The following is a 175,834-nucleotide window of genomic DNA, read 5'->3' as shown; positions in this document are numbered from 1 at the left end:
CCTTCGACGACGCCTTCATCCAGTACGTCGAAGACAAACTCAACAACCGGCCGCGCAAGCGGTTAGGCTATCGCACGCCGCAAGAAGTGTTCGAGCGGTCGTTCAAACGCGCTGCACTTCGGAGTTGAATCCGCCACCTCGCGCGGGCTAATCCGAACGAAGCTGGTGGTTATGGCTGCGGTCGTGCGACCTGTCCCACGACTGGCATGATGCAGTCGCTTTCAGCCGATGGCTACAAGGTGTTCGCGCTGGGCCTGGCCCACAAGAATGGCGATGGCTATTTCTGGTCAGAGCAGATCGCGGATGCTGTTGCCATAATCAGGAGTCGCACTGGCGCGACACAGGTTGACGTGGTTGCCTGGTCCAAGGCGGCTTCCAATGCACGGATGTACATTTCAAACGTGAAGAAGACCTGGGGCACAGCCTATCGAGGAGATGTTCGTCGTCTGCTGTTGCTGGGCTCGGCCAACAACGGGATTGACTTGTCTTTCCGTCATGGCTGGAGCTTCAGCCTTGTCGTTTATCCTGCGTGCGGCGGCGTCATCAATGGCCCAACCCCGCACAATCGACTGATGTGCTACGGTTTTTTCCGTGACGGAGCGGAGTGGACCTATGACTCTCCTTATTTTCCTGGCTCGGCACAATTGCTGAAGCGATGGGACTCGGTTTATCCATTGCCAATCAACGAACAGGACTGGTACACGACTTATTTTGGTGGCCAGGGGTATTACAGCAAAGGCCCGGGTATCGACGCCTATATGGGTAAATCACTGGTCGACGTTATTCGCAACTCACCATCGGCACCAGGTGTTCGCGTGCACAATCTGTGCGGAAATCAGAACGACATAGCGCTCTTGCATAACGAACACACAGGGCCATCGGATGGTGTTGTTTTTATCCAGAGCTGCCGGGATGTAGTAGGTATTGCTAATGATGGTGGTGGTGCCACCATTGCGGTCAACCACCTGGAGCTGGGATGGGAGCCGCTTGCAATCGCCCAGGTCAAGGCTTGGCTGGATGCACCCTGACTGGACGGGATTTGAATCTGTCGCGAACGCAGCGGCGGCACTGTACCAAGGTACAAGTGCCCAGCTTCGCGCGCATGCCTAAGCTCCCTTTATCGGCATTCGCGTGAGCGATGCATTCACTGCAAAAGGGGACGTCATGAAACGCACGCATCTGAGTTCGGCGATCGGTCTGGTTCTGGGTCTGGCCCTGGTGGCGCCACTGCAAGCACAGCAGGCGAACGAGGATGCCAGCGCCAAGCCGACGACGGCGAAGCAGGCCGAGGCGAAGCAGCTGCAGGAAGTGACGGTCAGCGCGCGTCGCCGCGACGAGTCGCTGGAAAAGGTGCCGGTGGCGGTCACCGCGTTCAGCGGCGAGGACATGAAGGACCTGCAGGCGAACAGCGTCGACGGCCTGCAGGGCGCGGTGCCGAACATGAACATCGTGCAGGGCCGGGGTTCGTCCTCGGCGGTGAACATCTTCATCCGCGGCATCGGCCAGCCCGACGCGCTGCAGACCTTCGACCCGGGCGTGGGCATGTACGTCGATGACGTCTACTACTCGCGCATCCAGGGCGGATTGATCAGCCTGTTCGACGTCGAGCGCGTGGAAGTGCTGCGCGGCCCGCAGGGCACGCTGTACGGCAAGAACTCCACCGGCGGCGCGGTCAAGGTGGTGACGAAGAACCCGAGCGACAGTACCGAAGGCTCGGTCGAGGCCGGTTTCGGCAACTACGGCCGGCGCGAAGGCAAGTTCTACCTTGGCGGTCCGCTGGGTGGTGCATGGTCGGCCTCGATCGCCGGCGGCCTGACCAGGACCGACGGCTATGTCACCGATCCGTCCACCGGCCACAAGTACAACGACGAGGACAACAAGTCCGTACGTGGCAAGCTGCGCTACCACCCGTCGGAGAATTTCGATGCAGTGCTCAGTCTCGACTACACCAAGCAGGACACCGGCCTCACCCTGGGCCAGCCGGTCTCCGTGCTGAAGCGCACCGACTTGGTGTTCGGTTCGGTGGCGCTGTACACCCCCGATCCGGACAAGAAATACGACTTCAAGACGCGCACCTCGTTCAACCCGGACAAGGGCCAGAAACTCGAGCACAAGGGTGCCGCGCTGAACCTCAACTGGAAGCTGTCCGACCGCTGGAACCTCAAGAGCATCAGCGCGTTCCGCAAGCTCGACAGCGATTCCTACATCGACATCGACGCCTCGCAGTTCCAGTTGGGCGACGTGCTGGTCGACTTCCACCAGAAGCAGGCCAGCCAGGAACTGCAGCTGCAGTACGACAACGGCAGCAACCTGCAGGCGGTGTATGGCCTGTACTGGTTGCGCGAGACCGTGCCGTCGCACCAGGAAGCGTACGCCAGCGACCTGTTCGCGCTGGCCGGCAAACGGATCAATTTCCTGCGCACCATCGACGACGATCTCACCACCACTACGTACGCCGGCTTTGCCCACATGAACTGGGAGTTCGTGCCGAGCTGGACGCTGGCCGCGGGCGTGCGCTACAGCAGCGACCACAAGGACTACGACCGCAGCACCAGCACGTTCTGGGGCGTGCCGTTCGGCAGGTTGAACGAGACCGTGGCCTTCAACGCGAGCAAGCGCTGGAACGCATGGACGCCCACACTCAGCCTGCAGAAGCAGCTCGATCCGCAGACCATGGTCTACGCCTCGGCCAGCCGCGGCTTCAAGTCCGGCGGCTTCAACGGCCGCGCCAACACCAAAGCCGAAACGAAGAGTGCCGAGTACAACCCCGAGTACGTGTGGACCTACGAATTGGGCCTGAAATGGCGCTCGGCCGACAACAAGCTGCAAGCGAACCTGGCCGCGTTCCACAGCAACTACACGGACTTCCAGGCCCGCGTGTCGGAAGTGCAGAACCCAGGCTCGATCACCCCGACCTTCGCCTTCCCGGTGATCAACGCGGCCAAGCTGAAGATGGACGGCATCGAGTTCGAAGGTGCCGCCGTGTTCGGCCAGGGCACCCGATTGTCGGCCCAGGTCGGCTACATGGACGCGCGCTACTCCAAGTTCGTCGACCATCGCCTCAATCCCAGCGATCCGTTGTACAACCCGCGCCTGCACGACCACGTACCGTTCTCGCCGACCTGGACCTCACGGGTTGCAGCCACGCAGGCATTCAGCCTGAGCGACGGCAGCGCAATCACCATCGGCGCCGACTGGTCGTACCGCAGCGAGACCTGGCTGAGCGTGGACAACTACGACGCGCTGAGCCAGAAGGCCTACTCGGTCACCGGCCTGTTCGGCATCTACGACTCCGCCGACGGTCACTGGCAGCTCCGCGCCGGCGTGCGCAACCTCGGCGACAAGGTCTACAAGACCGATGGCCAGGAGTTCTCCAGCGTTGGCAATATCCGCACCGCGTACTACGGCATGCCGCGCAACTGGTACGCCAACGTGCGCTACAACTTCTGATCCACGCCAACCCGCAGGAGCTCGCTGGCGGGCTTCTGCGGATACCTTGTGAACCTGCAAGACGGAGCGAGCCGATGAATACCCGATGGATAGCCCGCCTGCTGTGGCTGGCCCTGCTGGCCAGCGGCGGCGTTTGTGCGAAAGACACCGGTTCGGGCCTTCCCGGATTGAAGCTGGACCCGGCGCGCACCGCCGTGGTCGGCCTCTCTTCGGGGGCGTACATGGCCGGCCAGGTGCAGATGGCCTACCCGGAGCTGTTCCCGAACGCGGCCCTGGTCGCGGGCGGCCCGTACGGCTGCGCCGATGGCAAGCTGGACGTGGCGCTGGGCAACTGCATGAAAGGCACGCCGGCACCGGACGTGGCCGCGCTGGTGGCCCATGCCGCGAAGCGCTCGGCGGCGGGCGAGATCGGTGCGCTGAAGGATCTCGCCCATGCGCACGTCTATCTGCTGCACGGCAAGGACGATGCGCTGGTGGCCCCTGCGGTGGCCGAGGCGGGGGCGCAGTTCTACCGGCAACTGCGCGACGCCACGCCGGCGCTGAAGGGCATGCAGGTGCACGACGATGGCGCGCGCGCGTTCGCGCACAACCTGCCGGTAGCCGCCCGCGGCGACGATTGCGACAAGTCGGTGGCGCCATATCTGGGTCACTGCGGTTTCGACGCGGCCGGCGAGATCTTCGCGCAGATGTTCGGCAAGCCGGCACGCTCGGCAGACAAGGCGCAGGGCGAGCTGCGCACGTTCGACCAGGATGCGCTGCGCCCCGGCGGCGCCGACGCGTTCCTGGCCGACACCGGCTACGTCTACCTGCCGCCGGCCTGCCTCGCCGGCAAGCCCTGTGGCCTGGTGGTGGCCTTCCACGGCTGCAAGCAGAACGCCGCCGCGGTGGGCAAGACCTTCGTCGCGGACGCTGGCTTCAACCGCTGGGCCGACGTCTACGACGTGGCGGTGCTATATCCTCAGACCCGCGCAAGTTTCGCGCCCTTGAATCCGCAAGCATGCTGGGACTGGTGGGGATATTCCGGAGCCGATTACGACAGCCGCCACGGCGTGCAGCTGCGCTGGGTGGTGAACGCGGTGCGCGCACTGGGGTTGCCGGCGGGGCATTGATGGCGGCGCGCCGTCGGCGCTTTTGCTTTTCTGTAGGAGCGCACCCTGTGCGCGATGCTCTTGCTCTTGCCGCCTTCAGAGCGAAAAGCTCCAGAAGCAAGAGCTTTCGTCTGCCTACGGCAGCCGAGTTACGTTCTCTTTGCGTGGCCAAAGAGAAAGTAACCAAAGAGAAAGGCCACCCCGCTTCCGCGCTTTCCGGGCATCGGGCAACCGCTCCTGCGTTGCCTCAACTCGGGCATCCATGCTCTCGCCGTGCCCGGAAAGTTCGCGGTCGGGCTACGGGGTTTGTCGACAGGGCATCCTGCCCTGATGACAAACTGGTTCGCATCCATGCGAACCACCCTGCGGGCTTTCCTCCGCCCGGCCGCCGCTGCAGAGGGGCCCCCGGTAGAGCAGCGCGCATCCTGCGCGCACTCTTCAGAGGAGCCAGATCGGGAGCAGGAGCAAAGCCACGGCAAAGCGACGCTTTGCCGTGGCTTTGGCTTTTCGGCTTCATCATCGAGTGCGGGCCACGATGGCCCGCTGCTCTACCCGGGGTCCCTTGCGCGGCGGTGAGTCGGGGTCGACAGGCCGCGAAGCGGGAGCCGACAGGGATGTCGGCTCCTTTTCGCGCGGGCAGGATGCCCGCTCAAAAAGCCCGGCCCCGACTCACGGACTTGCCGGGCACGGCGAGGGCATGGATGTCCGAGTTGAGGCAACGCGGGAGCGGTTGCCCGATGCCCGGCAAGCGCCAAGCGGGGTGGCCTTCTCTTTTGGTTACTTTTCTCTTGGCCACGCAAGAGAAAAGTGACTCGGTCGCCGCAGGCGATCGACCGCTCTTCGCTCTGAATGCAGAAAGAGCATCGCGCACAGGGCGCGCTCCTACAGGCGCGGGAGGGCGAAGGCGTTTCGCTTTGATGGAGCGGCGCGGCGCGAGCGCGGCTTTGCGGCTGGAGCCGTGCCCGCCATCAAGGCGGCGTCCATGCTGAGCGCCAGCGTCATCGCCATCGCGGCGCTGTGCTGGCTCGGCCTGCTGTTCGGCGTGGCCCTGCTCGGCGAGCGGCGGCCGCAACTGTTCGAGAAGCGCTGGGCGATCGTGTACGCGCTGTCGCTGGCGATCCACTGCACCTCGTGGACGTTCTACGGCACGGTGACCCAGGCCAGCCGTTCGGGCTGGTGGCTGCCGCCGACGTTTGTCGGGGCGATCCTGATGTATCTGTTCGCGCTGAAGTTCCTCGGCCGGCTGGTGCAACTGGTACGCGAATACAACGCCGGCTCGCTGGCCGACCTGATCGCGGTACGGCTGGGGCGGCATTCCGGGCTGGCGGCGCTGGTCACCGCGGTGGTGGTGATCGGCATCGTGCCGTACATCGCGCTGCAGCTGAAAGCGGTGGCGATGAGCTACGGCATCCTCAGCCACGGCCAACTGGCCGAATCCAGTCCGTGGCAGGACAGTGCGCTGTACGTGGCGTTGCTGATGGCGTTGTTCGCGATGCTGTTCGGCACGCGGCGGGCGTCGACTATGGCGCACAACCGCGGCCTGGTGCTGGCGATGGCGTTCGAGTCGCTGTTCAAGCTCGGCGCCATGCTGGCGCTGGGCACGTTGCTGTTCACCGCCTTGCCGACAGGCTTGCCGAACTACGTGCCGCCGCCGCCGGACAGCGGCGGTTTCCCGGCGCTGATCCTGCTCGGCGCGCTGGCGATGTTCACCATGCCGCACCAGTTCTACGCGGGCATCGTGGAGTGTCGCGACGACGGGCAGCTGCGCACCGCGCGCTGGCTGTTCCCGCTGTATCTGCTGCTGATCTCGCTGCCGATCCTGCCGTTGGCGCGGCTGGGCGATGCGTGGCTGGGGTCGAGCGGGGTGTCGTCGGACATGTACGTGCTGGCGTTGCCGCTGGCGCGCGGCGAGCATGGCCTGGCGTTGGTCGCGTTTCTGGGTGGCCTGAGCGCGGCCACCAGCATGGTGGTGATCGCCACGCTGGCGTTGAGCCTGATGGTGGTCAACCATTTCATCGCGCCGCTGCGCGTGCGCGCCGGCTGGGGGCGCGACGAACACGGCGACCTGCGCGGCGAGCTGCTGAACCACCGGCGCGTGGCGATCCTGGTGCTGATCCTGCTGGCGTGGGCGTACAGCCGCGTGCTGGCGCGCAACGAGGCGCTGGCCGACATCGGCGCGATCTCATTCTCCGCGCTGGCCGGGCTCACCCCGGCGCTGTTGGCAGCGGTGTACCGGCCGCAGCTGGGCTCGCGTGCGGTGATGGCCGGGCTCACCGCCGGTACCCTGGTGTGGGTTTATGCGGTGCTGCCGACCCTGTTGCCGGTCGCGCCGGCATGGCTGCGTGGTGGACCGTTCGGTCTGCACTGGCTGGCGCCGGACGATCTGCTCGGGCTCGGCAACTGGAACCGGCTGGGCCGTGCCGTGGTGGTGAGCCTGCTGGCCAACATCGTGGTGATGCTGGCGGTGGCCGGCTCGCGCTTCGGCAGGGCGGCGCGTGTGGTCAGCGTAGGCGATGTCGGCCTGGTCGAGTTGCGCGCGCTGGCGATGCGCTTCCTGCCGTCGGAGCGGGTCGATCACCTGTTTGCCAACGCGCCCGCTGCGGGGCCTGCCGGCAGTGCGCGGGTCGCCGAGGTCGAGCACGAGCTGGCTGCGGTGATCGGCGCTGCCTCGGCGCGATTGCTGCTGGAGGTGGTGCACCGGCAGGGCCGCGACGACCTGGACACGGTAGTGGCGATCGTCGGCGAGGCGGCGCAGGACCTGCGCTTCAACCAGCGCGTGCTGGAGGCGGCGCTGGAGAACATGAGCCAGGGCATTTGCGTGGTCGACGCCGAACTGCGCCTGGTCGCCTGGAACACCCCGTATGCACAACTGTTCGACTACCCGCCCGAACTGCTGCAGGTAGGCCGCCCGGTGGCCGAACTGACCCGCCACAACATCGACGCCGGCATGCTCGGTCCCGGCGAAACGGATGCGCGCGTGCAGCGGCGGCTGGCGCACATGCGGGCCGGCACGCGGCATCTGTCCGAGCGGCGTTTCCCCGGCGACACCATCGTCGAGATCCGCGGTAACCCGATGCCCGACGGCGGCTTCGTGGCCACCTTCACCGACGTCACCGCGTTCCGTCAAGCTGAGGCCGCGCTGAAGCGCGTCAATGAGACGCTGGAGCTGCGGGTGGAGGAACGCACCCGCGAACTGGCCGCGGCCTCGGCCGAGGCGCAGGCGGCGAATGCGTCGAAGAGCCGCTTCCTCACCGCGGTCAGCCACGACCTGATGCAGCCGCTGCATGCGGCGCAGCTGTTCGCCCACTCGCTCACCGAGCGCGACGGGGATGCGGCCACCGCGCAGCACCTCAACGGCGCGCTGGCCGCCACCGAAGGCCTGCTCACCGGCCTGCTCGACGTGGCCCGGCTCGAGGGCGGCCGCCTGCATCCGCAACCGCGCGCATTCGCGCTGGCCGAGATACTCGATCCGCTGGCTGCGGAATTCCGCGCGATCGCGCTCGACCGCGGCGTGCGGTTGGACGTGGTCGGCACGCGTGCCTGGGTGCGTTCCGATCCGCAGCTGCTGCGCCGGGTGCTGCAGAACTTCCTGTCCAACGCGTTGCGCTATACCGAGCATGGCCGCGTGCTGCTGGGCGTGCGCCGGCATGGCGCGCTGCTGCGCGTCGAGGTGTGGGACACCGGTCCCGGCATTGCGTCCGAAGAGCAGCAGTTGATCTTCCAGGAGTTCCGTCGCGGCAGCACGGCGGGCGGACAAGGGCTCGGGCTGGGCCTGTCGATCGCGCAGCGCATGGCCGACCTGCTCGGCCATCCGCTCGGGCTGCGTTCCTGGCCTGGCCGAGGCAGCGTGTTCCATCTCGACGTGCCGTTGGCGCGCGCGGCCATCCGGCTGCCGCCGATCGTCGACACGCCGCGCTCGCTGCCGGCTGGCCGCGCGTTGGTGCTGGACAACGAGCCGGCCGCGCTCGCCGCGCTCGGCAGTCTGCTGACCAGTTGGGGCTGGCACGTGCATGCAGCACGTAACTCCGCGCAGGCGCTGGCGGCACCGTGGCGGCCGGATCTGCACATCCTCGATTTCCACCTCGACGGCGGCCAGACCGGGCTGGAGGCGTGGGAACTGCTGCGTGCGCGGCACGCCGACGTGCCGACCGTGATGCTCACCGCCGACCGCGACGGTGAGCTGCGCCAGCGGTTGCTGGAAGCCGGCATCAGCGTGCTCTACAAGCCGCTCAAGCCGCTGGCGTTGCGGCAGGTTCTGCAGCGGGTTGCGGCCGGCCTGCCGCGGTCGTGACGGCAGGCGCCGCGGCCCAGGCGGGATTGCTCCGTGGCTGCGCTGGGCGATGCCCCCGCATGCATCCCGAGCTCTACCTACGGCTTGGGTCGCGGGGTCGTTGCCACACTCGGCGGCAGGATCGGCAGTGTGACAACAGGCTGCTCGCCGGTCAGTGCGCCAAGGAAAGTCTGGATTTTCCCAACCTCGTCGTCGGTCAGCGTGGCGCCAAGCTGGCTGCTCCCCATGATCGCAATCGCCTGCCGCAGATCCCAGACCTTGCCAGTGTGGAAATAGGGAGCGGTAAGGGTGATGTTGCGCAGCGAGGGCACCCGGAATACGTATTCGTCGCTGACGGTCTTGGTCACCGTGAAACGCCCCTTGTCGCCCGGCGGCAGAATCTCGGCGCCGGGGCGCTCGACGACGCCGAACGGGGCGTACATGCCGCCACCGATGTTGACGCCGTTATGGCAGGCGGCGCAGCCCTTGCTGATGAACAGCGCCAATCCCTCTTTCTGAACGGCATCGAGCGCTTTGTCGTCGCCGCCGAGGTAGCGGTCGAACGGCGCATGGGGCGTGATCAATGTCGCCTCGAACACAGCGATGGCTTTGCGAACGTTGTCGAGCGTGATCGGGTCGGACGCGCCGGGATAGGCCTTGGCAAACGCGGTGGCATAGCCTGGAATGCCTTTGAGTTGCTCGACGACGTGCGTTTCCGTGGTGCCCATTTCGACCGGATTGACCAGCGGTCCGCCGGCCTGTTGTTCGAGATCCTTCGCCCTTCCATCCCAGAATTGCGCGACATCGAACACGGCGTTGTAGACGGTGGGTGCGTTGCGCCCGCCATGCTGCCAGCGATGGCCCAGCGAGGTTTCCTGCAGGTCGACGCCACCCATGCCGACCATGTGGCAGGAATTGCAGCTGATGATGTGGCTTTCGGAGAGACGGGGCTCGAAGTAGAGCATTTTGCCAAGGGCCAGCTTGGCGGGTGTCGAATCATTGCCCGGTAGCGACGGCGCACTGGCGGGTATCGGCTTGAACAGTCCCTGTGCCTGTTTCATCAAGGCCGACTGCGACCAGGCCGCGCCTGGTGCACAGCAAGCAAGGACAATCAGGGATGCGACCGCTTTCGAGTACATGGAGAAACCTCCTTGCTCGCTTGCGCGATGACCCGCGTGGAATGTGTGTGGCATCCATGGATGCCGTGCCGGGACAGAGCGCCATCCAGGGCCGGCCCGCAGCATGGTCGACAACCGCTCGCGGGGGACGGTTTCCGCCACATGCCGCAGGATGATCGCGCTGCCCGGACCGCGCCTAGTTGATCCGCATCAACAACTCGGCTGGATATCGCACGGGCATGCAGGCTGCCAGGTCTGGCGGAGCGGCCCAGGCACGGAGTTGGACGTCAGGCGGTCGGAGGCTCATGCCGTTCTTGCCGGCTCCCCCAGCTCCAGCGCCCGCAGCACCATTCCCGCCTGGGTTCGATTGCGCACCTTGAGCTTTTCGAAGATCGCCGTGACGTGCGCTTTCACCGTGCGTTCCTGGATGCCGAGCTGATCGGCGATCTGCTTGTTGAGCAGTCCCTCGGCCAGCAAGGCGAGCACTCGGGACTGCTGCTCGGTGAGGCGGGCGAGGCGACTGGCGAGGTCGGCGTCGGCCGGGTTGACGGGCAGGGCGGCGACGGCTTCGGCCAGTCCGGGTGGCAGCCAGCTGCCGCAGTCGAGCACGCTGCGGATCGCCACGCCGATCTCGGCGGGGCTGGCGCTCTTGGGGATGAAGCCGGCGGCGCCGTGGTCGAGCACGCGGCGCACGATGCGCGGGTCGTCGTGGGCGGACACCACCAGCACGGCGACGCCGGGGTGCTGGCCGCGCAGTGCGGCCAAGCCGGACAAGCCCTGGCTGCCAGGCATGTGCAGGTCGAGCAGGACCAGGTCCGTATCCGGCTCGGCGGCCAGCCCGGCGAGTACCCCGGGCAGGTCGGCCGCCTCGCGCACGCTGCAATCATCGAGGTTCTCGCCGGCCGCCAGACGCAGCGCGGCGCGAAACAGCGGGTGGTCGTCGGCGATCAGCAGCTTCGTCATGGGGTTGACGTTAGCGGGCCGCGGCGACCGCGTCGAGTTCGGCGCGTGGACTTTCGTACGATGGCGGCCGCCGGTGCACTTGTTATGGTGGCTGGATGAAGAAATCCGTGCGCATTTCGCTGCCGCTGTTCTTGTCCGCGCTGGTATCGGTCATGCTGTCGGCCTGTGCCAGCCAGGGGACGAGGAAGGAGTCTGTCATGCATGAGGTCGATTACGGCGACGTGCGGGTGACCGGGCATCGCGGCCATGACGACCTGCTGAGTGCAGGCCTGGGCCTGGCGGGTCTGGCCAGTGCGCCATCGCCGTTCGCCAACCCGCTGGACCCAGACGCGGTGGAACTGCGCCGGCGCGCCATCCAGACCAGTTGGAAAGGCATCGCCGATCTCGGCCCGCTCGGCGGCTACGGCACTGTCTACGGCGGCGTGCCGGACGTGCCGGGGCGCGAGTACCAGACGTTCGCGCGCATCCCCGGCGCCCGTTCGCCGCATCGCGTGCTGCTGCAGTTGCCGGACAATTTCGACCGGCAGAAGCGTTGCCTGGTGGTGACCGCCTCGTCCGGTTCGCGCGGTATCTACGGCGCGATCGCGCTGGCCGGCGCGTGGGGTCTACCGCACGGCTGCGCGGTGGCGTACACCGACAAGGGCACTGGCGCGGGTTACTTCGATTACGCCGACGACAGCGGCGTGGCGCTGGACGGCCGTCGCGTGAAGCGCGGCGAGGCGGAACTGGAGTTCCAGCCGCCGCCGGCATCGTCCAGCGCGGGCATCGCGATCAAGCACGCGCATTCGGGCGACAACCCGGAAGGTGACTGGGGCCGCCACGTGATCCAGGCGGCGCAGTTCGGGCTGGCCATGCTCGACCGCGCGTTCCCTGGCGAAGCGCCGTTCACGCCACAGAACACGAAGATCATCGCCGTCGGCATTTCCAATGGCGGCGGGGCCGTGCTGCAGGCGGCGGGACTGGACCAGGAACACTTCTTCGCCGGCGTGGTGGCGCTGGAACCGAACGTGCACGTGAAGGACCGCGGTCGCGCGCTGTACGACTACGCCACCGAGGCGGCGATCTGGCTGTCATGCGCGCTGAGCGCGGAGCTTTTTGCCCCGGTGCCGCTGGCGCGCGGGCCGCGTGGCGTGCCGTTGCCGGCATGGCCGATCCGCTGCGCCAGCCTGCGCGCGCAGGGCAAGCTCGACGGCAGCACCATCGCGGCGCAGGCGGAACAGGCGCGGCAATACCTGCACGCGCGCGGCTGGACCGACGAGGCGATGCAGACGGCGGCCAGCACGACTGCCTTCGACCTGTGGCGGGCGGTCGCCGCGGGCTACGCCTCGGCCTACCTGCGCCGCGGCGCCGCCGACATGCCGTGCGGTTTTCACTACGCGGCGATCGGCGCGGGCGGGCTGCCGGGCGTGGCCGATCCGATGACGCGGGCCAGCTGGTGGGCAGACGGCTCGGGCATCCCGCCGGGCAATGGCATCGGCCTGTTCGGCGGCATGAACGTCTCGACCGATCCCACCCTCATCGGCAGCGAATGCCTGCGCGCGCTGTGGACCGGCGACGACCACGAATCACAGATGCTGCACGCCGCGGTCGCGGCCACCGCGGCGCGGCTGCCGCGCAAGGACCTGCCGCTGTGGGTGCTGCATGGCGCCGGCGACGGCCTGCTGCCGACCGCGTTCAGCTCCGAACCCTACGTGGCCTGGCTGCGCGACGAAGGGCGCCGGCCGATCTACTGGAAGGTGCCGCACGCGCAGCACTTCGACGCGTTCCTGGCGCTGCCCGGTTTCGGCGAACACTACGTGCCGCTGCTGCCGTATGGTTACGCCGCGCTGGATCGGCTGTGGGCCTATCTGTACGAAGGCGCGACGTGGCCGCTCGACGCGCCGGTGCCGGCCGCACGGCCGCGTGGGGTCGGCCCGCTGGAGCGGGCCGCGCTGGGTCTATAGATATTGCTGGGTTATCCTTGACCGTCCACGCGCCGGCGCTCCGGCGCGCAGCCGCCTTCAGACCCAAGGATTTGCGATGACCATCAACGTCACCTTCACCACCAACCGCGGCCCGATCCACCTGCGCCTGCACGAAGACAAGGCGCCGGTCACCGTCGCCAGTTTCGTCAACCTGGCCCGCCGCGGCTACTACGACGGCCTGTCGTTCCATCGCGTGATCGCCGACTTCATGATCCAGGGCGGTTGCCCCGAGGGCAGCGGCCGTGGCGGTCCGGGCTACAAGTTCGAGGACGAGTTCAATCCGTCGCTGCGCCACGACAAGCCGGGCGTGCTGTCGATGGCGAATGCCGGCCCGCGCACCAACGGCAGCCAGTTCTTCATCACCCACGGCCCGACGCCGTGGCTGGATGGCAAGCACAGCGTGTTCGGCGAAGTGGTCGACGCGGCCGACATGGACGTGGTCAACGCGATCCGTCAGGGCGACACGATCGAGAAGGTCAGCGTGGAAGGCGACGTCGACGCGCTGCTGGCGGCGCAGGCCGACCGCGTGGCGGAATGGAACGCGGTGCTCGACCGGCGCGGCTGAGCGGGTGCCTTCGTGCCCAAGGGAAACCGCCGGCCGCCCGCCGGCGGTTTTTTTGTGGTCGTCTCTGCCGGGTTTTCACGCGACCTTGTCATGGCGGATTCCCGGGGCGCTTATGATCGCCGCGCCGCATATTCGATCCATCACCATGCAGGGAGAACGACGATGTCATTCCTCGATGATTTGCTCGGTGGCCAGGGACAACAGGGGGCGCCAGCCGGCGCCGGTTCGCTGATTGCCGTCGCGGGCCAGCTGATCGAGAAGGCGGGCGGCGTGCAGGGCCTGGTCGGCATGCTGCAACAGCATGGGCTCGGCACTGCGGTGCAGTCGTGGGTCGGCACCGGCGCCAACCAGCCGGTGTCAGCCGAGCAACTGGGCCAGGCGCTGCAGAACGGCGGCCTCGGGTCGCTGGTGCAGGAAGCGGCGGGCAAGCTGGGCATGGATCCGAATGCGTTGCTGGGCGGCCTGTCGAAGATGCTTCCGCAGGCGGTCGACCACATGACGCCGAACGGCCAGCTACCGGGAGAGCAGCAGGAAGCTGGCGGCGGCTTCAACCTCGGCATGCTCGAAGGGCTGGCAGGCAAACTGCTGGGCTGAGGTCGCGGGGCTGAGGGGGCGAGCGGGCCGCTCAGGCCGCGCTGCGCCTTCCCGGCGTGCGCGGGCGACCGCCCCACTGCGGGCGGCGTGATAAAATGCGCGCCTTTGCTTCCTCCCCCTGCGTGAGAACTCCATGCCCCAGCTCGCCCAGCGTGTCGGCCGCGCCAAACCCAGCGCGATCATGGTGATTGCCGAAAAGGCGAAGCAGCTCAAGGCTGCCGGCCGCGACATCATCAGCTTCTCCATTGGTGTACCGAACTTCCTGCCGGGCGAGCACGTGTACGCTGCGGCGCGCGAGTCGCTGTCGCACGATTCCGGCCAGTACGGCAGCAACCGCGGCGCCGACGCATTGCTGGATGCGTTCCTGAAGCACATCGAGGCGCTGGGTTTCACTGGCTATACGCGGATGAACCTGTCGATCGGCATCGGCGCCAAGCAGGTGCTGTACAACCTGGCCGAGGCGCTGCTGGACGAGGGCGACGAGATCGCCTTCGCCGCGCCGTACTGGACCACCTACCGCGACATCGCTGACATCGTGGGCGCGAAGACCAACGTGATGCATTGCGGGCCGGAGCAGAACTACAAGCTCACCCCGGCCCAGCTCGACGCGGCGCTGGCACGCAAGCCTAAGGTGTTCCTGTTCAACAACCCGTCCAACCCGACCGGCATGGTCTACACGCGCGAGGAGATCGCCGCGCTGGCCGAGATGCTGGTGAAGTACCCGGACACCTGGGTGATCACCGACGACATCTACAATGCGATGGTGTTCGACGGGCTGGGCTACCACAACTTCGTGCACGCGAAGCCGGAGCTGCGCGAGCGGGTGATCTTCGTCGACTCGGTGTCCAAGACCTACGGCATGCCGGGCTGGCGCGTCGGCCTGCTGGCCGGGCCGGAGTCGGTGGCCAAGGCGGTGACCACGCTCAACTCCAACCACATCACCAGCCTGCCGGAAGTGGTCAGCGCCGCCGCCGTCGCGGCCCTATCGGGTCCGCAGGACATCCCGCAGGTCAAGTGCAAGGATTTCGCCGACCGGCGCGACATCGTGTTCACCGCACTCACCGCCATCCCCGGCGTAGTCTGCCCGCGGCCGCAGGGCGCGTTCTACGCGTTCCCGGACATCTCGGTGGCGTTCGGCAAGAGCCACGGCGGCACGAAGATCGGCAACGATGTGGAGTTCTGCGCTGCGCTGCTGGAAGCCACGGGCGTCGCCTGCGTGCCGGGGTCCGCCTTCGGCGAGCCGCGCGCGATGCGCATTTCCTATACCTGCCCGGCCGCACAATTGCAGCCGGGCCTACAACGTATCCAGCAGTTCTTCGCCGAGCTGACTTGAAGTCCGGGTTCTTCAACCGAATCCCGAATCCCGTATCCCAATCCCGGAGAATCACGATGAAAGCCCCCGTTCGAGTTGCCGTTACCGGCGCCGCTGGCCAGATCGGCTATGCCTTGCTGTTCCGCATCGCCGCCGGCGACATGCTGGGTCCGGACCAGCCGGTGATCCTGCACCTGCTGGAAATCACCCCGGCGCTGCCCGCGCTGCAGGGCGTGGTGATGGAGCTGAATGACTGCGCGTTCCCAACCCTGGCTGGCGTGGTTGCCACCGACGACGCCAACGTCGCATTCAAGGACGTTGACTACGCGCTGCTGGTCGGCGCCCGTCCGCGCGGCCCGGGCATGGAGCGCAAGGACCTGCTGGAGGCGAACGGTGCCATCTTCGGCCCGCAGGGCAAGGCGCTCAACGCCCACGCCAAGCGTGACGTGAAGGTGCTGGTGGTCGGCAACCCGGCCAACACCAATGCGCTGATCGCCCAGCAGAACGCGCCGGACCTGGACCCGAAGTGCTTCACCGCGATGGTCCGCCTCGACCACAACCGCGCCAAGAGCCAGCTGGCCGAGAAGACCGGCAAGCACAACACCGACGTGAAAAAGATGATCATCTGGGGCAACCACAGCTCCACCCAGTATCCGGACCTGCACCACGCCACCGTCGACGGCAAGCCGGCGCTGTCGCTGGTCGACCAGGCCTGGTACGAGAGCGACTTCATCCCCACCGTGCAGCAGCGCGGCGCGGCGATCATCAAGGCGCGCGGCGCTTCCTCCGCGGCCTCGGCCGCCTCGGCCGCAATCGACCACATGCGCACCTGGGCGCTGGGCACGGCAGAGGGCGACTGGGTTTCGATGGGCATTCCGTCGGACGGTTCTTACGGCATCGCCCCGGGCGTGATCTACGGCTACCCGGTGACGGTGAAGGATGGCAAGTACGCCATCGTGCAGGGTCTGGAAATCGGCGCGTTCTCGCGCGCCCGCATGGACGCCACCGACAAGGAACTGCGCGAGGAGCGCGCCGGCGTCGAGCACCTGTTTGCCAGGAAGTAAGCGCTGCGGTTCATCGCGTGCGAACGAGGGCGGCCATGGGCCGCCCTCTTGGTTTCTGTCCGGGGCTGCTCTGGCCGTCGGCGACTACGACCATCGTCGCGATGATGCCGCCGGCGGCGTGTTCTAGGCTTGCGGCAACGAAGCCCGGAGCCTGCCCCATGCGTTACGAGGATTTCTACCGGCAGTCGGTCGACGAGCCGGAGCAGTTCTGGGCCGAGCAGGCGCGAATGATCCACTGGGATTCGCCGCCGCGGCAGATCCTTGACCAGTCGAACCCGCCGTTCCGGCGCTGGTTTGTCGGCGGTACCACCAACCTCTGTTACAACGCGATCGACCGGCACCTGGCCGAGCGACCGGAACAGTTGGCGCTGGTGGCGATCTCCAGCGAAACCGGGATCACCCGCGAGTTCACCTACCGCCAGCTGTATCGCGAGGTGAACACGTTTGCCGCGGTGCTGCAGTCGCTGGGCGTGGGCAAGGGTGATCGCGTGGTGATCTACCTGCCGAACATGGCCGAGGCGGTGTTCGCGATGCTGGCGTGCGCGCGCATCGGCGCAATCCATTCGGTGGTATTCGGCGGCTTCGCCGCGCACAACCTGGCGCTGCGCATCGACGACGCGCAGCCGAAGCTGCTGGTCTGCGCCGATGCCGGCATGCGTGCGGGCAACGTGATTCCGTACAAGCCGCTGGTCGACGCGGCGCTGAACGAGTCCTCCGCACCGCCGCCGCACGTGCTGATCGTCGATCGCAAGCTGGATCCGCAGATGACCCGGGTGCCCGGGCGCGACCTCGACTACGCCGAGCTGCGCGCGCGCCACGAGGGTGCCGAGGTGCCGGTGGCGTGGCTGGAATCGAACGAACCAAGCTACCTCCTGTACACCTCCGGCACCACCGGCAAACCGAAGGGCGTGCAGCGCGACGTGGGCGGCTACGCGGTGGCGATGGCACTGTCGATCCGCACCGTGTTCGACATCGCGCCGGGGCAGGTGATGTTCGCCACCTCGGACGTGGGCTGGGCGGTGGGGCATTCGTACAATGTCTATGGGCCGCTGATCGGCGGCGCCACCTCGCTGCTGTACGAGGGCCTGCCCACGCGGCCGGATGCAGGCATCTGGTGGCAGCTGTGCGAGCGCTACAACGTGCGTACGATGTTCTCTTCGCCCACCGCGATCCGCGTGCTGAAGAAGCAGGATGAGAGCTGGCTGAAGAAGTACGACCTGTCGAAACTGAAGTGGCTGTTCCTCGCCGGAGAGCCGCTGGACGAGCCGACCGCGCAGTGGATCACCGACGCGCTCGGCGTGCCGGTGATCGACAACTACTGGCAGACCGAGACCGGTTGGCCGGCGATCACCCTGATGCCGGGGCTGGAGCTGAAGACGGTGAAATTCGGCTCGCCCGGCCTGCCGGCGCCGGGCTACCGGATGAAGGTGATCGACGAGAATACCGGCAAGGAAGTTGCCGCCGGCAGCAAGGGCGTGCTGGTGTTCCAGCTGCCGCTGCCGCCGGGCTGCCTGACCACCGTGTGGCGCGACGACGACCGCTACGTGCACAGCTACTTCAGCCACTTCCGCGAGTTGTTGTACAGCTCGCTGGACTGGGCGGTTCGCGATGAGGACGGCTACACGTTCGTGCTCGGCCGCACCGACGATGTGATCAACGTGGCCGGGCACCGCCTCGGTACGCGCGAGATCGAGGAGTCGGTGGCCAGCCACCCCGCGGTGGCCGAAGCGGCGGTGATCGGCGTGAAGGACGAGCTGAAAGGGCAGGTGCCGATCGTGTTCGCCACGCTGAAGCAGGATACCGGCGACGGCGCCCATGCGGTGGCGCAGGCGATGCAGCAGCGCGTGGTCGACCAGCTCGGCGGCGTGGCGAAACCGTCGCGTGTCTACGTGGTGAACGCGCTGCCGAAGACCCGCTCCGGCAAGCTGCTGCGCCGCTCGCTGCAGGCGCTGGCGGAGCAACGCGACCCGGGCGATTTGTCCACGCTGGACGACCCGGGCGCGCTCGACGATATCCGTCGTGCGCTGGAACGCGGACCCGACCAGGGTTGATGACGTAGGGCGGGCACGGCCCGCCGGTTCGCTTTGTGCCGTGATTGGCAGTGGATCAAGAGCGGCGGGCAGTGCCCGCCCTACAAAGCGGCGATCAGGCCGCTACCGCTTTCTTTTCCACTGCCGCCAGCGGGCTGCGGATCAGGTGGTCGAACGCACTCAGCGCGGCAGTGGAACCGGCGCCCATCGCGATCACGATCTGCTTGTACGGCACGGTGGTGGCATCGCCGGCGGCGAACACGCCGGGCAGCGAGGTCTGGCCCCGCGCATCGATCACGATCTCGCCGCGTGGGCTGAGTTCTAGCGTGCCCTTCAACCATTCGGTGTTCGGCAGCAGGCCGATCTGCACGAAGATGCCTTCCAGTGCGAGGCTGTGCATCATGCCGTCGGCGCGGTCCTTGTAGACCAGGCCGGTGACCCTCTGGCCGTCGCCCAGCACTTCGGTGCTCTGCGCACTGACGATCACGTCGACGTTGGGCAGGCTGCGCAGCTTGCGCTGCAGCACTTCGTCCGCACGCAACTTGCCGTCGAACTCGATCAGAGTGACGTGGGCCACGATGCCGGCCAGGTCGATCGCCGCCTCCACGCCGGAGTTGCCGCCACCGATCACCGCCACGCGCTTGCCCTTGAACAGCGGACCGTCACAGTGCGGGCAGTAGGCCACGCCCTTGTTGCGGTACTCCTCTTCGCCGGGTACGCCCATCTGCCGCCAGCGCGCGCCGGTGGAAAGGATCACGGTCTTCGACTTCAGCGTGGCGCCGCTGGCCAATTCGATTTCGATCAACCCGCCCGGTTCGCTGGCCGGCACCAGCTTCTCGGCGCGTTGCAGGTTCATCACGTCCACGTCGTATTCGTGCACGTGCTGCTCCAGCGCCGCGCCCAGTTTTGGGCCTTCGGTGTACGGCACGGAGATGAAGTTCTCGATCGCCATGGTGTCCAGTACCTGGCCGCCGAAACGCTCGGCCGCCACGCCAGTGCGGATGCCCTTGCGCGCGGCATAGATTGCCGCCGCGGCGCCGGCGGGCCCGCCGCCGACGACGAGCACGTCGAACGCGCCCTTGGTCTTGATCTTCTCGGCCTCGCGGACGCTGGCGCCGGTGTCGAGCTTGGCCAGGATCTGCTCCAGGCTCATGCGGCCCTGGTCGAACACTTCGCCGTTGAGATAGACGGTGGGCACCGACATCACCTGGCGCGCCTCGACCTCGTCCTGGTACAAGGCGCCGTCGATGGCCACGTGCTGGATGCGCGGGTTGAGCACGCTCATCAGGTTCAGCGCCTGCACCACGTCGGGGCAGTTCTGGCAGGACAGCGAGAAATAGGTCTCGAACTTGTAATCGCCATCGAGATTGCGTACCTGCTCGATCACCTCGGCCGCGGCCTTGGACGGATGGCCGCCGACCTGCAGCAGGGCGAGCACGAGCGAGGTGAATTCATGGCCCAGCGGAATGCCGGCGAAGCGCACGCCGATGTCGCTGCCGACACGGTTGATTGCGAACGAGGGCTTGCGTGCGTTGTCGTCGCGGCGCACCAGGCTGATGCGGTCGGACAGCGAGGCGATCTGTTCGAGCAGTTCGTTCAGTTCGGCGGACTTGGCGCTGTCGTCAAGGGACGCAACGATCTCGATCGGCTGCGTGACCTTTTCCAGATAGGCCTTCAACTGGGTAGAGAGATTGGCATCCAACATGGCAACTCCGTGGGTTTCTTCAGGGTGAGTGCGGCCGGCACCCGGGCGGGCCGGGCGTTGCTTCGCAGTCGTGTTCCGGTGGGGCGGGCCCGGAAGAACTCCGGGCCCGCGGCGCATGGCGCGGTGACGCTTAGATCTTGCCGACCAGGTCCAGCGACGGAGCCAGGGTCTTCTCGCCTTCCTTCCACTTGGCCGGGCAGACTTCGCCCGGGTGGCTGGCGACGTACTGCGCGGCCTTGACCTTGCGCAGCAGTTCCTTGGCGTCGCGGCCGATGCCGCCGGCGGTGATCTCGACGATCTGGATCTTGCCCGCCGGGTCGATCACGAAGGTGCCGCGATCGGCGATGCCGTCGGCTTCGATCAGCACGTCGAAATTGCGCGAGAGCTGGTGGGTCGGGTCGCCGACCATGGTGTACTGGATCTTCTTCACCGCGTCCGAGGTGTCGTGCCAGGCCTTGTGCGCGAAGTGGGTGTCGGTGGACACCGAGTAGATCTCCACGCCCAGCTTCTGGAACTCGGCATAGTTGTCGGCCAGGTCCTCAAGCTCCGTCGGGCAGACGAAGGTGAAGTCGGCGGGGTAGAAGAACACGACCGACCACTTGCCCTTCAGGTTGGCGTCGGTGACTTCGATGAACTTGCCAGCCTTGAGGGCCTGGGCCTTGAACGGTTTCACTTCGGTGTTGATCAGGGACATCGTTGCTTGCTTCCCATGGTGGTTGGAGGATGCAGAGATGTTACGGCCCGTGGTTGGATAAATCTAATTGATTGTTGACATGGGTTCGATTGGCTAAAACTATCGATTGAACCATACACATATGAGGCCGGACGGGGCGACCTCAAGCCCCGCCCGTCCAGTCATGCCGTGCGCGAATGGGGTTACGGTGCCGCAGCGAGGCGGTCGCGCAGCTGGTAATCGACCACGGTGGCGGTGACGATGTCGCTGCCCACGTTCACCGTGGTGCGCATCATGTCGAGGATGCGGTCGACGCCGATGATGATGCCGATGCCCTCGGGCGGAATGCCGAAGGTGGCCAGCAGACCGGCGATCATCGGCAGCGAGCCGCCTGGTATGCCGGCCACGGCTACCGCGCTGAGCACCGACAGCAGCATCAGGATGGCCTGGTGGCTCAGGCTCAGTTCCACGCCGAATGCCTGCGCCACGAACAGCACCACGCAGCCCTCGAACAGTGCGGTGCCGCTCATGTTCATGGTTGCGCCAAGCGGCAGCACGAAGCCGGCCGTGCTGGGGTTGAGCTCCAACTCGTCGTGCGCCACCGCCAGCGAGGCGGGCAGGCACGCGCTGCTGGAACTGGTCGAGAACGCGGTGATCAGCAGCGGCCGGATCTGCCGGAAATAAGCCAGCGGTGAGCGTCCGGCGAGGAAGCGCAACCACAACGACATCGTGCCGAACAGGTGCAACGCCAGCGCCACGGTGCAGCCGACCACGAACACCGACAGCGCCAGCAACACGTCCACGCCGACCTTGACGATCACGCTGTAGATCATCGCCGGCACCGCATAGGGGGCCAGTTCCAGCGCGAAGCCGACGATCTTGGTCATCAGGTCGGTGATCGTGTCCAGCGCCATCTGCACCCGCTTGCGCTCCTTCTCGCGCAACTGGGTGGCCGCGGCGCCGACCAGGATCGCGAACAGAATCAGCGGCAGCACGTCGCCCAGCGCGTCGCGGCTGGGGCCCGCCACTGCGCCGAGCAGGTTGCGCGGCATGAACATCTCCACCAGCGTGCCAAAACTCACGCCGGGTTGGGCCGCCTTTTTGTTGATCGTCTGCTGCGCGCTGCTGCCGTATTCCTGCATCAGCTGGCTGCGCGCCTCCTCGCTCAGGTGATGGCCCGGCTGCACCGTGTTCATCATCACCAGGCCGATCGCCACGGCGATGCCCATGTTGAGGAAGAACAGCAGGAAGGTCCGGCCGGCCAGCGGACCGAGCCGGTCCAGCCGGCCGAGCTGGGCCACGCCGGAGGCCAGCGAGGTGAACACCAGCGGGATCACCACGAAGAACAGCATGCGCAGGAAGATCTGCCCGAACGGGTCGAACACCGCGCCGGAGATCTTCTGCATCAGCGCCAGCGTGGGCGGATGCCACTGGCCGATGCCCAGCGTGGCCACGGCGGCGACCACGCCAATCACGAGGCCCCAGAGGATGCGTTTTGCGAGAGGAGTCGATGTGCTCATCCGGTTGAATGTACGGGGCCATGGCGGATTCGTCACGCAGGAATTTTCGCTGCCCGCGGCCCCGGCCCCGGCCACGCCGACGCCCTGGCGGCACGCAGGTGTGGCGGAAAGTCCAATCCCGGTTGCGGACGGGCATGGGCTAAAATGGCCGCTTTGACGGAGGCCATATGACGCAGCCAGCATCCCCGGGCGCACGTTTTCGCGCCGCACTCGCCGCCGAGCAGCCCCTGCAGGTCATGGGTGCGATCACCGCTTACGCCGGCCTGATGGCAAAACGCGTCGGCTACAAGGCGCTGTACCTGTCTGGCGGCGGCGTGGCCGCCAATTCGCTGGGCATACCGGATCTGGGCATCAGCACGATGGAAGACGTGCTCACCGACGCGCGCCGTATCGTCGACGCCACCGGTCTGCCGCTGCTGGTCGACATCGACACCGGCTGGGGTGGGGCGTTCAACATTGCGCGCACGATCCGCTCGTTCGAGCGCATCGGCGTGGCGGCCGTGCACATGGAAGACCAGGTGGGGCAGAAGCGTTGCGGCCACCGTCCCGGCAAGGAAGTGGTGTCGAAGGACGAGATGGTCGACCGGGTGAAGGCGGCGGTCGACGCGCGCACCGACCCCGGCTTCGTGCTCATGGCGCGCACCGATGCGGCGGCCGTCGAAGGCATCGACGCGGCGATCGAGCGCGCGGTGGCCTACGTCGAGGCTGGCGCCGACATGATCTTCCCCGAGGCAATGAAGACGCTGGCCGATTACCGCAAGTTCAAGGCCGCGGTGAAAGTGCCGATCCTGGCCAACCTCACCGAGTTCGGTTCCACCCCGTTCTTCACCACCGACGAATTGCGCGACGCCGGCGTGGACATCGCGCTGTACTGCTGCGGCGCCTACCGCGCGATGAACAAGGCGGCGCTGAATTTCTACGAGACCGTGCGCCGCGAAGGCACGCAGAAGAACATCATCGACACTTTGCAGACGCGCGAGGAGCTGTACGACTTCCTCGGTTACCACGCTTACGAGGACAAACTCGACGCGCTGTTCTCGAAGCAAAGCTGACCCTTGCCGTAGGGGGGCCGTGGCGGGCCTCCGCCGAAAAGCACCAACCTGCACCCTGGAGATTACCGATGAGCGAGCAAGTCCTACCCAAGGCCAAGAAATCCGTCGCCCTGTCCGGCGTGGCCGCGGGCAACACCGCGCTGTGCACGGTCGGCCGCAGCGGCAACGATCTGCATTACCGCGGCTACGACATCCACGATCTGGCCGCCAAGGGCTGCTTCGAGGAGGTGGCCTACCTGCTGGTGCATGGCGTGCTGCCGAACTGGACCGAACTGAACAACTACCGTGCGCGGCTGAAGCGCCTGCGCGGCCTGCCGGCGCCGGTGAAAGCGGCGATGGAACTGCTGCCGGCCGCCACCCATCCGATGGACGTGCTGCGCACCGGCTGCTCGGTGCTCGGCACCGTGCTGCCGGAGAAGGACGACCACAACGTCACCGGCGCGCGTGACATCGCCGACCGCCTGATGGCCAGCTTCGGCTCGATGCTGCTGTACTGGTACCACTTCAGCCACAACGGCAAGCGCATCGAGACCGAGACCGACGACGACTCGATCGCCGCCCACTTCCTGCATCTGCTGCATGGCAGGAAGCCCAGCGAGCTGCATGCGCAGGCGCTGGACAAGTCGCTGGTGCTGTACGCCGAGCACGAGTTCAACGCCTCGACCTTCGCTGCGCGAGTCATCGCCGGCACCGGTTCGGACATGTATTCAGCGATCACCGGCGCGATCGGTGCGCTGCGCGGTCCGAAGCACGGCGGTGCGAACGAGGTGGCGATGGAGATCATCGCGCGCTACCGCAACGCGAACGATGCCGAAGCCGACATCCGTGCCCGCGTCGAGCGCAAGGAGATCATCATCGGCTTCGGCCACCCGGTCTACACGGTGTCCGATCCGCGCAACGAGATCATCAAGGAAGTCTCGCGCAAGCTGTGCACCGACGGCGGCAATCCGACCCTGTTCGACGTGTCCGAACGGATCGAGAAGGTGATGGGCGAGGTCAAGAAGATGTTCCCGAACCTCGACTGGTTCTCCGCCAGCGCCTACCACATGATGGGCGTGCCCACCGCCATGTTCACGCCGCTGTTCGTGATCTCGCGCACCTCCGGCTGGAGCGCGCACGTGATCGAGCAGCGCCAGGACGGCAAGATCATCCGCCCCAGCGCGAACTACACCGGCCCGGAAGACCAGGCCTACGTGCCGATCGACAAGCGCTAGGCAGACATTTTTCCGATACGGAAAGGGGAGCCGCGAGGCTCCCCTTTCCGTATCGGCGAGGTGAAAACCGGTTGAGCCGAAACGTGCCCGGGATTTTCGACGAGCTTGGCCAGGCTCGCCGTGTGGTGGTCTGGATGGCCTCAGTCAGCGGACAACTTCAGGCGCCGCCGTCGCCGCTGCACCAGCCAGCCGCCGCCGCAGATGGCGAGCACCGCCAGCGCATCCAGCGCGTACTTCACCCAAACGTGCGCGTCGAACCAGCCGCTGAGCAACTGGTCGTGGGCGATCATGCGCCCGGCGGTGATCGCGATCGCCGCGGCGCCGATGTACATGATGACGGGGAAGCGGTCGATCAGTTTCAGGATCAGGGTCGAGCCCCAGACCACCAGCGGCACGCTGATCAGCAGGCCCAGGATGACCAGCAACAGGTGTCCCTTCGAGGCGCCGGCGATCGCCAGTACGTTGTCCAGGCCCATCAACGCGTCGGCAGCGATGATCGTGCGCAGTGCGCTCCAGAACGTGTTGCCGGCCTTGATGTCGGGTCCGTGCTCGTCGCCGTGGTTCAGCAGATTCCAGGCGATCGGTAGCAGCAGCACGCCACCGGCCAGCATCAGCCCGGGCAGCTTCAGCAGGTAGACCACGATGGCGGTGAGCGCAAAACGGACCGCGACGGCACCGAAGGTGCCCCAGAACACCGCTTTCTTCTGCAGTTCGCGGGGCAGGCGGCTGGCAGCCATGGCGATGACGATGGCGTTGTCACCGGCCAGTACGAGGTCGAGCAGGACGATGGCCAGCAGGCCGGAGAAGAAATCGGGAGCAGTGAAATGCATGGATGGTTCCGTGCGCGTCGGACGATGCAGCGGGCACGGACACGCGCGGCCCGTGGCCACCGCAAAAGTCTCGTTCGCAGGACGACTGCCGGGTGACCGGAGCGAGGACTCGCTCGTGTTGACGATCACTTCACCGCTACAGGTGGGCCTGTCGCGGGAACTACTCCCTTTTGGGCGAGCGGGAATTGTCGGGGCGCGGCATGGTCGCGGTCAAGCGACGCACGGGGCGTCCTTCCTCCCGCAGTCGGCTAAAATAGCGGTTTCCCCTGCCGCGAGATTCCAGCATGAGTGCGCACGACATCCGTTCCGCCGTCCGCCCCGATCCCGACCAGCCGATGGTCGACATCGCCAACTACGTGGCCGATTACCGGATCGACTCGAAGGAGGCCTACGACACCGCGCGCTACATGCTGCTCGACTCGCTGGCCACCGCGATGATGGCGATGAAGTTTCCCGAGTGCGTGAAGCACCTTGGCCCGCTGGTGCCGGGTGCCACGCTGCCGGGCGGCGCCCGCGTGCCGGGCACCAGCCACGAGCTGGATCCGGTGCAGGCTGCATTCGCGATCGGCACGCAGATCCGCTGGCTCGACTTCAACGACACCTGGCTGGCGGCCGAGTGGGGGCATCCGTCGGACAACCTGGGCAGCATCCTGGCGGTGGGCGATTATCTCAGCCGCAAGGCGGAGCGCGAGGGCGGCCAGCCGCTGACCGTGCGCGACGCGCTGGGCTACGCGATCAAGGCGCACGAGATCCAGGGCTGCTACGCGCTGCTGAACAGCTTCAACCGGGTCGGCCAGGACCATGTGATCCTGGTGCGGTTGGCCTCCACCGCGGTGGCCACCGCGATGCTCGGCGGCGACAAGGAGCAGATCACCACTGCCGTGTCGCACAGCTGGATCGACAACGGCGCATTGCGCACCTATCGCCATGCGCCGAACACCGGCCCGCGCAAGAGCTGGGCTGCCGGTGACGCTTGCCGCCGCGCGGTGACCCATGCCATCAACGCGGTCTACCGCAGCGTGGTCGGCTATCCGTCGGCGTTGTCGGCGAAGACCTGGGGCTTCTACGACGTGGCGTTCAAGGGCAAGCCGTTCGAGTTCGAGCGCCCGTTCGGCAGCTACGTGATGGAGAACGTGCTGTTCAAGATCAGCTACCCGGCCGAATTCCATGCGCAGACCGCGGTGGAGTGCGCGATGAAGCTGCACGGCGAAGTGGCGGGCCGGCTCGACCAGGTCGAGAAGATCGTCATCGAGACGCAGGAAGCCGGCTGCCGCATCATCGACAAGACCGGCCCGCTGGCGAACTACGCCGACCGCGATCACTGCATCCAGTACATGGTGGCGGTGCCGCTGATCTTCGGCCGGCTGGTGGCCAGCGACTACAACGACGACGTGGCCGCCGATCCCCGCATCGATACGCTGCGCGACAGGATGACGGTGGTCGAGAATCCGCAATTCACGCGCGACTACTTCGACCCGGCCAAGCGCTACATCGGCAATTCGGTGCAGGTGTTCTTCAAGGACGGCAGCAGCACGGAAAAGGTTTCGATCGATTATCCGATCGGCCACCGCAAGCGCCGCGCCGAAGGTATTCCGGTGCTGCTGCAGAAGTTCGAGGCGGCCATGCGCGGCCATTTGCCCGCGCATCAGGTCAAGGCGATCATGGCTGCCGTAGAAGACCCCACACGGCTGGATGCAATGTCATTGCATCACTTCCTGGGGCTCTTCACATTGTAAAGACGGTGTGAGTGGAAGATTAAGACCGGGACGATGCAAACTTTCCTGAACGAAGTTTCACCGGCCAATAGGACGTCGGCGGTCGAAGTATTTCCTGCTTAACGATTTTGCTACAATCCCCGCCGCTTGCCGCCTAACCGCCAAGCAGGGGCTGTCGAAAAGCTCTGAGTGACGTAGTTCAGTTCTGACATGCGACTTCCGGTTAGGGTTGAACGGACGCGAAATCTAATAAATGAGGAGACACCTGATGAAACGTAAGGGCTTGTATTTTCTGATCGCGCTGGCCCTGGGCGGCGTAGGTGCCGTTCATGCGCAGGACACGACTGCTCCCGCCGCCACCGAATCGACCACCTCGTCGTATGACGGGCGCTGGTATATCGCGCCCACCGTGGGCGGTTATTACAATGACACTGATCGCAATACCAACAGCCGCCAGTTCTATTACGGGCTGGGCGTGGGTCGGTTCATTTCGCCGAATGCGTCGATTGATCTTTTCGCGGACCGCACCAAGCGCGATCGCGATTCCCAGGTCGGTGGTGGCAGTTGGTCCAATAATACGGTTGGCGCCGCGGTGCGTTTCTATGCGGGCGACTGGAACGCCTGGCGCCCGTACGTGCTGGCCGGCGTGATGGGCAGCAACCACCATTCGCACGGTGACAGCGGCTGGTCGCCGGCTGCCGAAGTGGGCGGCGGCGTGTCCAAGACGATCACCGACAGTTCCGACGTGCGCATTGAAGCCGGCTACCGCTATGACTGGGACGACAAGACTCAGCCGGCGCAGGACGGTTATGGCGATTGGTTCCTGGGCTTCAGCATCGTGTCGCGCTTCGGCGCTCCGGCGGCCGCCCCGGCTCCGGTTGCGGCAACCCCGCCGCCGGCCGACTGCTCGACGATGGACAGCGATGGCGACGGCGTCAACGACTGTGACGACAAGTGCCCCGGTACGGCTGCCGGCACGATCGTCGGCCCGGATGGCTGCCCGCAGAAGGTCGTGATCGACCTGCGCGGCGTGAACTTCAAGTACGATCGCCCGAAGAAGGGCGAGACCGACATCTCGAAGTCGCTGGCCGAGCCGAGCGCCGACTCGATCGCCGTACTGAACCAGGCTATCGACACTCTGCAGCGCTACCCGCAGGTGAAGGTGACGGTTGCCGGTTACACCGACTCGAAGGGCACCGACGAGTACAACCAGGCCCTGTCCGAGCGTCGCGCCTCGATCGTCTACAACTACCTGACCAGCCACGGCATCGCTGCCAGCCGTCTGGAAGGACCGATCGGTCATGGCGAGAGCAACCCGATCGGCGACAACGCTACCGACTCCGGTCGCGCGCAGAACCGTCGTACGGAGCTGCAGGTTCAGCAGTAACCGAACCGCGACAACGCAGTAATGAAAAAACCCGGCTTCGGCCGGGTTTTTTTCTGTCGAGCGCCAATGCAGGGTGCGTCTTCTTGTCGCACTGCGGTCCCGACCTATACGCTGGTGCAATGCCTCGCCCACCTTCTCCTCGCTCCGTCCGTCCTGCGGCATCCGCGCAACAGCCACGCCATGGGTTGGCCCGCGTGTTGTCCAAACTGGGTGCCTGCTCGCGCAGCCAGGCCGAGCAGTGGGTCCGCGCCGGTCGGGTCAGCCTGGACGGCCGTGTGGTGCGCGACCCGTATCACCCGACCTTGATCGATCGGCAGCAGGTTGCCGTCGATGGCCAGCCGGTGAAGCCGGCCGAGCGCATCTATGTCGCCTTCAACAAGCCGCGCGGGCTTGTGGTCAGTACGGCCGACGAGCATGACCGCGCGACGGTCTACACCACGCTGGCGGCCGCCGGCTTGCCGTGGCTGGGTCCGGTCGGACGACTGGACAAGGCCAGCGAAGGCCTGCTGCTGCTCAGCAACGACACCGTCTGGGCCGCCGGCATCACCAACCCGGCCACGCATCTGGACAAGACCTACCATGTACAGGTATCCGGCCTGCCGGATGCCGCAGTGCTGGCCGCGATGCTGGAGGGTATCGACGATGCCGGCGATTTGCTGAAAGCGCGACGGGTCGCGTTGTTGCGCACGGGCGAGAAGAATGCCTGGCTTGAAGTGGTGCTGGACGAGGGCCGCAACCGGCATGTCCGCCGGCTGCTGGCCGCCCTGGGTTTCGACGTGCTGCGCCTGATCCGGGTATCCATCGGACCGCTTGCGCTGGGCGAACTCGCGAAAGGGCAGTGGCGACAGCTGAGTGCGGATGAAGTGGGAGCGCTCGACACCCGCAAAGGCTGAGTGCCGTCAGCCGCCGATCACGCCCAGCTTCCGGCCCACCTTGGTGAATGCGGCGATGGCCCGGTCGAGATGCTCGCGGGTGTGTGCCGCGCTCATCTGGGTGCGGATACGCGCCTGGCCCTGCGGCACTACGGGGTAGAAGAAACCGGTGACGTAGATGCCTTCGTCCAGCAGGGCAGCGGCCATCGCCTGCGCCTTCGGCGCGTCGTAGATCATCACTGGCACGATCGGGTGCACGCCCGGCTTGATGTCGAAGCCGGCGGCGGTCATCCGATCGCGGAAGTAGCGGGTGTTTTCCCTGAGCTTCTCGCGCAGCTCGCCCGCGCTGGAGAGCATGTCGAACACCTTGATCGCCGCAGCGACCACGTGCGGCGGCAGCGAGTTGGAGAACAGGTACGGGCGCGAGCGCTGGCGCAGCAGCTCGATCACTTCCCTGCGGCCGGTGGTGAAGCCGCCCAGCGCGCCACCGAGCGCCTTGCCCAGCGTGCCGGTGAAGATGTCGATCTTGTCCATCACGCCGTTGACCTCGGCCGAGCCGCGGCCGCTGTCGCCGAGGAAACCGGTGCAGTGGCATTCGTCGATGTGCACCATGGCGTCGTACTTCGCCGCCAGCGCAGTGATCTGGTCGAGCTTGGCGATGAAGCCGTCCATCGAGAACGCGCCATCGGTCGAGATCAGCTTGGTGCGTGCGCCGGCCGCATCGGCGGCCTGCAGCTGCTGCTCCAGGTCGGCCATGTCGCTGTTGGCGTAGCGAAAGCGCTTGGCCTTGCACAGGCGGATGCCGTCGATGATCGAGGCGTGGTTCAGCGCGTCGGAGATCACCGCGTCCTGCTCGCCCAGCAGCGGTTCGAACAGACCGCCGTTGGCGTCGAAGCAGGCGGCGTAGAGGATGCTGTCCTCGGTGCCGAAGAACTCGGCGATCTTCGCTTCCAGCTGCTTGTGCAGGTCCTGCGTGCCGCAGATGAAGCGCACGCTGGCCATGCCGAAACCGTGCGTGTCCAGCGCGTCCTTGGCGGCCTGGATCACTGCAGGATGGTCGGCCAGGCCAAGGTAGTTGTTGGCGCAGAAATTCAGCACCCTGCGGCCGCCTTGCAGCTCGATCTCGGCGGATTGCGGCGAGGTGATGATGCGCTCGGCCTTGAACAGGCCCTGTTCGCGAATGGCGTCGAGTTCGCTGGCGTAGCGCGCCTTGGCTGAGTAGCTCATGGGGAATTCCCGCCGGTGGGCAAAACGCTATTTTGACCGCTTGGCGCCGTGCTGGGAAGGAAGCCACGGCGCCGAGCCTATGAGCGCTACTGCTTCAGGCCGAAATCCACGCGCGTGGTCTTGCCCTTGTCGTCGATGCCCTGGGCGTCGAGCTTGGGTTCCTGCAGCGACATGCGCGTGTCGTCCAGCTTGCCTTTCAGCCAGGCCTGCACCGCCGCGGCGCGGCGCTCGGCCAGCGCGTGCATGGCCTTGGCGTCCACCGGCACGCCGGTTTCCATCAGGCTGCGCATCTCGTCGGGTTCGAGCGATTTTTTCAGGCCGAGGAAGTTGCGCGGCTTGTCCTGGAGGTCGTCGTGGCGATAGGCGCGCTTGAGGTATTTCTCGTATTCGTCGGGGGTGACGTCGACCGTGGCCAGCGCCGCATCCGAGGTGTCGGCGTTCTTGCCCGCGGTGTCTAGCGCCTTCTCGCGGCGCACCAGGTTGTCCACCGTGACCTTGCGCAGGCCGTCCTGGTCCTTGCTCGGGTCGACCCGGCCGACGATGCCGAGCTTCAGCGACGGCTTCTGCTGCAGCAGCGCCACGATCTTGCCCAGACGTTCCTGCGCCTTCGCGTCGAGCACCGCGGAACCCGGCGCGAACTCGACGTAGCCAAGGTCCTCATGGCCGCCGAAGGCGCCGGCCAGCAGGCGGAACGGCGCGGTGACAGCCTTGGCGATCAGGTTGCCGAAGGCGCGCCAGATCATTCCGCCCAGGCTGAACTGTGGATCGTCCAGCGAGCCGGACACCGGCACGTTCACGTCGATGTTGCCCTGAGTGTCCTTGAGCAGTGCCACCGCCAGCTTCACCGGCAGATGCCTGATGCCGGGGCTCTCGCTGCGCTCGCCGAAGGTGAGCTGGGTGATGAAGATGTGGTTGTCGGCGTTGAGCTTGCGCTGGTCCAGCATGTAGTGGACGTCTGCGCTGAGTTTGCCGGCGGTGATTGGATAGCCGGTGTACTTGGTGGAGTAGGCGGCCAGGCGGGTGAGCTCCACCTCGTTGGCCTTGCCCTTGATGTCCAGGAACGCCACCGGCTGCAGCGGGTTGATGCTGCCGTCGATGTCCACCGGCGAGCTGTCGTCCAGCGCCGCCTGCACCGACAGCGCGGCCGGCGGATCGCCCGGAGTGGTGCCGAACGCGCCGATCCGGCCGGTGAGCTTGGTGAGGTTGGCGGTGTAGTTGGGCTTGATGAAGTTGTCGGTGTAGTTGAGCTGGCCGTTGACCAGGGTAATGCCGCCGATACGGATGTCGGCCGGGGGCGCTGCCGGTGTCGCGGCTGCCGCGACCGACGTACTGGTGACCGCCGCCGGTGCGGACGGCGCCGGCTTCGGCGGCGGCGCGGTCGGCGTGGTAGTGGCGCGGGTCACCGACACCGGCGCGGCCTCTGGCGAGGCGACCACGTCGGACAGGTTCAGCTTGCCGTCCGCGTTGATGATCATGCGTGCATAGAACGAGGTGAGCACCAGGGAGCCGAGGTGCATGCGCGGCGCACCCCGGCCGATCTCGGCGTCGAGGTTCGAGACGTTGAGCGTGCGCCAGCGCAGGAAGTCGTCGCCGGTGAGCTTGTCCTGCACGCGCACGCGCTCCAGCGCGGCGTTGCCGCGGTAGCGCAGCTTCGGCGTGTCGCCGCGGCCGTCGTAGTGCAGCTTGCCGTTGCTGGTGACCTGGGCGCCGGCCACGACGACGTTCAGCGACACGCTGATGTACGGCTCGAAGCGGGCGATGTCCAGTTGTCTGGTGGACAGTTGCAGGTCGGCGCCCAGTGGCGAGGGCCGCAGCTTGCCGGAGGCGGTGAAGCTGCCGCGGTCGATGGCGCCTTCCAGCTTGAACGGGCGCGCCTCGCCCAGCTTGTCGTCCAGCTCGTCGAGGTTGCCCTTGAGCGATTTCAGCTGCACGACGACGGGCTTGCCACCAACCGCCTGGTCGGTGAAGTCGACCGCGCCGCCGTCGAGGCCCAGGTGGGCGATGCTCCAGCGCCAGGGCGCGCCCGGGTCCGCTGCGGCCTTCCGCGGGGCCCCCGGCGGCGCGAGCAGTTCCAGCAGGCTGATCGCGCCGTTGCGCCGGCGCTGCACGTCCAGGCTGAGGCCGCTGGCGGTGACCGCGCCCAGCTGCGCCTGGCGACTGGCCAGGTCGAGCAGGCGGATCTCCGCTTCCAGCCTGTTCCACGCCAGCGGGGTGCCGTGCTCCTTCGACGCCGTTTCGAGCGCGAAGTCGCTGACCGCGGCGCGCGCATCGGCCAGATGCACGTTGACGGCCTTGCCCCAGTCGAGCTGCAGCTGGCCATCGGCGTCGAGCTTGCCCTTGGTCACCCGTGCGGCCATCGGCGGCGCCATCGCCTGTAGCGGGGCCACGTCCACTTGGTTGAGGCCGAGATGGGCCGCCAGCCGGCTGGCGGCCAGATCCAGCGTGCCCTTGGCCGACAGCTCGCCGCCGCCCAGCCGGGCGGCCAGGTCGATCCGGCCGGCGGGCGCCGGTTGCAGGCTCAGGCCCTGCAGGCTGCCGTGCAGACCGTCGAGGGCCAGCTCGTGCTGCGTGGCGTCGGTGTAGCGAATGGCGCTGTTCGTCAGCGCCAGCGAGGCGATGCGCAGGTCGGTCGGCGTTGCCGTGGCGGTGGAGGCGGGCGGTGCCGGGCTGGCGGTGAAGTTGTCGAAGTTGCTGTGGCCACCGGCACCCTGGGTGTAGTGCAGGCGGGCCTGGTCCAGCCGCAGCGCGCCCAACCGGTAGCGCGCGAGCAGCGGCTGCACGTCGACCAGCTCGGCGTTGCCGTGGCCGAGTTCGAGGATCGGCTCGCCACGGTTGCTGGCCAGCGCAAAGTCATCCAGTTGCAGGTGGCCGGTCAGTTGCAGTTGCGGCGTGGGCTTGGTCTGCACGAAGTGCAGGTCGAGATTCCCGCCGAGTTGCCCCTTGGGGATGGCCAGCGGCAGCGGCGTGGGGGTGTAGGCCAGGTAGCGGGGCAGGTCCAACTGCTCGAACTGGAAATGCATCACCGTTTCGCGGGTATCGGCGAACGGCCTGGTCTGGCCGTCGACGCGCAGCGGGCTGCCGTCCACACGCAGCGACAGTAGTGGCTGCACGAACACGTCGGTGTCGCTGGGCAGGTTGGCGATGAAGGGGATGCCCAGTTCCAGCTGCTCGACGTGGTGGCTGGCCTTGCCCAGCTGGTCGTCGAACTGGATGTCGCCGGCGTGCACGGTGATGTTGGACAGCGCGAAGCGTGCCGGCGGCGCCTTCGGATCGGCGGGCTTCGCGGCGTAGCGCTCCACCAGGTCGGTGAAGTTGAAGCGCCCGTCCGCGGTGCGCACGATGCGGATCCGCGGGTGCTGCAGGCGCAACTCGTCCAGTACCGGCGCGCGGCGGAACAGCGAGGTCCAGGAGGCGTTGATCACCGCCTGGTCGATGTCCACGAACGGCGAGCGGCCGTCGCGGTCGGCGATATGCAGGCGGTCCAGCTGCAGACGCAGGGTGTAGGGATTGAAGTGCACCGCGCCCAGCGTCACCGGTCGCGACAGCGCCGCGCTGGCGCGCTTCTCGATCTGGCCGCGGATGATCGGCGGCGCGGCGAAGAAGCCGAGCAGGCCAAACACCACCAGCACGACGGTGGCGATCAGTGTGGCCTTGCGCGCGCGGTGCGAGCGGTACAGCTGCCGGGCCTTGTCGCGGGCCGCCGCCAGGCGGGCACCTGCCATGGAGCGAAGGGCGTTCATGCGGACTTTCCGGTGGCGTCATGGACCGGCGGCACCCGCCGGGCACTTCCTGCAGCCGGCAGCGACCGGCCGCAGGAAGTTTACGCAGGTGCCGTGAAACCGGCGATGACAGACGGCGACCGTCGTCCGCGCTCGTTCAGCTCCAGGAGCAGACCACCTTGCCGCAGCTGCCGGCGTCCATCAGGTCGAAGCCTTTCTGGAAGTCGTCGATGCGGATCTGGTGGGTGAGCACCTTCTGCAGCGGGAAGCCGGTCAGCACCATCTGGGTCATCTTGTACCAGGTCTCGTACATGCGCCGGCCGTAGATGCCCTGCAGGGTGAGGCCCTTGAAGATCACCTTGTCCCAGTCGATGCCGGCGCCCTTGGGCTGGATGCCGAGCAGGGCGATCTTGCCGCCGTGGTACATGCAGTCGAGCATGTCATTGAACGCGCGCGGGTTGCCGCTCATCTCCAGGCCCACGTCGAAGCCTTCCATGTGCAGGTCCTTCATCACGTCCTTCAGCGACTGGCTCGCCACGTTCACCACGCGGGTGGCACCCATGTCGGCCGCCAGCTTCAGGCGGTAGTCGTTGACGTCGGTGACCACCACGTTGCGCGCGCCCACGTGCTTGGCGATGCCGGCAGCGATGATGCCGATCGGGCCGGCGCCGGTGATCAGTACGTCCTCGCCGATCAGGTCGAACTCCAGCGCGCAGTGCGCAGCGTTGCCGTACGGGTCGAAGAACGCGGCCAGCTCGGACGGGATCTGGTCAGGGATCGGCCACAGGTTCGAGGCCGGCATGGTCATATACTCGGCGAACGCGCCGTTGCGGTTCACGCCGATGCCGACGGTGTTCGGGCACAGGTGCTGGCGGCCGGCGCGGCAATTGCGGCAATGCCCGCAGACGATGTGGCCCTCGGCCGAGACGCGGTCGCCGACCTTGTAGCCGGTTACGCCCGGGCCGACCTCCACGATGCGGCCGACGAACTCGTGGCCGATGGTGAGGCCCGGCTTGATCGTGCGCTGGCTCCACTCGTCCCACTTGTAGATGTGCAGGTCGGTGCCGCAGATGGCGGTCTTCTCGATCTTGATCAGCACCTCGTTCGGGCCAGCCTCGGGCAGCGGCACTTCTTCCATCCAGATGCCCTGTTCGGGCTTGCGCTTGACCAGGGCTTTCATCATCTGAGGCATGGGAATTTCCGTGGGGAGAGGCAGGTAAACAGGCATTATAGGAGGCGCGCGGGAGGCCGGCGTCGTGCAGTGCAGCGTTGTGATCCCGAACCCGTGCTTTTACTGTCGCAAGACTATGCGTCACGGAACGGAGCGGGCGAATGCATTTGAGCACGATGGCGAGTGTGGTCGGGGCGGCGACGCCGAAGCAGCGGTGGCATTCTGTCGTTTCATCGCTGGCACTGATGGTGTGCCTGGCAGCGATGCCGGCGGCGCGGGCGGCGCCGGACCAGGGGGCCGGGAGCCCGCTGCAGTTCCGCATCACGGAAGGGAACATCGAGAACGCGTTTTTCCAGGACGGCCCCGTCGCGGCCCATCTGCTGCTCAGCTCCGGCGAGAAGCCGCGCGTGCTGGTGGCGTTTCCGGCCGGCAACAGCGGTGCAGGCGTCTGGTTCGAGCCGACCGACAAACCGGTGCACTGGTCCCTGGGGCCGGTGACGGGCCAGCAGCGCAGCGTGGAGGGTCACGCCTGGAACGGCATCGTCGCCGATGCCAGTGTCACGGCTGATCGCTTGGTGCTGACGGATGCCGTGCTCGGCAGCATCCGCGTGTTGCGCGACTACCAGCTCGGCCAGGGTTACGCCGCACAGGTGACGGCCACGCCGAAGATCGTCGCCACGCCGCAGCTCGCCGAACGCTCGGTCCGCTGGCAGCGCCAGCGGCTGGACGGCGCACCGGGTTACGCCATCGCGCTGAGCACGGACAACGGCCGCTTCGTCCGCGAGGGCGGGCACATCGTGCTGCGCCCGGATCGCGCGGGCGAGGCGCTGCGCCTGCGCATCGAGGCCAGCACCGGCGAGACGCCGCTGACCCCGTTCGCCAACCTGCTCAACGACCATGCGCAACCCGATCTGCGCAGCCGCGAGGCATTGCAGTTCCTCAGCTACCGCGAGAAATTCCTCGCCGGCTCCTGGCGTTTCGATACCTATTTCGGGCGCGATACGCTGATGTCGCTGCGCCTGCTGATGCCGGTGCTGCAGCCGGCCGCGGTCGACGCGGGGATCGCCTCGGTGCTGGCGCGTCTCTCGCCGGATGGCCAGGTCGCGCACGAGGAGGGCGTCGGCGAGTTCGCGGTGCTGCAGCACCTCAAGGACGAGGGCAAGCCGTCGGCTGCGCCGATCTACGATTACACGATGATCGACGGCAACTACATGCTGCCGCCGGTCGCGGCCGCATGGTTGCTGGAGGATCCGCGCGGCCGCGAAGGCGCCCGCGCCTTCCTGGCCGGCAAGCTCGGGACAGGGCGGCAGGGTGATGCGCTGGTGCGCAACCTGCTGTTCGTTGCCGCCAGCAGCGAAGCATTCGCGCACAAACCGGTGTACACGAACCTGATCGCGCTCAAACCCGGCGCGAAGGTCGGGCAATGGCGCGACAGCAACGAGGGTATCGGCCGTGGCCGCTATCCGTACGACGTCAACGCGGTCTGGATGCCGGCCGCGCTGCGCGCGATCGGCCAGTTCCTCGACGCCGGCCTGCTGGATGGCTACACCACGCCGGCACAACGCGAGCGCCTGCACGCAGCCGCGGCCGGCGCTGGCGACTGGGAACAGCACGCCAGTGCCCTGTTCACCGTGCACCTGTCCAGCAAGCTCGCTAGCGGCCAGGTGCGCGATTACGCCAGGCAGATCGGCGTGTCCGATGCCTCCGCCCTGAAGGCCATGGGCGGCGCCGGCGTGGAATTCCCCGCCATCGCGCTGGATGCGCAGGGCAAGCCGATTCCGGTGCTGCATTCGGACGAGGGTTTCCGCTTGTTGTTCGGCAAGCCTGACCCGGCCGTGCTGGATCGCGATGTGGTCGGCCTGATGCGGCCGTTCCCGGCGGGCCTGATGACGGACGTGGGCATGCTGGTCGCCAACCCCGCCTACGCCGATCGCGAGGTGTGGTCGCGCTTTGGCAACAACGCGTACCACGGCACCGTGGTCTGGGCCTGGCAGCAGGCCATCATGGCTGCCGGCCTGAAGCGCCAGCTGGCCCGCGCCGACCTGTCCGTCCCCACCCGTCAGCACCTGGAGGCGGCACAGTCCGAGCTGTGGCGGGCAATCTGCGCGGCTGGCGCGGTGCGTACCTCGGAGCTGTGGTCCTGGTCATACGCCGACGGCCATTACCGCATCGAACCGTTCGGTGCCGAAGGCGCGCACGAGGACGAATCCAACGCTGCGCAGCTGTGGAGCACGGTGTTCCTGGCGCTGCCGCCGCCGGCCGGGCAGTCCTGCCGCTGAGCGTCTCCGATGCCGGCCGCCATCGTGCGGCTTGGCATCGGTTTCCTCGGGGATGTCGACCAAGCGGCAGTGTGCGATGCAGCGTTACCCTCGCGGGCGTTCCGTTCTATGTTCGCAAGTTATTGCGAACCACCCGGGGAAATACGAATGCGTTTGCGGAAGATGGGTTTGGTCATGGCCATGATGCTGGCACCGGCGGCACAGGCCGACGAGGGCATGTGGATGCCATCGCAGCTGCCGGGCATCGGCGGACAGCTGCACGCGGCGGGCTTCCAGGGCAATCCCGCCGACCTCGCCGATCTCACCAGGGCGCCGCTCAATGCGGTGGTCAAGGTCGGCGGCGCCACCGGCGCCTTCGTCAGCGACCAAGGCCTGGTGTTGACCAATCACCACGTTGCGTTCGGGGTGATCCAGTACAACAGCAACGCGCAGCGCAACCTGATCGAGCAGGGCTACGTGGCGGCCAGTCGCGGCGAGGAGCTGCCGGCCAACCCGGACTTCCGCCTGCGCGTCACGGTCGGCTTCGACCAGGTCACCGACCAGGTGCTGGCCAACGCCCGCGGCAAGACCGGCCGCGCCTACTACGACGCGGTGGACGCGGCGAGCAAGGCGCTGGTCGCCGCATGCGAGCGCGAGGACGGCATGCGCTGCAGCGTCGCGAACATGTTCTACGGCCGCGACTTCTATCTGGTGAAGCAACTGGAGCTGCGCGACGTGCGGCTGGTCTACGCGCCGCCGCGCGCGATCGGCAACTACGGCGACGAGGTGGACAACTTCGTGTGGCCGCGCCACAGCGGCGACTTCACCGTACTGCGCGCCTACGTTGGCCCGGACGGCAAACCGGCCGATTACTCGAAGGACAACAAGCCCTACATGCCACCGGCGCACCTCAGGATCGCCCGCGAAGGCGTCAGTGCTGGCGACTACGTGATGCTGGCCGGCTATCCCGGCATCACCTACCGCCACCGCACTGCCGCTGAGTTCGTCGACCAGGTGCAGTGGCGCCTGCCCACAGCGGTGGCGACGATGAAGGCGCTGCAGGACGTGATCGAGGACGCTGGCAAGGCCGACAGGCAGGCGGCAATCCACTACGCCTCGCAGCTGCAGTCCTTGAAGAACAACATCAAGCGTTTCAGCGGGGAGCTGGACGGCTTGAAGCGCAGCAACGCGGTGGCGGTGCGCCAGCAGGACGAGGCGGCGATGTTGGGCTGGCTGGACCGGCAGGTCGATGCACAGGCGCTGCGCCCGCAGATCGACGCCGCGATGGCGCAGATCGCTGACGGCAACGCCACCCGCGAGCGCGACCTGCTGCTCGGCCTGATCCAGTCGCAGACCCAGCTGATGCGCTCGGCGCTGCGCCTGCAGCGGCTGGCGCACGAGCGCGGCAAGCCCGACGCCGAACGCGAGATCGGCTACCAGCAGCGCGACGAGGAGCTGATCGCAGGTCAGCTGCGCCAGGTCCAGCGCCGCTACAATGCGGCGATGGAGAAGCGTCTGCTGGGTGCGCTGCTGGCCCGCTACCAGCAGTTGCCCGCCGCGCAGCATGTGGCCGAGTTCGATGCCGCGTTCGGTCGTACTCCGGCCGAACTGGCGGCCACGCTGGATCGCGTCTACGCCGCCACGAAGCTGGGCGACGAGGCGCAGCGCCTGCACTGGATGGACACCGACGCGGCCACGCTGGCCGCGAGCGACGACAGCCTGCTGCAACTGGCCGCGAAGCTGCAGCCTGCGTTGCTGCGTATCGACGACGAGCGCAAGGCACACGAAGGCGAGCTGCTGCGCCTGCGCCCGGCCTACATGCAGACGCTGATCGCCTACCGCAAGCAGCAGGGGCGGGCGGTGTACCCGGACGCGAACTCCACCCTGCGCGTGAGCTACGGCAAGGTCACCCCGCTCGCGGCGCGCGACGCAGTCGCCTACGCGCCGCTGACCAGCACCGCGGGCATCGTCGAGAAGAACACCGGCGAGGTGCCGTTCGATGCGCCGAAACCGTTGCTCGACGCGATCGCCAAGGGCGACTACGCCGGCTACCTCGATCCGAAATCGGGTGCCATGCCGGTGAACTTCCTCAGCAACCTCGACACCACCGGCGGCAATTCCGGCTCACCGGTGTTGAACGCGAAGGGTGAGCTGGTCGGCCTCAACTTCGACAGCAACTGGGAGGCGGTCAGCGCCAGCTGGATGTTCGACCCGCGCTACAAGCGCGCCATCCACGTCGACCTGCGCTACATGCGCTGGCTGATGGACAAGGTCTACCCGGCGCCGTGGCTGCTGCAGGAGCTGGGCGTGCCGGTGCGCTGAAGGTCGCAGGCATGACTTGCGGCATATGCCGCCGCGGCCCGCCTCGGGCATAAGTCGAAAGTTATTGCGATTCTTTTCCGCTGCGGTCTACCCGCGGCGGGTTTTCCCACAGGAGATCTCCGTGCGTCGTCTATTGCTTGCCGCAGCCGTATCCGTCGGCCTCATCTCGTCCGCCCATGCCGTGGAAGGCATGTGGCAGCCTGCCCAGTTGCCGGGCATCGCCGCCACGCTGAAGCAGCACGGGCTGAAGCTGGATCCGAAGACGCTGACCGACCTCACCGCCTACCCGATGGGCGCGATCGTCAGCCTGGGCGGCTGCACCGCTTCGTTCGTCTCGCCCGAGGGCCTGGTGGTGAGCAACCACCATTGCGTCTACGGCGCGCTGCAGCTGAACTCCACGCCGGAGAACAACCTGATCGAGAAGGGCTTCCTGGCCAAGACGAAGGCGGACGAACTCTCCGCCGGTCCGTCCGCGCGCATCTTCGTCACCGAGGAAATCCGCGACGTCACCAAGGAGATCATCGCGAAGCTCACCGACGCGATGAGCGGCGCCGAGCGCTACAAGGCGATCGAGCAGGCGATCAAGCAGCAGGTCAAGGCCTGCGAGAGCGACGGCTACCGCTGCGACGTCTACACCTTCCACGGCGGCTACAGCTACCAACTGATCAAGCAGCTGGAGATCAAGGACGTGCGCCTGGTCTACGCGCCGCCGGAGTCGATCGGCAAGTTCGGCGGCGACGTCGACAACTGGATGTGGCCGCGTCACACCGGCGACTTCGGCTACCTGCGCGCCTACGTCTCGAAGGACGGCAGATCCGCGGCCTTCTCGAAGGACAACGTGCCCTACCAGCCGAAGCACGTGCTGAAGGTGAACCCGCACGGCGTGGAGCAGGGCGACTACGTGATGGTGGTCGGCTACCCGGGCCGCACCAACCGCTATCGCCTCGCCGATGAAGTGAAGAGCTCGATCGGCTGGACCTACCCGACCCAGATCAAGGTGTACGAGGACACGCTCAACATCATCAACACTGCCGGCAAGGCCGACCCGAAGGTGGCGGTGAAGTACGCCAGCATGGTCGCCGGCCTCAACAACTACCTGAAGAACTTCGGCGGCCAGCTCGAAGGCCTGCATCGTGCCGACGCGGTCACGGTGAAGCGGGAGCAGGAAGCGCAACTTGAGGGCTGGCTGAAGCAGCAAGGTGGCGCCGAAAATGCCGCGCTGGCGGCCGACATCGGCAAGCTACGCCAGCAGATTGCCGCCGATCAGGCCAATCGCGAGCGTAACCTGGCCATTAGCCTGGTGAACCGCGCCCAGCTGTTCAGCACCGCGGTGCGCCTGACCCACCTGGCCAAGGAACGGCCCAAGGCCGACCTCGACCGCGATGCCGGCTACCAGCAGCGCGACTGGGTCCGCATCGAAGGCGGCCTGAAGCAGATGGATCGCCGTTACGATCCGGGCGTCGACCAGCAGTTCATGGTCTACGGCCTCAAGCGCTACGTGGCGTTGCCGCAGGCGCAGCGCCTGCCTACGCTGGACGCGTGGCTGGGCGAGGCGAATAGCGAGGCCGCGATCAAGGCAAAGGTCGCCGCGCTGTACGCCGGCAGCAAACTCGGCAACGTCGACGAGCGCATGAAGTGGTTCAGCGCCGACAGCAAGGCGATCGACGCCAGTGGCGACAGCATGCTCAAGCTGGCCCGTGCAGTGCAGCCGCAGCTGAAGAAGCTGGAAGACGAAGGCGACGCCCGCGACGGCGAGCTTTCCAAGCTGCGCCCGCGCTACATGCAGGCGATGATCGCGTGGAAGGACTCGCAGAAGCTGCCGGTCTACCCGGATGCGAACAGCTCGCTGCGCGTCACCTTCGGCAACGTGCAGGGCGTGGCGCCGCGCGACGGCGTCAGCTACGCGCCATTCACCACCGCGCAGGGCATCGTCGAAAAGGACACCGGCGTGGAGCCATTCAACTCGCCGAAGGCGGAGCTGGCCGCGATCAAGGCGAAGGCGTTCGACGGCTACGCCTCGCCGAAGCTGGGCACGCTGCCGGTCAACTTCCTCGCCGACCTCGACATCACCGGTGGCAACTCCGGCTCACCGGCGATGGACGCGAATGGCCAGCTGGTCGGCCTGGCGTTCGACGGCAACTGGGAGTCGGTCAGCGGCGACTGGCTGTTCGACCCGCAGCTCAACCGCTCGATCCAGGTCGACGTGCGCTACATGCTGTGGGTGATGCATCACCTCGACCACGCCGACAACCTGCTGAAGGAAATGGGCGTGCCGGCGAAGTAAGCCGGCAGTCGATGTCACAACGAAGGCCCGCGTCGCCGATGCGGGCCTTCGCATTTTGGAGTCCGCATCTTGATGCGGTTCTCGCATTCTCGTGTAGGAGCGCCCCCTGTGCGCGATGCTTTTGTTATGTGGTGGAAAGCATCGCGCACAGGGTGCGCTCCTACAGTACAGCGCGCCGTTACACTGCCTGGATGCTGCTCGACACCCGCCCCCTCGCTATCTTCCTGATGGGCCCCACCGCCTCCGGCAAGACCGCGCTGGCGTGCGGGCTGGGCGAGCGGTTTCCGCTGGACCTGGTCAGCGTCGACTCGGCGCTGGTCTACCGCGGCATGGACATCGGCACGGCGAAGCCCGACCCGGCGACGCTGGCGCGCCATCCGCATGCGCTGGTCGATATCCGCGATCCGGCGCAACCGTATTCGGCGGCGGATTTTTGCGCCGACGCGCTGCCGGTGATGCAGCGGATCAGTGCGCAGGGCAGGGTGCCGCTGCTGGTCGGCGGCACCGGGCTGTACTTCCGTGCGTTGCAGCAGGGGCTGTCCGACTTGCCGGAAGCCGATCCGGCGACCCGCATGCGACTGACCGCCGAAGCGCGGCAACTCGGCTGGCCGGCCATGCATATGCGGCTGGCAACCCTCGATCTGGTCTCCGCCAGCCGGATCGGCCGCAACGACGTGCAGCGCCTGCAGCGCGCACTGGAAGTGATCGAACTGACCGGCCGGCCATTGTCCGAATTGCAGCGCGGCGGCGCGGCGGCGCGCTTTCCGTGGCGAGTGCTGAAGCTGGCTCTGCTGCCGGCCGACCGGCGCGTGTTGCACGAACGCATCGCCCGGCGTTTCGACGCGATGCTGGCGGAGGGTTTCCTGGACGAAGTGCGCGCGCTGCGGGCGCGGGGCGACCTTCACGCCGACCTGCCGGCGATCCGCGCGGTCGGTTACCGGCAGGCGTGGGAACACCTGGACGGCCAGACCGACGCGGTCGGGTTCCGCGATCGCGCCATCTTCGCCACCCGCCAGCTGGCCAAGCGGCAGATCACCTGGCTGCGCAGTGACTATGGCACCCGTCTGTTCGACCCCGATCAGCCCGGCTTGGCCACCTGCGCCGCGGCGGCCGTACAGCTGTTTCTGGGCGGGGCGGGCGGGTCAGCGCCGCCAGCGTGACCCAGTGCACTTGCGCTGCGCAAAAATCTTCTTTCATCAAGTATTTGAAAGCAGCTAACATCCGGTCATGTTGGACCGGGGCGCCACCGGCGTTTTTTCTCCGGTCTGTCCGTGGCAAGGGGAGAACAAGAAATGTCCAAGGGGCAGTCGTTGCAGGATCCGTTTTTGAATGCATTGCGGCGCGAGCGCGTGCCAGTGGCCATCTATCTGGTCAATGGCATCAAGCTGCAGGGTACGGTCGAGTCGTTCGACCAGTTCGTGGTGTTGCTGCGCAACCAGGTGAGCCAGATGGTCTACAAGCACGCCATCTCCACCGTGGTGCCGAGCCGCAACGTACGCATCGGCAATGGCCACGAGGGCCACGAGGGCCATGAAGGTCACGACCATCATTCCGACGCGACGTCGGCTTCCGCCGACGCGGACGCTTGATAGGAGGGGCATCAGCCCGCATGAAGTGGGTCTGTTCCCGAAGGATCACGCCCCCCCGTGTTTGACCGACAAAAGAAAGGCGACCGCGCCGTGCTGGTGCTGCCGCACACCCGCGGCGAAGGTGATACGGCGCGGCGCGCGGCAGAGTTCACCGAGCTGGTGAAATCCGCCGGTGCCGAGGTGCTGGGCGTAATTGCTGCCCGCATCGAGGATCCCAACCCCCGCTACTACATCGGTACCGGCAAGGCGGATGAGGTGGCCGAGGCGGCGCGCGCGCTGGAGGCGGACCTGGTGCTGGTCGACCACGTGCTGACTCCGGTGCAGGAACGCAACCTGGAGAAACACCTGGGTATCCGCGTGGTCGACCGCGCCGGCCTGATCCTGGACATCTTCGCCCAGCGCGCCCGCTCGCACGAAGGCAAGCTGGAAGTGGAGCTGGCCCAGCTGAAGCACCTGGCCACCCGGCTGGTCCGTGGCTGGACCCATCTGGACACCCAGCGCGGCGGCGCCATTGGCAACCGCGGTCCCGGCGAAACCCAGCTGGAAACCGACCGTCGCCTGCTCGGCGAGCGGGTCAAGATGCTCACCAAGCGACTGGAAAAGGTGCAGACCCAGCGCGGCCAGCAGCGCCGCGCGCGGCTGCGCAACACGGTGCCGCGCGTGGCCCTGGTCGGCTACACCAACGCCGGCAAGTCGACCCTGTTCAACGCGCTGACCACCGGCGATGTCTACGCTGCCGACCAACTGTTCGCCACGCTCGATCCCACCGTGCGCAAGCTGGAGGATCTCAGCTGCGGCCCGGCCGTGCTGGCCGACACCGTCGGCTTCATCCGCGAACTGCCGCACGACCTGGTCGCCGCGTTCCGCGCCACCCTGGCCGAAGCGCGCGATGCCGATTTGCTGCTGCACGTCAGCGACGCCGCCGACGAGGAGCGCGAGCGCCTGCACCGCGTGGTCGACAACGTGCTGGAGGAGATCGATGCCGGCGACGTGCCGCAGTTGCACGTGATGAACAAGATCGACCTGGCGGGCGCCGAGCCGCGGATCGAACGCGACGGCTCCGGCAAACCGGTGCGGGTCTGGCTGTCCGCTGCCACCGGCGCCGGGCTGGACCTGTTGCGCCAGGCGCTGGGCGAACTGCTCGGCGGCGAGCGGGTGCAGTCGGCGTTGCAGTTGCCGTTGTCGGCCGGACGCCTGCATGCGCGGCTGAAGGCGGCCGGTGCGATCACCGGCGAGACGGTGGACGAGCACGGCTGGCAGCTGCGCATCGACGCGCCGCGCAGCGTGATCGCCCCAATTAGCGGCGGCGACCCCACCGAGACCCAGCTGCTCCGCCAACTGCTGGCCGTGGCGGAATGACGCCAGCGCACCACGCGCGGCGCGAGCCGTGCTCTGCTAGAATCCCCGGTGTTTGCGCGGCCCCGAAAGGTGGCCGGCGCGGTACTCCGACAGCTTTGGCTGAATCTCATGTGTAACCCGGTGCAGCGCGTGTTCCGGCCGTGGTTGCCGGCCTCCCGACGGCCCCTAGGAGACTGACTCGTGGCATGGAATGAACCCGGCAACAACGGGCAACGTGATCCGTGGAACAGGAATCGCCAGGGTGGCAAGTCGCCGCTGGACGACCTGCTAAACAACGCCAGGAAACGCCTGGGCAAGCTGGGGCAGGGCCCCGGCAGTATCCTCACCGGCGTGGTGGTGGTGCTCGTTGTCGGCCTGCTGTTCAGCAGCTACACCATCATCGGCGCACGCCAGGCCGGCGTGGTGCTGCGTTTCGGCGAGTATTCGCGCACCCTGCCGCCGGGTTTCCACCTGAAGCTGCCGCAGCCGATCGAGTCGGTCACCAAGGTCGAGGCCACGCGCATCCGCTCGGTCACCGACAAGGTGGCGATGCTGACCAAGGACGAGAACATCATCACGATCGACTTCACCGTGCAGTACCAGGTGGACGATTCGCGCAAGTACCTGTTCTCGCTGAACGACCCGGACGGCACCATCGGCGCCGCCGCGGAAGCCGCGGTGCGTTCGGTGATCGGCAGCAGCGACATGGACCAGATCCTGTCCGCCGCCGGCGCCAGCCTGGTCGCCCAGGCGCAGGAAACCCTGCAGAAGACGCTGGACACCTACGACTCCGGCCTGCGCGTCACCGAGGTCAGCTTCCAGAACGTGGCGCCGCCGAACGAGGTGAAGGACGCATTCGACGACGTCAACAACGCCCGCGAGGACAAGCAGAGCATCGAGAACGCCGCCCTGGCCTATTCCAGCAAGGTGGTGCCGGTGGCGCGCGGCGATGCCGCGCGCATCGCCGCCGAGGCCGCCGGCTACAAGGCCGAGCGCGTGGCCCGGGCCACCGGTGACGCCGCCCGTTTCGAACTGTTGCTGAAGCAATACAAGGCGGCGCCGGAAGTGACCCGCAAGCGGCTGTGGCTGGAGACGATGGAAAAGGTGATGGCGAAGAACCCTCGGGTGATCGACGGCTCCAACGGCCGCAACATCATCAACCTGCCGGCGCTGCAGGGCTCGCCGGCGGCAACGCAGCTCGACGCGGGCACGACCGGCGCCGTGGTATCGCCGCCGACCGGCAGCGCGGCCGGCAAGGGGACGCAGCCATGATGAAGGTCAGTTCAGCCATCATCGCCTTCCTGGTGATCCTGCTCGGCCTGAACAGCATGTTCGTGGTCGGTGAGGGCCACAGCGCACTGCTGCTGCAGTTCGGCCGCATCGTGCGCACCGACTACCAGCCGGGGCTGCACTTCAAGCTGCCGGTGATGCAGCAGGTGATGCATTTCGACAAGCGCATCCTGTCGCTGGACGCGCCGCCGGAGCGTTACTTCACCTCCGAGAAGAAGAGCGTCAATGTCGATTTCTACGTGAAGTGGCGGGTGGCCGACAACGCCGCCTACTACCGTGCCACCGGCGGCGACCAGCTGCAGGCGGCGCAGCGGCTGACCCCGATCGTGAAGGACGCGCTGCGCTTCGAGTTCAACGCGCGCACCTTGCCCGACCTGATCTCCGGCGGGCGCAAGGACATCACCGAGCGCGTGCGCGCGCAGACCGACGCCTCGGCGCGCAAGAACCTCGGCATCGCCGTGGTCGACGTGCGCATCAAGCGCATCGACCTGCCAAACGAGGTCAGCGAGTCGGTGTACAAGCGCATGCGTGCCGAACGTCTGCAGCTGGCCAACGAACTGCGCTTCACCGGCCAGGAAGCGGCCGAAAAGATCCAGGCCGATGCCGATCGCCAGGGCCAGGTGCTGCGCGCCGACGCGCAGCGCGACGCGGCCAAGGTGAAGGGCGAGGGTGACGCGGAAGCGGCCGCCATCTACGCGCAGGCGTATACCCAGGATCCGGAGTTCTTCACGTTCTACCGCAGCCTCGCCGCATACCGTACCTCGTTCGAGGACGGCAAGGGCGTGTTGATCCTGAAGCCCGACGACGAGTTCCTGCGCTACTTCGAACAGCCCGTGCAGAAACGCTGAGTCGACCCCGATGCACCAGCTGGCTGCCGCGTTGTGCCTGATGCTGGTGATCGAGGGCTTGTTGCTGTTCGCGGCGCCGCAAGGCTGGCAGGCGATGGTGCGCGAGGCGCTGAAGCTGCCGCCGCGCACCTTGCGGCTGTTCGGTGCCGGCGCGATGGCGGCCGGCCTGGTGCTGTTGCAGTTTTTCCATTGATTACGTGTGCTCCCGTCGACGGGAGGTCACCAACCTGAGCGAGAAGATCATGGGCAAGTCAGTAGTCATTCTGGGTGCGCAGTGGGGCGACGAGGGCAAGGGCAAGATCGTCGACCTGCTGACCGAGCGGGTCAGCGCGGTGGCGCGCTTCCAGGGCGGCCACAACGCCGGCCACACGCTGGTGATCAAGGGCAAGAAGACCGTGCTGCACCTGATCCCCTCGGGCATCCTGCGCGAGGACGCGCTGTGCCTGATCGGCAACGGCGTGGTGCTGTCGCCGGCCGCGCTGATGACCGAAATCGCGGAACTCGAAGCGAACGGCGTCGAGGTGCGTTCGCGCGTGAAGATCAGCCCGGCCACGCCGCTGATCATGCCGTACCACATCGCGGTGGATAAGGCCCGCGAGATCGCCGCCGGCGGCAAGGCCATCGGCACCACCGGCCGCGGCATCGGCCCGGCCTACGAGGACAAGGTCGCCCGCCGCAGCGTGCGCGTGGCTGACCTGATGTACCCGCACGAGCTGCCGGCGCTGCTGAAGACCGCCGTCGAATACCACAACTTCATCCTCACCCAGTGGCTGAAGGCCGAGCCGGTCGATTACGACGCGGTGCTGAAGGATGCGCTGGCCTGGGGCGAGTACATCCGTCCGCTGGTCGACGACGTCGCCACCATCCTGCACGACGTGCGCCGCGACGGCGGCAGCATCCTGTACGAAGGCGCGCAGGGCGCGCTGCTCGACATCGACCATGGCACCTATCCCTACGTCACCTCGTCCAACACCACCATCGGCGGTGCGCTGGCCGGCACCGGCGTGGGCGTGGGCGACATCGACTACGTGCTGGGCATCTGCAAGGCCTACGCCACCCGCGTCGGCAGCGGTCCGTTCCCGACCGAGCTGCACGACGAGATGGGCGAGCTGCTGCGCAAGAAGGGCAACGAGTTCGGCGCCAGTACCGGTCGCCCGCGCCGCTGCGGCTGGATCGACCTGGTCGCGCTCAAGCGCGCCACCCAGATCAACGGCATCAACGGCCTGGCCATCACCAAGCTCGACGTGCTCGACGGCCTGGCCACGGTCAAGGTCTGCATCGCCTACGAATACCGCGGCAAGCGCCGCGAGCTGGCGCCGCTCGACGCGGACGGCTGGGACGAGTGCAAGCCGGTCTACCTGGAATTTCCCGGCTGGCAGGAATCCACCGCCGGCATCCGCGACTGGAACCAGTTGCCGCCTGCCGCGCGCGCCTACCTGCGCGCAGTCGAGGAGCTCTCCGGTTGCAAGCTGGCGCTGGTCGCCACCGGCGCCGACCGCGACGACACCATCGTGCTGGACGACCCGTTCGCATAGGTGATTATGGAGCCGGATGTTGGGGTTCGCTGGCGTTCACCCCAACCTACAAAATCGCCGTAATCCGTGGGTTGGGGTGAGCGCCAGCGAACTCCAACATCACCCCCGACGCTCACCGTCACCCGCTATCCGCTCCGGGTCGCACGCCCAATCCGCCGTAACCATCCCCTCCCGGATATATCGGTGAATGGATGAATACGGCCAATCCGCTGCCCGACTGGCATGCCCGTGCTTCACCGGATTGATGTGCACGTAATCGATGTGCCGTGCGAGATCGTCTTCGTCGCGTATCCGGTGCTCCCAGAAGCGGCGTTGCCAGATGCCGCGTTCGCCCTTGCGTAGTCGGGAATCGCGAATGGCTTCGCGCCGTTCAATGGTGCGGGAAAAATTGGCCTTGATCAGCAGCCAGCGGGTGGAAAAATCCGCGTCGTCCGGCGGCAGCGTCCATACGGCGTGCATGTGCTCGGGTAGTACGACCCACGCGACGATCTCGAACGGATGACTCTGTTTTACCGCCCGTACCGCTTGACGAAGCGTGTCGATCCGCTCGATCAGCAGGTGGCTGGAACGGCCAGCCAGATTGACGGTGAAAAAGTAGGTTCCGCTGGTGGCATAGGCTCTTCGATAACGCATCGAGTCATCCTTGGCGATGTGGGTGTTGGGGTTCGCTGGCGCTCACCCCAACCTACGCGGGTAGTCCTGGCTTCTATCTCGCTGGCTCCGCGCGCTCGCCCAGCGGCAGGCTCAGCGTTTCCTTGATCTCTTCCATCACGATGTAGCTTTTCGAGTCGCGCACGTTTGGCAGGGTGAGCAGGGTGTTGCCGAGCAGCTTGCGGTACGAGGCCATGCCCGAGATGCGGGCCTTGATCAGGTAGTCGAACGCGCCCGAGACGAGGTGGCATTCCAGCACGTTGGGCAGGCGCAGCGCGGCGTTGCGGAATTCCTCGAAGATATCGCCGGACTTGTAGGCCAGACTGATCTCCACGAACACCAGCAGGCCGGCGCCGACCAGGTGCGGGTCGAGCCGCGCGTGGTAACCGGTGATCACGCCATCGCGTTCCAGCCGACGCACGCGCTCGGTGCACGGCGTGGTGGACAGGCCGACCCGCTCGCCCAGCTCGGTGAACGAGATGCGTCCTTCGTCCTGCAGCACGCGGAGGATCTTCCGGTCGATTTTGTCGAATTCCTGCCGTTTCGTTGCCATATGCCCACCATGGATTGCCAATTTGGCAGCGATATTACCTGCGATAAAGGTAAAAGACAGAGGACAAGCCTGATGGATCGTTTCTATACTCGCTGGCTGTCACTCCTGCGGGCGGACCGCAGGCCATCGTCGGAAGGGGAGCGTAATGCGGGTACTGATTCTGGGCAGCGGCGTGATCGGAACGTGCAGCGCGTGGTACCTGGCGCGCGCCGGCTTCGAGGTCACCGTAGTGGATCGCGAAAGCGCGCCGGCGCGCGAAACCAGTTTCGCCAATGCAGGTCAGATCTCGCCTGGCTACGCCTCGCCATGGGCCGCCCCCGGCGTGCCGCTGAAGGCCCTGAAGTGGCTGTTCATGCGCCACGCGCCGCTGGCGATCCGGCCTGGCCTCGATCCGCAGCAGTACCTGTGGCTGCTGCAGATGCTGCGCAACTGCACCGCGGGTCGCTACGCCATCAACAAGGCGCGCATGGTGCGCCTGTCCGAATACAGCCGCAACTGCATGGACGAATTGCGCGCCGAGACCGGGCTGGATTACGAAGGCCGCCAGCTCGGCACCGTGCAGTTGTTCCGCACCCAGGCGCAACTGGACGACGCGGCCAAGGACATCGCCGTGCTCAAGCAGTACGGCGTGCCGTACGAGCTGCTCGACCGCGCCGGCATCGTGCGGGTGGAGCCGGCGCTGGCCGGGGTGGTTGACCAGCTCAGCGGCGCACTGCGCCTGCCGAACGACCAGACCGGCGACTGCGAGCTGTTCACCCGCCTGCTCGCCGCGCGGGCGCAGGAGATGGGCGTCGAGTTCCGCTTCGGCGCCACCGTGGAAAAGCTCGAGCACGACGGCGGCCGCCTCAGCGGCGTACGCATCGACGGCAAGCTCGAACGCGCCGACCGCTACGTGCTGGCGCTGGGCAGCTACTCCACGCAACTGCTGGCACCGCTGGGCATCCGCCTGCCGGTGTACCCGCTGAAGGGTTACTCGTTGACCCTGCCGATCACCGACCCGGCGATGGCGCCCACCTCGACCATCCTCGACGAAACCTACAAGGTGGCGGTGACCCGCTTCGACCAGCGTATCCGCGTCGGCGGCATGGCCGAGGTCTCCGGCTTCGACCTGTCGCTGTCGCCGCGCCGCCGCGCCACCCTGGAAAAAGTGGTCGGCGACCTGTACCCGCACGGCGGCGATCTGAGTCGCTCCACGTTCTGGACCGGCCTGCGCCCGGCCACCCCGGATGGCACGCCGGTGGTCGGCGCCACCCGGCTGGACAACCTCTACCTCAACACCGGCCACGGCACGCTGGGCTGGACCATGGCCTGCGGTTCCGGCCGTTATCTGGCCGACCTGATCGCCGGGCGCAAGCCGCAGATCAGCACCGAGGGCCTGGACATCTCGCGCTACGGCAGCCACCCGGCTGCGGGAGCTTCCGCCTGATGCGCCCGGCCCGTGCCCTGATCGACCTGGCCGCCTTGCGCCACAACTACCGCCTGGCACGCGAGCTGGGCGGGCGCAAGGCGCTGGCCGTGGTCAAGGCCGACGCCTACGGTCATGGCGCCGTGCGCTGCGCGCAGGCGCTGGAGGCGGAGGCCGACGGCTTTGGCGTGGCCTGCATTGAGGAGGCGCTGGAACTGCGCGAAGCCGGCATCCGCGCGCCGATCCTGCTGCTGGAAGGTTTCTTCGAGGCCGACGAGCTGGCGCTGATCGACGCCCACCACCTGTGGTTCGTGGTGCAGGCCGAGTGGCAGATCGACGCGATCGAGCGCGCGCGCCCGACCAAGCCGTTCACGATCTGGCTGAAGCTCGATTCGGGCATGCACCGGCTCGGCCTGGTCGCAGCGGACTACCGCGCCAGCCTGCAGCGCCTGCAGGCCATGCCGCAGGTGCGCGAGGTGGTGGCGATGACCCACTTCGCCCGCGCCGACGAACTGGACTGCGAACGCACCACCGAGCAGCAGGCGCTGTTCCACCAGGTGTGCGACGAGCTGCAGCTGCCCACCAGCCTCGGCAATTCCCCGGCCCTGCTCGGCTGGCCTGCCACGCAGGGTGAGTGGGCGCGGCCCGGCCTGATGCTGTACGGCGCCACGCCGTTCGCCGGCCCGCACCCGGTTGCCGATCGCCTGCGCCCGGTGATGACGGTGGAGTCAAAGGTGATCGGCGTGCGCGAACTACCGCCCGGCGAACCGATCGGCTACGGCGCCCGTTTCGTCACCGCTCGCCCCAGCCGCATCGGTGTGGTCGCCATGGGTTATGCCGACGGCTACCCGCAATTCGCCCCCAACGGCACGCCGGTGGCCATCGACGGCCAACGCGGCGAACTGGTCGGCCGCGTGTCGATGGACATGCTCACCATCGACCTCACCGACCACCCCACCGCCGGCCTCGGCAGCAAGGTCGAACTGTGGGGCAGGCGGGTACCGGTCAGCGAACTGGCGCTGCACAGCGAAGGAAGCGCCTACCAACTGCTGTGCGGACTGAAGCGCGTGCCGCGCAGCTACGTCGACGCGTGACCTGCTTCCGCTCCTCCCCCTGCGTGCCCTAAAGGGACTTCCTTCGGTCGCAGGGGGAGGCTGGCGACCGCAGGGAGTCCTTCAGGTGAGGGGGTAAAGCTCTTGACCTTTGGTACGCTCAAACCCCGATCTCGCCCCCTGCGACCCCACGCCGCCATCATCACGATGGAACCAGCCAGGGGAACGCCATGACCGCACTCACCGACCGCTTCAGCCGCGCCGTCGACTACGCCCGCATCGCCCACGCCACGCAGGTGCGCAAGGGCTCGGACATCCCGTACCTCTACCACCTGCTCGGTGTGGCCAGCCTCGTGATCGAGTTCGGCGGTAGCGAAGACCAGGCCATCGCCGGCCTGCTGCACGACACCATCGAAGATGGCGGTGCTGCGCACGAAACAACGATCCGCGCGCAGTTCGGCGACGCCGTCGCCAACATCGTCATGGACTGCACCGACGGCACCGCCGAAGGCAAGGCCAGCCACACGGACCATGAGGCCAAACGCCGCAACTGGATCGAACGCAAGCTCGCCTACCTCGCACATCTGCGCCAGGCACCGGACGCGACCTTGCTGGTTTCCGCCTGCGACAAACTGCACAACGCCCGCGCCATCGTGCAGGACCTCGAAGACCCCGAAACCGGCACCCACGTGTTCGACCGCTTCACCGGCGGCCGCGACGGCACGCTCGGCTACTACCAGGCGCTGGCGGAAATCTTCTCGGCACGCGGCGTCAAGGCGGCCAGGGTGCTCGACAGCACGGTGGACTGGATGCACGAGCTGTCCGGGGCAGGGGAACGCAAGGTGCTGGCTGGTTGATGGCCGCCATCGGCTGACGCACCATCGCTTGCGGCTGCTGGTTGGAGTGGCTAGTATTTTACTGAAGTAAAACTTTTTACCGAGGTATGTGCCCATGTCCTGCGCTGCGACCCTCCGCCAGTCCGGCGGCTCGATCATCCTTTCCATTCCCAAGTCGATCGCCCAGACCCTCGCTGTCGAAGCCGGTTCGGTGGTGGAACTGGCGGTGGAAGGTCGGACATTGTCGGTGACGCCGGCCCGGCGCAGCCTGGCCGATCGTCTGGCGGTCAGCCCCAAATCGCCGGCGGCGTGGCAGCGCGACGCGGCGTCGTTGCATGATGGTGCGGTCGGGCGCGAATTGCTGTGAGCCGACTGCCTGCGCGCGGCGATATCCTTGAACTGAGCCTCGATCCCGTCCAGGGCCGCGAAATTCGCGGCTCGCGTCCGGTGCTGGTGCTCTCGGCGGATGCCTTCAACAAGGCGTCCGGCCTGCTGCTGGTGGCGCCGATCACGCAGGGGGGCACCGCCTCGCGCGAAACCGGATTCAGCGTGACACTGATGGGTTCCGGCACTGCGATGCAGGGCATCGTCCTGTGCGACCAGACCCGCACCGTGGATGCCCGCGCACGCACCTACCGGAAGATCGAGAAGGCTCCGGCAGCGCTGGTCGAGGAAGCCCTGGACGCGGTGCGGTCGATCCTGGAATGAGGGGGCGGCCCGGCAGTGGTATCGAGCGACCCGGGCACATTCGCATGGCTAACGGCCATGTATCCCCTCCATTCTGGTGCGACATGGCGGTTCCCCTTGCTGCTCACCCTTCCGCCATTTCGCCGTGTTGCTGATCGGCACTGACACGATTCCGGTATTCGCATGAACCAATCCTCGCTCTCCGCCCTCATCTGGTCCGTCGCCGACCTGCTGCGTGGTGACTACAAGCAATCCGAATACGGCCGCGTGATCCTGCCGTTCACCGTGCTGCGGCGGCTGGATTGCGTGCTGGAGCCGACCAAGAAAGCCGTGCTGGCCGAGTGCGAAGCCAAGACCAAAGCTGGCCTCAACCCCGACCCGTTCCTGTTGCGCAAGGCGAAACAGTCGTTCTACAACACCTCGCCGCTGGATCTGCCCACGTTGCTGGGCGACCAGGACCACATCCGCCAGAACCTCTACAGCTACATCCAGGGCTTCTCGCCGGCGGCGCGCGACATCTTCGAGCGTTTCGATTTCCATGCGCAGGTCGAGCGGCTGGCCAAGGCCGACCTGCTGTACCTGGTCACCGAGAAGTTCGCCAACTTCAACCTGCACCCGGATGAAGTCGACAACGCGCAGATGGGCCTGGTGTTCGAGGAGCTGATCCGCAAGTTCGCCGAGCTGTCCAACGAAACCGCCGGCGAGCACTTCACCCCGCGCGAAGTGATCCGACTGATGGTCAACCTGATCTTCATCGAGGACGACGAGGCGCTCGGCGCCGGCCATGCCGTGCGCACCATCTACGATCCGACAGCCGGCACTGGCGGCATGCTTTCGGTGGCCGCCGAGCACCTGCTGCAACACAACCCCGACGCGCGGCTCACCCTGTTCGGGCAGGAGTTGAACGACGAGTCCTACGCTATCTGCAAGGCCGACATGCTGATCCGCGGCCAGGACGTGAGCAACATCATCGCCGGCAACACGCTCAGCGAGGATGGCCACGCCGGGCGCAAGTTCGACTACATGCTGTCCAACCCGCCGTTCGGCGTGGAGTGGAAGAAGGTCGAGAAAGTCGTGCGCAGCGAGCACGAACAGAAAGGCTTCGATGGCCGCTTCGGCCCCGGCCTGCCGCGCGTGTCCGATGGCTCCATGCTGTTCCTGCTGCACCTGGTCTCCAAGATGCGCCCGGCCGTCGACGGCGGCAGCCGCTTCGGCATCGTGCTCAACGGCTCGCCACTGTTCACCGGCGGGGCAGGGAGTGGCGAAAGCGAGATCCGCCGCTACGTGCTGGAGAATGACCTGATGGAAGCCATCATCGGCCTGCCCACCGACATGTTCTACAACACCGGCATCGCCACCTACGTGTGGATCATCTCCAACAAGAAGCCCGACGACCGCAAGGGCTACGTGCAGCTGATCGACGCCGGCAGCTTCTGGCAGAAAATGCGCAAGAGCCTGGGCAGCAAGCGCAAGGAAATGAGCGACGAGCACATCGCCACCATCACCCGCCTGTTCGGCGAATTCGCCGAAGCCGAACTGGCCACCGTGTTCGCCGCCGACGGCAGGGAAACCGGCCGCCAGGTCATCGCCGCCGCCGAGTTCGCTCCCGCGCCGCCACCCGGCGGCAAGGTGAAAGTCGCGCCGCTGGCGCGCGTCTTCAAGAACCAGGATTTCGGCTACACCACCATCACCGTCGAGCGTCCGCTGCGCGACGAACAGGGCAGGGTTGTGCTGGGCCAGAAAGGCAAGCAGAAAGGCCTGCCGCAAGCCGACAGCAGCCTGCGCGACACCGAGAACGTACCGCTGGGCGAAGACATCCAGGCCTACTTCGAACGCGAGGTGCTGCCACACGTGCCGGGTGCGTGGATCGACGAAGCCAAAAGCAAGGTCGGCTACGAGATTCCGTTCAACCGGCACTTCTATGTGTTCGAGCCGCCGCGTGAGCTGCAGGAAATCGACGAGGAGTTGAAGGCGGTGTCGGAGCGGATCATGGCGATGCTGGGGGAGTTGGCGGAATGAGTTTTGTCTCCAACCCCATCCTCCTTCTGCCGGTCGTCAGCGCCACCACTCACACCGTCATTCCCGCGAAGGCGGGAATCCAGAAAGCCCCCCATGAAGCGTGAACTCCAGCCCGCCGTCTACATCCTGGCCAGCCAGCGCAACGGCACGCTGTACATCGGCGTCACCTCCAATCTGGTCCAGCGCGTCTGGCAGCACCGCGAAGGTGTTGTCGAAGGATTCACCGAAAAACACAACGTCAAGATGTTGGTCTGGTACGAGCAGCACGCCACCATGGAAAGCGCCATCACTCGGGAGAAATCCCTGAAGAAATGGAACCGAGTCTGGAAACTGAGATTGATCGAAGCAGCCAATCCCGAGTGGCGCGATCTGTGGGCGGAAATCGTGGACGCTCCAAGCGCAGATGTTGTCCGCGCCGAAGCGCTGGATTCCCGCCTTCGCGGGAATGACGAGCGGGGGACACCATGAATCTCCCCGCATCAGCTCCCGTCACCCCAGCGCTGGCCGCCGTCATTCCCGCTCCCACCGCCGTCGTTCCCGCCCCCGCCGCCGTCATTCCCGCGAAAGCGGGAATCCATGGGCTTGGCTCTTCGCGGTGCGTGCCATGAGCTTGCCTAAGTATGCGGAGTACAAAGAGACTGAATCGCCGTGGCAGCTTGAAGCACCTTCGCATTGGAGCGGTAGCCGAGTCCGCTTTGTTGCTGGGCTGAATCCTTCAAAGCGCGAAGTTGCCGTCCTCGATCGGGATACTGAGGTGTCATTCCTGCCTATGGATGCTATTGGCGATGACGGCAGTATTCGATTGGATGAGACCCGCCTCCTGTCGCAGGTCGAGAATGGCTACACCTACTTTCGCGACGACGACGTTGTGATCGCAAAGATCACGCCTTGCTTCGAGAACGGGAAAGGTGCCGTTATCCGAGGGCTTCTTGGAGGTGTGGGGTTCGGAACGACAGAATTGATTGTGGTCCGACCGAGACCTGCAAAAACGACCAGTGAGTATCTGGGATGGTTATTCGCGTCACCGACGTTCCGGAACGTAGCGGAGGGCGCTATGTATGGTGCTGGCGGCCAGAAGCGCGTTCCTGATGATTTCGTGCGCGACTTCTCGATGGCTTTTCCACCGATTGAAGAGCAATCCGTCATCGCCGCCTTCCTCAACCGCGAAACCGGCAAGATCGACGCACTGATTGACGAGCAGGGAAAGCTGCTGACCCTGCTGGCCGAAAAGCGCCAGGCCACCATCTCCCACGCCGTCACCCGCGGCCTCAACCCCAACGCCCCGATGAAAGAGTCTGGCGTGCCATGGCTGGGGCAGGTACCGGCACATTGGGACGTAGTGCCTTTGATGTATTTGACGGAGCCCAATCGCCCCATCATGTACGGAATTGTTCTTCCTGGACCCGATGTTGAGGAAGGAATTCCGATCGTGAAGGGCGGCGACGTCAGGCTGCACAAACTCAAGGTCGATCTGTTGAACCGAACAACTGTAGAAATTGAGGCTCCATTTGCAAGAGCTCGGCTTCGGCCGATGGATATCGTGTATTCAATTCGCGGCACGATCGGTGATGCTGAAGTGGTACCGGACGAGCTTCTTGATGCGAATATCACTCAGGATGTTGCCCGAATCTCACCGAGATCTGGTATCCAAACTGGTTGGTTGCTTTATGCAATGAAGTCAAAGCCAGTATTTGTCCAGCTTGAACAGCGCTCCCTCGGCGCCGCAGTTCGTGGCATCAATATTTTCGAGTTAAAGCGCGCAAAGATCCCCGTTCCACCAAGCGTCGAGCGTGACGCAATTGCTACTTTTCTGAAAGAAGAAGCAGAAAAACTTGATGGCTTACGTTATGGCGTAGAACACGCCATTGCCCTCCTCAAAGAACGCCGCAGCGCCCTGATCGCCGCTGCCGTCACCGGCAAGATCGATGTGAGGCGTGCCGCATGAACGGAAAAAGCGAGGCGGTAGTCGGCTTCCTCGCCAATCTGCTGCCGCTCTACGACGGTGAACGCCACGAAGGCCTGTGGTGCGCTCGCTCGCTGATCGACGGCACGCGGATACTGCCAATCGATGAATCCGATAGTGACGACGAGCAGGGCTGGGTGCGCGTGCAGTGGCAAGGCGATCCAAGCCGGGAGCAGGAAACACGCGGCGACATGCTCGCTACCGTTGCCCTTGACCGCTACGTACGCCTGCAGGGCGCCGGCTACGACGAGGAAGCGATTGCCGGCGAGTTGTGGTTCATGGCACGCCACTTCCACTTCAAGACGGGTTGCGACGTATATCTGCCGCAATTGAAGGAGCCACCGAGTCAGCTCCGCAGAGTCGGTCGGGTCGTCTTGAAGTTTGGGGGCGGCGTGCTGGTCAACGCTGTGAGCAAGTTGAGCGGTGTTGGTTAGCTACATTAGGAAAGGCTGCGACGACAATGGCAGTGTGTGAAATTTCAGGGGACGAGAAATGAGCGACATTCAGCTGTTCCGCCTGAGCGGTGTCAATGCGATGGAGCTTTCCGGCCGCGCAGCGGCCGTGGAAAAACATCTCCAATCCATGATCGAAGCGCAGATGCCGACCTTCCTCGGCGTGCGCTTCCTCGCCACCGAATACGCCACCGGCAAGACGCACAAGGGCCGCATCGACTCGTTGGGGCTGGACGAGAACGGTTGCCCGGTGATCATCGAGTACAAGCGGCACACCAACGAGAACGTGATCAACCAGGGGCTGTTCTACCTGGACTGGCTGATGGACCACCGCGCCGAATTCCAGTGGCTGGTGATGGAGAAGCTGGGCAAGGGCGTGGCCGAGCAGGTCGACTGGTCCGGCACGCGCCTGTTGTGCATCGCCGCCGACTTCACCCGCTACGACCAGCACGCGGTGCAGCAGATCCCGCGCAACATCGAGCTGATCCGCTACAAGCTGTTCGGCGACGACCTGTTGCTGCTCGACCTGGTCAACAGCGTCAGCGTGGATGATGCCACCGCGGCCAAGGCTGATGCCGGCATTCCGGCGACGACGGTGAAGGCCAAACCCGTCGGCAAGGACAAGACGGCCGAAGAACAGCTCAGCCAGGCGCAACCCGTCATCAAGGAGCTTTACGCGACCCTGGCCGGCTACCTGCTGGCGCTGGGTGACGACGTGCATGAAAAGCATTTGAAGCTGTATGTCGCTTTTCGCCGGCTGAAGAACTTCGCCTGCGTGATCCCGTACAAGGACAAGCTGCTGGTGATGCTGAAGCTCGACCCGGATACCGTTGCGCTGGAAGACGGATTCAGCCGCGATGTGCGCAACATCGGCACCTGGGGAACGGGTGATCTGGAGCTGTGTCTGCGTGGGCCCGCAGACCTTCAGCGCGCGCTGCCGTTGCTGGATCGTAGTTACAGTGAGAACTGATGACATGACTATTGAACGAAAGCTGCTGAAAGATGTGGCGTCAACGCAGTTTCGGCCTTAGTTGCAAAAATGTTGCCTAAAAGGCTACATTCGTTGCCCTATGAGCAACACTTCGACCTTGATGGATCAATTGTTCCCGGCCACCCGCCAGCGGGTGCTGGCGCAGTTGCTGCTCAACCCTGACTCGAGTTTCCACCTGCGCGAGTTGGCTCGTCTGACCGGCAGCCATGCCGGCACGCTGGGGCGCGAGCTGGACAAGCTGACTGAAGGCGGCCTGGTGCTGCGCAGCGAGCAGGGCAATCAGGTGCGTTATCAGGCGGATGCGGGTTGCCCCCTGTTTGCCGAGCTTGCGGCGATGTTTCGCAAGACCCACGGCATGGTGCCGGAGTTGCGCGCGGCGCTGGAGCCGCTGGCGAAGAAGATCCAGCTGGCCATGGTGTTCGGTTCGATGGCCCGCGGCACGCAGTCGGCGGGCAGCGACATCGACCTGCTGGTGGTGGGGAAGGTGGGCTTTGCCGAACTGGTGCAGGCGTTGTACCCGGCGCAGCAGTCGTTGCAGCGCGAGATCAATCCAGTGTTGTACGACGCGGCGGAGTTCGCGCGACGGGCAGCGGGTAACGATGGCTTTGTACGACAGTTGTCGGACCAGCCCGGTGTTTTCTTGATGGGGGATAAGGATGACCTTGCAAAACTTGCTGGCGATCAAGCGCCTGCTGGCCCACACGCCTGATGCGGCGGCCTTGCAGAAATTGCTGCTGGCGGCGCGGCGCAATCTGGACGATGCAAGCGTTACGGCGATCAGCACCGACAACCGTTTCGATGCGGCGTACAAGTGCCTGATGCAGTGCGCGATGCTCGGCCTGTGGGCCAGCGGTTATCGTACGGCGACTAGCCAGCCCGGCCATCATCAAACCGCGATCCAGTGCCTGACCCTGAGCATGGGGGTGCCGGTGCAGACGGTCATCGTGCTGGATGCCTTGCGCAAGCAGCGCAACCTCAGTGATTACGAAGGCGATCCGATCTCCGGGGCCACGCTGGCTTCGTGCCTGGACGAAGCGGGCAAACTGTTGTCGCATACCAAGCGATGGCTGCGCGATCACCATCCCGACTTGCTGGGTGACGCATGAATCTTCACCAGGAACATCACTTCGAACGTGAGATCTGCGAACACCTCGCCACCCACGGCTGGCTGTACGCCGAAGGCGATGCGGCGAACTACGACCGCAGGCACGCGTTGTATCTGCCCGACCTGCTGGCGTGGATCGAGGCGACCCAGCCGGACAGCTGGCAGCGGCTGGGCAAGACCCACGGCCCTGCGGCGGCCGAGCGCATCGCCGAGCGCGTGCGCAAGAACCTCGACGAGCGCGGCACGCTGGAGGTGTTGCGCCGGGGCGTGGAGATGCTGGGCTTGAAGGAGCCACTGTCGCTGGTGCAGTTCAAGCCGGCTCTGGCGATCAATCCGGTGATCCAGCAGCGCTATGCGGCGAACCGCTTGCGCGTGGTTCGGCAGGTGCGCCATTCGCCGAACCAGCCGCACGATGCGCTGGACCTGGTGCTGTTCGTCAACGGCATCGCGGTGGCCACGGCGGAGCTGAAATCCGACTTCACCCAGAGCGTGGGCGATGCGGTGGACCAGTACCGCTTCGACCGGCACCCGCAGCCGAAGGGCGGCCTGGCCGAACCGATACTCGGTTTTCCCGGTGGCGCCCTGGTGCATTTCGCGGTGAGCCAGGCCGAGGTGATGATGACCACGCGTCTGGCCGGGCCGACGACGCGCTTCCTGCCGTTCAACCGGGGCAACCACGGCGCGGCGGGCAATGCGCCGAATCCCGATGGCTTCGCCGCCGCGTATCTGTGGGAAGAAGTGTGGGCGCGCGACAGCTGGCTGGAGATCCTGGGTCGCTACCTGATCGGCAAGCGCGACGACAAGAAGAAACTGGCGGGCGTGATTTTCCCGCGTTACCACCAGCTCGACGCCACTCGCAAGCTGGTCGCCGACGTGCTGGCGCAGGGCGCCGGCCAGCGTTATCTGATCCAGCACTCGGCCGGCTCGGGCAAGACGAATTCGATTGCCTGGAGCGCACATTTCCTGGCCGACCTGCACGACGCGGAAAACCGGAAGCTGTTCGACAGCGTGCTGGTGGTGTCCGACCGCAACGTGCTGGATGCACAGTTGCAGGAGGCGATCTTCGACTTCGAGCGCACCACCGGCGTGGTGGAAACCATCACCAGCGAGCACGGCAGCAAGAGCGCGCAGCTGGGACAGGCGCTGAAGGACGGCAAGAAGATCATCGTCTGCACCATCCAGACTTTTCCGTTCGCGTTGCAGGCGGTGCAGGAACTGGCCGCGACCGAGGGCAAGCGCTTTGCAGTGATCGCCGACGAGGCGCACAGCTCGCAGACCGGTGAGGCAGCGGCCAAGCTCAAGCAGTTGCTCAGCGCCGAGGAACGAGCGGAGCTGGAAGACGGCGGCGAGATCGATACCGAGACGCTGCTGGCCGCCGGCATGGCCGCGCGTGCGGGCGGCAGCAAGGGCCCGACCTACGTGGCGTTCACCGCCACGCCGAAGCAGAAGACGCTGGAGCTGTTCGGCCGCCCCGGCGCGGACGGCTTGCCGCAACCGTTTCATGTGTATTCGATGCGCCAGGCGATCGAGGAGGATTTCATCCTCGACGTGCTGAAGAACTACACGCCATACCAGCTCGCGTTCAAGCTGGCCCACGAGGGCAGGGAGTACGACCAGTCGCAGGTGGAACGCAGCGCGGCGATGAAGGGGATCATGCAGTGGGTACGCCTGCACCCGTACAACATCGCGCAGAAGGTGCAGATCGTGGTGGAGCATTACCGCGAGAACGTGCAGCCGCTGCTGGGCGGCAAGGCCAAGGCGATGGTGGTGGTCGGCAGCCGCAAGGAGGCCGTGCGCTGGCAGAAGGCGATCCGTGGCTACATCCAGCGGCAGAACTACGCCCTTGGCGTACTGGTGGCGTTCTCGGGCGAGGTGAACGACCCGGAGAGTTTCCCGGCGCCGGTCATGGAGACCAGTGCGGATCTGAACCCGGGCCTCAAGGGTCGCGACATTCGCGACGCCTTCGCCGATCCCGGTTATCACCTGCTGCTGGTCGCCAACAAGTTCCAGACTGGCTTCGATCAACCACTGTTGTGCGGCATGTACGTGGACAAGATCCTGGGCGGCATCCAGGCGGTGCAGACGTTGTCGCGGTTGAATCGCGCGTACCCGGGCAAGGACACCACCTATATCCTCGACTTCGTCAACGAAGCGGCGGAGATTCTCAAGGCGTTCAAGGCCTATTACGCCACGGCCGAACTGGAGGCCACCACCGATCCGCACCTGGTGTTCGACCTGCGGGCCAAACTCGATGCGAGTGGCCACTACGACGATTTCGAGGTGGATCGGGTGGCCAAGGTCGAGACCGATCCACGCGGCACGCAGGCGCAGTTGAGCAGCGCCATTGCCCCTGTTGCCGATCGTTTGCTCAAGCGCTACAAGGCGGCACAACAGGCGCGAGCTACTGCACTGGCAGACGGCGACGACAAGGTGGCTAAAGCCGGCAAGGACGTGCTGGATACCTTGCTGCTGTTCAAGAACGACATGGGTGCTTACGTGCGCCTTTACGCGTTCCTGTCGCAAGTGTTCGACTACGGCAACACCGATATCGAAAAGCGCTTCATCTTCTACAAACGGCTGATCCCGCTCCTTGAGTTTGGCCGCGAACGCGACACGGTAGATCTGTCCAGGGTGCTGCTGACGCATCACACCTTGCGCAGCGCTGGCCGTCAGCCGCTCAGCCTCAACGGCGACGGTGGCTACAAGCTACCGCCAATGGACGCCGTGGGCAGCGGCTCGGTACAGGAAAAGCAGCAGGCGTATCTGGCCGAGATCATCGAGAAGGTCAATGGCCTGTTCGAGGGGCAACTGACCGACGACGACCAACTGGTCTACGTCAACGGCGTGCTCAAGGGCAAGCTGCTGGAAAACGAAACGCTGGTACAGCAGGCCGGCAACAACAGCAAGGAACAGTTCGCCAACTCGCCCGACCTGAAGGATGCGCTGATGCACGCGATCATGGATGCGCTGGAAGCACATTCGAGCATGAGTACGCAGGCGCTGGGTTCCGAGCGCGTGCGCGCCGGGCTGAAGGATATTTTGCTGGGACCGGCGCAACTGTACGAAGCGTTGCGGGCCAAGTCGCAGAGTGGGACGACCGCGCCATAGCTGATCGTCTGGTCTGGTAGATGAAAGGAGCCCCGCAAGCGGGGCTCCTTCGTTTTTACGCCGTTGCCAGCTCAGTGCTGCGCGTTCGCGCTGGCACTGGCGTTGCCGTCGGCCTGTGCCGAGGTGGAAACGCCGCTGCGCGCCGAACCGTGGGCACTGGCCTGACCGCTGGCCTGGCCGCTGGCGTTGGCGGAGCCGTTGCCATGGGTCGAATCGGCCTTGGCGTTGGTGTTGCCCTGGGTTGCGCCCGAGCCGGACACGTCGACCGACTTGTCCCCGGCGCTGCGCGCGGCGCCGGAAGCGTCCGACAGCAGCCCCGGCTTCGAAGCGGTTTCGCTGCCCGATGAAGTGCCCGAATCAGCCGAGGTGGCCTGCGACGCGTTGCCGGCGGCAGCCGTGCCGAGCGAACCGGCGCCCTTGGCGGACTGCGCGCCGGAGGCTGACGCCTGCTGCGCCGTACTCATGGCGGTGTTGGCCGAACCCGCGGCTTCGCCTTCGGCGTTCGCCGTCGCCTGGCCTGCGGCATTCTGCGCGCGGTTCGCCGCGTTGCGGCTGCTGCGTTCAGCCGTCGAGACGGCCGAACGTGCCCGATTCGCGGCCTGGTCCGCGGCGCCGCTCACGGCGTCGCGCGTGGCGGCGGTGTCGAGGGCGCCGCTTGCGGACGAATCCAGTTGCGCTGCGCCGTTCAGCGTGCCATCCAGCGCGCCGTTGCCGGCGTTGGCGCCAGCCGCGCCGGCCAGATTGCCAGCGGCGTCAGCGGCGGCGCGGCCATTCACCTGGCGGGTGGCCTGGGTGGCGGTGTCCGTCGCGGTGGCGGCGGCGCGGGCGGCACGCTGGCGCAGACGCTCCGCGCGCCGTTCGGCGGCCCGCGTGTTGATGTCGGGAGAGAGACGGCCCATGCCGCGGGCCGAACCGTCGAGCTGGCCGCCGATCTGGCCACCGACCTGGCCCATGGTCGCGTTGACAGGGCCTTGCAGGCCGCCGGTAATGCCGCCGCCGAGTCCGCCGCCACCCAGGATCTGGGCGTGCAGCGGAGTCATCGAGGCCAGGGCAAGGGCGCTGGCGAGCAGGGCGCCATTGAGGGTCTTGTTGCGGAGAGTTGTATTGCGCATGGGGTGGACCTCCTGCCAGCGGCCGATCCGCGGCTTCCAGGGTCCTTTACGTTTGCGCGCGGAAGATCCTTCCGTGTCGGCCGACTGCAGTTGGTCGGTGTTCAGCTTCAGGGCGACAGCAAGCCATAGCCGCAGCGCGGGTCGCGGTTCGATGCGCCCAGATGGCGGGCTTCGCCGGCCAGTTGCTGCTGCGTCTGCGCTGCGGCATCCGCCTCGGGCGCGCCCAGCAGGTGCGCGGCCTTTCGCGCCACGATCGGCGCTGCGAACGAGGTGCCGCGCAGCGCGTTGCGGCCGTTGCCGGCCACGCCGGATGCGCAGAAATCCACCTGGTCGCCGCTGCCGGCTTCGGGTAAGACGCGGTCGTGCGCGTCGACGCCGCTGACGCCGATCACGCCCGGGTATGCAGCGGGAAACAGTGGCGGTGCCGCCGGTCCATCGTTGCCGACCGCGCTGACCAGTACGTGGCCGCGCGCGATCATTGCCTGCACCGCGCGCGCGAGCACCGGGTTGTCGGGGCCGACCAGGCTGATGTTGACCACCGCCACGTGCTCGCGCGCCATCCAGGCGAGCGCGTCAACGAGATTCGAGGTGGCGCCGCCGACCGCGTCGCCGCACCACAGGTCGGCGGCATACAGCGTGTCCGGGTCGCCGGCAACGAGGCGAGCGGCGACCGCGGTGCCGTGCCGCGACGGGTTCGCCGTCTTGCAGCCGTGCCGCTCGATGCGCGCGCGTGCCAGCGCAGGGTCGGCCGGGTCGACCCCACCATCGATCAGCCCTACGCGCTGCACCGGTGCGCCGGACGCCGGTGCCGCTGCGCTCGTCGCGCCGGCCACGTCTTCTTGGCCGGCGGGCAGGTAGAGATGCTGGTAAGTGAATGCCGCGTCCGGCACGGCCTGCTGCAGCGCGTGCAGCGCCCTGGCCGTGCTGCGTCCGCGGGTGTCGTGCAGGACCACGAAGTCCAGCCCCAGCGTCGCGTCCGCCGATGCTTCGCGAACCACTGCGAAACCCAGTGCCTGCACCGCATCGCGTTGCGCCGCCGACAAGCCCATGGCGAGGAATTCGCCACGCAGGACCGGTGCGCCGTGGGGGTCGACGTCGACGCGCCGAGGTTCCCTGCGCAGCAGTGTCTCGATCTGCAACTTGCGCGTGATGGCCAGTGGCCCGCGCAGCAGGTCGTCGACGCTGCGCAAGGGCGACGCGGGAACGACAGGGGGAAGGTTCGTGCCGGGCACCTGCAGGTTGGGCAGGCCCTGCACCGGTCCGAGTATCTGTGCCCGTGCCGGCGTCGCGCCGGCCACGGCCAGCGCGATAGCCAGCAACGGGACGAGCATGGCGGGCGGGCGGTGCAATGGCATGGCCGGGGGCCTCGGGAGCAACGGGGCCGGATGCTAGCATGGGCCCGCTTTACGCCCTCGAACTGCGCCGATGCGGGCGAGGGAAGGAATCCCCCTGTTCGGTCGTAGTGGAAGGTGATGCGTGAATTCGAGCGACGCCGTGCGCGAAGGACTGATCCCGCTGCTGCCGCGCCTGCGCCGTCTGGCGCGGGCGCTGGCGGGCCAGGTCGCCGACGCCGACGACCTGGTGCAGATCGTGCTGGAACGCGCGCTGGCTCGTGCCGCGCAGTGGCGGCCGGACGCCGCGCTGGACAAATGGGTGTTTGCGATCGCGCGCAACGCCTGGCGGGACGAACTGCGTGCGCGCGGCAGGACACAACATTTGTTCGCGCCCGAGGAAGCCGGGGAGATGGCTGCCGACCGCGCCAGCGCACAACCCGCGCAGCAGCTGGAACTGGCGATGGCGTTGGCGGCGTTGCCGCCGGACCATCTCGAAGTGGTGGCCCTGGTGCTGGTTGAGGGCATGTCGTACGGCGAGGCCGCCGAGTTGCTGGAGGTGCCGGTGGGCACCGTCACCAGTCGCCTGGCTCGCGCCCGCGCCACCTTGCAGGCCCATCTTGGGAAAGACGCATGAATCCGATCGACGACGACACCTTGCAGGCTTACGTGGATGGCGAACTCGACGCGTCCGACGCCGCGCGCGTCGATGCCGCACTGACGCACGATGACGTGCTCGCCCGCCGCGTGCGGCAGGCGCGTGCCGTGCGCGCGCAACTGCGCGCCGCGTTCGATCCGGTACTCGACGAACCAGTGCCGGAGCGGCTGTCCGCCTTGCTGCAGCCGCCGGTTGCAATGCCGGTCACGCCGCTGGTGGTGCCCGTGGGCACACGCACGGACACCACGCGCCGCCGTGCACCGCGCCGCTGGTTCGTGCCGGGCGCGGCGCTGGCCGCATCGGTGGCGCTGCTCGCGGTGACCCTGTGGTGGTGGCGACCCGGCGGTGAGCTGGTGCGCATGCAGGGCGACCAGTCGTTTGCCGCGGGCGCGCTGGAGCGCGCGCTCGATCATGCACTGGTGAGCGAACCGGACGCGAAAGCCATGGTGTCGATTGGCCTGAGCTTCCGCAGCAACGACGGGCATATCTGCCGAACCTTCGTGCTGCACCCTGCGCCGGCCCGAGCCGGCCTTGCCTGCCATGGCGATGCGGGCTGGGAGCTGCCGGTGCTCGGTACGGCGGCCGCGCCGGAAGGCGGCGAATTGCGCCAGGCGGCGAGCAGCATGCCGCCCGCGGTGCAGGCCGCGGTCGATGCCCGCCTGCGTGGCAACGTGTTCGACGCACGGCAAGAGCGCGCCGCGCGCGATGCCGGCTGGCGCTAGATGTGCGGCAGCGGGCATTGCCGCCGCCGCGGGGGCAACGGGCCCTGAGCGGGAAGTTGACCTGCGCTTCGCAGGCGCGTCGCTACCGTCGGGGCAACGGTCTGTGCCGGGCGCTGTGCTGCGACAGCCGGTGGCGTCGGACATCGCGTGGCCGTTTCCACCTGCCAGGAGGAACTACCCGTGTCCGATGAAAATGCGAAGAAGCCGATCGATCAGCTTGCCGACACGGTGGCGCAGCTCAAGGAGATGCGGCACTACTCGAAGAACAACGTGGAAACGCTGACCGCCGCGTGGCTGCTGTTCGACGGTGAACTGTCCAGGCTGAAGCAGGCGGACAAGCTGGCCGACCTGATGGACCGCCAGGCGCAACTGCACGAGGCACTGGAGACGGTGATCAACGATCTGGACGAGCAGCTGGCGAGGATGCAGCCCGAACCCGAGCCCGGGGCATAGGCGACCGCGGAGCGTCGCTGGCACCGGCACGGACTGCCTGGCGCGGGCCGGTCGGGCCGCGGCGCGATGGGCGGTGGTGCGGTGTGCTGGCGCGTCGCTGGCCTGATATATATGTGCCTCAGGCCAGGGGTGGGCACGAACTTCCGGGGGCGGCGAGATGGTGGATGTTGAAAGCAGGGTGGAGGCCAATGGTGCCGTCTACCGGACGCTGCTGGAATCGACCCGGGCGATCCCGTGGAAGATCGACTGGGACAGCAAGCAGTTCGCCTACATCGGGCCGCAGATCGAGGCGCTGCTGGGCTGGGCGCCGTCGAGCTGGGAAAGCGTGGGCGACTGGGCCAGCCGCATGCATCCGGAAGACCGCGACTGGGTGGTGGATTTCTGCGTGGCGCAGTCGCAGGCGGGGGTGGATCACGAGGCCGACTACCGCGCGCTGACCCACGACGGCCACTACGTCTGGATCCGCGACGTGGTGCACGTGGTGCGTCGGCCCGACGGCACGGTCGATTCACTGATCGGCTTCATGTTCGACATCAGCGAACGCAAGCGCACTGAGCAGCAGCTGGTCAGCCTGCAGAAGGAGATGGAGGAACTTTCCTTCCGCGATGGCCTGACCGGTGTGGCCAACCGGCGGCGCTTCGACGCGATCATCGAGCTCGAGTGGAGTAACGCGCGGCGCAACCGGCAGCCGCTGTCGTTGCTGATGATCGATATCGACTACTTCAAGCAGTACAACGACCGCTACGGCCACCTGGAGGGCGACGCCTGCCTCAGGCGGGTGGCACGGTTACTCAGTTCGGCAGCCACGCGTGCACGCGACCTGCTGGCGCGTTTCGGCGGCGAGGAGTTTGTGCTGGTGCTTCCGGAGACCGACGCGGCGGCTGCCGCCAAGCTCGCCGAACGCTGCCGCGAACTGATCCTGGCCGAGCAGATCCCGCATGCGTCGTCCCCGCTTCCCGTGCTGACGATCAGCCTCGGCGTGGGCAGCATGATCCCGGGCCACGGCGATGAAGCGCGGGCATTCATCGACGCGGTGGACAAGCGGCTGTATCAAGCCAAGCAACTCGGCCGCAACCGCATCATGGCTGGTTAGCCCTGGCGCCCGCAGCCGGCGAACGCATCCCGATGGAGAACAGCATGGGCAGGATCATTCTTTTCGCAGCGCTGGCCGTTTCGGCGCTACCGGTTTTTGCCGCAACCCAGTCCTACGCCGATGCCAAGGCGCTGGCCGATCGCGACGAGGCCTCCGTGTCGAAAGCGCAGTCGGCGGCGCTGCTCGCCTCGCAGAAGGCGGTGATCGAGCGGATCGTCCCGGCCTGCGCAGGGGGCGTGGGGCCGGCGGGCATGCCGCCGTTTGTCGTCGTGGTGGAACTGGATGCGGCCGGCAAGGTGGCCGCGACGTGGCGCGAGGGCAGCTCCGACTTTGCCGTCTGCTTCGAGCAGCAGCTGGGCACGCTCTCGCTGTTCGCCCCGCCGCGCGCGCCGTTCTACACGTCGTTCGAGATGAGCATGTCGCCTGGAGATTGACGCCCTGCGCCGGCATCGCCCCCGACACAGGAAGGCCCCGCGTGCGGGGCCTTCCTGTGTCCTGCCTGGGCGAAGCGGCGCGGCCGATCAAGCCTCGGCTTCTTCCTTGTACGCATCCACCGGAATGCAGGCGCACTGGATGTGCTTGTCGCCGTAGACGTTGTCGACGCGGGCCACCGGCGGCCAGTACTTCTGCAGCTTGAGGCTGGCCAGCGGGAACACCGCCAGTTCGCGCGGGTAGGCATGGGTCCACTCGCTGCCGCTGACCATGGTGGCGGTGTGCGGGGCGTTCTTCAGCGGGTTGTCCTCGCGCTCCAGCTTGCCTTCCTCGATCGCGCGGATCTCGTCGCGGATCTGGATCATCGCGTCGATGAAGCGGTCCAACTCGACCTGCGATTCGCTCTCGGTCGGTTCCACCATCAGCGTGCCGGAGACCGGGAAGCTCAGCGTGGGCGCGTGGAAGCCGAAGTCGATCAGCCGCTTCGCCACGTCCTCGGCGCCGATACCGGTGGCGTCCTTGAGCGGGCGCAGGTCGAGGATGCACTCGTGCGCCACCAGCCCGTTGCGGCCGGTGTACAGGGTGGGGTAGTGCGGTGCCAGCCGCTTGGCGATGTAGTTCGCGTTGAGCAGGGCAACCTGGGTGGCCTTGCGCAGGCCTTCCGCGCCCATCATCGCGATGTACATCCACGAGATCGGCAGGATCGACGCGCTGCCGAAGCTGGCCGCACTCACCATCGCGTTGCTGCCGCTGCCGTGCGTGCGCACGCCGTCCGCACCGAAGGCCTTGGGCAGGAACGGCGCCAGGTGCGACTTCACCGCGCACGGCCCCACGCCCGGGCCGCCGCCGCCGTGCGGGATGCAGAACGTCTTGTGCAGGTTCAGGTGCGACACGTCCGAGCCCCACTTGCCCGGCTTGGCCACGCCGACCAGCGCATTCATGTTGGCGCCGTCGGTATACACCTGGCCGCCGTGCTGGTGGACGATGTCGCAGATCGCCACGATGTCTTCCTCGAACACGCCGTGCGTGGACGGGTAGGTGATCATCAGCGCGGCGAGGCGGTCGGAGTATTTCTCCGCAGCGTGGCGGATGTCCTCGACGTCGACGTTGCCGTTGGCGTCGCACCTGGTCACCACCACGGTCATGCCGCACAGGTGGGCAGAGGCCGGGTTGGTGCCGTGGGCGGATTCGGGGATCAGGCAGATGTCGCGATGCGCGTCGCCGCGCGAGCGGTGATACGAGCGGATCGCCAGCAGCCCGGTGTACTCGCCCTGCGCGCCGGAGTTCGGCTGCAGGCTGACCGCGTCGTAGCCGGTGCACTCGACCAGCATCGCCTCCAGGCCGTCGATCAGTTCCTTGTAGCCCTGCGCCTGTGCAGCCGGGGCCAGAGGGTGGATGTTGGCGAATTCCGGCCAGGTGATCGGGATCATCTCGGCGGTGGCGTTGAGCTTCATGGTGCACGAGCCCAGCGGGATCATCGTGCGATCCATCGCCAGATCCTTGTCGGCCAGCGCGCGCATGTAGCGCAGCAGCTCGTGCTCGCTGTGGTGCGTGTTGAACACCGGGTGGGTGAGGAACGCGCTCTTGCGCGCCAGGGCGGCAGGCAGGGCATCGGCGGTGGCGGCGTCCAGCGCATCGATGTCTGCGATGTTGCCGCCGAACAAGGCGGCCAGCGCGATCACGTCGGCGCGCGTGGTGCTCTCGTCGAGGCTGACGCCGACGCTCCCGCCATCGATGCGGCGCAGGTTGATGCGTGCTGCGGCGGCTTTGGCGTGCAGCGCGGCGGCATCCACGCCGGTGACGTGCAGGGTGTCGAAGAACTCCTTGCCCACGGCGACGCCGGCCTGGCGCAACGCGGCGGCGAGGATCGCGGCGAGGCGGTGCGTGCGACGGGCGATGCGGGTCAGCCCCTTCGGGCCGTGGTAGACCGCGTACATCGAGGCCATCACCGCCAGCAGCACCTGCGCGGTGCAGATGTTGGAGGTGGCCTTCTCGCGGCGGATGTGCTGCTCGCGTGTCTGCAGGGTCAGGCGGTAGGCGGGCTTGCCTTCGGTGTCGATCGACACGCCGATCAGGCGGCCCGGCATCGAGCGCTTGTACGCATCGCGGCAGGCCATGAATGCGGCGTGCGGGCCGCCGAAGCCGAACGGCACGCCGAAGCGCTGCGAGTTGCCCACCACGATGTCGGCGCCCCACTCGCCGGGCGCGGCGATCAGGGTCAGCGCGAGCAGGTCGGTGGCCACCGCGACCAGACCGCCACGCGCATGCACGGCGTCAGCGATGGCCTGGTAGTCGTTGATGCCGCCGAAGGTATCCGGGTACTGCAGCAGCACGCCGAACGCCTCGGTGCCGGCCGCGTCGGCGTCGGCGCCAACCACCAGCTCGATGCCCAGCGGCTCGGCACGCGTGCGCACCACTTCCAGCGTCTGCGGGTGCACGCCGCTGGACACGAAGAACACGTTCGACTTCGACTTGCACGAGCGCTTGGCCAGGGTCATCGCCTCGGCCGCCGCGGTCGCTTCGTCCAGCAGCGAGGCGTTGGCGATCTCCATGCCGGTGAGGTCGGCGCACATGGTCTGGAAGTTGATCAGCGCCTCCATGCGGCCCTGCGAGATTTCCGCCTGGTACGGCGTGTAGGCGGTATACCAGGCCGGATTCTCCAGGATGTTGCGCAGGATGACGTTCGGCGTGAGGGTGCCGTAGTAGCCCTGACCGATGAAGCTCCTGAACACCTGGTTCTTGTCCGCGATGGTGCGGATCCGGGCCAGCGCGTCCACCTCGGTCATGGCCGGCGCCAACGCCAGCGGCGCAGCGGACTTGATCGCGCCGGGAACGATCGCGTCGGTCATCGACTCCAGCGAATCGTGGCCGATCACATACAGCATCTGCGCAATTTCGGCGTCGTCCGGGCCGATGTGGCGCTCGATGAACGCGCCGTGGTGTTCGAGGTCGCGCAGGGAAGTGGGGTTGTGGCTCATGGGTGGGCATCCGAAGGCTCGCGTGCCGTGCCGCACGCGGGGCGCCCCTCTGTCCTTTTGCCTGAGAGTTTGGAAACGCGATGGCTGCGCTTCGTGCCCCTTCGGCGCCGGATTCAACCGGTCTCTCCAGAGTGTTTGCCGCAGGATGGTATGGGGCCTGAGCGATTACGGGCGTTGCGCCTTCGGCAGCGGACATCCCCGGTCTGGGGCCGCCTGCTTCTCCCACCATGCGTTTACCGCGGCGATTATACAGGGCGAGCAGCGCGTGTAGTGGCTTGCCGGGGTGTGGTTCAGGAACGCTCCCGCGTTATGCTCGGACGCCCCTTTCCCCGGCTCACCGGAGCTTCCATGATCCGTATCGGCGAGATCGACCACGTGGTGCTGCGCGCCATCGACATCGCGGCCATGCAACGCTTCTACTGCGACGTGCTCGGCTGCCGCGAGGAGCGCCGGCAGGACGAGATCGGCCTGGTGCAGCTGCGCGCCGGCGCCTCGCTGATCGACCTGGTAGCTGTCGACGGCAAGCTTGGCCGCCATGGCGGCACCGCGCCGGGCAGGGAAGGCCACAACATGGATCACCTGTGCCTGCGCGTGGAGGACTACGACGAGGCGGCGATCCTGGCGCACCTGAAGGCGCACGGCGTGCGTATCGGCGAGCTGGGTTCGCGCTACGGCGCGAGAGGCGAGGGTCCGTCGATCTACCTGTACGATCCGAAGGGCAACATGATCGAGCTGAAGGGGCCGCCAGCGTCGGCCGCGCAGTGACACCGTGCGCCTGATTCCCGCCACTTCCCGCCTCAGCCATCAGCCCAGACCGCGCTGATGATCTGCCAGCGTCCGTCGATCTTCAGCAAGTTGATGAAATCGACGTAGCGCGCCTCGCCCAGCGTGGCATCGAGTTTCGCCATAGCCGCGGTGCCAGCCTGGTCCACCGACGCGATGCGCCAGTTCGGCCCCTTGGGGTGGGTTGGGCGTCGCGCCTCGTAGCGGCCGATGGCTTCGGCGATGGAGTTGGCGCTCATCTGCCCGTCGACCAGGGTGTAATAGACCGCACGCGGATGATGGGTGATGGTCAACAGTCCGCCGTCGCTGTCGACGCTGGCGTCGATCTTGCGTTGCAGTACGGTGCAGATCTCGGAGAGGTCGTTCGCTGGAGTGGCCGGCGGATGGTCGCCCTTCATGGCGATCGAAAAAGTCTTGTTGACGACGCGCCAGCGACCTTCCGCGTGCAAGAGCAGCAGGTAATCGGTAAAGACACGGTCGGGGAGGTCGCTGCGCAGCTTGACCATGGCCACGTCGTGATCCACCTGCAGGTCCTCGATGGCGCGCGAGAAGGCGTGCTGTGCTCCCTGCTGCTCGATGGCGTGGCGCCATTCCGGCTGGGTCCGTGATTGCAGTCGCCCGTTGGCGTCCACCCAGAACAGGTTCGCCGAGCCGTGGAAGACCTGCTTCAGCGGTTCCGGCCGGGCGCTTTCTAGCGCTTGCACATACGTGGCGGCCATCGCCCGGATATGAGAGATGTCGGCGGCCGTGGCATCGAGGGGCCGGATCAAGGTAATAGCCAGGAGGGCGAGCAGCTTGAACATGGACGTTCTCCAGTGGGTGGCAAAAGCATGCGGTCTCCACGACATCGGGTCCAATTCAATATTTGTTACATTCATTTCGAAAAATTCGATAAGAGGCAACGATGGACGACCGCTATTTGCGCGTATTCCACGCCATCTGCCAGGCGCAGACCATGTCCGCCGCCGCGATGGCGTTGCATCTCAGTCAATCCACGCTGAGTTATCAGCTGGGGCAACTGGAGCAGTCGCTCGGGGTCGCCCTGTTCGAGCGCCAGGGCCGACGCCTGGTGCTGACGCCGGCCGGGCGGCGCATGCGCGATTTCTGCGACCGGCATTTCTCCGAGTACCGTCAGCTGCGGGCCGAACTCCAGCAGGCGCAGCCGGACGCACTGCGGTTGCGTATCGCGGCGGTCAGCGTGTTCGGGCGCAACATCCTGGTGCCACATCTGCTGGCGCTCGCCGCCGAGGGTGTGCAGGTCGAGCTCAGTTTTCCTGTGGCCATCGATGTTTTTCATCGCCTGCTGGGAGGCGCGGTGAACCTGGGCTTCGTCCATTTCAAGCCGGTCATGGCCGGGCTTGCCTATCGGGCAGTCCATCGCGAGGAATACGTGATGATCCGCGCGCGGGGCCATGTCCGCTCGCGCGCGCCGGCGCCGTGGGACGAAAGCGCGTTCGTGACCTATGAGGAATGCGACTACCTCATCGCCCGCTGGTATCAGCGCTGCTTCGATCGGCCGCCGCCGCCTTATCGCAGCGTGGCGCACATGGAAGAGATGGAGGAGGTGGTGCGCTGGGTCGCGGCCGGCCATGGGGTGGCGATCGTGCCTAGCTCCTGTCTCGGCCCTACGCACGTCAAGGATATCGAGACTCGGCAGACCGTCAGAAAATGTCCCAACGACGTGTACACGGTGTGGAGTGCTTCGGGTAAGCCCGATCCGCATGTGACCGGGTTGATACGCGGCGTTCGCGATGCGACCCGTGCGGACTAAACGTGCTTGTGCGCGAGAGTAGCGCGTCGATCATCGGCTGGCGACGAGAAGATCGGCGCGTTGCTTTCGTCTTTTCCTGAACCCTGAAAAGACGAAAGCCGCCTTGAGAGGCGGCCTTCGTTTACAATTGGTGCCCAGGAGAGGACTCGAACCTCCACGGAGTTGCCCCCGCTAGCACCTGAAGCTAGTGCGTCTACCAATTCCGCCACCTGGGCAGGTGTCACGCCGCTCGGTGAGCTGCGTGAGCCGCGTAATTTAGGCATCTGCCGGCGGCTTGTCAACACTTTTCACATCCATTCGCTGCGACGTGGCATTCTCCGCGGCGCAAACATCACAAGGACCTTGAGTGACCAGAAAAACTCCCCCCCGTTCCGGCCATCCCCAGGACTCGCGTGCCGCAAAGAAACCCGCCAAACAGGCGCCGCGGGCCGCCACTGCACCCGACAAGCGCAACAAGGCTGCCGCAGGCGCCGTGCGCGATCCCCATGCCGAGCGTGAGGCACAGCGTTATGCGCGCCCGATTCCCAGCCGCGAGGCGATCCTCGCCCTGCTCGAACAGCGCGGCGAGTTGCTGACCGAGGCGCGCATCGCCGAGGCGCTGGATATCCACGATGAAACCGACCTCGAGGCGCTGCGCAAGCGGCTTGCCGCGATGGTGCGCGACGGCCAGCTGCTGCTCGGCCGGCGCGGCGGCTACGCGCCCACGCAGAAGCTCGACCTGATCGCCGGCGTGGTGCTGGCCAATGCCGAGGGCTACGGTTTCCTGCGCCCGGACGAGGGCGGCGACGACCTGTACCTGTCGCCACAGCAGATGCGCGCGGTGATGCACGGCGACCGCGTGCTGGCCAGCGTGGTCGGCATCGACCGCCGTGGCCGCCGGCAGGGCGCGATCGCCGAGGTGCTGCAGCGTCGTTCGCCGCGCTTGGTTGGCCGGGTGGTGATCGACAACGGCGTGACCCTGGTGACGCCGGACGATCGCCGCCTGAACCAGGACGTGATGATCAAGCCCGGCCGCGAGCTGGGCGCGCGTTCCGGCCAGATCGTGGTGGCCGAGATCACCGATCCGCCGACCCTGCAGCGCGGCCCGATTGGCGAGATCCGCACGGTGCTGGGCGAGCGCCTGCAGCCGTCGCTGGTGGTGGAGATGGCGATTGCCAGCCACGACCTGCCGCACGAATGGCCGGCCGAGGTGCTGCGCGACGCGGCGCAGGTGGAACCGGCGGTGACCGCCGCCGAGCGCGAGGGCCGCATCGACCTGCGCAAGCTGCCGCTGCTGACCATCGACGGCGCCGACGCGCGCGACTTCGACGACGCGGTATACGCCGAACCCAGGCGTGGCGGCGGCTGGCGCCTGATCGTGGCGATCGCCGACGTTTCGCACTACGTGCAGGTCAGCAACGCGCTGGACAAGGAAGCGTTCGAGCGCAGCACCTCCACCTACTTCCCCGGCTTCGTGGTGCCGATGCTGCCGGAGACGCTGTCCAACGGCATCTGTTCGCTGAACCCGGGCGTCGAGCGGCTGTGCATGGTCTGCGAGATGCTGGTCGATGCCGAGGGCAACGTCACCAAGTCGAAGTTCTACGACGCGGTGATGCTGTCGCATGCGCGGCTGACCTACGACAAGGTGTGGCAGGCGGTGGGTCTGCGCGAACCGGACGCGCGCCACGAAGTGGCCGACGTGCTGCCGCAGCTGGAGCACCTGCACGCGTTGTACAAGGCGATGGCGGGCCAGCGCAAGCGCCGCGGCGCGATCGACTTCGAGACACCCGAGGTGAAGTTCCGCCTCGACCAGACCGGCGGGGTCGAGTCGATGGGCGCCACCGAGCGCAACGACGCGCACAAGCTGATCGAGGAATGCATGATCGCCGCCAACGTGCAGGCGGCGCTGTTCCTGGACAAGAAGAAAATTCCCGCGCTGTTCCGCGCGCACGAGCCGCCGCCGGCGGAGAAGTACGAGGACCTGCAGCAGTTCCTGCGCGAGTTCAAGCTGCGCATGCCGCCGGTGGACGAGGTGACGCCGGCGGACTTCGCCGAAATCCTGCGCATGGTGCAGGATCGTCCCGAGCGCGAGCTGATCCAGAGCGTGCTGCTGCGCGCGCAGAGCATGGCGGCCTACCAGCCGGACAACCGCGGCCACTTCGGCCTGGCGCTGCAGGCGTACGCGCATTTCACCTCGCCGATCCGCCGCTACCCCGACCTGCTGGTGCATCGCGCGATCCGCTACGCGCTGAGCGGGGGCAAGCCGTCCGACTACACCTATACGCCCGCCGAGATGGCGGCGATGGCGATCCACTGTTCCCAGCGCGAGCGCCGCGCCGAGGAAGCCGAGCGCGACGTGGACGAGCGCTTCAAGTGCGCGTGGATGGAGAAGCACATCGGCAGCGAATTCGACGGCGTGGTCACCGGCGTCACCTCGTTCGGCCTGTTCGTGGAACTGGACGAGTCGAAGGTGTCCGGCCTGGTGCACATCAGCCAGCTGATGAACGACTACTACCACTTCGACGCTACCCGCAAGCTGCTGAAGGGCGAGCGTACGGGCGCGCAGTTCCGCCTCGGTGACCACGTGCGGATCAAGGTGCTGCGCGCCAGCCTGGAAGACCGCAAGATCGACTTCCGGCTGGTGTCGCCGCGCACGCCTGCCGTGCCCCCGGCCGGCAGCGGCAAGGCCTACGACTATGCTGCCGCGGGCGAGCGTTACTCGCTGCCGAAGAAGGCCGCCACGGCCAAGGCACCGGGCATGTTCGGTAGGGCGGCCAAGGCGATCGGTCGCGCGTTTGGTCGCAAGGAGGTCGAGGTCGCTGCGCCGCCGGCGCCGGCCCCGCGCAAGGCTGCGGTGAGTGATAATCCGCCGTCGCGTGCAGCGGCGGCAACGCGCCAGCAAGCCGGTGGCGGGCAGCAGCAGGGCCGCAAGGTCGAGCCGCCATCCGACCGTCGTCCGCGCAAAGGCGATTCCGCCAAACGCGGGCCGGTCCCCGCTGCCGCCCCGCAGACACCGAAGAAACACGCTGGCCGCAAATCGAAACCGAAAGGCAAGTCATGAGCGAGAGCTGGATCGTCGGGATCAACCCGGTGGAAGGCGCGTTGAGCAACGACGCCGAGCGCGTGCGCGAGGTGCTGGTCGAGAACGGCCAGCGCAATGCCCGCGTGCTGGAGCTGGCCGAGCGCGCGAAGAAGCTGAAGATCCCGGTGCAGCATCGTCCGCGCGACGAGCTGGACAAGCTTGCCGGCGAAGCGCGTCACCAGGGCGTGGTGGCGCGTTATGAAGCGGCCCCGGCTGCACACGAAAATGACCTGGCCGGCCTGCTGGAGCGCGACGGCAGTGACGCGCTGGTGCTGGTGCTCGACGGCGTCACCGACCCGCACAACCTCGGTGCCTGCCTGCGCAGCGCGGCGGCGGCGAAGGTCACCGCGGTGATCGTGCCGAAGGATCGCGCGGTGGGATTGACGCCGGTGGTGCGCCGAGCCTCGGCCGGCGGTGCCGACCGCGTGCCGCTGATCGCGGTGACCAACCTGGCGCGCACGTTGCGCGAACTGAAGGACGCCGGCGTGTGGATCACCGGCCTGGCCGGCGACACCGACACCACCGTCTACGGCGTCGACTTCAAGGGACCGGTGGCGCTGGTGCTGGGCAGCGAAGGCGAGGGCATCCGCCGGCTCACCCGCGAGTTGTGCGATTTCGTGGCGAAGATCCCGATGCCGGGCACGATGGAGAGCCTCAACGTCTCCGTCGCCACTGGCGTCGCATTGTTCGAGGCCCTGCGCCAGCGCGGAGCGAAACGATGAATTTTTTCTGGTACGACTGGGCCGGCTATCTCGGCGTGGCGCTGGTGCTGCTGGCGTTCTTCCTGTTGCAGGAGCGCAAGTTGCAGGGTAGTGGGCTGGCCTACCAGTTGATGAATGTGCTGGGCGCGATCGGCGTGATGCTGTCGCTGGGCTTCGGCAACTTCAATCTGGCGGCGTTCATCATGCAGGTGGCGTGGTTGCTGATCGGCAGCTACGGCATCGTGCGTGGCATCCAGCGCCGCCGCGAGGCTCGCGAGTTGCCATAGCAGCGGCGTGCGCAGGGACGACCCTGCGCGCTTTCCCATTGCGGGGACGGCCCTGCCACCCACAGAGGAACACCACATGGCGTGGATCTATCTGCTGCTGGCCGGCCTGTTCGAAGTGGTCTGGGCCATCGGCCTCAAGTACACCGAAGGTTTTACCCGGTTGTGGCCCACGGTCGGCACGCTGGCGGCGATGGCGGTCAGCATCGTGCTGCTGGCGATGGCGGTGAAGACGCTGCCGATCGGCACCGCCTATGCGATCTGGACCGGCATCGGCGCGGTCGGCGCAGTGGTGCTGGGCATCATGCTGTTCGGCGACCCGGCCACGCTGCCGCGGCTGCTGTGCGTGGCGCTGATCGTGGTCGGCATCGTCGGCCTCAAGCTCACCGCCAGCTAGCTGAAGAACAGTAGGGCGGGCACTGCCCGCCGCTCTCGCGGAAATCATTCAACTGCAAAAGCCGGCGGGCGGTGCCCGCCCTACCGAGCGGCGTACGTTCCAGTCACTCGCCGAGCTTGGTGGTTTCCGGGCTCGAGGTGAGATCGCGTTTGCTGCGCTGCTTGTCCAGCGGCTCGCCGGTGACCTGGAACCACACATTCTCGGCGATGTTGGTGGCGTGGTCGCCGATGCGTTCGATGTTCTTGGCCATGAACAGCAGGTGGGTGCACGGCGTGATGTTGCGGGGGTCTTCCATCATGTAGGTGAGCAGCTGGCGGAAGTAGCCGGTATAGGCCTCGTCCAGCACCACGTCGTCCTTCCACACCTGGTAGGCGCGCTCGGCGTCGCGGTCACGGTAGGCCACCAGTACCTGCCGCACTTCGGCTGCGGCCAGCGTGGCCAACTGGTGCAGGCCGCCGACCGGCGCCACCGGCGCCACCATCGACAGCGGGATCGAGCGCTTGGCGACGTTGGCGGCGTAGTCGCCGATGCGTTCGATGTCCGAGGCAATCCGCAACGCCGCGTATACGTTGCGCAGGTCGCTGGCCATCGGCGCGCGCAGCGCCAGCAGGCGCACCACGTCGTGGCCGATTTCCTGTTCCAGCTGGTCGATCGCGTCGTCGTTGCCGACCACGCGCCGGGCGGCGCGCTCGTCGCGCCGCTCGAGCACGTCGATGGCCGCTTCAAGCTGCGTCACTGCCAGTTCGCCCATGCGCACGATCTCGCCGGTGAGCCGGGTCAGTTCGCTGTCGTAACTCTTGATGATGTGGTCGGTACCGGTGTTCATGTATGCCTCGTGTCTTGTTCCCTTCTCCCTGGGAAGAAGGTGCCCGAAGGGCGGATGAGGGTGCGGGCAGGGCGGGGTGCTGATGCTCCGCCCGAACCCTCACCCCAACCCCTCTCACCCGTAAAGGGACTCCCCATGGTCGCCGCGGGAGAGGAGTGTTGTTTATCAGCCGAAGCGCCCGGTGATGTAGTCCTCGGTCTGCTTCTTGCCCGGTTTGGTGAAGATCTTCTCGGTCTGGTCGAACTCGATCAGCTCGCCAAGGTACATGAATGCAGTGAGGTCGGAGACGCGCGCCGCCTGCTGCATGTTGTGGGTGACGATGACGATGGTGAACTGACTTTTCAACTCCTCCACCAATTGCTCGATGCGGCTGGTGGCGATCGGGTCGAGTGCCGAGGTAGGTTCGTCCAGCAGCAGCACTTCCGGCCGCAGCGCAATCGCGCGGGCGATGCACAGGCGCTGCTGCTGGCCGCCGGACAGGCCGAGCGCGTTCTGCTTGAGCTTGTCCTTCACCTCGTCCCACAGCGCGGCGCTGCGCATGGCCTGTTCCACGCGGCCTTCCATGTCCGCCTTCGACAGCTTCTCGTGGTGGCGGATGCCGTAGGCGACGTTCTCGAAGATCGTCATCGGGAACGGTACCGGCTTCTGAAACACCATGCCAACCTTGCTGCGCAGGCGGTTCAGCGAGTAGCCGGGGTCCAGGACGTTCTCGCCGTCCAGTTCGATCGAACCTTTCGCCTCCTGCTTCGGGTAGATCGCGTAGATGCGATTGAAGATGCGCAGCAGGGTCGACTTGCCGCAGCCGGACGGGCCGATGATCGCGGTGACCTGCTTCTCCGGAATGTCCATGCTGATGCTTTTCAGCGCCTGGAACCCGCCGTAGTAGAAGTTCAGGTCGCGCACGATGAGCTTGGGCGCGACGGCTGCTGCCGCCGCCACCGGCGCGGGATTCGTGGCGAGGGCGGAATCAGTCATGGGACACCTTGTTGCGGGAAAGGATCAGGCGCGAGGCCAGGCTCAGCAGCAGCACGAACATGGTGACCACGAACGCGCCGGCCCAGGCCAAGGCGTGCATGGCGTCGCCCGGGTCGTTGGCGTACTGGTAGATGATCTGCGGGAGGCTGGACATCTTGTCCATCGGATTGAACGCCATGTAATTGTTGCCGAACGCGGTGAACAAGAGCGGCGCGGTCTCGCCGCTGATGCGCGCCAGGGCCAGCAGCACGCCGGTGATGATGCCCGAGCGCGCGGCGCGGATCAGGATCTGCAAGGTCAACTTCCACTGCGGCACGCCCAGCGACAGCGCCGCCTCGCGCAGCGTGGACGGCACCAGTCGCAGCATCTCGTCGGTGGTGCGCACGATCACTGGCAGCGCGATCAACGCCAGCGCCACGCCGCCGGCGAAGCCGGAGAACGTGGTCGAGCCGTGGGTGAGCGTGGTGCTCGGCAGCACGATGATGGTGTAGACGAACAGGCCCATCACGATCGACGGCGCCGACAGCAGGATGTCGTTGAGGAAGCGGATCGATTCGCCCAGCCGGGTGCGGTTGGCGTACTCGGCCAGCCAGGTGCCGGCCAGCACGCCGATCGGCGTGGCGAGGCCGATGCCGATGAAGTTGATGATCAGGCTGCCGACCATCGAGTTCAGCAGGCCGCCGTCCTCGCCGTAGGCGGTGACCTTGGTGAACAGCTTCAGGTCCAGTGCGCCGATGCCCTGACGCAGGGTTTCCCACAGGATCCACGCCAGGAAGGCCAGGCCGACCAGGGTGGCCAGCATGCTCAGCGACATTGCGACCGCGTTGGTGATGCGGCGGCGCAGGTACAGCGCGCTCATCAGCGTCCCTCCTTGCTGGCCAGCCGGCGCAGCATCAGCCGCGCAATCAGCAACACGATGAAGGTGACCACGAACAGCAGGAAGGCCAGCGCCATCAGCGCGGACTTCTGCAAGCCGACCGCCTCGCTGAACTGGTTGGCGATGGTCGAGGCGATCGAGGCGCCAGGATCGAGCAGCGACGCCGACAGGTGCATCGCATTGCCGAGCACGAAGGTCACCGCCATGGTCTCGCCCAGCGCGCGGCCGAGGCCGAGGAAGATGCCGCCGATCACCGCCGAGCGGGTATATGGCAGCACGATGTCCCACGATACTTCCCAGGTGCTGGAGCCAAGCGCATAGGCCGACTCCTTCAATCGTGTCGGCACGGTCTGGAACACCTCACGCATCACCGAGGAGATGAACGGGATGACCATGATCGCCAGCACGATGCCGGCCACCAGAATGCTGGCGCCGAACGGGTAGTCGCTGCCGAACAGCTTGCCGACGAACGGCACGTGCTCGGCTACCCATGACAGCTTGCCGTCGTCGGGCTTGTTGCCGAGGTTGCTGGTCAGCCACGGCTTGATGTGGTCGGCGAAGAACGGGGCGAAGACGAACAGGCCCCACATGCCGTAGATGATCGAGGGAATGCCGGCCAGCAGTTCGATCGCCGAGGCGATCGGCGTGCGCAGCCAGGTCGGCGCGACCTCGGAAAGATAGACCGCTATGCCGAAGCTGATCGGCACCGCGATCAGCAGCGCGATGAACGAGGTGACGACCGTGCCGTAGACCGGCACCAGCGCGCCGTAGACTTCATTGCCCGGATCCCACTCCGAGCTGACCAGGAAGTGCCAGCCGAACGCGCTGAACGCGTCGCGGCCACCCCACAGCGTGGCGCCGGCGGCGCCGAGCAGGGACGCCAGCACCAGCAGCGCACAGCCCTTCAACAGCCAGCGGAACAGCCGCTCGTGGCGGGCATCGCGACGGCTGCGCTGTTCCAGGATGTCGGTAGCCGAGATGGCCGTTTCGGTTGCTGGCATGAGAATCCAGTAGTGCGGATGAAAAATCGAAATCCCCCGCCGACAGGATCGGCGGGGGATTCCTTTTTACTGCATCAATGCTTGAACTCGGACGCCCAGTACGCCTCGATCTGGCTGACCAGCGACGCCGGCAGCGGCACGTAATCCAGTTCGCTGGCAGCCTGCTGGCCGTGCTCCAGGGCGGACTTGAAGAAGTCGAACGCCACCTTGGTGTTGGTCGCATTCTTCGGGTGCTTGTACATGATCATCCAGACCGTGGCCGCGATCGGCCACGCCTGCTCGCCCGGGGCGTTGGTCATGATCAGGTTGAAGTCCTTGGCGCTGGCCCAGTCGGCTGTCGCTGCGGCCGCCGCGAAGCTGGCGGCGTTCGGCGAGACGACGTTGCCAGTGGAGTTCTTCAGGTCGACCCAGCTGATCTTGTTCTTCACCGCGTAGGCGTATTCGACGTAGCCGATCGAGCCCTTGATCTGACGCACGTACTGCGACACACCTTCATTGCCCTTGCCGCCCACGCCGGTCGGCCATTCCACGGCGGTGCCGAACTTCACCTTGCTGGCCCATTCCGGGCTGACCTTGGACAGGTAGTTGGTGAAGTTGAACGAGGTGCCCGAGCCGTCCGAGCGATGCACCACGGTGATCTTGCCGGCCGGCAGGCTGAGGCCGGCGTTCAACGCGGCGATCTTCGGGTCGTTCCAGTTGGTGATCTTGCCCAGGAAGATGTCGGCGAGGGTGGTACCGTCCAGCTTGATCTGGCCCGGCTTCACGCCGGAGATGTTGACGACCGGAACGATGCCGCCGACCACCAGCGGAAACTGGCCGAGGCCGTACTTCTGCAGGTCTTCGGTCTTCATCGGCGCGTCGGAGGCGCCGAAGTCGATGGTGCCTTCCTTGATCTGCGCGATGCCGGCACCGGAACCGACCGACTGGTAGTTCAGGTGGTTGCCGGTCTTCTCGGCGTACGCCGCCGACCACTTGGACATGACCGGGTAGACGAAGCTGGAGCCGGCGCCGGTGATGTCGGTGGCGTGCGCGGCTGCGCCGAAGGTCGAGGCCACGGCAAGCGCGGCCACGGCAGCGAAGCGAAGCGGGGTTTTGTTGATGGTCAACACGGTAGCTCCTTTGAGGGAAGTCGGATGCGACCCCACCATTTCAGGCTTTTCGTGTTGCCATTGGATGAAATGAATGTTGCAGGCATATGACAGACTGTCACATGGCCGTTTCATGCGAGCCGGGTCTGGCATCCGGCGGCGCACGACGGCCGCCGCCAGCGGTAGCGCGCCGGCGCGACGGATCAGGCGGCGTCGAGGCCGCTGCGGGCCTGCTCGAACAGTTCCAGCTGGCGCCAGCGGTTGACCACGCTGCAGAACAGTTCGGCGGTGCGCTCGGCGTCATACACCGCCGAGTGTGCCTCGCGGCTGTCGAACGCGTGGCCGGCGGCCAGCACCGCCTTGCTCAGCACGGTCTGGCCGTAGGCGAGGCCGCCGAGGCTGACCGTATCGAAGCAGCTGAACGGGTGGAACGGGTTGCGCTTGTGGCCGCAACGACGCACCGCCTGGTTCAGGAAGCCGAGGTCGAACGCAGCGTTGTGGCCGACCAGGATCGCCCGCTGGCAGCCGGCCGCGCGCACCGCCTCGCGCACCACATGGAAGATATGGTCCAGCGCCTGCCTCTCGGCCAGCGCCCCGCGCAGCGGGTTGGTCGGGTCGATGCCGGTGATCTCCAGCGAACGCGGGTCCAGATTGGCGCCTGGAAACGGCTCCACGTGCGTGGATACGGTGGGTTGCGACCGCAGGTAGCCACCTTCGTCCATGGTCAATGGCACCGCGGCGATCTCCAGCAGGGCGTCATGCTCGGCATCGAAGCCGCCGGTTTCCACGTCAATCACCACCGGCAGGAAACCGCGAAACCGTTCAGCCATGCGCGGTGCGGTAATGTTGTTGCTGGGAATATCCATCTACAAAGCATATCAGCCGCATCATGCGGCACGAGATGCGCACTTTCCTCCGGTGTCGTGGCGCTGTCTTTGATTTGTCATCAAAGCTGCACCCAACCGTAAAATTCCCCGGTCAGACTTGTTAACCAATCGCTAGCCAGCCATCGGATCGAGGGGGCGATCGAGATGCTTTCCACCCACTTGCGGAGAATCACATGCGTTCCAAACTGATTGCGGTGGCGATTGCCGCCGGCCTGGGTCTCACCAGCGTTGCAGCTTCCGCGGCGCCGGCGCAGAGCAGGACGGCCGCCGCCAACAATGGCGAGATCGAACAGCTGAAGGCACAACTGGCCGCGCTGCAGGCCAAGGTGGACGAACTGGAACAGCGCACCGACGCCCAGTCCGAGATCAACGTCAGCACCGGCCAGGCGGTGGAGAAGGCCACCAATGTGACGGCGGCCAGCGACAAGAAGCTCGCCGCGCTGTCGAAGGCGATCAACAACACCACGCTGTCGGGCAAGATGTTCTTCGACTTCACCAGCATCGACGACAAGAACAGCGACAAGGGCAAGAGCGACAAGTCCGGCTTCGGCCTGGACGTGAAGCGCTTCTACCTCGGCGTCGACCACAAGTTCAACGACATCTGGTCGGCCAACCTGACCACCGACTTCAACTATGTCAGCAACGATGGCCAGACCAGCGTGTTCGTCAAGAAGGCCTACGTGCAGGGCAAGTTCGACGACGCTGCGGTGTTCCGCGTCGGTTCGGCGGACATGCCGTGGATCCCGTTCGCCGAGAAGTACTACGGCTTCCGCTACGTCGAAAACACCATTACCGACCGCCTGAAGTACGGCAACTCGGCTGACTGGGGCCTGCACCTGGGCGGCGACATCGGCGCCAGCAAGTCGCTCAACTACGCGGTGTCGGTGGTCAACGGCAACGGCTACAAGAACCCCGGCCGCAGCAAGGGCGTGGACTTCGAAGGCCGCGTAGGCTTCGTGCCGTTCGAGAACATGGTGGTGGCGGTGGGCGGCTACAGCGGCAATCGCGGCCAGGAGACCGAGAACATCGACGCGCTGCATACCGCCTCGCGCGGCGACTTCATGGTGGCCTATGCCAGCAAGGCGTTCCGCGTGGGTGCCGAATACTTCACCGCGAAGAACTGGAACAACGTTCGCACCCTGTCTTCCGACAAGGCCGACGGCTACTCACTCTGGGGCAGCGTGGCGGTGGCGGACAACGTGAACATCTTCGCCCGCTACGACAATGCCAAGCTCAGCAAGACGCTGGACAGCGCCAACAAGGACGTCTACTACAACGCCGGCGTCGAGTACCAGGTGACCAAGGGCTTCAAGCTGGCTGGCGTGTGGAAGCACGGCAAGGTCGAGAAGTCGGTCACCACCCCGGTGCCGCCGCACGTGCAGAACACCAAGACCAACGAGGTCGGCGTGTTCGGCGAAGTGTCATTCTGATGCCATGCCACTGACACGTGCGGGCGACATGCTGCCTGCACGGGTTGAGTGACAGACGGACTATCGCAAGGGAGTTCCACCCAGGGAAGGAAAACGGCGGGCATCAGCCCGCCGTTTGCTTTTCCGTCGTCGGGCGGGCCGTCGTCAGCGATGGTCCAGCGTGGCCCCGGTCAGCAGGCCGCGGGCCAGCATGCTGCATTGCCGCCGGTACAGCAGCAGCTGCCACTGGCGCCCGCCGAGTTGCCGCCACAGCACCGCCGAGCGCACGGCGGCGAGCAGGTTCGTGCGCACCTTTTCCACCACGGCAGTCTGCTGCAATTGTTGCGGATTGCCACTGACCATCACGCGCGGCTTGAGGATCGACAGGGTCGACGCGTAGACCTCGGCCAGCCGGCTGTTGACCTGGCTGGAATCCTGGCCGAAATGCTCGACCTGCCGCTGGGCGGCGATGATCCCCTGCTGCAGTTTCTCCAGCAGGTCCGCACGCGATGACAGGCTGCGCTCCAGCCGCATCACGGTCACCGTCATGCGCGTCACCGACATGTCCGGGGAGCTTTCGTCCAGTTGCGCGATCAGCGTGCGCAGGCCAAGCCGCACGTTCGAGATGTTGCCGTACACGCCGACCACCGAAGGCGCGTCGATGCGGAACACGCTGGCCACGCTGGCCTCCATCGCGGCCTCGTCGCAGCGCCCCTCGTTGGCCAGCTGCTGCGCCAGTGCACAGGCCTGGAACAGGCCGGCGAGGGCGAGCACGCGCTCTTCGGTCATGGAAAAAGTTTCAAACACGAGCTTGCGGTTCTCCTGCGGGATGCGTGGGGGAGGACTGGAATGGAGGCAGCAGGCCGCCGTAGGGCGCGTCGGTGGCGGCGATCACCGCGCCGCCGAGGCAGACCTCGCCATCGTAGAGGACCACCGATTGCCCGGGGGTGACGGCACGCTGGGGTTGGTCGAAGCGTACCTCAAGTCCATCGTCGGTCACCTCGACCTCGCAGGCCTGGTCGGCCTGGCGGTAGCGGGTGCACGCGGTGCAGCGGAAACGGGTGGCCGGCGCGATGCCGTCGATCCAGCTGGGCAGCTCCGAGCGCAGCCGGCGCGAATACAACCAGCGGTTCTCGCCGCCCTGGGCCACGTACAGCACGTTCGCCGCCACGTCCTTGCCGACCACGTACCACGCCTCGCCGCCGGCACCGTGGCGGCCGCCGATGCCCAGCCCGTTGCGCTGGCCCAGCGTGTAGTACATGACACCCTGGTGTTCGCCGACCAGTTCGCCGGCAGGCGTGCGCATCTCGCCCGGGCGGGCGGGAATGTAATGGGCCAGGAAGCCGCGGAAATCGCGTTCGCCGATGAAGCAGATGCCGGTCGAGTCCTTCTTCGCGTGGGTGGGCAGCCCCGCCGCGCGGGCCATCTCGCGCACGCGGGGCTTCTCCATCCCGCCCAGCGGGAACAGCGTGGCGGCCAGCTGCTGCTGGCCCAGCGCGTGCAGGAAATAGCTCTGGTCCTTGGCCGTGTCCACTGCGCGCAGCAACCGGTAGCGGCCGTCCTTGCAGTCGACGCGGGCGTAGTGGCCGGTGGCGATCTTCTCGGCGCCGAGCGCGCGGGCCTCGTCCAGGAAGGTCTTGAACTTGATCTCACGGTTGCACAGCACATCGGGGTTCGGCGTGCGTCCGGTGCGGTATTCGGCAAGGAAGTGCTCGAACACGCCGTCCCAGTATTCCGCGGCGAAATTGCGTGCGTGGAACGGGATGCCGAGTCGGCCGCACACCGCCACGGCGTCCTTGCGGTCGGCGTCGGTGGTGCAGGGGCCGCTGCGCTCGTCCTCCTCCCAGTTCTGCATGAACAGGCCTTCGACCTGGTAGCCGGCCTCTTGCAGCAGCAGCGCCGCCACCGAGGAGTCGACGCCGCCGGAGATGCCCAGCATCACCCTCACGGCTTGCCGCCTCCGGGCAGGTGGCTCAGCACTTCCAGCGGCAGCCGCTGGCCGCCCAGCCACAGGTCGATGCTCTGCAGGATCGTCGGGCTGCGCAGGCGCTCGCCCAAGGCGGCGATCTCGGTCCGGGTCAGCCATACGGCGCGGCGGATGTCGGTATCCAGCGCGCGCTGCGGGTCGTGGCTGAGCGCACGCGCGGCAAAGCTGAAGCGGACCACTGCGTCGCCGTGCTCGGTGCTGCGCCACTGGTGCACGCCAATCAGGTGCTGCAGTTGTACCGTCCAGCCGGTTTCCTCCAGCGTCTCGCGCAGAGCCGCCGCGGCGAGGCTTTCGCCGTCTTCCAGATGGCCGGCCGGCTGGTTCCAGGCAGGTCGGCCGTTGACCTCTTCCTCGACCATCAGGAACCGCCCGCCGTCGGCCACTACGCAGGCGACGGTGACGTGCGGGCGCCAGACTTCGGCAGGGGTGGAGGCTGTGGACATGCAGGAACACGGGGCTGGAAAAAGCGTCATTGTGCCATCACCTCTGCCATCGCACCGCGACAGGTGGATGCACCGTCGCAGCGTATACTCCCAGCCAGAAACACGATGCCGGAAAACATGGCCCATCAACCCGACAACGAGCAAGACAGCGGCCGCGGCCTGGCGCTGGAAACCGCCAAGCCCGAGGTAGCGCGACCTCCGCTGTTCCAGGTGCTGCTGCTGAACGACGACTTCACCCCGATGGACTTCGTGGTCGAGGTGCTGCGAACCTTCTTCAACCTGGATCAGGAACAGGCGGTGCAGGTGATGCTGCACGTCCACACCCGCGGACGCGGCGTCTGCGGTGTATTTACCCGCGAAGTGGCCGAAACCAAGGTAACCCACGTCAACGAATATTCACGTTCCCATCAGCACCCGTTGCTGTGCACTATGGAAAAGCTTTGAGCGACCCCATTTTGTGCTCATCGCGGCGCTGAAGGCCGCTCAACATTGCAAGCGGAGATGATCCGAATGTTCAGCAAGGATCTTGAAGTCACCATCGGCCATTGCTACAAGCGGGCCCGCGAACAGCGCCATGAGTTCATGACGGTGGAGCACCTGCTGCTGGCGCTGACCGAGAACCAGTCGGCGCTCGGCGCCCTGCGCGCCTGCGGCGCGGACCTGCCGCGGCTGTCGGCCGACCTGGAACGCATCATCAACGAGACCGTGCCGGTGCTGCCGCCCGGCGATGAGCGCGACACGCAACCGACGCTGGGCTTCCAGCGCGTGCTGCAGCGCGCCGTCTACCACGTGCAATCCTCGGGCCGCAAGGAGGTCACCGGCGCCAACGTGCTGGTGGCGATCTTCGGCGAGAAGGATTCGCACGCGGTGTATTTCATGCACCAGCAGGAGATCACCCGGCTCGACGTGGTCAACTACATCTCGCACGGCATCGCCAAGATCGGCGACGAGCCGGCGGCCGGCGTGTCCGGCGGTGAGCGCGAGGGCGAGGAGGGCGGCGAGCCGAAGGGCAACCCGCTGCACGAGTTCGCCAGCAACCTCAACGAGCTGGCGCTGGAAGGCAAGATCGATCCGCTGATCGGCCGCGCCGACGAGATCGAGCGCACCATCCAGGTGCTGTGCCGCCGGCGCAAGAACAACCCGCTGTACGTGGGTGAGGCTGGCGTGGGCAAGACCGCGCTGGCCGAGGGCCTGGCCAAGCGCATCGTCGACGGTGAGGTGCCTGAGGTGCTGGAAGACGCCACGATCTGGGCGCTCGACCTGGGTGCACTGGTGGCTGGCACCAAGTACCGCGGCGATTTCGAGAAGCGCCTGAAGGGCGTGATCGCGCAGCTGAAGAAGCAGCCGGGCGCGATCCTGTTCATAGACGAGATCCACACCATCATCGGCGCCGGTTCGGCGTCGGGCGGCACCATGGACGCGTCGAATCTAATCAAGCCGATGCTCGCTTCCGGCGAGCTGCGCTGCATCGGTTCGACCACGTTCCAGGAATACCGCGGCGTGTTCGAAAAGGATCGCGCGCTGGCCCGCCGCTTCCAGAAGATCGACGTGGTCGAGCCGACCGTGGCCGACAGCATCGAGATCCTCAAGGGTCTGCGCTCGCGTTTCGAGGAACACCACCACGTGGCGTACACCAACGAGGCGCTGAAGGCGGCGGTGGACTTGTCGGTGAAGCACATCCCCGACCGACTGCTGCCGGACAAGGCGATCGACGTGATCGACGAGGCCGGTGCCCGCCAGCGGCTGCTGCCGGAAGACCAGCGCACCGGCAAGGTCGACGTCACCGAGGTGGAGTACATCGTCGCCAAGATGGCGCGGATCCCGGCCAAGCAAGTCTCCGCATCGGATCGCGACGTGCTGCGCAACCTCGAGCGCAACCTGAAGATGGTGGTGTTCGGGCAGGACCCGGCGATCGAGGCGCTGGCCGCGTCGATCAAGATGGCCCGCTCGGGCCTGGCCGACCCGTCCAAGCCGATCGGCTGCTTCCTGCTGGCCGGCCCGACCGGCGTGGGCAAGACCGAGGTGACCAAGCAGCTGGCGATGCAGCTGGGCATCGAGATGATCCGCTTCGACATGTCCGAATACATGGAAGGGCATTCGGTATCGCGGCTGGTCGGCGCACCCCCGGGCTACGTCGGCTTCGACCAGGGCGGCCTGCTGACCGAGGCGGTGACCAAGCATCCGCACGCGGTGCTGCTGCTGGACGAGATCGAGAAGGCGCACCCGGACGTGTTCAACATCCTGCTGCAGGTGATGGACCGCGGCGTGCTGACCGACACCAACGGGCGCGAGGCGAACTTCAAGAACGTGGTGGTGGTGATGACCACCAACGCGGGCGCGGCGATCGCCGCGCGGCGCAGCATGGGCTTCGTCGAGCAGAAGCACGAGTCGGACGCGATGGAAGTGATCCGCCGCATCTTCACGCCGGAGTTCCGCAACCGGCTGGACGCGATCATCCAGTTCGCCGCGCTCGACTTCGAGCACATCCTGCGCGTGGTCGACAAGTTCCTGATCGAACTGGAAAGCCAGTTGACCGAGAAGCGGGTGAGCCTGGACGTGGACGCGGACGCCCGCCGCTGGCTGGCCGAGCACGGCTTCGATCCGCAGATGGGCGCACGCCCGATGGCGCGGGTGATCCAGGAGAAGGTGAAGCGCCCGCTGGCCGACGAGCTCTTGTTCGGCAAGCTGGCCGAGGGTGGCGTGGTTCGCCTGAGCGTGGCGGACGGCGAGCTGAAGGTCGACTGCAAGGCGGCCGAAAAGCTGCCGGCCGTGGTCGAGTAAGCTGGACGAGGGGCAAAGCAAAGGCGGCGCATGGCGCCGCCTTTGTCGTGCCCGACACCCCACACCGCGAGCGCGGCGCCGCGTACGGGCGTGGCCGCCCGGCGCAGCCGCGCTTACTTCATGCGGTAGGTGATGCGTCCCTTGCTCAGGTCGTACGGGGTCATTTCAATCTTGACCTTGTCGCCGGTAAGGATGCGGATGTAGTGCTTGCGCATGCGGCCGGAGATGTGGGCGACGATGACGTGCCCGTTCTCCAACTGCACACGAAACATGGTGTTCGGCAGGGTCTCCTGGACCGTGCCTTCCATTTCGATGACGTCGTCTTTGGCCATGTGTTCCGGGGGTCGCGCACAGCCGTCATGGCTGCGTAAGCCGTCGATTATGCCACGGATGAGTGCGTGGTTAAAGAATCATCAACGCCGATCCGTGCCGGCCCGAATCAGGCGAAATGCTCGTCCAGCTTGCGCCGGATCTCCTGCTCGACCACGCCCTTCAGCGGCGCCAGCAGCAGGCCCAGCTCGGCCCTGACCTGGATCGTGTCGCTGCCCACGGCGATCGAGCCGCTGACGCCGGGCCGGGAAAACAGCAGGGTGTCGTCCTGCCAGCGGCCCTCCATGCCGAATTTCTCGCGCATGCGCGCGGCGACCTGGTCGACCACGGCACGGGCCTCGGCGAGCGGCAACTGGTGCGGGCGGCGGATGTCGATCTTGGGCATGGCGGATTCCGGGTCGAAAGCTCCATCTTAATGCCACACGACTGCATGCTAGAGTCTCGCGGTCCATCGACCGGTTGATCCATGCGTATCGAATTTCCCAATGCGGCCCGTGAGGATTTCCATTGGGCGCCGGCACAGCTGCGCATCGGCAGCGCCCCCGACAACGACCTGGTGCTGGCCATCGACCAGGCGGCGCCGCATCACCTGCGCATCCAGCAGGATCGCCGCGGCTGGGTGCTGCAGGTGCTGCCGTCGGCCGACCGCATTTACGTCAATGCGCGACCGGTGCGCGAGCGGGCCTTGCTGCGTGCCGGCGACGTGGTCAGCGTGGGCGACTGCCGCCTGCTGTTGCGAGCCGATGAAGATCCTGCCCGCCGCCCGCCGCTGAACGTGCCCGAACAGGGCCGTTGCACGGTGGCGCTGCGCGCCGTGGCCGGTCCGCTGTCGGGGCGGGTGTTGCCGCTGCGGGACAGCCTCACGTTCGGGCCGCACGGCGATTGCCCGCTGGAACTGCCGCAGGGTGACGTCGTGGCGCTGCGGATCTTCTGGGAGGAAGGCCAGCTGTGGCTGCAGGCCACCCGCCCGAGCGAACGCCACCCGCTCAGGGTCAACGGCGTGACGGTGCAGCAGCTGGCGCTGCAGCCCGGTGACCAGATCGGCGTGGCGATGCACCGTTTCGTGGTCGACGGACCAGGCATGGAGCCGGAACCGGAGATCGTGGCGGCCGAACCGTTGCCGCCACGCCTGCCCGAGGAATCGGCTGGCCCGAGCGGTGAAGTGTGGTGGCTGATCGTCACCGCCGCCGTGCTGGCACTGGGCATTGCGCTGGTGCTGCTGATCCGCTTTTGACGGTTGCCGCAGGCAGTTGACGGCTTCATGCTGCGCTGCGCCATAATGCACCGGATACCCTTCGACAGGACGCAGGCGTACGTGAGCAGAATCTGGAATTTCAGCGCGGGTCCGGCGGCGCTGCCGTCAGCGGTACTCGAGCGCGCCCAGCGCGAGATGCTGGATTGGAATGGCAGCGGCGCCTCGGTGATGGAGCAGTCCCACCGCGGCAAGCGCTTCATCGCCATGGCCGCCCAGGCCGAGGCCGACCTGCGCGAGCTGATGGGCATACCGGCCGATTACGCGGTGTTGTTCCTGCAGGGCGGCGCCACCCAGCACTTCGCGCAGATCCCGATGAACCTGGCCGGCGAAGGCGACAGCGCCGACTACGTCGTCAGCGGCCACTGGAGCGCGAAGGCGGCCAGCGAGGCGAGGCCCTACCTGCGGGTGAACGTGGCGGCCAGCAGCGAGGCCGACGATTTCCTGAAGCTGCCGCCGCGCGACGGCTGGCGGCTCGACCCGCACGCCGCCTACGTGCACTACACGCCGAACGAGACCATCCACGGCGTCGAGTTCCACCACATCCCCGACGTCGGCGGCACGGTGCCGCTGGTGGCCGACTTCTCCTCGAACATCCTGTCCGAACCGCTGGAGGTGAGCCGCTTCGGGCTGATCTACGCCGGTGCGCAGAAGAACATCGGCCCGCCCGGTCTGGTGCTGATGATCATCCGCCGCGACCTGCTGCAGCGCGCGGGGCGGCCGATGGCGCGGATCTTCCGCTACGTCGAACACGCCGCCGCCGACTCGATGCTCAACACGCCGAACACCTGGGGCTGGTACGTGGCGGGGCTGACCTTCCAGTGGCTCAAGGCACAGGGCGGGCTGGACGCGATGGCTGCGCGCAACCGCGCCAAGGCCGAGCTGCTGTACGGTGCCATCGACGGCTCCGGCGGCTATTACCGCAACCCGATCGAATCGTCCGCGCGCTCGCGCATGAACGTGCGCTTCACCCTGCACGACGCAGCGCTGGACGCCGCCTTCCTGCAGGAATCCGAGGCCGCCGGCCTGCTCGCGCTGAAAGGCCACAAGGCGCTCGGCGGCATGCGCGCCTCGCTGTACAACGCGGTGCCGCTGGAGGCGGTCGAGGCGCTGGCCGGGTTCATGCGTGATTTCGCGCAGCGCCATGGCTGAGCGGACGCGGGCGATGTTTTCCGGCAAGATGCCGCTTCATCATTTGGACTTCCATACATCCAGGCGGCTGAACGCATGAGTGACCCCAAGACCCCACTGAGCGAGATGCGCGAGCGCATCGACAGCATCGACCGGCAGATCCAGCAGCTGATTTCCGAGCGCGCCAATCACGCACGTACGGTGGCGAAGGTGAAGGGCGAGGGGCTTTCCGCGATCGACTATTACCGCCCCGAGCGCGAGGCCCACGTGCTGCGCATGGTGGTGGACCGCAACCAGGGGCCGCTAACCGACGTCGAGATGGTGCGGCTGTTCCGCGAGATCATGTCCTCCTGCCTGGCCCAGGAAGACCCGCTGAAGATCGGCTTCCTCGGCCCGGAAGGCACCTTCAGCGAGCAGGCCGTGCGCAAGCACTTCGGCCACGCCGCCTACGGCCTGCCGCTGGGCAGCATCGAGGAGGTGTTCCAGGAGGTCGCCGCCGGGCATGCCGACTTCGGCGTGGTGCCGGTGGAGAACTCGGGGCAGGGCATGATCCAGGTCACCCTGGACATGTTCCTCACTTCCGCGGCCACCATCTGCGGCGAGATCGAGCTGCGCGTGCACCAGTGCCTGCATTCGCGCAGCGGCAGGCTGGAGGACGTGCGCCGCATCTATGCCCACGCGCAGTCGCTGCAGCAGTGCAAGACCTGGTTGCGCATCAACCTGCCCGAGGTCGAGTGCGTCGCGGTGTCGAGCAACGCCGAGGCGGCGCGACTGGCGCTGCATGCCGACGATGTCGCGGCGATCGCCGGCGAAAGCGCGGGCAAGGTCTATCGGCTGAAGACGGTGGCGCAGGGCATCGAGGACCGCGCCGACAACACCACCCGCTTCCTGGTGATCGGCCGCACGCTGTTCCCGCCGTCCGGCAACGACCGCACCTCGCTGCTGGTCACGGTCAACGACAAGCCTGGCGCGCTGTACGACGTGCTCAGCCCGTTCGCGAAGCACGGCATCAGCCTGAACCGGATCGAGTCGCGGCCGGCGCACACCGGCAAGTGGCAGTACGCGTTCTTCATCGACGTCTCCGGCCACATCGACGACCCCGCGCTGCAGGCGGCGGTGCAGGAGATCGGCACCTCGGCAGCGACCGTCCGCGTGCTTGGCTCCTACCCGGTGGCGCTGCCTTGAGCGGCCGCCAGGACTGGAGCAGCCGGGCCAGCGGTCCGCTGCACGGCAGCGTGCGCGTGCCGGGCGACAAGTCGGTGTCGCACCGCGCGCTGATGCTGGCGGCGATCGCCGAGGGAGAGTCGCGCATCCGCGGCTTCCTCGAAGGCGAGGACACCCGCGCCACTGCGGCGGTGCTGGCGCAGCTCAGCGTGCGCATCGAGACGCCGTCGCCGGGCGAACGCGTGGTGCACGGCGTGGGCCTGCATGGCCTGCGCGGCACGGCGCAGGTGCTGGACTGCGGCAACGCCGGTACCGGCATGCGCCTGCTGGCCGGCCTGCTGGCGGGGCAGGCGTTCGACTGCACGCTGATCGGCGACGCCTCGCTGTCGAAGCGACCGATGCGCCGTGTCACCGATCCATTGGCCCTGATGGGTGCGCGCATCGATACGCATGAGGGCCTCCCGCCGCTGCACGTACATGGCGGCCAGCCGCTGCACGGCATCCGCTACGAGCTGCCGGTGGCCAGCGCGCAGGTGAAGTCGGCGCTGCTGCTGGCCGGGCTGTATGCGGCAGGCGAGACCGAGATCATCGAGCCGCACCCGACCCGCGACTACACCGAGCGCATGCTGGCCGCCTTCGGCTGGCCGATCGCGTTCGCGCCGGGCTGGGCGAAACTGGAAGGCGGCCATGCGCTGCATGCCGCCGACGTCGAGGTGCCGGCCGATTTTTCCTCGGCGGCGTTCTTCCTGGTCGCTGCCAGCATCGTGCCCGGTTCGGCGTTGCGCCTGCCGGCGGTGGGGCTCAACCCGCGCCGCACCGGCCTGTTGCAGGCGCTGCGGCTGATGGGGGCGGACATCGCCGTCGAGAACGAACGCGAGGCCGGCGGCGAACCGGTAGGCGACCTGGTGGTGCGCCATGCGCCGCTGCATGGCGTCGAGCTGCCCGAGGCGCTGGTGCCGGACATGATCGACGAGTTCCCCGCGCTGTTCATCGCCGCCGCGGTGGCCGGCGGCCGCACCACGATCCGTGGCGCCGCCGAGCTGCGGGTGAAGGAGTCCGACCGCATCGCCACGATGGCCAGCGGCCTGCGCGCGCTGGGCGCGGTGGTCGAGGAAACGCCGGACGGTGCGCTCATCCACGGCGGCAGGCTCGGCGGCGGCACGGTGGAGAGCCATCTCGACCACCGTATCGCGATGAGTTTCGCGGTGGCCGGACTGGTCGCTGCCGCTCCGGTGCGGATCCATGACTGCGCTCATGTCGCCACCTCCTTCCCCGGCTTCCTGGAGCTGGCCAACGGCTGCGGTTTCGCACTGCGCGGCGCGGGCTGAGCCGTCCGCGTCGTGCATGTATCGTTACGGCAAGGTCTGCCCCCTGGTTGAAGATCGCCCCCCATGTCCAATGCCGTACCGCCATTCATCGTCGCCATTCCCGCCCGTTACGGTTCGACCCGTCTGCCGGCCAAACCGTTGCGCGAGATCGACGGTGTGCCGATGGTGGTGCGGGTAGCGCAGCGCGCCGTGCAGGCCGGCGCCAGCCAGGTGGTGGTGGCGGTGGACGACCGGCGCATCGCCGACGTGCTGGCCGGGCAAAAGGGCGTGGACATCTGCATGACCCGCAGCGACCACGCCTCCGGCAGCGACCGCCTGGCCGAGTGCGCGCAGCACTACGGCTGGGCCGACGACAGCATCGTGGTGAACCTGCAGGGCGACGAACCGTTCGCGCCGGCCGCCGGCATCCGCGCGGTGGCGCAGGCGCTGGCCGGCGACGACGCGCCGATGGCCACCCTGGCCACGCCGATCATCGACGCCGAGGAGCTGTTCGACCCGAATGTGGTGAAGCTGGTGCGCACCGCCAACGGCCGCGCGTTGTACTTCAGCCGCGCGCCGCTGCCGTGGGCGCGCGATGCGTTCGCCATCGACCGCCATGCGCTGCCGTCCGGCTCGCCGTTCCTGCGCCACATCGGCATCTACGCCTACCGCGCCGGCTTCCTCGACCGCTACAGCCGCCTGTCGCGCACGCCGCTGGAGCAGACCGAATCGCTGGAGCAGTTGCGCGTGCTGGAGCACGGCCACGCGATCGCGGTGCGGCTGACCCCGGAGCCGTTCCCGCCCGGCATCGACACCGAGGCCGACCTGGAGCGCGCGGAGCAGTGGCTGCGCACGCAGCACTGAGCCTCCCCGGGGGTCATCACCGCTAGAATGATCCCATGCAGTCTCCGCAACCGCCCCCCTTCGACGGCAAGGCCTTCGTCCGCACGCTCACCACTTCGCCCGGTGTCTACCGCCACTTCGACGCGGCCGGCGAGCTGCTCTACGTGGGCAAGGCGGGCAATCTCAGGAAACGCGTCGGCAGCTACTTCCTGAAGCCGCGGATGGAGCCGCGCATTGCGGCGATGGTGGCGCAGATCGCCCGCGTCGAGATCACCGTGACGCGCACCGAGGGCGAAGCGCTGCTGCTGGAATCGCAGCTGATCAAGTCGCTGAAGCCGCGCTACAACATCCTGCTGCGCGACGACAAGAGCTACCCGTACATCTACCTGTCCAGCGGCGAGGACTACCCGCGACTGGCCTTCCACCGCGGTGCGAAGAACCTGCCGGGGCGCTACTTCGGGCCGTACCCCAGCGCCTACGCCGTGCGCGAAAGCCTCAACCTGATGCAGAAGCTGTTCAAGGTGCGCCAGTGCGAGGACAGCTACTTCCGCAACCGCACGCGGCCGTGCCTGCTGTACCAGATCGGCCGCTGCAGCGCGCCCTGCGTGGGCCTGATCAGCGTGGAGGACTACCGCAACGACGTGCGCCACGCCGAGATGTTCCTGGAAGGGCGCAGCAACGCGGTGATCGACGAGCTGGCCGAGGCGATGGAGCAGGCCAGCAAGGCGCTGCAGTTCGAGCGCGCGGCGAAGCTGCGCGACCAGGTGGCCGCGCTGCGCCAGCTGCAGGCGCAGAACCACGTGCAGGGCGCCAGCGCCGACATGGACGTGCTCGCCTGCCGCATCGAGGCGGGCCTGGCCTGCGTCAGCGTGCTGTTCTTCCGCAACGGCATCAGCCTGGGCACGCGCGACTTCTTCCCGCGCCTGCCGCTGGACGCCGAACCGGCCGACGTGCTGGCGCAGTTCATCGCGCAGTACTACCTGGAGCGCCCGGTGCCGCGCGAGCTGATCCTGGGCGAGGCGCTGGCCGATCGGGACATCCTGGCCGAGCTGCTGAGCCAGCACGCTGGCCGCGCGGTGGAGCTGAAATCCAGCGTGCGCGGCGAGCGCGCGCAATTCCTGCAGATGGCCGAGCGCAACGCGCAGGCCTCGTTGACCGCGCGTCTGGCCAGCCGGCAGACCCTGGGCACGCGCTTCGACGACCTGCAGAAGGTGCTGGGCCTGGACGAGTCGCCGCGGCGCATCGAGTGCTTCGACATCAGCCACACCATGGGCGAACTCACCGTGGCCTCGTGCGTGGTATTCGGCCCGGAAGGTCCCGAGAAATCACACTACCGCCGCTTCAACATCGCCGGCATCACGCCCGGCGACGATTATGCAGCGATGCACCAGGCACTCACCCGGCGCTTCCGCAAGCTGGCCGAAGGCGAGGGCGCGCGCCCGGACGTGCTGCTGATCGACGGCGGCGGCGGGCAGGTGGCGCAGGCGCTGGAGGTGCTGCGCGAACTCGGCGTCGACGGCATCGAGGTGGTCGGCGTGGCGAAGGGGCCGGGCCGACGCGCCGGCGAAGAGACGCTGGTGCTCGCGCGGCTTGAATCGGGAAGTCCCGGGCGCGAGTTGCACCCGGGCTCGTCGTCGCCCGCGCTGCACCTGGTTGCGGCAGTGCGCGACGAGGCGCACCGCTTCGCCATCAGCGGCCACCGCAAGCGGCGCGAGAAGGCGCGCGAGCGCAGCGTGCTGGAAGACGTGCCGGGTATCGGCGCGCGCCGGCGAACCGCCTTGCTGAAGGCGTTCGGCGGCATGCAGGGGCTGGAGCGCGCCGGCGTCGAGGAACTGATGCAGGTGAAGGGCATCGACCGCGGCCTGGCCGAGCGCATCTACGCCAGCCTGCATGGCTGAATGCCATGGCTGCCTTCACTCGGCAGTGGCGCGCCGGCATGCGAAACTGCAACAAACCATCGGGACGAACCATGCACATCAACCTGCCGACCTGGCTGACCCTTTTTCGCGTTGCCCTGTTGCCGGTGATGGTGGTGGTGTTCTACCTGCCGTTCCCGGGGCACAACATCACCGCGGCGATCGTGTTCGTGCTGGCGGCGGTCACCGACTGGCTCGACGGTTATCTCGCACGGCGGATGAACCTCACCTCGGCGTTCGGCGCGTTTCTCGACCCGGTGGCCGACAAGCTGATGGTGGCGGTGACCCTGTTCCTGCTGGTCGAGTCGCACCGCGGCGGCTGGCCGGGCGTGCTGATGGCGGTGACCGCGGCGGTGATCGTCGGCCGCGAGATCAGCGTCTCGGCGCTGCGCGAATGGATGGCCGAGATCGGCATGCGCGCCACCGTCAAGGTCGCCCTCATCGGCAAGCTGAAGACGGTGATGCAGATGGTTGCGCTGGTGGTGCTGATCGTGCAGCACGAGAAGGCGGCCGAGGCGCTGCGGCTGTACCACATCGGCGAGGGCCTGCTGGTGGTCGCCGGCGTGCTCACGATCTGGTCGGGCCTGTATTACCTGCGGGCCGCCTGGCCGGTCCTCAGCGCCGACCGGGCGCCGGGCAAGGGCAATCCCTGATTGCCGCAATCGCGGCAGGGCGGAACGGGCTTGACGATCCGCATACACGTATTAGAATGCGCGCCTCCGATGCGGGAATAGCTCAGTTGGTAGAGCACGACCTTGCCAAGGTCGGGGTCGCGAGTTCGAGTCTCGTTTCCCGCTCCAGTTTTTCGCCAGGCCCCGACCCGTTCGGGGCCTGGTCGTTTTTGGGGCCGTGACGAGCAGCGCGACAGCTATTCACAAGCGACTTCGTTCTGCTATGATTCGCGGCTCTGATGCGGGAATAGCTCAGTTGGTAGAGCACGACCTTGCCAAGGTCGGGGTCGCGAGTTCGAGTCTCGTTTCCCGCTCCAGTTTGCAGACAGAACCTCGGGCCGCCGGGGTTTTGTTTTTTACAGGCAACCTGCGATCATCATGGTTGCGATGCACCAAGCAATGGCCAGGTGGCAGAGTGGTCATGCAGCGGACTGCAAATCCGCGTACGCCGGTTCGATTCCGACCTTGGCCTCCATTGCGCAACCGGCTGCCAGGCAGCCGCAGAAAACCCGCCGCCCGTGGCGGGTTTTTTTGTGCTGCGGGAAAGGCACGCCGAGCGTCGGGTTCCCGTCTTCGCGTTCCGTAGTCGCCCTCTGCCTGAGCTGGCTTGCCGTGTTTGCAGCGGTCATTTCGCGCCTGCGGCAGGCGTCCGGGTCGGCGAATGCGCTGCAACAGCGGTTTTTTTGCGGTTTTTGCCGCTTGACCCGTTGGCGGCACCGCTGAATTCCCCTACATTCAGCGTGCCGCAAGGCATACGAACCAACCACTACATATCCACGAGGGGAAACCCATGGCAAAGACGCAGAAAGCAGCTGCAAAGAGCAAGCCGGCATCCAAGGCCGCACCCGCCGCACCCAAGCCGATCAAGGAAGTCCTGAACAAGTCCAGCCTGGTGGCGCACATCGCCGAAGCCAGTGGCGTGGTGGCCAAGGACGTGCGCGCGGTGCTGGCAGCGCTGGAAGGCGCGGTGGCCGGTTCGGTGCACAAGAAGGGCGCCGGCTCGTTCCAGCTGCCGGGCCTGCTGAAGATCACCGCGGTGAGCGTGCCGGCCAAGCCGAAGCGCAAGGGCATCAACCCGTTCACCAAGGAAGAGCAGTGGTTCGCGGCCAAGCCGGCGTCGACCAAGATCAAGATCCGCCCGCTGAAGAAGCTGAAGGACGCGGCGGCCTGATATCGCCGGTTCCTCGGCACCCGCAATCGAAAGTGCGACGGCTCGCCCGTCGCACTTTTTTTGTGGGCGGCGCAAGGCATGCAGGAAGTGGTATCCGGGATCGAGCCGAATCACCCCGCGCCCGCACGATGCGGAACCCGCAGGCCATGGCACTGGACAGAGCCGACCGCTGAAGGCTGCTTTCGCCACGTCGCCAAGGCTGCAGGGACAGGTTCACCATCGTGCACGTCACCCGGTTGGTGAAACCCAGAAGGGCCGGCATGACCCGCGAGTCGAGCGACTGGCCGAAGGCGCCGGGTGGCCGCCTGTCGTGTTCACAACCGGCATCCGGTCACCGGCCGGCTTTTGCCGCATCCGGCGTGGCAGATCATCGAGACGAAGCAGTAATCGAAAATCGGCCTTGGCGCCGCGGACGTCTAAGCCGGCCGCGCGTGCGATGGTGGATGTCGGGAAGAGGGCGCGACGGTGCTGGCACCGCCGAAGATGTGCCTGAACCTGGAGTGGCCCCGTTTCATGTGGGGAAGCTTGGCGCCGTCCGGATTCGACAGGTTCGCCGCCGGTCGGAGTTTTCCCGGCCATCGACCGGCATGGCTCCGTCCGCAGCGAAGTCCTGCGTCTCGATCGAGGTGGCCGCGAGGAGCGGTCATGCCATGTCCGCGAAGTCGCGCGCACCATCGCCGAGCTGTGCGGCAGTCACCAAGTTCATGGACGCCGGAGTCCTCCGGTCGTGATCGGCAAACGGGAGCGCTTGGCGCCCTGGGTGGCCTTGGAGTCCAGTGATTCCACGGGCCGTGGCGCCGGAACCGCATTCCGCCCTTGTTTCCTCGTGTGTTGAAACGCCTCGCGTTTGAGCGCGCCTGCGCGTCTGGCGAAGCCGGTTCTGGACCTGATTTGCGTCTTTTCGCAGGCACGCCCGTGTGCCGCAGAGGGCGGCTGATATCGATCCGATAGCTTCAGGCGGGTGCTTCAGAATGAAAAGCACTGCTTTCAAAAAGAAATGAATCGGCTTGGTGCTGTGTAGCAAGTATTGGCTAAGGCTATGACCTTGCTGGATAAAAAAACTTGGCACGCAAGCTGCTTAATGGGGGCATGGGTTCTGTCGCGGCAAGCGGAGTGAACCGACAGCGCATATTGCACTGCACAAATCGAGAGGTCAAGCATGTCTTCCCGAATCAAGGTCATCATTCCGATTCCGATGGGCGCCGAAGGGGTCGCGGCGCGCGCCGCCCAGTTGCCCGCCGCCCTCGTGCTGCCGGGCTTCGAGCCGGAATTCGTTTCCGTCGCGAAGGGCGCCGCGCTTGGCGACAGCGCCTACGACATGCTGCTGATGGACTTCGCCGTCGCCGAGGCCGGTTTGCGCGCACAGCACGAAGGCTATGCGGCGGTCTGCATCGACACCGTCAGCGATTCGGGGCTTGCGGCGCTGCGTTCGCGCCTGGATATCCCGGTGATCGCGCCGGGGCAGGCGGCCTTCCATACCGCCTGCATGCTCGGCAAGAAGTTCAGCATCCTCACGATGTGGGACGAATGGTTCCCGCTCTACGAGAAGACGCTGACCGAATACCAGCTCTGGCCTCGCGTCGCCTCGCTGCGCTCGATCAAGACGCGGCCCGACCTCGAAGAGTTGCTGGCCGGCAAGGAAGAGGTCGTCTTCAAGAAGCTTGAGGCGGAATCGCTGCGAGCGATCGAGGAAGACGGCGCCGACGTGGTCGTGCTCGGCTCGACCACGATGCACCAGTCGCACGCCTACCTCGCCAAGCGCCTGCCGGTGCCCGTAATCAACCCGGGCCAGGTGGCCTACAAGCTCTGCGAGATGTTCCTGACCCTCGGTCTTCGCCACAGCAAGAAGGCCTACCCCGCGCCGCAGGCGCCAAACGACGCTGTCTACCACGGCTTCGCGAACTGACCCAAGGAGAGTACCCGCATGTCCAAGCTTACCCGCCAGCAGCTGATCGCCCTCGGTGTTGAAAACTACTTCGGCAACGTCGACCGCAAGAACATGGATGCCGTGCTCGCGTGCTGCCACGACGATTGCACCGTGACGATCCAGACCGACCACCTCACGCATTCGGGCATGGATGGCATCCGCCGCATGTTCGAGAACCTGTTTGCCGGCTACGAGGAGATCTGGCACGGCGATTTCGAAGTCACCGCCGACGAGCAGAACCAGACTGTGTCGATGCGCTTCAACGTGCGCCTGGTCGATGCGAAGGGCCAGGAAACGCGGCTCAGCAACTGCAATTTCTTCTACGTCGAGGGCGGAAAGTTCCGCCGCTATTACGTCTTCATGAGCGGCGACAACGTCCTGCGCTGAGGGGTGCGGTGCTTGAACACGAACGCACGGACGAGAGCGGGAACACGATGAGCAAAGCCCTGGAAGGAACACGCGTACTCGACCTGACCCACATGCTGTCGGGTCCCTATGCCGGGATGATCCTGGCCGACCTCGGCGCGGAAACGATCAAGGTCGAGCCGCTCACCGGCGAAGGCACGCGTGCGCTGCTGGCACGCGACCCGAAGCATTCGCTGCATGGCATGGGTGCGTACTTCCTGACGCTGAATCGCAGCAAGCGCAGCGTCTGCGTGGATCTGAAGCATCCGCAGGGCCTTGCCGTGTTTCACGATCTCGTGCGCGTGTCCGACGTCGTCATCGACAACTTCAGCGCCGGCGTGACCGCGAAGCTCGGCATCGATCACGCACAGCTGAGCGGGATCAACGAGCGCATCATCACCTGCTCGATCTCCGGCTTCGGCCAGGACGGGCCCAACTATCTGCGTCCGGCATTCGACCAGGTGGTGCAGGGCATCGGCGGCGGGATGTCGATCACCGGAGAGAATGCGGAGCGGCCGATGCGCTCGGGCATCCCGATCGGCGATCTCGGCGGCGGCATGTTTGCCGTGATGGGCGTGCTGGCCGCGTTGCAGGCGCGTTCGCGACACGGCCGCGGTCAGCACGTGGACATCAGCATGCTCGACTGCCAGATCAGCATGCTGAACTACATGGCGACGATGCACCTGATGAGCGGCGAGAACCCGGAGCCGCTCGGCAACGGCCACTTCGTCCACGTGCCATACAACACGTACCGCACCGCCGACGGATTCATCATCGTCGCGGTGATCTTCGACAGTTTCTGGGAACGCCTGGTCGAGCTGCTCGACGTCCAGGCATTGCGTGATCCGGCTTACCTGCAGCAACCTGGCCGACTCGCCAGCAAGGCGGCGATCGACGCGAAGCTTAACGAGATCTTCGCGACGAACTCCACCGCCCACTGGGTGGAGCGACTCGGTTCGGCACGCGTGCCGTGCGCCCCCGTGAACCGCTTCAGCGAAGCGCTGGCCGATCCGCAGGTACTGCACCGGCGCATGGTGGTCGAGATTCCGCATCCCGAGGGCGGCGCCGTGCGCGCGCCAGGCAATCCGATCAAGCTGTCGGTCGACGACGGCGACGACTACGGCGCGCCACCGCTGCTTGGCCAGCACACTCGCTCCGTCCTGTTCGACCTGCTCGGGTACGACACGGCGCGAATCGATTCGCTGCACAGCGACAAGGTGGTGGGCTGACATGGTCGCCGAGCACGTTACTGTCAACGAAGTCGGGCCGCGCGATGGGCTGCAGAGCCAGACGCGCACGCTCGACGGCGACGGGCGCCTGGCGATGATCCGGGCTCTGGTCGAGGCCGGCCTGCACAGCATCGAAGCCGGCAGCTTCGTTTCACCGAAAGCGGTTCCGCAGATGGCCGGAACCGGCGAGCTGTTTGCGCGCCTGCCTGGGCGCGACGAGGTGCGCTATTCCGCGCTGGTGCCGAACGCGCGCGGCTACGAGCTCGCGCGCGGGGCGGGCGTCGGGACCGTTTCGGTCGTGTTGTCGGCCACCGAGACGATGAACCGGCGCAACATCAACATGGGCCTCGACGAGACAACCGCTGCCTGCGCTGAACTGATGGCGCGCGCTGCTGCCGATGGGATCGAAGGTTGGGCGTATCTCGCCGTCGCCTACGAATGCCCGTTCGAAGGACCGACGCCACCGGCGCAGGTCGAGCGCCTGGCGGCACGCATGCTCGGCGCCGGCGCACGCAAGCTGATCATCGCCGATACGATCGGCGCGGCTAATCCAGCGCAAGTGCGCCACTTGATCGGAAATCTGGTGCGGGCCGACGGCGCACGGCACGTCGCCTGCCATTTCCATGACACGCGCGGCATGGCGCTGGCCAACGTGCTGGCCGCGCTGGAGGAGGGCGTGCGCGATTTCGACAGCTCGATCGGCGGCCTCGGCGGTTGCCCGTTTTCGCCAGGGGCGAGCGGCAATGTCGCGACCGAGGACGTGGTGCTGATGCTCGAATCGATGGGATTGCGTACCGGCATCGATCTCGACGCGCTCGTCGCCGCGGTCGAGCGCGTCAGCGAATTGCTCGAAAGCCCGCTCGGCGGACACGCGTTCCGTTGGCTGCGCCGGCGTGCAGGTCAGGCGAAGGGTGGGGCGCATGTTTGATCGCATTTCCAGCGTGGCTGCGCGGCTTTCGCCCTGGCTCATCATCGGTGGGCTTGCGTACGCAGCGCTCTTCGTCCAGGTCGATGGCGCGACGGGAACGATGCGGCAGCCATTGGCCGAGAGTCGCGATCTCTTCTTTGGCGGAGCCGCCGCCGACGGCCGCCTCTGGTTCGTGGGGCAGGCGGGCGCCGTGCTGTCGATGGATGGGCAATCCCGCCAGTGGGAACGCTCGCAGCTTCAGCCGGTCGCGAACCTGCAGGGCATCGCGGCGTCCGGCGCGGGTGTGCTCGTCGCCGTCGGCAACGGCGGACGCCTGTGGGTGCGCGACAAGGGAGGCCAGTGGACGTCGCAATCGTTGCCGGTCGGCGATGTCGGCAACAAGCTGATCGACGTCGCTTTTCTGGACGGCCATTTCTGGGTCGTCGGCGAGATGGGCGCGCTGTTTCGCGCGGACGCAGACGGTACGAACTGGACGCGCCTGCGCGACGCGGTCGATGTCGCCTTCAACCGCGTGCGGCCCGGCCCGGACGGTTCGATCTGGGTTGCCGCGGAATTCGGCCATTTGCTGCACAGCCGCGACGGCGGCGTCTCGTGGAGCAGTGTGCAACTGGGCAACGAGAGTCTGCAGTCGATCGCGTTCGCGGGCGAGGAGGGCGTCGTCGTCGGCAATCGCGGCCAGGCCTTCCGCAGCGCCGACGGCGGCAAGAGCTGGCAGCCGGTACCGGCGTTCACGACGGAGCATCTCTACGACGTGGTTGCGCGGCAGGGCGGCTGGCTGGTGGCGGGCGATCGCGGCGCCTTGTTCTCGGCGTCGCGCGCCGCCGCCCATTGGCGGCCGCTGGCGCCGGAAGGATCGGGCAAGCGCTATCGCACGGGCCTGCTGGCGGTGCAGGAGGGCGATGTCCTGATCGGCAGCGGCATCGGCCTGCTCGACAACGAAGGCAACTACCGGGCATGGCCGGCGGAGGCGGCACGATGAAAAAGCTTATCGACCTTGCGAGTGCGGTCTCATCGTTCGCGATCCGTAACCGTGTCGGCGTCTGTGTGGCCATCGCGCTGGTGACGCTGTTCTTCGGTGCCTGCCTCACGCACCTCGACGTGCGTACGCGCTTCGGCGACATGGTTCCGCATGACCACCCTTACGTGAAGGTGCACCAGAAGTACCAGGAGAACTTCGCCGCGAGCAATCGCGTGACGATCCTGGTGCGTTCGCTCGATGGCGACATCTTCAAGCTGCCTGTGCTGCGGGAGATTCAGCGCATCACCTACGAGCTGCAGAAGGTGCACGGCGTCAATCCGCTGCAGATCACCTCGCTCGCCTCGAAGAAGCTCAAGCGCGTCGACGCGTCCAGCGAAGGCATCGAGACACGCCCGATGATGTGGCCGGACCTGCCGAAGACGCAGGTCGAGATCGACGCGCTGCGCCAGGCCGTGCTGAACAACCCGATGGTCTACGGCCTCTATGTCGACGCCGAATTGAAGTCGGCATTGATCCAGGTCGACTTCTACGACCAGTTGGTCGACTACGGGAAGATCTTCCCGCAGGTCCAGGCGATCCTCGACGCGTCGCCCGCGAAAGCGCAGGTCAGCCTGCACTTGGTCGGCGAGCCGATCCTGTACGGCTGGGTCGCACACTACCTGGGGGAGACGGTCGCGATCTCGCTGTTGTCGCTGGTCTCGATGCTCGTGCTGCTGTTCGCCATCAGCCGCACCTGGAGAGGCATGCTGCTGCCGCTGCTCGCGGGCATCGTTTCCGCGACCTGGGCGCTTGGCATCGGCAGCCTGCTCGGCTACAACTTCGATCCGCTCGTCATCGTCGTAGCGTTCATCATCACCGCGCGCGCGTTCTCCCATTCCGTGCAGCTGGTCACGCGCTTCGACGACCTCGCCGTCGGCGAATCGATCGAACCGAGACGCGCGGCCGAGCAGAGCATGCGCGAACTGTTCCGCCCCGGCATGCTCGGCCTGTATGCCGATGCCGGCGCGGTCCTCTGCGTGATACTCACGCCGATTCCGATGATGCACAAAGTGGCGATCATCGGCGCGGTCTGGGTCATGACGATCTCGGTCTCCGCGGTGATCCTGACGCCGGTGCTGTTGTCGTGGGTGAAGCGTCCCGACCGCTACATCCACCCGCTGCGCCTCGATGCCGTACTGAGCGCGTTCACGAAGCCGGCGACGTGGGTCGCGACGAGCCGTGCGCGCTACGCCGTTGCACCGGTCATGCTGGTGCTTCTCGCGGGCCTCCTGTTCGAGGCGACGCACATCACCGTGGGCGACGCCAGCGACGGCTCGCCGATCCTGTGGCGGGATTCGCCGTTTAATCGCGACAGTGCGCTGATCAACGGCATGTATCCAGGATCGGAGCAGATGTTCATCGCGGTCGAAGGCAAGGCGCCCGATGCGCTGAAGCAGCCGGAGGTGCTTGACTGGATGCAGCGCTTCTCTCGCTATATGGAGCGTCAGGCCGGGATCGGCGGCAGCGTCTCGCTGGCCGACATCGTCGTCGAGATCCGCCGCAACCTGCACGAGGGAAACCCGCGTTACCGCGAACTGGGCGCCGACGCCGGCGAGAACGGCGAACTCGTCAGCTTCTACATGCAGGGTGCCGACCCCGACGATCTCAACCAGTTCAGCGACGTGCCGTTCCAGAACGGCGCGGTCACGCTGTTCTTCCGCGACCACAAGGGCGAGACGCTACGCCACGCGATCCACAACGGCAAGCAGTTCATCGCCGACAACCCGATGCCGCAAGCCGAGGCGAAGCTGGCAGGCGGCGTGCTGGGCATCACCGCTGCAGTCAACGAGATCCTTTTGCGTGACCAGATCGAGGCGATCGCGCTCGCATTCCTTGTCGTCGTCCTCTGTTGCCTCGTCGTCTATCGATCGTCGGTCAGCGGCGTCTTCTTCATCGTGCCGGTGCTGATCTCGAACGTGGCGACGTTCGCCTACATGGCCTGGCACGGCATCGGCATGAGCATCAGTACGCTTCCGGTCGTCGCGCTCGGCATCGGGCTCGGCGTCGACTACGCGTTCTACATCGTCGACGCGATCAAGGAACACCTCGAGAAGCATCCGGAAGCATCGCCGACGGACGCGGTGCGGCAGTCGTTGGGATCGGCCGGACGCGGCGTGATCCTGACCGCACTGACGCTCGCCGCCGGCGTGCTGCTCTGGTCCGGGTCGTCGCTGCGCTTCCAGGCGGAAATGGGGATCCTCATCGGCCTCTGGTTGATGGCCTCCGCCTTCACTTCACTGTTCGTCATGCCTTCGCTCGCGCTGGTATTCAAGCCGGATTTCATTTTCGGGAACCCAGTCCGCAACGCCGCGTCGAGCGCGGAAAACGGTCGTCTGGAACCACACATCCAAAGGGGGATCGCATGAACAACGCACGTCGCGCCTTGATTTCAAGTTCGCGAAAGCTGTACCTGGCCTGCACGTCGACGCTGCTCGGTCTCGGCATGTCCATGAGCGCGCAGGCCGGTGATGGGTTCCTCGACGACTGGGAGGTCAGCGGTTACCTGCGTGGCCATCTGTCGATGAACCTGCAGAGTCCGTATCTGGCCGATCCGGTCAACAACGGCGCTCCGAAAGGCGACTACAAGCACGACCTGTCGATGATGCGCGGCACGCTCAAGCTGAACCTGTTCAAGGATTTCGGCAACTCGAAGCTCAATATTTCGCTACGTGGCTCACGGGAATACGAGACGGGTTACCTGAAGGACCTGCAGGAGGTCGCCGACCAATACGCCGCGACCGACTTGTTCAGCAATCGCCGCCGCTCCAGCGTCAATCTGATGGATGACGTCTACAACCAGGCCGAAGTGCGCGAGCTATGGTGGCAGACCGACCTGCGCGAGGGCACCACGATCAAGCTCGGCAAGCAGCAGGTCGTGTGGGGCGAAACGGATTTCTTCCAGTCGATGGACGTCATCCACGGTTATGACTTCCGCTGGCGCTCCTTCCTTGAGGCCGAGAACGAGGAACTGCGCAAGCCGTTGTGGATGGCCAACGTCGTGCAGCGCTTCGATGCGGTCGAGGGCAGCCTGCAGTTCGTCTACATCCCGGGGCGCATGAACCCGGCCGACCAGCGCGGCAACAACTACGACGTCGAAGGCGGCCGCTGGGCGAACACGCCGAACCGCGGCATCACTTTCGCCGCGGCGCCGTTCGGTGCCGACGTACCGTACAACTACGACCACCGCGACGCTCGCATGGACGATGCCGCGCTCGGTTTGCGCTGGAAAGCGGTCGCCGGCAAGTGGGAATACTCGCTGGGCTGGTTCCAGGGGCCGTCTCAGGTGCCGGTGATCAATCCCAACCCGGACAACCCGCTCGGTGTCGGCAACGCGAGTAGCGGCCGCAGCTTCCTCGGTGCCTGGCACGGCGAATACCGCTCCGACCGCAGCTCGACGGTCGGCGAGCTGATCTTCCCGCAGCTCAACGTATTCGGCGCCACCGCCAACCGCTACCTCGAAGGCCTCGATGCGGTGCTCTCGGTCGAAGCTTCCTACATTCCGGACAATACCTACAACGTCGGCGTGCAGGCGGGGGAGGCGGGTGGCTGCGCATTCTTCCCGGGTTTCTGCGGCGTCGTCGAGCGCGATGCCGTCAAGTTGATGCTGCGCATGGACAAGCAGGTCAACCTGACCTCACTCCTCGGGACGAGCCGCCCGTCGTTCCTTTCGGTGCAGCTGTTCGACACCTGGATCACCGACTACGACCGCAAGGACGAGATCGTCAACCTCGCCGGCTTCAGCGGTCGCGCCAAGAAGCACTCGACGCTCCTGACTGCGATCCTCGCCATGAACTACCGCGGCGACCGCATCAACCCGACGCTTGCCCTCGGTACCGACCTCAGCTACGGCGGCGGTTTCGTCATTCCGGGCGTCGAATTCGCCTACGGCAACCATTGGCGCATCAAGGCCGAGGCCGACCTGTTCTTCAATCGCACCCACCAGAAGCGTGCGCTGACCGGTTTCAACGACACGAACCTGTTCGGCTACTTTGCCGGCAACAACCAATTGTCCGTTCGCGTGACGTACCAGTTCTGAGGAGCATCGCGATGAGAAATCTCGTTTCCACCTTGCTATTGACGACCCTGTCCTGCGCCGTGGCGGCGGTCCACGCAGCCGAACTGAAGCCGGGCACGGTACTGGAGGCATCGAACCTCGCCTCCCACCTTTCCGACAGCTTCGAGAATCACACCATTTCCGATCTGCTGACCGAACGCATGCAGAAGCTGATTCGCGACGAGGGGCTGAAGATCACGCTGAAGGCCTCTCAGCCCGTGGAACTGGGCCGCGATTACCTCAAGGCGACGCAGGACAACGCCGGCAAGGCCAGGTATGACCACGACACCCGCATCGTCGAAGGCTGGGTCGGCGGCATTCCGTTCCCGAAGGTTGAAGCCAGCGACCCCGATGCCGCAGCCAAGCTGATCTGGAACCACCACTACGCGCAGCCGATCAAGAACCTGCAGGACTACCCGAAGTTCGCCTATCTGTTCATCGGCGAAAAGAGCGGCCTCGAGCGCCGCCAGGAATGGGCGTTCCGACGCTACTACATGAAAGGGCGCCTCGGCGTCGAGCCGGTGGTCGAGGGCGACGGTTCGATCCTGACCAAGACACTGCTGTACGCAACGTACCCCAGCGACATCCGCGGCCTGGGCTTGTTCACGGTGCGCTACGACTCGCCCAAGCTCGAGGACTCGTGGGCATACCTGAAGTCCGTGCGGCGCACGCGGCGCCTGTCCGGCGGCACCTGGATGGACCCCATCGGCGGCACCGACCAGCTCAATGACGACATCGAGATATTCAACGCCCACCCGAGCTGGTATGCCGATTACAAGTTGATCGGCAAGCGCTGGATCCTCGCCGTCGCCAACTCGACGACGAAGACTTGGGACCCGAAGGCCAGCGGCAGCGCAGAGTTCCCCGTCATCGATCTCGACGGCGCGCCGCACTGGAATCCGAAGGACGGCTGGGAACCGCGCGAGGTGTGGGTCATCGAGGCCGTCACGCCGCCCGAGCATCCGTACAGCAAGAAAGTGCTGTACATGGACACGCAGTTCCCGCGCTTCTACCAGGCCGAGGCGTACGACCGCAAAGGCGATTTCTGGAAGTGGATGAACTACCACCTGAAGACGGTCAGGACCGAAGACGGCGACAAGGGCATCATTTCGGCGGCGGGCTTCACGATCGACTACCAGCGTCGCCACGCCACCGTGTTCATCCTCGCCGATTCGGCCAAGCTCAATACGCCTGGTATCAAGGCCGAGAACGTGAATCTTGGCGAACTCGAGAAGGCGGCGCGCTGAGGCGCGCCCGCAACGGAACGATCAAGACGAAGGCGCCGGCCCGGCCGGCCGCCGAACGGAGAAGCCATGAGTTATCGATTGGGTGTGGATGTCGGCGGCACGTTCACCGACCTGCTGCTGATGGACGAGTCGAACGGCGAGAGTTTCATCGCGAAGGTGCCATCGACGCCGTCCGATCCGTCGGTCGCGGTGTTGGACGGCATCGACAGGATCTGCCGCAGTTCGGGGGTGGATCCGTCCGGAATCCATTCGGTGATGCACGGCACCACGGTGGCGACGAACGCGATCCTTACGCGCCGCGGCGCGCGCGTGGGCCTGGTGACGACGCGTGGCTACAAGCAGGTGCTGCACATTGCACGTTCGTTCGTGCCGGGCGGCCTCGGCGGCTGGGTCGTTTTCAACAAGGGCGAACTGCTGGCGCCGCTGGAGTTGACGATCGAGGCCGACGAGCGCATCGGCGCGCGCGGCGAGGTCGTGCGCGAACTCGACGAGGACGGCGTGCGCAGCGGCCTTCGCATGCTGCGTGAGGCCGGCGTCGAGGCGCTGACGATCTGCCTGGTCAATGCCTATCGCAACGCCGCTCACGAACAACGCATTGCGCGAGTCGCCGCCGAGATCATGCCTGGCGTGCCGGTGTCGCTCTCGTCGGAAGTCGTGCCCGAGATGCAGGAGTACGAGCGCGCCGAGACGACTGTCGTCAACAGCTACGTGCGGCCGCAGGTCGCGCACTACGTGCAGCACCTGCAGGAGGAACTGCAACGGCGGCTGCGCCCTGATGTCCGCCTTGCGATCCTGCGTTCTGACGGCGGCCTCGCGACCAGTCAGTCGGCCGCGCAGGCGCCGGTCAACATGCTGCTGTCCGGACCGGCCGGCGGAGTTGCCGGCGCGATATGGTTCTGCTCGCGCGGCGGCTTCCCGAAAGTGCTGACCTGTGACGTCGGCGGCACGTCGACCGACGTCGCGCTGATCGACGACGGCCACGCGCGCGTGCGCCGTGAGACGCGCGTCGGCGACATTGCCGTACGCGCGCCGTCGGTCGACGTGCGCACGGTAGGCGCCGGCGGCGGCTCGATCGCGTTCGTGCCGGAACTGACGCGCGCGCTGCGTGTCGGCCCGGAAAGCGCCGGCGCGGTGCCCGGGCCGGCGGCCTACGGCCATGGCGGCGCCCAGGCGACCGTGACCGACGCGAACGTGGTGCTCGGTTACCTGCCGGCGACGCAGAAACTCGGCGGCGACTTCCAGATGCGCCACGATCTCGCCGCAGCGGCGGTGCAGAAGATCGCCGATGCGATGGGCGTATCGCTGCTCGAAGCGGCTGAGGGTATCGTGCGCATCGCCAACGAGCACATGTACGGCGCGCTACGCCTGATCAGCGTCGAACAGGGCTACGATCCGCGCGACTTCGCGCTGTGCGCGTTCGGCGGCGCCGGGCCCTTGCACGGCAATGCGCTCGGCATTCTGATGAATGCGTGGCCGGTGATCGTGCCGCCGGGGCCCGGCGTGCTGTGCGCTTACGGCGACGCAACCACGCGCATCAAGGACGAGGCTTCGCGCTCGCTGGTGCGACGCCTCAGCGAGATCACGGCGGAAGAAGTGGCGGATGCCCTGGAGCAGCTCGGCGACGCCGTGCGCGCCTCGCTGGCCGGGCAGGACATCGCGCTCGATCAACAACAGGTCAACTGGCAGGCCGACGTGCGCTACCAGGGCCAGGCGCTACTGTTGACGCTTGAGATCGATCCGGCGCATGTTCGCGCGCACGGCCTCGGCGGGTTGGCGATGGCGTTCGACGCCGAGCACGAACGCCAGTTCACGTTCTCGCTCAGCGAGGCACACGAGCTGGTCGGTCTGCGCGCGATCGCGCGTGCGCCACGGCCGTCGATCGCCGACAAGGCGGCCGAAGGTTCCGGCCTCGATCCGCAGGCAGCCGTCATCGGCGCACAAGCAATCCACTACGCCGGCCGCAATCACGAAGCGACCATCTACGACCGTGCGGGGCTCGCGCCGAAGCGCCGCCTCGACGGGCCGGCGATCGTGTTTGAACTGGATTCGACCACCCTGATCCTGCCCGGCCACCATGCCATCGTCGACGAGGTCGGCAACCTGCTGATCCGTCCCGGAACCCAGGAGATCGCGGCATGAGCGCACGCATCATCCAAGCCAACCAGGCGCCGTTCCGCCGCGTCGATGTCGATGGCATCACCATCGACATCGTCGAGAACGCGCTGGCCAACGCGCGCACCGAAATGGACGCCGTGTTGTTCCGCACGGCGATGAGCCCGGGCATTCGCGAGCAGGGCGATGCATTCCCGATCATCGCCGACTGCAACGGCAAGATGCTGGTCGGACAGTTCGGATCGTTCATCGCAGGCCTGCTGCAGGCCTACGACGGCACGGTCGAGGAGGGTGACGTCTTCCTGACCAACGACCCGTACCTGTGCAATGGCGCGGTCAGCCATCTGCCCGACTGGCTGGTACTGATGCCGATCTTCAAGGACGGCCGCCTGATCAACTACTCGGCGATGTTCGGGCACATGTCCGACGTCGGCGGCAAGGTGCCGGGCAGCCTGCCTACCGACGCGCGCACGATCTGGGAGGAGGGCATCCGCATCCCGCCGGTCAAGCTGTACCGCCGCGGCGAGCTCAACGCCGACATGCTCGACGTGATCCTGCACAACGTGCGCATGCCGCGCTGGAACCGCTCCGATCTCAACGCGATCGTGGCCGGCTGCCGCAGCGCGGGGCGCCACTGCATCGAACTCGCCGGGCGCTTCGGCGACGATGTGTTCTACAGCGCGCAGCAGTCGATGCTCGAACGCACGCATCGCGCGATGAAGGAAGTGATCCAGCGCGTGGTGCCGGAAACGCGTCAGGTGTTCGAGGACTATATCTGCGACGACGGCGCGGGGTTCGGTCCGTACACGGTGCGCTGTGCGCTCTGGCGCGAAGGCGAGAAGGCGATCTTCGATTTCGAAGGCACCGATCCGCAGGCGGATTCGTCGGTAAACTTCTACCTCAACGAGGAGATGTTCAAGATATTCTTCGGCGCGCTGACGATCAGCCTGTTCGATCCGGCGATCCTGCTCAACGACGGCTTCTACGACCTCGTCGAGGTGCGCATTCCGCAAGGCTCGATCCTGAAACCGAACTTCCCGGCGCCGCTGTCTTGCCGCACGCATCTGCTCGGACGCATTTTCGACGTCATGGGCGGCCTGCTCGGCCAGGGCGTTCCGCAGGCGATGAACGCGGCCGGCTTCTCCGATTCGCCGCATTTCATGTATTCCGGCTACGACGCCGCAGGCGAATGGTTCCAGCTGTTCCAGATCGGCTTCGGCGGCATCCCCGGCCGCCCGGCCGGCGACGGGCCGGACGGCCATTCGCTGTGGCCGGGTTTCACCAATGTGCCGAACGAATTCATCGAGGCGTATTTTCCGCTGCGCATCGAGACCTACGAGACGATCCGCGATTCCGGCGGTGCCGGCCTGCACCGCGGCGGCAACGGCCTGCGCGTCGCATACCGCCTTCTCGCCGACGGCGAAGTCTCGATCCATGACGACCGCTGGCTGACTTGTCCATGGGGCGTCAACGGCGGCGAGCCTGGCCAGCGCAGCCGCAAGGAGCTCGTGCGCGTCGACGGCAGTTGCCAGATCCTGCCGTCGAAGTGCGACCGCGTGAAGGTGAAGGCCGGCGACCTTCTGCTGTTCGACACCTGGGGTGCGGGCGGCTGGGGCGATCCGCTGCAACGCGATCCGGCCAAGGTGCTGGCCGACGTGCGCAAGGGGCTGGTCAGCGTCGAAGGCGCGCGCCGCTATGGCGTCGTCATCGACGGCGACGCCGTCGATGCAGGTGCGACGCACGCGTTGCGTGCGACGCTGGCGCAATCGCGCGGACCGGTCGCATTGTTCAATCGCGGCGGCTCGCTCGACGAGATCAAACAGCGCTGCCTTGCGGAAACCGGCTTGCCGGCACCCGTGACGCCGGTGTGGAACTGAGCGGCGGTACGGCCATGGCGCTCGAATCCCATCGGCTTAACCCGGCGCGCCGTTACGCACTGATCCTGGTCGATCTCTCGGTCGGCTTCACTGACCCGTTGCGCAGCCGCCTCGCGTTTGCATGCGACGACGTGATCGCGGCAAACCAGCGCCTGCTCGCGGCATTCCGCGAGCGTGGCGATCCGGTGTTCTACACCACGGTTGCCTACGACTCGCCTGCCCAGGCGTACGTATTCCGCGAAAAGATCCCGGCACTGAATGACCTCGTCGCGGGATCGGAGCTGGTCGGGATCGACGCGCGCGTGGCCCCTCGCGCTGATGAGTACGTCATCGTCAAGCACGCTGCGAGTGGTTTCTTCGGGACAGACCTCGCACAGCGCCTGCGCGCGACCGGCGCCGACGGCGTCGTCGTCAGCGGGCTCACGACGAGCGGCTGCGTGCGCGCGACTGCGCTGGACGCCCTGCAACACGACCTGCGCGTGCTGATCCCGTACGAGGCCGTCGGCGACCGCGACCAGGACGCGCACGCAGCGAACCTGCGCGATCTCCAGATCAAGTACGCCGACGTGGCGGATCTCGATGCGTGCCTGGCGCTGCTCGGTGCTTAGTACGGCGATGCTGCTCGGCGCTTGCGCGGCCGGCGGCGGAGAGCGTGCGCGCCCCGCCGCGTTGACTGCGGCCGAGGCGGCCGCGGAGCCGTGTCGCGGGTATGTCGCCGCCTGGGTCGGGCATTTTCGCGGCAACGTCGCGCGCCTGGACCGTGGCGGGAACCCCGGGGCGGAGTCCCTGCGCGTCGCGCGTGAGCAGCTGGCGCGCGACGGTGTCGACGAGGCCTCATGCGAGCAGCCGTACTGCATCATCCGCCCGCTCGGCGATGGCCGCCTGGACAGCTGGTGTGGCTATCGCAGGCCGGATCCGACGGGCAGGGAGCTGTACCTCTGGGTTCCTTACCAATGACTTCCGGGAAGAACAAGCCGTGACCGCGCGCACGCTCTACGACAAGCTATGGGACAGCCACTGCGTGGCAGAGCTGCCCGACGGATCGAGCCTGCTCTACATCGACTTGCACCTGCTGCACGAAGTGACTTCGCCGCAGGCGTTCTCGAACCTGCGCCGGGCGGGGCGCAAGCCGTGGCGTGTCGATGCCGCGCTGGCGACTCCGGACCACAACGTGCCGACCGTGCTGCGCGAACTCGGCCTTGGCGGTTTCGACGACCCGATCGCACGCAGGCAGGTTGATGTGCTGGAGAGGAACTGCCACGAATTCGGCGTGCCGCTGTTCCCGCTGGGCGACGTGCGCCAGGGCATCGTGCACGTGGTCGGCCCGGAGCAGGGGCTGACGCTGCCGGGCATGACGGTGGTCTGCGGCGACTCGCACACCGCGACGCACGGTGCGCTCGCCGCGCTCGCGTACGGTATCGGCAGCAGCGAGGTCGAACATGTGCTGGCTACCCAGACGCTGCGCGGCCGCAAGTCGAAGAACATGGCCGTCGTCGTGGACGGCGTGCTTGGCGAAGGCGTGGTCGCGAAGGATCTCGCCCTGCACCTTATCGGCCGGATAGGCACGGCGGGTGCAAGCGGACACGCTATCGAATTCCGGGGCGACGGCATCGGAGCGCTTTCGATGGAGGCGCGCATGACCTTGTGCAACATGAGCATCGAGGCCGGGGCGCGCGTCGGCCTGGTCGCCTACGATCGGGTGACGCAGGCCTACGTCAAGGACCGGCCGTTCGCGCCGGCAGGCCCGCAGTGGGCAGGCGCGGTGCGCCACTGGCAGGACCTGCATTCGGACCACGACGCGCATTTCGACCGGATCGTCGGAATTCGCGCCGAAGACGTCGCGCCCTGCGTCAGTTGGGGTACTTCGCCCGAGATGGTCGTGCCGATCTCTGGCGCAGTGCCGCAGCTGCACGAGGCGCGCGATGATGTGCAACGCGGCGACTGGTCGCGTGCGATGGCCTACATGGGCCTCGAAGCGGGACGCCCCATCCACGGCACGCCGATCGACAAGGTGTTCGTCGGTTCGTGCACGAATGCGAGGATCGAAGACCTGCGCGCGGCCGCACGCGTGCTGCGCGGCCGCCGTATCGACCCGCGCATCAAGCTCGCGCTGGTGGTGCCCGGTTCCGGTCTCGTCGCCCTGCAGGCGGAGCACGAGGGGCTCGACGAAGTGTTCACGGCGGCCGGCTTCGAGTGGCGTGCGCCGGGCTGCTCGATGTGCCTCGGCATGAACGCCGACCGGCTGGAGCCTGGCGAACGCTGCGCGTCGACCTCGAACCGCAATTTCGAGGGCCGCCAGGGCCGCGGCGGACGTACCCACCTGATGTCGCCGGCCATGGCCGCGGCGGCCGCGGTCGCCGGTGCGATCGTCGATGTGCGGGAGCTGTGACGATGCAGCCATTGAGCCGTCACCGCGGTATCGTGATTCCGTTCGACCGCGCGAACATCGATACCGACATGCTGTTGCCGAAGCAGTACCTGAAGAGCCTCGACGCCTACGGTTTCGGCGATTTCCTGTTTGACGACGAGCGCTATCTCGACCATGGCGAGATCGATACGCCGGTCGCAAACCGTCGCATCAATCCGGGTTTTGTTCTGAACCGGGCGCCCTATCGCCATGGAACAGTGGTGCTTGCGCAGGCAAATTTCGGCTGTGGGTCGAGCCGCGAGCATGCCGTATGGGCATTGCGAGACTTCGGTGTGCGGGTGCTGGTCGCGCCTAGCTATGGCGACATCTTTCGCGACAACTGTTTCAACAACGGGCTGCTCGCCATCGTGGTCGAGCAGCCCGTCGTCGACCGGCTGTTTCAACTGGTTCGCTCGCGGAACGTGGTCGAAGTTGACGTCGACGTGGCAGCCGGAACGCTGGCGGTGGCGGACGAGACCTGGAAGTTCATGCTGGAAGAAGGGCGCCGGCAGAACCTTCTGGAAGGACTCGACCAGGTCGGCGAGACGCTGATGCTGGCCGATCGCATCCGCTGCTACGAGCAACGCCGCCGCGCGGCCGAACCGTGGGTCTTCCGGCACACGCGCCAGGATCCCGATTAGGCCGACCGTGTCGGCGGCGTTGTCCCCCGGGCGACAAGAGGCGATGATGCAAGCCGTGTGTTCCGGTCTCCGGTGAGAGCCGAGAAGGTTTCCGACGAGGGAGCTGCATGGACTTCGCGAATGTCACGCCAAGCAAGCCACGAATCTGCCTGATCGGCAATTCCAAGCTCAGCCAGATAGTCCACAGCCTGATCGGCGAGTTCGAGGCGGTCGCGCGCATCACGATCATCGACAACATCTTCAACGATGCGGTGAGGGCGGCGCGCGAGTTGATCGAGCAGCAGCAGGTCGATCTCTTCGTCAGTGCGGGCGCGAACGCGTTCTACCTGCAGGACACGTTGTCGGTGCCGGTGCTCGGTCTGCGCGTAAGCTCCGCCGATCTGATCCAGGCAATGCTGACGGCACGTCGCATCTCCCGCCGCATCCTCTTGCTGACCTACGAGCGCCAGGAGACTAACCTCGATGTACTCAAGGTGTTCGACGACATCGAAGTGACGCACCGGACCTATACGACGGCCGACGTGATCAAGGAAGTCTTCCACCAGTGCCGTGAAGACGGCTATGGTGTCGTCGTCGGTTCAAGCTACACCTGCGATCTTGCCGACCAGTGGGATATGGCCTCGGTACTGATCTACTCGCGCGAGTCGTGCCGCAACCTGCTGCGCAAGGCGATTCGAGTGGCCGGCCAGCACAAGCGGCAGCGGCAGCAGGCCGCGCTGATGCAATACGTGCTGGACCGAAACCCGCACCCGGTGGTGTTCACGAACCTTGACGGCAGCGCGGTTGCCTGGAATGCGGCCGCGATCGCCCAGATTCCGCGCTTCGCCAAGCGTCGCTGGCTCAACGGCCTGTTCGATCGCAAGATACTCGACGCGCCGAGCTTCCGTTCGGAACGCTTGCTGATCGAGGGCCGGCTATGCGCGCTCGACAAGGAATCGTTCGAATTCGGCGGTGAAACGATCGGCCATGTGTACGGCTTCCAGTGGAGCCCGGTCGCCGAGTCGCAAGACGATCGCCGTCGCCTGGTCTTCCGGTCGGAACGCATGGCGGAGGTTCACAACCTGCTCGCCACCTACGGGGCGACAGCCGGAACCGTCCTGCTGCACGGCGAAACCGGTACCGGCAAGGAACTTGCCGCGCGTTGCATCCATGCTTCCAGTGAAAACGCGGAAGGGCCGTTCGTCGCGGTGAACTGCTCGGCGATTCCGCTCGACCTGTTCGAGTCGGAGCTGTTCGGCTACGCCGACGGCGCATTCACCAGCGCGAAAAGCGGCGGTCGTTCGGGCTTGCTTGAAACCGCCAACCATGGCTCGTTCTTCCTCGATGAGATCAATTCGCTGCCCCTGGCGCAGCAGGCCAAGCTGCTGCGCGTGCTGCAGGAAAAAGAGGTGACGCCGGTAGGGTCGCGCCAGACGATCGCGCTCGACATCAAGTTCATCGCCGCGTGCAACGTCGATCTCGCCGAGGAAATGCGTGCCGGCCGCTTCCGCGAGGATCTGTTTTACCGGCTCAGTACGTTCTCGATCCGCATTCCACCGCTGCGCGAGAGACCAGAGGACATCGCTGCCCTGACGACCCACATGGTCCAACGGGAGGTGCAGCGGTACGGAGTCGATGTGGATATGGAGGTGCTGCTCGACGGCGTCGCTCCCGCGTTCCGCCGCTACCATTGGCCGGGAAACGTACGCCAGCTCGAGAACATCGTCGAGCGGTTGGTCGTCTCGCACCGCCTGTATCGCAACAGCGGTGCGGTCGTCGACGCCTTGCCGAGGGTTGCGCCGGAGCTGTTCGCCGTCGCCAGGCTCGATCGCGAATGCGAGGGGCATCTGCAGATGGTGGAACAGGAAGAGATCGATCGCGCACTGCAGATGTTCGGTGGCAATCGAAGCCGCGCGGCCGACTTCCTGGGTATCAGCCAGACCACCCTGTGGCGCAGGATCAAACGGCGCCGGCTGGATCGGTGACCTGCGGCACCGCCGGGAGGCGGGAAGCAAGCGCTGCCTGGATTCGGGCAGGATGCGCCTTCGTACTGGTGCCCGAGGCCGGAATCGAACCGGCATGACCGTGAGGTCGAGGGATTTTCTTGCCACTTCGGCTTTCGCCGCCGGTGCACGCGCCGTTCGTGGTCTGGAGCACGCCTTCACCATAGCCTACGCGGCCGTAGGTGCCCGCCGTCTGCTCTCTACACCTTCCCGGGCCTTCGGGCCTGGGCTTGGCTCGGCGTTGGCTCGGGTGCCGGGGGCACCCAGGGCGTTCGCCGACTTTGACGGGCTTCACCTCGGGGGTTTCCCCCGGAGGGCTCAAATTGTTCAAGTCCCTTGTGTCTACCAGTTTCACCACTCGGGCGTATCGTGAAGCGTCGAACCTTGCAGCGTCGTTCCCCGGCTCCCAGTGCAGAGGGCTCGGCGCTGGAGGGTCGAAGATACCCTGGCCCCTGCCTGTCGCCCGCCCCGACACAGCGCGTGAATGGGCTGCGGGCAGGCGCATCGTAGCATGCGCCGTGTCTCCGGCCGGGTCAGAACAGGCTCTTGAAGATGTGGATGCCGGCGCTGTACTCGCCGATGATGGTGCCCACGCTGACCAGGAAGAAGTTGAGCAGGGTGCGCGCCACGCGGTTCTTCCACCAGCCGCTCCAGTGCACGATGTCGTCGCGCAGGGTGTCGAAGTCGACCACCCGCGGACGCCGCGCCCAGGCTTCGGCCATCGCGCTGATGCCGCCGGCGGGGATGCCGGGGCGGAACGGCTTGATCGGCGCGGCGATGAAGGCGGCGGTGATGCTGAACGGATGGGCGCCGGCGACCAACGCGCCGAGCGCGGCGAAGCCGCCGGTGAACAGCACCCAGGCCAGCAGAGCCTGCGTACCCAGCGAGGCGTTGCGGTGGAAGGCCCAGGCGATCGCGGCGAACACCAGCAGCACCAGGCCGGCGGCCAGCCACTTCGGCCAGCGCGCCTTCGGCGGCGGGACGGCCAGCTCGGCGACCTTCGCGGTGGGATCGTCCTGCTGCTCGCGCAGCAGGGCGCACAGGCCCTTGAGGTGGCCGGCGCCGATCACCACCAGCACGCGGCGGTTCTCTGCGCTGGCGGTACGGGCGGCTTCCTCGCGCAGGCGCGCGGCCATGAACGCGTCGCGTTCGCCGATCAGGCTGTCGTAGAGCGGCTTCGAGCCGCTGGCGAATTCGCTGAACGCGCTTTCCAGCAGGTCGCCCTGCTTCAGTTTCTCGATCTCGCTTTGTTCGATGTCCTCGCGCTCGAACACGCTGGCCAGCAGGCCGCCGAGCAGGCCGAAACGCTGCCAGAAGCCCACGCTGCGCCAGGCGCGCTTGAGCGTGGTGCCGACTTCGCGGTCGATCAGCCACAGCGGCAGCCCGCGCGCCGCTGCGCCGTCCATGGCGGCCTTCATCTCGGCGCCGGGCTGGATGCCGGACTGGTCGGCCAGGCGTTTCTGGAAGGTGGACAGCACCAGGCTGGCGGCGACCATGCCGGCCTTGCCCTGGCGGATCACCTTGAACAGGTCCATCTGCTTGAACGCTTCCGGATCACGCATGCTCTGCGCGCGGCTGTCGCACAGTTCCACCGCCACCGCGTCGAAGCGCTCGTGCTCCAGCAGCGCCTCGACCGCCTCCATGCTGCTGCGCGAGACGTGCGCCGTGCCCAGCACCACGTATTCCACGCCGTCGCGCCGCACGCGCTCGACCGGCTGGCCCTGCACGGCGGCGGGCAGCGCGGTGACTTCGGTTTCGGGGGCGCTCATGCGTTCAGCAGGCCGGTCGTGGAGGGAATCCAAGCATGGGGACGACGGCCGCCCGGAACAAGCAGGCGGCGCGGCGCGATTCAGTCACGGAAGCGCCTGAGCAGGTCGGCGTAGGCATCGATGCGGCGGTCGCGCAGGAACGGCCAGATCCGCCGCACGTGCTCGCTGCGTTGCAGGTCGACGTCGGCCAGCAGCAGCTCGCGCTGGTCGTTGCCGGCCAGGGCCAGGAACTCGCCCTGCGGGCCGGCGACGAAGCTGGAACCCCAGAACCGGATGCCGGCGCCGACACCCGTGGGGTCGGCTTCGAAGCCGGTGCGGTTGCAGGACAGCAGCGGCAGGCCGTTGGCCACGGCATGGCCGCGCTGCACGGTGATCCAGGCGTCGCGCTGGCGATCCTTTTCGGCCTGGTCGTCGTTCGGGTCCCAGCCGATCGCGGTGGGGTAGAGCAGCAGTTCGGCGCCGGCCAGCGCCATCAGGCGCGCCGCTTCCGGGTACCACTGGTCCCAGCACACCAGCACGCCGAGGCGGCCGACCGAGGTGTCGATCGGCTCGAAGCCGAGGTCGCCGGGGGTGAAGTAGAACTTCTCGTAGAACGCCGGATCGTCCGGGATGTGCATCTTGCGATACTTGCCGGCGATCGCCGCGGAGCGATCGAAGACGACGGCGGTGTTGTGGTACAGCCCGGTCGCCCGCTTCTCGAACAGCGAAGCCACCACGACCAGTTGCAGTTCTTCGGCCAGCTTGCCGATGCGCTCGGTGCCGGGGCCGGGAATCGTCTCGGCCTGGTCGAAGATCTCCACCGACTCGTGCTGGCAGAAGTACGGGCCGTTGTGCAGCTCCTGCAGCAGCACCAGTTCGGCGCCGGCCGCGGCGGCTTGGCGCAGGCCGGCTTCGATCGCGTCGAGATTGGCGTCGCGGCTGCCGCGGTCGGTTTCCTGCAGCAGCGCGACCTTGAGGGTCTTGCGGGTCATCGGGGTCAATCCTCGGCACAGGCCAGACCGCCAAGTCTAGCCGATGCGGCTCAGGCGATCCCCGCCGGCAGCTGCATGGTGACGCAGTGCAGGCTGCCGTTCTGCCAGATCAGCGGGCGACATGGCACCTGCACCACCTCGCGGCCCGGGTGCGCGCTGCCGATGATGCGCGCAGCCTCGGCGTCGGCGGCGTCGCCGTAGGCCGGCACCAGCACGGCGCCGTTGACGATCAGATAGTTCGCGTAGGACGCGGCGAGCCGGCGGCCTTCGTCGAGGATGGGCTTTGCCCACGGCAGCGGATGCAGCCGGTACGGACGGCCATCGGCGGTACGCAGCGCGGCCAGCTCTTGGCCCATGCGCTGGAGTTCGTCGTGGTGGTGATCGGCGGCGTCGTCGCAGGCCTGGAACACGATGCGCTCGCCCGGCGCGAAGCGGGCGAGGGTGTCGATGTGCGCGTCGGTGTCGTCGCCTTCGAGGTAGCCGTGGTCCAGCCACAGCACGCGGTCGGCGTGCAGGCCATCGCGCAGGATCGCGTCCATCGACTCGCGCGACTGCTCGGGGTGGCGCTGGTGCAGGCATTTCCAGGTGGTGAGCACGGTGCCGGCGCCGTCGCTCTCGATGCCGCCGCCTTCCAGCGCCCAGTCGATGCGCTTGTGCATGGCATGGCCGAACACGCCGGCCTGCACCAGGCCGGTGATCAGTGCGTCGTCCTGCGCGGCGCTGAACTTGCCGCCCCAGCCGGTGAAGCGGAAGTCGGTGAGCCGGAAGCCGCCGGCACCGTCGACCAGGGTGATCGGGCCGGAATCGCGCAGCCAGGTGTCGTCATAGGGCAGCTCGACGAAGCGGACCCTCGACAGGTCCGCGCCGCCGCCGTGCAGTTGCGCCTGCACATGCGCGCGCAGTGCGGCATCCGCGACCACCACGATCAGCGGCTGGAAACGGGTCACCGCAGAGGCCAGCGCCACGTAGGTGGTTTCCACCGCGGCCAGGCGTTCGGTCCAGTCGGTGCCGGCGTGCGGCCAGGCGATCAGCACCGCGGCCTGCGGTTCCCATTCGGCAGGCAGGCGCCAGCGGGGGTCGGTCATGACGGATTCTCGTGCGGGAGGGCGCCGCGCGGCGCCGGACCGCACATTTTAAGCGATATGCGCACGGCAAAAACGGCGGGATCGGCGTTTCGTGCGCGGCAAGGTACCCGTCCAAGGTGGCGCACCCGGATGTCCGCCACGAAAAAAAGGCCCGCGTTGCCGCGGGCCGCTTCGTCCGGAATGTCCGTTCAGTTGACGTCTGCCGGGTTGGTGTTGTTGCCGGCCGGCGTGTTGAGCACCGAGTGGATCACATGGCTGTGCTCGAAATACACGATGAAGTTCGCGTACTCCCAGCGATTGATCTGCGGGTGTTTCTTGCTGTCGCCGCCGCGCGGCGACAGCTTGCGCTGCGGCGCGCCCCAGGTCTTCTCGACCTGGGCCATGCTCAGCCCACGCTTGGGCAGGTTCATGTCTTTTTCCTGCTGCACGCGATGGATCAGCAGGCTGTCGCCGTGTTCGCGCGACTGCGCCGCGCCGGCCGGCTGCGATACGGCCAGGCCGGCGGCAGCGGCCAGCAGGATGACGATCGGCAAACGGCTCGTGAACTTGACCATGGCTCCCCTCTCCAGACAAGGCTGTATGCGGCGTCGTTGTAGCAGAACCGCCGGTGCCGCGCCATGCCGGTGGCCGCCGAATGCGATGGGTTCGGCATTCGCCGCGCGCGGCGGAATCGGTAGACGCGTCGAGAATAGCGCCATCGCCGCTATCATGGGCGGCTGCGGGCGACGGCCCGCCCGTTTCCGATCCGGGTTTTCGATGATCTCCTTCCGACATTTCGCCTTGCGCCGCGGCAGCCGGCTGCTGCTTTCCGACATCGACCTGGTGATCCAGGGCGGCTGGCGGCTGGGCGTGATCGGCCGCAACGGCTGCGGCAAGTCCAGCCTGTTCGCCGCGCTGCAAGGCACCCTGGAAGGCGACGCCGGCGAGCTGGAAATGTCCGGCAAGCTGCGCCTCGCCTCGGTGGCGCAGGAAACCCCGGCCTTGCCGGACGCGGCGATCGACTACGTGCTGGGCGGCGACGAGGAGCTGGCCGCCGCGATCCGCGACGAGGCCGAGGCCGGCGAGCGCGGCGACATGGAGGCGATGGCGAAGGCGCACCATCGCATCGAGGAACTGAACGGCTACGACGGCCGCGCCCGCGCCGGTCGTCTGCTGCATGGCCTGGGCTTCCCGCCGGAAACCCACGAGCGCGCGGTGCAGGAATTTTCCGGCGGCTGGCGCGGCCGGTTGAACCTGGCGCGCGCGCTGATGTGCCCGTCCGACCTGCTGCTGCTCGACGAGCCGACCAACCATCTCGATCTTGACGCCGTGCTGTGGCTGGAGGAATGGCTGCGCCGCTACCAGGGCACCTTGCTGATCATCTCGCACGACCGCGAGTTCCTCGACGGCGTGATCACCCACACGCTGCACCTCAACGAGGGCAAGGCCCGGCTCTACACCGGCAACTACAGCGCGTTCGAGCGCCTGCGCGCCGAGCAGCTGCGCCAGCAGCAGATCTCGCACGAGCGCGAGCAGGCCGAGCGCGCGCACCTGCAGTCCTTCATCGACCGCTTCAAGGCCAAGGCCAGCAAGGCGAAGCAGGCGCAGTCGCGCATGAAACGGCTGGAGAAGCTGTCCGGCACCGAGGCGGTACGTGCCGAGCGGCCCTTCAGCTTCCAGTTCCCTGCGCCAGGCCGGCTGCCCGATTCGATGCTGCAGTTGGAGGACATCGTGGCCGGCTACCAGGTCGATCCGTCCGCCGGCGGCCACGAAGTGGCGAACATCGTGCTGTCCGACGTGCGCTTCAGCATCGAGGCCGGCGAGCGTATCGGCCTGCTCGGCCCCAACGGCGCGGGCAAGTCCACCCTGGTGAAGACCCTGGTGGGCGAGCTGGAACCGTTCGGCGGCGAGCGCAAGGTGCACAAGGACCTGAAGGTCGGCTACTTCGCCCAGCACACAGTGGAAAGCCTGCGCGAAGGCGCTAGTCCGCTCGATCACCTGATAGACAAGGCGCCCGGCGTGGCCACCCAGGTCATGCGCGACTTTCTCGGCACCTGGAATTTCGCCGGCGACCGCGCGTTCGAATCGGTCGACGGCTTCTCCGGCGGCGAGCGCGCACGCCTTGCGCTGGCGCTGATCGCGTGGGACAAGCCGAACCTGCTGCTGCTGGATGAACCGACCAACCATCTCGACCTGGACATGCGCGAAGCGCTGGCCGACGCGCTGGCCGATTTCGACGGCGCGCTGGTGCTGGTCTCGCACGACCGCCACCTGCTCGGCATGGTCTGCGACAGTTTCTGGCGCGTCGCCGACGGCGAGGTAGCGCCGTTCGACGGCGACCTGGACGACTACGCGCGCTGGCTGAAGACGCGTACTGCCGCCGCGAAGAAGAGCGCGAAGAAAATCGAAGAGTGCGGACAGGCAAGCCCGCCTTCTGATGCCCGTGCGCAGGACGCGCGCGCCGGTACCGCCCGGCGCCCGGCCGCCGCCCAGCGCGACAACGAGAAAGCCGCGCGCCAGCGGGTGAAGAAAATCGAGACACGTACCGCCGGCATCGACACCGAGCTGGCCGCGCTGGAGGCGCAGCTGGCCGATCCGGCCACCTACAACGGCCCGACCAGCGAAATGATGCGCATCGGCCAGCGCCAGGCGCAACTGCGCGGCGAGAAGGAAGTGCTGGAAACCGAGTGGCTGGCACTGGTCGAACAACTGGAAGCCTGAGCCATGTCCAAGCCGGAGCGATCGCTGCAATTGTGGCTGCCCGCCCTCGCGCACGTCGAGCCTGACCATCCACTACGTCCATGGCTGCCCCGCGCCGACCGCCTGCCGGACGGCGGCGTCGGCTACCTGGGCGGATTGGGTGAGCACTTCCGGGGCATCGACGCGCTCGTGCCCGCCGCGGCGATCACCCGCCAATTCCTTGCCGGCGATGCAGGCGACGACAGCTGGCTGTCGGCCGACCCGGCCTGGGTGCAGCCGGACATGAATGGCGTGCGCCTGCTCGCCTGCGGCCGGATGGAGCTGGGCATGGACGAGGCGCAGGCGCTGGCCGAACCGCTGCGGCCGGTATTCGACGAGGCCGGCATGCAGCTGGAGATTTCCACGCCGGACCACTGGCACCTGCGCCTGTCGGCCGCTACGCCGCTGCCGGAGTTTGCCGCGCCGGAGCAGGCGCTGGGCGAGGACCTGGCGCAGCATCTGCCGCAGGGCGCGCAAGGGCGCCGCTGGCGTGTGCTGCTCAACGACATCCAGGTGCTGCTGCACCAGCATCCGCTCAATGCGCAACGACAGGCGCGTGGGCAGTCGCCGGTCAACAGCCTGTGGCTGTGGGGCGGCGGATGCCTGCCTCCGCCGGTGGCCAGCGAACTGGCCGGCGTGGTCAGCGACGACCTGCTGCTGCGTGCGCTGGCCGCGCGTGCCGGCATCGCGCAGCAGCTGCGTACAACCGAGGCCATCGCCACCGGCGAAGCCGGCTGGCTGATCGACCTGCAGGACCTGCCGGCGCACGAACTGGCCTCGCGCTGGTGGCCGCTGCTGCAGCCGTTGCTCGAACGCCGCGCCGTCGTGCTGCATTTCGCCAGCGGCGAACGCTGGCTGCACAAGCCCGGTCATCGCTGGCGCTTCTGGCGCGGGGCAGGGCGTTGAGCGTGCTGCAGCTGCGTCGGCGCGAAAGCAGGGGGGCGCCGCACGGCTGGCCGGACGCGGTGCACCCGGTGCTGCAGTGGATCTACGCCGCGCGGGGCGTGCTGGAACCCGGCCAGGCCGAGCACCGGCTGGCACGGATGCTGTCGCCGCAACTGCTCGGCGGCATGGCGCAGGCGGTCGACCTGCTGGCCGAGGCGATCCGCGACGACTGGTCCATCCTGGTGGCCGGCGACTACGATTGCGACGGCGCCACCGGCACCGCGGTGGCCGTGCGCGGCCTGCGCCTGCTCGGCGCGCGGCGGGTGGATTACGCCATCCCCAACCGCTTCGTGCACGGCTACGGCCTGAGCGCGGCGTTCGTGGCCTCGATGCAGCCGGCGCCGCAGTTGATCGTCACCGTCGACAACGGCGTGGCCAGCGTGGCCGGCGTCGCCGCGGCGAAGGCGCGCGGCATCAAGGTCATCGTTACCGATCACCACCTGCCCGGCGGGCAATTGCCGGCCTGCGACGCGATGGTCAATCCGAATCTCCCCGGCGACCCGTTTCCCAGCAAGATGCTGGCGGGCGTAGGGGTGATGTTCTACCTGCTGCTGGCCCTGCGCGCGAAGTTGCGCGAGCAGGGCGCGTTCGGCGCGGCAAAACCCGACCTGTCGTCGCTGCTCGACCTGGTCGCGCTGGGTACGGTGGCCGACCTGGTGCCGCTGGATTTCAACAACCGCGTGCTGGTCGAGGCCGGCCTGCAGCGCATGCGCAGCGGCCGCGCCTGCGCCGGCATCGCCGCGCTGGTCGAGGCCGGCAGGCGCAGCGTGGCCACGCTGTGCGCCAGCGACCTCGGTTTTTCCATCGGGCCGCGCCTGAACGCCGCCGGGCGGCTGGAAGACATGCGCCTGGGCGTGGAATGCCTGCTCACCGACGACGTGGCGCAGGCGCGCCACCTTGCCGGGCAGCTCGATGCGATCAACCGCGAGCGGCGCGAGCTGCAGGCCTCGATGGTGGCCGAGGCCGAGGTGATGGTCGCCGGCCTGGGACATGTCGACGCAGTCGGCGTGGCGTTGTACGAACCGTCGTGGCACGCGGGCGTGGTCGGGCTGGTCGCTTCGAAACTGAAGGAGCGGCTGCACCGTCCGGTGATCGCCTTCGCCCCAGCCAGCGAAGACGACACCGAAAACCTCCGTGGTTCCTGCCGTTCCATTCCGGGCTTCCACATCCGTGACGCGCTGGCCGCGGTCGACGCGCGCCAGCCCGGCCTGATCGAACGCTTCGGCGGTCATGCAATGGCTGCCGGGCTGAGCCTGAGAACCGCCGACTACCCGCGTTTCGCCGCCGCGTTCGACGCGGTCGCGCGCGAGCTGATCGAACCCGAGCGCCTGCAGGCGGTGCTGTACACCGACGGCGAGCTGCCGCCCGGCGCCGCCACGCTGGCCTTGGCCCGGCAACTGCGTGAAGCCGGGCCATGGGGCCAGGCCTTCCCCGAACCACTGTTCGACAACCTGTTCGAGTGCGCCGGCTGGAAGCCGATGGGCGAGAGCCACCTGCGCCTGCAACTGTGCGATCCGCGCGACGGTGCCGTGCACGACGCGGTGATGTTCAACGCCTACCACGGCCAGCCGCCACCGTCGCGGCTGCGCGCGGCCTACGAGCTGACCATCAACGACTGGCAGGGGCGCGAGACGCCACGGCTGCTGCTGCGGCATATCGAACCGGCCTGATGCCGCTTGCGCGTTTTTCACGCAGCCCGTTCCAGACTGGCGTTCGCCCCGCTCATGGAGAACGCCCGTGATCGCACTGATCGAAGGACTGCCGCCCGGTACGCTGGGCTTCCGCGCCCACGGCCAGGTGACGGCGCAGGATTACGAGAACATCATCGTGCCGGACGTCGAGGCCGCGTTCGCGCTGAACCGCAAGCTGCGCCTGCTGTACGTCACCGCCGACGACTTCACCGGCTTCGACCCGGGCGCCATGTGGGACGACGCCAAGCTGGGCGTGCGCCATTTCAGCGGCTGGGACCGCGTGGCCCTGGTCACCGACGTAGTCTGGCTGCGCGCCACCGCGATGGCATTCGGCTTCGTCATTCCGGCCCAGTTCCGCCTGTTCCACGGCGCGGAGATCGAGGAAGCCACCCGCTGGATCACGGCTCCGGGCGATGGCTGAGGCACCCGTCGGGGTGTTCGCGGCACTTGCCAAGGCCGGAGCGATCTGCTCAAGTTGGCCCATGCATCCCGTCACCGCCAGCTGCCTGAACCTCGCCGCGCCTTCCGCGCGGGGCTTCGTGCCGGCCGGCAACAACAATAATCGCGCGAACAATAACGCCAACCGTTGGCGGGCCCGCGCGTAGCTGCAAGAACCATTACCAGACACGCGACCAAGGCCCGCCCAGTGCGGGCCTTGGTCGTTTTGGCGTGCGCGATTCCATCCGCGCAAGAGCAACCCGGCCATTCATGGCCGATGTTTCAACTTTATGCGCGGTTCCATCCGCGCAAGAGCAACACCCGGCCATCCATGGCCGATGTTTCAACTTTATGCGCGGTTCCATCCGCGCAAGAGCAAACCCGGCCATCCATGGCCGACTCTTCATAAAAGCGGCATTCACCACCAGCAACCGAGGAAAACCCACCATGTGCTCGATTTTCGGAATGTTCGACCTGCAGCCGGGCGACGACCTGGCGGCGCTGCGCCGGCAGGCGCTGGAGCTGTCGCAGCGCCAGCGCCATCGCGGACCGGACTGGAGCGGGGTGTTCGTCGACGCCGGGGTGATCCTGGTGCATGAGCGCCTGGCCATCGTCGACCCGGCCAGCGGCGCGCAGCCGCTGCGCTCGCGCGACGGCGCGCTGGCGCTGGCGGTGAACGGCGAGATCTACAACCACCGCGAACTGCGCAGCGCCAGCACGTATGACTTCACCACCGGCTCGGACTGCGAGGTGATCAACGCGCTGTACCGCGAGCACGGCAGCGACTTCGTCGGCAGGCTCAACGGCATCTTCGCGTTCGCGCTGTGGGACGGCGCAGCGCAGCGCTACCTGGTCGCGCGCGACCCGATCGGCGTGTGCCCGCTGTACTGGGGCCACGACGCGCAGGGCCGCCTGTGCGTGGCCTCGGAGATGAAGGCGCTGGTCGGCCTGTGCGCCGACGTGGCGCCGTTCCCGCCGGGCCATGTCTACGACAGCGCCAGCGGCGAGCTGCAGCGCTACTACGTGAAGCCGTGGCGCGATTATGCCGTCACGCGCGGCCACGCTGTCGCCGCATCGGCCTTGCGCAAGGCATTCGAGCAGGCCGTGCACCGCCAGTTGATGACCGACGTGCCGTACGGCGTGCTGCTGTCCGGCGGGCTGGATTCCTCGCTGGTTGCCGCCTGTGCCGCGAAATTCGCGCGCGAGCGCATCGAGGACAACGACCGCAGCGAGGCCTGGTGGCCGCGCCTGCACTCGTTCGCGATCGGGCTGGACGGCTCGCCCGACCTGGCCGCGGCGCAGGTCGCCGCCGACGCGCTGGGCACCGTGCACCACGGTTTCGTCTACACCTTCTGGGAAGGGCTGGACGCGCTGCCGGAAGTGATCCGCCACATCGAGACCTACGACGTCACCACCATCCGCGCCGCCACGCCGATGTACCTGCTGGCGCGGCGGATCAAGGCGATGGGGGTGAAGATGGTGTTGTCGGGCGAGGGCTCGGACGAGATCTTCGGCGGCTACCTGTACTTCCACAAGGCGCCTTCGGCCGAGGCCTTCCACGAGGAAACCGTGCGCAAGCTCGACGCGCTGCACAGTTACGACTGCCTGCGCGCGAACAAGGCGATGATGGCCTGGGGTGTGGAGGCGCGGGTGCCGTTCCTGGACCTGGAATTCATCGACGTGGCGATGGGGCTGGATGCCGCGCGCAAGATGGCCGGCAACGGCAAGATCGAGAAGCACGTGTTGCGCGAGGCGTTCGACGGCGCCTTGCCGAAGGAAATCCTGTGGCGGCAGAAGGAGCAGTTCAGCGACGGCGTGGGCTACGGCTGGATCGACGGGTTGAAGGCGCATGCGGAGCAGGCGGTCAGCGACCGCGAATTCGCCGCGGCCGCGGCGCGGTACCCGTTCAACACGCCGGCGACCAAGGAGGCGTACTTCTACCGGCGCATTTTCGAGCGGCATTTCCCCGGCGAAGCCTGCGCGGCCACCGTCCCCGGCGGCAAGTCGATCGCCTGTTCCTCGCCGGCGGCATTGGCATGGGACCCGGCCTTCGCGAACGCAGCCGATCCGTCCGGGCGGGCAGTGAGAGGCGTCCACGCCCAGGCGCTGGCGTGAATTTGGTTAGCTGGCAGATCGATCGGCCAGGTGCCACCCGCTTCGTAGGGCGGGCACTGCCCGCCGGCTCTTCAATACACCAAGAGAACTGGCGGGCAGTGCCCGCCCTACGAGAGCGGGACGCTTGTTGTAATGCGTCTGTTATTCTATTGAGCTTGCATCCATCGCTGATACCACCATGATCGAGACCAATCCCATCCATGCGCAGATCGCCGACCTTCGCGGCCGTGTCGAGTCGCTTCGGGGGTATCTTTGACTACGCCACGAAAAGCGAACGTCTGGAAGAGGTAACCCGCGAACTGGAAAGCCCCACCGTGTGGGACGACCCGGCCAGCGCGCAGGAGCTGGGTCGCGAGCGCGCCCGCCTGCACACCATCGTCCACGGCATCGACACGCTGACCGCCGGTCTGAATGACGCCGGCGACTTGCTGGAGATGGCCATCGCCGACAGCGACGACGAGACCGCGCAATCGGTGACCGACGACCTGGCCAAGCTGGAATCGCAGGTCGGCAAGCTGGAGTTCCAGCGCATGTTCTCCGGCAAGATGGATGCGATGAACGCGTTCGTCGACATCCAGGCCGGCGCCGGCGGCACCGAGGCGCAGGACTGGGCCGAAATGCTGCTGCGCATGTACCTGCGCTGGTGCGAGCACCGCGGCTGGAAGGTCGAGCTGATGGAAGTCAGCGGTGGTGAGGTGGCCGGCATCAAGTCCGCCACGTTCCGCGTCGAGGGCGACTACGCCTACGGCTGGCTGAAGACCGAGATCGGCGTGCACCGCCTCGTGCGCAAGAGCCCGTTCGACTCCGACAACCGCCGGCACACCAGTTTCACCTCGGTGTTCGTCTCGCCGGAAGTGGACGACAGCATCGAGATCGACATCAATCCCGCCGACCTGAAGACCGACGTGTACCGTTCGTCGGGTGCCGGCGGGCAGCACGTCAACAAGACCGAGTCGGCGGTGCGCATCACCCACGTGCCCACCAATACGGTGGTGGCGTGCCAGACCGAGCGCAGCCAGCATGCGAACCGCGACCGCGCGATGAAGATGCTGGCCGCCAAGCTGTATGAACTGGAAGTGCAGAAGCGCAACGCCGAGAGGGATGCGCTGGAAGCCACCAAGTCCGACATCGGCTGGGGCAGCCAGATCCGCAACTACGTGCTGGACCAGAGCCGCATCAAGGACCTGCGCACCGGCATCGAGCGTTCCGACACCCAGAAAGTGCTCGACGGCGACCTCGACGAGTTCATCGAGGCGAGCCTGAAATCCGGCCTCGGGGCCGGCGCCAAGCGCATCGACGCATAAGTTCCGATCACTGACGAGGTGACCCGCATGAACAGCAAGAAGATTGGCACCGTCCTGTTCGCCTGCGCCGCACTGGCGGTCTTCGGCGTGGCTGCGCAGTCGACGCAAGGCGGCACCGGGCAGGGCATCAAGCAGGATGCGAAGGACGTGGGCCACGGCGTCGCCAACGGCGCCCGCGACGTGGGCCATGCCACCAAGCGCGTCGCCAAAAAGGTCGGCCACGGCGCCAAGGAAGCCGGCACCGGTATCGGCCACGGCGCGAAGAAGGCGGGCCTCGCCGTCGGCCATGGCGCCAGGGACGCCGGCATCGCCATCGGTCACGGCGCGAAGGAAGGCTGGGAAGCCACCAAGGGCGCCACCAAGAAAGTGTTCGACAAGGGCGATTGATCGCCCGACACGCCCTCCACCACGACACATGTGCCGGCCGGCGCCGCGTGCGCCGGTCACCACGGAAGCCCCATGAGCGAAGTCACCGATACCCTGCCTGCCGCCGATGAGAACAAGCTGATCGCCGAGCGCCGCGAAAAACTCGCGGCCTTGCGGGAGCAGGGCATCGCCTTCCCCAACGATTTCAAGGTGGACAGCTTCACCGGCGATCTGCATGAAGAGTTCGCCGACAAGGACAAGCACACCGCCGAGGTCGTCGAGGCGGCGCAGCGCCGGGTGAAGGTGGCCGGCCGCATCGTGCTGAAGCGCGTGCAGGGCAAGGTCAGCTTCGCGCAGTTGCAGGACATGACCGGCCGCATCCAGCTGTTCATCCACCAGGGCACGGTGGGCGAGGCGGTCTACGAAGCGTTCAAGGGCTGGGACATGGGCGACATCGTGGGTGCCGAAGGCACGCTGATGCGCACCAAGACCGGCGAGCTCTCGGTGCGGGTCGACCAGTTGCGCCTGCTGACCAAGAGCCTGCGCCCGCTGCCCGACAAGCACCACGGCATGGCTGACGTGGAGCAGCGCTACCGCCAGCGCTACGTCGACCTGATCGTCACCGAGGAAGCGCGGCGCACCTTCATGCTGCGCTCGAAGATCATCGGCTACATGCGCCAGTGGCTGGAGGCGCCGGCACACCGCTTCATGGAAGTGGAGACGCCGATGATGCACATCATCCCCGGTGGCGCCACCGCCAAGCCGTTCGTGACCCACCACAACGCGCTGGATCTGGACCTGTACCTGCGCGTGGCGCCGGAGCTGTACCTGAAGCGGCTGGTGGTCGGCGGCTTCGACCGCGTCTACGAGATCAACCGCAACTTCCGCAACGAGGGCGTGTCGACCCGGCACAATCCCGAGTTCACCATGCTGGAGTTGTACCAGGCCTACGCCACCTACCACGAGATCATGGACCTCACCGAGGCGGTGATCCGTGACACCGCGCAGGCTGTGCTCGGCACCACGCAACTGGAATGGGATGGCGCCGCGATCGACGTTGGTCCGGCGTTCCGCCGCTGGCGCATGGAAGACGCCGTGCTGGAGCACAACCCGGAGATCCGTCGCGAGGAGTTGCGCGACCGTGGGGCGATGGCCGCGCACGCCAGGCGGCTCGGCGTGCAGGTCAAGGACAACTACGGCTGGGGCAAGCTGCTGCTGGAGATCTTCGAGAAGACCGTCGAGCACACCCTGGTGCAGCCCACCTTCATTACCCAGCATCCGGTGGAAGTGTCGCCGCTGGCGCGCGAGAACGATACCGACAAGGGCATCACCGACCGCTTCGAGCTGTTCATCGGCGGCAAGGAGATCGCCAATGGCTTCTCCGAGTTGAACGACCCGGAAGACCAGGCAGCGCGCTTCCAGGCCCAGGTCGACGCGAAGGACGCCGGCGACGACGAGGCGATGCACTTCGACGCGGACTACATCCGTGCGCTGGAAGTGGGCCTGCCGCCCACCGGTGGCCTCGGCATCGGCATCGACCGGCTGGTGATGCTGCTGACCGGCTCGTCCTCGATCCGCGACGTGCTGCTGTTCCCCTACATGCGCCCGGAGGCATAAACCATGTGGTACGCGATCATCGGCACCGACAATGCAAACTCGCTGGAAGCGCGCAAGTCCGCGCGGCCGGCGCACCTGGCCCGCCTGCAGCAGTTGCAGGATGAAGGCCGCATGCTGCTGGCCGGGCCGTTCCCGGCGATCGACACGGAAGATCCGGGTCCGGCCGGCTTCACCGGCAGCCTGATCGTGGCCGAGTTTTCCTCGCTGGCCGAGGCGCAGGCCTGGGCCGGTGCCGATCCGTACCTCGCCGCCGGCGTCTATCGCGACACCATGGTGAAGCCATTCCGCCAAGTGCTGCCGTGAGCGCGCCGCCCGTCATCGAACAGATCCGCGGGCGCCTGCAGGCCGCCTTCGCCCCCACCGAGCTGGAAGTGCTGGACGAAGGCCACAAGCACATCGGCCACGCGGGCGAGGGCAAGGGCCACTTCCACGTGCGCATCGTCAGCACCGCCTTCGCCGGCCAGTCGCCGATCAGGCGCCACCGGATGGTCTATGCGGCACTGGACGGGCTGATGGATGACGGCATCCATGCCTTGTCGATCGATGCAAAGTGAAATATCGTTATTTAATATGAAGTTGTGCGATACAATTCAAGTGACGCTGCATGCAAGAATGCGTTGCGGCGCTGTCCCGCGTTTGGCACAGTGGCTTGTCGCCCGGACCGTGCGGGCACTACCGATGACCCATTGACGACTGCATGCGCCTGACCACGATCAAACTCGCCGGTTTCAAGTCCTTCGTGGACCCCACCACCCTGCACCTGCCGAGCAACATGATCGGCGTGGTCGGCCCGAACGGTTGCGGCAAATCCAACATCATCGACGCGATCCGCTGGGTGATGGGCGAGAGCGCGGCCAGCCGCCTGCGCGGCGATTCGCTGACCGACGTGATCTTCTCCGGCTCCAACACGCGCAAGCCGGTGGGGCAGGCCACGGTGGAGTTGATCTTCGACAACGCCGATGGTTCGATCCAGGGCGAGTACGGCCAGTACGCCGAGATCTCGGTGAAGCGCCAGGTCACCCGCGACGGCCAGTCCGCCTACTTCCTCAACGGCGCACGCTGCCGCCGGCGCGACATCACCGACCTGTTCCTCGGCACCGGTCTGGGCCCGCGCAGCTACTCGATCATCGAGCAGGGCATGATCAGCCAGATTATCGAGGCGCACCCGGAGGAACTGCGCACGCACCTGGAGGAAGCCGCCGGCATTTCCAAGTACAAGGAACGACGCAAGGAAACCGAGAGCCGCATCAAGGCCACCCGGGAGAACCTCGACCGCGTGAAGGATGTGCGCGACGAAGTCGACAAGCAGCTCGAACACCTGCACCGCCAGGCCCGCGCGGCGGAACGCTGGAAGGCGCTGAAGGAAGAACAAACGCGCAAGGAAGCCGAACTGCGCGCGCTCGAATACCGCGGCCTGAAGATTCAGCATGACGGCGAGGGCGAAGTACTCTCCGCCGCCGAGATCGAGATCGAGAAGCAGCTGGCCGGCCAGCGCCAGATCGAGGCGCAGCTGGAAAGCGTGCGCGAACGCCACACCGACGCCAGCGAGCACCTGAACGCGGTGCAGGCCGAGGTGTACAAGGTCGGCGCCGAGATCGCCCGGGTCGAGCAGCAGGTGCGCTACAACAAGGAAACCGCCGACCGCCTGCAGCGCGCCCACGGCGACGCCGAACGCGAGCATGCCGAGCTGGCCGCGCACGTCGCCAACGACCGCGGGCAGATCGAGACGCTGCGCCTGGCGCTGGCCGCAGGTGATCCGAAACTCGAAGCCCTGCAGCAGCTGCAGGATGACACCGCCGAAGCCCAGCGCAGCACCGAGGCGAAGCTGGCCGACTGGCAGCAGCGCTGGGACAGCCACACCCGCAGCGCCGGTGAATCCAACCGTGCGGCCGAGGTGGAGCGCACCAAACTCAACTATCTCGACCGCCAGGCGATCGACCTGTCGCGCCGGCGCGAGACGCTGGAAGCGGAGCAGAAGGCCACCGACGTGGCCGCGCTGGACGCCGCCGGCCAGCAACTGGTCGACGAACACGAGACCCAGCGCGAGCGCGTCGAGACGCTCGGCAGCCTGCTCGACCAGCACAAGGGCGGCCACGAGAAGCTGCTGGAGGAAGAGCGCCAGGTGCAGTCGACGCTGAACGAGGCGCGCCAGCAGTTGCAGGCGGCGCGCGGCCGGCAGGCATCGCTGGAGGCGTTGCAACACGCCGCGCTGGGCCAGGAAGAAAACGCGGCCAGCGGCTGGCTGGCCCGTCTCGGATTGAACAAGTCACGCCGCCTCGGCGAATCGCTGCAAGTCGAGAACGGCTGGGAAACCGCCGTCGAAACCGCCTTGAGCGGTTTCCTCGACTGCGTGCTGGTGGACGGTTCGCACGCGCTGGCCGCTGAATTCGCGGCGCTGGAGAACGCCGACGTGGCGCTGCTCGACGCCGCCGACGGCGGCGCCCACACCGCCGGCACGCTGGCCGCCCATGTGCGCGGCCCGGCGGCGGCGCTGACCATCCTCGGCCACGTGCTCACCGCCGAGTCGCTGGACGACGCGCAGCGGCAGCTGGCCTCGTTGTCCGCGCTGGCGCCGTACCAGTCGGTGATCACGCGCAGTGGCGAATGGCTGGGGCCGGGCTGGGCGCGCGTGCGCCGCGCGCAGGGCAGCCAGGTCGGTGTGCTGGCGCGCGAGCGCGAGTTGCGTCTGCTGGCCGAACAGATCGCCGCGCTGGAAGCGCAGCTGGAAGCATCCAGCGAACGGCTCGACGCGCTGCGCATCAGCAAGTTCGAGGCCGAGCGCTCCCGCGACGATGCGCAGCGCGAGCTGTACAACGCGCATCGCCGCCAGTCCGAACTGGCCGGCCAGTTGCAGAGCCACCGCGGCAAGCTGGAAACCGCCCGCGCCCGCGCCGAGAAGGTCAGCGGCGAGCTGGATGGTCTGGCGACCCAGCTCGACGAACTGCAGGGCCAGACCCGCGAGGCGCGCGCGCGGCTGGACGAATCGGTCGGCCTGATGGGCGACCAGGAAGACCAGCGCCGCGAACTGGAGAACGAGCGGCGCACGCTGCTCGAAGCGCGTGAAGAGGCACGCATGAATGCGCGCGAGGCTGCCGAGCAGTCGCACTCGCTCGCCCTGGCGCTGGAGTCGAAGCGATCCTCGCTGAGCTCGCTGGAACAGGCGCTGGGCCGCATGGACGCCCAGCTGCGCCAGATCGAGGCGCGCCGCGACGAGATTACCGAACAGCTCGCCGCCGGCTCCGACCCGATCGCCGAACTCGAAGCCGAACGGCAAGCCTATCTGGACCAGCGCCTGCTGGTCGACAAGCAACTGGTCGAGGCACGCCGCGCGCTGGAAGACTGCGACCTCGAATTCCGCAAGCTCGAACAGCAGCGCCACCTGGCCGAGCAAGGCCTGGTCAGCCTGCGCGAGGGCATGTCCGAGAAGCGCCTCGCCGCCCAGGCGCTGCAGCTGCGCGCCGAACAGCTGGCCGCGGCGATCAGCGCCTCCGGCCTCGAACTGGAAACCCTGCTGGCCGAACTGGCCGCGGACATCGACGCGGAGCAGTGGCGCGTGCAGCTCGGCGACATCGGCCAGAAGATTGCGCGGCTGGAGCCGGTGAACCTGGCGGCGATCCAGGAGCACGCCGAGCAGAGCGAGCGCAAGACCTATCTGGACAACCAGCTCGCCGACCTCACCAGCGCGATGGAGACGCTGGAAAACGCCATCAAGAAGATCGACCGCGAGACCCGCCAGCGCTTCAAGGAAACCTTCGACAAGGTCAACGCCGGCGTGCAGGAACTGTTCCCGCGCCTGTTCGGCGGCGGCCACGCCTACCTGGAGCTGACCGGCGACGACCTGCTCAACACCGGCGTGTCGATCATGGCGCGCCCGCCGGGCAAGCGGCCCTCCAACATCTCGCTGCTCTCCGGCGGCGAGAAGGCGCTCACCGCGGTGTCGCTGGTGTTCGCCATCTTCAACCTCAATCCCGCGCCGTTCTGCCTGCTCGACGAGGTGGACGCGCCGCTGGACGAGGCCAACGTGGGCCGCTTCTCCAACATGGTGCGTGAGATGAGCGAGAAGGTGCAGTTCATCTTCGTCAGCCACAACAAGGCCACCATGGAAGCAGCCAGCCAGCTGTGCGGCGTGACCATGCGCGAGCCCGGCGTGTCGCGCCTGGTGCAGGTGGACCTGGCCGAAGCGGCTAAACTGGCGGGAGCTGCCTAAGGACCTGATGATGACGTTGCAACCCGTGCTCGCCTTCGCCTGGAACCCTGCCGTCGGCATTCCGATGCTGATCGTCGGCGTGGTCGTGCTGGCGCTGATCTGGCTGTTCGGCCAGCCGAAGAAGGAGCAGGGCAGGCGCAGGGCGATGCCGGAGTCGGAGCCACACGCCGGCGAGCGTCGCGAACCCACCTTGGGCGAGCCGGGGAGCGAACCGGTCGCGGGCGAACCCTTCATCGGAGAGACGCAGCCGCAGCAGGGCGAGCTCGACGTCGGCCTGCGCGAGGAGCTCGAGCGGCTGGGCGCCACGCTGTCCGGCGAGCGCGCCAAGGCGCCCATGTCCGCCGCACCCAAGGCCAGATCCAGGCAGCAGCCCAAGCTGGCCGACCATGTCGCCTCGATCATCGACGCCCTGCGCGCGCCCAGTTCCGGCGAACCGAAGGTACCGAATGCCCCGCCTGCGGCGGAGGAGTCCCCTCTACCGGCGCCAGCGCCCGTTGCCGCGCCAGCCGCCGCTGCGCCGCCGCGTTCCGAGCTTGGCCGGCGCCCGCCGCAACTGCCGGTGGAGCGCATCGTCACCCTGTTCGTGGTGGCCCGCGACAACGGGCGCTTCCACGGCCCGGACCTGGTCGTGGCCGCCGAGAAGGCCGGGCTGGAATTCGGCGACATGGGCATCTACCACCGCCTGGTCGACGGCAAGCGCGAGCTGGGGCCGATCTTCAGCGTCGCCAACATGCTCAAGCCCGGCAATTTCGACCTGGCCCGGCTGGATGTCTTGCGCACGCCGGGGGTGAGCTTCTTCATGACACTACCGGCGCCGCTGCCCGCACTGGACGCGTGGGATGCGATGCTGCCCACCGCGCAGCGCTTGGCCGAACTGCTGGATGGTCAGGTGCTGGACGAGGAACGCAACGCGCTCGGTCGCCAGCGCATCGCGCACATCCGCGACCAGCTGCGCGGCTGGGACCGCGACCACGAAGGCAAGGAAATCATCTTCGGGCGTTGATGCCCGCCGTCAGCCGGTCTGCTGGCGGCGCGGCAGCTTCCAGCCCGGCCGGATGAAATGGCAGGTGTAGCCGTCGGGATAGCGTTCCAGGTAGTCCTGGTGCTCCGGTTCGGCTTCCCAGAAATCGCCGGCCGGCGCCACTTCCGTCACCACCTTGCCGGGCCACAGGCCCGAGGCATCCACGTCGGCGACGGTGTCCTCGGCGATCCGCTGCTGCTCCTCGGACGTATAGAAGATCGCCGAGCGATAGGAACTGCCGCGGTCGTTGCCCTGCCGGTTCGGCGTGGACGGGTCGTGGATCTGGAAGAAGAATTCCAGCAGCGCGCGATAGCTGATCCGTGCGGGATCGAACACGATTTCGATCGCTTCGGCGTGGCTGCCATGGTTGCGATAGGTGGCGTTCGGCACGTCGCCGCCGCTGTAGCCGACTCGCGTGGAAACCACGCCGTCCAGGCGGCGGATCAGGTCCTGCATGCCCCAGAAGCAACCGCCGGCCAGGACCGCGCGTTCGGTCGTCATCGCGCGTCCTCCACCTGGTCCAGGTAATCCCCGTAACCTTCGGCCTCCATGTCGTCGCGGTGGACGAAACGCAGCGAGGCCGAGTTGATGCAGTAGCGCAGGCCGCCGCGATCGGCCGGGCCGTCGGGGAAGACGTGGCCGAGGTGGCTGTCGCCATGCACCGAGCGCACTTCAGTGCGGATCATGCCGTGCGAGGCGTCGCGCAGTTCGTGGACGTGGGCCGGCTCGATCGGCCGGGTGAAGCTCGGCCAGCCGCAATGCGATTCGAATTTGTCGGTCGAGGCGAACAGCGGCTCGCCCGACACGACGTCGACGTAGATGCCCGGCTCCCGGTTGTGCAGGTACTCGCCGGTGCCGGGGCGCTCCGTGCCGCTTTGCTGGGTGACCCGATACTGCTCGGGGCTGAGGCGCGACAACACCTCGGGATTCCTGGTGTAACGGGGCATGCGGGAGCCTCCTGTCGTGATTCGAATACAGTGAAAGATGGCTGTTCCTGCGCACTTATCAAGGCAGCGGTGGAAACGCCGGAAGAAGAAGGCGCTTCGGATTCTCTTGCGATCGCGGGCTTCGCAGAACACGTGCGTGCCCGCAGGTCGGCCATCACATGCGCATAGACGCGAGAGGTGGGCAGGGCATCGTGCTGTCCTCTCATTCCTTGAGATGGCAACGGGTGACGCTGGAGTTCGCCTCGCCTTCGAAACTGGATGCGATTACCACGCCAAGCCGTTGATCCATCTAGGTGTCGTGGCGAGGCTTTTTTTCACTCTCAATTTTCACCTATTTAGGTGAAAATATGCAGACGATGACCATCCAGATCACCCAGCGCCAGTCGAACGTCCTTGCCTTCATCCGCGCGCGGATCGAGCGTGACGGGAAGTCGCCCACCCTTGAGGAAATCGGCGAGGCACTGGGCATCGACAGTGTCAGTGCGGTGCTCAAGCACGTGCGTTCCCTTGAAGCAAAAGGCCGCTTGACCATCGAACCCAACCGCGCCCGCAGCATCCGGCTGGTGCGCGAACCCGATCCGATGGATGCGGACACGATGGAACTGCCGCTGATCGGTCGCATCGCGGCCGGCGAACCGTTGTTCTCGGAGTCACGGGTCGATCGCAGCCTGCGCGTATCCCGCTCGCTGTTCCGGCTGCGGCCGGACTACCTGGTGAAGGTGGTCGGCGATTCGATGCGCGGGGAAGGCATTCTCGATGGCGATCTGGTCGCGGTGCACGCCACACTGGTGGCCCGTCATGGCCAGGTGGTAGCCGCGCGCGTGGGCGGTGATCGTTTCACGATCAAGCGGCTGTACTGGAAAGGCGATGTGGTTCGCCTGTTGCCCAACAGCCCGGGCTTCCGTCCCATCGAGGTGGATCCCACCGAAGACTTCGCGATTGAGGGCCTGTATGCGGGCCTGCTGCGGGGCAGTTGATGAACGCCGTGGTTCCCCTTTCCGCGTTGCTCGATGCGCGCCAGGTCTGGCGGGGGCGCGCTCCCGAGGTCCCGGCCGGTGACCAGCCCACCGGCTGGCGCGCACTCGATGCCGTGCTGCCGGCGGGGGGCTGGCCCGACGCCTCCTTGTCCGAGATCCTGCTGCCCGCCGATGGCGTGGGCGAACTTCGCCTGGTACTGCCCACGCTGGCGCGATTGACCCGGAGCCGGCGCAACGTGGTGATCGTGTCGCCGCCATATGCGCCGTGTGTCGCCGGCTGGCAGCAGCAAGGCGTCGACATGCGCCAGGTGGACATCATCGAGGCCCCTGAAAAGGACGTGCTTTGGGCGACCGAGCAATGCCTGCGCTCGGGAAGCTGCGCCGCCGTGCTGGCATGGCCGCGGCAGGCCGACGATCGCGCCTTGCGCCGCCTGCAGGTGGCGGCGGCTACCGGGCAGGCGCTCGCCTTCGTGTTCCGCGATCGCTCCCATCTTTCCAACGCCTCGCCGGCCGCGCTGCGCCTGGAACTGGAAGCCTTGCCGCGGCCGCAGCTATGGGTGCGCAAATGCCGCGGCGGGGCCGTGCCCACCCGGCCCGTTCCGCTGGCGCGACTTGCCGGTTGATGGCGACCGGACATGCTCTGGACCTGCATCAACCTGTCGCATCTGGCCATGGATGGGATGCTTCGACGCCGCCCCACGACGGGGCCGCTGGTGCTCGTCGACGGTCCGGTCAACGCCCGCACGATCGTTTCGGCCAATGAATCCGCACAGGCGGCGGGCCTGCATGTCGGGCAGCGGCTGAGCGCCGCCCAGGCGCTGCTGTCGAAGTTCGAGGCGATTCCGTACGAGCGCGAATCGGTGGATCGCTGGCACCGCTTTCTCGCCGCCGTGGCCTACCGGTACAGTTCCGAGGTCAGCCTGCTGCCGCATGCGATCGTGCTGGAGGTCAGCCGCAGCATGGGCTTGTTCGGGCCGTGGCCACGGCTTGACGCGATGCTGCGGGCGGATTTCGCCGGGCTGGGATTTCGCCATCGGCTGGCCGCGGCACCGACGGCTCACGCCGCGCAGGTGCTGGCCACGGTCTCCGACGGGCAGGCGGTGCTGTCTGTCGATGCGCTGCGCCATGCCTTGCAGCGGGTGCCGCTCGCGAAGAGCTCTTTGCCGGCGAACGCCATCGCCGCGCTGCCCGGCATGGGCATCCGCAACCTGGGACAGGTGCTGGCGCTGCCCCGGGATGGCCTGCGCCGGCGCTTCGGCACGGAACTGCTGGATGCGCTGGATCGCCTGATCGGCGACCGGCCCTCCGGGCTGGAGCTGTATCGCCCGCCGGACACCTTCGACCTGCGCATCGAATTGCTCCACGAAGTGGAGAATCAGTCGGCATTGATCTTTCCGTTGCGGCGCATGGCCGATGACCTTGCCGCCTATCTCGCCGGCCGCGATGGAGGCGTGCAACGTTTCCTGCTGCGCCTGGAACATCGCGAAGGATGCTATACCGATGTGCCGGTGGGGCTGCTGGCGCCGCAGCGCGAGGGCGCGATGCTGTTCGAGTTCGCACGGGGCCGGCTGGAACACGTCGTGCTTCCTGAGCCGGTGCTGGCGCTGCACCTGATCGCGCGCGAGCTGCCGGCGTTCGTGCCCGCCGGGCGCGATCTGTTCGACGAACGGCCGGCAAACGCATTGCCGATCGGGCAGCTGCGCGAACGCCTGCGCGCGCGCCTTGGCGATCGGGCGGTCTATCGGCTGGGCAGCACCACCGATCCGCGTCCCGAACGCGCCCAGGCCGTGGCCGAATGCGGCGGCGTCCACGACGAGCCATCGCCGCGACCGACCTGGCTGCTGGCGCATCCGATTCCCCTGCGCGGCGCATCGCCGCGCATCCTGGCCGGCCCCGAGCGGCTGGAAACCGGTTGGTGGGATGGCGCCGAAGCCTGCCGCGACTACTACGTGGTCGAGACCTCGCCCGGCCAGCGGGCGTGGGCCTTCTGTCCGCCTGGCGAGCAGGGCGGCTGGATGCTGCATGGCTGGTTCGCATGAGCCGGCTCGCATGAACGATTACGCCGAACTGCATTGCCTGTCCGACTTCTCCTTCGGTCGCGGCGCCTCGAACGCGGCCGAGTTGTTCGAGCGTGCCAGGGCATGCGGTTACCGCGCGCTGGCGATCACCGACGAATGTTCGCTCGCGGGCATCGTGCGCGCGTACCAGGCATCGAACGAAACCGGCCTGAAACTGATCGTGGGCGCCGAGTTCCAGCTTGAGGATGGCCCGAAGCTGGTATTGCTGTGCGAGAACCGGCAGGGCTATACCGAACTCTGCCGGTTGATCACGCGCGGGCGCCGCGCTTCGGGAAAAGGCACGTACCGGCTCACCTGCGCGGACATGGAAAGCGGCATGCCGGGCACGCTGGCCTTGTGGACGCCCGGGCTGCAACCGGATACCGCCCACGGCCGCTGGATACGCGCGACGTTCGGCGACCGCGCATGGCTGGCGGTGGAACTGCATCGCGGGCCCGATGACGCCGCGCGCCTGCGCGAACTGCAGACGCTCGGGCATGCCCTGGATCTTACGCTGGTGGCCAGCGGCGACGTGCACATGCACGTGCGCCGCCGACTGGCCTTGCAGCACACGCTCACCGCGATCCGCCATCGCGTGCCGATCGTCGAGGCGGGCGCGCTGATCTTCCGCAATGGCGAACGGCATTTGCGCCGACGCGACGTGCTGGCCGGGATCTACCCCGAGGCCCTGATGCAGGAAAGCATGCGCATCGCCGAACGCTGCACGTTCCATATGGGCGAGCTGAAATACGACTATCCGACGGAACTGGTGCCGCAGGGCCACACGCCCACCAGCTGGCTGCGCCAGCTGGCGGAGGAGGGCATCCGCTGGCGCTGGCCGCAAGGCGCGAGCGCCAAGGTGCACCAGCTGATCGATGACGAACTGGCGCTGATCGCGTCGAAGCAGTACGAAGCTTTTTTTCTCACCGTGCACGACATCGTCCGCTTCGCGCGTGGCGAAGGCATTCTTTGCCAGGGCCGCGGCTCGGCCGCCAATTCCGCCGTGTGTTTCGCGCTGGGCGTCACCGAGGTGGACCCGGAGGTGAACAACCTGCTGGTGGCGCGCTTCATCAGCGAGGACCGCGACGAGCCACCCGACATCGACGTCGATTTCGAGCACGAGAGGCGCGAGGAGGTCATCCAGTACATCTACGGGAAATACGGGCGCGAGCGCGCGGCGCTGGCCGCCACCGTGATCTGCTACCGCGGCCGCAGCGCGGTGCGCGACGTGGCCAAGGCGCTCGGCCTGCCGCTGGACCAGGTCGACCGGCTAAGCGACGTCTTTGCGCGCGGCTGGGGCGGCAGCAAGGCTGACGAACGGTTGCGCGAACAGGGTTTCGATCCGGACAGCCCGCTCATCCGCCGCGTGCTGAAGCTCACGTACGAACTGCTGGGCATGCCACGGCATCTGTCGCAGCACGTCGGCGGTTTCGTGATCTCCGATACCTCGCTGAGCGAAATGGTGCCGGTGGAAAATGCGGCGATGCCCGACCGCACGGTGATCCAGTGGGAGAAGGACGACCTGGATTACATGCGCATGCTGAAGGTCGATTGCCTGGCGCTGGGCATGCTGACCTGTCTGCGCAAATGCTTCGCTCTGCTGGAAAGCGGGCATGGCGTGGCGAAAACCATCGCCACGATCGAGCCGGGTGACCGCGCCACCTACGAGATGATCCAGCGTGCTGACACCGTAGGCGTCTTCCAGATCGAAAGCCGCGCGCAGATGGCGATGCTGCCACGACATCGACCGGCGAATTTCTACGACCTGGTGATCCAGGTGGCGATCGTGCGGCCTGGCCCGATCCAGGGCGACATGGTGCATCCCTACCTGCGGCGCCGGAACAAGGAAGAAGTCGTCGATTATCCGTCACCGCAGTTCAAGGAAGTGCTGGAACGCACGCTCGGCGTACCGCTGTTCCAGGAACAGGTGATGAAGCTGGCCATCGTGGCGGCCGACTTCACCGATGGTGAGGCCGACAAGCTGCGCCGCTCGATGGCTGCCTGGAAACGTCATGGCGGACTGGAGCCGCATCGCGACAAGCTGATGCAGGGCATGCTGAAGAACGGTTACACGGCGGCATTCGCCGCACGCATTTTCGAGCAGATCAAGGGCTTCGGTTCCTACGGTTTCCCCGAGTCGCACGCGGCCAGTTTCGCCAACCTGGTCTACGCCTCGTGCTGGCTGAAGTGTCATTACCCGGCAGCGTTCGCCTGCGCACTGCTCAATGCGCAGCCGATGGGTTTCTACGGGCCGAGCCAGATCGTGCAGGACGTGCGGCGTCATCGCGTCGAGGTGCGGCCGGTGGATGTACGTTTCAGCGACTGGGATTGCACGCTGGAACCCGATCCGCGCGGTCACGCCGATGCGCGCGCGATCCGGCTGGGCCTGCGCATGGTGCGGGGATGCTCCGAAGCGACCGCGCTTCGCCTGATGGCAGCGCGCAGACGGCAACCGTTCGCTGACGTCACCGATCTGTGCTCGCGGGCCGGTCTCGATCGCCGTCATCAGGAACTGCTGGCGGATGCAGCAGCCCTGCGTGGGCTGGCCGGTCATCGCCATCGCGCGCGCTGGGCGGTGGCCGGTGTCGAGCCACAGTTGCCGTTGTTCGGCAGCGAAAGCCCGGGCGAGCGGGCCGTAGCCTTGCCGTTGCCCACGCAGGCCGAGGACACGCTGGCGGACTACGCACGCGTCGGTCTCAGCCTGGGCGCGCACCCGCTACGGCAGATCCGCGCCCGCCTGAACGCGGCGCACTGCATGGACGGAAAAACACTGCGCAGGCAGCCACACCACAGTCGCGTGCGCGTGGCCGGGCTGGTGACGTCGCGACAGCAGCCGCAAACCGCCAGCGGCATCATCTTCGTGACGCTGGAGGACGAGCATGGCCTGATCAACGTCATCGTGTGGCGGCAAGTGGCCGAAGCCCAGCGTCGTGCGCTGTTGCAGGCACGGTTGCTTGCGGTGGAAGGACAGTGGGAAAACGTGGATGGCGTCAGTCACCTGATCGCACATCGACTGAAGGACCTCACCCCGCTGCTGGGTGCACTGGATGCGCGCTCTCGGGACTTCCACTGAGTTCGTCGCGGCTCACCTGTCGTTGACCCGGCTTGCGCATACTCGGCGCGAATGGCCAGCAAACCTGCGCATGAGAACGTCCCGGACCTGCGCGTCGAGACGCGTGCGATGGGTCTGGTTTACGTCAGCGATACGCAGCCGGGCCTGAGCCGACGGCGTCGTGGCAAGGGCTTCAGCTATCGCGATGCGGATGGCCGGCCGATCACGGATCGCGATGAACTGGCGCGCCTCCGCGCGCTGGCGATTCCGCCGGCCTATACCCGGGTGTGGATCTGCAGCAACCCGCGCGGTCACCTGCAGGCGACCGGCCGCGATGCGCGCGGACGCAAGCAATACCGTTACCACCCTCGCTGGCGGGAACAGCGTGACCTTGGCAAGTTCGACCGCATCGTGGCGTTCGGCAGGGCATTGCCTGCGCTGCGCCGACGCGTGCGCCGGGATCTCGCTCTCGAAGGCCTGCCGCACGACAAGCTGGCGGCCCTGCTGGTGCGGCTGCTGGACGACACGCTGATACGCATCGGCAACGACTGCTACGCCCGCGACAATCGCAGTTATGGACTCACCACCTTGCGTTCCCGGCACGTGCGTGCGCAGCGCGGGCGACTGCGCTTCACCTTTCGCGGCAAGAGCGGGCAGGAGCGCGAAGTGGAAATGGACGATCGCCGGCTGGTGCGGATCGTGCGCCGCGTGCAGCAACTTCCGGGGCAGCGGCTGTTTCAGTACATCGATGACGAGGGCCAGCGGCAGCCGGTGGATTCGGACATGGTCAACGAGTATCTGCGTGCGGCCTGCGGCAACGGCCAGGCCCATGAATTCAGCGCCAAGGATTTTCGCACCTGGGGTGGCACGGTGCGTGCCGCTCGCGTCCTCGCCTGCACGCCGCGACCCCGCAAGGGTGGCGAGCGGGCGCGCCGCAGCGCACTGGCGGAAGCCGTCGTCGAAGTCGCGGGCATCCTCGGCAACACCCCGGCGGTGTGCCGCGGTTCCTACATCCACCCGCGCGTGCTGACAGGCTGGCTGGATGGCAGCCTGCAGCGGGCCATTCCACCCGCTGCGGCCGCGCATCCGCGTCAGCTGGAACGGCGGGTGCTGCGCTTCCTGCGCTGACCTCGTGCCGCTGGAAGCTCAATCCTGCGAGCCGGTCGCCGCCGGCGAGCCGTCGTCCGGGCGTGGTTCGCGGTGGATCGCGCCCAGCCAGAAGCCCCCCGCCAGGATCGCCGCGAGCGCCAGCACCCACCAGGCCATACCTTGCCGGTTCATCGCGTGGCTCCATCGGCATCGCTCAATGCGGCGAGCGCGGCGGCCACCGCGCGCAGGTCGGTCACCAGTTCGGCATAGGCTTCGTGACGGCGCGCCTCGCGTGGCGTGCGCAGCACCGCGGAGGGGTGCCAGGTGGCGAGCCCCCGCGCCTGCGGACCGAGTTCGCGCCATCGGCCCCGTTCGGAACCGATCCGGAAGTCCTTGCCGAACAAGGTCTGCGCCGCCATCGCGCCCAGGCCGATGACCAGGCGCGGTTGCACCCGCGCCAGTTCCGCCGCCAGCCAATGGCGGCAGGCGGCCTGTTCGGTGGCGTTCGCGCGCTTGTGCAGCCGCACCTTGCCGCGGAGCTCGTACTTGAAGTGCTTGACGGTATTGGTGAGGTAGAGCGTGCTCCGGTCGAGCCCGGCCTCGGCCAGCGCTCGATCGAGCAACTGCCCTGCCGGGCCCACGAACGGTTCGCCGGCCAGGTCCTCCTGCGCGCCAGGCTGCTCGCCGATCAGCATCGCCGCCGCGTGCGCCGGCCCGCGGCCGAACACGATCTGGGTGGCCTGGCGCCACAGCGGGCAGGCCCGGCAGTCCGCCGCCATCCGGCGCAGTGTCGCCAGGTTGCCTGCGGGCACGTGTTCGACCGGTTTGGCCAGCGCAATCACCGCCTGCTCGACCGGTCAGAGCACACCGAGCAGCCACAGCACGAGGATGATCAACAGGATCAGGCCGATGCCTCCGGTCGGGCCGTAGCCCCAGGAGCTGCTGTAGCCCCAGGTGGGCAGGGCGCCGATCAGCAGGATGATGAGGATGATGACCAGCAACAGTGACAGGGACATGTTCGTATCTCCTTGGTACGGGGCCGTGGCGCGTATGCGGTGCACGGCCGGGGAACGGCTTCAGCCGAACTTCTTCATCACCTGGTCGAGGTTCTGGCGCAGCGTGTCCACGCCGGCCCACGGATCGGTGCGCAAACGCGCCAGGCGTTTGGGCGTGGAGCGGATGTCGAAATCGCGGCCGCTTTTCAGCTTGCCCAGCTCGGCCCAGCGCAGCGGCATGGCGACCGGTGCGCCGGGGCGCGCGCGCAGCGAGTACGACGCCACGCTGGTCGCGCCGCGGCTGTTGCGCAGGTAGTCCACATAGATCAGGCCGTTGCGGCGGGCCTTGCTGGCGGTGGCGACGAACTCCAGCGGATGGGCCTGCGCCAGCGTGCCGGCGAACGCCCGCGCGAAGTCCTTCACCTGCGGCCAGGGGCAGCCGGGATTCAGCGGCACCACCACGTGCAGGCCCTTGCCGCCGGTCGTGCGCAAAAACGATTCCAGGCCCAGCTGCGACAGCCGCCGGTGCACCAGCCGCGCTGCGGCCACCACGCGCTCCCAGCCGACGTCATCGCCTGGGTCGAGATCGAACACCACGCGGTCGGCACGGTCGGGCTGCTCGACGGTCGCGCCCCAGGGATGGAACTCCAGCACGCCGAACTGCACCAGCTCGATCACCGAGACGGCGTCGAGCGGGTAGATGTAGGTGGCCTGGGCGCCGGACTCTTCCTTCAGCTTCGCGCTGCCGACGTGCTTCAGGCCCTGGATCATGTGCTTCTGGAAGAAGCAGGCTTTCGCCGTGCCCTCCGGGCAACGGATCACCGACACCGGGCGGCCGGCCACGCTGGGCAGGAACCACCGCATCACGCTGGCGTAGTAGTCGGCCACCTGCTGCTTGGTGATGCCGTCCTCGGGATACACCACGCGATCGGGATGGCTGATGACGATGTCGCCGGTGCTCTGCCCAGCCTGGCGGCGCGTGGCGGCCCTGGCCGGTCGGGCAGGTGCAGGGCGATCGGCGTCGGCCAGGTCTGCGGCGGTCTTGTCGGTACGCATGGTCTTCAGGCTCGGTTGGCGCAACAGGTTCTTGTTGCCGATGCCGCGGTAGTACACCTCGGCCACCGCGACCGGCTTGACCCAGCGCGCGTCGCGCAGCAGCGGGTCGATCGCGGCGAGCTTCACCGTGGGCTGCGCGCTTCCGCGCTCGGCGATGGTCTTGCCCAGTTGCCGCAGCTGTTCGTCACTGAAGCCGGTGCCGACGCGGCCGGCATACACCCAGCCGCTTTTCACCGAGGCGTCGGGCCGCGCCAGCAGCAGCGAGCCGAAGCCGCTGCGGCTGCCCTTGGGCGGCGTGTAGCCGACCACGGCGAACTCGTCGCTGTGCAGCCGCTTGATCTTCAGCCAGTCGTCGCCGCGTCCGGGGCGGTAGGGCGAGTCGATGCGCTTGGAAACGATGCCTTCCAGCTGCTGTTCGGTGGCCATGCGGAACGCGGCTTCGCCATCGCCGAGGGTGTGGCTGCTGAAGGCCAGGTGTTTCGGCGCGTGGGCCAGCAGCTGCTGCAGCAGCGCCTTGCGTTCCAGCAGGCGCACCTGCGAGAGGTCGCTGCCCTCGAGGTAGGGCAGGTCGAACAGCACGTAGGCCAGCGGCAGCTGCGCTTCGCCGGATAGCGTCTGCTGCAGGCCGTTGAAGTCGCTGTGTCCGCGTGCGCCCAGTGCGATCAGCTCGCCATCGAGGCGGGCGGACTGCAGCCCCAGCGATTCCAGCGATTGCACGATGTCCGGCAGCCGGTCGTTCCATGGCTGCGCGTTGCGCGACCACAGCTTGACCTCGCCGTCGGCGATCGCGGCGAGGATGCGGTAGCCATCCCACTTCACTTCATGCAGCCATGCTTCGCCCGAGGGTGGGGACTCGCGCAGGCGAGTCAGCTCCGGTGCGAAGAACGCGTTGGTGGCCGGCCTCGCACGCCCGCCTGGCAGCGCGGCGGCAAGCCTGGCCAGGCGCACGCGCGGTGCCTTGCGGCCTTTCGGCACGCCCGTGCGACGGACGGGGGATCTTCCCGTGGCCGCCTTGTCTGTCGGCGCCTTCGCAGCGGCGCGGGTGCTGCGGACCATTTTCGCGTCGAGCAGGTCGTCCGCTTCCACGTCGCCGGCAAAGCGGTCCTTCGCCTTGATCAGGAACCACGCCTGCTGGCGTTCCCTGCGGCCGCTGCGTACCAGATGCCAGCCGCCCTTGAGCCGCTTGCCGAACAGCTCGAAGCGCAGGTGGCCCTTGCGCAACTGCGCCTCGGCGTCGCCCTCGCTGGCCCACACGCCGGTATCGAACTGGTCGACGTGGCCCTTGCCGTAGCCGTGCTCGATGTCGCCCTCGAAGCCTGCGTAGGAAAGCGGATGGTCTTCCACCTCGACCGCCAGGCGCTTCACCTGCGGGTCGTAGCTTGGTCCTTTCGGCACCGCCCAGCTCTTCAGCACGTTGCCCACCTGCAGGCGGAAATCGAAGTGGCGGCGGCTGGCGTGGTGTAGCTGCACCACGAAGATGGCGCGGTGGTCCATGCCGGCCGCCATGTCGCCGGCCGGTTCGCGCGTCCGGGAGAAGTCGCGCTTGCGTTGGTACTCCCGCAGGCTGTCCATGGTCAGCTGGTCGGGCCGCCCATCACCGGCAGCACTGCGCCGGAGATGTAGCTGGCGCAGGAGGGCGCGGCGAGGAAGACGTAGGCTGGTGCCAGCTCCTCCGGTTGCGCGGGGCGGCCCATTGCGCTGGATTTGCCGAAGTCGCGCAAGCGCTCGGCTGACTGGTCGGCGGGGTTCAGCGGCGTCCACACCGGCCCGGGCGCCACTGCATTCACGCGGATGCCGCGCGTCACCATGTTCGCTGCCAGCGCCTTGGTGAACGCGTGGATGCCGCCCTTGGTCATCGAGTAGTCGAGCAGTTTGTCGTTGCCGAACAGGCCGGTCTCCGAGCCGGTGTTGATGATCGAGCAGCCGCTGCCCAGATGCGGCGACGCCGCCTTGGCCATGTGGAAATAGCCGTACAGGTTGGTGCGCAACGTCTCGTCGAAGTGCGCTTCGCTGATCTCCTCGATCGAGTCGGCGTGCTCCTGGAACGCGGCGTTGTTGACCAGCACGGACAACTTGCCGAACGCCTCCACCGTCTGTGCCACGGCGTCGAGGCAGAATGCCAGGTCGCGCACGTCGCCCGGAATCAGCAGGCAGCGCTGGCCCTCGCCTTCGACGTAGTCGCGGGTTTCCTCGGCATCGGCATGTTCGTTGAGGTAGACGATGGCCACGTCGGCTCCCTCGCGCGCAAACAGCACGGCCACCGCGCGGCCGATGCCGGAGTCGCCGCCGGTGATCAGCGCGGCCATGCCGGCGAGCTTGCCGCTGCCCGCATAGGTCGGCGCCAGGAATTGTGGCCGCGGGTCGAGCTGCTGTTCGCGGCCGGGCTTCTGCTGATGCTGCGGCGGCTGCCCGCCTTTCGACTTGCCTGTTTTCGGGGCAGGCTGCTGCGCGGCGTCTTTCCCGGGTGTCTTGCGCTCCACGTTGTCCTCGACGGCAGCCTGGATCGCGCGCTGGCGTTCGGCGGTGACCTTGGCCCCCTTGGTGGCGGTGCGCTTGCTTGCAGCCATGGTGCAGACCTCCATCGCGGGAACGTCCACACGCTAGCGAGGCCGGCGTACGCCACAGGTGAAACGCGGGTTACGGCGTTTTTTACAGCCTGTCCACGCCGATGCCGCAATAGTCCACGTGCAGAAACCTTTTCGCCGCCGGAGATTGTCATGCCAGAGAGTCGTACCCGTCGGGCCGCGGCCAAGGACAAGAAAGAAGGAAAGTCCCCCAGCACCCAGGCCGGGGAATATGTGCATGAGGAGATCAAGCACGTGCGCGAGGGCAAGCATGGCGCAAGATCGACCAAGCAGGCGATCGCCATCGGCCTGTCCAAGGCCCGGCGCGCCGGCGTGAAGGCCAGGCCCGGCAAGAACGCCAGCAAGTCGACTAGGAAGAAGGCGGCACAGGACGAAGCTGCCTCGCACGAGCACCACAAGCCCGCAGCGAAACGTTCGCGGGCGACCAGCAAGGCGCTGAAGAAGGAAGGCCACAAGGCCGCCTCGAAATCGGCGTTGTCCGCGCACGCCAGGCGCAGTGCGTCGAAGCGCAGCGCCAGCTCGCGCTCGGCGGCGGCCAAGAAGGCGGCGCACGCCAAGGGTGCCGCGGGCCGCTCGGCAGCGGCGAAGAAAGCGGCCAGGACGCGCGCCAGGAAGGCCTCCTGACCGCGCCACTGGTGGAGGAAACGAACCATGGCACGTCCCATCTGGACCGGAACCCTGTCGTTCGGCCTGCTCAACGTCCCGGTCTCGCTGATGCCCGGCGAGCGTAGCGTCGACCTGCATTTCCGCATGCTGGACAGCCGCAGCAACACGCCGGTGCGCTACGAGCGCGTCAATGCCGAAACCGGCGAGGAAGTGCCGTGGAAGGAGATCGTCAAGGCCTTCGAGTATTCCAAGGGCAACTACGTCGTGCTGGAGCCGGAAGACATCAAGTCGGCCGCGGCGGACGGCCGCGAAGTGGTCGACGTGAGGACGTTCGTGCGGGCCGATGCGATCGGCCCGGAATACTTCGAGAAGCCGTATGTGCTGGTGCCGGGCAAGAAGGCGGAGAAGGGCTATGTGCTGTTGCGCGAAACGCTCGAACGCACCGGCCGGATCGGCATTGCGCGGGTGGTGATCCGCACGCGCGAGTACCTGTCCGCGGTGATTCCGCGCGGCCATGCCCTGGTGCTGATGCTGATGCGTTATCCACAGGAGCTGGTGGATACCGCCGACTACAAGATTCCCGAAGGGGCAGCGGCGAACTACCGCATTTCATCCCGCGAGATCGAGATGGCCGGGCAACTGGTCGAGTCGATGAGCGACGAATGGAACCCTGCGGATTACCGCGACGAGTTCCGCGATCGCCTGCGCAAGGTGATCGAGAAGCGGATGCGCTCCAAGGGCGTGGTCGCTACCGAGACCGAAGAGGAGGCCGCGATGCCGGAGAACGCCACCACCAACGTGGTCGATTTCATGTCGCTGCTGCAGAAGAGCCTGGCCAGCCACCGGCGCACGCCAGCGAAAAAGAGCGCCGCGAAAGCTGCCGGAAAATCCGGCAAGGGCGCACGCGCAGGCAAGCCAGCCACCAAGAAGAAATCATCGACGAAGAAGGCAACGGCAAAGAAGCCCTCTGCCACCCGCAAGGCGAGCTGACCTTGCGGGCGCGGTGGGCAGAAGCTGCGCATAGCGGACCTTCCCATGCAGCGGCCTCCCATCGAGGGAGCCGCGAGATGCCGATGCCTGTCGTTCGAGAGCATCGACTCCAGTGGGTGCGCGGGGCTGCGGTGCCCGGGCTGCGGAAGGCGCCCCGCCAAGCGGGGACGACTTGCGAAGCTGCGCCGGTCGGCGCAGGCGCAGCTCAGCCGTGGAAGGCCCGCTTGATGTCACGCATCTGGTCATGTCCGTTGCGCACCGAGGTATACATGTCGGCGATGACCGCCTCGGTATCCGCCGAAATATCCTTGTCGTTCATGGCATGCTCGAACTTCGACTTGAGGTGGTCCTCGCCGCGCTCGACCTCGTCGACCACCGCCTTGTTGTCGTTCGACGTGAGGCTGGTACGCAGGTTGACGAACATGCGGTGCGCCGAAGCGGCCACCGTGCCGTCGTTCGCGGGATCGCCACCCAGCAGCCGCACGCGCTTCTGCAGCGTCGAAGCCACCTGCCTGCGCTCGTCGGCGCGTTCCCTGAAAAGCGAGACGAGTGGTTCGCTCCTGGCATCCCTGGCCGCTTCCGCATAACCGTCTGCGCTGTCCAGCGTGGTCTCGATCAGGCTGTTGAGGGTCTTGATGTCGTGGTTGCTCTTCATCGGAAGTTCTCCTTCGGAGAGTGTTGTCGTGAGTCGTATTGGAACCGACCTCGCGTGACGGGTGCGGCACGATTTCGTTCAATAACGTTTGCCGCCGCAATCACGCGAAGCGCACAAGCAGGCAGAGAAGTTCTCACGCACCGGTCACCGCAGCGCCGCCAGAATCGCGCGGTGCTCATCGAAAAACGGGAGCAGACATGAAGACACGTCATGTATTCAGCACCGACGATATTCACGCCGCCCGCTTGGCCATCGACGCGCTGCGCCGGGTGGGGTGGCCCGACGACGATATTTCGCTGGTGGCACGCCAGGACATCGAGAACGACCAGATTCCCGACGACCGCCAGGACACCAGCGGGGATTTCAGTCGCGGCGGCTTCAAGGGCCTGCTGGCTGGCGGTGGCAGTGGCCTGCTGGTGGGGCTGATCGCCGTCGCCGTTCCTCCGCTGGGCGTCACCCTCGCCGGCGCGGCAGCGATGACCGCCGCCGGTGCGGCGGTGGGTGGCTGGGTGGGCATGCTGACCGGCACCGCCGAACCTGGTCCGGTCCGGCGCCGGTTTGAGGACGAGATTGCCGCCGGCCACGTGCTGGTCGCCGTCGACGGCAAACCGGACCAGCTGGCCAAGGCCGAGGCGGTGCTGCTCGAGCTGGGCGCCCGGCCGCTGCCATTCAATGCGCCAAGCGCCCTTTCCTGAGGGCGCTAGCACTGCATCTTTCTTCTTCGCTTTCTTCGCCTGGATCGCGCGTCACGCCAGGTGGGCGCGACTGGCGGCGCAGTCGATGGCGGAAAGCAGCTCGAGCCGGCCGTAGGGTTTGCGCAGGAACACCACCTTCAGCTGCCCGGCGATCAGCGAGGCCTCGTTGTCGGCGGAGGTGGGCACGATGGGGAAGGCGGCGTTGTCACGACGCAGGTGGCTGATCAACGAGGTGCTCTGCTCGCCGCAACCGAGGTACATGTCGGCCACCAGCATGCCGATGTCTTGCCGCTCGCGCGATATGGCCAGGCCGGTAGCAAGGTCGTGCACGGCCACCACGTCGTACCCGGCATGATTCAGCAGGAGGCGGGTGACCTCGCGGGTAGCGGCATCGTTCTCCACCAGCAGAACGCGATTGGCAGACATGGCACCGATCCCCGCGATTTGCCGGAAGTGCAACCGTCGCACCGGAAGAGTTCTGTCCCTGTGAATGCGCTCATGGTCCGCGCCGATGCGTACTTGGCGACGCGAGCGTGCAAACGGATGCATCGTGCGATGCGTGGCCGAGGCAATGTCGTGACTGTCTCGACATGAAGCTGGCTAGACGAAATGCACATCGGGACTTAACCGGCGTGGCCGCAGGCTGGCTCACGTTCCCGCAGCCGGAGAAGTGCCATGTCCGACCATGACCGCAAGGACCTTCCCCATCTGAACAACCCGCGCGGCGATGTCGAGAACGAGACCCCGGAAACGCGTCGGCGGCGCCGGGACAAGACGAACAAAAACCAGGACGAGGCCCTTGAGGAAACCTTTCCGGCCAGCGACCCGGTTTCACCGTTCATCCCGGCCAAGATGCCGGAGCCCGAAGCGAGAACCGGCAGCGTCACCTACGACGGGCGCAGCTACGAGTTGGGTGATATCCGCGCCCGCATGGACGCCGAACTGGTCGCCGCTATCGTGGACATGCCCGGCAGCGACCAGGATTTCTTCAACGCCTATCTGCTTGCCCACGCCGACAAGTACGGCGAGCGTTTCCGCGTGAGTTGAGCAAAGCGCAGGCGCGGGCCGGGGACAAACCTGGAACGTGCGGTCAGCGGGTGTCCTACAGTGAGGCGTCGGCCTGCTGCTTCAGGCGCTCCAGCAGTTGATTGACCTCGGGGTTGTCCGGATTCGCGGCATGCAGCTGTTCGAGCAGGGCGCGGGCCTGCGCCGGCTTGTTCTGCCGGTAGAGCGTTTGCGCCATGCCCTGCATGGCGTCGTTGTCCTGCGGCGCCAGTTTCAGCGCCTGCCCGAAGGCGGACCCGGCGCCGTCCAGATCGTCCAGGCGCAGCAGCGCGAAGCCCAGGCCGTTCCAGGAGTCGGCCTTGACGTCGGCCATGCCGGTTGCCTGCCGGAACTGATCGCGCGCCAGCATGTTGTCGTTGCGGCGCAGCTGGATCCAGCCGGTGAGCACGTACGCGGCGTAGTCCATGGGCTGCACGCTGCCCAGCTCACGCAGTGCACCTTCGTAGTCGTCCTGTTCGAACAAGCCTTGGGCGCGCTCGTTGGCAAGCTGGCGCGGCGTGCGGTTGTGCCCGATCGAACCGTCGAACTGGCGCGTATCGACCTGGCCTGCGTGCTGTTCCAGGTAGTCGCGCACGCTGCGGGCGCGGTGCAGGCCGAGGTAACAGTGGATGTACACGGTGCCGTCGGCGGCGATGGCTGCTTCGGCGGCAGCGCGGGAATTGCGCTCGTAGTCGGCACCGAAGCGCTGCCCCAGGATGCTGCCCATCGGGAAATTGAGCACGCGGATGCCGAGCTGCTCCGCTCGCGCCTTTTCCTGATCCAGCAGCACCGACTCGTAGGGCAGGCTGGGGTTGAGCAGGCTGATGATGGTGGTGACGCCATGCGCCTTCAGGCGGGACATGTCCGCATCCACCGGATAGGGGCCGAACACGAAGCGCGCGGCGGTGACCGACTGCTGCGCCCGCCACGGCTGCACCACGAAGCTGGCCGGATGCAGCAAAACCCAGACTCCGGCAGCAGCGCCAAGCAAGGCCACGCCGACAGCCAGCAGCAGCCACTTGCGTCCAAGCGATATCTTCATTTCCCCTCGCCCCTGTGTTGCGCACCCGCAGTCGGTGAGTCGCACGCCATGCAGCCATGCCCGGCCACGAGGTCATGCCACGGTGTCCTGCAGGGCAAACGGTTGTGACGCGGTCCCGCACCGCGCTCACCGCTTGCAACAATAACAAGCTTGGTCAGTTCCGACGAGCGGACGGATGCGCGGGCGCGGAACCCCGATCCGGCCCGCCATGGTCAGAGGCCGGATGATGGGCGGTTGTTCTGATCAGCGCCCCGGCCGATGCGAAAAGGCTGCCACAACATCCGGTCCAGGCGCAGCTCGCGCGGGTCGCGGAACTGGTGGATGCCGATGGTCATGTTGATGTGGCCATCGCGCGGCTGCGCACGATAGGTGCCGAACAGGCGATCCCACCAGGACAGGTTGAAGCCGAAGTTGGAGTTGGTCTCGTCCGGATGCCAAGAGTGATGCACGCGATGCATGTCCGGCGTGACGAGGATCCGGCGCAGCAGGTGATCCAGTGGCAGCGGCAAGCGGACATTGCCGTGGTTGAACATCGAGGTGGCGTTCAGCAGCACCTCGAAAACCAGCACGGCCGTCGCGGGCGCGCCCAGCGCCACGATGACGCCGAGCTTGATGCCCAGCGACAGCAGGATTTCCAGCGGATGGAAGCGTACGCCGGTGGTCAGATCGAATTCGAGGTCGGCGTGATGCATCCGGTGCAGCCGCCACAAGGCTGGCACCGCGTGGAACAACACGTGCTGCAGATAGATGGCTAGATCGAGCAGGAGTACCGATGCGCCGAGCGCCAGCCAGTTGGGTGCTTTCAGCACATGCAGCAGCCCCCACCCAGGGGTCTCGGCGTACAGCGCCACGCCGACGGCGGCGGTGGGAAGGAGCAGCCGCACCAGCAGGCTGCTGAGCACGACGATACCGAGATTGCCGGGCCAGCGCCGCCATCGACCGATCGCCTGGCGCCGTCGGGGCGCCAGTGCTTCCCACAGCGCCATCACGGCGAAGATGCCGGCGAAGGCACCCAGCCGGATCGCAGGTTCGTGGGCAAGCAGAAACGGGGCCATCGTCGGGTGCCCTGGTCAGGAGGCCGGATCGATCGTCGAGGGCATCATCCAGCCTTGTCCGATTCCGCTCCGGCCTGGCGGGATATCAGTCCGAGATTGGCGACCGCGAACGGGGTGAGCAGATTCATGGCGATCTTGATCACCAGCTGCGCGTTCCACGGTCCAGCCAGCAGCTGGCCACCGAGGTTGAACACGCTCAGCCACACACCCACCAGCAGCGCCACCATGCAGGTCCGTTTCAGATGGGGAGGGTGGAACACCACCCTCAGGATGTGGCGCAGCGTCAGCATGTCATGGTCTTTCCGGCAGGCCGGCATGGAACGGGACCCGGCAGCAGATCGTGAAGCGGGCAGTGGCGCGCAGGACGGGAACGCCGCATTACCCGCGCCGGAACCACCCGCGCAGGCAACCCTACCACTGAGCATGACGTCGCGTGACAAGCATGAGGTGGCTTGTCTTGTCCGGCCCGGGTGCCGCTATGAGCGGGAACCGCTTCATTCGTCGGCATAGCCGCTGATCTCTTCCGAGTCGGCTTCCACGCCAAGGCCCAGCGCGATGCGATTGACGAAGTTGAAATAGGCGGTGACCAGGTTGATGCGCAGGATATCCGGGTCGGTGAGTCCTTCCGCGCGCAATGCCGCCACCTGCGCCTGATCCATCGTCGACGGGGCGGCGGTGAGCTTTCGCGCGTACAGCAGCATCGCGCGCAGCCGCAAGTCGGCGAGCTGGTCGGGTGCGGTGCTTACAGTGGCCAGCACGGCCTCATCCTTCTCGTAGCGGTGCAGTGCTTCCAGATGATGCGCGACGCAATAGGCGCAGCCGTTGGCAGCGGAAACCACCACCGCAATGGCCTCGCGCTCGCGCCGGCTCAGCGGGCCGGGGGAGAACATCAGATGCATGTACAGGTCGAGATGGTGCTGCAGGGCGCCCGGATCGAGGCTGTGCACGCGGAGAATGCGCGCCACCTTGCCGCGTTGCTTCCTGATGGCGTCGTAGATGTCCCGCAGCGGACCATGTGCCTCGCTTTCGGGTGTTTCGCTGATCCAACTCATCAATCCGCTCCTCTGCGAGTGTCGTCGATGCCGGCAACTGGCGGCTCTCCCACGACGTGCCGCCGTGCCTGCTCGAGATCAGGCACAACGGGCGCCGTAATCCACGGGTATTCCGGTGGACGCCTGGCCCGGTTGATCCACAACGCATGCCAGTTTGAGGAGGCCGCGCCGGCGACATCCCAGGCGTTGGACGAATGAAAGGCGATGGCCGACGGTGCGACGCCGAATGCGTCGGCCGCCGCCGCGTAGACGCGGACATCGGGCTTGAATACCTGCAGTTCGTGCACGGAATACACCACGTCGACGAGGTCGCCGAGCTGCGCGGCGGTCAGCGCCGTCTGCAGCATCGAACGGGTGGCATTGGAAAACACGGCAACGCGCATCCCCGCCGCGCGGTATCCGGCCAGGGCGCGGGGTACCTCGGGGTAGGCATCCAGCTCGCGGTAGGCGTCCAGCAGCGCCGAGCGCAGCGCGGCATCACGGCGACCCGCGGCGGCCAGGGCGTAATCCAGTGCTTCTCCGGTTACCTGCCAGAAATCCGCATAACGCCGCATCAGGCTGCGGGTCCAGGTGTATTCAAGCTGCTTCTGCCGCCATCGCCCGGATATGTCTTCGGCCTTCGGGCCCATGCGATCGGCCAGCCGGGCTACCGCCGAGTGCACATCGAACAAGGTGCCGTAGGCGTCGAATACCGCGATGTCGGGGTGTGTCATGGTGACCATGCCTCCATCAGTTTGGGGAGGAGGTTCAGGAATGGCCCGGGTTGCCGCGAGCGACTTGTCTGCGGCCGTCGATCGTCATGCTGTCGGCATCGCGCAGCAGATAGAGCGCCACGTATCCGGCAAGCATGGGCCAGGCGGCGAAGAACAGCAGATTGGTGCCTTCGTAGGGGTGCGCGTATTGATGCCAGGCGGACAGCGTCGAGACGGCATGCAGCAGCAATACCGCACCGTAGCTGTAACGCCGCGCGAGCCCGGCAACAAAGGCCAGAAGAAGTACCAGCTCCATCGCCCCGATCATGAAGAAGGCGCCCTGGCCGAGGCCGGTGACGGCGTAAAAATGGCTGAATACACCGGCGCTGTGTTCGGGCCGGATGAATTTGTCCAGCGTCCACATCAGCATCACGAGAAAGATCGACAGGCGCAGCCCAAGCAGTGCCCGGCCCAGCCGTTTCGGTGAGTTCATGGGATGGATCTCCGATGAAGACGAGGGCGACAGACTGACGGTCATCCTTTTGCCGAATGGATGAATTGACAACGCAAGGCCGGTCAGCCGCGCTCGACCATCACCTCGCTGGTCTGTATGACCGGCGTGATGTCCGTGAAATTGGGAAGGTCGGCCATGAGTTCGGCGGCGTGCGGTCCGAAGCCGTTCTGAAAGGCTTCCACCGAGTCACAGAAAATATGGCTCATGCCGATGTAGGCCGGAGCTGCCCCGGGCGCCCCGCCGGCCAGCCCCTTGTCGATCGAGTAGTACCGGCAGCTCTCGCTCATGCGTTGCTTCACCAGCGGCATGTGCGTGTCGCGGTAGTACGCATGGTCGAACCGTGCTTCCGGGGCATCGGGGTACATCACACTGACCTTGATCATGGTTTTCCTGCTCATGGTTGGGGAGCACTTCGCGCGCGCCAGGGAATCTGTCGGTACGCTTTGCTTCTGCTCGAACGCAGGGGTGCGCCCTGCTGGTGTTCGATGCAATCGACCCGGGCAGTCCTTCCTTCCCGGAAGGGCTGCACGGTCGAAGGCGGTTACCTGGTGGCGAGGATGGCGTCCTTCGCTTCCTGGGTGGTCACCACGTCATTGGCGATCATCTGGAAGTTCGTCAAAGCGGCGGCGTAGCCGTCGAGCCCCGGCAATTGCGCGGCAGCGGTGGCGTCCTTCACCACTTCGACTTCGAAACCTTGCTCCAGCAGTTCCCTCAGGTGGCTTTCGACACAGAGGTTGGCCGACATGCCGGCGAGTATCACCTTCGAAATGCCGTGCTTGCGAAGCTGCAACGCCAGATCGTTCGTCTGTGGGCCGTAGACCTTGTGCGGACTGGTGACGATGGTCTTGCCGTCATTGATGTACTTCTTGTACTGCGGCATCCAGTCGGCGCCGGAGTTCTCGAACCCGTCGAGGCTCAGGGGGCCCTTGCGGTCGAACATGCCGATCTTGTGCATCGCCACTTCAAGCGGGCCACCGAATTTCCAGCCGTGGTCCCACGGATAGTAGTAGTGGGGCGAAATGACGACCAGCATGTTGCTGTCCTTCGCGGCCTTGAACAGGGTGTCGAGGTTTTCAACGGTGTGGTTGGCCTCGACGCTCTTGCCGACCAGCCCCCAGGTCACGCCCTTGGGGCTGAGGAAGTCGACCTGCGGGTCAATCACGACCAGCGCGGTATTGGCGTGGTCGACCTGCATGGTGGTCTTGGGAAGTTGTGCATGGGCGGGGCCGGCTGCGAAACCGATACCCGCGGATGCCGCAAGAAGTGTGAGAGTCTTTTGCATGTAGTGCATGGACCTGATTTCCTGATGATTGGGTATGCTGCGGGCCGAATGCATCAGTCCGCGGTGTTTGCCGAAAACTTCACGCCTGGCGCTTCCATGCCTCGCTGGCGAACTGCTCGTTGGTCCGGGTTCCGGTCAGGTGGTTGGCGTAGTTGCTGAGCGTCTTCATGGCGACGCCAAGCACCACTTCCAGCGCCTGCTGGTGGGTGAAGCCGGCCTTGAGGAAGGCCTGCAGCGGGGCTCCGGCCACCCAGCCGCGCTCCTTCACCATGCGGCGGGTGAACGTGGCCAGGGCTTCCAGCCGGGCGTCGGGCAGGGTGGTGCGGTTGCGCAACGCGTCGACGACCGCATCGGGAGCCTTGGCTATCTTGCGAGCGATCACTGAATGGGCGGCGACGCAGAATTCACATCCGTTTTCCACGCTGGCGGCCAGCAGCACTACCTGGCGTTCCACCGGGTTGAACGAAGTCTTGTCGAACTGCGCGGAAAGCCCGAAGTAGGCTTCCAGCGCCGCCGGCGCGTTGGCGAGGTTGGCATACAGGTTGGGCACAAAGCCCATCTTGTCGCGTGCGCCCCGCAGCAGCGGGCGTGCTGCTTCCGGGGCGGAATCGGGGGTCTGCAAGGTGAATTCGCTCATGGTTCATACTCCATGGATGGGTTGATGGATGGCCGATCGAATGACGAACCGGCCATGGGCATACTTTGGCCCTCGACCGCAAACGCAACCATGTCCGCAACGCGCGCATGCTTGTCTCCGCGTCTTGATCTGGAGCCGCCGTGGACGAACTGAGTGAATTGATGCGGCACCTCCGCCTGCAGACGCGCGTGTTCCACCGGACCACGCATTGCGGGCAGTGGGTGGTCGATGGCGAATACGAGCGCAAGGCGATGTTCCACCTGGTGGCCACCGGCCGCTGCGTGATGCGGCATGACGGCAGTGCCGATGACATCCTGCTTCGGGCCGGCGACGCAGTACTGTTCAACCGCCCGCTGGACCATTGCCTGATCGCGTCGGTGGACGCCGACGGCGACGTTCCCACGCTGCTGCTGTGCGGCTACTTCGAGTTCGACTCGCCGTTGTCGGAAGTGCTGCTGGCTTCGCTGCCGGCGCAACTGTTGCTTCGGCACGCTCCGCAGCCGGATGGCGGGGACTCCGGCGCTCCGGCGGCCCTGCTGCAGTTGATCGTCGCCGAAGCGGAGTTGAACGGTCCCGGCGCGATGGCGCTGATGGACAAGCTTTCCGATGCGCTGTTCATGTACGCGCTGCGGCAGTGCCTGGCCGCCGGCACGGTCGCGCACGGGCTGCTGACCGCGATTTTCGATCCGCATCTCGGCCCGGCCTTGCTGGCCATCCATCGGGATCCGCAGCAGCCCTGGACGGTGGCGATGCTCGCCGACCGGGTGCATCTGTCGCGGGCGGCATTCGCCCGGCGATTTGCCCACTCGACCGGGGCCACCCCGATGGGGTACGTCACTGGCCTGCGCATGCAGCAGGCGAAGTCGGCGCTGGCCGAGCGCAGTGTCAGCGTGGCCGAAGCGGCGGTGATCGCCGGTTATGCGACGGAGGCGGCCTTCAGCCGCGCCTTCAAGCGCCTCCACGGACACTCGCCGGGTGTCTCGCGATCGCTTTGAAACTTCGTTGAATCCTTCGGCCGGTCCGGTCCCTCTATCGGCTGAGGGCGTCGCGCGGCAGCGGGAAATCCATGGCCATTCCCCCGCATCCGTTGCCATGGATTCCGAGCCTGCCTGAGCTGCCGCGCGCGTCTTCACCGCTGATGACGAATCACCCGGCTGGCGTGAACGGGCGGCAGCATCGGTTCCGGTTTTTTCCGACACCCTGCAACCTCGACCAACCGCAACGAGGAGATACCCATGCGCGCCACGTGGCAAGGCAGCGTGATCGCCGAGAGCGAGCACACGATCGTGATCGAGGGCAATCACTATTTCCCGCCGGAGTCGCTCAGGCGCGAGCACCTGCGCGACAGCACCCGGCATTCGGTGTGTTCCTGGAAAGGCACGGCCAGCTATTTCGATGTGGTGGTCGACGACGAGGTCAATCCTGCGGCGGCGTGGTACTACCCGCAGCCCAAGCCGGAAGCGGCGGAGATCCGTGGATACGTCGCGTTCTGGCACGGCGTCACGGTGCGCGCCTGAAACCACCCAGGCCGGGGACGGACCATGCCGACCGCAACGCGGACAAGGCCGTGACGCCTGCGTCCCGTCATCTGCCGTGCGGCTGGCCATTCCTGCTGCTTGGCCTCGCGCTGTGTGTGCTGGCCGGTTGCGCCACGCGGACCTGGAATACCCGGATCAAGCCGGCCGGGGTGGAGGATCGCTACGAATTCAGGACGCGATTCCCGCACGCTCCCCGCGACACCTTCGTGGTGCTTGCGTTTTCCGGCGGGGGCACCCGCGCGGCTGCCTTCAGCTACGGTGTGCTGGAAAAGCTGCGCGACACCGAGGTCCCGTCAGGCGGCCAGCCGACGCGATTGCTCGACCTGGTCGATGTGGTCACCTCGGTTTCCGGCGGCAGCTACACCGCGGCGTATTACGGCCTGTTCGGCGACCGCATTTTTGGTGACTTCCGGACCCGCTTCCTCTATCGCGACTGGCAAGGCGAGCTGCTGGGCCTGCTGGGGCGCCCGGATCATCTGTTGTCGATTGCCGGCCGCCACTACAACCGCAGCGATCTGGTTGCCGCCTATCTCGACCGGACCCTGCTGGAGGGCAAAACATTCGCCGACATGTCGCCGGCGGGCCTGCCGATGGTCATTCTCAACGCCAGCGACCTGAACAACGCCACCACGTTTTCCTTCATCCAGCAGCAGTTCGATTTTCTCTGTTCGGATCTGTCGACCTATCCGGTGGCCAACGCGGTGATGGCATCGGCTGCCGTGTCGGGGTTGTTCGCGCCGATCGCGTTGCGCAACTATCCCGATTGCCCGCAACGACACCAGCCTTGGATAGCGCAGTCGCTGGCGCACGATGATCTGCTGTCACGCCGCCATGCCGTGGCGCTGGCATTGTCGCGCTACGACGAGCCGGAACGGATGCCGATCCTGCGCTTGGTCGACGGCGGCATCACCGACAACCTCGGCGTACGCGGCTCGATGATGAGTCCGGTGGCGCAGTACGGCAACGTGCCGGACATGGCCGGTGCCTTCACGCCGGAACAGCTGCGCCGTGTGCGGCATGTGCTGGTCATCGTCGCCAATGCCCAGGTCTATGCGCCCTACCCATGGTCCGAACGGGGGCGCGCTCCGGGAACGATCGATACCTTGCGCGCCTCGTTCGACGCTTCACTGGGCATACTCAACAACGAGACCGCGGCGCTGGCGAAGAACGGCTTCCTGATGTGGGCACGCCACGTCAACGCGCTGCGTCCGGCGGGAGCCCCCACGGTGGACGTGAACTTTGCCGTGCTGACCTTCAGCCAGATCGAGGACCGTGCCGAACGGCAGCGATTCAATGCGATGCCGACGGCATTTCACCTGCATGCCGACCAGGTCGATGCGCTGCGCTCGCTGGCCGGGCGCTTGCTGACTCAGGCGCCGGAGTTTCAGCACTTCCTGCGCGAACTGCGCGATGAGCAGTCTGCCTTGGTGGATCCACATGCCACGACCGCTGCAGGGCCGGCGGGGCTTGGACGGCGATGACCCTGCCGGCGATGGAATGTGCGTCCACCCATGGATGGCAGGAAGCCGGCTCGCGTCGGTCGTCAGTGGCGGTACGCGGCTGATGCCGTTCCCCGCCACCGCAGACTCAGGCGGCAGTTCCGGGTACCTCGCGCTGTCCCCGCAACCAGCGCCACGAGTCGAGCGCGTCGAACGCCAGCGAAATGCCGTTGATGAGCAACAGGGCGATCGCGAGGGCCAGTTCGGCCGTTGACGGCGGTAGATTGCCGGCGGCACCGGAGATGCGCAGAACCAACGCGATTTCCAGCGGAACCCAGGCCAGCAGGTGCGGCAGCGACATTGCCCGGCTCATGCCGCCGGCGAACCACATGATCGGCAGGTTGGTGGCCACCACAAAGAGGGCGGCCGCGGCACCCGCACGCCCGCTCCAGGTGTCCAGCAGCAGGAACGGCAACACGTTGACCGGTATCAGCACGAAGCCTACCCAGACCTGTACCCAGCGGGGCAGGCTGCGATACGAGTGCCAGATTTTTGCCGGTCTGTGGTTCATTCGTGCAGCTTGACGCCATCGAGGGCCGCGTTGCAATCGGTACGCCGCGGCCGCAGGTCGGCGCCCGCACCAGTATGTTGCCCGCCGACGGATGATGTTGCCGTGGCGGCGCAGCCGACGCCTGCCGCCTTGCCGCCTTGCTGCCTGATTAACTCGATGGCACGTATGCAGCACACCCGTATCGTGAATCCTTTGGCCTTCCAGGCGGCTCTATGAGGTGCCGGATGCCCCGGCTCACCTTACGGAGATACCCATCATGAACTACGACAGTCTGCTCAAGGTCGCCCTGGCCGGTGCGCTGACCCTTGGCGTGGCATCGGTCGCCACCGCCAGCCCGGCACCGAACGGCGCGAACGACACGAAGTCGGCCAACATGGCCATGGTCAAGTGCTACGGCATCAATGCGGCGCACAAGAACGACTGCAAGTCGCCGGGGCATTCGTGCGCCGGCCAGGACAGCAAGGCGCGCGACGCCAACGCGTTCGTGGCCTTGCCGGCCGGCCTGTGCGAGAAGATCGACGGCGGCTCCACCACACCGACTGAGAAGGGCTGAGTCAGGCCATGAGCTGCCTGCTGCCCCATGCGCAGCACCCGATCCCGGCAGCCGCCGGGATCGGCTTGCGCGCGCCGCACATCGCCCGGGTACTGCAGGAGCGGCCGCGGGTGCCGTGGTTCGAGGTGCACAGCGAGAACTATTTTGCCGCCGGCGGGCCGATGCACGCGGCGCTGGAGCGCATCCGCGCCGACTATCCGCTCAGTCTGCACGGCGTCGGCCTGTCGCTGGGCTCGGCCGATGCGCTCGATGTTGCGCACCTGGGCCGCCTGCGGCAGCTGGTCGACCGCTACCAGCCCGCGTTGGTCTCGGACCACATCTGCTGGGGCGCCATCGGCGGCATCCACCTGAACGATCTGTTACCCCTGCCGTATACGTGGGAAGCGCTGGACCTGGTGGTCTCGCGCGTGCAGCAGGTGCAGGACGCGCTGGGGCGCGAGTTCCTGGTCGAGAACGTTTCGAGCTATCTCAACTTCCGCCATGCCGACATGCCGGAGTCGGCCTTCGTCGCCGAACTGGTACGCCGCAGCGGCTGCGGCCTGCTGCTGGACGTGAACAATGTTTACGTCAACAGCGTCAATCACGGTTTCGACCCGGGCGAGTACCTGCGCGCCATGCCGCATGCCTCGGTGCGCGAGATCCACCTCGCCGGCTTTCTGCGCAAGGACCGCCTGCCGGTGCCGCTGCTGATCGACAGCCACAGCCGTCCGGTCGCCGACGAGGTATGGGCGCTCTACCGCGAGGCGCTGGAACTGTGCGGACCGCAGCCGACCCTGATCGAATGGGACCAGGATATTCCCGAACTGGAGGTGCTGCTGGCCGAAGCCGCCCGTGCCGAGGAGGAGCTGCATGCCTGCCGCACCGCGATTGCATGAACTGCAGCAGGGCTTCGCCGCGGCCGTGCTGGGCCACGGCGACGACGTGGCGGCATGGATCGACGGCGCCGGGCTGGACCCGGCGGCGCGGCTGCGCATCTACCGCAACGCGGTGGCCGCGACCCTCGAGGCGGCCCTGCACGACACTTTCCCCACCGTGCACGCGCTGGTGGGCGAGGATTTCTTCGACGCGATGGCGGCGCGTTACCGGCAGCGGCATCCCTCGACCTGCGGCAACCTGCAGTCGTTCGGCGGCGCGTTGCCCGGGTTCATCGAGGCGATGCCGCAGGCCCGGTCGCTGGGCTACCTGGCGGACATCGCGAGGCTGGACTGGCTGCGCCAGCTGACCGTGCTGGCGCCGGATGCGACGCCCGCCGACGCCCACGCCGCCGCCGACGCGGCTGCAGTGGAACCGCGCCAGCTGCACCTGCGCTTGCATCCGAGCCTGCATCTGCTGCACAGCCGCTGGGCCGTGCTCACGCTGTGGCGTTGGTGCCAGTCGCCCGTCGGGCCCGCTCCGCGTCCCGATCGGGGTGGCGAGAGCGTCCTGCTGTGGCGTGATGGCGGCGAGGTGGTCATGGCTGCCGTCGACCCCGCCACGTTCCGCTGCATCGACGTGCTGGCCGCGGGCGGCGACGTGGCTGCAGCCCACCGGGCGGCCATGGACCTGGATGCCGCTTTCGATCTTCAACCCTGCCTGCGGGACCTGCTCGTGCAGGGCCTGGTCGTGGCGTTCAACAACCAAGAGGGCTGCACATGAACAAGCTGCTGTGGCGCACGAGTGGTTACTACCGGCAACTGGCGGCGGCACTGTCGAGCCTGGGGCCGGTGGTGCTGTTGCTGTTCCGGGTGTGGGTGGCGCTGGCGTTCTGGCGCGCCGGTGTGGTGAAGCTCGACGATCCGGCGGGTACGTCCTACCTGTTCAACAACGAATATCACGTGCCCCTGATGTCCGGCGACACCGCGGCGTTCCTCGGCACCTGGATCGAGCTGGTCGCGCCGTGGTTCCTGCTGCTGGGGCTGGGCGGGCGGCTGACCGCGGGGTTCCTGTTCATCTACAACATCATGGCCGTCGTTTCCTATCCGGATCTGTGGCCGCACGGTTTCTGGGCCGGCCTGGTCGGCAACGATTTCAGCGACCACAAGGTCTGGGCGATGATGCTGCTGGCGGTGATCGCCTGGGGACCGGGCGCGTTCTCGCTCGATCGGATCCTCGAGCGATTCCGGCCCATGGACCGGCGGTGCGACGGCGCGGAGGCCGCGGTACGGGCAGGGTAGCCGGCCGTGCCGGTCAATCCGCTTGAATCCTTTGATGCGCCGGAGTCCTCTATGGGGCGGGAGAACAGGAATCTCCGCCATTTGCACCATCGAGCAACCGAGCAAAGGTTCACCCATGCGACATGACCCGGCCCTCCTGGAATCCGCGCGGCAAGGCGACCTCGCTGCCGTCGAGCGGCTGCTGACCGTCTGCCGGCCCGACCTGCGGCGCATTGCCCAATCGCAATGCGCCAGCAGCGTGGACCCGGACGATGCGGTGCAGGAATCGTTGCTGCTGATCTACCGCCGGCTCGGCACGCTGCGCACGATCGCCGCGTTTCCTGCCTGGGCCTTCTCGATCGTGCGCCACGAATGCCACCGGTTGCTGCGCGCGATGCGCGGGCAGGTCGCGTTGCCGGAGCCGGATCATGCCATTTTCATCTATGTCGAGCATCTCGATCTGCGCTCGGACCTGGCCGCCGCCATCCAGTCGCTGCCGGAAAAATACCGGGAGGCGATCATTCTTCGCGATTTCGAGGAGTACTCGATCAGCGAGATCGCCGGCCAGCTCCTGCTGACGCGGGAGGCGGTCAAGAGCCGCATCCATCGTGGCCGCCAGATGGTCCAGGAATATCTCAGGGACTGAGCGCCGCCGACCGGATTCCGTACGCATGAAAAGTCGCACCACGATCCTCCGCTGGCTGATCGTCATCGGCCTGTCCGGTGCGGTCGCCGTGTTCTTCGCACTGGGTTGGCAGCACCAGTTCACGCTTGCTGCGCTGAGGGCGCACCTGCTCGCGCTGGAGGCTTTCCGGCAGACTCATCCGTGGCTGCTCGGTGGCGGGTTTTTCGCGCTGTATGTGGCGGTCACCGCGTTGTCGCTGCCGGTGGCCACCTTGCTGACCCTGGCCGGCGGCGCGATGTTCGGCCTGCTGGAAGGCACGCTGCTGGTGTCGTTTGCCTCCAGCATCGGCGCGACGCTGGCCTTCCTGGCCAGCCGGTTCGTCTTTCGCGACATGGTGCAGCGGCGCTTCGGCCAGCGCCTGCATGCGGTCGACGAGGGTATCCGGCGCGAAGGCGCCCTGTACCTGTTCACGCTGCGGCTGGTGCCGGTGATCCCGTTCTTCGTGGTGAATCTGCTGATGGGATTGACCAGGCTGCCGCTGCGCACCTTCTACTGGGTCAGCCAGCTAGGCATGCTGGCGGCGACCGTGGTGTTCGTGAATGCCGGCACCCAGCTGGCCAGCCTGAACTCGCTGGCGGGCATCGTCTCGCCCCGCATCGCCGGTTCGCTGGTCCTGCTAGGGGTGTTCCCGTGGCTGGCGCGCTGGAGCGTGGCGCGGGTGAAGCGGCGGCGGCTCCATGCAGGCTGGCCGGCGCCGAAGCGTTTCGATCGCAACCTGGTGGTGATCGGCGCCGGTTCGGCGGACTGGTCAGCGCCTACATCGCCGCCGCCGTGCGGGCAAAGGTCACCCTGGTGGAAAGCGACGCGATGGGCGGTGACTGTCTCAATACCGGTTGCGTGCCATCGAAGGCGCTGATCCACGCAGCGCGGCTGGCGGCGCAGGCGCGGGGCGCGTCGCGCGTCGGGGTGGATGCCGGCGACATCAGGGTCGATTTCCGTGCCGTGATGGACAGCGTGCGGCGCGCCGTGCAGGCCGTGGCGCCGCACGATTCGATGGAACGCTATCGCGGGCTGGGCGTGGACGTGCAGCATGGCCATGCACGCATTGTGTCGCCGTGGACGGTCGAGATCGACGGCAGGCCTGTCACCACGCGTGCCATCGTGATCGCCACCGGCGCCGAACCGGTGGTGCCGGATCTGCCGGGGCTGGCCGAAGGGGGCTATCTCACCTCCGAAACGCTGTGGCAGCTGCAGGACCCGCCCGGGCGCCTGCTGATACTGGGTGGCGGTCCGATCGGCTGCGAGCTTGCGCAGGCATTTGCCCGACTCGGTACGCAGGTCATCCAGGTACAGAGCCAAGGGCGCCTGCTGGTGCGCGAGGACGACGAGGTATCCGCCTTCGTGCGGGCGCGCCTGTCGGCCGATGGCGTGGACGTGCGTACGGACTGCCGTGCCGTGGCGGTCGAGCGCGACGGCGGGCAATACGCGCTGGTCTGCGACCACCAGGACCGGCGCGCAAGAATCCCCTTCGATACGCTGCTGGTGGCGGTGGGGCGCAGGCCCCGCGTCGCCGGCTTCGGGCTGGAGGAGCTGGGCATTCCCGTGACCGGGACGGTGGATACGGATGCGTGGCTGGCCACGCTGTATCCGAACATTTATGCCTGCGGCGACGTCGCCGGGCCCTACCAGTTCACCCACGTCGCCGCTCACCAGGCGTGGTACGCCGCGGTCAATGCGCTGTTCGGCTCGATCTGGCGTTTTCGCGTCGACTACGCGGTGATTCCGGCGGTGACCTTCGTCGATCCGGAGGTGGCGCGCGTCGGCCTCAACGATCGCGAGGCGCAGGCGCGGGGCATCCCGTTCGAGACCACGCGCTATGAACTGGACGATCTGGACCGGGCGATCACCGAGGATCAGGCGCATGGCTTCGTGAAAGTGCTGACCGCACCGGGCAAGGATCGCATCCTGGGCGCGACCATCGTGGGCCAGCATGCAGGCGAGATGCTGGCCGAGTTCGTGCTGGCGATGCGCCATGGGCTGGGGCTTGAAAAGATCCTTGGCACCATCCACGCGTATCCGACCTGGGCCGAAGCCAACAAGTACGCGGCGGGAAACTGGAAGAAGGCCCATGCGCCCGAACCTACGTTGCGCTGGCTGGCCCGTTATCACGCCTGGCGGCGGAAGTGAGGATGGCATGAGGAATCACGACTTCGAACACCACCAGGACACGCTGCCATGAACGCCGTTCCATCTTTCGCCGCACCCTCGTTCGCCCGCTCCCTGCGCGAGCATGGAGTCGCCTTGCCGCGCACGCGGCTGGAGATCCTGCAGGTCAACGTCGGCAAGCTGTGCGACCTGGCCTGCCAGCACTGCCACGTGGAAGCCGGACCCGGGCGCACCGAGATCATGCAGGCGGCCACGGTGGAACGCATCCTGGAACTGCTGGCGAATGCGCCGGGCGTGCATACGGTGGATCTGACCGGCGGCGCGCCGGAACTCAATCCGCATTTCCGCACCCTAGTGCGTGGATCGCGCGCGCTGGGCAAGACCGTCATCGACCGCTGCAACCTGACCGTGCTGTTCCGTCCGGGACAGGAGGACACCGCGGAGTTCCTGGCCGCGCAGGGTGTCAAGGTGGTCGCCTCGCTGCCTTGCTACAGCAAGGCCAACGTGGAGCAGCAGCGCGGGCAGCACGTTTTCGATCCCAGCCTGCGTGCCCTTCATCGGCTCAATGCGCTCGGCTACGGCCGCGCCGGCTTCGGGCTGGAACTGGACCTGGTCTACAACCCGCTGGGCGCCACGTTGCCGCCCGCCCAGGCGGCGCTGGAGGCGACCTATCGGCGCGAGCTGGCCGAACACTTCGGCATCGTGTTCAACCACCTGTTCACCATCACCAACATGCCGATCAAGCGCTTCCTGCACCTGCTCGAGCGCGAGGGCCGCTACGAGCGCTACATGCAGACCCTGCTCGATGCATTCAATCCGCGCGCGGCGCTGGGCGTGATGTGCCGCAACCTGCTGTCGGTGAGCTGGGATGGTGAACTGTTCGACTGCGATTTCAACCAGGCGCTGGGGCTGCCGCTGGGCGGCCGCCGACGCAGCTTGTGGGAAATCGACACGCTGGCGGACGCCGGGCACGGCCCGATTGCATTCGCCGACCATTGCTATGGCTGTACCGCCGGGGCGGGCAGCTCCTGTGGAGGATCGTTGACATGAGCATGAACCTGGAACAAGACGCGGCCACATACGCGGAGGAGCAGCAAGCCGCCGTGCGCAGCTATTACGGAGAGACCCTGCAGTCGAGTCGTGATCTGCGCACCACGGCCTGCTGCAGCCTGGAAGCCATGCCGGAGAACCTGCGCTCGATCCTCGCCCAGTTGCATCCGGAGGTGCGCGAGCGCTTCTACGGCTGCGGTTCGCCGCTGCCGCCTGCGCTGGAGGGCGCCACCGTACTCGACCTCGGTTGTGGCAGCGGACGGGACGTCTATCTGCTGTCGAAGCTGGTGGGTGAGCAGGGGCGGGTGATCGGCGTCGACATGACCGAGCAGCAACTGGCGGTGGCCGAGCGCCATCGCCAATGGCATGCGCAGGCCTTCGGCCACGCGCGCAGCAATGTCACGCTGCAGTTGGGCGATCTCGCGGAGTTGGCCGCGCTGGGCATCGCTGAGAACTCGGTCGACGTCGTCGTATCCAACTGCGTGCTCAACCTGGTGCCGGACAAGCGTCGCGCGTTCGCCGAAATATGCCGCGTGCTCAAGCCCGGCGGCGAGCTGTATTTCTCCGACGTGTTCAGTGATCGCCGGCTGCCGCGCGAGCTGCTGGCCGACCCGGTGCTGCTGGGCGAGTGCCTCGCCGGCGCGCTGTACCTGGAGGATTTCCGCCGCTTGCTCGGCGAGCTGGGCGTGGCCGATGCACGCGTGTGCGCACGCAGCCCGATCGCGCTGACCGATGCGGCGATCGAGCAACGTATCGGTTTTGCGAACTTCGAGTCGATCACCTGGCGCGCATTCAAGCTGCCGCTGGAGGATCGCTGCGAGGATCACGGCCAGGTCGCGACCTACCTGGGCAGCTTGCCCGGGCAGCCGCACCGCTTTGCGCTGGATGACCACCACCTGTTCGAGAGCGGTCGGCCGGTGCGGGTCTGCGGCAACACCGCCGACATGCTGGCGGGCAGCCGCTATGCCGCGCATTTCCGCGTCGACGGCGACAAGCGGCGGCATTTCGGCCTGTTCGATTGCGCGCCCGCCGCGTCGACC

At 66.7% G+C, this 175,834-nt stretch carries 157 protein-coding genes, 4 tRNA genes and 1 riboswitch (1 of these 162 cut by a window edge); of the genes, 111 read left to right on the top strand and 50 right to left on the bottom strand.

Translation table 11 applies throughout. The features are described from left to right. Positions 1-206 precede the first annotated feature (206 nt). From UUA_RS19345 to UUA_RS10395, 4 genes are all read left to right on the top strand, one after another. Complete coding sequence (locus UUA_RS19345; RefSeq protein WP_153023011.1) at positions 207-1,028, top strand: esterase/lipase family protein; 822 nt, start codon at positions 207-209, stop codon at positions 1,026-1,028. A gap of 136 nt (positions 1,029-1,164) precedes the next feature. Beyond that, positions 1,165-3,450 carry a TonB-dependent receptor gene (locus UUA_RS10405; protein ID WP_008436582.1) on the top strand — a complete coding sequence of 762 codons (2,286 nt, stop codon included), beginning with the start codon at positions 1,165-1,167 and terminating at the stop codon, positions 3,448-3,450. 74 nt (positions 3,451-3,524) lie between these two features. Then, on the top strand, positions 3,525-4,559 hold the full coding sequence (locus tag UUA_RS10400) for an extracellular catalytic domain type 2 short-chain-length polyhydroxyalkanoate depolymerase (RefSeq protein ID WP_008436581.1): 1,035 nt from the start codon (positions 3,525-3,527) through the stop codon (positions 4,557-4,559). 961 nt (positions 4,560-5,520) lie between these two features. Continuing rightward, entirely contained in the window at positions 5,521-8,829 is a 3,309-nt protein-coding gene (locus UUA_RS10395; RefSeq protein WP_008436580.1) for a hybrid sensor histidine kinase/response regulator, read from the top strand. A 77-nt stretch (positions 8,830-8,906) separates the two neighbouring features. Here the strand turns inward: UUA_RS10395 and UUA_RS10390 are convergent, their stop codons facing one another. Both UUA_RS10390 and UUA_RS10385 read right to left on the bottom strand, forming a co-directional pair. Further along, complete coding sequence (locus UUA_RS10390; protein ID WP_039953781.1) at positions 8,907-9,947, bottom strand: cytochrome-c peroxidase; 1,041 nt, start codon at positions 9,945-9,947, stop codon at positions 8,907-8,909. A 282-nt stretch (positions 9,948-10,229) separates the two neighbouring features. Continuing rightward, positions 10,230-10,889: a response regulator transcription factor gene (locus tag UUA_RS10385; protein WP_008436577.1), complete on the bottom strand. Its 660-nt coding sequence runs from the start codon at positions 10,887-10,889 to the stop codon at positions 10,230-10,232. Between the two features lie 197 nt (positions 10,890-11,086). On the opposite strand from UUA_RS10385, the gene UUA_RS10380 reads away from it, so the two are divergent. The 6 genes from UUA_RS10380 to prpE all read left to right on the top strand — a co-directional run bounded on the left by UUA_RS10380 (position 11,087) and on the right by prpE (position 18,439). Beyond that, positions 11,087-12,832, top strand: coding sequence for a 3-hydroxybutyrate oligomer hydrolase family protein (locus UUA_RS10380; protein ID WP_008436574.1), 1,746 nt, complete (start codon positions 11,087-11,089; stop codon positions 12,830-12,832). Positions 12,833-12,908: 76 nt separating this feature from the next. Beyond that, complete coding sequence (locus UUA_RS10375) at positions 12,909-13,418, top strand: peptidylprolyl isomerase (RefSeq protein ID WP_008436572.1); 510 nt, start codon at positions 12,909-12,911, stop codon at positions 13,416-13,418. A 162-nt stretch (positions 13,419-13,580) separates the two neighbouring features. Then, the gene (locus UUA_RS10370) at positions 13,581-14,012 is read left to right on the top strand and encodes a YidB family protein (RefSeq protein WP_008436570.1); all 432 of its coding nucleotides are present in this window, start codon (positions 13,581-13,583) and stop codon (positions 14,010-14,012) included. A 133-nt stretch (positions 14,013-14,145) separates the two neighbouring features. Beyond that, positions 14,146-15,345: an aminotransferase class I/II-fold pyridoxal phosphate-dependent enzyme gene (locus UUA_RS10365; RefSeq protein ID WP_008436569.1), complete on the top strand. Its 1,200-nt coding sequence runs from the start codon at positions 14,146-14,148 to the stop codon at positions 15,343-15,345. A gap of 56 nt (positions 15,346-15,401) precedes the next feature. Next, on the top strand, positions 15,402-16,388 hold the full coding sequence (locus tag UUA_RS10360; RefSeq protein WP_008436568.1) for a malate dehydrogenase: 987 nt from the start codon (positions 15,402-15,404) through the stop codon (positions 16,386-16,388). Positions 16,389-16,546: 158 nt separating this feature from the next. Further along, positions 16,547-18,439: a propionate--CoA ligase gene (gene prpE / locus UUA_RS10355; protein WP_008436567.1), complete on the top strand. Its 1,893-nt coding sequence runs from the start codon at positions 16,547-16,549 to the stop codon at positions 18,437-18,439. A gap of 94 nt (positions 18,440-18,533) precedes the next feature. Here prpE and ahpF read toward each other — a convergent pair whose 3' ends face one another. The 3 genes from ahpF to UUA_RS10340 all read right to left on the bottom strand — a co-directional run bounded on the left by ahpF (position 18,534) and on the right by UUA_RS10340 (position 22,316). Continuing rightward, entirely contained in the window at positions 18,534-20,123 is a 1,590-nt protein-coding gene (gene ahpF / locus UUA_RS10350; protein ID WP_008436566.1) for an alkyl hydroperoxide reductase subunit F, read from the bottom strand. A gap of 130 nt (positions 20,124-20,253) precedes the next feature. Continuing rightward, positions 20,254-20,817, bottom strand: coding sequence for an alkyl hydroperoxide reductase subunit C (ahpC, locus tag UUA_RS10345; RefSeq protein ID WP_008436565.1), 564 nt, complete (start codon positions 20,815-20,817; stop codon positions 20,254-20,256). A 182-nt stretch (positions 20,818-20,999) separates the two neighbouring features. Next, positions 21,000-22,316 (bottom strand): dicarboxylate/amino acid:cation symporter, encoded by a 1,317-nt coding sequence (locus UUA_RS10340; protein ID WP_081491531.1) that lies wholly within the window; start codon positions 22,314-22,316, stop codon positions 21,000-21,002. A 167-nt stretch (positions 22,317-22,483) separates the two neighbouring features. Here UUA_RS10340 and prpB point away from each other — a divergent pair, with 167 nt between their 5' ends. Beyond that, on the top strand, positions 22,484-23,368 hold the full coding sequence (prpB, locus tag UUA_RS10335) for a methylisocitrate lyase (protein WP_008436563.1): 885 nt from the start codon (positions 22,484-22,486) through the stop codon (positions 23,366-23,368). A 68-nt stretch (positions 23,369-23,436) separates the two neighbouring features. After that, entirely contained in the window at positions 23,437-24,582 is a 1,146-nt protein-coding gene (gene prpC, locus UUA_RS10330; RefSeq protein WP_008436562.1) for a bifunctional 2-methylcitrate synthase/citrate synthase, read from the top strand. Between the two features lie 140 nt (positions 24,583-24,722). Here prpC and UUA_RS10325 read toward each other — a convergent pair whose 3' ends face one another. Continuing rightward, positions 24,723-25,412: a TerC family protein gene (locus tag UUA_RS10325; protein ID WP_008436561.1), complete on the bottom strand. Its 690-nt coding sequence runs from the start codon at positions 25,410-25,412 to the stop codon at positions 24,723-24,725. A 284-nt stretch (positions 25,413-25,696) separates the two neighbouring features. Between UUA_RS10325 and UUA_RS10320 the strand changes: the two genes are divergently transcribed. The 3 genes from UUA_RS10320 to UUA_RS10310 all read left to right on the top strand — a co-directional run bounded on the left by UUA_RS10320 (position 25,697) and on the right by UUA_RS10310 (position 29,407). Continuing rightward, positions 25,697-27,148, top strand: a complete 1,452-nt coding sequence (locus tag UUA_RS10320) for a bifunctional 2-methylcitrate dehydratase/aconitate hydratase (protein WP_008436559.1) — start codon at positions 25,697-25,699, stop codon at positions 27,146-27,148. A gap of 247 nt (positions 27,149-27,395) precedes the next feature. Continuing rightward, positions 27,396-28,514 carry an OmpA family protein gene (locus UUA_RS10315; protein ID WP_008436558.1) on the top strand — a complete coding sequence of 373 codons (1,119 nt, stop codon included), beginning with the start codon at positions 27,396-27,398 and terminating at the stop codon, positions 28,512-28,514. A 119-nt stretch (positions 28,515-28,633) separates the two neighbouring features. Beyond that, on the top strand, positions 28,634-29,407 hold the full coding sequence (locus tag UUA_RS10310) for a pseudouridine synthase (protein WP_050981853.1): 774 nt from the start codon (positions 28,634-28,636) through the stop codon (positions 29,405-29,407). A gap of 6 nt (positions 29,408-29,413) precedes the next feature. Here UUA_RS10310 and kbl read toward each other — a convergent pair whose 3' ends face one another. The 3 genes from kbl to tdh all read right to left on the bottom strand — a co-directional run bounded on the left by kbl (position 29,414) and on the right by tdh (position 35,512). Beyond that, positions 29,414-30,613, bottom strand: coding sequence for a glycine C-acetyltransferase (gene kbl, locus UUA_RS10305; RefSeq protein ID WP_008436556.1), 1,200 nt, complete (start codon positions 30,611-30,613; stop codon positions 29,414-29,416). An 86-nt stretch (positions 30,614-30,699) separates the two neighbouring features. After that, positions 30,700-34,353, bottom strand: coding sequence for a DUF748 domain-containing protein (locus tag UUA_RS10300; RefSeq protein WP_008436555.1), 3,654 nt, complete (start codon positions 34,351-34,353; stop codon positions 30,700-30,702). Positions 34,354-34,489: 136 nt separating this feature from the next. Beyond that, complete coding sequence (gene tdh / locus UUA_RS10295; protein WP_008436554.1) at positions 34,490-35,512, bottom strand: L-threonine 3-dehydrogenase; 1,023 nt, start codon at positions 35,510-35,512, stop codon at positions 34,490-34,492. A gap of 152 nt (positions 35,513-35,664) precedes the next feature. Here tdh and UUA_RS10290 point away from each other — a divergent pair, with 152 nt between their 5' ends. The 10 genes from UUA_RS10290 (at position 35,665) to UUA_RS10245 (ending at position 48,967) form a co-directional block, all read left to right on the top strand. Then, a complete protein-coding gene (locus UUA_RS10290) occupies positions 35,665-37,782 on the top strand; it encodes a hypothetical protein (RefSeq protein ID WP_008436553.1) in 2,118 nt (705 codons plus the stop codon). A 174-nt stretch (positions 37,783-37,956) separates the two neighbouring features. After that, the gene (locus UUA_RS10285; protein ID WP_425476897.1) at positions 37,957-40,083 is read left to right on the top strand and encodes a S46 family peptidase; all 2,127 of its coding nucleotides are present in this window, start codon (positions 37,957-37,959) and stop codon (positions 40,081-40,083) included. A 121-nt stretch (positions 40,084-40,204) separates the two neighbouring features. Further along, positions 40,205-42,367 (top strand): S46 family peptidase, encoded by a 2,163-nt coding sequence (locus UUA_RS10280; RefSeq protein ID WP_039953779.1) that lies wholly within the window; start codon positions 40,205-40,207, stop codon positions 42,365-42,367. A 191-nt stretch (positions 42,368-42,558) separates the two neighbouring features. Then, positions 42,559-43,527, top strand: coding sequence for a tRNA (adenosine(37)-N6)-dimethylallyltransferase MiaA (gene miaA, locus UUA_RS10275; protein ID WP_039953824.1), 969 nt, complete (start codon positions 42,559-42,561; stop codon positions 43,525-43,527). 132 nt (positions 43,528-43,659) lie between these two features. Next, complete coding sequence (gene hfq / locus UUA_RS10270; protein WP_008436549.1) at positions 43,660-43,956, top strand: RNA chaperone Hfq; 297 nt, start codon at positions 43,660-43,662, stop codon at positions 43,954-43,956. Positions 43,957-44,013: 57 nt separating this feature from the next. Next, positions 44,014-45,315 (top strand): ribosome rescue GTPase HflX, encoded by a 1,302-nt coding sequence (hflX, locus tag UUA_RS10265; RefSeq protein WP_008436548.1) that lies wholly within the window; start codon positions 44,014-44,016, stop codon positions 45,313-45,315. Between the two features lie 180 nt (positions 45,316-45,495). Then, entirely contained in the window at positions 45,496-46,566 is a 1,071-nt protein-coding gene (gene hflK / locus UUA_RS10260; protein ID WP_008436547.1) for an FtsH protease activity modulator HflK, read from the top strand. Beyond that, positions 46,566-47,432, top strand: a complete 867-nt coding sequence (hflC, locus tag UUA_RS10255) for a protease modulator HflC (protein WP_039953776.1) — start codon at positions 46,566-46,568, stop codon at positions 47,430-47,432. Before hflK ends, hflC begins: the two co-directional genes overlap by 1 nt. Positions 47,433-47,442: 10 nt before the next feature. After that, on the top strand, positions 47,443-47,625 hold the full coding sequence (locus UUA_RS10250; RefSeq protein WP_008436542.1) for a DUF2065 domain-containing protein: 183 nt from the start codon (positions 47,443-47,445) through the stop codon (positions 47,623-47,625). Between the two features lie 49 nt (positions 47,626-47,674). Next, positions 47,675-48,967 carry an adenylosuccinate synthase gene (locus tag UUA_RS10245; RefSeq protein ID WP_008436541.1) on the top strand — a complete coding sequence of 431 codons (1,293 nt, stop codon included), beginning with the start codon at positions 47,675-47,677 and terminating at the stop codon, positions 48,965-48,967. Between the two features lie 99 nt (positions 48,968-49,066). Here the strand turns inward: UUA_RS10245 and UUA_RS10240 are convergent, their stop codons facing one another. After that, a complete protein-coding gene (locus tag UUA_RS10240; protein WP_008436540.1) occupies positions 49,067-49,600 on the bottom strand; it encodes an REP-associated tyrosine transposase in 534 nt (177 codons plus the stop codon). 73 nt (positions 49,601-49,673) lie between these two features. Beyond that, positions 49,674-50,171 (bottom strand): winged helix-turn-helix transcriptional regulator, encoded by a 498-nt coding sequence (locus tag UUA_RS10235; protein ID WP_008436539.1) that lies wholly within the window; start codon positions 50,169-50,171, stop codon positions 49,674-49,676. A gap of 145 nt (positions 50,172-50,316) precedes the next feature. Here UUA_RS10235 and UUA_RS10230 point away from each other — a divergent pair, with 145 nt between their 5' ends. The 13 genes from UUA_RS10230 to UUA_RS10170 all read left to right on the top strand — a co-directional run bounded on the left by UUA_RS10230 (position 50,317) and on the right by UUA_RS10170 (position 63,789). Continuing rightward, positions 50,317-51,597, top strand: coding sequence for a D-amino acid dehydrogenase (locus UUA_RS10230; protein WP_008436538.1), 1,281 nt, complete (start codon positions 50,317-50,319; stop codon positions 51,595-51,597). Further along, complete coding sequence (alr, locus tag UUA_RS10225; protein ID WP_008436536.1) at positions 51,597-52,670, top strand: alanine racemase; 1,074 nt, start codon at positions 51,597-51,599, stop codon at positions 52,668-52,670. Before UUA_RS10230 ends, alr begins: the two co-directional genes overlap by 1 nt. A 188-nt stretch (positions 52,671-52,858) precedes the next feature. Beyond that, positions 52,859-53,485, top strand: a complete 627-nt coding sequence (locus UUA_RS10220; protein ID WP_008436535.1) for an HD domain-containing protein — start codon at positions 52,859-52,861, stop codon at positions 53,483-53,485. Between the two features lie 94 nt (positions 53,486-53,579). Beyond that, on the top strand, positions 53,580-53,831 hold the full coding sequence (locus UUA_RS10215) for an AbrB/MazE/SpoVT family DNA-binding domain-containing protein (RefSeq protein WP_008436534.1): 252 nt from the start codon (positions 53,580-53,582) through the stop codon (positions 53,829-53,831). Then, complete coding sequence (locus tag UUA_RS10210; RefSeq protein WP_008436533.1) at positions 53,828-54,172, top strand: type II toxin-antitoxin system PemK/MazF family toxin; 345 nt, start codon at positions 53,828-53,830, stop codon at positions 54,170-54,172. The genes UUA_RS10215 and UUA_RS10210 overlap by 4 nt, the downstream gene beginning before the upstream one ends. Before the next feature lie 162 nt (positions 54,173-54,334). Beyond that, positions 54,335-56,170 (top strand): type I restriction-modification system subunit M, encoded by a 1,836-nt coding sequence (locus UUA_RS10205; RefSeq protein WP_008436532.1) that lies wholly within the window; start codon positions 54,335-54,337, stop codon positions 56,168-56,170. A gap of 93 nt (positions 56,171-56,263) precedes the next feature. After that, positions 56,264-56,638 (top strand): GIY-YIG nuclease family protein, encoded by a 375-nt coding sequence (locus UUA_RS10200; RefSeq protein WP_008436531.1) that lies wholly within the window; start codon positions 56,264-56,266, stop codon positions 56,636-56,638. Between the two features lie 136 nt (positions 56,639-56,774). Then, entirely contained in the window at positions 56,775-58,115 is a 1,341-nt protein-coding gene (locus tag UUA_RS18550; RefSeq protein ID WP_081491530.1) for a restriction endonuclease subunit S, read from the top strand. Continuing rightward, a complete protein-coding gene (locus tag UUA_RS18545) occupies positions 58,112-58,567 on the top strand; it encodes a hypothetical protein (protein ID WP_008436529.1) in 456 nt (151 codons plus the stop codon). The genes UUA_RS18550 and UUA_RS18545 overlap by 4 nt, the downstream gene beginning before the upstream one ends. A 58-nt stretch (positions 58,568-58,625) precedes the next feature. After that, positions 58,626-59,555 (top strand): DUF5655 domain-containing protein, encoded by a 930-nt coding sequence (locus tag UUA_RS10185; RefSeq protein ID WP_008436528.1) that lies wholly within the window; start codon positions 58,626-58,628, stop codon positions 59,553-59,555. A 121-nt stretch (positions 59,556-59,676) separates the two neighbouring features. Then, positions 59,677-60,285, top strand: a complete 609-nt coding sequence (locus tag UUA_RS10180) for a nucleotidyltransferase domain-containing protein (protein ID WP_235605870.1) — start codon at positions 59,677-59,679, stop codon at positions 60,283-60,285. After that, positions 60,248-60,682, top strand: coding sequence for a hypothetical protein (locus UUA_RS10175; RefSeq protein WP_008436516.1), 435 nt, complete (start codon positions 60,248-60,250; stop codon positions 60,680-60,682). The genes UUA_RS10180 and UUA_RS10175 overlap by 38 nt, the downstream gene beginning before the upstream one ends. Beyond that, complete coding sequence (locus tag UUA_RS10170) at positions 60,679-63,789, top strand: type I restriction endonuclease subunit R (protein WP_008436515.1); 3,111 nt, start codon at positions 60,679-60,681, stop codon at positions 63,787-63,789. The genes UUA_RS10175 and UUA_RS10170 overlap by 4 nt, the downstream gene beginning before the upstream one ends. A 71-nt stretch (positions 63,790-63,860) precedes the next feature. On the opposite strand, the gene UUA_RS10165 is transcribed toward UUA_RS10170, so the two are convergent. Beyond that, on the bottom strand, positions 63,861-64,901 hold the full coding sequence (locus tag UUA_RS10165; RefSeq protein WP_008436514.1) for a prolipoprotein diacylglyceryl transferase: 1,041 nt from the start codon (positions 64,899-64,901) through the stop codon (positions 63,861-63,863). A gap of 107 nt (positions 64,902-65,008) precedes the next feature. Continuing rightward, positions 65,009-66,256, bottom strand: coding sequence for a S8 family serine peptidase (locus UUA_RS10160; protein ID WP_008436508.1), 1,248 nt, complete (start codon positions 66,254-66,256; stop codon positions 65,009-65,011). A gap of 121 nt (positions 66,257-66,377) precedes the next feature. On the opposite strand from UUA_RS10160, the gene UUA_RS10155 reads away from it, so the two are divergent. The 5 genes from UUA_RS10155 (at position 66,378) to UUA_RS10135 (ending at position 69,592) form a co-directional block, all read left to right on the top strand. Then, positions 66,378-66,869, top strand: a complete 492-nt coding sequence (locus UUA_RS10155; protein ID WP_008436499.1) for an RNA polymerase sigma factor — start codon at positions 66,378-66,380, stop codon at positions 66,867-66,869. Then, positions 66,866-67,612, top strand: coding sequence for an anti-sigma factor family protein (locus tag UUA_RS10150; RefSeq protein ID WP_008436497.1), 747 nt, complete (start codon positions 66,866-66,868; stop codon positions 67,610-67,612). The genes UUA_RS10155 and UUA_RS10150 overlap by 4 nt, the downstream gene beginning before the upstream one ends. 180 nt (positions 67,613-67,792) lie before the next feature. After that, positions 67,793-68,065, top strand: a complete 273-nt coding sequence (locus UUA_RS10145; protein ID WP_008436496.1) for a hypothetical protein — start codon at positions 67,793-67,795, stop codon at positions 68,063-68,065. Positions 68,066-68,222: 157 nt separating this feature from the next. After that, a complete protein-coding gene (locus UUA_RS10140; protein WP_039953774.1) occupies positions 68,223-69,158 on the top strand; it encodes a sensor domain-containing diguanylate cyclase in 936 nt (311 codons plus the stop codon). Positions 69,159-69,202: 44 nt separating this feature from the next. Then, positions 69,203-69,592: a hypothetical protein gene (locus UUA_RS10135; RefSeq protein WP_008436493.1), complete on the top strand. Its 390-nt coding sequence runs from the start codon at positions 69,203-69,205 to the stop codon at positions 69,590-69,592. A gap of 87 nt (positions 69,593-69,679) precedes the next feature. Here the strand turns inward: UUA_RS10135 and gcvP are convergent, their stop codons facing one another. Beyond that, on the bottom strand, positions 69,680-72,568 hold the full coding sequence (gene gcvP / locus UUA_RS10130; protein ID WP_008436492.1) for an aminomethyl-transferring glycine dehydrogenase: 2,889 nt from the start codon (positions 72,566-72,568) through the stop codon (positions 69,680-69,682). 39 nt (positions 72,569-72,607) lie between these two features. Next, positions 72,608-72,708: riboswitch (glycine riboswitch) on the bottom strand. A gap of 208 nt (positions 72,709-72,916) precedes the next feature. On the opposite strand from gcvP, the gene UUA_RS10125 reads away from it, so the two are divergent. Beyond that, the gene (locus UUA_RS10125) at positions 72,917-73,333 is read left to right on the top strand and encodes a VOC family protein (RefSeq protein WP_008436491.1); all 417 of its coding nucleotides are present in this window, start codon (positions 72,917-72,919) and stop codon (positions 73,331-73,333) included. A gap of 32 nt (positions 73,334-73,365) precedes the next feature. Here the strand turns inward: UUA_RS10125 and UUA_RS10120 are convergent, their stop codons facing one another. Continuing rightward, on the bottom strand, positions 73,366-74,154 hold the full coding sequence (locus tag UUA_RS10120) for a nuclear transport factor 2 family protein (protein ID WP_008436490.1): 789 nt from the start codon (positions 74,152-74,154) through the stop codon (positions 73,366-73,368). A 101-nt stretch (positions 74,155-74,255) separates the two neighbouring features. Here UUA_RS10120 and UUA_RS10115 point away from each other — a divergent pair, with 101 nt between their 5' ends. Further along, entirely contained in the window at positions 74,256-75,122 is an 867-nt protein-coding gene (locus UUA_RS10115; protein ID WP_008436489.1) for a LysR family transcriptional regulator, read from the top strand. A gap of 128 nt (positions 75,123-75,250) precedes the next feature. Here the strand turns inward: UUA_RS10115 and UUA_RS10110 are convergent. Beyond that, positions 75,251-75,337: transfer RNA gene (locus tag UUA_RS10110), tRNA-Leu, on the bottom strand. Positions 75,338-75,594: 257 nt separating this feature from the next. On the opposite strand from UUA_RS10110, the gene rnr reads away from it, so the two are divergent. From rnr to sugE, 4 genes are all read left to right on the top strand, one after another. After that, positions 75,595-78,162: a ribonuclease R gene (gene rnr, locus UUA_RS10105; RefSeq protein WP_008436488.1), complete on the top strand. Its 2,568-nt coding sequence runs from the start codon at positions 75,595-75,597 to the stop codon at positions 78,160-78,162. Beyond that, positions 78,159-78,905 (top strand): 23S rRNA (guanosine(2251)-2'-O)-methyltransferase RlmB, encoded by a 747-nt coding sequence (gene rlmB / locus UUA_RS10100; protein ID WP_008436487.1) that lies wholly within the window; start codon positions 78,159-78,161, stop codon positions 78,903-78,905. The genes rnr and rlmB overlap by 4 nt, the downstream gene beginning before the upstream one ends. After that, positions 78,902-79,171 (top strand): CBU_0592 family membrane protein, encoded by a 270-nt coding sequence (locus tag UUA_RS10095; protein ID WP_008436486.1) that lies wholly within the window; start codon positions 78,902-78,904, stop codon positions 79,169-79,171. Before rlmB ends, UUA_RS10095 begins: the two co-directional genes overlap by 4 nt. 76 nt (positions 79,172-79,247) lie before the next feature. Beyond that, positions 79,248-79,565, top strand: a complete 318-nt coding sequence (gene sugE, locus UUA_RS10090) for a quaternary ammonium compound efflux SMR transporter SugE (RefSeq protein ID WP_008436485.1) — start codon at positions 79,248-79,250, stop codon at positions 79,563-79,565. Positions 79,566-79,668: 103 nt separating this feature from the next. Here the strand turns inward: sugE and phoU are convergent, their stop codons facing one another. The 6 genes from phoU to rnt form a co-directional block, all read right to left on the bottom strand. Then, on the bottom strand, positions 79,669-80,391 hold the full coding sequence (gene phoU / locus UUA_RS10085) for a phosphate signaling complex protein PhoU (RefSeq protein WP_008436483.1): 723 nt from the start codon (positions 80,389-80,391) through the stop codon (positions 79,669-79,671). Positions 80,392-80,556: 165 nt separating this feature from the next. Beyond that, positions 80,557-81,366: a phosphate ABC transporter ATP-binding protein PstB gene (gene pstB / locus UUA_RS10080; RefSeq protein WP_008436482.1), complete on the bottom strand. Its 810-nt coding sequence runs from the start codon at positions 81,364-81,366 to the stop codon at positions 80,557-80,559. After that, positions 81,359-82,225, bottom strand: coding sequence for a phosphate ABC transporter permease PstA (gene pstA / locus UUA_RS10075; RefSeq protein WP_008436480.1), 867 nt, complete (start codon positions 82,223-82,225; stop codon positions 81,359-81,361). Before pstA ends, pstB begins: the two co-directional genes overlap by 8 nt. Next, entirely contained in the window at positions 82,225-83,244 is a 1,020-nt protein-coding gene (gene pstC, locus UUA_RS10070) for a phosphate ABC transporter permease subunit PstC (RefSeq protein WP_008436479.1), read from the bottom strand. The genes pstA and pstC overlap by 1 nt, the downstream gene beginning before the upstream one ends. Before the next feature lie 74 nt (positions 83,245-83,318). Beyond that, positions 83,319-84,350 (bottom strand): phosphate ABC transporter substrate-binding protein PstS, encoded by a 1,032-nt coding sequence (gene pstS / locus UUA_RS10065; RefSeq protein ID WP_008436478.1) that lies wholly within the window; start codon positions 84,348-84,350, stop codon positions 83,319-83,321. 185 nt (positions 84,351-84,535) lie between these two features. After that, positions 84,536-85,198 carry a ribonuclease T gene (rnt, locus tag UUA_RS10060; RefSeq protein WP_008436476.1) on the bottom strand — a complete coding sequence of 221 codons (663 nt, stop codon included), beginning with the start codon at positions 85,196-85,198 and terminating at the stop codon, positions 84,536-84,538. Between the two features lie 194 nt (positions 85,199-85,392). Here rnt and UUA_RS10055 point away from each other — a divergent pair, with 194 nt between their 5' ends. Then, positions 85,393-86,649, top strand: a complete 1,257-nt coding sequence (locus tag UUA_RS10055) for a porin (RefSeq protein WP_008436475.1) — start codon at positions 85,393-85,395, stop codon at positions 86,647-86,649. A 144-nt stretch (positions 86,650-86,793) separates the two neighbouring features. Here UUA_RS10055 and hflD read toward each other — a convergent pair whose 3' ends face one another. The 3 genes from hflD to UUA_RS10040 are packed head-to-tail and all read right to left on the bottom strand — an operon-like array spanning position 86,794 to position 89,058. After that, positions 86,794-87,417, bottom strand: coding sequence for a high frequency lysogenization protein HflD (hflD, locus tag UUA_RS10050; protein ID WP_008436474.1), 624 nt, complete (start codon positions 87,415-87,417; stop codon positions 86,794-86,796). 10 nt (positions 87,418-87,427) lie between these two features. Then, the gene (gene mnmA, locus UUA_RS10045; protein ID WP_039953771.1) at positions 87,428-88,576 is read right to left on the bottom strand and encodes a tRNA 2-thiouridine(34) synthase MnmA; all 1,149 of its coding nucleotides are present in this window, start codon (positions 88,574-88,576) and stop codon (positions 87,428-87,430) included. Further along, positions 88,573-89,058 (bottom strand): NUDIX hydrolase, encoded by a 486-nt coding sequence (locus UUA_RS10040; protein ID WP_039953770.1) that lies wholly within the window; start codon positions 89,056-89,058, stop codon positions 88,573-88,575. The genes mnmA and UUA_RS10040 overlap by 4 nt, the downstream gene beginning before the upstream one ends. 117 nt (positions 89,059-89,175) lie before the next feature. Here UUA_RS10040 and clpS point away from each other — a divergent pair, with 117 nt between their 5' ends. Then, complete coding sequence (clpS, locus tag UUA_RS10035; protein ID WP_039953818.1) at positions 89,176-89,502, top strand: ATP-dependent Clp protease adapter ClpS; 327 nt, start codon at positions 89,176-89,178, stop codon at positions 89,500-89,502. A 66-nt stretch (positions 89,503-89,568) separates the two neighbouring features. After that, a complete protein-coding gene (clpA, locus tag UUA_RS10030) occupies positions 89,569-91,839 on the top strand; it encodes an ATP-dependent Clp protease ATP-binding subunit ClpA (protein ID WP_008436470.1) in 2,271 nt (756 codons plus the stop codon). A 113-nt stretch (positions 91,840-91,952) separates the two neighbouring features. On the opposite strand, the gene infA is transcribed toward clpA, so the two are convergent. Beyond that, positions 91,953-92,171, bottom strand: coding sequence for a translation initiation factor IF-1 (infA, locus tag UUA_RS10025; protein WP_008436469.1), 219 nt, complete (start codon positions 92,169-92,171; stop codon positions 91,953-91,955). A 107-nt stretch (positions 92,172-92,278) separates the two neighbouring features. Next, on the bottom strand, positions 92,279-92,554 hold the full coding sequence (locus tag UUA_RS10020; RefSeq protein ID WP_008436457.1) for a polyhydroxyalkanoic acid system family protein: 276 nt from the start codon (positions 92,552-92,554) through the stop codon (positions 92,279-92,281). An 81-nt stretch (positions 92,555-92,635) separates the two neighbouring features. Between UUA_RS10020 and UUA_RS10015 the strand changes: the two genes are divergently transcribed. The 26 genes from UUA_RS10015 (at position 92,636) to UUA_RS09890 (ending at position 121,433) form a co-directional block, all read left to right on the top strand. Continuing rightward, complete coding sequence (locus UUA_RS10015; protein WP_008436455.1) at positions 92,636-93,403, top strand: FHA domain-containing protein; 768 nt, start codon at positions 92,636-92,638, stop codon at positions 93,401-93,403. 81 nt (positions 93,404-93,484) lie between these two features. Then, on the top strand, positions 93,485-94,573 hold the full coding sequence (gene serC / locus UUA_RS10010; protein ID WP_008436453.1) for a 3-phosphoserine/phosphohydroxythreonine transaminase: 1,089 nt from the start codon (positions 93,485-93,487) through the stop codon (positions 94,571-94,573). Positions 94,574-94,648: 75 nt separating this feature from the next. After that, positions 94,649-95,737: a prephenate dehydratase gene (gene pheA, locus UUA_RS10005; RefSeq protein WP_008436452.1), complete on the top strand. Its 1,089-nt coding sequence runs from the start codon at positions 94,649-94,651 to the stop codon at positions 95,735-95,737. Then, positions 95,734-97,044 (top strand): 3-phosphoshikimate 1-carboxyvinyltransferase, encoded by a 1,311-nt coding sequence (gene aroA / locus UUA_RS10000; RefSeq protein ID WP_008436450.1) that lies wholly within the window; start codon positions 95,734-95,736, stop codon positions 97,042-97,044. Before pheA ends, aroA begins: the two co-directional genes overlap by 4 nt. Before the next feature lie 63 nt (positions 97,045-97,107). Further along, positions 97,108-97,887, top strand: a complete 780-nt coding sequence (gene kdsB, locus UUA_RS09995) for a 3-deoxy-manno-octulosonate cytidylyltransferase (protein ID WP_008436448.1) — start codon at positions 97,108-97,110, stop codon at positions 97,885-97,887. A gap of 35 nt (positions 97,888-97,922) precedes the next feature. Further along, positions 97,923-99,764 carry an excinuclease ABC subunit UvrC gene (uvrC, locus tag UUA_RS09990; RefSeq protein ID WP_008436447.1) on the top strand — a complete coding sequence of 614 codons (1,842 nt, stop codon included), beginning with the start codon at positions 97,923-97,925 and terminating at the stop codon, positions 99,762-99,764. A 71-nt stretch (positions 99,765-99,835) separates the two neighbouring features. Then, positions 99,836-100,435: a CDP-diacylglycerol--glycerol-3-phosphate 3-phosphatidyltransferase gene (gene pgsA / locus UUA_RS09985; protein WP_008436446.1), complete on the top strand. Its 600-nt coding sequence runs from the start codon at positions 99,836-99,838 to the stop codon at positions 100,433-100,435. A gap of 71 nt (positions 100,436-100,506) precedes the next feature. Then, a tRNA-Gly gene (locus UUA_RS09980) sits at positions 100,507-100,582 on the top strand. Positions 100,583-100,694: 112 nt separating this feature from the next. Then, positions 100,695-100,770 (top strand) — tRNA-Gly (locus UUA_RS09975). A gap of 84 nt (positions 100,771-100,854) precedes the next feature. Next, positions 100,855-100,928 (top strand) — tRNA-Cys (locus UUA_RS09970). Positions 100,929-101,243: 315 nt separating this feature from the next. Next, positions 101,244-101,624 carry an HU family DNA-binding protein gene (locus UUA_RS09965; RefSeq protein WP_007508565.1) on the top strand — a complete coding sequence of 127 codons (381 nt, stop codon included), beginning with the start codon at positions 101,244-101,246 and terminating at the stop codon, positions 101,622-101,624. A gap of 1,159 nt (positions 101,625-102,783) precedes the next feature. Then, positions 102,784-103,530: an aspartate/glutamate racemase family protein gene (locus UUA_RS09960; RefSeq protein ID WP_039953769.1), complete on the top strand. Its 747-nt coding sequence runs from the start codon at positions 102,784-102,786 to the stop codon at positions 103,528-103,530. Between the two features lie 18 nt (positions 103,531-103,548). After that, on the top strand, positions 103,549-103,938 hold the full coding sequence (locus tag UUA_RS09955) for a nuclear transport factor 2 family protein (protein WP_008436444.1): 390 nt from the start codon (positions 103,549-103,551) through the stop codon (positions 103,936-103,938). 47 nt (positions 103,939-103,985) lie between these two features. Beyond that, positions 103,986-105,185, top strand: a complete 1,200-nt coding sequence (locus UUA_RS09950; protein WP_008436443.1) for a CaiB/BaiF CoA transferase family protein — start codon at positions 103,986-103,988, stop codon at positions 105,183-105,185. A 1-nt stretch (position 105,186) separates the two neighbouring features. Then, a complete protein-coding gene (locus tag UUA_RS09945) occupies positions 105,187-106,113 on the top strand; it encodes a hydroxymethylglutaryl-CoA lyase (RefSeq protein ID WP_008436442.1) in 927 nt (308 codons plus the stop codon). Continuing rightward, a complete protein-coding gene (locus tag UUA_RS09940) occupies positions 106,106-107,092 on the top strand; it encodes a WD40/YVTN/BNR-like repeat-containing protein (RefSeq protein ID WP_008436441.1) in 987 nt (328 codons plus the stop codon). The genes UUA_RS09945 and UUA_RS09940 overlap by 8 nt, the downstream gene beginning before the upstream one ends. Further along, positions 107,089-109,497, top strand: coding sequence for an efflux RND transporter permease subunit (locus UUA_RS09935; protein WP_050981860.1), 2,409 nt, complete (start codon positions 107,089-107,091; stop codon positions 109,495-109,497). Before UUA_RS09940 ends, UUA_RS09935 begins: the two co-directional genes overlap by 4 nt. After that, positions 109,494-111,167 carry a DUF1302 family protein gene (locus UUA_RS09930; RefSeq protein WP_008436437.1) on the top strand — a complete coding sequence of 558 codons (1,674 nt, stop codon included), beginning with the start codon at positions 109,494-109,496 and terminating at the stop codon, positions 111,165-111,167. Before UUA_RS09935 ends, UUA_RS09930 begins: the two co-directional genes overlap by 4 nt. A gap of 11 nt (positions 111,168-111,178) precedes the next feature. Continuing rightward, positions 111,179-112,432 (top strand): DUF1329 domain-containing protein, encoded by a 1,254-nt coding sequence (locus UUA_RS09925; protein ID WP_039953768.1) that lies wholly within the window; start codon positions 111,179-111,181, stop codon positions 112,430-112,432. 66 nt (positions 112,433-112,498) lie between these two features. Beyond that, positions 112,499-114,571, top strand: a complete 2,073-nt coding sequence (locus tag UUA_RS09920; protein ID WP_039953767.1) for a hydantoinase/oxoprolinase family protein — start codon at positions 112,499-112,501, stop codon at positions 114,569-114,571. Beyond that, positions 114,568-116,421, top strand: a complete 1,854-nt coding sequence (locus UUA_RS09915) for a hydantoinase B/oxoprolinase family protein (RefSeq protein ID WP_008436433.1) — start codon at positions 114,568-114,570, stop codon at positions 116,419-116,421. Before UUA_RS09920 ends, UUA_RS09915 begins: the two co-directional genes overlap by 4 nt. A 14-nt stretch (positions 116,422-116,435) precedes the next feature. Then, positions 116,436-117,029, top strand: a complete 594-nt coding sequence (locus UUA_RS09910; protein WP_008436432.1) for an isochorismatase family protein — start codon at positions 116,436-116,438, stop codon at positions 117,027-117,029. Then, positions 117,001-117,378, top strand: a complete 378-nt coding sequence (locus UUA_RS19605) for a hypothetical protein (RefSeq protein WP_008436431.1) — start codon at positions 117,001-117,003, stop codon at positions 117,376-117,378. Before UUA_RS09910 ends, UUA_RS19605 begins: the two co-directional genes overlap by 29 nt. A 19-nt stretch (positions 117,379-117,397) precedes the next feature. Beyond that, positions 117,398-118,810, top strand: a complete 1,413-nt coding sequence (leuC, locus tag UUA_RS09900; RefSeq protein ID WP_008436429.1) for a 3-isopropylmalate dehydratase large subunit — start codon at positions 117,398-117,400, stop codon at positions 118,808-118,810. A gap of 2 nt (positions 118,811-118,812) precedes the next feature. Beyond that, positions 118,813-119,469 (top strand): 3-isopropylmalate dehydratase small subunit, encoded by a 657-nt coding sequence (gene leuD, locus UUA_RS09895; RefSeq protein WP_008436428.1) that lies wholly within the window; start codon positions 118,813-118,815, stop codon positions 119,467-119,469. Positions 119,470-119,576: 107 nt separating this feature from the next. Beyond that, on the top strand, positions 119,577-121,433 hold the full coding sequence (locus UUA_RS09890) for a sigma 54-interacting transcriptional regulator (RefSeq protein ID WP_008436427.1): 1,857 nt from the start codon (positions 119,577-119,579) through the stop codon (positions 121,431-121,433). A 551-nt stretch (positions 121,434-121,984) separates the two neighbouring features. Here UUA_RS09890 and UUA_RS09885 read toward each other — a convergent pair. The 4 genes from UUA_RS09885 to UUA_RS09870 form a co-directional block, all read right to left on the bottom strand. Continuing rightward, positions 121,985-123,220: a TraB/GumN family protein gene (locus UUA_RS09885; RefSeq protein WP_008436426.1), complete on the bottom strand. Its 1,236-nt coding sequence runs from the start codon at positions 123,218-123,220 to the stop codon at positions 121,985-121,987. Positions 123,221-123,300: 80 nt separating this feature from the next. Further along, a complete protein-coding gene (locus tag UUA_RS09880; protein ID WP_008436425.1) occupies positions 123,301-124,191 on the bottom strand; it encodes a carbon-nitrogen hydrolase in 891 nt (296 codons plus the stop codon). Between the two features lie 50 nt (positions 124,192-124,241). Next, on the bottom strand, positions 124,242-125,276 hold the full coding sequence (locus UUA_RS09875) for an agmatine deiminase family protein (protein WP_008436424.1): 1,035 nt from the start codon (positions 125,274-125,276) through the stop codon (positions 124,242-124,244). A 188-nt stretch (positions 125,277-125,464) separates the two neighbouring features. After that, positions 125,465-125,830, bottom strand: coding sequence for a hypothetical protein (locus tag UUA_RS09870; protein WP_008436423.1), 366 nt, complete (start codon positions 125,828-125,830; stop codon positions 125,465-125,467). Positions 125,831-126,032: 202 nt separating this feature from the next. Here UUA_RS09870 and UUA_RS09865 point away from each other — a divergent pair, with 202 nt between their 5' ends. From UUA_RS09865 to zipA, 12 genes are all read left to right on the top strand, one after another. Further along, on the top strand, positions 126,033-127,976 hold the full coding sequence (locus UUA_RS09865; RefSeq protein WP_008436422.1) for an ABC-F family ATP-binding cassette domain-containing protein: 1,944 nt from the start codon (positions 126,033-126,035) through the stop codon (positions 127,974-127,976). Positions 127,977-127,979: 3 nt separating this feature from the next. Continuing rightward, the gene (locus tag UUA_RS09860) at positions 127,980-128,900 is read left to right on the top strand and encodes a phosphoglycerate mutase (RefSeq protein WP_008436420.1); all 921 of its coding nucleotides are present in this window, start codon (positions 127,980-127,982) and stop codon (positions 128,898-128,900) included. Beyond that, on the top strand, positions 128,897-130,609 hold the full coding sequence (recJ, locus tag UUA_RS09855) for a single-stranded-DNA-specific exonuclease RecJ (RefSeq protein ID WP_008436419.1): 1,713 nt from the start codon (positions 128,897-128,899) through the stop codon (positions 130,607-130,609). The genes UUA_RS09860 and recJ overlap by 4 nt, the downstream gene beginning before the upstream one ends. 67 nt (positions 130,610-130,676) lie before the next feature. Further along, complete coding sequence (locus tag UUA_RS09850; RefSeq protein ID WP_008436418.1) at positions 130,677-131,051, top strand: SpoIIAA family protein; 375 nt, start codon at positions 130,677-130,679, stop codon at positions 131,049-131,051. Positions 131,052-131,515: 464 nt separating this feature from the next. Next, complete coding sequence (gene asnB, locus UUA_RS09845) at positions 131,516-133,183, top strand: asparagine synthase B (RefSeq protein WP_008436416.1); 1,668 nt, start codon at positions 131,516-131,518, stop codon at positions 133,181-133,183. A 178-nt stretch (positions 133,184-133,361) separates the two neighbouring features. Further along, positions 133,362-134,487 (top strand): peptide chain release factor 2 gene (gene prfB, locus UUA_RS09840; protein ID WP_153022932.1). Its coding sequence is split into 2 segments (ribosomal slippage): positions 133,362-133,436 and positions 133,438-134,487, totalling 1,125 coding nucleotides; the frame shifts between segments, so codons are not numbered across the junction. A gap of 27 nt (positions 134,488-134,514) precedes the next feature. Next, complete coding sequence (locus UUA_RS09835) at positions 134,515-134,874, top strand: hypothetical protein (protein ID WP_008436413.1); 360 nt, start codon at positions 134,515-134,517, stop codon at positions 134,872-134,874. Positions 134,875-134,946: 72 nt separating this feature from the next. Beyond that, positions 134,947-136,470 (top strand): lysine--tRNA ligase, encoded by a 1,524-nt coding sequence (gene lysS / locus UUA_RS09830; protein ID WP_008436412.1) that lies wholly within the window; start codon positions 134,947-134,949, stop codon positions 136,468-136,470. 3 nt (positions 136,471-136,473) lie between these two features. After that, positions 136,474-136,773, top strand: coding sequence for a YciI family protein (locus UUA_RS09825; RefSeq protein ID WP_008436411.1), 300 nt, complete (start codon positions 136,474-136,476; stop codon positions 136,771-136,773). Further along, entirely contained in the window at positions 136,770-137,024 is a 255-nt protein-coding gene (locus UUA_RS09820) for a BolA family protein (protein ID WP_008436410.1), read from the top strand. Before UUA_RS09825 ends, UUA_RS09820 begins: the two co-directional genes overlap by 4 nt. A gap of 143 nt (positions 137,025-137,167) precedes the next feature. Then, positions 137,168-140,677: a chromosome segregation protein SMC gene (smc, locus tag UUA_RS09815; protein WP_008436409.1), complete on the top strand. Its 3,510-nt coding sequence runs from the start codon at positions 137,168-137,170 to the stop codon at positions 140,675-140,677. Between the two features lie 10 nt (positions 140,678-140,687). Then, positions 140,688-141,680: a cell division protein ZipA gene (zipA, locus tag UUA_RS09810; protein WP_008436408.1), complete on the top strand. Its 993-nt coding sequence runs from the start codon at positions 140,688-140,690 to the stop codon at positions 141,678-141,680. 9 nt (positions 141,681-141,689) lie between these two features. On the opposite strand, the gene msrA is transcribed toward zipA, so the two are convergent. Then, positions 141,690-142,199, bottom strand: coding sequence for a peptide-methionine (S)-S-oxide reductase MsrA (msrA, locus tag UUA_RS09805; RefSeq protein ID WP_008436407.1), 510 nt, complete (start codon positions 142,197-142,199; stop codon positions 141,690-141,692). Next, complete coding sequence (msrB, locus tag UUA_RS09800; protein ID WP_008436406.1) at positions 142,196-142,645, bottom strand: peptide-methionine (R)-S-oxide reductase MsrB; 450 nt, start codon at positions 142,643-142,645, stop codon at positions 142,196-142,198. Before msrB ends, msrA begins: the two co-directional genes overlap by 4 nt. A 356-nt stretch (positions 142,646-143,001) precedes the next feature. Here msrB and lexA point away from each other — a divergent pair, with 356 nt between their 5' ends. The 5 genes from lexA to UUA_RS09775 are packed head-to-tail and all read left to right on the top strand — an operon-like array spanning position 143,002 to position 149,859. Continuing rightward, positions 143,002-143,622 (top strand): transcriptional repressor LexA, encoded by a 621-nt coding sequence (gene lexA, locus UUA_RS09795; protein ID WP_008436405.1) that lies wholly within the window; start codon positions 143,002-143,004, stop codon positions 143,620-143,622. After that, positions 143,622-144,245 (top strand): translesion DNA synthesis-associated protein ImuA, encoded by a 624-nt coding sequence (gene imuA / locus UUA_RS09790; RefSeq protein WP_008436404.1) that lies wholly within the window; start codon positions 143,622-143,624, stop codon positions 144,243-144,245. The genes lexA and imuA overlap by 1 nt, the downstream gene beginning before the upstream one ends. A gap of 12 nt (positions 144,246-144,257) precedes the next feature. After that, entirely contained in the window at positions 144,258-145,661 is a 1,404-nt protein-coding gene (locus tag UUA_RS09785) for a Y-family DNA polymerase (protein ID WP_008436401.1), read from the top strand. Then, on the top strand, positions 145,543-148,752 hold the full coding sequence (locus tag UUA_RS09780) for an error-prone DNA polymerase (protein ID WP_425476895.1): 3,210 nt from the start codon (positions 145,543-145,545) through the stop codon (positions 148,750-148,752). Before UUA_RS09785 ends, UUA_RS09780 begins: the two co-directional genes overlap by 119 nt. Before the next feature lie 51 nt (positions 148,753-148,803). Then, positions 148,804-149,859 (top strand): DNA topoisomerase IB, encoded by a 1,056-nt coding sequence (locus UUA_RS09775; RefSeq protein ID WP_008436398.1) that lies wholly within the window; start codon positions 148,804-148,806, stop codon positions 149,857-149,859. Positions 149,860-149,877: 18 nt separating this feature from the next. On the opposite strand, the gene UUA_RS20200 is transcribed toward UUA_RS09775, so the two are convergent. The 5 genes from UUA_RS20200 to UUA_RS09760 are packed head-to-tail and all read right to left on the bottom strand — an operon-like array spanning position 149,878 to position 154,438. Then, positions 149,878-150,012, bottom strand: a complete 135-nt coding sequence (locus tag UUA_RS20200; protein WP_268793807.1) for a hypothetical protein — start codon at positions 150,010-150,012, stop codon at positions 149,878-149,880. Further along, positions 150,009-150,662 carry a UdgX family uracil-DNA binding protein gene (locus UUA_RS09770; RefSeq protein WP_008436397.1) on the bottom strand — a complete coding sequence of 218 codons (654 nt, stop codon included), beginning with the start codon at positions 150,660-150,662 and terminating at the stop codon, positions 150,009-150,011. The genes UUA_RS20200 and UUA_RS09770 overlap by 4 nt, the downstream gene beginning before the upstream one ends. Positions 150,663-150,677: 15 nt before the next feature. Beyond that, positions 150,678-150,836 (bottom strand): DUF3309 family protein, encoded by a 159-nt coding sequence (locus UUA_RS18850; protein WP_008436396.1) that lies wholly within the window; start codon positions 150,834-150,836, stop codon positions 150,678-150,680. Positions 150,837-150,896: 60 nt separating this feature from the next. Continuing rightward, positions 150,897-153,443 (bottom strand): DNA ligase D, encoded by a 2,547-nt coding sequence (gene ligD, locus UUA_RS09765; protein ID WP_008436395.1) that lies wholly within the window; start codon positions 153,441-153,443, stop codon positions 150,897-150,899. 2 nt (positions 153,444-153,445) lie between these two features. Next, positions 153,446-154,438 (bottom strand): SDR family oxidoreductase, encoded by a 993-nt coding sequence (locus UUA_RS09760; RefSeq protein ID WP_039953812.1) that lies wholly within the window; start codon positions 154,436-154,438, stop codon positions 153,446-153,448. 150 nt (positions 154,439-154,588) lie between these two features. Here UUA_RS09760 and UUA_RS09755 point away from each other — a divergent pair, with 150 nt between their 5' ends. Then, complete coding sequence (locus tag UUA_RS09755; protein WP_039953765.1) at positions 154,589-155,080, top strand: DUF6496 domain-containing protein; 492 nt, start codon at positions 154,589-154,591, stop codon at positions 155,078-155,080. A 27-nt stretch (positions 155,081-155,107) separates the two neighbouring features. Continuing rightward, positions 155,108-156,052, top strand: a complete 945-nt coding sequence (gene ku, locus UUA_RS09750) for a non-homologous end joining protein Ku (protein ID WP_008436390.1) — start codon at positions 155,108-155,110, stop codon at positions 156,050-156,052. A gap of 205 nt (positions 156,053-156,257) precedes the next feature. Here the strand turns inward: ku and UUA_RS09745 are convergent, their stop codons facing one another. After that, positions 156,258-156,707: a PA2169 family four-helix-bundle protein gene (locus UUA_RS09745; RefSeq protein ID WP_008436387.1), complete on the bottom strand. Its 450-nt coding sequence runs from the start codon at positions 156,705-156,707 to the stop codon at positions 156,258-156,260. A gap of 197 nt (positions 156,708-156,904) precedes the next feature. Here UUA_RS09745 and UUA_RS09740 point away from each other — a divergent pair, with 197 nt between their 5' ends. Next, positions 156,905-157,402: a hypothetical protein gene (locus tag UUA_RS09740; RefSeq protein WP_008436386.1), complete on the top strand. Its 498-nt coding sequence runs from the start codon at positions 156,905-156,907 to the stop codon at positions 157,400-157,402. A gap of 51 nt (positions 157,403-157,453) precedes the next feature. On the opposite strand, the gene UUA_RS09735 is transcribed toward UUA_RS09740, so the two are convergent. Then, positions 157,454-157,828, bottom strand: coding sequence for a response regulator (locus tag UUA_RS09735; RefSeq protein WP_008436385.1), 375 nt, complete (start codon positions 157,826-157,828; stop codon positions 157,454-157,456). A gap of 249 nt (positions 157,829-158,077) precedes the next feature. Between UUA_RS09735 and UUA_RS09730 the strand changes: the two genes are divergently transcribed. Continuing rightward, entirely contained in the window at positions 158,078-158,449 is a 372-nt protein-coding gene (locus UUA_RS09730; RefSeq protein ID WP_008436384.1) for a hypothetical protein, read from the top strand. Between the two features lie 55 nt (positions 158,450-158,504). On the opposite strand, the gene UUA_RS09725 is transcribed toward UUA_RS09730, so the two are convergent. The 9 genes from UUA_RS09725 to UUA_RS09685 all read right to left on the bottom strand — a co-directional run bounded on the left by UUA_RS09725 (position 158,505) and on the right by UUA_RS09685 (position 164,720). Then, positions 158,505-159,488: a tetratricopeptide repeat protein gene (locus UUA_RS09725; protein ID WP_008436383.1), complete on the bottom strand. Its 984-nt coding sequence runs from the start codon at positions 159,486-159,488 to the stop codon at positions 158,505-158,507. A gap of 212 nt (positions 159,489-159,700) precedes the next feature. After that, the gene (locus UUA_RS09720; RefSeq protein ID WP_008436382.1) at positions 159,701-160,543 is read right to left on the bottom strand and encodes a sterol desaturase family protein; all 843 of its coding nucleotides are present in this window, start codon (positions 160,541-160,543) and stop codon (positions 159,701-159,703) included. 44 nt (positions 160,544-160,587) lie between these two features. Next, positions 160,588-160,833: a hypothetical protein gene (locus UUA_RS09715; RefSeq protein ID WP_008436381.1), complete on the bottom strand. Its 246-nt coding sequence runs from the start codon at positions 160,831-160,833 to the stop codon at positions 160,588-160,590. Between the two features lie 204 nt (positions 160,834-161,037). Then, positions 161,038-161,595, bottom strand: a complete 558-nt coding sequence (locus tag UUA_RS09710) for a peroxidase-related enzyme (protein ID WP_008436379.1) — start codon at positions 161,593-161,595, stop codon at positions 161,038-161,040. Further along, the gene (locus tag UUA_RS09705) at positions 161,595-162,317 is read right to left on the bottom strand and encodes a haloacid dehalogenase type II (RefSeq protein WP_008436377.1); all 723 of its coding nucleotides are present in this window, start codon (positions 162,315-162,317) and stop codon (positions 161,595-161,597) included. Before UUA_RS09705 ends, UUA_RS09710 begins: the two co-directional genes overlap by 1 nt. 25 nt (positions 162,318-162,342) lie before the next feature. Next, positions 162,343-162,780 (bottom strand): hypothetical protein, encoded by a 438-nt coding sequence (locus UUA_RS09700; protein ID WP_008436375.1) that lies wholly within the window; start codon positions 162,778-162,780, stop codon positions 162,343-162,345. An 83-nt stretch (positions 162,781-162,863) separates the two neighbouring features. Further along, entirely contained in the window at positions 162,864-163,184 is a 321-nt protein-coding gene (locus UUA_RS09695) for an EthD family reductase (RefSeq protein WP_008436373.1), read from the bottom strand. 158 nt (positions 163,185-163,342) lie between these two features. Then, positions 163,343-164,137 (bottom strand): cysteine hydrolase family protein, encoded by a 795-nt coding sequence (locus UUA_RS09690; protein WP_235605950.1) that lies wholly within the window; start codon positions 164,135-164,137, stop codon positions 163,343-163,345. Between the two features lie 25 nt (positions 164,138-164,162). Further along, positions 164,163-164,720, bottom strand: coding sequence for a carboxymuconolactone decarboxylase family protein (locus UUA_RS09685; RefSeq protein ID WP_008436369.1), 558 nt, complete (start codon positions 164,718-164,720; stop codon positions 164,163-164,165). Positions 164,721-164,860: 140 nt separating this feature from the next. Between UUA_RS09685 and UUA_RS09680 the strand changes: the two genes are divergently transcribed. From UUA_RS09680 to UUA_RS09670, 3 genes are all read left to right on the top strand, one after another. Continuing rightward, the gene (locus UUA_RS09680) at positions 164,861-165,715 is read left to right on the top strand and encodes an AraC family transcriptional regulator (protein ID WP_039953763.1); all 855 of its coding nucleotides are present in this window, start codon (positions 164,861-164,863) and stop codon (positions 165,713-165,715) included. A 240-nt stretch (positions 165,716-165,955) separates the two neighbouring features. Beyond that, on the top strand, positions 165,956-166,237 hold the full coding sequence (locus UUA_RS09675; RefSeq protein ID WP_008436366.1) for a DUF427 domain-containing protein: 282 nt from the start codon (positions 165,956-165,958) through the stop codon (positions 166,235-166,237). A 50-nt stretch (positions 166,238-166,287) separates the two neighbouring features. Continuing rightward, positions 166,288-167,739, top strand: coding sequence for a patatin-like phospholipase family protein (locus UUA_RS09670; RefSeq protein ID WP_008436364.1), 1,452 nt, complete (start codon positions 166,288-166,290; stop codon positions 167,737-167,739). 106 nt (positions 167,740-167,845) lie between these two features. On the opposite strand, the gene UUA_RS09665 is transcribed toward UUA_RS09670, so the two are convergent. Next, positions 167,846-168,268: a hypothetical protein gene (locus UUA_RS09665; RefSeq protein WP_008436363.1), complete on the bottom strand. Its 423-nt coding sequence runs from the start codon at positions 168,266-168,268 to the stop codon at positions 167,846-167,848. A gap of 256 nt (positions 168,269-168,524) precedes the next feature. On the opposite strand from UUA_RS09665, the gene UUA_RS09660 reads away from it, so the two are divergent. The 9 genes in view from UUA_RS09660 to UUA_RS09625 are tightly spaced (at most 48 nt apart) and all read left to right on the top strand, a layout consistent with a single transcriptional unit that may run on beyond the window. Then, positions 168,525-168,821, top strand: a complete 297-nt coding sequence (locus UUA_RS09660; protein ID WP_008436362.1) for a BufA1 family periplasmic bufferin-type metallophore — start codon at positions 168,525-168,527, stop codon at positions 168,819-168,821. 8 nt (positions 168,822-168,829) lie between these two features. Next, positions 168,830-169,696 (top strand): MNIO family bufferin maturase, encoded by an 867-nt coding sequence (bufB, locus tag UUA_RS09655; protein ID WP_008436361.1) that lies wholly within the window; start codon positions 168,830-168,832, stop codon positions 169,694-169,696. Next, positions 169,671-170,456 carry an HvfC/BufC N-terminal domain-containing protein gene (locus UUA_RS09650; RefSeq protein WP_008436360.1) on the top strand — a complete coding sequence of 262 codons (786 nt, stop codon included), beginning with the start codon at positions 169,671-169,673 and terminating at the stop codon, positions 170,454-170,456. The genes bufB and UUA_RS09650 overlap by 26 nt, the downstream gene beginning before the upstream one ends. Beyond that, entirely contained in the window at positions 170,453-170,974 is a 522-nt protein-coding gene (locus tag UUA_RS09645) for a DoxX family protein (protein WP_008436359.1), read from the top strand. The genes UUA_RS09650 and UUA_RS09645 overlap by 4 nt, the downstream gene beginning before the upstream one ends. 34 nt (positions 170,975-171,008) lie before the next feature. Next, on the top strand, positions 171,009-171,599 hold the full coding sequence (locus tag UUA_RS09640; RefSeq protein WP_238533015.1) for an RNA polymerase sigma factor: 591 nt from the start codon (positions 171,009-171,011) through the stop codon (positions 171,597-171,599). 25 nt (positions 171,600-171,624) lie between these two features. After that, a complete protein-coding gene (locus UUA_RS19990) occupies positions 171,625-172,494 on the top strand; it encodes a TVP38/TMEM64 family protein (RefSeq protein WP_008436355.1) in 870 nt (289 codons plus the stop codon). Beyond that, entirely contained in the window at positions 172,410-173,765 is a 1,356-nt protein-coding gene (locus UUA_RS19985; RefSeq protein WP_337999115.1) for a dihydrolipoyl dehydrogenase family protein, read from the top strand. Before UUA_RS19990 ends, UUA_RS19985 begins: the two co-directional genes overlap by 85 nt. Before the next feature lie 48 nt (positions 173,766-173,813). After that, positions 173,814-174,794, top strand: coding sequence for an arsenosugar biosynthesis radical SAM (seleno)protein ArsS (arsS, locus tag UUA_RS09630; protein WP_008436346.1), 981 nt, complete (start codon positions 173,814-173,816; stop codon positions 174,792-174,794). Further along, on the top strand, positions 174,791-175,834 hold the 5' portion of the coding sequence (locus UUA_RS09625; protein WP_008436345.1) for a methyltransferase domain-containing protein. 36 nt of this gene lie beyond the right edge of the window; 1,044 of the gene's 1,080 nt are visible here — the first part of the coding sequence; its start codon is at positions 174,791-174,793; the stop codon falls past the right edge of the window. Before arsS ends, UUA_RS09625 begins: the two co-directional genes overlap by 4 nt.

Origin of the sequence: Rhodanobacter thiooxydans LCS2, from assembly GCF_000264375.1 — a bacterium.
GTDB classification, from domain to species: domain Bacteria; phylum Pseudomonadota; class Gammaproteobacteria; order Xanthomonadales; family Rhodanobacteraceae; genus Rhodanobacter; species Rhodanobacter thiooxydans.
The sequence above is the reverse complement of the archived record's forward strand: the minus strand, read 5'-3'. Positions and strand labels throughout refer to the sequence as shown.

Coding starts and splice junctions, on each gene's coding strand:
- UUA_RS19345 (WP_153023011.1), top strand. CDS start 207: ATGATGCAGTCGCTTTCAGCCGATGGCTACAAGGTGTTCGCGCTGGGC.
- UUA_RS10405 (WP_008436582.1), top strand. CDS start 1,165: ATGAAACGCACGCATCTGAGTTCGGCGATCGGTCTGGTTCTGGGTCTG.
- UUA_RS10400 (WP_008436581.1), top strand. CDS start 3,525: ATGAATACCCGATGGATAGCCCGCCTGCTGTGGCTGGCCCTGCTGGCC.
- UUA_RS10395 (WP_008436580.1), top strand. CDS start 5,521: ATGCTGAGCGCCAGCGTCATCGCCATCGCGGCGCTGTGCTGGCTCGGC.
- UUA_RS10390 (WP_039953781.1), bottom strand. CDS start 9,947: ATGTACTCGAAAGCGGTCGCATCCCTGATTGTCCTTGCTTGCTGTGCA.
- UUA_RS10385 (WP_008436577.1), bottom strand. CDS start 10,889: ATGACGAAGCTGCTGATCGCCGACGACCACCCGCTGTTTCGCGCCGCG.
- UUA_RS10380 (WP_008436574.1), top strand. CDS start 11,087: ATGCATGAGGTCGATTACGGCGACGTGCGGGTGACCGGGCATCGCGGC.
- UUA_RS10375 (WP_008436572.1), top strand. CDS start 12,909: ATGACCATCAACGTCACCTTCACCACCAACCGCGGCCCGATCCACCTG.
- UUA_RS10370 (WP_008436570.1), top strand. CDS start 13,581: ATGTCATTCCTCGATGATTTGCTCGGTGGCCAGGGACAACAGGGGGCG.
- UUA_RS10365 (WP_008436569.1), top strand. CDS start 14,146: ATGCCCCAGCTCGCCCAGCGTGTCGGCCGCGCCAAACCCAGCGCGATC.
- UUA_RS10360 (WP_008436568.1), top strand. CDS start 15,402: ATGAAAGCCCCCGTTCGAGTTGCCGTTACCGGCGCCGCTGGCCAGATC.
- prpE (WP_008436567.1), top strand. CDS start 16,547: ATGCGTTACGAGGATTTCTACCGGCAGTCGGTCGACGAGCCGGAGCAG.
- ahpF (WP_008436566.1), bottom strand. CDS start 20,123: ATGTTGGATGCCAATCTCTCTACCCAGTTGAAGGCCTATCTGGAAAAG.
- ahpC (WP_008436565.1), bottom strand. CDS start 20,817: ATGTCCCTGATCAACACCGAAGTGAAACCGTTCAAGGCCCAGGCCCTC.
- UUA_RS10340 (WP_081491531.1), bottom strand. CDS start 22,316: ATGAGCACATCGACTCCTCTCGCAAAACGCATCCTCTGGGGCCTCGTG.
- prpB (WP_008436563.1), top strand. CDS start 22,484: ATGACGCAGCCAGCATCCCCGGGCGCACGTTTTCGCGCCGCACTCGCC.
- prpC (WP_008436562.1), top strand. CDS start 23,437: ATGAGCGAGCAAGTCCTACCCAAGGCCAAGAAATCCGTCGCCCTGTCC.
- UUA_RS10325 (WP_008436561.1), bottom strand. CDS start 25,412: ATGCATTTCACTGCTCCCGATTTCTTCTCCGGCCTGCTGGCCATCGTC.
- UUA_RS10320 (WP_008436559.1), top strand. CDS start 25,697: ATGAGTGCGCACGACATCCGTTCCGCCGTCCGCCCCGATCCCGACCAG.
- UUA_RS10315 (WP_008436558.1), top strand. CDS start 27,396: ATGAAACGTAAGGGCTTGTATTTTCTGATCGCGCTGGCCCTGGGCGGC.
- UUA_RS10310 (WP_050981853.1), top strand. CDS start 28,634: ATGCCTCGCCCACCTTCTCCTCGCTCCGTCCGTCCTGCGGCATCCGCG.
- kbl (WP_008436556.1), bottom strand. CDS start 30,613: ATGAGCTACTCAGCCAAGGCGCGCTACGCCAGCGAACTCGACGCCATT.
- UUA_RS10300 (WP_008436555.1), bottom strand. CDS start 34,353: ATGAACGCCCTTCGCTCCATGGCAGGTGCCCGCCTGGCGGCGGCCCGC.
- tdh (WP_008436554.1), bottom strand. CDS start 35,512: ATGAAAGCCCTGGTCAAGCGCAAGCCCGAACAGGGCATCTGGATGGAA.
- UUA_RS10290 (WP_008436553.1), top strand. CDS start 35,665: ATGCATTTGAGCACGATGGCGAGTGTGGTCGGGGCGGCGACGCCGAAG.
- UUA_RS10285 (WP_425476897.1), top strand. CDS start 37,957: ATGGCCATGATGCTGGCACCGGCGGCACAGGCCGACGAGGGCATGTGG.
- miaA (WP_039953824.1), top strand. CDS start 42,559: ATGCTGCTCGACACCCGCCCCCTCGCTATCTTCCTGATGGGCCCCACC.
- hfq (WP_008436549.1), top strand. CDS start 43,660: ATGTCCAAGGGGCAGTCGTTGCAGGATCCGTTTTTGAATGCATTGCGG.
- hflC (WP_039953776.1), top strand. CDS start 46,566: ATGAAGGTCAGTTCAGCCATCATCGCCTTCCTGGTGATCCTGCTCGGC.
- UUA_RS10250 (WP_008436542.1), top strand. CDS start 47,443: ATGCACCAGCTGGCTGCCGCGTTGTGCCTGATGCTGGTGATCGAGGGC.
- UUA_RS10245 (WP_008436541.1), top strand. CDS start 47,675: ATGGGCAAGTCAGTAGTCATTCTGGGTGCGCAGTGGGGCGACGAGGGC.
- UUA_RS10240 (WP_008436540.1), bottom strand. CDS start 49,600: ATGCGTTATCGAAGAGCCTATGCCACCAGCGGAACCTACTTTTTCACC.
- UUA_RS10235 (WP_008436539.1), bottom strand. CDS start 50,171: ATGGCAACGAAACGGCAGGAATTCGACAAAATCGACCGGAAGATCCTC.
- UUA_RS10230 (WP_008436538.1), top strand. CDS start 50,317: ATGCGGGTACTGATTCTGGGCAGCGGCGTGATCGGAACGTGCAGCGCG.
- alr (WP_008436536.1), top strand. CDS start 51,597: ATGCGCCCGGCCCGTGCCCTGATCGACCTGGCCGCCTTGCGCCACAAC.
- UUA_RS10220 (WP_008436535.1), top strand. CDS start 52,859: ATGACCGCACTCACCGACCGCTTCAGCCGCGCCGTCGACTACGCCCGC.
- UUA_RS10215 (WP_008436534.1), top strand. CDS start 53,580: ATGTCCTGCGCTGCGACCCTCCGCCAGTCCGGCGGCTCGATCATCCTT.
- UUA_RS10205 (WP_008436532.1), top strand. CDS start 54,335: ATGAACCAATCCTCGCTCTCCGCCCTCATCTGGTCCGTCGCCGACCTG.
- UUA_RS10200 (WP_008436531.1), top strand. CDS start 56,264: ATGAAGCGTGAACTCCAGCCCGCCGTCTACATCCTGGCCAGCCAGCGC.
- UUA_RS18550 (WP_081491530.1), top strand. CDS start 56,775: ATGAGCTTGCCTAAGTATGCGGAGTACAAAGAGACTGAATCGCCGTGG.
- UUA_RS18545 (WP_008436529.1), top strand. CDS start 58,112: ATGAACGGAAAAAGCGAGGCGGTAGTCGGCTTCCTCGCCAATCTGCTG.
- UUA_RS10185 (WP_008436528.1), top strand. CDS start 58,626: ATGAGCGACATTCAGCTGTTCCGCCTGAGCGGTGTCAATGCGATGGAG.
- UUA_RS10180 (WP_235605870.1), top strand. CDS start 59,677: ATGGATCAATTGTTCCCGGCCACCCGCCAGCGGGTGCTGGCGCAGTTG.
- UUA_RS10170 (WP_008436515.1), top strand. CDS start 60,679: ATGAATCTTCACCAGGAACATCACTTCGAACGTGAGATCTGCGAACAC.
- UUA_RS10165 (WP_008436514.1), bottom strand. CDS start 64,901: ATGCGCAATACAACTCTCCGCAACAAGACCCTCAATGGCGCCCTGCTC.
- UUA_RS10160 (WP_008436508.1), bottom strand. CDS start 66,256: ATGCCATTGCACCGCCCGCCCGCCATGCTCGTCCCGTTGCTGGCTATC.
- UUA_RS10150 (WP_008436497.1), top strand. CDS start 66,866: ATGAATCCGATCGACGACGACACCTTGCAGGCTTACGTGGATGGCGAA.
- UUA_RS10140 (WP_039953774.1), top strand. CDS start 68,223: ATGGTGGATGTTGAAAGCAGGGTGGAGGCCAATGGTGCCGTCTACCGG.
- UUA_RS10135 (WP_008436493.1), top strand. CDS start 69,203: ATGGGCAGGATCATTCTTTTCGCAGCGCTGGCCGTTTCGGCGCTACCG.
- gcvP (WP_008436492.1), bottom strand. CDS start 72,568: ATGAGCCACAACCCCACTTCCCTGCGCGACCTCGAACACCACGGCGCG.
- UUA_RS10125 (WP_008436491.1), top strand. CDS start 72,917: ATGATCCGTATCGGCGAGATCGACCACGTGGTGCTGCGCGCCATCGAC.
- UUA_RS10120 (WP_008436490.1), bottom strand. CDS start 74,154: ATGTTCAAGCTGCTCGCCCTCCTGGCTATTACCTTGATCCGGCCCCTC.
- UUA_RS10115 (WP_008436489.1), top strand. CDS start 74,256: ATGGACGACCGCTATTTGCGCGTATTCCACGCCATCTGCCAGGCGCAG.
- rlmB (WP_008436487.1), top strand. CDS start 78,159: ATGAGCGAGAGCTGGATCGTCGGGATCAACCCGGTGGAAGGCGCGTTG.
- UUA_RS10095 (WP_008436486.1), top strand. CDS start 78,902: ATGAATTTTTTCTGGTACGACTGGGCCGGCTATCTCGGCGTGGCGCTG.
- sugE (WP_008436485.1), top strand. CDS start 79,248: ATGGCGTGGATCTATCTGCTGCTGGCCGGCCTGTTCGAAGTGGTCTGG.
- phoU (WP_008436483.1), bottom strand. CDS start 80,391: ATGAACACCGGTACCGACCACATCATCAAGAGTTACGACAGCGAACTG.
- pstB (WP_008436482.1), bottom strand. CDS start 81,366: ATGACTGATTCCGCCCTCGCCACGAATCCCGCGCCGGTGGCGGCGGCA.
- pstA (WP_008436480.1), bottom strand. CDS start 82,225: ATGAGCGCGCTGTACCTGCGCCGCCGCATCACCAACGCGGTCGCAATG.
- pstC (WP_008436479.1), bottom strand. CDS start 83,244: ATGCCAGCAACCGAAACGGCCATCTCGGCTACCGACATCCTGGAACAG.
- rnt (WP_008436476.1), bottom strand. CDS start 85,198: ATGGATATTCCCAGCAACAACATTACCGCACCGCGCATGGCTGAACGG.
- UUA_RS10055 (WP_008436475.1), top strand. CDS start 85,393: ATGCGTTCCAAACTGATTGCGGTGGCGATTGCCGCCGGCCTGGGTCTC.
- hflD (WP_008436474.1), bottom strand. CDS start 87,417: ATGACCGAAGAGCGCGTGCTCGCCCTCGCCGGCCTGTTCCAGGCCTGT.
- UUA_RS10040 (WP_039953770.1), bottom strand. CDS start 89,058: ATGTCCACAGCCTCCACCCCTGCCGAAGTCTGGCGCCCGCACGTCACC.
- clpS (WP_039953818.1), top strand. CDS start 89,176: ATGGCCCATCAACCCGACAACGAGCAAGACAGCGGCCGCGGCCTGGCG.
- clpA (WP_008436470.1), top strand. CDS start 89,569: ATGTTCAGCAAGGATCTTGAAGTCACCATCGGCCATTGCTACAAGCGG.
- infA (WP_008436469.1), bottom strand. CDS start 92,171: ATGGCCAAAGACGACGTCATCGAAATGGAAGGCACGGTCCAGGAGACC.
- UUA_RS10020 (WP_008436457.1), bottom strand. CDS start 92,554: ATGCCCAAGATCGACATCCGCCGCCCGCACCAGTTGCCGCTCGCCGAG.
- UUA_RS10015 (WP_008436455.1), top strand. CDS start 92,636: ATGCGTATCGAATTTCCCAATGCGGCCCGTGAGGATTTCCATTGGGCG.
- pheA (WP_008436452.1), top strand. CDS start 94,649: ATGAGTGACCCCAAGACCCCACTGAGCGAGATGCGCGAGCGCATCGAC.
- kdsB (WP_008436448.1), top strand. CDS start 97,108: ATGTCCAATGCCGTACCGCCATTCATCGTCGCCATTCCCGCCCGTTAC.
- uvrC (WP_008436447.1), top strand. CDS start 97,923: ATGCAGTCTCCGCAACCGCCCCCCTTCGACGGCAAGGCCTTCGTCCGC.
- pgsA (WP_008436446.1), top strand. CDS start 99,836: ATGCACATCAACCTGCCGACCTGGCTGACCCTTTTTCGCGTTGCCCTG.
- UUA_RS09965 (WP_007508565.1), top strand. CDS start 101,244: ATGGCAAAGACGCAGAAAGCAGCTGCAAAGAGCAAGCCGGCATCCAAG.
- UUA_RS09960 (WP_039953769.1), top strand. CDS start 102,784: ATGTCTTCCCGAATCAAGGTCATCATTCCGATTCCGATGGGCGCCGAA.
- UUA_RS09955 (WP_008436444.1), top strand. CDS start 103,549: ATGTCCAAGCTTACCCGCCAGCAGCTGATCGCCCTCGGTGTTGAAAAC.
- UUA_RS09950 (WP_008436443.1), top strand. CDS start 103,986: ATGAGCAAAGCCCTGGAAGGAACACGCGTACTCGACCTGACCCACATG.
- UUA_RS09945 (WP_008436442.1), top strand. CDS start 105,187: ATGGTCGCCGAGCACGTTACTGTCAACGAAGTCGGGCCGCGCGATGGG.
- UUA_RS09940 (WP_008436441.1), top strand. CDS start 106,106: ATGTTTGATCGCATTTCCAGCGTGGCTGCGCGGCTTTCGCCCTGGCTC.
- UUA_RS09935 (WP_050981860.1), top strand. CDS start 107,089: ATGAAAAAGCTTATCGACCTTGCGAGTGCGGTCTCATCGTTCGCGATC.
- UUA_RS09930 (WP_008436437.1), top strand. CDS start 109,494: ATGAACAACGCACGTCGCGCCTTGATTTCAAGTTCGCGAAAGCTGTAC.
- UUA_RS09925 (WP_039953768.1), top strand. CDS start 111,179: ATGAGAAATCTCGTTTCCACCTTGCTATTGACGACCCTGTCCTGCGCC.
- UUA_RS09920 (WP_039953767.1), top strand. CDS start 112,499: ATGAGTTATCGATTGGGTGTGGATGTCGGCGGCACGTTCACCGACCTG.
- UUA_RS09915 (WP_008436433.1), top strand. CDS start 114,568: ATGAGCGCACGCATCATCCAAGCCAACCAGGCGCCGTTCCGCCGCGTC.
- UUA_RS09910 (WP_008436432.1), top strand. CDS start 116,436: ATGGCGCTCGAATCCCATCGGCTTAACCCGGCGCGCCGTTACGCACTG.
- UUA_RS19605 (WP_008436431.1), top strand. CDS start 117,001: ATGCGTGCCTGGCGCTGCTCGGTGCTTAGTACGGCGATGCTGCTCGGC.
- leuD (WP_008436428.1), top strand. CDS start 118,813: ATGCAGCCATTGAGCCGTCACCGCGGTATCGTGATTCCGTTCGACCGC.
- UUA_RS09890 (WP_008436427.1), top strand. CDS start 119,577: ATGGACTTCGCGAATGTCACGCCAAGCAAGCCACGAATCTGCCTGATC.
- UUA_RS09885 (WP_008436426.1), bottom strand. CDS start 123,220: ATGAGCGCCCCCGAAACCGAAGTCACCGCGCTGCCCGCCGCCGTGCAG.
- UUA_RS09880 (WP_008436425.1), bottom strand. CDS start 124,191: ATGACCCGCAAGACCCTCAAGGTCGCGCTGCTGCAGGAAACCGACCGC.
- UUA_RS09875 (WP_008436424.1), bottom strand. CDS start 125,276: ATGACCGACCCCCGCTGGCGCCTGCCTGCCGAATGGGAACCGCAGGCC.
- UUA_RS09870 (WP_008436423.1), bottom strand. CDS start 125,830: ATGGTCAAGTTCACGAGCCGTTTGCCGATCGTCATCCTGCTGGCCGCT.
- UUA_RS09865 (WP_008436422.1), top strand. CDS start 126,033: ATGATCTCCTTCCGACATTTCGCCTTGCGCCGCGGCAGCCGGCTGCTG.
- UUA_RS09860 (WP_008436420.1), top strand. CDS start 127,980: ATGTCCAAGCCGGAGCGATCGCTGCAATTGTGGCTGCCCGCCCTCGCG.
- asnB (WP_008436416.1), top strand. CDS start 131,516: ATGTGCTCGATTTTCGGAATGTTCGACCTGCAGCCGGGCGACGACCTG.
- UUA_RS09835 (WP_008436413.1), top strand. CDS start 134,515: ATGAACAGCAAGAAGATTGGCACCGTCCTGTTCGCCTGCGCCGCACTG.
- lysS (WP_008436412.1), top strand. CDS start 134,947: ATGAGCGAAGTCACCGATACCCTGCCTGCCGCCGATGAGAACAAGCTG.
- UUA_RS09825 (WP_008436411.1), top strand. CDS start 136,474: ATGTGGTACGCGATCATCGGCACCGACAATGCAAACTCGCTGGAAGCG.
- smc (WP_008436409.1), top strand. CDS start 137,168: ATGCGCCTGACCACGATCAAACTCGCCGGTTTCAAGTCCTTCGTGGAC.
- zipA (WP_008436408.1), top strand. CDS start 140,688: ATGACGTTGCAACCCGTGCTCGCCTTCGCCTGGAACCCTGCCGTCGGC.
- msrA (WP_008436407.1), bottom strand. CDS start 142,199: ATGACGACCGAACGCGCGGTCCTGGCCGGCGGTTGCTTCTGGGGCATG.
- msrB (WP_008436406.1), bottom strand. CDS start 142,645: ATGCCCCGTTACACCAGGAATCCCGAGGTGTTGTCGCGCCTCAGCCCC.
- lexA (WP_008436405.1), top strand. CDS start 143,002: ATGACCATCCAGATCACCCAGCGCCAGTCGAACGTCCTTGCCTTCATC.
- imuA (WP_008436404.1), top strand. CDS start 143,622: ATGAACGCCGTGGTTCCCCTTTCCGCGTTGCTCGATGCGCGCCAGGTC.
- UUA_RS09785 (WP_008436401.1), top strand. CDS start 144,258: ATGCTCTGGACCTGCATCAACCTGTCGCATCTGGCCATGGATGGGATG.
- UUA_RS09780 (WP_425476895.1), top strand. CDS start 145,543: ATGGCGCCGAAGCCTGCCGCGACTACTACGTGGTCGAGACCTCGCCCG.
- UUA_RS09775 (WP_008436398.1), top strand. CDS start 148,804: ATGGCCAGCAAACCTGCGCATGAGAACGTCCCGGACCTGCGCGTCGAG.
- UUA_RS20200 (WP_268793807.1), bottom strand. CDS start 150,012: ATGAACCGGCAAGGTATGGCCTGGTGGGTGCTGGCGCTCGCGGCGATC.
- UUA_RS18850 (WP_008436396.1), bottom strand. CDS start 150,836: ATGTCCCTGTCACTGTTGCTGGTCATCATCCTCATCATCCTGCTGATC.
- ligD (WP_008436395.1), bottom strand. CDS start 153,443: ATGGACAGCCTGCGGGAGTACCAACGCAAGCGCGACTTCTCCCGGACG.
- UUA_RS09760 (WP_039953812.1), bottom strand. CDS start 154,438: ATGGCTGCAAGCAAGCGCACCGCCACCAAGGGGGCCAAGGTCACCGCC.
- UUA_RS09755 (WP_039953765.1), top strand. CDS start 154,589: ATGCCAGAGAGTCGTACCCGTCGGGCCGCGGCCAAGGACAAGAAAGAA.
- ku (WP_008436390.1), top strand. CDS start 155,108: ATGGCACGTCCCATCTGGACCGGAACCCTGTCGTTCGGCCTGCTCAAC.
- UUA_RS09745 (WP_008436387.1), bottom strand. CDS start 156,707: ATGAAGAGCAACCACGACATCAAGACCCTCAACAGCCTGATCGAGACC.
- UUA_RS09740 (WP_008436386.1), top strand. CDS start 156,905: ATGAAGACACGTCATGTATTCAGCACCGACGATATTCACGCCGCCCGC.
- UUA_RS09735 (WP_008436385.1), bottom strand. CDS start 157,828: ATGTCTGCCAATCGCGTTCTGCTGGTGGAGAACGATGCCGCTACCCGC.
- UUA_RS09730 (WP_008436384.1), top strand. CDS start 158,078: ATGTCCGACCATGACCGCAAGGACCTTCCCCATCTGAACAACCCGCGC.
- UUA_RS09725 (WP_008436383.1), bottom strand. CDS start 159,488: ATGAAGATATCGCTTGGACGCAAGTGGCTGCTGCTGGCTGTCGGCGTG.
- UUA_RS09720 (WP_008436382.1), bottom strand. CDS start 160,543: ATGGCCCCGTTTCTGCTTGCCCACGAACCTGCGATCCGGCTGGGTGCC.
- UUA_RS09715 (WP_008436381.1), bottom strand. CDS start 160,833: ATGCTGACGCTGCGCCACATCCTGAGGGTGGTGTTCCACCCTCCCCAT.
- UUA_RS09710 (WP_008436379.1), bottom strand. CDS start 161,595: ATGAGTTGGATCAGCGAAACACCCGAAAGCGAGGCACATGGTCCGCTG.
- UUA_RS09705 (WP_008436377.1), bottom strand. CDS start 162,317: ATGGTCACCATGACACACCCCGACATCGCGGTATTCGACGCCTACGGC.
- UUA_RS09700 (WP_008436375.1), bottom strand. CDS start 162,780: ATGAACTCACCGAAACGGCTGGGCCGGGCACTGCTTGGGCTGCGCCTG.
- UUA_RS09695 (WP_008436373.1), bottom strand. CDS start 163,184: ATGATCAAGGTCAGTGTGATGTACCCCGATGCCCCGGAAGCACGGTTC.
- UUA_RS09690 (WP_235605950.1), bottom strand. CDS start 164,137: ATGCATTCGGCCCGCAGCATACCCAATCATCAGGAAATCAGGTCCATG.
- UUA_RS09685 (WP_008436369.1), bottom strand. CDS start 164,720: ATGAGCGAATTCACCTTGCAGACCCCCGATTCCGCCCCGGAAGCAGCA.
- UUA_RS09675 (WP_008436366.1), top strand. CDS start 165,956: ATGCGCGCCACGTGGCAAGGCAGCGTGATCGCCGAGAGCGAGCACACG.
- UUA_RS09665 (WP_008436363.1), bottom strand. CDS start 168,268: ATGAACCACAGACCGGCAAAAATCTGGCACTCGTATCGCAGCCTGCCC.
- UUA_RS09660 (WP_008436362.1), top strand. CDS start 168,525: ATGAACTACGACAGTCTGCTCAAGGTCGCCCTGGCCGGTGCGCTGACC.
- bufB (WP_008436361.1), top strand. CDS start 168,830: ATGAGCTGCCTGCTGCCCCATGCGCAGCACCCGATCCCGGCAGCCGCC.
- UUA_RS09650 (WP_008436360.1), top strand. CDS start 169,671: ATGCCTGCCGCACCGCGATTGCATGAACTGCAGCAGGGCTTCGCCGCG.
- UUA_RS09645 (WP_008436359.1), top strand. CDS start 170,453: ATGAACAAGCTGCTGTGGCGCACGAGTGGTTACTACCGGCAACTGGCG.
- UUA_RS09640 (WP_238533015.1), top strand. CDS start 171,009: ATGCGCCGGAGTCCTCTATGGGGCGGGAGAACAGGAATCTCCGCCATT.
- UUA_RS19990 (WP_008436355.1), top strand. CDS start 171,625: ATGAAAAGTCGCACCACGATCCTCCGCTGGCTGATCGTCATCGGCCTG.
- arsS (WP_008436346.1), top strand. CDS start 173,814: ATGAACGCCGTTCCATCTTTCGCCGCACCCTCGTTCGCCCGCTCCCTG.